The sequence below is a fragment of the Chitinophaga sp. ARDCPP14 genome (assembly GCF_051362515.1).
Taxonomy (GTDB): domain Bacteria; phylum Bacteroidota; class Bacteroidia; order Chitinophagales; family Chitinophagaceae; genus Chitinophaga.
The window spans coordinates 806,928-1,037,613 of record NZ_JBKIXB010000002.1; the positions used below are offsets into that span (position 1 = coordinate 806,928).

A 230,686-nucleotide genomic window follows, 5' to 3' on the forward strand; every position below is an offset into this window, starting at 1 on the left:
CGGTTTTCCTCGTCAGCTGGGGCAGCATACCGGCGGCTTTGTTATCACACAAGGCGCCCTCTCCGATCTGTGTCCTATTCTGAATGCACGCATGGAAAACAGAACCTGTATTGAATGGAATAAAGATGATATCGATGTTCTTGGCTTTCTTAAGATAGATGTGCTCGCCCTCGGCATGCTTACCTGTATCCGCAAAGCCTTCGACCTGGCAAAAACGCATCACAATCGTCCTCTTACCCTGGCAAGCGTACCGCAGGATGATCCTGATGTGTATGAAATGATCGGCCATGCCGATACTATTGGTGTATTCCAGATCGAAAGCCGTGCGCAACAATCCATGCTACCACGGCTAAAGCCCACCTGCTTTTATGACCTGGTTATTGAAGTAGCGATTGTAAGACCTGGACCCATCCAGGGCGATATGGTGCATCCTTATCTGCGCCGTCGCAATGGAGAGGAAAAGCCGGATTACCCCTCTCCTGAACTGAAAGAAATTTTAAAAAAAACGTTAGGCGTTCCCCTGTTCCAGGAACAGGCGATGAAAATTGCTATAGTAGCTGCTGGCTTTACTCCATCGGAAGCAGATGAACTCCGGAGAAGCATGGCCACTTTCAAGGCAGCCGGACAGGTAAGCCGGTTCCGGGAAAAACTGGTGAAAGGAATGGTTGCAAAAGGATACGAAGCTGAATTTGCCCTGCGTGTTTTTAAGCAGCTGGAAGGGTTTGGAAGTTATGGGTTTCCCGAAAGTCATGCCGCCAGCTTCGCCTTGCTGGTGTACGTTTCCAGCTGGCTCAAATGTCATTACCCGGATGTTTTTGCCTGCGCTTTATTAAACAGTTTGCCCATGGGCTTTTATCAGCCGGCACAAATTGTTATTGATGCCCGTAAACATGGTGTGGAAGTAAGACCGGCAGATGTAAATCTTTCTCTCTGGGATAATATACTGGAAGAAAAAACAGGTAAATTATGCGCACTGCGCCTCGGCTTTCGCCAGATAAAAGGCATTGGCCAGGAAGATGTACAGTCATTGATTGACCGCCGGGATACAGGCTATACCACCATCCATGCACTGCGGGATGTAGGTGTTACACTGATCACGCTGGAGAAACTGGCAGATGCAGATGCCTTCAGGTCGATGGGACTTGACCGCCGTCAGGCGCTCTGGGAGGTCTCCGCACTTCACGACCGACCTGTTGGTATTTTCACAGGCCAGCCATCTGAAAGCGCTGCAGAAACCCAGGTACAGCTCCCTGAAATGACAGTATCAGAACATGTAGTACACGATTACAGCGCCACCACCTTATCTTTAAAAGCACATCCTGTAAGCTTTGTCCGGGAAAAATTACAGCTGCTGCATATCGTGTCTTCAAAAGAACTGGATGGCGTCAAGAATGGCGCAGCAGTGAAGGTAGCGGGTCTTGTACTGGTACGCCAACGACCGGGCACCGCTAAGGGTGTTTGCTTTATCACTATCGAAGATGAAACGGGTTGCAGTAACCTGGTGGTCTTTCAACAACTGTTTGATAAGTATCGTAAAGAAATCCTGCAGGCTAGGTTGCTGATGGTGGAAGGTACCCTGCAACGCGAAGGCGAGGTGGTTCACATTATTGTATCCTGTTGTTACGATTTGTCTAAATTCTTGCGTCAGCTACTTCCTTCAAAAACAACAACTCCGCTAATGCAACCACCATCAAAAACGGATGAAATATCCGCGACGTTATTTTCTGAAGCCAGGAATTTTAAATAGATGCTTATACCCCTTCCACACCCAGCCTGTGCCGGAATATTCCGCACGGGTCCCACTTTCCTTTTACACGCTGCAGCCGCTCATAATTATCCTGGTAGTAAAACATATGCCACGGCACACCTGATTTATTAAATTGTTCATCCGCCATATCAGCATCGGGATGGGCAATCAAACATCCGCCTGTTTGCTCCCCGGGTACAGGTGCTCCGCCTGTTGCTGCAAACAGCTCCTGATAAATATTACGGGTCCATGCAACAGACTTCGCTTCATCTGCCGCATCTAACCAGCCGGATGTACAGGCAGTGGCTAAAATCGAGTCCCGCTGTGGGAATGCGGTAGCATCCGCTGCTACAGCATTCATCTTGCCACCAAGAAAAGCGACGCCAACAGAACCTCCCGGCACATCATTATGCTCCGTCAGATGCCGGTATATGGTTCCGATTTGTGCGGCTGTATAGGGTGCACGTAACAAGGCATCTTTTACTTTGAAAGCAACCCGCATGTCTATGAAAATATCCGGAAAAGGCTGTAACGCAAATTCCACCCAACGCATCGGTTTTCGTATAGCTCTTCCTGTTATACCCATGCCTGCGGAAACTGCGGCTGCAAATTCTTCTGCTATTTCTTCCGGACAATCGGATAACACGGCCTTCAACATAATTTTACCAGTCACCTTATTGGAAAGGTAAAGCGTGGCAAACAGCCTGCCGGCTTCCGTGTCTGTACTGCTGTGCATCTTACCCCACTCTCCGAAATTGTCCAGCAATTGTTTAAATACCCGCTCATCTATCTGATCCCAGTCCCATTCCATCTCCATTGTTTCCAGTACTTCCGGCGACTTGGGTAGTAACAGGGAAGGATCACGCGCTGTTACACCGGGTGCCCGGAACCAATAACGGGTAACAATCCCGAAATTGCCGGTACCACCTCCTGTATGCGCCCACCAGAGTTCACGGTTACTATCTGTTTCTTCCCTTGTAGCAATCACCTTTTCCACCTGCCGCGCATTATTTACCCAAAGCACTTCTACTGCATACAGGTAATCGGCTCCCAGCCCATGATGACGATGCAGAAAACCAAAAGCCCCTCCGGATATATGCCCTCCTATCCCGATGGCCGGATGCTGTCCGGCCGGGAGTAAAACACCCCACTCGCGGTCCAGTGTTTCAAACACCTCTCCCAATGTTGCACCTGCCATCACCTCAATCGCATTCATTCCTTCATCATAGCGGATCCCCTTTATGTTGGAAATATCAATCACTATTTCTACAGCAGGATCACCCACAAAATTTTCAAGACAGTGGCCGCCGCCGCGTACCACTACCCGTTTGCTATTGTCCACTGCATATTGCAGCGCGTCTTTCAGTTCATCGACAGTAGTTACAGGAATGATCCCGGAAGGATGCCCCTTCCATCTCAGGTTCGCACCACGATCGTTCCACTGATCATATGCTGCATCTGCCGGAGTGATAATACTAAAATTCATATTGACGGCTTTAAGGTGAAAGTGAAGGTAAGGGTGCAGGACATCCCAAATATAATAGTAAAAAGCGGTAGCAAACAAGCGCTATTTTTTATTTACCGGCATCATTTTATATACCTGCACCAAGGCGGAACTATCGGTGCTGAGCGTATCTATTTTGCTGCCATTCCAGGTTAAATGATAGTAATCATAGGATTCTACGGCAACGGTATCTTCAGGAACCCCATACTGACTGGAGCTAAAATTTTCCAGGATCGCCTGCCAGCCATTGTCCGGAGAATGATACAGCCAGGACTTTTTTATCAGCACATCACCGGGCGTCGCCAAATTCTTCTGCCAGCTCAGTTTCAAAGGTGATGGTTTTGGTTTTCTTATGGTAAGCAAACAGTTTAACGGAAGAAGATTCGTATTCAGAAGGAGACCTGGTAACCAGGCCAATTGTATTGGCATCCAGGTTGAATTTATAGCAGGCGTAAAAAAGATAATCTTCATTATACCTGCGATCGCTCAGCAACGGCTGTAGCTGGCTATCGATGGCAGTACCTTTAAAATGCCAGGTGTCAGGATCACCAAAAGCGCCGGGTAAAATTTCCAGGGTGTCCTGTTCAAATGCTTTGTAAAGATGGATTAAAGAGTCTATATCAGAAGGGATGGTATCATCTGCGATCGTAACCGTTGTATTATGTTGGCGGGCGCTATATATACAGGCTGAAAAGAACAGCAACAGCAGAAAAGGCAAGTATTTCATGCCCAAATATAAAGAAGACCCCCCGGAAAATCCAGGAGGCCGTTCTTATTATTACAAATCCACGTTAATTAACTGATTACCATTATCAAAGGTTGCCTGCTGTACAGTGCAACGCTCTGCGGGAATCGAGGATCCTTGCGGATCAAAGCGTGATATAGGTGAAAGGAAAGAATAACCAGTTGACACTAACGATAGCGGACTACCATTAACGGTTATACTTTTTTGGTCCCCAAATCCGTGGAGTAATAATTTAATGTGGTGAAATTTCGATGCATAATTGCCACTTACTTTTTCCAGGATAATTTTTTTATCCGCGGGATGATAAGCGATAGTCCGTTGATAATACACTCCTTTCTCGTTATCAAAAGTTTCTCCGTCATCTTCATAATAAACAAAGGTATTTTGTTTATCACCTTTGTAGATGTGCAGGAAAAGCGTATCTGACGGCTTTTCGGAAGTATTTTGTATCAACGATTGCATCGGGATGATACTGCTTTCTTTTACATATACCGGCAGGGATTTTATATTCAGCGGCGTAATAACTTCCTGCTTCCCGGCGGTGATGGTGTCGTTATAAAGGTTATACCATTTTCCCTCCGGGAAATAGATGGAGCCGAATTCTTTTGTGCTTTCAAAGGGCGCTACCATAAAGGCATTCCCGTACCCATACTGGTTCTGGAAACGGGTGTCGTAAACATTGGCGTCAAAGGTATTGGTGAGCGCCAGCGTACGCATAACGGGCATGCCGGTACGAGTTGCTTCAAACATGGAACTGTAGAGGTAGGGAAGCAAGCGGTAACGCAGGTTTACATAATTGCGGGAAATTTCCAGCACCTCTTCGCCATATGCCCATGGTTCGGACGACTTGGTATTTACCCCTGTGTGGTTACGGTAGTAAGGAATGAAGGCGCCGATCTGCATCCAGCGGGCATACAGACTCACGGTAGCATTGCCGGTAAAACCGCCTATGTCCATACCTGAGAAAGGCATGCCGCTAACACCCAAACTGTTCATCAGGCGAACTCCCAGCAACATATGATCTTCTTCCGCGCGGTTGTCGCCGGTCCAGATAGCACTGTAGCGCTGCGAGCCTGCGTAAGCGGCCCTGGTTAACAGGAACGGGCGTTTCTTTAATTCCTCCCTGGAGCCTTCATAGCTGGCGCGTACCATTTCAAGACCATATACATTGTGCGCCTGCTGGTGGGTTACCGGATGCCCCTCGTAATCAAAGATCACGTTGTTAGGCATCTTTTGGCCCCAGGTGGCAATTTCATTCATGTCGTTCCATATACCACGCACACCGTCACGCATATACGATTTTATCTGGCCTTTCCACCAGTCGCGGCCCTTTCCACTGGTAAAGTCCGGGAAGTGGCACCAGCCGGGCCATACCTGCCCGGTATAATTTTGTCCGTCGCTATATTTGATAAAGATGTTTTCTTTTTTTCCGCTCTCGTAAGCAGCATAACCTTCTTCTACTTTTATGCCTGGATCTACAATTACGGTGAGTTTAAATCCCATATCATTCAGCTGTTTGCTGAGTTGTTGGGGATTGGGGAAACGGTTTTTGTTCCAGGTAAACAGTTTGTAGGCGTCCATGTAATGGATGTCGAGGGTAATACCATCTGCCGGGATTTTTTTCTCCCGCAGGGTTTGCGCAATCCGTAATACTTCGGTGTCGGGGTAGTAACTGTAGCGGTTCTGCTGGTATCCGAGGCTCCACAGCGGCGGCATGGGCATGCGGCCGGTAAGATTGGTATAAGACGTAATGATATCCGCCATTTGTGGGTGATAGATGAAATAGTAATTCATCTCTCCTCCCCTTGCGCCAAAAGAAGAAAAGCGGTTGTTGCTGGCGCCGAAGTTAAAATCGCTCTGGAAGGTATTGTCAAAGAAAATACCGTAATTGATATGATGATGTATCCCCACGTAAAAAGGGATGGTGGCGTATATGGGATCCTGGTTGGCAGCATAGCCAAACTTATCAGAGTTCCAGTTCGTATAGCCTTCTCCTTTACGGTCGAGGTTACCGGTTTTTTCGCCAAGACCAATAAACCGTTCCCCTTCCTGCATTTTCTTGTAGGTAGTTACTTCATCGCCGATCCAGGAAGTAGTCAATCCTTCTTCATCCTCATTAATCACTTCTCCCGAAGGGGTAAGAAAGCGGATGGCAAAAGGATTTTTAGAAATACGCAGTTGAAGGGAATCCGTGGTTACATTGATTTCATTGTTGTTTTGTGTAGTCTGCAACCGGGTGCTGGTTGGTTTGGCAATTACCGCATAAGAAAAATCTGCCGCAAGCGGATGCTGATCCATTCTTACACGGATCACAGAAGCACTGTACACGGTGATTTCCGCGAACGCGTTTTCCGCACTGATTTTTATCTGTTGCCCTGAGATGCTGACCGTATTTATTTTACCGATCTTTTTTACCTGGTTTTGTGCCTGGGCCGACAGGCAGGAAAGCAGTAAAATCCATCCTGAGCGCCTTAGCAGAGCTTTTGTATACATAAGAATAATTGAATTGCTACGCAAAAAACTCCCCTGTCGCATTAGCTATGTAATGCGTAGCAGGTATAAAATATATTTGGGAGAAGGATTTGCTGCGGTGGCAGGGCCGGATAGCCCTGCCCGCAACAAAAGAATAATTATCAGTAACCCGGGTTTTGTACCAGGTTTGGATTTACAGCAAGATCACTGGTTGGAATCGGGAACAGCAGGTATTTTGGATCGCTTACAGTTTTCAGCTGCCATGCGTCCAGGTATTTACCAAAGCGGATCAGATCCATTCTTCTCCAGCCTTCCCAATATAATTCACGGCCTCTTTCAGCAAGCATCTTGGTGAGATCAATGCTGGTGAATAGCGTAGCGCCGCGTTTCGAACGCAGGTCATTTACAATCAGGAGTGCTGCCGCGGTATTGCCGGTTCTGATCAGCGCTTCAGCTTTCATCAGCACCGCATCTGCATAACGGAAAAATACGAAGTCGTTGGTGGCATTGCTACCGCTGGACCCCATGTCAGGAGGATATTTCACCACCCTGATACCAGACATTTCCACTTGTGTGCCGGTGGCTCTCAATTCCACTTCGCGGGTGAAGATAAGCGGGCGGTTGCTTCTATCCAGGATCTTCTTACCGGTCTGATCATATTGCTGGCCCAAAAGGAAACCTACTTTCAAACCGGAAACATTTGTAACGCCTGCATAGTCGCCGCCTCTGCGGGTATCCGTTGCTTCGAATGAATCGTAGAAATCAGATAAAGTGGTAAACCCATTCCATCCGCTGGGGTTCTGGCTGTAGTGCAGGGTACACATCCAACGGCAGTAAACGTTATTGCCGCTACGGTTATTACTAACCCCGGGGCCATTCAGTTGGGTAAAGATATTTTCGGTGGATTTTGCATCGTTATCCCTTGCAAAGGTGTCGAAATATTTCGCCTGGAGGGTATAACCGCTGCCTGTTATCTGATCGGCCAGGGCAATCACCTTTTGCATATCTGCCGCATCGAAGGTGGGTGCTTTTCTGTTCAGGAAAGCGCCCTTATTCAGATATATCTTCATCAGCAGGAAACGGGCCGCATCCTGGCTGGCTACATAAGCATCCTTGGCTGTAACCCTGTCTGGCAGGTTGGGCAGAATAGCATTCAATTCAGAGACAATGAAGTCCAATCCTTCGGCAGCCTTGAAAACTTTTGGTGGCTTCAGCAGGTTTTCGCCCGGCTCGCGATAGGGTACCTGACCGTACAGGTCAATCACCGCAAACATTGAGAAGGCACGCAGAAAACGTGCTTCTGCTTCCTGTCTTGGTGAAGGATGGAAATTCAATACATTGGTAGCGCTGAACTGTTCCAGCAACAGGGCGCTGAAGGTATTCTGAATATGTGAGTGATCCGGTGTCCACTGGTGTTGGTGAAGAGCGCGCCATACACCGTTATCATCCCAGTCGCCGCCACGTGTGGGTCCGAGCGCTTCATCGGTACTGATTTCAGACATGCCCCATGTCTGCGAAAAATCCTGGTAGGCATTCTGCAGGTTATCGTAAGCAGATCCCAGCAGCTGGGATGCTTTGATCAGTGAATCTGCCTGCTGCTGATTCAGGTTGCTCCCCAGGTCTTCATTTAAGCTACAAGCCGTGAAACCAATGGCACTGGCTATTACTATGGCTGTTTTAATTATATGTTGAGTCGTCATTGTGGTCTTTTTTTAGAAGTAGATTATAAGGTAAACTGTACACCAAGCATAAAGGTTCTTGCAGTTGGGTATGGAGAGTATTCTATACCAAATGAACTTACACCATTTATGTTTTTATCGGTATTTACTTCCGGATCAAATCCAGTATACTTTGTAATTACAAACAGGTTCTGACCAGTCAGGGATACGGCAGCAGCTTTGAAAACCTTACCCACAGGACCTAGGTTATAGGAGATGGTCAGGTTATCCAGTTTCAGGAAGTTACCGTTTTCCAGGTAGCGGGAAGAAGCGGCGGGAGAGTTCGTTTGTGCTTCGCCGTTACCAACCAGTGCTTTGGCGATGTTCCTGGAGCCAAGGTTACCGATGGGTAATACCGTGTTGGCAGTGTTGTTATACACCTGGAAACCAAAGGCGCCGTGAGAGCTGGCAGAAAGGCTCCATTTTTTATAGGCTACTTCTGTGTTGATACCCAGTAATACTTTCGGATTCGGGTTTGTCATGTAATAAAGGGTGTTGCCGTTATCGGAATAAATGCTCACCCCTTTATCGTCGAAGCCTTCAAATCTGCGGAGATAGAATGTATTTAACGGGTAGCCGTTCGCCAGGCGCTGTGAGGTTACACCGGATACGCCTTGTCCGTCGATGGAACCGGTATTAACCGTAGGACCGGAATAACCAGACATTTCATTTTTCAGCCAGGTACCGTTTACACCCAGGTTCCACAGCCAGTTTTTAGACTGGATGATATTTCCTTTAAGAGACAGTTCCACACCCGTATTCATTACTTTACCTGGTAAGTTGATCCAGTAACTGGAGGCAGGCGCCGGTTGAATAGCCGGGAAGCTGAACAACAGGTTGGTGGTGTTTTTGAGGAAGTAATCCACAGTACCGCTTATCCGGCCTTTGAGGAATCCGAAATCAACACCAACGTTCAGTTGTTTGGATTCTTCCCATTTCAGGTCTGGATTTGGTACGTTGATGAGACTGGCTTTGCCGCCGGTGGTTAAACCGTACTGAGCTTGTGCCGCACCGGCAGGAAATTCCTGGTTACCAGTGATGCCATAACCGGCTCTTAATCCCAGGTTGCTGAAGAAGGTGTTATCCTTCATGAAGCCTTCGTTGGAAATATTCCATTTGGCTGCAAAGGAAGGGAAGTAACCATAACGGTTGTTGGAGCCAAACTTGCTGGAACCATCTGCCCTCATTGTAGCAGTGAGGAGATATTTATCTTTTGCATTTATAGTTACCCTGCCAAAGAAAGACTGCAGCTCTGAGCTAGGATTACGGAAAGAGTTGATGTTGGTATTCACCTGTTCAGGTGTCTGGAGGATATCCGTGTAATCTACCGCGTTAGTAGGAAAGCCTCTTGCGCCGATACCTACACCGGAGTAAGCAAATTTCTGATATTCATAGCCCACCATTGCGCCGAGATTCCAGCCACCGGAAAACTCTTTGGTGTAGTTCAGGGTATTATTGAATAACTGGGTAGTCAGCTCTGCGGTATTATAAGCGGCAATACCTTCTCCCAGTACCTGGTCGATGTTAATGGAAGAATCCAGGGAAGCCCTTCTTTGACCAACCTGGTGGTTTACGCTGTACATCATGCGGTATTCCCAGTTGTCGTTGAATTTGAAGTACGGGGAAATACTTGCCAGGATATAACTGATGTTGGCTTTATCGTTATAACCCTGCGACATGTTCATTGGGTTGATCGCCTGGTTTTTAGCGAGGATGTTCAGTGATCCGTCGGGTTTAGTCAATGGAACTGTTGGGTTCCATTGTAATGCCTGACCGATCAGACTTCCGGTGAAACCGGCGTTATTGGAAATAGGCGCCAATTGTTCACTGGTTTGTGCCGCCATGATGCCGTAGTCAATTCCCAATTGTTTGCTTTCCAGGAATTTGTTCTGGCCACTGAGGGAAGCGGTGTATTTCTTCATGCCTGTTTTCTTCACAATACCCTGTTGGTCCTGTAAGCCAAAGGATGCCCTGTAGCGGCTGGTTTCACTTCCACCGCTCATTGCTACCTGTACATTTTGGGTAACGCCTGTTCTGAGGATAGAGCCAAGTCCGTCGGAGCTACCGCCGCCGTCGCCGGTAAGATTGTATTCTTTTAAGGCAGCACGGTATTCATCTGCATTGAGTACATCAAGCTTTCTCATGATGTTGCTCATCCCTACAGAGTAGTTTACGTCTACTACCGTAGGACCGGTTACTCCTTTTTTTGTATTGATAATGATTACGCCGTTTGAACCACGGGAACCATATATCGCGGTGGCAGAAGCATCTTTCAATACTTCCATGGTCGCAATATCATTACTGTTGATAAAGTTGAGCGGGTTGGCGTCCGGTGTTTGTCCCAATCCTGTGAGGTTCAGGGAAGGGCGGGCCACACGGCCATCCAGGGGTACTCCATCCACCACATAAAGCGGCTGGTTACCAGTACGGACAGAAGATACGCCCCTGATCCTTACCGTGGCGGAGGCGCCGGGAGCACCGTTATTATTCAGTATCATCAATCCGGATACTTTACCCTGGATCAGCTGATCGGGAGCGGAGGTGATACCCTTATTAAAATCAGCGGCTTTCACCTGGGCTATAGCGCCGGTAATATCCTTTTTACGGGAGGTACCATAGCCTACTACCACCACATCAGTGAGGGTTGTATTTTCCTGTGCCAGCTGTACGTTTATAGTTGTTTTACCAGCAATGCTCACTTCCTGGGTGGCATATCCTATAAAAGTGATGATCAGCGCGGAGGCTTCAGGTGGTGCAGTTACTTTAAAAACCCCATCGGCATCGGCGGATGTTCCGCTTTTGGTACCTTTTATCTGAACAGTAGCGCCTGGGATAGCAACGCCGTTCCTGTCAGTGACCTTACCGGTAATGGTCTTGTTCTGTGCACCTACTATACCTTGTATTGCTAAAAGCAATGAGCACAAAAAAAGATTCTTGATGGATCTTGTTTTAAACATAAAGTGGATTTTTTGAGCAGTTATGTAATACTGCTTCCGTGGATTAAATGTTTTTCATTAAATTTTAATAATGGAAATAAGGCGTTGTTTGCCGGGGATGCCCGCAATTTGTCAACGTGGATAATGTTTGTTTTTTTTAAATCGACCTTAGCCGTTCTGTCTTCTTTAGTGGTTTTTAGTTCTCCTGTTAGAATTTAGAGTTTTGGTATTATCATTCTACTGATTCAAAGTAAAAAATCAATCAGCAGGGTAACAAGTTTTACAGTTAAAATATAGAAAATAAAGCCGAATAAACCAAAATTATCTCACAAATAATTTTGATAATCAGACGGTTATGATTATATATAAATAATTAATATATTAATGGCATGAGACGGTTTTTCCCGCTTTTTACAGGGCTTTAATGCTCATAATATGGGTTTCGAACTCTTCGCTTGGAATAAGCGCGCGCTTTTTGATCCTGGTTTTATAGGCATAAATAGTGTTCACAGAATACTCCAGGATACGGGCAATTTTTTCGTTGTCGTTGATACCGATACGGATCAGCGCGAAAATCCGGATGTCTGTATTCAGCAGTTCGTTTTCTTTCAGGATCACCTGATTCTCCTTGTCAAAAAGCGCGTTGAACTCAGCCACAAAATGTGGGAATATTTTAAGGAATACCCGGTCGAAGCTGGTAAATAGTTCTTCTCTCTCCTGGCGGATATTGATATTATTTACAAGGAACCTTAGCTCTGAAGGCTTATTATCCGTTAATTTTTGCTCAAGATTCTGTTTTAGCTTTTCTATTTTACCGATGTAGGAAGCATTGATGTTAAAACAATACCCCACGTACTCCTCTTTAATTTTATTGGCTTCGAGCAACTGGTTGTTGATTTCCTGTTGTTTAAGATTGGCTGCGGTAATAATGCGCTGCGCGGTTTTTAATTTTTGTACCTGCCGGAACACCGTAATGGCCAGTATCACCAACGCAACCAGCAACAGGGTCACAATAGCGGCATAGATCAGCAGTGACTTGGTTCTTTCTTCTGCTGTAATGATCCGTTCATGCTCAATTATTGGTAAAATACTACTTACCATTACCTTTCTTTGCCTTGCACCGTAAAACACCGCTTCCGAAATAGCCCGCTCAATACAATGAGATGCATTCTTTACATCACCTCTTTCAAAAAGCAGGGTTGCCAGGCTGTAGGCGGCCATCGTTTCTTTGGTAGAAGTCTGCAGATCCGCAATGGCCGACCTGGCCATCAGGCTGATGGCGGTATCCTTATTACCGGCTGCATCATAAATAGAGCCCAGGGTGCAGGCCAATATAGCCAGTTGCCGCCCTGAAATACCAGGCTGGTTCAGATCCGGGAAAATGGCCAGCGCTGCCGGAATGTTACCCAGCTTGAATAGCTGCAATCCTTTATTGTATCGGTACTCAACAGAGTTGGGACGCATCAGGTGGAGGGCAGAATCCACAAATGTACTGGCCACTTTAATATAGGCGGGGGTATAATACTTATCCTGGTTATAGTCTGCCAGGTCGAAATACAACCGGCTCTTCATCAAGAAAAACTCCACTCGGATACTATCCGGAGCGCCGGTAGGGTCAATGGTATTAATAAAAGCAGCAGTTTCTGTAAACATGCCCGATGACAATAAAACATATCCCAGCTTAATCCGGGCATCGGTTAACAATACCGGATCATGCAACTGGCCGGCCAATACCTGCAGCTGCTGGGCATATGTAAATGCGGAATCGAAATTAAATACCTTGTAAGCATTATATAATTGCCGGCAAATAAGGTACTGGCGGGCAGGATCATTGCCTGCCACCTGCCGGGTAAGTTTTATGCTGTCAATTCCACGGAGTTTAATGGAATCATAAGCAGCCGATTTCGCCATCACCTTGTTGAGCTCCTTCAGAAGACTGTCTACCGGTGCTTTGGCATAGGTATGTATAGAGAAGAATAAACATAAAATCAGATAGCCCCGAATTCGATTCATAATAAGTTAGAATGATAAAAGGTCACAGGTCACCGCTAAATTTAAGCGACTTTTTTGATATAATGCGGGGAGCCGGTTTATTTTAAACCGGCTCCCCATCTTCCTTCTATCTTCCTTTAATATTAAAGTACCTTTTTCAGGGTATAATTAAGGCTGGTTTGTATAGTTTTCTGGTCGGCACCCAGTAACAACAGCTCATTTTCATTCACCTGCTGGTAATAGCGCTGGAGGTTTCTGTCTTTATTGGGATTGAGGTGAATCACGGTAGCTCCCGGGTCAACAGCGGTGCCATGCACAATGGTATAAATGCCTTCACTGGCAAAGGTCTGGTTCTTCCCCTTGTAGGTCTCTCTTAATGTGAAATGATCATCCGGTTGCCTTTGGAGGGTCAGCTCCGTAACAATGCCCTCACAATCAGCACAGGGCAACATTCCTGAATAAGTAACGCCGGAGGCAGTGTCTGAAGGAGAGTTTACTGCTATACTATCCGGCTGGCCGGTTTTGGCGCCGGAATGCTGACAGGCAGCCAGGACTACCAGCAGCAACAATAGTGGCAAGTGTTTCATATCGGGGGTTTTCTGATTATAAACAACCGGTGGTCATTATTGTTTTACGGGATAACTTCGAACAGGAAAAACTGGTTTTCTTCTTTATCAGAAAAATTATTATCTGCTACGAACACCAGGCTCCGATGCCCGTTAGGCAAAACAGGACCATAAGTAACGCCTTCAATGTTATCTATATATTTCCCAAGGCGCACAAAATCCAGCAGTAACGTTTTGGCCGCTGGCTTAAAACGGGTATCCGCCTGCAGGGAATTAATACCGCTGATATCAGTAGCATTGCTAAGATCGGTGATAAACACTTTAATGGTACAATCCTTTACGCCACTGGAAAATGACCTTTCAATGGTTAATATTTTATTATTGTCCAACACCATGATATCTGAAATGCCATTCACTTTGAACGCATTTTCAGGAATGGCGGGAAACGCCACCGGCTCTAGTTTATACGCATATTGCGCCACCGGTTGCCGGGTGTTGTTGTCAAATTTAAGGATACGGGTATAGGCGCCCTGCCCTACTTCGGCTCTCGGACCATCTTCATAACGGGGTTCTTCCAGGCTCACATACAGGTATTTATAACCGGGGGTAAATCCCAGTCCTTCAAATACACCATTGCGGCGTGGCCCGTTCTCTGTGGCCTGCATCCTGAATTGCGATGGCAGCGCGAATGAATCCAGGTATTGCCCGTTCATGCGGATCTCATAAATACCCGGATTGGTAAGAATGGTATCTTTTTCGTTTACAATGCGTTCGCCTTCGCTGCTCCACACCAGCCGTTGCTTTTTACTATTATACCGCATCGCTTCCGGGTCGGGCGTAAGCGAGGGATTGGTTTTGGTATCGGGATAAGGCTGTCCGTTGGGTTGCAACAAAGGAGTAACACCTGTGAACTTTATACTGTCGAATGATTTATCGGAAAAGTAAAGCCGGGCGGTATAAAAACGCGCCGGGTTCAGTGCGGAGCGGTCATCACAAATAAGATAATATTGCCCGGTAGAAGGGGCGTAATCAATACCGGATAAACCACCGGTTACTGTACCATTGAAAGGAAGATTATAGGGAACAATATATTCACCGATAAATTTTAGCTGGCCGATGGTATTGGCAGCGGTAGCCGCTTTACGGGTGGTGTTGCAGCTGAAGATGCCCGCCAGTACAGGGAGGATCAGAAAAAGCAGGTATTTTTTCATGACGGCAAGTTAGGAAATCTCCTGCATTCAGATCGCCGCGCTGCATGAAGGATTTGTTATGCGCACGGAAAGGCCGGCCCGAAAGAGCCAGCCTTTTCTACATCTGACCAACTATATAGCGTACTTAAGATTTTATAAACAAAGAAGCAATGGGTAATACCTGCGCCATCGACAATGGTTCATCAAATGCTTCTGATGCGCTGTTAGCCCCGATGTTACCACCCAATGCGGCAATGTCCACCCCTGCCTGCATGGTTAACTCCTCTCCTGCATAGGAAGGATTTACCGCGGTAGTAGCGATGCCGCTTTGGTTCAGGGTAATCCAGGGTTTAAGTGCAGGGGAAGCACCCAGCGTACCCAATGCCCTGCGCATCATCCGGATATGGGCTGCATGGCGTGCTTCCACAGAATGTATATTCAGTGCCGCCGTGAGCACCGTATTATTTCCCGATAAATTTCCTGCCTGGCCTTTATAGGCGCGAACGCCGGTATCTTCAAATGTTTGTGCGATAGCCAGGAAGAAATTGTAATCGGTAAAAACGGCCGGGAAGGTGCCACCGGCGGTGAAGTCGAACGCAGGACCGGCAGGCGCGCCACCCATGTTACTGAGCACACTTTTCAAAAAAATAACGTGAGCGGTTTCATGGTTCCTGATGGTAGTGAGGGCGGCAGTTGCAGCCGCAGTAGGTATCAGGCCGGGCGTGGCTACCCCTTTTACATAAAAAGCCTCTTCAAGATATTCCAGTGTAAGGGCGTATTTCAATACATCTGCTACCGAAGTACCGGTAGATTGCGCATATGTTTTATTAAACATGCTGCCCAGTGCAAACGGAATAGCTGCGAGTGCAATTTTACCGCTGATATTGGTAAATTGTTTCATGGCATTGCGGCGGGAATCCAGCCGGTCGTATACATCAGGATCGATTTTTTCGATTTCCTTGAAAATATTGAACAGGTCCATATAATCAGATTTTAAACAGATAAAATAATAATAGCAGTTGCTTTACTTAGGTAATGTGTTTGTATTGATCCTGGTTTTGATATACGTTTTGGCAATGTTGAAAACGTCTATCGGCGTCCTGCTTTTATCCAGTCCGTTTGCATCTATTACATCGCCGGCAGCAAATGATCCCGGCTCAATCAGGTCCCGGATATAGGCTGCATGACGTGCTTCTACCGACACTATTTTGCCTGCGAGACCGAGATATACCAATCCTGTTGAAGAAGATGAAATATACTGCCCTGCGCCGTTGTAGGCGGAAACACCCAGGTCTTCAAATGCTTTAGCCGTTGCCAGTACGCTGGCCCTTTTGGTGAAGTCAATGGAACTGAAGTCCACCTCCAGGCCAGCGATGGCATTGGTTGATAAAGCGGTTTTGAAAAACTCGCGATGCCCTATTTCATGATTTCTGATATCTTTAAAAAAATCAAGTTCCGTGTCGGAAATACCTGCGTAGGGTGTAAGCACCACCTGCGAATAGAAGGCCGCCTCCAGCTGCTCAAGGGCATAAGCATAATTTAGTACAGCTACGTCACCTGAACCCAGGCTCACACCGGAGCCCCCCATATTGTTATCATCTTTTTTATTACAGCTGGCGGCAATGGCAGCAGCAGTAACAAATGCAGAGCCCATGCCGAGGTATTTCAGAAAGTTGCGGCGCTGCAGATTAGGCATAACTTCCTTACCCTCCTCCTGAGAGGGGTTCTTGAGAATGTACATAAGAGAAAGTTTTAGGTGAATAGATAATACATGATCACAATGCCCTGTTGCTTAACAGTGGCGGGTTTTAAAGATGCCTGGAGGTATGCTCGCACAGGTATCTGACGACCATATACGGGGTGCGACAAAAAGCGGTTTTAAAAAAGGTAAAATATTTTCAGCACGACGGAAATGGAAGGGATAACAAAAAAATCCCCGTCTAATTGGTAACGAATCACCAATTAGACAGGGAAGAATAAAGTGCAGCGTAATCCTATAAGGCCCTGCCTCTGATTATATTTACAAGGATGGCAATAATAGCCAGCACAAGTAAGGCGTGTATTAAACCACCGGCTGAATAAACAAAGAATCCAAGTATCCATCCTATAATGAGAATTACGGCAATTAAATAAAGAAGGCTGTTCATGTCTTAAGGATTTGGTTCGCTTATTATACTAGAAAATTTATGCCAATAAGATAATCGCTTTGTATACAGCTATTTCCCATTGCTGACACCGCTCCATTGTGGAACCTTCTCCACCATCCGAGAAAAAAAAGGACGGGAAATAGCAGGCTCTCCATCTGGAAATACCTTGTGCTAAAGGGTTTTATAGTATGGACACATTTTTGGAAATAAAATGGTTATATTATAAGACTATTTTTTTAACCATAAATTTTTGATCATGTTACAAGAGGAAAAGTTGGTCACACTTTTAAGCGATCTCGTAAAAATCAACAATGACCGGATAGAAGGATATAAGCAAGCGCAGGACGCCAGTGATGACGCAGATGTGAAGGCGTTATTTCAACATATGATCAACGACAGTTTAAAATATGTAGCAGAACTAAACCTGTTATTGAGAGCGCAGGGCGCAGATGCGGAAACTGATACTACTGTTAGCGGGAAACTATACCGCACATGGATGGCCATAAAAACTACGTTTACAGGAAAGGACCGGTATTCTCTTTTTTCCTCCTGTGAATATGGGGAAGATGCCGTACAGCGTGCCTACGCCGATGCCCTCAGTATGGATGTAGCCATGCCCTATAGTATGAGGGAAATCATTGGCAATCAACAGGCAAACCTCAAGGAAGCACACGATACTATTAAGAGCTACCGCGATGTAGTAAGTCAATAGCATGCTGTGCAGACAGCTACCGCCTGTTCTTTTTGTTCAAATCAACCCATTAAGCGGTTGTTCAGGATAGCCATATTACTTTTAGATTCATGAAATTCCAATCATACTTATATTAATAAGTAATATGGCAACTACGGGATTTTCGGTACAGGGCTGCTTCCTCATCGTTTGAAGCAGCCCTTTTTTTATATTGGATATGGGAGATTTTTTGTGAAATAAGCCCCTAAAAACAGCGAACAGGAACCGGTTCTGTTCAATGGCAGTATTGCTGTTCATTTTGTTCAGTTTAGCCAGGGGCTTTTGGAATTCAAAGACCTATACTATCTTTGAAATGATTGAGAGAAGTATCTCTTGTATTACTTTTAACCTCCCCATGAAAAACAACAACAATAACTACCAGGTGGTCTAACCAACCACCTTTTTTATTTCCCCTGAGAAGGCAGGATCCCAATCTTTCCAAACCGGTTCAAATCCTTGTTCCCGTAGCATACCGGCAATAGTGGCGGCGCTCCGGTCGTCAGATATTTCAAATTGCTCCAGTGACTGCTGATCCACCACATAGCCACCAGGATTGGTTTTTGACGCAGCACTCATGGCTGTCACGCCCAGATGCACAATGTTATTCCGGAATTTTTCCTCTTCCCGGGTAGAAATACTAAGCTCCACTTCCTGGTTGAAGAGCCGGTAGGCGCAGATCAGCTGTACCAACTCCCGGTCGTTCATTACTACTTTCGGTGTTAACCCGCCTGAAAATGGCCGCAGCCGCGGGAAGGAGATACTGTATTTTGTTTGCCAGTATTTTTTCTCGAGGTAGGCCAGGTGCAGCGCGGTAAAGAAACTGTCGGTGCGCCAGTCCTCCAGCCCTATCAGCACCCCAAGCCCCATTTTATGAATGCCGGCACGTCCCAGCCGGTCGGGCGTTTCCAGGCGATAGTCGAAGTTCGACTTTCGTCCTTTGGGGTGATGTTTTTTATAGTCGTCCTGGTGGTACGTTTCCTGGTACACCAACACAGCATGCAATCCCAGTTCCGCGAGTTCCCGGTAATCCTGTTCGTCCATCGGCTGCACTTCCATCGAAATATTGGCAAAATGCGGCCGGAGCAGTTGCAAGGTCTTTTTAAAATAGTCGGTGCTTACCAGCTGGTTAGCTTCTCCCGTTACCAGCAAAACATGCTCAAACCCCATCTCTTTGATAGCAGCTGTTTCCAGCAGGATTTCCGCAGGGCTGAGGGTTTTTCGCCTTATCTTGTTATCGAGACTAAATCCGCAATAGGTGCAGATGTTCTGGCATTCGTTCGACAAATACATCGGGATATACAACTGCATAGTGTTCCCAAACCGCTGACGGGTGAGCGCCTGACTGATAGCCGCCATTTGGGAGAGGTAAGGCGCCGCCGCCGGGGAAATAAGTGCCGCAAAATCTTCCAGTGAACGGCGCTGGTTATGCAGGGCCTGTTCCACATCCCTGGCTGTTTTAGCATAGATGCCGGCCTTTACCTCGTTCCAGTCATACTGATCAAATATGCTTTTAAACATACGGAAGGATTAATAAGATGATAAAATAATTATGCTTCATCAAGAAATGCGATCAACGGACTGGAAGCTACCGCGTGCTGGCTGCTGGCAGGTAAACCAGCTTCGTAGGCCATGCGCCCCGCTTCCACTCCTGCTTTAAATGCGGCGGCCATCTCCACCGGGTTACGGGCCACGGCTATCGCGGTGTTTACCAGCACAGCGCTGGCGCCCATTTCCATTGCCTGCACGGCATGGGAAGGACTGCCAATACCTGCATCCACAATTACCGGTATATTACTTTGTGCAATAATGATTTCCAGGAAATCGAAGGTTTTCAATCCCTTATTGCTGCCAATAGGAGCGCCAAGCGGCATCACCGCCGCAGTGCCCACATCTTCCAGCCGCTTGCATAATACCGGGTCGGCATGCACATAAGGAAGCACTACGAAACCCAGTTTCACCAGCTCTTCCGCCGCCAGTAATGTTTCTATCGGGTCGGGCATGAGGTAGCGGGGATCAGGATGGATTTCCAGCTTTATCCAGTTGGTTTCCAACGCTTCACGGGCTAACTGTGCCGCATATACGGCTTCTTTGGCAGTACGCACGCCGGAAGTATTTGGAAGCAGGTGTATTCTTGAATGCGCCAGGTGCCGCAGCATATCATCTGCCTTATTATCCATTTCCACCCGTTTTAGCGCCACGGTGACCAGCTCACTGCCAGAGGCCAGCAGCGCACTTTCCATCACCTGGGGAGAAGAAAATTTACCGGTACCGGTAAACAAACGGGAATGAAATTCCCTGCCGGCAATAATTAATGGCTCCATGTGGATAATTGTTTTAACTGTTGATGAATCTGGTTCACAACGGCCCGTTTGTCTGTTGCATGTGTAATCAGTCCGCTGACGGCAATACCGTGAATACCGGTTTCCATCAATGCCGGGATATCTTCCGGCAGGATACCGCCAATGGCAATAACTGGAATGCCTATATTTTTTTCTTTTAAAGATTGCAGGATAGATTGATAACCGCTGAGTCCCAATATGGGGCTGAGATTTTGCTTGGTGGTAGTGAACCGGAACGGACCAACACCTACGTAGTTGGCGCCATCCTGCACATGCTGCAGGATATCTTCAAGGGTATTAGCCGTGCCGCCAACAATCATGTTGCAGCCGGTAATAGCACGGGCCGCGGCAACAGTCATATCCAGTTTGCCTATGTGTACGCCCGCTGCATTTACCGCTACCGCGATCTCCGGATAGTCGTTGATAATGAGAGACGCCTGGTAACGATCGCAGATTTTTTTTGCCAGCTCCGCCAGCGGCAATACGGTGGCCGGTGATTCGTTTTTGATACGAAGCTGGATCCATTTGCAGCCGGCGTCACAGGCGGCGAGTATATTATCGGTATGCGATGGTTGCGATATGTAATGTAAGTTGCTGATCATATGTGATGGTATCCTGTTAATGATGAATGACTGGCCAATAAATTTTCCGTATATACTTTACCGTTAGCACATGCTTCCGGTAGTGAAACGCCGCGTGCCAAACCAGCAGTGATGGCGGCCGACAGCACACAGCCCGAACCATGTTTTGGAAATACTTCTTTCTGTACAGGAGGAAAGGTATGGATCACATCACCGGTATAAAGTATATCGTATCCCGGTTTGTTTTTATGATGACCTCCCTTTAGCAGTACCGCGCAGCCGGCAGATAATTGCCGGGCGGCTGCTTCTCCATCCGTAAGCCCTGTTAACAACAATGCTTCGTCGTAATTAGGCGTTAACAGGTAAATTTCGGCCAGCAGTTCTTTCCAGGCCTGCTGGTGAATGCTGCCGTGGAAAGAGAAACCCGCCGACGCTTTTAATACCGGGTCCACGATGATACGTATACCGGGCGATAATTGTTTTACCTGTCTTACCAGCTCCAGCAAAGACTGTATATCCGGCATGATACCTATTTTGCAGTATTGCAGCCGCGTACTGCATAACAACGGTTTTGCCTGCGCCAGTATATGCGTTACCGGTATCCACTCCACTGATATAAATTGTGCAGGTGTTTGCACCGTACTGGCAGTACAAACGCCCATTCCGTTTACCATGTGTTGTTCAAATGTTTTGATATCTGCCAGTAAACCTGCGCCCCCGCTGGGATCCAGACCGGCAAAGCTCATCACGTAAGGTCGCTCTTGTTCCATAGCTGTTGAATACGGCAGTAATTTTCCACGGCTTGCGCCGGTATTTTCCAGATGGCTCCCAGCAAAGCTGCACCATCAAATTGCCATGGTTTTAATAAATGTATATTGCTGTGATCCACGCCTCCCAAAGCAAGCACCCGGCGGTTGTTTTTATCAGGTAACATCCCTTGTACCCGGCCATGATAGCCAGGTTTTGAGATACTGTTAAATACCGGGCTCAGTAACAATGTTTGAAAGCGTTTGTCCGTTAGCGTTATACCTTCCGGCGAATGAATACCTGTGCTGTTTTCCTTAAAATTTTCCGGAGATAGATAACTGGTTAGTGGTTCCGTTTCACCGGCACCTGGAGCCGTTTTTTCGTTACTGGTCGCAGCATCTGATAAAAACCGTTGTATCCCCTCTCTGCTCCAGTGTACGCCCGCGAGGCTATACCTGGCAGCGAGCGCACCATGATCACTGATAAGTACGCGGTTGTAATACTCCGGCGGCAGCTTGTCCAGTAAAGCGGCATACTGCCCGGCTGACCAGCCAGGCTTTCTTAACAGTACCCGCTCTACTCCCGCAGTTAATAAGGCCGCAAGGATATCCACTTCTTCGTGTATACGTTCGGGTGATGTGATGATCCAGATCAAATATTTGTGTTTAAATGCTGTATCTACAGGTAAATTTCGCCGCCCTGTTCTGCAAAAGCTGCGGCCTTTTCCTTCATGCCGGCAGTCATGGCGTCCTCTTCTTCCAAACCTTTTTGCGCGGCGAAGTCACGTACTTCCTGCGTGATTTTCATGGAGCAGAAGTTGGGACCGCACATAGAACAGAAATGAGCCACCTTCGCGCCGTCTGCAGGCAGTGTTTCGTCGTGATACGAGCGGGCTGTTTCCGGATCCAGGGCCAGGTTGAACTGGTCTTCCCAGCGGAATTCAAAGCGGGCCTTGCTGAGTGCATTGTCCCTGTGTTGCGCACCCGGGTGGCCTTTCGCCAGGTCGGCAGCATGCGCAGCGATCTTATAGGTGATCACCCCCTGCCGTACATCTTCTTTATTTGGTAACCCAAGATGTTCCTTTGGTGTTACATAACATAACATGGCACAGCCAAACCAGCCTATCATGGCGGCGCCTATTCCTGAAGTGATATGATCGTAGCCAGGTGCGATGTCGGTGGTTAAAGGGCCAAGTGTGTAGAAAGGCGCTTCATGACAGTGCTCCAGTTGCTTATCCATGTTGGTTTTGATGAGGTGCATGGGTACGTGGCCCGGACCTTCAATCATTACCTGTACTGAGTGTTTCCATGCTATTTTGGTAAGTTCCCCCAGGGTTTCAAGTTCTGCAAACTGCGCGGCATCATTGGCATCGGCAATACTGCCCGGGCGTAATCCATCGCCCAGGGAAAATGAAACGTCGTATGCCTTCATGATTTCGCAAATCTCTTCGAAATGTGTGTACAGGAAATTTTCCTTGTGATGCGCCAGGCACCATTTAGCCATGATGGAGCCTCCGCGGGAAACAATGCCGGTTACGCGTTTGGCTGTTAACGGTATATATCTCAGCAGCACGCCGGCATGGATGGTGAAGTAGTCCACACCTTGTTCTGCCTGTTCAATCAATGTGTCGCGGAAAATTTCCCATGTAAGGGCTTCCGCTTTTCCGTTCACTTTTTCCAGTGCCTGGTAAATAGGTACGGTGCCAATGGGCACGGGCGAATTACGGATAATCCATTCCCTGGTTTCGTGGATATTTTTGCCGGTGCTGAGGTCCATGATGGTATCTGCGCCCCAACGGCAGGACCATACTGCTTTTTCCACTTCTTCTTCTATACTGGAAGTAACCGCGGAGTTGCCGATGTTGGCATTTATTTTTACAAGAAAATTGCGGCCAATGATCATGGGTTCACTTTCCGGGTGGTTAATATTAGCGGGGATGATGGCCCTGCCGGCGGCAATTTCCTGGCGTACAAATTCAGGGGTGATGAACTTTACAGGTGTGTTGGCGCCAAAGCTCTGGCCTTTATGCTGGTCCCAGAGGGGGTTGTTTTGCTCAAACAGTTTGTCGGCGCATTGATTTTCCCGGATAGCAATGTATTCCATTTCGGGTGTAATGATGCCTTGTTGTGCGTAGTACAACTGGGTTACATTTTGACCGGGTTTGGCGCGCAACGGTTTATGCGTGTGGCTCATCAAAGGCATCTTGCCTCCTTCTTTCATCAGTTCTCTTACAAAGGGACTGGTATACTCCGGGAGTTGCTCCACGTCTTTCCGGCTGTTGATCCATGTTTCACGGATGCGCGGAATACCGGTGGCCACATCAATATGGATATTGGGGTCGGAAAAGGCGCCGCTGGTATCGTATACAACAACGGGGGCGTTAGGAACGGCTTCTCCGTTTTTTCCATGAATGCGTGTATCCGTGAGCGTTATTTTGCGCATGGCTACTTTTACCGGGTGGATCGTTCCGTCCACATATATTTTTTCTGAAGCAGGAAAGGGTGTGCGGCTAAGTGCCACAGGCTGATTATGCATGATGTCTGGTTTTTTTAGAGATAGAAATGCCGGTCCGTAATGATGCATCACGGAAAAGACTATACGAAAAATGAAATGCAGGGTTTAGCCGCCCTGGGTAGCCCGGATAATAGTAATATTATCGGCTGCAGATAGTGGTTGGTTTTCCCAGGAGGTTTTCGGTATCACCTGGTTGTTGACGGCCACTGCAATGCCTTTTTGAGCAGAGATCTGAATAAACTGTAAGAGTGCAGCGATGGTTGTTCCCGGCTGCACCGCATAAAGTTTATTGTTTACATGCACTTCCATGTTAATTGGAATTTAAGTGAAACAATAAACTTTAAGGATGTGGAAAGATGAGAAAGGTTCAGTTACTTTTCCCTACGGCAGTATGAACTGCTTCAGGTACTGAGGGTATCATCTCAGTTTATCCTTCATATTGGATAAACACCCCTAAAGTGTAGATGTAAAAGTAATGGAAATATTTAAAAATTACATTACAAATGATGAATTGTGTATTTTTAAATTATGGTACGATTCAGTTTAATGTGTTTATTGATACTGGCGGTTGCCTGTAAGGGGAGTAAGAAGGAGGCGGAGCAGGAAGAATTACAGGATGACAGCAGCCTGGTTAGTATAATCGCAGACAGCAGTAATGCCGGCATTACTGACAGCATTGCTGCTGTTGCGGATACGCTGCATATTGACGCAGCTAAGCTCATAGGAAAGTGGATACAGCCCGTAGCGGGCCTGGATAAGGAAACGCAGGGTTTTCAGCTTAGAAAGAACGGAACTGCCAGATCCATTAACATGTACACACTGGTATACGAAAAATGGTTACTGACACACGACACCCTGCTGTTGTGGAATCATTCTGAAGGTGTAAAAGATACCTCCACGATCGTGGATACAACTATTATAAAAGAACTGTCAGACACCTCACTGGTATTGTTTCCTGTAAAAGCCGCCGAAGGCTACGTGGAAAAATACCATAGAAGCAATTAATTATATAGCTGCCAGAGTCCTACCAGGCAGGCTACTACCGCCATAAATACGCCGGCAGCAGCGAGCTGCATATCGTCAATATTTTTTCTTCCTATATACAGGGAAAGAAGACCAACTACTATAGCTACTGAGCCTGCGGTAACTGCATAGGAAGGCGTGTGTGTACTGAAAGCGAATGCTGCCGATAGTACACCAATGATGAGCGCTGATATACAGGCTGTTTTTGTTAATGCTGTTGAGTGTTGCATATATTCGAATTTTAAAGAACAGGTGAAGGAATAATTATTTGCAGGTATTTTATTTATGCTGACTACTGATCTTTTCCTTCATCACGGGATTATCGTGTTCCCAGGGCACTTTTAACAGGGATCCTATTTCCTGGTAGCGGGCGTCCTGGTATTCATCCAGTCCGTATCTGATCGCCAGTGTATCCGGTACTTTTATAAAAGTGCCGAAGAGGCGATCCCATATAGAAAATATATTGGCATAATTAGCGTCTGTTTCGGGCTGGTAATGACTATGATGTACCTTATGCATATCCGGTGATACAATGATCCAGCTAAGCGCGTTATCCAGCCATTTGGGCAGATGGATATTAGCGTGATTGAACTGCGACATTAAGGCCGATATGGTCTGGTATAACATAATCATCCAGAAGGGCACTCCGAGAATCATAATAGCGGCAAAAAGGGCTATTACTCTCCATAGGCTTTCCACCGGGTGGTGTCTGAGGGCGGTAGTGGCGTCTATCTGTGTATCTATGTGGTGAATTTTATGAAAATGCCACATCCAGGCCGTTTTATGCTGTACCCAATGTATGAGCCAGGCCCCAATAAAATCCAGCAGTAATAATGCCAGTATGGTGTGTAGCCACAGCGGCAGTTGGGTCAGGTACAGGATGCCGAACTGCTGGGCGCTGGTCCACCGGGAAGCCTTTACAATAAGAAATGCCAGCCCTGTATTTACAATCACCGTGGTTAATGTAAAAAAGAGATTGGTACCGGCATGGCGGTAGCGGTTGCTGCTAAAACGGAACCGGGGGGCTATGCCCTCAATGATCCATAACAACAATAGCCCGCTCACCAGGATAGCAGTACGGTATACTGACGGAATATTTTCAAAAAAACTTACCATATCATGGTAATATATATAACGGTCTTTTTACGCTATGCTGTGGTTCTCCTTAACCAGGCCAACAAAATCTCTGCAGTGGATATGGGGGATGTGATCTTGTAATACGCAGTAAACATATATCCGTTACTGTTATTACCCTTGCGTTACTGTCCTGAATCCTCGGGTGTGTTCCAACCACTGATTCCGGAGAAAAATTACAACTATTTGGGGAATATAAAAAGGCCTCTTTTAGGCCACAGGCAAAGAAAAAAGCAACCTCTTTGTCAGAGATTGCTTTATGTATGAGTTTTTAGCTATAAGTATTTATCTTTTTAGCATTTAGCTAACAACCGCCGATTAGTTGTTCAGCATCAGCGGCATTACCAGCATAAGGAGGTCCTCATTCTCTTCTTTTTCGGATGGTCTGAGGATACCTGCTTTGGTGGCAGTGGCCAGATCGATGGAGATTTCATCTCCTTCCGCTGCATTCAGCATTTCGATGAGGAATTTCGCATTAAAAGCAATCTGCATATCATCGCCGGTGTACTGGCAGTTCATGCGTTCGTTACCTTCAAAGGAGAAGTCCACATCCTGGGCAGACAACTGGAGTTCGCTGCCGGTGATGCTTAAAGCTACCTGGTTGGTGCTCTTATTAGCGAATACCCCCACACGTTTCAAGGCGTTCTGGAAATCGCTTTTTACCACGGTGAGGCGGTAAGGATTATCTTTTGGTATTACTACCTTATAGTCAGGGAAACGGGCATCGATGAGGCGGCAGATCATCTGTGCGCCTTCGTGTTGCACGAAGAAGTGGTTCTGGCTATAAGCTACTTTAATTTCAGTTTCGTTATCAGGCAGGGCTGATTTCAGCAGGTTCAGCGGTTTTTTAGGCACAATGAAGGTGTCTGCCTGCGGGCACTTTACGTCTGTTCTTACATATTTCACCAGGCGATGTGCATCGGTGGCAACAAAAGTAAGACTGTCCGGAGCCAGCTCGAAGAATACGCCTGTCATAGCAGGTCGCAGGTCATCGTTGCTCACCGCAAACAGGGTTTTATTGATGGCGGTAACAAGACCTGTAGCAGCCATGGTAAAGGAGGTGGTATCATCCGCAGCGGGTTCTTTCGGGAAGTTCTCCGGGTTTTCCCCCATCACTTTATATTTACCATTGTCTGAAGTGATTTCTACTGCGTAGGAGTTCAGGTCAATGTGGAAAGTCAGTGGCTGGTCGGGCAGATTTTTGAGGGAATCCATCAGGATTTTTGCCGGGATACAGATCCGACCGCTTTCCTTGGCTTCCACCTCCAGCTTCACCCGCATAACAGTTTCCAGGTCAGTTGCAACTACAGTCAGTTCGTTTTTGTCAATCAGGAACATAAAATCCTCCAGTATAGGCAATACTGTGTTTGAATTGATAACCCCGCTGATCTGTTGTAATTGTTTTAATAAAGTAGAGGAAGAAACAATAAATTTCATGGTTTATATAAGTTTGCTTATCATTTTTTGTTGAAGGGTAACCTTTAGGGCATGCCGCCCTGATTTTCTCCTGGCACCTCACATAAAAGGTCAAATGTACTGTAAACAAAGATAGAAAGTTTTGTCGTTCTCCCTAATTTCATCACATCTTATACACTAAGATAACGTGGTTTTACACAACGATTTGCAGTCATTCATATATTTCTTTTTAGTATAATACTAGATAGAAAGAATAAAAATACCCCTTCTGGTTAGATGAGATGCAATAACCAGTGCCATTTATTAACGGAAGTGAAAAGAATTTACCTATTCTTTTAAATTATCTTCAAATCGGTTACTTTTGCCGCGCTGAAAAATTATTACAAACCAACAAAAAAAAGCAGGTTATGAAACTGTCTCATTTAGCCGAAACGTTGATTGGATCCGAAATCATTAAGTTAGCAGCTGAAATAAAGGAGAAACAGGCCAAGGGTGAGAAGATATACAACTTCACGATTGGCGATTTTGACCCGAAGGTATTTCCTATCCCGGTTGAATTTGAACAGGAAATCATAACAGCCTATAAGGAGCACCTGACCAATTATCCTCCTGCCGATGGTATCGCGGAGTTAAGACAGGCAGTAGGTGGTTTTATAGCTGAGCGTGAGGGTCTCTCCTACGATCCTGCAAAGGAAATCGTTATTTCCTGCGGCGGTCGTCCTATCATTTATGCTACATTCAGAACCATCGTTGACCGTGGCGAGAAAATAGTATACGCCACACCATCATGGAATAATAACCACTATACCCACTTCCTGGAAGCGGAACACGTAGTGCTGGAAACCAAGGCAGAAAACTTCTTTATGCCTACGGCTGCTGAACTGAAACCGCTCCTGAAAGGTGCTACCCTGCTGGCGCTCTGCTCTCCGCAGAACCCAACCGGTACCGCTTTCGGTAAGCAACAGCTGGAAGAGATATGCGACCTGGTACTGGCCGAAAACAAAAGCAGAGGCGCCGATGAAAAGCCCCTCTATGTATTGTTCGACCAGATGTATTGGGTGCTCACCTTTGGTGAAACACACCACCACAACCCGGTTACCCTCCGCCCGGAAATGAGGGATTATACGATCTTCATCGACGGTATGAGTAAAGCTTTCGCTGCTACCGGCGTAAGAGTTGGCTGGGCGTTAGGACCCGCACACGTAATTGGTAAAATGAAATCCATCCTTTCCCATGTTGGCGCCTGGAGCCCGATGGCAGAACAAAAAGCTGCTGCCCGCTACCTGGTACAGAAAGAAAATGTGGATAAATACCTGCAACACTTTAAAGGCGAAATCGAAGAAAGACTGGTGAAAATCTACGAAGGCTTCGACAAACTGAAAAATGCAGGTCATAAAGTAGAAGCCATTGCTCCCCAGGCTGCTATCTATCTCACCGTTAAATTTGACCTGGTAGGCAAACAAACGGCTGATGGCACTGCGCTTGCAGATCAGGCCGCTGTTACCTCTTACATCCTGAATGAAGCTAAAATAGCCCTGGTGCCGTTCTATGCTTTCGGATCCGCTAAAAACTCTCCATGGTACCGCCTCAGCGTAGGTACCTGCGTGAAAGAAGAGATCCCGGCGATGTTTGAGAAACTGCAGGCTGCACTCGAAAAACTGAAATAGCGGAGAGATCGCCTTCGGCGATTAGAAATTGTCTTGGAGCAGGATTACGCTGATTTTACTGATTAGCTTGATTTTTATTTTTTGATTAATAACAATTAAGGGAGATATAGGCGGATTTTTTTCGCTTATATCTCCCTTAATCATTATAACAAAGTCCGATAACAAATAAATCAAAACATAATCAAATCAGGGCAATCAGTAAAATCAGCGTAATCCTGCTCCAAGACAATTTCTAATCGCCGAAGGCGATTACTCGGCTATATCTCCCAACCCTGACTTTCTGACTTTTATCTTCGAAAAGTTAAATGGGTGTTAAAAGGTCAACTTTAGTTACTATTTCAAAAAAAGTCCCTAATTTTGACCTTGAAACTAAAAAAGTCAAAAAGTTAATGCACACAGAAGCTAAAGATGAAATGAGGGATAAGATCCTGGAGGCGGCTCTGAAGCGTTTTACTCATTATGGCGCTTCTAAAACAACGATGAACGAGATAGCAGATGACCTTCACTGCTCTAAAGCATCGCTGTATTACTATTTCCCCGATAAAAAGGCGATGCACATTGCCGTGTTGCAAAAAATTGCGGAAGCATATTTTCAGCAAATGGAGAAGGAAGCAGTTCAGGTGAAATCGGCTGCCGAAGCATTATATAATATCATTGATCTCCGGAAAGATTTTATCAGCAAATTCTGCCGGCTGGAAATATTTAAAATATTACAGGATAATTCTGCGCTCTTCCTCGAAGAAAAGAAGAAGGCAAAACAACGGGAGTTTAATATCCATACCACCATCATTAAAGCAGGTATTGCATCAGGAGAGTTTAAAGTAAAAGATCCTGAAAAAACCGCGGAACTATTGGTGCTGGCTGCTATGGGATTGCGCTTTTCTGTGCCCGATCATATCCGGGAAGACATGGAGCTGGATGAAGAAATGATGGACCAGGTAATAGAAAAACAAAAACAGTTACTCGAAATTTTCATAAAAGGAATAAAAGCATAAACGGAAATCATGGTAGTGAGAGAAAGGATACTGGAAACTGCGCTGAAAATGTTCAGGACATACGGTGTGAAAGGAGTAACTATGTTTGATATCGCCCGCGACTGTGGGATTTCCAAGAAAACAGTATATGAGCATTTCGAAGACAAACAGGCGCTGATAGACGAAGGGATGCAACAACTGCTGACAAACCATATTAACTACTTCCATGAGTGTTTGCAAACCACAGACAATGCCATCGAAGAACTGGTGCGTAACATGAAGTACGTCACCAATCTGGCTAAAACCCTGAACCCGGTAATGCTGCACGAAATCCAGAAGTATCATCCGGATACCTGGCGCAGTATTGAGAGTTTTAAGTCGGATAACATGCTTTGTAACATCAAAAAGAATTTAAAAAGAGGAATGGCGGAAGGCCTATACCGCCAGAACCTTCATATAGATATTGTAGCACGTATGCGCCAGCTGCAGCTGGAGGCAGCTTTTGACCCGGAGCAATACCCCGCAGATCAATTTGAAATGCATGAGGTAATGGAACAGGTAACGGCCCACTTTATACTGGGAATTGCCACTATCCGGGGACATAAACTGGTAAACCAGTACCTGCAAATAAAAGAAGAAGAATAAAACTACTACGCTAAGATTTATTTTATGAAGCGATTAAAGTTAACGCTTGTCCTCCTCATGGGGATAGGGGTATATAACGGCTATGCCCAAACGCAACTGACCTTACAGGAAGCGCTGAGGTTTGCATTGAACAACAATAAACAATTGGCCAAAACCAAAATGGACGAAGAAATGGGTAAATACAAAACCCAGGAAGTCCGCTCCCAGGCCCTGCCACAACTGAATGGTAACGCTTCTTATACAGACAACCTGATGCTGCAGAAATCGCTCATCCCCGGTGCTGTATTTGGCAAACCGGATAGTTCCATACTGGTGGCTTTTGGTGTTAAATACAATGTTACCGTAGGCGCAGAACTCAGCCAGCAAATCTTTAATCAGGCAGTGTTTACCGGTTTGAAAGCTTCCAAGGCAGGAGAAGAATATTATAAGATACAAACGGAACAATCTGTTGAAAATGTGATCTATAATGTATCACAGCTCTACTACCAGCTGCTGGTAACACAGGAAAAGATCATCACCATCAACAGCAACATCGAGAAGCTTACGCAGCTGGTAAGCGCCACCAAATCTCAATTTGATAACGGCCTCGCCAAAAAAATTGACCTGGACCGTATCAAAGTGAACCTCATCAACAATATGACGCAACGTACACAGTTGCTGAATCAATATGCAACGCAAACCAACAACCTGAAAAAGGTAATGGGCATGCCACTGCAGTCAACTTTCCTGTTGCCGCCCGCTTCACTGAAAGACATTGAAAACAAAGCCGCCGGTGTGTTACAGTATGATGATATGAATCTTGCCAACAGAACGGAATACAAATTATTGAAGAAACAGGAAGAACTGCAGTTATTCCAGAAGAAAGCTTACCAGGCAGAAAATTATCCCTCGCTGTCGTTGTTCGGAAGATACTCTTACAACGGGATGAGTCAGCAATGGGCTTTTTCGAAAGACCCTACCAACTCAACCAGCTGGTTTGGTGCAGCAGCCATCGGCGTATCACTGAAGGTACCCATCTTCGATGGCTTTGGCCGCCGCTCCAAAGTGAGTCAGGCTAACGTAACCCTGCGTCAGCTGGGCAAGCAACTGGAAGACACAGAGCTGACCCTCAACACCGACTACGAAAACGCCAAGCTGATGGTGCGTAGCAACTTATCTACCATCACCACGCAAAAGGAGAACGTGGACCTCGCCAATGAAGTGTATTATTCTACTCAGAATAACTACAAACTTGGCCTGGCAGGCCTGACGGATCTGCTGAACGCAGAAACTTCGCTGGCAGATGCACAAAACAGTTATAACGAAGCCCTGCTGCAATACAAACTGGCAGAGCTGGAGATAATAAAAAGCAAAGGAAGTTTGAAAGACCTCCTGAACTAAACGTATAAACGAAAACAACGATAGAACACACAAACTATTTTGCAGATGAAAAAGTTTATAATCTGGGGCTTGGTGGCAGTAGGTGCAGTAGTACTGATCATGTGGAAACTCAGCGCTAACAAAAAAGCGAACGAGGCTAAAACAGAATTCGTAAAACAAAGCAATATCGGCGACATCCCGGTGCTGGTACAGAAAGTATCCCGCAATGATTTTTCCCAGGGATTCCTGGCCAATGGTAACTTTCAGCCAGTACGCGAACTGACGTACCTCGCCGAAACCGCCGGCCGTATTACCAAACTGCTCGTAGATGAAGGCAGCGTGGTAAGACAGGGACAACCCATTGCTTACATTGATGGTCAGCTTTTAAATACCGACCTCGAATCTGCAAAAGCTAACCTCAACCAGCTGAAAGTAGATAAAGAAAGATACGAGAGCGCGTTCCAGACCGGAGGCGTTACGCAGAAACAAATGGATGATGCACGCCTGCAATACGACATTGCGAAAACGCGCTATGAGGCTGCCAGCCGTCGCGTAAGCGATACTTATGTGAAAGCGCCTATCTCCGGAATTATTAATAAAAAATATATTGAACAGGGTGCTTACCTCTCTGTAGGCAATAAAATGTTCGACATCGTGGATGTATCCAGGCTGAAACTGTCAGTATCTGTACCGGAAGGACAAGTGGTAACACTCAAAACCGGCCAAAAAGTACAGGTTACTTCCAACGTATTCCCTGAAACCCAGTATGAAGGCACTATTACCTTTATTGCTGCAAAAGGCGATAACTCCCTCAACTACCCGGTGGAGATGGAGGTCCGCAATATTGATGGAAAAGACCTGAAAGCAGGTATGTATGGTACTGCACATTTCGTAGATCCGAATGCGGCCAAAACAATTTTCATTGCCCGCACCGCATTTGTGGGTGGCGTAAACAGCAATACCATTTATGTAATGGACGGTAATGTGGCAAAGAAACGCAAAGTAGTGGCTGGCCGCATTGTTGGCGACCAGGTGGAAATACGGGAAGGGCTGAACGAAGGCGACACCGTGATTACCAGCGGTCAGATTAACCTGACTGAAGGCGCTGTTGTAGTGGCTCAGAACGGCAAAAAGTAAGCGAGGAAAATGTATCTGGTGTTTGACCAAATTTTTGCAACATGAAGATTACTGAAGTATCAATTAAGCGACCTACGATCGTGGTGGTGGTGTTCACCATCCTCACCCTGCTGGGCGTGATGAGTTATAAATCGCTGAACTACGAGCTGTTGCCAAAGTTCAGCTCCCCTATCGTAACCATTTCTACGGTATATCCCGGCGCCTCTCCCAATGAGGTGGAAAGTACGATTACCAAGAAGATTGAAGATGCGGTAGCATCTATGGAAAAGATCAAAAAGATCATTTCCAAATCTTCTGAAAGTCTTTCTGTTATTACCGTTGAACTGAACAACGATGCGGATGTGGATATTGCCCTGCAGGATGCACAACGCAAGGTAAACGCTATCCTGGCAGATCTGCCGGGTGATGCCAAGCCGCCGTCGCTCAACAAATTCTCCCTGGATGACCTTCCGATCATGACGCTGTCTGCCACCGCTAAAATGGATGACAAACAGTTTTACGACCTGGTAGATAAGAAGCTGCAGCCATTATTATCCCGGTTACCGGGTGTAGCCCAGGTATCACTGATTGGTGGCCAGGAGCGCGAAATACAGGTAAACGTAGATCCAAAAAAATTGCAGGCTTTCAACTTATCTATCCTGCAATTACGTCAGCTGATCACCAACGCTAACCTTGACTTTCCAACCGGTAAGGTGAAAACTGCCAATGAGCAGATCCTGATCCGTTTGGCCGGTAAATATAAAAACGTAGACCAGCTGCGTAACCTGGTGTTGAAAACAACTGAGGATGGCACACAGGTGCGGCTGACAGACGTTGCCGATGTACAGGATGCCCAGAAAGATGCGGATCGTATTGCCCGCGTAGATGGTGTTAGTGCGATTGCCCTGCAGGTGCAGAAACAAACGGATGCCAACGCGGTAACCGTAAGTGAAGAAATGAAGAAGGCCATCAGCAAAATTGAAAAAGATTATGCTGCGAACGACCTGAAAATGCTGGTAGCAAACGATTCCTCCGACTTTACACTGGAATCTGCCGACTCGGTAATACATGACCTTATCCTCGCGGTAGTGCTGGTGGCTGTTGTGATGCTGTTGTTCCTGCACAGTATCCGAAGTGCGTTGTTTGTAATGATTTCCATTCCGGCTTCCCTCATTGCTACGTTCATCGGTATGAAATTGATGGGCTTCTCGCTCAACCTCATGTCATTATTGGGCTTGTCGCTGGTAGTAGGTATTCTCGTGGATGATGCGATTGTGGTGCTGGAAAATATTTACCGGCATATGGAAATGGGTAAGAATCGTGTTCGTGCGGCATTTGATGGTGTGAAAGAGATAGGCTTCACCGTTACCTCCATTACGCTGGTAATTGTGGTGGTGTTCCTGCCCATCTCTTTAACTAATGAGCTGGTATCAAAGATCCTGCGTGAGTTTTGCGTGGTGGTAATGATTTCCACGATGCTTAGCTTGTTGTCGTCGTTTATGATTGTGCCGCTATTATCATCCCGCTTTGGTAAGCTGGAACATATTACCGGTAAAAACATTTTTGAGAAATTCATTCTCTGGTTTGAAGCACAGCTGCAGAAGTTCACCAACTGGATGACCAGTATCCTGAAATGGGCGCTGGGTCATAAAAGGATCACCATAGCCGTGGCAGTTGGTTTATTGGTAGCTTCTTTCATGCTGGTAGGTAAAGGCTACATCGGTGGAGAGTTTATTCCCAAGGGCGACCGCGGACAGTTCATCGTAATGCTGGAAATGCCAAAGGATGCATCTGTAGAACAAACTAACCTGGCCACACGTACTGCAGAAAAATATCTTAATAAAAAACAGGAAGTTACCCGTTTGATCACAACAGTAGGTCAAACCAGTGAAGATGGTTTTGGTAACGCGCAGTCAACTGCTTATAAAGCGGAAATCACCGTAATGCTGGTGGGTCCGGAACACCGTTTGGATGCTTCCGATATCTATGCCGCCAAGATCAAAAAAGAACTGAAAAGTATCTTACCTGGTGTAAAGGTAAAAACCACGGATGTAAGTATCCTCGGCACCGCAGAGCGGGCGCCGGTAGAGCTGGTGGTGATGGGTACGGAGCTGGACAGCGTAATGAACTACGCTAAAAGAGCCATGGATACGCTCAAAACTATCAGTGGCGCTACAGAAGTAAAACTGTCGGTAGAAGATGGTAACCCGGAAATTAATGTGCAGGTAGACAGGGATAAGATGGCCGCACTGGGCCTCACACTGGATGCCGTGGGTGGTACTATGCAAACCGCTTTCAGCGGTACAGCCGATGACTCTAAAGTAAAGTTCCGTCAGGGGGATTATGAGTACGATATCAACATCCGTTTTGATGATTTCAACCGTAAGAACCTGGAAGATGTATCCAATATACAGTTCATCAACGATAAGGGGCAACTGATCAAGCTGTCGCAGTTTGCTGTGATAACAGAAGGCTCAGGACCCAGTCACCTGGAAAGAAGGGATAAAAACACTTCTGTATCAGTGCAGGCGCAGGTAATGGGGCGTCCGTCAGGTACGGTTACCCAGGAATTTTCCGACAAGCTGGCAAAAATGGACAAGCCCGCCGGGATCAACTACATTTTTGGCGGTGATGCAGAAAACCAGGGCGACTCCTTTGGTACCATGGGCGCGGCATTGCTGATCTCCATTGTGCTGGTGTACCTGATCATGGTGGCGTTGTACGACAACTACATTTATCCTTTCGTGGTATTGTTCTCTATTCCGCTGGCGATCATCGGTGCATTACTGGCACTGGCACTCACCAACAATACGCTGAACATCTTTACCATCATGGGCATCATTATGTTGATCGGGTTGGTGGCGAAGAATGCGATCATCCTGGTGGATTTTACGAACCAGATGAAAGAGCAGGGCCAAAGTACTTACCAGGCGCTGATTCATGCCAACCACGCACGCTTGCGTCCTATCCTGATGACTACCATCGCGATGGTGATCGGTATGTTGCCTATTGCATTGGCAACAGGTGGTGTGGGGTCCATTAAAAATGGATTGGCCTGGGCTATCATCGGTGGTTTGATGAGCTCCATGTTCCTTACCCTGATTGTGGTGCCGGTGGTATACATGATCGTAGATATGGGTATGGCGAAGCTGGGAATGGGCAGGTTGTCCAGCAAACGTTATATCAGGCAACGTATGGTGGCCTCTTATGAAGAAGTGCCTTTAAATGAAATTCATTCGAATTAAAGATATGTTACTAACAGTGTAACAGTTGTAGGTTTAGGTAATAGCCGGAGTAATCATACTCTGGCTTTCTTTTTTTCTTGAGAAGTACGAAACCTGCCATTTGGTGTATTATTATTTTCACGCGACCTCAATTTTGTTCTTTGTTCGCGATTTGCGAACAAAGAACAAAAGCCGTATCTTTAAGATATGAGAGGTCATAATGGAATGCGTCCCCAGGACGTAGTAATCTTATTGAAAATATTAACAATGCGGGATAATTGGCAGTACAGGGATCTGTCAAATACCTTGTCTATTAGTATTTCAGAAATATCGGAGTCTTTAAACCGCAGTTGTATCGCCGGTTTAATAGACGAGCCGAGGAGGAAAGTATTTCGTATCTCATTAATGGAGTTTATTCAATATGGACTGCATTATGTTTTTCCGCAGATACCTGGTCAGGTTGTTACAGGAACTCCTACTGCTCACTCACATCCGTTTTATAAAAATCATTTTGCCAGTGAATCCAATTATGTCTGGCCGGATGATCAAGGCTCAATGAGAGGGATGTTAATTGAACCATTACATAAGGGAGTAGTGAAAGCTGTAAAAGAAGATGCCCTGTTGTATAAAGCTTTGGCAAGTATCGACATAATCCGTGTGGGTAAATCCAGGGAAAAAAAGCTGGCTATAGAAGAGCTCGGGAAAATCATATTAATATGAGTCATAGAGAAAACATCACCAGGATAAAAGCAGTTTATAACGCTTTGGAAGAATTAAAACGGGAAGTTGTATTTGTGGGAGGCGCGACCGTCTCTTTATATGCTGATAGAAAAGGAGAGGAAGTAAGGCCGACAAATGATGTTGATATTTTGATTGAGTTGTTGAATTATAAAGGGTATCAACAATTGGAAGATAAACTTAGAGAAAAGGGATTTTCGAATGACCAGGAGTCGAAGATAATATGCCGTTATAAGGTACTCGGTATCGTTGTAGATGTGATGCCTACTTCAGATGAAATTCTTGGGTTCTCCAATAAGTGGTATAAGCAGGGATTTGCCACTGCAATGGATTATCAATTGGAGCCTGAAGGGAATGTAAACTATATCATCAGGATATTTAAGCCTGAATACTTCATTGCTACCAAGCTGGAGGCTTTTAAAAACCGAGGGAAAGCTGATGGAAGAACAAGTTCTGACTTTGAGGATATTGTTTATGTTTTTAACAATCGGACCACAATTTGGCAGGAATTAAACAATGCAGATAAAGATGTGAGAGATTATCTCCATAAATCTTTTACAGAATTAATAAATAATGTTTATCTGGATGAATGATAGATGCAAATATGGATTTTTCGGAAAAAGGACGAACTAAATTTATTATCGATAATATCAGGCAATTTGCATCATTATAGTAATTGTGGAATTCTTTGATTTTAACAATAAATTCTTTCCTTTTCACAACCCCGTTTATCTCTCCACAGTTTATATTTGCAGCAAATACATTTATTCCTGACAGTTCTCCCAAAAAACGATCAACAGACAGAAAACATGCTGGTGGCGGATAACCAGCCGAAAATAATTCCACTGAAAGACTATGGATTATGAGATGTACCGGAAAGTGATTTACAGCCACTTCCCGGTGACAGATTATTTTCTTGCTAAAAGCAGCATATGCGAAACAGGAAAAGGGATAGGTAAGGGTACACTATTTTTGCACGGGCGCATCAATTGTACCTTACCTTCCAGCCTGTTATTCACAATCCACTCGTTACGCCAGGTAGCAGACAAATTATCCAGCCGCAGGCCGGCTTCTTCCAGGGCGGCTTTCCAGTCTTCATAATTCCAAAAACAAAACGTTTCATGCATTTCACTGAGCCAGTTGTCGTGGTAATCCTTTTTGAACAGGAATTCACACGCATTTTGCATGGACAACTGTGCATAAGTTTGTCCTGCTATGGTTACCCATTCATAGGGTAATTGAAAGCCTTCCTGGCGGCGGAAGTCCTTCGAGAACTGCTTGAACAGCGCTTTGGTCGACAGCTTTCCCAGCCAGGCGGCCAGTTCATGTGTATCGGCATGTTCGGGTAATTCGATATCATTTTCCCCATCGGTTTCATTGAGCCAGAGCAAAATGGTTTCGTCTTTGTTTTCCGGTCCTACTACATCCCGGTTTATCCAGACGCCGCCGGGAACCAGTTCATTATAACGGTTACGTATAAACGCGATCAGGTCTTCCCGGCTGCCGTATGATTCTATTTCATGGGTGAGCGAAGAAGTATGAATGGTATTCATGCTGCCGGCTTCAAATACGAGGCTGGTCACTGCATTTTTTTGCGAGAAGAACACGGATGGGTTGGCGAATTCGCCGTTATGTTTTCTTTGAAGACAGATATCATACAAATGACGGGATACCTCTATACCGTAGAAATCGCATTCATGCAGGCGATCATCTTCGCAGGCCATTTTTATCCACGAACCAACGGCGCAGCCGATATCGCCGATGTTGCCCGGCTGAATATAGGGAGCTGTTTCCCGGTATTTCTGGGCGGCGATGTCGTCCATTTGTTTCACGTATACGTTATAGTCACGCGTAGCAGTAAGATCGCCGTCTGCGCCAATGATAGGATCTTTCAGGATATGTTGCACCTTGTCCCCTACATTGTAGAGCGACCAGATTTTGAAAGAAGCCGGGTGCATCTGGTCGAGGATGGTTTTGTTTTTTCGCCAGTCGCCGGCCTGCGCTACCAGCTTTACAATATCCCAGGGCATGGGTTGCGTGAACTGGTTGCTTTCCGGGTCCCACTCTGCCGGCAGTATGGTGAAGCCATGTTTGATGTACATCTCCTTTACTGCGGTGGAGCAAATAACGAGGGTATTGGCCGGGGTGAGGGAATGGATCCCTTCACTGGAATGCCGTATAGTCTTTACCGTATATTCTGTAAAATCATTGATCACGCCTACATCGTCGATACCGTATACGTATACCGGCACATCCAGGGAGTTGGAAAATTCCTGGATGATCATAGCGCGGAGGTAGAATGGCACCGGGTTCCGTTTGGTGCCTAAATGATTGGCGGAGGTAACTGCGAAGATCACGCCTTCTATTTCCTGTGCGACTAACGGTTGGCCATACACGTCTTTTTCGCCTTCCAGTTTACATTTGATCAGGCGGTTCAGGTATTTGAACTGAAAATCTGTTAGCAGGTGATGCCGGCCGGGGATGAGTAAATACATGCCATGAAGTTAAGGGAATGCGATGATTTTTTGTATACGTATTATGCAAAAATAACAGAGGGTGTATCGTAGATCTGATACACCCTCCTGAGGAAAACACGGTTGGAAGAAATAAGAATACGTTATAATGTTGCAGTTTTTCTGACTTCATCAAAGGTGTAGCTGAGTGTTACTTCACCATTTTCAAATACCGTATGTAACAGGTCGGCAGATGCAGGCGCCTCTTCTTCAGACACTGTTTTGAAAGTATTGTTGTCTTTTATGAGTCTGAGTTTCCCGGCTTTTGATTTTTTGAAAGAAGTGCGTAACTGGCCGCTGGCGTCTAGTTCCACGGGCATCTTCTGAACATTGATGGCTTTTCCGTTTACCACAGCGTAAGCGCATTTGAGGGCAAACTCCTGGGTGTCGCGGTTTACACGTTGCAGTAAGGCGCCTCCCATGCCCAACACCAGGTTTTCTGCGCTGATGCCGGCCTGCTTCAAGGCTTCCAGTATGCCGGGGATAGATGAATAGCTGATGCCATCGCCCTGGATTACCCTTACCTGCGGAGGCAGTACTTTAAATCCTTTTTCATTGGTGCTATAGCCGAATTTATCCATCAGTATGGTGAAGATACGGAGCAGGGTTTGTACCGGATCGCCGCTATCAGGGCGAATTACCAGCGTGCCTTCTCTTTTGAGGATCTGTTCTTTTAAAGCAGTGCCCCAGTATTCTTCACAGGCCCTGAAAATGTTGTAGGAATCAGATACACAGGCGATAGTGCCGGTAGGATAACTATCCAATATATGTTTGAATATTTCCAGTTCTCCTTCTTCTCCAAGAAGTGTAACAACGGAGTGTTCGGTAGCCGGGATAGATAAACCGGGTGCGGCAGGGGCATCGTAATATTTCTTCGCAAATACGGAGCCGGGGATGGTGTCGCTGCCCGCAAAGCTTACCAGGTGGGCACTCCCGCCGATACCAGCGCTTTCAACAGAGCTGGCGCCACGGAATCCAAAGTCGTTCAGCACAAAGTCGATACCGCCGAAGGCAGCTGTACTGGCTGTTTCTTCATAATATTTCTTTACTACTTTTTTTATTTCCCTGGATACGGATGCCACGGTGCAGGGGTACCACACCTGCATCAGCAGTGTTTCAAGGAAGTTGGTGAGCCAGAAGCATTCCGGGTCGGTGTTTTCTATGGTCATCAGCACATTTCGTACAGGCACTACCGTGCCTTCTGCCACTGCTTTGATACGAACGGGGAGTTTACCGCCGTATTTATCGATGATGTATTCAAAGCGGCTGCGGTCAAATACATCTTTCCGGCCAAACACTTCTGTGAGGATGGTTTCGGCCTCGTCCAGTTTTTCTTTGGTGAATACCACCCCGCTCAGGTATTCTTTCAGAAAGTATTGTAAGCCATAGAAAACAGTTTCTTCAAATTTGCCGCCGCGGCTTTCCAGATAAGAGTAAATGAATTGTGTACCGGGAATGTACAGTTTATGGTGGGAATATTTATAAGCATCGGCCAGGAGGATGAGATTTTCCTTTGTCATGTCTCAAAAGTTTTAGTCTTAGTCAATATATTTTTCGGTCAGTTTTGCCAGCAGGGGAATATGTGTATCATTGATCTCTCCTCTGGCAATTAAACCAGGTATATCCGTTACCGTTATCCAGCGGATTTCCTGTAAGTCATCGCCGGCGGTGGGTTCGCCATATATAAGGTCTGTGCTGAACAGCGTGGTGATGATTTTGTTTACTTCGCTGCGGTAGCGCCAGTCATTTACCCTGAGGGAAGCTACATATTGCATGGGACCGGTTTCCACCGCGCCGCATTCTTCCTGTAACTCCCTGGCGGCGGCCATTTCGAAGTTGTCGTCTGTTGGGTCGGAAAAACCTCCCGGGAGACGCCATACGTTTTCGTTTGGCTTGCGGCCCAGCAACAGTTCTTTCTTATCGTTCCTGAACAATGCAATATCTACAGTAGCATATACAGAAGGAAAGAGATTGTAAGTATTGTAGATGATACCGGCGCGGAATTCTTCCGTATCAAACACCTTGTCAGATATCGCTTCCCGCATGGCGGTGGCGTTATAATCCTGTACCGGAGGCAGGGCTTCTGTTTTATATTTGCCGGAGTAGGTATCCATAAAGCTGTTGCGGCTGCCGTACAGCAAAAAGCTTTCGTGCGGGAAGTTGTTGCTGAGCAGTTCATCCAGTTTCTGTGACCATACATCATCGCTTTTCTGATCACTCAGGGGCAGTACAATGATTTCCGGAAATTGCTGCTTGATCATCCGTTCACGGGTATAGTAATCCAGTGGGTTTTTGCGGCTGCCTCTCACCGGGCTAACGCCGAGTATGATGAGTACGCGGTTGTGCTTTTGTTTCACCTGGCGGATGAGTTCCAGGTGCCCTTCATGGAGGGAAGGCGTTTGGAACCGGGCGATAATAACTCCTGTGGGCTTTGTGTTTTGCATATCCGAGCTATTTTGTGTAATTGTTACACAAATATAGAAACCGTTTCTGTATTTCCAAAATATTTCTTGTAAAAAATACACAAAATAGGAAATGCGGTTGCTACAGGATATTAATATAGGGATTATTGCAGGGAAAATGGCATGTGGAAGAATTGCCGGCATGCCGTGGCTGTTCAATCTTTAACCGGCCTGTATGATGCGACGGGTCTATATTTCAAACGTCATTCCTTCTTTCTTCAGCTTAAAATACCTGGCTTCGTCAAAGCTGAACAGCTTTGCGGGCCTGCCCTGCGATACCTGTTTCTGTTTTTCGTTATGGGCAATCAATATCCCGAGATGATTAATCTTCTTCTGGAAATTGCGGCGGTCGATAGGCCGGTCCAGCAGGGTTTCGTAAAGTTTTTCCAGGTCGGCGATAGGGAATTTATTATCCAGCAGTTCAAAGCCGATAGGCTCGTAACGGATCTTGTTGCGGAGGCGTTGTACGGCAATATTAATAATGGCGGCGTGATCAAAAGCCAGTGTGGGCAGGTCTTTGATATTGAACCATTTGGCGTCTTCTGCATCGGAACTGGCGGCCAGTTTGAAATTGGTGGGATTTACCAGACCGAAGTAAGCAATGGATACTACCCTTCCGCGCGGGTCGCGGCCGGGTAAACCAAAAGTATACAGCTGTTCGAGGTAGTTGATATTTACGCCGGCTTCTGTCAGCAGTTCACGGGTAACGGCCGCTTCCAGCGCTTCATCGTCCAGCACAAAGCCGCCGGGCAGCGCCCAGCTGTGCAGGTATGGCTCAATGGTACGCTTGATTAGCAGCACCACGATGCCTTCTTTGGGAATATATCCAAATACCACTGCATCTACAGTTAGTCTGATGTTTTGTATGATCGGCAAACTCTTATCTGATTATTTTGCTTGAATGTAATGTTCCAGTTGGGCAGTGCCTTTGTGTAAATTTACGAACAAAGGATTTTTCTGTGGATCAAAAACGATGATGGTGCTTTGTTCCCAGATATCCTGCGGGGTGGGCAGCTCAATGATCACTTCCTGGCCGTTTTCGCGGTGGAAAAGCAAACTGTCTTTTCCCGCCATATGTCTTTTATACTGGTGCTGATCCAGGTAATCAGTCAGCTCTTTTCTCAATTGCAGTACAGAATCGGTCAGCGGGTTGGAGGCCGGCTTGAACTCGCGGTACACGTAGCACTTTTCGGTGATAACGTCGTAGGCCGATCTGTCGGTGGTGCGTTCATCGTTACGGGTATGGTTACACGCAAACAGCAACAAAGCAACTCCCAGTAGTGATAATATTTTTTTCATGATCTCATAGCTTTAATGTTCGTAACAATCATAGTTGCGTTGCCGGTAAATTTTCCCGTCGCGGAATTCTATGATAGTGCAAATGAATGCTTTCATTATTTGTCCCCGGCGGAAATGCCCGGCATCCACGCCTATTTCCCCTGTCCATTTGGCTTCTACCACCAGGGTATTTCCTGATTCCACTACTTTCAGCACGCTGAAGTGCTGCGATTTCAAAATTATTTTATTGGTGACCATGCTTTCCAGCATGATCTCAAAGTTCCGTTGTTTAATTTCATTCGAGAGCTGGTTTGGATATTCAGTCTGAATAATATTTGGATGAAAGATCCTGGCAAATTCAACGGGATCTGCTGAAAAGCTCTCCAGCAGCTGGAAATACCGGTATATAAGCGCCAGTTTCTCGTCCATTTATAGGGATAAATTGAAATTTTACGAATGACGTATTTATGCGAAAATATACATTTCGCACTTATATGTAACCTGCAAATTTTGAAGCGATCTTAATTCGGGCACCTCACTGGATGCTGCTGAAGGCGAGTTTATCCCTGTTATTTGTTTTGTCGATGATGTTGTACACCAGCTTCAGCACATGCAGGGTGCCATCGTAGTTCACTTTATCTGCGGAAGTATTTTTGCAGAAATAGAGTACCGGTATATTTTTTTTGTAGAAAGATGCATGATCGGAGTTGCTGATACCACTGGAATCATATACCAGTGGCAGCTCTTTGCCGGCAGCTTCCTGAACAATGGCCGACCATCCGGGCGATGTGCCGGTACCACCGATCTGTAATGCCGTACCCGGGTTCAGGGTGCCGATACCATCCATATTAATCATGTAGTTCACCTGCGAAAGATCTACGGTACTGTGGGACGCAAAGTAGGAAGAGCCGGAAAGTCCCTGTTCTTTCCCTGAAAAGGCGATAATAATATAATTGTTGTTATGAAGACGGGAGCCTTTCAGTAAGCGGGCTATTTCCAGCATGGCGGCGGTGCCGCTGGCATTGTCTTCCGTTTTGTCGGTGGTTTCCCAGCCGCGGTAATCGTAATGCGCGCCAATCACGATGGTTCTGGGAGCTTTATTGTTGATATAGCCGATTACGTTGGTGCCATTACGTTTTATAGTTTTGAAGGCTACCTGCATGTGAATAGGAAATCCATCCGCGTCGTCAGCGCTCAGTTTTTTGCTGACGTCGGCATTAAGCCATACGGCCGGGATGCCGGCGGCTTTGGGACGTTCGGCCAGCCATTTCATTACTTCGGGAGCCGTTTCTTTGCCATTGTAAAATACCACACCGGTGGCGCCGGATTTTTCGGCAGTCTGTGTTTGCTGTAAATACTGGTCTGACATGCTTTTCCGGCCGTCGGTATCCAGTTCGGCTGCATTGATCAGCCAGATATTATCGGGTTCGTTCACCCCCGGAATAGCTTCTCCTTTGGCCGATTTGCCGGCACTGAAAGGCAGTGGCACAAATTGTTTACCTGCTTCCAGTTTGTTTCCGCCAATGGTCATCTGACAGTCTGCCGACGGTTCACGGGTTTCTTTTACTGTAAATGCCTGTAAAAAACCATCCTCGCCCATAGGCGTCAATCCTATTTTCTGCATTTGCGCAGAGATATAGGCGGCTGCCAGCTGTTCGCCAGGAGCACCGGTACTGCGGCCTTCCAGCTTATCGCTGCTCAGGTAACTGATGTGTGTTTGCAGGTTACCAATTGTTTTGCGGTCTTCCTTTTTCTGGGCATGAACGTGTATGGTTACAACTATCAATGGTAACAGCCAGGTCTTCTTTTTCACAGCGAATCTGTTTTGGGTGTTGCAGCAAAATTACGAATTACAGACGGCCCAAAGCACATCGGCAGTTAATTCTTTTGACTATATCATTGTATTTTAAGTATTTATAATGTATGCCTTTCGTCTTAAAACAGTCATACCCCGTTTTATGTTGGCCGTTCATAATTTCCAAATCGCTATTTTTGCCCCGTTTTAAAAACAAAGTATGAAAAACACGCCTTTTACAGAGAAACACATTGCGCTGGGCGCCAAAATGGCTGCCTTTGCGGGTTACAACATGCCTATTTCCTACACTGGTATTAACGACGAGCATCAGGCGGTACGTACCAACGCCGGTGTGTTTGATGTAAGCCACATGGGCGAATTTATTTTAAAGGGTGAAAATGCGCTGGACCTGATTCAGCGTGTTACCAGCAATGACGCTTCCAAGCTCACTGCCGGGAAAGCGCAGTACAGCTGCCTGCCAAACAACGAAGGCGGTATCGTAGATGACCTGCTCGTTTATTGTATCGAAGAAAATAAAGTATACATGCTGGTGGTAAACGCCAGTAATATTGAAAAAGACTGGAACTGGATTTCCCGGTTCAACACCAAAGGAGTGGAAATGCACAACATTTCCGATAAAACCTGCCTGCTCGCCATCCAGGGCCCCAATGCTACCAGCATCCTCCAGCCGCTTACAGAAACCGACCTGGTGAACATGAAGTACTACACCTTTACCAAAGGAACCTTTGCAGGCGTACCAAATGTAGTGATCAGCGCTACCGGGTACACCGGCGCAGGCGGCATCGAAATTTATTTTGAAGATACCGACGGAGCAGCCGATAAGATTTGGGATGCCATCTTCGCAGAAGGCACTCCTAAAGGTCTGAAGCCTATCGGTTTGGGCGCACGTGACACACTTCGCCTGGAAATGGGATTCTGCCTCTACGGAAATGATATCGACGATACCACTTCTCCAATGGAAGCAGGTTTGGGTTGGATTACCAAATTCACCAAACCATTTACCTCCAGCGAGTTATTCGCAAAACAAAAGGCAGAAGGCGTTACCAAAAAACTGGTAGGCTTTGAAATGGTAGATAAAGGCATTCCCCGCCACGACTACGAAATCAGGGATGCTGCAGGTAATGTAATTGGCCGCGTAACTTCGGGCACCCAATCGCCCTCTATGCAGAAGGCTATCGGTCTCGGTTATGTGAAAACGGCTTTTGCAGCACAGGATACAGAAATTTTTATTGCAGTAAGAGACAAGGCCCTGAAAGCAAAAGTGGTAAAAGTGCCTTTCCTGAGCTAGGAATATGTATGAATAGCCGGTTAAAGTTGTTAATTTCGGTGCCTGGAAAGTTTTCGGTGCACCGGAATTTTTATATTTTATTACCATATCTATGCCTACTATTCATTTAACTACCGTTATCTATGCTCCCCTGGAGCGGGTCTACGACCTGAGCAGGAGCATTACGCTGCACAAGCGAAGTATGTCGCACCGGCAGGAAGATGCGATAAAAGGCCGCACCAACGGCCTGATATCTTATAATGAAACAGTGACCTGGAGAGCAAAGCACCTGGGAAAAATGAGGGAACTGACCACTAAAATCACTGCCATGCGTCAAAACGAGTTTTTTACCGATGAGATGACTGCCGGCGACTTTACCCATATGAATCATGAACATTACTTTAAACCAATAGAGAATGCCACGGTGATGATTGATATTATGGACTTTGGCGCCCCTTATGGTTGGTTCGGAAAAGTATTTGAGCGGCTCTACCTGCAAAAATATATGACCAGGCTCCTGCAGGAAAGAAATAATACCATTAAGGATTATGCAGAGAGCGAAAAGTGGCGGGTAATCCTTGATTAAAGCAAAACATAACTGAATGACAGATAGCAACAAACCCAGCCTGGAAGTATGTTTATCTCCGGCATTATTACATTTGTTTGATGTAAAAAACAGCATCGTAGTTATCATAGATGTACTGCGCGCTACCTCCACCATCTGCACCGCCCTGTACAACGGTGCTTCCCGGGTAATACCGGTTGCCAGCGTGGAGGAATGTGTGAACATCGGCCGCGCGATCAGCGGTATCACCGCCGGTGAAAGAGATGGCAGGATAGCAGAAGGACTGGCATACGGCAATTCTCCCTTTGAATATCCACGCGAGTTCGTGGAAAATAAAACACTGGTACTCACCACCACCAACGGTACTAAGCTGCTCCACATGGCTAAAGATGCCATACAAATCATTACCGGTTCCTTCCCCAACATCAGCGCTGTTTGCGATTACCTGGTGGCACAAAACCAGAATGTCATCCTCGGTTGCGCTGCCTGGAAAGACCGTGTGAACATGGAGGATACCTTGTTTGCCGGCGCCGTGGTAAGCCGCATTAAAGAGCACTTTGACGTAAACTGCGACTCCGCCATTGCTGCGGAAACACTTTACCACTCCGCTAAACACGATATCTATACCTTCATGAAACAGGCCTCCCACTACAAACGCCTCGCGCAGTACGGCCTGGAAAAAGATATTCACTACTGTCTTACTGCAGACGGCGCCAACGTGTTGCCACTGTTCAGAGACGGGGAACTCATTGCAGGGTGAGCGCGGATTTTGTCTTTCTCAGGATTACGCTGATTATACTGATTTTTTGGATTTTATCCTTTGGATTTTTAAAATGATTAAGGGAGACATAAGCGGATATTTCCGCTTATGTCTCCCTTAATCATTAAAATCAAATATGGTCAAATCTTAGTAATCAGTATAATCAGCGTAATCCTGAGAAAGACAAAATCCTACTCCTTTGGGGCGATACCTTTGTTCAGTGCAAAAAATATGGTTACCAGTAACATCGTCAGCGGATAGGAAATTTCGGCAAAGGGCGCGCCGCTGGTAATTTTAAACAGCGTTGCCACTACCATGGTAAGTAGTAAGGCAATTGCCGCCGGCCGTACAAAGAAGCCGGTGATCAGTGCAATGCCTCCCAGGAATTCAGCCATGGTAGCCAGAAAACCCCAAACCGCCGGCCAGAAAGTAATACCCATTATTTTCAAGGTGCCGCCAAGAAATTCCCAGGTACCGGCGCCGCCGGCAATTTTCATAATACCAAAAATTGTGAATAGTACGCCAATGCCTATACGAAGAATAAGAAATGCCAGTTTGTTGTTGTTTGTCATAGAAAAGAGTTTAAAAATGTGATGCAAAAATAAGATGATGAACCAGGGAAGTCGATGGATAAAATGTGTTTTGTATTGGACTTTTTTTACCGGCCTTGTTTCATTGGCTGGTCAGCCAGGTGGACTAAATTTTGGAGCATCCATGAAATAAAAACAAATGGTTCTGTTATGCCGGCTTGTTCGCTTTGACCAAAAAATCCTATATTCTGTTTCCTAAAGAGGATGATATGACACACTATATCTGCAGCACCTGCGGGGTGCAATATGATGCCACAGAAAAGGCGCCGGCATGCTGTCCTATTTGTGAAGATGAGCGGCAGTATGTAAACCCCGGCGGACAAGCATGGACGACCCTGGAACAGGTGCGGCAAACCCACCGGAATATTATAGAAATGGTGGCGTCCGATCTTTATGCTATTTACACAACGCCGGATTTTGCCATCGGGCAGCGGGCGCATTTATTGATTACCCCATCCGGGAATATCCTCTGGGATTGCATAGCTAACCTCGACGCCTCTACGATTAATATTATTGAAAAACTGGGTGGCATCAAGGCTATTGCCCTCTCCCATCCGCATTATTTCTCCACCATCGTGGAATGGAGCCATGCTTTTGGCAACATTCCCGTTTATGTACACCAACTGGATGCCCAATGGCTACAGCGCCACGACGATGTGATTAAATTATGGGCAGGCAATGAATTGCCGCTGTGGGACGGCATCCGGTTGGTATTATGCGGTGGTCATTTTGCCGGCGGCAATGTGTTGTATTCCCCGGCCGGAAAGGGATGTTTGCTTGTGGGCGATGTGGTGCAGGTATCTTCCGACAGGAAAACTGTATCGGTGATGTACAGTTATCCGAATAATATTCCTTTATCTGCCACCGAAATTAATACCCTGCATGCCGCCATAAAACCGTTAAACTATGATGCGATGTATGGCGCTTTTGGAAAATATATTAAAACCGGCGCCAGGGAGGCTGTCGACTTTTCACTGGAAAGATATCTGAAACGTATACGGTAAACGATTGATAAACAAGCTTCTATATTTAAAAAAAATTATGTTGAAAAATACGCGTTACACCGCCATAGTAAACGGAGAGCGGTTAACGGGTTCTTAATGAGTGACCCGCGGGTTATTAGAAATTTTCTGCTTACTTTTGTGGATTGCCTTTTTATCAGCTGTTAAGTTTTTTTGATATATCTAGTAACCCTTTTGCTGATAATAAAAAGCGGGCAACAACGTATAGTATGTCGCTACCCCATTTGCTAAAATATGTTTACAACAACGGCACTGATGAAGTGATCCGCAGGGGGAAGCGTATTTTTTCGGCCGGGGGCGTTGAGCTCATCGAGGCAGACCCGGTGCTGAAAACAGCTACCTTCCGCGTTAAGAGCGACACACATGCCAATTATTACCGTGTTTCCATCAATAAGTATGGAGAAACTACCGGTATGTCCATCCGGTGCCAATGCCCTTACAACCTGGGCGACATCTGCCGGCACGAGGCGGCAGCACTGTTCCAGCTCCAGGAAATGCTGGACAAAAATCATTTCGAGAGCTTCGACACACAGTTTGATCAGCAGCATACGCTGATTAAAATGAAGTCTATCGATATCAAATCCATTAAACTGCTTACCTCCGGTACTATACTGGCAGAAGCAGAGGAAATTGCCAAGAAACATCCCGCCAAAATAAGCCTGGCGAAAGATGAAAAGGTAGAAGCCCTGCTGAAAGTCAATGGAGAAGAGTTCCCGCTGATCATTCAACGGAATGAAGAACGGTTTTTTGATACGCATTGCACCTGCGATGAAACAGAACATGCACTGTGTGTACATAAAACAGCCCTCTTCCTGCAACTCCTGCAGAAAAACGGTCCGTTTTATTTCGATACCCTCCGCAACTGGGACAAGGAAAAGAACAAGCTGCTATCCTTATACGGCTATTCTCTTACCGACGACCTGGACGGAAAGTTTGCCTTCTCCTATATGGACGGCAAACCGTTTTTACGTGTACTGGACCCCACCATCAAACGGGTAGATGGCGCCGCCGCAGGCAGCAGGCAACCGGTTACGGCTCCCCCGCCACCGGAAGAAACCATTACCATTACACAACGGCTGGCAGCGGTTTTCAACGCCAACGAAACATTATACCCTTATTTCAAAATAGACCTGGTAAGCGGCGAAATTAACGAAGAGCAAACTGCCTTCGTATCACTGGCCAGCAAACTGGATCTTACCAAATACGTCGACTTCTACCAGTTCAAGGAAAAAGACCGGGAACTGATAGCGCCTATACGAAAATTACAGGGCAGCGAAGTCAGCAAATTTCTCAGCAAAAATTCTCCGTTTGCCGGTATCTGGGAAAATATAACGCACGAAAATGCAGAAGAACTTCCCACGGAAACAAAAGAACTGATGCTGGAATACCTGCATCCTAAACTCGCCAAACTGTTCCCACAGCTGGCAGAGCATGGATTGGTATTTGAACTGCCCAACCGGCAGGCGTTTAAAACAAAGAACCTGCAACAACTGCAGATAGGCGCGGACAGGCTCAAACTGGTCATTAAAACCAACACCGGCGATACGCATGTAGACATCAACTGCTACGTGACCATCGAAGGAGAACTGGTGAATGTGTCTGAAAACGAATGGGAAAGCCCGTTGCTGTTCCTGCACAAACAGATGATCTATTTGTTTGAAAGCCCGCAGGATGCCCTGCACGTGGAGCTCTTCCGTCAAAACGGTCAGCTGCGCATCGCTAACAAAGACTGGCCCGCTTACCTGAAAGACTACCTGCTGCCATTGAGCCGTCAGTACGATATCCAGTTCGATAAAGGACTGCTGGCAGAACTGAAAGATGTAATGCCCGAGCCACGGGTATTCCTGAAAGAATTGGGCGAAACTTTTATCATACAACCCGGATTTGCTTACCGCGGCCAGGAAGTGGAGTGGAACGATGAGAGCAAGATCACGGTGCAGGAAGGAAATAAAGTACTCATCATCCACCGGAATAAAGAAGCCGAAGAAACTTTTGTAAATAAACTCCGCACCTTACATACCAACTTCGCGCAACACGATAACCACAATTATTTTTACCTGCGTGCTAAAGAAGCGCTGAAAAATAACTGGTTCTTCCTGTTCTTCGATGCACTGAAAGAAATGAATGTGCGAGTGTTCGGATTCGATAACCTGCGCAACTTTAAGTTCAGTTCGCATAAGCCGGTTACCAATTTACAGATCAGCTCCGGCATCGACTGGTTTGATGCACAGATTGAAGTATTGTATGGTGATCAGAAAGTAAGTATCAAGGATATTAAAAATGCGCTGGCCAACAAACAGAACTATGTACAGCTGGCAGATGGCTCCCTGGGCCTGTTGCCGGAAGAATGGCTGCGCAAATATTCCCTGCTCTTCAAAGTTGGGGAAGAAAAAGATAAAGGACTCAAACTCAGCAAATATAATTTCAGTGTCATCGATGAACTCTATGAATTTATTGATGATGAAGCAGTAGTATTGGAACTTGAACAAAAGCGCCGGAAACTGCTGCAGTTTGATGAAATCCGCAATATTGCCCTGCCGGAAAACCTGCAGGCCACCCTGCGCCCCTACCAGGAAAGCGGTTTCCAGTGGCTGAACTATCTCGATGATATCAAATGGGGTGGTATCCTCGCGGATGACATGGGGTTGGGTAAAACCATCCAGGCGCTTACCTTCCTGCAGTATTACAAGAACAAGCACGGCGGTAAAACAATGGCGCTGATTGTTTGTCCTACTACACTGATCTATAACTGGGAAAATGAAATCAGGAAATTCACACCTGATATCAGGCATCATATTCACCACGGGCCGGCACGATTGAAATCGTCTGAAGAGCTGAGTAAATTTGATGCCATCATTACCACTTACGGTACGCTTCGCAGCGATATTCAACTGCTGATGAAACTGGAGTTTGACTATGTCATCCTCGATGAATCACAGGCCATTAAAAATCCGCAGTCGAAAGTAACCAAAGCTGCACAGCTGCTCCAGACAAAGAACAGGCTGGCGCTGAGCGGTACTCCGATGCAGAATAATACCTTCGATATTTATGCCCAGATGAACTTCCTGAACCCGGGAATGCTCGGCAGCGTGGACTTTTTCCGTAACGAATTTGCTACGCCGATCGATAAATTCCAGGATGAAGAAAGAAAAGAACATCTGCGTAAGCTGATCTATCCGTTTATCCTTCGCCGTACAAAAGAACAGGTAGCGAAAGATCTCCCGGAAAAAATAGAAACTGTAATTTTCTGCGAAATGGATGCGGAACAACGGCATATTTATGATGCCTACAGGAATACCTATCGCTCCAAGATCCTCGGTGTTATTGAAGATCAGGGTATGGAACGCTCTCAGCTCACCATCCTGCAGGGCCTGATGAAGCTGCGGCAAATCTGCGATTCACCGGCTATCCTGAATGATACGGAACAGTATCCGAACCATTCTGTGAAGCTGCATGAACTCACCCGCGAAATTTCTGAAAACATCGGCAACCACAAAGTGCTGATCTTCTCGCAATTCCTGGGCATGCTCGGATTGATCCGCGACCGGATGCAGCATCTCAAAATACCTTATGAATATTTTGATGGCAGCACTTCCACCGTTGATCGTGAAAAGGCTATTCAGAACTTCCAGAACAACGACGAGTGCCGCGTGTTCCTTATTTCACTGAAAGCCGGTGGTGTGGGTCTGAACCTTACTGCTGCCGACTATGTGTATATTGTAGATCCGTGGTGGAACCCGGCAGTAGAGCAACAAGCCATTGACCGTACCCACCGTATCGGGCAAACGAAGAATATCTTCGCTTACCGCATGATCTGTAAAGACACCGTGGAAGAAAAGATATTGCAGCTGCAGGAACGTAAGAAATCATTGGTGAAGGAAATTATTTCCGACGACAGTGGTTTTGTGAAGAAGCTGACGAAAGAAGATGTATTGTACCTGTTCAGTTAGATATTGGCAGCCTAAGGATTATGTACTAAATTAGATCCATGAGACTCTCAAAAGAAGATATCAGAATTATTCGGCAATACTTTACAGATAAACCTGTAAAGAAAGCTTTTATTTTTGGATCTCAGGCAAGAGGAGAAGCTAATGAATATAGTGATGTCGATATATTGGTAGAGCTGGATTATTCCAAATATATAGGATTAGGCTTTGTTAAGATGCAGCAGGATCTTGAGGATCAATTGCATAAAAAAGTTGATTTAATTTCTGAAAAAGCGCTGTCGAAATTTATCATTCCTTTTATAGAATCAGATAAAAAGTTGATTTATGAAAGGTAAGATGGGCGATAAGCTACGGTTACAACATATTGCAGAAGCAATAAAAGAAATCGAATCTTATACCGCCGGGAAAACACTTTCCGATTTTTTTGAAAATTCTATGATGAGATTTGCTTCAGTAAAGCAAATTGAGATTATAGGAGAAGCCGCAAATTTGCTGACCCAGGAATTACGTGATCTTTATGCAGATGTTGCATGGAGGCAAATTATCGGACTTAGACATATCCTGGTACATGAATACTTCGGAATAGACGCAGAAGTAATTTGGCAAATAGTAGAAAGTGATATTCCTGTTTTGAAAGATAGAATAGAACATATTTTAAATAATCTGGAATAGAAAGTATTAATGAAGTTATAAGAGAGATATTTTCCTTTCAAGGAAGATATCTCTCTTTTTTATTGAAGTTGATTCCCTGAAACTCTTTCATTTTTGCATACACCCTGCCATTTCTGCATGGTTTGGCCAATGAACATCTTCTCCCTATCTCCCCTGAAAATTATTTAATACCCTGATTAATAACTACTTATTCCCTTTTGAAGCACTCATTCCCAATGATGGCACTCCGCTGGTATTACCTCATTTGTATCAAACAATTGATTCATATGCTACCAGATTCAAAAATCTCTCAACTGATAGGTTTACAGATTCCGGGGTTAACATTTCCCGCAGAACAGCAACAACCTGCAAAGAGTTCCATCAGTAAGGTGATCCACACTTTTGCTGATTATACCGGCAGGATGATCCGGAGTGAGCAACTTCATGAGGTGAAACGTTGTTTTAACGTGGCCGCTGTATTGTATCACAATGGAAGCAATGCCCTGCGTAACGCCATCGAAAGCGCGTTTATGTATACCCTCTCTCCCCTACTCTGCGGAAAGCATAAGGAACTGCTTCCTATATCACTGAAGAACGTAAGGATTCAGCATTTACAAACTATAGCTATTTAAACACTTTTATGATGATGACTATTCTCCTGGTGCTGGCAGGATTGGCCTGCTTCGCCGTATTCTTTAAATCGGTCGACTATTTCGAAAAGATCTAACTAAAACACTTGTTATCATGACTGCATTATTTGTTTTGTCACTTTTCGTTTTCGGCTACATGATCTATGTACTGTTAAAACCTGAAAAATTCTGATTGGAGATATTACTCCCACGCCTATACGCAAAAAAGCTTATTTAAATGACAACAGAAATCTTAGGCGTAATCGCCACCTACGGCATCACGCTTTTATTGGCCTGGCCCTTGTCGAGGTACATTGTTAAGGTATTCAGGGGCGATCGTACCTGGTCCGATTTTATGGCGCCGCTGGAACGCCTCTTTTTTAAAATTTCCGGTATCAATCCTAATGAGGAAATGAACTGGAAAGAGCATTTGAAGGCATTACTGACCATCAACCTGGTATGGTTTGTATATGCCTTTTTTGCGCTGTTCTTCCAGGACAAGCTGCCACTGAACCCGGATGGAAACCCCGGCCAGTCGGCCGACCTGGCGTTTAATACCGCCATCAGCTTCGTGGTAAACTGTAACCTGCAGCACTATTCCGGTGAAACAGGCGTTACTTATTTCACCCAATTATTTGTACTGGCCTTCCTGCAGTTTGTGAGCGCCGCTACCGGTATTGCAGCGCTGATCGTGGTGTTCAAAGCCATGAAAGAAAAAACAACCACTAAGTTGGGGAACTTCTGGGATATTTTCCTGAAAACAATCACCCGCATCCTGCTGCCAATAAGCATCGTAATTGCACTGATCTTTGTTTTCAATGGCGTGCCTGCCAGTTACGCCGGCAAAGAGGCTATTGTTACTATGCAGGGCGACACCGTGAATGTGTCTCATGGCCCGGTAGCAGGGTTTGTGGCGATCAAGCACCTCGGCACCAATGGTGGTGGATGGTTTGGCGCCAACTCCGCACACCCGCTGGAAAATCCCAACTACGTTACCTGGATGACAGAAATGGTGGCGCAGGTACTCATTCCCATCGCAATGGTATTTGCACTGGGGATGTTTATTCAACGGAAAAAATTTGCGATGATCATCTTCGGGATCATGACCATCGGTATGATATGCCTGCTGATTCCTTCCATGCAGCAGGAAATGGCCGGTAATCCTGCCATTGCCCACATGGGTATCCAGCAGGCTACCGGGGCCATGGAAGGAAAGGAGGTGCGGTTTGGAGCCGCCGCCACAGGGTACTGGAGTACAGTAACCACTATTATTTCTACTGGTTCCGTATGCGGCTGGCACGATAGCACCATGCCTATGACAGGTTTAATGCAACTGCTGGGGATGATGCTGAACTGCTTCTATGGCGGTTGTGGCGTGGGTATCCTCAACTATTACATCTTTATTATTATCGCGGTGTTTATATCCGGACTTATGGTAGGCCGTACGCCTGAATTTATGGGGCATAAGCTGGAAGCGCGGGAAGTAAAGATCGCCGCTATTATTACGCTGTTGTCGCCGTTCCTGATACTGGCCGGTACTGCTTTATCATCGTGGGTATTGTCACACCATCCGGATGCCAACTGGGCAGTGAAGCCATCGGCCTGGTTAAATAACCCCGGTTATCACGGCTTCTCCGAAATGCTGTACGAGTATACTTCTGCCAATGCCAACAACGGTTCCGGTTTTGAAGGTTTGGGAGATGGAAACGTTTTCTGGAATGTATCTACCGGCTTTATACTGATCCTCGGCAGGTTCCTGCCTATCATAGGACCAGTGGCCATTGCGGGTTTGATGGCATCTAAAAAATATATACCTGAATCCGCCGGTACGCTGAAAACAGATTCACTCACTTTTGGCGCCATGACCTTCGCGGTGATCGTGATCCTCACTGCCTTGTCTTATTTCCCGGCGCTGGCACTGGGTCCGATCGCAGAGTATTTTTCCCTGTAATTTTTTTAATGACTGACTACCATGAAGCATGATAATAAATTGTTTCCGAAAGAATTGGTGATGGAGAGCCTGAAGCAGTCTTTCGTAAAACTGAATCCGAAATTAATGATCAAAAACCCGGTGATGTTCACCGTGGAAATAGGTACTGCCGTAATGCTGATAGTAGCGCTGTATGCACTCTTTACCGGTAATAAGGAACAGGGCAGTGCGGCGTATAATGTCGCCATCTTTATAGTACTCTTCCTTACCGTGTTGTTTGCCAACTTCGCGGAAGCCATTGCGGAAGCGCGTGGCAAAGCACAGGCCGAAAGTTTACGTAAAACAAGAGAAGAAACACCAGCAAAGAAAGTAGAACTGATAGGTGAAATCTTCACCAACGAAATCAAAATCGTATCCTCCTCTTCCCTGCGCAAAGGCGACATCTTCGTATGTGAACCGGGCGATATTATTCCCGCCGACGGCGAAATAGTACAGGGCCTTGCCAGCATCGACGAATCTGCCATCACCGGTGAAAGTGCACCGGTTATCCGGGAAGCCGGCGGCGATAAATCCAGTGTGGTAGGCGGTACTAAAGTATTGTCCGATCATATTAAAGTACGGGTAAGCACTGAGCCCGGTGAATCTTTCCTGGATAAAATGATAGCCCTCGTAGAAGGCGCCAGCAGGCAGAAAACGCCCAATGAAATTGCGCTCACCATCCTGCTGGCCAGCTTCACCCTGGTATTTATCATTGTATGCGTAACACTGAAACCCTTTGCCGACTACGCACAAACACCGATTACCATTGCGGCCTTCATCTCCCTGTTTGTATGCCTCATCCCTACTACCATCGGTGGTTTATTATCGGCTATCGGTATTGCGGGAATGGACCGTGCCCTGCGTGCCAATGTAATCACCAAATCAGGTAAAGCCGTGGAAACTGCAGGCGATATTGATGTGCTGTTGCTGGATAAAACCGGTACCATCACCATCGGTAACCGCAAGGCCACTAACTTCTACGCGACCAATGGTATACCCACGGCGGATTTTATCCGCCTCTGCGCACTCAGCTCTTTATCGGATGAAACACCGGAAGGTAAATCCATCGTGGAACTGGCGGGCAAAGATGTGGTGAGTAAATTATCGGTGAGTGGCGCCAGCCTGGTGAAGTTCACCGCCGAAACCCGCAGCAGCGGCATCGATCTACCCGATGGCAGCCGTATCCGCAAAGGCGCCTATGATGCCATCAGGCGGCTCGCGGAAAAAGAAGGATTTTCTTTCCCCGCGGAAACACTCGCAAAAGTAGAATCTATTTCCAACGACGGCGGTACGCCGCTGGTAGTAGCGCTCAACAGCAAGGTGCAGGGCGTTATTGAATTGCAGGATATTATTAAGCCGGGTATCAGCGAGCGTTTCGACCGCCTGCGTAAAATGGGCGTGAAAACGGTGATGGTAACCGGTGATAACCCGCTTACAGCTAAATATATTGCCACCAAAGCCGGTGTGGACGACTTCATCGCGGAAGCCAAACCGGAAGATAAAATGAGCTATATCCGCAAAGAGCAAAACGAGGGCCGCCTCGTAGCCATGATGGGCGATGGTACCAACGATGCGCCCGCCCTGGCACAGGCAGATGTAGGCGTGGCCATGAATAGCGGTACCCAGGCTGCAAAAGAAGCCGGTAACATGGTGGATCTCGATAATGACCCTACCAAGCTGATTGAAATTGTGGAAATCGGTAAGCAGCTGTTAATGACGCGCGGTACCCTTACCACTTTCTCCATCGCCAACGACGTGGCAAAATATTTTGCTATTGTGCCCGCGCTGTTTGTGGCTTCCATACCAGCCTTGCAGGGCATCAACATCATGAAACTGCACAGCCCCGAAACAGCGATCCTGAGTGCGGTTATTTTCAACGCCATCATTATCCCGATGCTGATACCGCTGGCCCTTCGCGGCGTGGCCTATAAGCCTATCGGCGCCAGCGCATTGCTTCGCCGCAACCTGCTGATCTACGGAGTTGGCGGTATTGTAGCGCCTTTCATCGGTATCAAACTGATTGATATGCTGATAGCGCTTTTCATGTAATTGTAAACTGATAAATTTTTAAAGAGATGAAAAAATATCTTTGGCCTTCTGTAAAACTCACACTGTTACTGGTGGTATTATTGGGAGGAATATATCCGCTGTTCATTGCCGGCGTGGCTAAAATGGCTCCCGGAAAAGGCGATGGTATCAAAGTAATGTATAACGGGAAAGTAGTGGGCTATGAAAACATTGCACAGAAATTCAGTGATGATAAGTATTTCCAGCCACGCCCTTCTACGGTAGATTATAACGCTGCCGGTTCTGGTGGGTCCAATAAAGCAGCGGGTAACCCGGATTACCTGAAAACGGTACAGGAAAGAATTGATTCTTTTATGGTACACAACCCGGATGTAAAAAAAGAAAACATCCCCGCAGAACTGGTCACTGCTTCTGCCAGCGGTTTAGACCCGCACCTCACTCCCGCTGCGGCTTATGTACAAGTGCCGCGTGTGGCGAAACTAAGAGGCATTCCTGCGGACAAACTGCAACAACTGATCGATGCCAATACCAAAGGTCCCTTGATGGGACTGTTTGGACTATCTACTGTTAATGTGTTAAAATTAAACATAGCGCTCGACGATATGAAGTAGCGCGCAGTTCTATTATTCCTTACCTCTGAATGTCCTGTGAACAACCTTTTAACTGGTGGCCTGTCGCAGCAGGTTACCAGTGATCTACCAACACGAACCTATATATTTAAAATGAAGAAACTTTTATTACTGGCCGGTGCACTGGCAGTTGCCATTACTATGTTTGCCCAGGACGCACCGCCACAAGAGAAAGGAAAAGTAACCTTTTCCGGCTATGCAGAAGCATATTACAGTTACGACCTGAACAACCCGGCCAATCATACAAAGCCCGGGTTCCTGTATAACTACAATCGCCACAATGAATTAAACCTCAACCTGGGGATGGTAAAAGCCAATTACACATCAGACCGTATCCGTGCCAACGTAGGGCTGATGGCCGGCACCTATCCCCAATACAACCTGGCAGCAGAACCCACGCTGATGCAGTATGTATACGAGGCAAACGTCGGTATCCGTATAGGCAAGAACGTTTGGATCGATGCAGGAGTAATGCCCGCACACATCGGTTTTGAAAGCGCCATCGGAAAAGATTGCCCTACGCTTACCCGGAGCATCCTCGCAGAGAACTCCCCCTATTATGAAACCGGCGCCAAAGTAACCTGGACGCCCAACGACAAATGGTCGTTTGCCGCTATGTACCTGAACGGATGGCAAAGGATTAAAAAAGTGGATGGCAACCAAACCCCTGCTTTTGGTACACAAATCACCTTTAAGCCAACAACAAAAATATTGCTCAACTGGAGCACTTATATCGGTAATGATCTCCCGGATAGTGTACGCCAGATGCGCTACTTTAATAATGTTTATGGTACCTTTAGCATAACGGATAAATTCAGTGTCATCGCAGGATTCGACTATGGATTACAGCAAAAAACTAAAGGATCATCCAACTTCAATAGCTGGTACAGTCTTGTTGTAATTGCCCGGTACGCCTTTACAGATAAATTTGCGATGGCGGGGCGCGTAGAGCAGTATAATGATAAGAACGGCGTTATCATCAGCACCGGTACACCGGATGGCTTCCAAACCACCGGCTATTCACTTAACCTGGATTTTACCCCGGTGAATAACGTGATGTTCCGGCTGGAAGGTAGAACGTTTAACGGAAAAGACAACACATTTATAAAAGGAACAGAATTGAAGAACACGAATACAGCGATTACCGCATCACTGGCCGTATGGTTCTAACTAAATAAATAATGACAGATAAAGAACACTCCGTACAGCAATTTCTTAACCTGGCTAACCGCGCCGGCAGGGGGAAGTTTAAGATCTACATCGGTATGAGCGCCGGCGTAGGAAAAACGTACCGTATGTTGCAGGAAGCGCATGCCATGTTAAGAAATGGGGTGAATATCCAGATCGGTTACATCGAAACACATGGGCGTGCGGAAACGCATGCCCTGCTGGATGGATTACCGCAAATACCCCGCAGGCAGGTATTTTACAAAGGGAAAATGCTGGAAGAGATGGATCTTTCCACCATCCTGCTCCTGTCGCCCGACTGGGTAGTGGTGGATGAACTGGCACACAGCAATATCCCCGGCTCCAAAAATGAAAAGCGATGGCAGGATGTGGTGGACCTCCTGAATGCAGGGATCAATGTTATTTCTGCCGTGAACATACAACACATCGAAAGCATTAACCAGGAGGTGAAATCCATCACCGGTGTGGAAGTACAGGAGCGCGTTCCCGACCTCGTGCTGCAAATGGCCGATGAAGTGGTGAACATCGACCTCACCGCCGATGAGTTGATCACCCGTTTGAAAGAAGGTAAAATTTATGATCGCTCTAAAGTGGAGAGCGCCCTGAGCAATTTTTTTCAGGCAGATAAAATCCTGCAACTGCGTGAACTGGCACTGAAAGAAGTAACCACGCAGGTGGAGCGGAAAGTAGAAATCCAGATTCCGCGTAACTTACAGATGCGCCATGAGAGTTTTCTGGCGTGTATTTCTACCAATGATGAAGTGGCCCGGAAAGTAATCCGGAAAACAGCGCGACTGGCGGCCTATTATCACGCCGATTGGTTTGTATTGTATGTGCAAACCCCTGGCGAAAGTGCCGACAAAATCGCGCTCGCTGCCCAACGTCATCTTATTAATAACCTGAAACTGGCTACAGAACTCGGTGCGGAAGTTATACAGGAACATAACGCTAATGTATCGGAAGCTATCATTAACATTGCATTGGAAAAACATGTTACCACTATTTGTATGGGAAAACCGCATATCAGTCTTTTTCGTATCATTTTGCGCACCAACCTGTTTAACCAGTTGTTGAAAACGCTTTCTTCCAACGATATCGACATTATCATATTATCATGAGTACGTTCAGATTAAAAACAAAGATTACGCTTGGGGTATTGTTCCTGTACATCATGCTGCTGGTGGTGAGCATACTGGGCTATTACTATCTGAACCGCCTGAACGAAAAGGCGAAGTTTATTCTCAAGGATAACTATGAATCACTGGAGTATTCGAAAAATATGCTGGTAGCTTTGGAAGATCTGCCGGCTCATCGTGCTGCTGCGATACAAACTTTTTCCGATAATCTCAAAAAGCAACAGGCCAACGTAACAGAAAGAGGCGAGAAAGATGCAACGGCAGCAGTAACCCGCATTTTTGAACTATTGCAAAAAGATTCCACAGTAGAAACAGGCGCCATAAAGAAAAATATCTACACCATCATGGATCTCAATATGGCGGCTATCGTAGGAAAAAATGAAAGGGTAAAGAAAACCGCAGACAATGCACTGCTTTACATTGCCATCATTAGCGGGCTTTGCTTTGTACTGGGCTTTACTTTTGTGTATAATTTCCCCGGGTACATTGCCAATCCTATTGGTGCGCTTACCCAAGGGATTAAAGACATTGCCAATAAACAATACGGCAAAAGACTCTACTTTAAATCCGGCGACGAGTTTGGCGATCTGGCCACTGCCTTCAATACTATGGCCCAGCGGCTGGATGAATACGAGCACAGTAACCTGGCGCGCATTGTATTTGAAAAGCAACGCGCGGAAGCCGTGATCAGCAGCCTGAAAGATGCCACCATCGGGTTTGATGTAAATAATGTGATCCTGTTTGCCAACACCCCTGCCCTGCAGTTACTGAACATCCCCGAGAAGGATCTGATCGGGCAGCCGGCGGAAGAAATATCCAAACGCAACGACCTGCTGCGTTTCCTCGTGAATACAAAGGAAAATGCACCGCTAAAAATAGTGGTGGATGGAAAAGAATGTTTCTTCACCCGCGAAACAACAGATATCAGGCATGAGGAAAATCGTATAGGCTATGTAGTGATCCTCCGGAATATTACCACTTTTAAAGAACAGGATATTGCCAAAACGCATTTTATTGCCACCATTTCCCATGAGCTGAAAACGCCGCTGGCGGCCTCTGATTTCAGTATTAAACTGCTGGAAGATGAAAGGACAGGCGTACTCAGTACGGAACAGAAAGAGCTGCTCGACAGCCTGAAACAGGACAACCGGCGCATGATAAAAATTGTAAGCGAATTGCTGGATTTGTCGCAGGTAGAAAGCGGCAATATACAATTACAGCCGCAGCCGGTTACCGCCATGAGCATTGTACAATACGCCATGGATACGGTGCGGAAACAGGCGGCTCAACGCGAAGTTACCATCCGCACAGAGGTGCCGGAAACCTTGCCAAAGGTATTGGCAGACGTGGAGAAAACCGCCTGGGTGCTGGTGAACCTCTTAACCAATGCAATCCGCTACTCTGCTCACGGCGCTGCCATAGAACTAACGGTAACGCCTACAGGAACAGAAATGGTATCGTTTGCGGTACAGGACTACGGGAAAGGTATCCCGGAAGCTTTCCGGGGTAAAATTTTTGAAAGATTTTTCCAGGTGCCTGGTATGAAAGGGCAGGGAAATGGCCTCGGACTGGCTATTTCAAAGGAGTTTATCGAAGCCCAGGGCGGTATTATTGGCGTAAATAGCGAGGTAGGAAAAGGCAGCCAGTTTTATTTCACTTTACCGGAAGCATAGTGCTGTCAGGGTTGCTCAATATGCGCTTTTACCAGGGGCACATGCTGATAATAGAAGGTAGTAAGTTCCTCCAGCCTGGCGGGAATGCTGTCGAGGTTTTCCTCCAGCCGGGCATCTCTCTCAACAGACAAGGCTATATCTGATGCGTATTGCATGCCAACCATGTTCAGGTTAAATTTCATCTGGTGCGCCAGCATATAAAGTGGTTGCCAGTTTTTTTCTGCCAGCAGCTGGTGCATCTCTGAAAGCTTTTGCGGGATGCTATCCAGCAGTTCCTCCAGCATTATTTTTACATGTTCTTTTTCGCCGGACATCATGCCGTATGCGGCGGATAAGTTTAGTTCGCTGTTGGGCATTTCAGTGGTTTTTTCTTTGTCAGTGGCTGATTCCGGCACTTGTTCCCCGAGTCCTTTCAGGATTTTCTGAAACAGGTCGGAGCGATCAAATGGTTTGGACACATATTCGTTCATCCCGGCGGCCAGGCAGCGTTCCTTTTCTCCTTTCAGTGCGGAGGCGGTCATGGCAATCATATAAGTCCGGATGCCTTTCCGGCGGATGGCCTGAGTGGTCTGGTAGCCATCCATTCCCGGCATCTGTATATCCATAATGATGCAATCGTACGTTTTGCAGTCCAGCATTTCAAGGGCCGATTTCCCGCTGTTAACCACGTCTGTTCTGGCGCCGGCATTTCGCAGCGTATGAAATACCACCTGTTGATTGATGTCGTCGTCTTCTACCACCAATATCGTTTTTCCCTGCAGTGGTTTTTCTGCCTGGTGCAGGGGGCCTTTTTCATTTTTACTGGTCATTGCTTTGTTATTGCGGGTGAACGGCAGTTCAAAATAGAAAGTAGCACCTTCATTCAGGTGGCTGTTTACCCGGATGAATCCATGTTGAAGGGTAATGAGTTCTTTGGTGATGGCTAATCCCAGGCCGGTACCGCCAAATTTGCGGGCATTGTTAGCATGTGTTTGGGAGAAGCTTTTAAAGATCAGTTCATGTTGTTCCGGATCTATGCCTATGCCGGTATCCGTTATTTCAAAGCCCAGCCGGAGTGTGGATTGTTCTTTATCTTCCTCCACCAGCGATACTTTCACGGTTACTTTCCCGGCGGGAGTAAATTTAATAGCGTTTTCCACGAGGTTGGTCAGGATCTGGTTAAGACGCACTTCATCTCCTAAAAGGCAAGGGGGGATGGCGGTATCTATCTCATCAAAAAACAATAGTTCCTTTTGTTGTGCCTGTAGTTTCAGGGGAAAGAGGGCATTGTCTATTACTTCGTAAATATCCAGCGGTTCATGTAGGAGCAATAGTTTGCCGGCTTTTATTTTTGAGAAGTCGAGGATTTCGTTGATGATCACCAGCAGGCGGTTGGCGGATGTTTTGATGGCGCCGGTATACTCCATTTGTATGGGAGATAACTGGCTTTGCTGCATCAGGAGGTTGGTCATACCGATGATACCGTTCATGGGCGTACGAATTTCGTGGCTCATATTGGCGAGGAACATTTCCTGCGCGCTGACGGCCTCCTGTGCAAGGTTGTTTGCATTTTCAATGGCAGCGATATAGTTGTTTTTTTCGGTGAAGTCCTGTCCTATGCCGCAGATACCGATCATTTCACCTTCTGCATTCCGGAGCGGGAATTTAGTAATGAGAAAGTGATAGGTCTTATCGTTCACGGCAAAGGTCTGTTCTGATTTTATCCTGGCGCCTGTTGCTCTTACCTCGCGATCCAGGCTGGTATAGCGTTGTACCCAGTCGTATGGCAGCTCTGCATCTGTTTTGCCGATAATATCTTTTTTATCTGCGCCGTGTATTTCGGTAAACCGGTTATTTACGAGCAGGTATTTCCCGGGCATATCTTTTATGAACATCATGGATGGCATAAAGTCGAGGATAGCGTCCAACCGTTCCTGGAGATACATTACCTGGTCTTCGTTCCTTTTTTTCTTATCAATATCCCTTACAACGCATTGAAATTCCTTTACGCGGCCATCTTCGCCATATACCAGTGCGACCATTTGTTCCACCCATTTTTTTGCGCCTGATTTGGTAATGATTTCAAATTCCTGGGAGGTATAGTCGTCGCCTGTTTTCACCTGGTTGGTGTAAAAAGCTTCGAGCCGTTTCCAGGTATCTTCTTCCAGGAACAGGGAATAATGTTTGCCTACCAGTTCTGTATTGCTGTAGCCGGTCATTTCGGTGGCCCCTTTGCTTACGTAAGTGAAGGTGCCATCCAGCCGGGCTTTATAGAGGATTAGTTCTGTTTCTTCCGCCAGTCGCAGGAAGGATTGTTCCCGTTTATGCAGCTGGTTGGTTTTCTGTTTCAGTTTCCTGAACATCCGGTATAAGTACCGCGATTCGCCCAGCAGCAGCACCAGGGTGAACAGGCTGATGATAATGGTGGTCCAGAAGGAGTACAGGGTATAGCGATTGTCTTTATCGATCCGTGCAATCAGTTTACGCCGGTTTTCCTGCAGGAAATTATTCACGGCGGCTCTTACGTTTTCCCGGAACCGGGTGTTTTCCGGGGCGGTGATCAGTTGCCTGGCCAGTGCTGGTTGAGTGGCTGCTATTGCCAGTATCCGTTGATGATAACTGATTTTTTGTTGGAGAAGGGTACTGAAATTATCCAGTATTTTTTGAGAGAGCGTATCACCGGGCATGCTGGCGGCAACAGACTTCAGGATGTGCAGCATGCTGTCTGGCAGGGCATAATTGGCGGCGGGTATGGTGGATTGCCCCCTCAGCAGCATGTCACGGATGCTGTTGGTATAGTTGTTATCCAGCATGGCTACGGATCTTACCTTATCTATCAGCAGGTTGGTTTGTATTATGTCTTCCGCTGCGCTCCTGCTCCTGTTTTTAACGATCCAGGCATAATAAACAAAGCCCATGAGCGCCATAAATACTGCCAGGATAAGTACCAGCACTGTATTCACAATTTTTTTCATGCGAAGTTTTTCAACGGCTCTTTAATAGCATTGGCAGGGGTTATGAGGTTGGTGATGGATTATTTATTCAAAATAGGATATTTTGCGGCAATATTGTTGTTCATCTTGTTCAATCCAACGTATGGACCAGGAAAAGATTATGGTGGTCAATATTTCTTTTTCTGTTACTTTCGGCGTGCGAATGTAGGACCGGGTGAATGTTTTAGCAATACTTTAACGGATTGTCTTTACAATCATTCCATTATATTTGCCTAATATTCTTTTTCCTAAGTATGTATATTATATGAAGAAAATAATTTTTACCCTGGGTCTGATAGCTGTTTCTATTGGAGTTTTTGCACAGGATGGTGGCTCACCGATGAATAAGGCGGTTAATAAAGTTACCCATTCCAACGACTTTTTAATGGTACAGTTGTCATACGATGGCTGGGCGGGTGCGCCTGACAGTATTAAGAGCGGCCTTAACAGGGGTTTTAATATTGCCCTGATGTACGACTTCCCATTTAAGAAATCCAAACTGAGTATGGCAGCAGGGTTAGGTATCAGCACTAGCGGCGTTTACCTGAAAGATCATACGATGGATATCCAGGGAAAGCTGAATCCTAACCAGGTATCTTTCCCTACTTCTTCGGCTAAAAAGAATAAAGTAGCGACCACTTACCTGGAAATTCCTATTGAATTAAGGTATCGCAGTGTGCCGGACAACGCCAATAAAGGCTTCAAAGCGGCAATTGGTGTAAAAGTAGGCGCCCTGGTGGATGCTCATACCAAAGTAAAATATACCGGCGCCAATGGCAGCAAGGATATTGATAAAGATGCCAACAGGGGATTCTTTAACCCATGGCGCTTTGCGGCAACTGCCCGCGTAGGTTATGGTAACTTTGCCTTGTTTGGCGCATATTCCCTGAATCCAATGCTGAAAGACAACGCCAGCAATAACCTGGATATCAGACCTTACCAGATCGGTATTTGTTTAAGCGGATTGTAACAGCCTACGGGCTTTTATATAGAGAAAACGGCCCGGGTTTAACACCTGGGCCGTTTTTTATTAGGAGATAATCAGAGCGATCTCTTGTTTTTTACCGGTTATTCACCTTTGAATACAGGCTTTCTTTTTTCGAGGAAAGCCTGGATCCCCTCCGCGTTATCGGCAGAGTTGCCGGCAATTTCCTGGCAATATGCTTCATACTCGAGTACTTCATCGAGGTTTTCCGTCATGCCTTTGGTGAGCATTTTTTTCATGAGTGCAATGGCTTTCGTAGGTGCGGCAGCGTAGTAAGCGGTTTCCGCCTGTACGGCGGCATCCAGTTCGGCAGCCGGCACCACTTTGTTTACCAGGCCCAGTTTTAATGCTTCCGCTGCGCTGATTTTACTGGCTTTGGTAGCCAGTTCAAACGCCCGGTGGTAGCCCACGGTGCGGGGCAGGAAATACGAGGAGCCGGAATCCAGTACCAGGGCGATGTTTACAAAAATTTCTATCATAGTAGCTTCCTCGCTGGCAATGATCACATCGCAGGCCAGTGCAATGGAACATCCGGCGCCGGCCGCCACGCCATTAAGCCGGCAGATAACCGGCTTGGGCATATTGCGGATAGCGCGTATAATGGGGTTATAGCGTTTGCGCAGCGATTCGCTCAGGTCGCGCTTTCCCGACTCCATAGAAGCCTTGAGGTCCTGTCCACTGCTGAAAGCCTTGCCGGCGCCTGTTAACACTACCACCCTCACTGCCGGATCTTTTTCTGCTTTCTTTAATGCGTCCTGTAGCTCATAGCTGAGCGGATCATTAAACGCATTGTATACTTCAGGCCTGTTTAACGTGATGGTGGCAATACCATCCTGAATATCCAGTAATAAAGCAGCCATGATAATATGGTTAATAAGTGATTTACAGGGTTTCTTTCAGCCAGTTGAAGAACTCGCGCTGCCATACGATGGCGTTCTGCGGTTTCAGCACCCAGTGGTTTTCTTCCGGGAAATACAGCAGCTTGCTTTTAATGCCTTTCAGCTGCGCCAGCTGGAAGGCCTGCAGGCCCTGTTCAATAGGAACGCGGAAGTCGATACCACCCTGGATGATCAGAATGGGCGTATTCCATTTATTGGCGTATTCACTTGGGTTGAAATGTTTGTAGCCATTGGCATTGGCGGGGTCCCAGTAAGCGCCGATATCCCAGTTGGCAAACCACAGTTCTTCGGTAGTACCGTACCAGCTTTTCAGGTCGAATAAGCCATCGTGGGCGATAAAGCTTTTGAAGCGGTTTTCGTGTACCCCTGCCAGCATGTATACGGAGTAGCCGCCGTAACTGGCGCCTACAGCGCCTAAGCGGGCTTTATCCACATAACTTTCCTTGCTCACATCATCAATAGCGCTCAGGTAATCTTTGATCGGTTGCCCGCCCCAGTCCTTGCTGATAGACGCATTCCATTCTACGCCGTGACCCGGCATCCCTCTTCTGTTGGGGGCCACCACGATGTAACCCTGGGATGCCATCAGTTGGAAATTCCAGCGGTAGGAGTAAAACTGCGATACGGCCGATTGCGGTCCGCCCTGGCAATACAGCAGGGTCGGATATTTTTTAGCAGGATCAAAATCCGGCGGGAAGATCACCCAGGTAAGCATATCCTTACCGTCCGTGGTTTTTACCCAGCGCTTTTCAATTTTGCACATGCCTATTTTATCGTAAGCGGCTTTGTTTACGCTGGTAAGCGGGGTAACGGCGCCTTTCTGCAGGTCCACAGTAAACAGTTCCGCTGCATGGTTCATATCTGTGCGGGACACAACCAGGGTGTTACCGGATTGTGCCAGCATATCGTTGATATCGAAGTCGCCGGTGGTTACCTGGCGTATATGCTTTTCCGTTGTTTGGGCAATATTTTTCTGCAGGGCAATTTCCAGCAGCTGTTCTGTGCCTTTTATTACGGCCAGGAAATATATCTTTTTACCGTCGTTGCTGAAGCGGGAAGAAGCAGCGGTGCCATCCCAGCCCTTGGTAAGGTTGGTGATAACGCCGGTAGCGCGATCCATGATGATTACATCATTTTTATCTGCTTCATAGCCATCGCGGGCCATGCTTAACCAGGTGAGGTATTTGCCGTCGTGGCTGAAGGTGGGCGCCACATCGTAGCCCATCATTCCTTCGGAGAGATTGCGGGTGGCTTTGGTATCCAGGTTATATTCGTAGATATCCGTATTGGTGCTGATGGCGTAATCTTTTCCGAATTTTTTCTTACAAACATAAATTACACTTTTCCCGTCGTGGCTCCAGATCATATCTTCAGGGCCACCGGAGGGCATTTGCGGGCAATCGTGTGGTTCTTCCGCCATAATATCTACGGGCGTACCTACTTCGCCATTATTGTAAGTGGCATAAAAAACGTGGGAGAAATTGCCATCTTCCCAGGTATCCCAGTGGCGGTAGTTCAGGTTATCGTAGATCTGCACATTGGATTTCGGAAGATCCGCGTAGTGGTCGTTGCCGGACATCTTCTTTATTTTTACTTCTTTCGAAAACAAAATATGCTTCCCGTCGGGAGAAATGCGGATGTTTTGCATTCCGCCGTCCACGTTGGTTTTTTGCACCGGGTCAGATCCATCGGCATTCATTTCATACCACTGTCCTTTGAGGGAGAAACCAATTTTGTTGCCGGGTAATACGGCTACATCTCCTTCTGCGCCGGGTGTTTGCGTGAGTTGCTTTGCGGCGCCGCCTGCCAGCGGGATCGCATAGAGGTTCTTCTCGCTTTTGTTCTCTGCCATATTGATCTGAGATACGCCATAGATAACGGTTTTGCCGTCAGCACTCAACGCCTCTCCACTCACCCGTCCAAGTTGCCATAGCAATTCGGGTGTCATCTTATCCTGGGCTACTGCCATAGTTGATATTAATAGTCCTGTCAGTAAAAAAGGTTTAAACATGATATCGAAAGGTTGTTTTGGATCGGGTAAATGTAGGAAGAAATGGCGTAGCGATTAAATTCTCTGTAAATTTGCTTCAAATTCTGAAATAACTTGATTGAGAAAAAACAAGTAGTACAAAAAGAGGAAAGAGCCGTCATAGTTGGTGTTATTACCAAAGACCAGACAGAGCGCCAGGTGAATGAGTTCCTGGATGAGCTGATGTTCCTGGCGGAAACTGCGGGAGCTACGGCTGTTAAGCGCTTTACCCAGCGGCTGGCGCATCCCGACAGGGCCACCTTTGTAGGGAAAGGTAAGCTGGAAGAAATCCAGCAGTTTATTGCAGGCAGGGATATATCACTGGTTATATTTGATGATGAGCTTACCGGCTCACAGATCGCCAATATTGAAAAGGTGCTGAAAGTAAAAGTGATCGACCGTAGTGACCTGATCCTGGATATCTTCGCGCACCGTGCCCGCACGGCGCAAGCAAGGGTGCAGGTAGAGCTGGCGCAGTACCAGTATATCCTGCCACGTTTGCGCGGTATGTGGAGTCACCTGGAAAGACAAGGAGGCGGTATCGGCAGCAGGGGGCCTGGTGAAACAGAAATTGAAACGGATCGCCGTATTGTAAAAGATAAAATATCGCTGCTGCGTAAACGCCTGGAGGATATCGACCGCCAATCCCTTACCCAGCGTAAGGAACGCGGCGAATTTATCCGTGTGGCGCTGGTGGGGTATACCAACGTTGGCAAAAGCACCCTCATGAACCTGCTCAGCAAAAGTGAGGTGTTTGCAGAAAACAAACTGTTTGCTACCCTGGATACCACCACCCGTAAGGTAGTATTCGATCAAACGCCTTTCCTGCTCAGCGATACGGTAGGGTTTATCCGTAAACTGCCCCACCACCTGGTGGAAAGCTTCAAATCCACGCTGGATGAGGTACGCGAGAGCGATATCCTGATCCATGTGGTAGATATTTCCCATCCGCAGTATGAAGAGCAGATTGAAGTGGTGAACCGCACGCTGCAGGAACTGAAAGCGTTTGAGAAGCCCACCATCATGATCTTTAACAAGATGGACCTGTACGAGGCCAACACCTTTGATAAATGGCTGGAGCCGGAAATCAAACAGGATATCCTGAACACCCTGAAACAGGACTGGGAAACAAAAACCCAGGGGAATTGTGTATTCATTTCCGCATTGGAAAAAAGGAACATCGAGGAACTGCGCAAAACCATCCTGGACAAGGTAACCCAATTGTACAAGGAGCGCTTCCCGTATAAAACCGAATTCTTCTACTAATGGCCAAAGAATATTCCTGGTATAAATTAGAAGAAGGCCGTTTGCCCTTTGCAGAGAAACAGATTAGCGTAATGGAGGTAAATGGAAAAAAAATTTGCTGTACCCTGCACCAGGGGCAGCTTTTTGCCTTTGCATATAAATGTCCGCATGCCGGTGGCATTATGGCCGATGGAGTGATAGATGCCGCCGGTAATGTGGTATGCCCGCTGCACCGTTATAAGTTCAGTCTTAAAAACGGGTACAATAGCAGCGGGGAAGGATATTACCTGAAAACGTATCCCATAGAGCAGCGTGAAGACGGGCCCTGGCTGGGCATGGAGAAAAGCGGCTGGTTCTGGTAAAATAATTATCTTTTTGTTAAGAGTGATCGTCGTATTTGAAGTAACCGGTATATGCCTGTAACTTTTCGTTATGCTGACTACAACTGTTACACGCTCATTTGTTCTCTCTGAAAAACAAGTATGGCTGCTCATCACCGCTATGCTGATACTATTGCAGTTTAGTGCCCTTTTTGTACCCATCCTGGAACCCGACGGCGCGCTGTATGCCGGCATCGCCAAAACCATGGTGATTAAACACGACTACTGGAATCTTTATGCCGATGGTCATGACTGGCTCGACAAGCCCCACTTCCCTTTCTGGATGGCCGCTATCAGCTTCCAGCTTTTTGGTATTCATACCTGGTCGTATAAATTGCCCGCCATCCTTTTTTTGCTGATGGGCGCCTGGTACACTTACCGTTTTGCACTTCATTTATATGATGAAAAAATAGCCCGCTGGGCCGTGTGTATCTTACTTACGGCCGAACATCTTGTTATATCCAACAACGATGTACGGGCAGAGCCTTATCTCACGGGACTGATTATTGCGGCAGTGTATCATTTCTACCGCCGTGGCATCCTCCTGGGCGCCCTTTTTACGGCCTTTGCCATCATGACGAAGGGGTTGTTCGCCCTGGTGCCGGTTTGCGCTGCTATTGGCGGTCATTTACTGTTTACACGCAACTGGAAAGAGCTGTTTCACTGGCGTTGGGCGCTGGCACTAGTACTGATAGCGCTTTTCATTACACCGGAGCTGTATGCCCTGTACCAGCAATTCGACCAGCACCCGGAGAAAATTGTATTCGGCGCTACCAGCGTATCAGGCATCCGCTTTTTCTTCTGGGACAGCCAGTTCGGGCGCTTTATGAACACCGGTCCCATCAAGGGTTCCGGCGATCCATTCTTCTTTTTTCATACACTCCTGTGGGCTTTCCTTCCCTGGTCGGTGATGCTGTACGCAGCGGTCATCATCTTCATAAAAAAATGGAAACAGCAAAAGGAATACTACTGCATTTGCGCAGCCCTGGCCACTTTTGCATTGTTTTCACTCTCCCGTTTCCAGCTGCCGCACTACCTGAACATCATCTTTCCGTTTTTTGCCATCCTTACCGCCCATTATATTTTATCGCTGCAAACAGAAAAAGGACTGAAATTTTTCCGGGTTACGCAGTATACTATCATCATCCTGATAGCCGTTGCAGGCGTAGTAATCGACCTTCTGTACAAGCCGGCTATGCATTATGCGTGGCTGCTGCTGGCCGCCGCCCTGCTCCTGCTTTACCTGCTGCTGCACTACTGGCTGGATAAATCTACCCGGCAGGCCGTATTTTACCGCACTCTTTCCATCAGCATTCTGCTGAACCTCTACCTGAACACTATTTTATATCCCGATATGATGCAATACCAGAGCGGAAGTACAGCGGCAGCCTATGCTAATGCTCATCTTCCTGGTAAAAGCATCGGCCTGTATCAGGCAAACTCCTATGCATTCGACTTTTATTTGCAGGCGCCGGTGTTACGTCCTGATTCCGCTACTGCACTCGTTTTTACCACTCCCGATGCCGTGACTTCCCTGCAACAGCAGGGATATACCTGCACAGTGATCCGGTCGTTCCCCCATTTTTATGTGAGCAAACTGGATTTGCCATTTGTCCGCAAGGCGACGCGGACGGGCGCTTTAGGGGAAAGGCTGCTGGTTGCAGTGAAAAAATAGGATTGTTTAACCCGCTATGGCGGCCGGTTTCTAATTTTTTTCTAAAAAAAATGAAATAAGATTTTGCAAAAATGAAAATTTACCTATTTTTGCAATCCCAAATCGTGCAAACGATACGGGAAACACTCCTCCTTAGCTCAGTTGGTTAGAGCATCTGACTGTTAATCAGAGGGTCTCTGGTTCAAGTCCAGAAGGGGGAGCGAAGAAAAAGAAGCCTTACTTAGTAAGGCTTCTTTCGTTTATAGAAGTGGAGGTTGAGATATGATGGAATACTCTTCATTTCATGGAGCGTACCAATGAATTACCCTCTCTTTTTCGTATATTTGACAAGTGCGAACCAATCCGGACATAGCGAAACCAGCATTATCCCGCCGTGCATATTGGGATATTGACTTGAGAACGTTGGATTTTGACCGTTACCCAGAGTTTACCATTATCAGGGCTATGGAGAGGGGTACATCCAATGATATCAGGGAGATATTTCGTTACTATGGAAAAGATAAGATACGCAATATTGTAACTAATTCTGAACACTTGCTGCCACGGGCACAAGTCATCTCCCGCAGACTTTTTCATCTTCGCAATAGTGATTTCAAATGCTCTACCGACAAACTACGAGCGATGAACTTTTCGAAGTTTTAATCAAACTAATGAACATTGCCGATCTTTCCGACTTTAGGTTGGTTGGAGGTACGGCATTAAGCTTATTAAGAGGGCATCGGGAATCTGTCGATATTGATATGTTCTGTGATGGTCCTTACGGACAAATTCCTTTTGATCATATTTTGAAGGTGATCAACTTAAATTTCCCCTATGTAGAGGAAATCAATGCTATTATTGGCCCCTCTAATGAAGTCAATAACCAGGGGCTTTACCTTTTTCTGGGCGAAGATGAGCAGTGCAGTATTAAGACAGACATTCTTTACTGGGATGCTCCGTTTTTGTATCCGGTAGTTGAAGAACAAGGTGTCCGGATGGCAACTATTGAAGATATAGCAGCAATGAAGCTGGACGCGATTTCACGGGGCGGACGAAAAAAGGATTTTTGGGATCTGTCGGAAATACTGGAGACACATACAATGACACAACTACTGGAGATCTACGAGAAGAAATATCCCTGGTTCGAAATAAGAGATGTCATCGTTGGTTTAACAAACTTCTCAGTAGCGGATATAATGCCGGACCCTGTGTGCTTCAAGAATAAAAATTGGGAAGAAATTAAGTCGGAAATGGTGAGGGCAGTAAGTATATAACGTTACGTAACAATATCAGCTAATTCTATATTATACCCTTTGAAAAAAATGGGCTGACCCGAAAGCATTTCGCTTCCTGATCGGCCCATTTTATATAAAAGCCTTAATTATACTTCAGCTTAATCGTCACCTTCCAAATCCCTTCTTTCAGAATAGACATATCAAACCAGTAATTGAAATAGTCGCCGTTGATTTCACCATTGTTATACATATCAATTCTCAGCACCTGCCCTGCTACGAAAGGCAGCGGAAACCCCGCTATTTCGAGTTCCAGGTGATCCGGGAATTCCGTGTATTTGGTAGGATTGTTCAGGCCCAGGTTATGCCAGTCTTTTAAATCTGTTACGCCGGGGGTACTGGAATAGTCGTATCCGAATAATAATTTCGGGTCAACCGCGGAGCCATCTTTTTTCAATACGTACACCAGTATTTTGTTGCCGGTATTTACCTGGCGCTCAAATGTTACATCGATGCCGGTGAGTTTACCGTCGATGCCGGAGAACCGGTAGGTATAGGGCAAAGCGTAGCTCACGTCTATTGTCAGCGCAGCTTTTATCACCCTTTCACCGGAGCTGTTCTTTACTTTCACATCTATGGTGTATTTCCCTTTTGTAAGCAGTAAAGTATCGGTCGCTTCGGGGTATATCACAATGTTGCCATTCTCCGGGTTGATGTCTATTGCCGGGCGATTTACCTTTTGACGTTTGGTATCCAGTTCCTGCACCGTTTTTTCTTTCCCGGTGTATTCCGCCTGCCAGAAGTAGGTATCTACTTTGTAGCCCATTACTTTATCGGCGCGCTTGCCATCCTCCGTGTAAATGCCGTCGATGGTGAATTCCAGCGGCTTGGTGGATTCATCGGTTACCATGGCGCCGGATTGAATCAGCGACGCGCCTACGGCTACTTTAATGGAAGGATTGGTATATTTCAGCGCCGGACTTAAAAAGCCGTCGCTGCTGTCTTTGGTGCATGATATAGCGAACAGGGTGACAGCCAGCCATAGTATGCACGTTATTTTTATTGATATTTTCATGATAAAAAATAGTTAGGATTATCTGAAATATTTCTGCTTCAATCCGGCAGCGAAACTGGAGCCGTAGGTTAATACATGTACTACTGCATTGGCGGTAATCATGTTGTGCGTTTGGACACTACCGGTATATTTGACGGAGTCCATACCTGGTATTTTTACATGCTGATACTCCACGTAGAACGCGGATGTTTGTAAAGAACTGCCGGCACTTACACCACCTCCTTTGCCATAAATAAACAGGCTGTCGCCGTTGAGGGCTTTGTAAAATTTCGATTTATCTTTTAAGGCTTGTTCCAGTGTTATTTTTACATTAGGGATGATGAACCTGCCGAGTAATTTCAGCAAGGTATCTTTCCCGATGTTTTCCAGTGGTCTTAGCGCCTGCCGGTCGTCGGGGTTGAAGTTCATTTGCAGCCGCATCACGGCGTTGTTAGGCGCTGCGAAAAAAGTGATGTTGGACTGGTTTACGATCGACTTGGCATCTGTGAGGTCAATGATTTTAACCAGGGAATCGAACATGTGGTTGGACCTGCTTTTCAGGAAATCGTATACGGGCATGTTCTTTTCGGCTTCAGATTGCTGTGAGAGGCCACCATCCACGTAATAGTCATTTTTCCTGCACGACGCCAGTACAAGCACGGCGCCTGCTGCAAGGAGTATAGCTGTTTTTAACGAAGTAAGTTTGTTCATACTATATCTTTATCAAGAAATGGGAGTAATTATTTCCAGAACTCATTCTGTGTAATCATGAAATTGCTTTTGGCAATGATACCCTGGTCGATTGGTAACAGCCATGCGCCTTTTTTGAACCAGTCGCCATCCGTAATTTTCGAATCCTTATCCAGCTTTCTTGTTCTTACCAGGTCAAAGAAATATTGCCCTTCTCCAAGCAGCTCTTTTTTACGTTCAAGCAGGATGGTATCCTGCAGGTTTCCTCCGCCGGTATAAGGTGTGGCAAATGCGCGCTCCCGTACTTTATTAAGAAGTACAATGGCTTCTGCTGTTCGGCCAACTGCCGGGGTGGCGAGGGCTTCTGCCCGCAGCAGCATAATATCCGGCAGGCGGGTGATAATAATGTTAGACTCGTTGATGTTCTGGGTAGAAGTATCACCTTTTAACTGTAAGGTTCTGTATTTTCCCAGGAAGATGCGGTCTTCGTTCACGCCCTGCAGGTAGGTTTCGCGGATAAACCAGGTAAATAACCGCGCATCCCGCGCGCCGGGTGTGAACATCACATTGATCTGTTGCCTGGTAGGGCACAGTAAGTAACGGTCGCTTCCGCCGCCGCCATCGGATTGGTCTTTGTACCAGGGCCTTCCCAATGTTCTGTTGTATACGCGGTTCTTTTGTACTTCTCTTAAATTGGCATCGAAGTTAAACTCAAAGATGCCTTCCGTCGATTTGCCAATAAAAATGCTGAGGAGATTGGTGGTATCTGTAACCAAACTATAAGGGCCTTTGGTGATTACGCTGTCGCATAATTTCTCGCAGCCGGCAAAGTCCTGCAACCAGCCCAGCACATGTGCCTTGATAGCCCAGGCCGCGCCCCTGCTTGCTCTTACGGCCTTGTCGCCGTCGCCATAGTCCAGTTCCAGGTTGCTGATGGCTACATCCAGGTCTGCTTTGATCTGGTTGAATACATCTGCCTGCGGCGTTCTGGATAAATTATCCGTGTTCACGCTTTTCAGGTTCAGCGGTACATCTCCCCAAAAACGAACCAGGTAAAAGTAAGTGAGCGCCCTTATAAAGCTGGCTTCTCCAATATGTCTTTTCCGCAGTGACTCATCGTAGGAAGTAATCGCCGGGATCTTTTCCAGCAGCAGGTTACATTGTGCAATAGCAGTATAGAACTGGTTCCAGTTGCCGCCACCGTTATTGAATAAAGCGGATGCCGTATTGGTAGCGATGTTGGTTTCTACGCGTACGTTCGAACTTTGCGAGTAACTGGAAAATACATCTGCACGCACGTCGCCCATGAGGAAGATTTTATCCGGCACTACTGTGCGAAGCAGCGAGTAGGCACTGGCGATGCCTTTCTCAACATCGGAAGATGAGGTGATGGCATTGGCAGCGGTAGGAAGTTCTATGATCTCCGGGTCGAGTATTTTTTTACAGGAAAATAATAATGCGAGGGAGGCCAGTAGCACGCACACAATTTTGTTTTTCCGGGTAGTTATTATTTTCATATGCTTAGAATTCAAAGTTTAAGCCGCAGTTGAATTTGTAGGGGATTGGATAACCGTTGCCCAGGTCATATCCGTATGGATCCACGTTTTCCGGATCCACGCCGGTATATTTTGTAAGAATGAACACGTTGCTCATGCCTCCGTATACGCGCAGCCGGCGGATGTTTATCCGGTTGAGCAATGCAGTGGAGAAGTCGTAGCTGAGGTTCACATTATTCAACCGGATAAAGCTTCCATCTTCCAGGAACATGTCGGTATTGATTTCGTAGTTGCCTATAAAATCATAACTCGACGTACCATAATATCTCCAGGGATTTAGCACGGGATATTTGGCATTGGTGTGTTCCGGCGTCCAGAAATCCAGGTCGGAAACATCCAGCAGGTTTCTTTGTCCGCCGGGATAGTTTACGTTTTCACTGGCGGTCCAGCTTACTCCGCGGATACGGTCGGCTTTTACTTTGTTGAATACCTTGTTGCCGACAGAATAGTTGAAAAATACATCCAGCTGGAGGTTGGAGTTGTTTTTAAATTTATAGCTGAAGCTATGGGAGAAACTTCCGGTAAACTTAGGATTCGGATCGCCGCTGTATACCCTGTCTGAGTTATCCAGCACGCCTATCCTGCCATCCCCGTTTACATCCAGTATCCGGATGTCGCCGGCGTGGTAAGGGTCTTGTGAGGAGAAACCGCTAACGTTCGGGAACAATTTTTTGCCGGTATATTTATTAACAGGAACGGATGCATCATCGGGATACACGCCCAGGTATTTCATCAGGTAGAAGCCATTCAACGGGCGGCCTATTTGCAGGTAAGGCTGGCCAACAGCATAATTGCTCCTGGACACGCTTCTGCCGAAATCAGGAAGTTTGGTCAGCTCATTTTTGTTGATGGCGCCAATAAAGGTTACTGAATACTGGAAGTTTTTGCCGGGTTTGGTGATGTACCCGGTGATAGCTGCTTCATAGCCATAGTTACGTACGGCGCCGCTATTAATATACCGTGATGCGTATCCGCTGGTACCGTTCAATGCATCGGGGAACAGGAAACCATCGGTTTTTTTATCGTAATAATCCAGCACCATGGTGATGCGGCTATTCAGGAATTCAAGATCCAGTCCTATGCCGCGGTCTTTTGTAGTTTGCCAGGTGAGGTTAGGTAATGCAATCCCGTTGCCGCCGCCATAGTTAGGCGATAGCAATGGAATACCGTTGTAGGTAGCATTGTCGCCGCTTTTAGTAAGATAAGCGCCTACAGCGAGGTAGTTGTCTTCATACTGCGTACCGGATTTCCCCATGCTGGCACGGATCTTTCCGAAATTTAACCAGCGGCCGATATTATTGCGGACAAATTTCTCTTCTGTAAATACCCATCCTGCCGAAGCAGAAGGGAAATAACCCCATTGGTTATCCTTGCCGAACTTGGAAGAACCATCGGCACGTACTACTGCCTGGAGCAGGTATTTCCTGTTGTAGTTATAAGACAGCCTGGAGTAATACGACAGCAACCCATATTGAAGATTATGCGTTTCGAGTTTAAGATTTGCCTGCGGGTAGCCGAGTATCACCTGTTGCGCATCACTTGGACCGCCGGTGGCAGCACCGTAAATGTTATTGTTTTCGCTGGTGTTAATGGTGTTACCTAATACAAGGTCAAAGGAATGTTTTGATTCAAACGTATGGTATAAACGGAGAAATGTTTCGCTAAGCAGATTTACTTTTTCCTGTGAATAATAAGAGGCGGCTGCTTTCAGATCATTCCTGGTGGCAGAAGGCTCAAATGTCCGCGTGCGGTAAAATTCATAGTTGCCGGATGCGCGGGAAGTAATGTTGAGGAATTTAAAAACATCATAACTTACTTCCAGTTGCGCCAGGGCTCTCCTGGTGAGGTCGATGTTCACTCCTTTGTTGTAAGATTCGAGGAAGGCATCAAAAAATCCGCTGCTGGGGCCCGGACGAAAGGACGACGAAAAGTTATTGCCTACTACGGCGGCATTATAGGTATCACCTCTTTTCTGGCTCGCATCTGTTTGGCTCAGGTTGGCCCGGCCGGTTACGGTTAATTTCGACGTTGGCTTAAATATGCCGTTGTACGTCAGTGAAAAACGGGAGAAGTCCGAACCGAGAACAATACCTTTCTCTTTATAATAATCCACACCTAAGCGGTAGCTGGCGTTTTCCGTGGCTCCGCTGATACCGAGGTTGATATTCTTCAGATCCGCATCACGGAAATATAACTTCTGCCAGTCGGTGGAGTTGTTATAAAAGCTGTTCAGGCTATCTGATAGCTCAATGGGCAGATCGGTATAACCGCCACCTACTTTAGAGGATTTGTATTGATTGTACAGTGCAATCTTGAAATCGCGTTCTGCTTTACCGCCTAATGTTTTACGAAGGGACGGATAATAGCTCAGGCCATATTGTGTATTTAAGGATACAATAGGCTTACCGATTTTTCCGCGTTTGGTATTGATGATGATAACGCCGTTCGCGCCTCTCGATCCATAGATAGCGGTGGCAGAAGCATCTTTCAATACATCCACGGACTCCAGGTCGAAGGGGCTGAAGCCAGCCAGTACGCTGGTAATGGCCTGGCGCGGGTCGGAAGGATTAAAAACATCCTGTTCAAGCGGTACGCCATCAATAATAAAGAGCGGCGTACTTACTACGCCGGAGTTGGCGGAGTTGGAAAATGAAGCCAGTCCCCTGATCTGCACCATACTTCTGCCGCCGGGCATACCGGAATTATTCTGTACCACCAGCCCGGGAGCCAAACCCTGCAGCAGTCCTTCTATAGAGCCGGACGGTTTATTTTGCAGCTGCGATCCTTTGATGGTGGATATCGCGGAAGTTGTTTCCCTTCTTTTCTGTGTTCCGTATCCAACGGTTACATTCACTTCCTGGAGCTGGGAGGCGGAAGGCTGCAGTGTGATCAGCAGGTTTTGCAGGGTGTTTCTCACCAGCTGACTTTTAAACTCTTTACCGGCAGTGGTTAGCACGCCGTCGTTTAAGCGGAGCAGCAGGGTGTTGAAACCAATTGATGAAATAACGATGGTGGCATCTTCAGGAACGCCGTTGAGTGTAAACTTACCATTTTCATCTGCGGTAGCGCCTTGCCGGGAGCCCTGTACTATCACGGTGGCGCCAATGATTGGCTGGTTGTCGGGGCTCAGGATTTTACCTGACAACGATACAACGGCGGCCTGTCCCTGGCGGGAAGAGAGTACCGTCACAATTTTATCGTTTATTTCAAAAGTGAATGGCTGATCTTTAAATACTTCCTCCAGTGCTTTCTGAAGCGGCGCTTCTTTGATATTAACGGTTACCGGCAAAGCGTTCCGGTTAAACCGGGCATCGAAAACAAAGGAATAATTCGTTTGGGCTCTGATGGAAGCGAGCACCTGTTCAAGCCTGGCATCGGTAACCCGCAGGCTTACCTGCTGTGAGAAAACAGCAGCGGCTGTTGCCAGGGAATAGAAGGCCGCAAGCATTAGGCTGCAGGCATAACGCTTCCAATGGCCCACAAAGTGGCCACGTTTAATTTCCATAAATGTGATTTTAAAGGATTGACTGTTGGTTGATAAAAAAAACGGTATTAATGCGCGGTTAATACCCGGTTATTGCTCATTTTTAGTTTTATGTCACTTGTTTTCTCTATAGCTCTCAGTAATTGTAACAGTGGTGTACTGCGGGGCAGCTGCCCATATAATTTTGCGTTTGGAAGGGATGAATAATCCACTTCAATATCATACCAGCGCTGCAGTTGGTGTGCAACAGCGTGAAGGTCGGTGTCTGAAAAATAAAACATGTCAGACATCCAGGAGATATCTTCCCTGGTATCTGTTTTCCTGATTTGCAGCTGGTTATTCTCCAGTATGGCCTGTTCTCCAGGATTAAGCAACTTTGCTTCCGTTCCATTCCTGGGATCAATCTTTATGCGGCCTTCTACCAGGGTAGTTTTAATATAAGATTCATCGGCATATGCTTTCACGTTGAAAGCCGTGCCCAGTACAGCAATAACCTGCTTTCCCGTTACTACTACAAATGGTTGGCCGGCATCTTTGGCGATATCAAAATATGCCTCACCGGTTAGTTCTACCTTGCGCTGACCATCGCTGAAAATGGTAGGATAGCGAAGGGACGAAGCGGCATTTAAAGAAACCCGTGTACCGTCCGGAAGTATGATCTTATAGTACTTTCCCCGCGGCGTGGTAAGGGTATTAAATACAATCTCCGGCTGCGCTGCATCGTTTTCTGTTGGCCTGGCATAGGTAAGCGCTCCTTTTCCACTGTTCACTGCGTGGATGCCCTTTTGCTCAATTATTTGTTCTGTTGCGGCACTGTCGAGGGCTACCTGTCTGCCGTCAGACAAAGTAAGCATTACATGTGCCTTAGCAGGTGGTTGCGGTGTTATTTGCGCCATTTCCCTGTTGGCCTTTACTGGTGGCGCGGGCCTGTAAAATAAATGGTAGGAAGCCAGCCCTAATAACAACGTTACAGCCGCGGCGGCTGTCCATGTAAGTGTTGGCCTCAACTTAAATATACTACTGCGGTTGCCGGGCTCATTCACCTTGTTAATGCGGTCCAGTAAAGCGTCGGCTTGCTGTGGTGAAAACAAGTCCTCCTGCGGGGTTGTTTGCCTGGCGCCCCAGTCAAACAGTTGATGATAAAGCTCCTTTGCCTCAGGATCTGCCAGTAAAACAAGCAGCTCTTCCCGTTCTTCTTCGGAAATGCTGTTGTTAACGGCTTTTTGGTATAAGTATATTAACCTGTCTTCCTGCATAATAGCGGCTTAAAGTAGGTGCCCAATATATAAGACAGTAAAGGGGGCGTAAAAGGAGATATGGAGATGAAAAATTTATTTGAACAACCGGATAGCCAGCAGGGACAAGAAAATTGTTTCCCTCACTTTCATATACCGGTAAATAAATTTAATCGCAAGCTGGTTATATTTCTTTACAGAATCGGTGGACAAATTCATCCGGTGGGCAATTTCCGGGTTCCGGTACCCCTGCGCCCGCAACAGGAAAACTGTTTTCTGCTGCATGGGTAGCGCGTCGATAGCCTTATCCAGCATATCGAGGCGGTTATCAGGATAGCCTGGCGCCTTATCTTCCTGCTTTTGGGCAAAGAGCGCATACTGCTCCTGCTTCTTTCTTTCCGCCACCAGGCTTGTCAGGTAATTAAGGGTATGATTTCGAAGAAGAATAAAAAGGTAAGCGTTGAACTGTTTTACCGAAGTGAGTTTTTCCCGGTCTTTCCACAGCTTTATAAAGATGTCCTGCAAAATTTCTTCTGTTTGTTCCATGGAGCCAACAATCGTATAAACAATACGCCCGGCCTGATTTACATAGCCGTGAAAAAGCCTGGCAAATGCTTGCTGGCTGCCGCCGGCAATTTGCGTCAGTATTTCTTCTTCATTGTCGATACTTTTTAACCCCATGATTTTATTTACAGAATTGGTTGATATTTTTCAGGCAAAAAAGGGAGTGAGACAATATTAAGTATTTCATATAATATTTCCATATGCAATTTTAGCAAAGAAAGATGGTAAGTTGACCGAAACTACTATCGGGCAGTCCCCTTCCTCCGTAGGCGATTTCTACATCACCCAATAAAAATCAATATAACCTGCACATTTAATCAAATATTTAACTAGATTTGCCGCCGATGTTCACAAAAAGGTGAGCATCTATAAGACATCTTCATCTGAATGGGCTTATAGTCATATTCCTCCTTAGCTCAGTTGGTTAGAGCATCTGACTGTTAATCAGAGGGTCGCTGGTTCAAGTCCAGCAGGGGGAGCAAAAAAGCCTGGTAATTTTACCAGGCTTTTTTTATTGGAAGCAGTGCCATTGCACGCCCACTCACGAAGGATTTTCTTTAACTTCCGGATTAACAATCGTTCCATAATGGATAAAAGCAGCAAATTTATAGCGGTAGAAGGTTTAGATGGCGCAGGGAAATCAACGCAGATAGACCTGCTGACGAAATACCTCGAGTCTAAAAATGAGAAGACCAGGTTTGTACATTTCCCGCGGAGCAACCAGGGCATGTTTGGGGAACTCATCGCTAAATTCCTGCGTGGTGAATTTGGCGACGTGAAAAACGTGCACCCACAGCTGGTAGCCCTGTTGTTTGCTGAAGACCGGAAAGAATTTGCCACCACCATCAACCAATGGCTGAGCGATGGTTATTTTGTACTGGTAGACAGGTACGTGCTGTCAAACATTGCTTTCCAATGCGCTAAACTCCATACCAACGAAGAAAAACAATACCTGCGCAACTGGATCAATGAATTTGAATACAACTATAATAAAATCCCCAAGCCACATTTCTCCATTTACCTCGATGTACCGTTTTCGTTCACCGAGTCGGCGCTGACTAAAAGACGCGCAAACGAAGACCGGGAATACCTCCAGGGAAAAGATGATATCCATGAAGCGGACTTCTCCCTGCAGCTGGCCGTGAAAAAAGAATATGATGCACTGTTGGTAGCCGATAAAACTATTAACAGGATCACCTGCTATAATGAAGCGGCACAAATGCGCCCGATACGGGAAATCCACGAAGAAATTATTCAGCTGGTCAACAGCCAGGTGCAGTTATAAGATCCCCCCTTTCGTGTAGCCATCCCCGCTAGCATCTCCCCAAAAATATTTTTACCGGCTGTAAGTAATTACCGGTTGTATACCTGTCCTCGTATGTGAGCACCTGCGCAAAACCCGGTTCCACTGTTATGAGCGCGCAGGCTCATCCCCTATTGAGTTATACGGCTTTATATACGACTGGCTGAGCACATTGAAAACCTGATATCTTTTTATTCCACAAAACTGAAAAACATGAAAACTCAAACACTTTTCCGCAGCACCTGCATGGCAGTGCTCCTCCTGGCATTTATGGTTACCGGCTGTAAGAAGCCGGAAATGATCAAATCTTCCGAAAATACCCCCGAAGGCACTGCTTCCGGCCTGGTGGCAATTAACTCCGTTCAACCCGTAAAATCTGAAGCGCTGCTGGCAATGCAATGCTACAACAACGCATTTTATCATCAGTACGGCTCCTATGGCCCGTCGTTTAAAGCCTATTACTATTCAGATGTAAACCAAACCGGCCGGATGGATTTCTGGCGGCAGGCAGAAGCCATCGAAACCCTGATTGATGCATACAATATCAACAACGATGCAGACCTCAAAAACAAAATGGTGTACCTGTACAACGGTATGCGCGATGCCTATGGCCTGCTCTGGACCTCCAACATCTACAACGACGACGTGATCTGGGGCGCATTAATGTGCATCCGTGCCTTCCAGATCACCAACGACGGCGGCATGAAAGATATGGCCAAAAACAATTTCGATATGGTGTGGAACCGCGCATGGGACACCAACCTGGGCGGCGGCCTGTGGTGGACCACCGCCAACAATACCAAAAATGCCTGCGTAAATGCGCCCGCCGCCATTTGCGCTATGTATCTCTACCAGGCTACCGGCGACGCGACCTATAAAACCAAAGCCAAACAAATCGTCGACTGGATGGTCACTAAGTTGTATGTACCCGGCACCGGCGAGGTGAAAGGCGCCATGAACGCTGCCGGCGTAATTACCGAAGGCGCCCGTACCTATACCCAGGGTACTTTTATCGGCGCCTGTAGCATGCTCCATAACTCCTACCCCTCCAATAACTACAAGGCAATGGGGGCTAAAGCCATGGACTATACGAAAATCAGTATGTGCAACGCACAGGGCCTGCTGCCGGATGAATATGACAACGAAGACTGCCAGGGCTTCAAAGCCATCTTTGCCCGCTGGGCCTGCAGGTTTGTAAAGGACCATAGCTACCAGGGTACTTATGCCTCCTGGCTTAACTACAACGCCGCGGAGGCATGGAACTACCGTAACTCCAATGGTCTTATGTGGGGCCAGTGGTGGCACAGAACCCCGGATAACTACGTGAACTCGTTTGAAACTACCTGCGGCGTGGCTATGATGAATGGCGTCTGGCTGTTTTAATTCCCCGGCTTTTGTTTTTCTTCCGGGAGATAATTAATTTGTGTGAAATAAACCTATATCTAACGGTTATGATGAACACAAAAAGAATCGCACTGCTGCTGCTCGTAATATTTTCAGGCATCATCACACAGGCGCAATCCCTGGAGGATATCGTTAATAAAAACGTGGCGGCACTCGGCGGCGCCGATAAGTTGAAAACACTGAAAACCCAGTATGCAGAGGGTACCATGGAAATGCAGGGAATGAATTTTCCCTTCAAAAGATGGGTATTGCAGGACAAAGCCATGCGCCTGGAATTTACAGCAATGGGTACCACCAATATCCAGGTATTAACCGATGCCGGCGGTTGGATGCAGATGCCGGTAATGGGTAAAACTAATCCGGAAGATATGGACTCCGCCACCATTAAGGCGTTGGGCAAACAACTGGATCTGACCGGTGATTTTTACCGCTATAATGAGAAAGGTAACAAACTGGAGCTGCTGCCCGCCGACACAGTGAATGGCGCTAAACTTGCCAAAGTGAAAGTTACCTACACCAACGGCAACGCCACTACCTGCTTTGTAGATCCTGTAACGGGTAATGTGTTGAGAACATCCAATTCGCTGGAAATCCAGGGACAACAGATGGACCTGGTAACAGACATCAGCAATTTCCTGAAAACGGCGGATGGCTATAACTATGGTACCGCTATTTCACAGGAACCAGTAGGTATAAAGATCAGCATTACCAAACTGGAAAATAATGTACCAGTGGATGAAAGCATCTTCAAAAAGCCATAAAAGTAAAAGGCTGGTCTTTGCGGACCAGCCTTTCTTATTTTGTAAGTAATGATTCCAGCAACTTTATCTTTTTAAGATCCGGCTTCGTAGTAAATATTCCCTGCCCGCTCACATTCCTGACCCCGCGTACAAAGCAATAGATAACGCCTCCAAACTGCTTCTCATAATTAAAGCCAGGAATCCGGCTTTCCAGGTATTTTTTTACCGCTACCGTATAAATGAAGTACTGGAGATGGTAATTGTTTTCGTTCATCGCTGCCGCTAAACCCGCCGCATCGTAGTCGGCCACACTGTTGCCCAGGTAATTCGATTTCCAGTCGAGGATATAATACTTCCCCTGGTGCTCAAAGAACAGGTCTATTTTCCCATTCATAATGCCTTCCAGCTCCTGGCTGCTGTATTCTGAAAACCGTTTTACGCTTATGCTTACCTGGTCGTCTGAAAGATTATTGAGCAGGTTCGACTTAAACACCGGCACCGGGAAATCAAATTCAAATTCTGCCAGCCGCTGCTGCCGCCCTACCGCTGCCAGCTGGAAACTGGCGCCATCGATATGTATTGTAGAGTACATCACATGTTGCAGCATTTCGTGTAGCCGTTCGAGATATACCTCCCGCTGGCCGGGCACAAATTTCCGGATGGCTTCTTCCAGCCAGTGTTCCCATTTACTGCTATCGGAGAAGTTGATGCTTTCAAAGACGAAGTGCAGCAGGTTACCGGTTTTAGCGCCTCTGCGCAGGGTGGTAAATATAAAGTTATCGTAAGGGTCGGCTTGCTGGAAGGAGCGCACCCGTGGCTGGTGTTCCGGCTTTGCCGCCAGCATGGTATAGCTCATCTTCCGCCAGTTTTGTTCTTTCAATTGAAAGGATACCGGCGCGAGGCTCACTGCCAGCTGGCCTTTGTGGAGCTGCTGGCGATAGCTTTCTGCCGGCGTTTCGGGTACGGGGCCCTGCAGCTGTATCAGGGAGGCATCCGGCGCTTCGGCCGCCAGTGCTTTCAGGAAAACCGACAGCGACGAATCTTTAAAAGCGTGATAACAGTTTTTAAAGAGATAACATTTATATACTGCGCGGGTAATGGCTACATATATCAGGCGGCGGTTTTCCTGTTCCTGCTGGTGCTGATAGGCTTTTAACTGCTCTTCCGTGAGCAGGGCTTTTTGTGTGCCCAGGTAATCGCCGGTTGCCGGATCACGGAAACTCACAAATTCAATTTTCGATTTCTCTACAAAATCCAGGAAAGGCGCCATCACTATTTTGTATTCCAGCCCTTTACTTTTATGGATGGTTACTATGTTCACGGCATCTTCATCACTTTCCACGCGCTGTGCATATTCATCTCCATCGGTGGTCATGCCGTCGATGCCGCGTTTGAGCCAGGAGATAAGATCGCGCATGGAAAGGTTTTTCCGGCTTTGCACCTGGTGTACCAGTTCTGATAGCTGGTACAGGTTGGTGATGATCCGTTCGCCGTTTTCAGTGTGGCCATCGAGCAATACCTGGCGCACGCTGAAATCTGCAATAAACTCCATGAGCGCCGTGTACGCGCCATCGCGCTGCCATAAGGTGCGGTACTTGGCAAACAGGTCCAGCATGGTTTCATCGTCCAGTTGCAGGATGGTTTGACTGTTGTAGCCGGTAAATGAACCGAGCAATGCGCGGTTAATAGATGAGCGGTCCGGTGTTTCCATCGCTTCCAGCAGGTGCAGTAATTGCTGTGCCTCCGCGGACCTCAGCACCCTGGCTTCGTCGATGGTAACGGCCGGGATGCCCAACTTCGCCAGGGCATGTTTAATGTCCCTGCCTTCCTGCCCTGTGCGCACGAGAATACCAATGTCTGACGGAACGATGGAGCGGGAGCCCTCTTTATTTTCTATGCGGTAATCCTTATTCAGCAGCAGCTGCGCAATTTGCGCGGCTACGCTGTTGCAGATGGTTTCTTTTTTATCGCAGGCAATTACTTCAATAGGTGTATCCGGTGTATTGCCTTTATAGAGATAGCCTTTCTTATTATTATCAGGACTGTGTACTTCTATATAGTCAATGCTGTCGCTTTCCTCCGTGAAATCAAATGTTGGAAAGTCCGGGGTGGGTTTAAAGAATACGTTCATGGCACGGATCATGTTTTCCGACGAGCGGAAATTCTGGTTCATGTCGTAAACATGTTGTACCCCGTTGCGGGCATTGAAATAGGTAAATATGTCGGCTTTGCGCCAGGCGTAAATACTCTGCTTGGGATCACCGATGTAGAACAGGATCGTGTTCTGGCCGAAGGCCCGATCGAATATTTCAAACTGTTCTTTATCGGTGTCCTGGAACTCATCCACAAAAACGGCCTTGTATTTATTTTGCAGGGAAGCGATCAGTTCTTCGTTGTTATTCTTTACTAAAGCGGTATGCAGGTTATTGATCAGGTCATCATAGCCCATCATGTTGCTGCGCTCTTTGAAGGCGCGTACCTGTTCGCTGATTTCCTTGATGGCGGCATAATACACCTGCCGGCGGATCAATTGTTGATGCTCCAGCAGTTGTTTGCTGATTTCATCTGCCTGGTCAATTGCCGGTAATAAGTCTGCAAAAACTTTCTCAATGTATTTGGCGCTGCTTCTTTTACTCCGGATCCTTTTTACCAGCAGCTCCGGTTGGGAAATCAGTTCAGGCCATTCTTTCCGGGTATTATGATTGGTAGCGCAGGCTGCGGTAAGATGCGCGTTGTTGGCAGTAATGTATGCATACAACGCTTCGTTGGCGGCCTGTTCTTTTGCCGTTAACTGCTGTAGCTCCTGCATCCATTGTTCCTGCAGGGTTTCGCTGATATCGTCGGGAGTATCTTCCCGGTAGTCCAGGAATTTCTTTCCGCTGAGATGTTCTTTGATCACGTTGAGCATCTCCGTTTTCATGTCCTCATCCCAGATCTGTTCCAGCAGGGCAGCGTTGAGCGTGGTTACACTCCTGCGCCAGAATTTATTCAGTTCGTTTTCAATAACCGGCGTGAGATCAGGTACCATGGTGGCGCCAAACAGCTGGTTGGTTTCAAACGCAAATTCATTCAGTGTTTGCTGGCAAAAGCCATGGATGGTAAGTACAGCCGTTTCATCGAGCAACAGGATGGCGTCGCGCAACAGCTGCTGCACGGGGCGCGGATCATCGAAGTCGATTACGCTGAACACCAGGTCCATAATTTTCTGATCGCTGATTTCCTGTCCACGGCTTACTTTGTACGCCTGCCGGATAAACAGCCGGATCCTTTCTTCCAGTTCTGCTACCGCCGCGCGGGTAAAGGTAACCATCAGGATTTCTTTGACAGACAGCTTTTGCTCCAGTATCAACCGTAAAACCAGTATGGCGATGGAGTACGTTTTACCGGTGCCGGCGCTGGCCTCAATGAGGTTGCTGCCTTCCAGCGGAACGGTGCCTGCGTCAAACTGTTTATATATAATGCTATCGATCATTTCTCTTTATCGGGTGTTTCTAAATAAGCCGGCAGCAGGGTTGTTAACGGCAATATCAGCAGCTCATAAATATCGAGGTAGCCGGTTAATGCTTCTTCTTTCTCAAAAAATCCCTGCTCATATACCTGCACGAGATACGGGTCCGGCGATTCCTGCCGGTCGATCATCCCGGATATTTTATCCCTGAACTTTTTAAGGTCCATGGAGAGCCAATCTTTTTCCGTGATTTCCAGGTCGGGGTAAAAGGATATTATTTTGCTGAAGCCCGTCTTATAAACTTTTACAATTTCCGTTAATCTCCTCAATGCCTCTTCAGATGTTAATGGGATCGCCTGGAAAGCATCTTCTTTTTTAGCGCCGGAAATATAGCAGAGGTCTGTTACCACGCCTGCCGCTTTTCCTGCGAGATAACGGAGATAGGCCTCTACCAGGTATTTGCTCTCTTTTTTTGACCACGACACCTGCACCAGGGTTTGATCAAAGATTCGCAGATTTCCTTTCAGCATGCTGTTATCTACCGGTAATTCAACGGTAATCCGTTTTTCTTCCGCGCCTTTGGTAACGGCTTCGTACAGGCTGCGCACGGGTACTACCATTTCTTCCATTTTTTGAATAGAAACGGTAGCCATATTGCGGAGCGGAAGTTTGCCTTTTTTTACCAGCGTGGTTTGCAGCGCATTCTTTTTATCGCCGGCAGCCGGCAGCAGTTCATTTTTAACAGACCATTGCTGCAGCCTGTTGAGACCAAAGATCTCCGTTTCGCTGAGCAGCAGCTGGCTGTCGTTATACCGGATGCCCAGTACTTTATTATAATAAGCCCGGAAAGGATTTTTAAAGAAGCTGATCAGTTCTTCCAGGGTAATTTCTTCGAAGGTTAAGGGAGTAGTAATTTTATTTTCGTTGAGATATGTTTTTTTGCCGGTATCCTTATTGCTCAGATAGGAAAAAAGACGGTTATCTGTACCGGCATATTTCCTGCTGAAGCTTTGTAAAGGTTGCAAGGTAACCAGTTCGCTGCGCACGGTTTCCGGGGCTGCTGTACCAGCTTCTATATAGTCTACCAGTTCGTCTACCAGCACGGATGGCGGAAGATCGGTATTATCCTTTGCATCTTTCCCGATATAGCTGATATACAGGTATTCTTTTGCTGAAAGCAGGGTTTCGAGGAACAGGTGCTTATCATTTTCCTTCACATTACGGTCGCCTTTTTGCCGGTCTTTTTCCATGAGGTTAAAGCTCGACTTATTTTCACGACGGGGAAACTTATTGTAGTTCAGTCCCATCAGCGCCACCACTTTAAAGGGGATACTGCGCATCGGAATGAGCGAGCAGAAAGTGACGCCGCCGTTTACGAACAATCCTGCGCGGGTGCTGCCGGTAAGCGTGTCCAGGAAGCTGTGGCTAAACACTTCGAAGGTTACTTTTTCGCTCATAAATTCGTTCAGCGCGTTGTAGGCGGTGAGCTGTTTGATGAGGGTGTTATAATCTTCGTCGATATCATCTACTGGTTCGTACACGATATTATGCAATACCCTTTCGGTATAGGCAACCCACTCCACAATGGTGCGTGGGCGCCGCCTGTCGAGGATAGACGACATGAGCACTTCTGCAAAATGGCAGAAGCGGATCACATCGTGCGCGTCGCTGCCTTCGGTAATATCCAACGGGAAGAAGCTGTCTTCCCCGAGGCCGTATTCTTCTTCCCCACTCATGCAAATACCAAACATAATGCGTTGGATACCGTATTGCCAGCTCACGAAATGCGTTTCTTCCTTTTTGCTGCCGTTGATGCCGAAGCGGATATTGGCGGCCTCAATAATCCGGCGGATCAGCACCGGGTCCTGGAGGTTAAAGCGTTTGCGGATATAGGAGAAGTCGAGCAGCTGCATCACGGCTTCCGATTTGAAGTTTTCCTCATTCATGGTGAGGACCGCATGCAGGGCGTTAAAGAGATTGTCGTTGTCGGTGTAACTTTCATCCGCAATCGTATACCGGAAGGTATAAGGCGCGTTGTTGAAAACGGCTTTGATATAGGGCGCATAGGCATCTATATCGCTTACCATTACCACGATGTCGCGGGGCGATAAGGCTTCTTTCCGTTGCGCTACCAGGTGTACCAGGTAGTTGTAGAGCACTTCCACTTCGCGGGCTACGGTGTAGCAGGCGTTGATGGTAATGGAGCCGTCGCGGATATCCTGCGGTGTGATCAGCTGCCGGTCGGCCGTGGTGGCTGCCGCGGTGAAGATATCGTATTGTATTTTATGCAGGAGACTATCCGGTTCCGGTTCCACGGTATCAATTTCTTCGTACGCGTTGATGAAGGCATCGTATGCAAAGAAGAGGCCGAAGCTGTCCTGTATTACCCGTCCCCAGCCGGTGAGGAGGGCGTTGCCTGCTTTGGAGTCCTGGATATCTTTGAGACCTTTTTGCCGCCAGCGGGCCAGTTGTTTTTCGTTGCGGTCGTCGAACCAGAATACAACCGGAGAAGGGTTGATGATATGAAAATGCACGTCTATAAAAGACGACAGTTCGTGCAATATTTTTACGTGATAAGCGGTGATGATGGATAAGCCAAACAGGTGTACGACCGGCATGCGGGTGAGCAGTCCTGTTTTCGGGCTGTTGCTGCGGAGGGCGTCGAGGATAAAATTCCCTACGATGGTTTTATCCGGAAGCGAGCCGCCGGAGAGTTGTTTTACTTTTACCCACAGCCAGTGTTGCCATCCGGCGGTGGCCAGTTCGGGGGTATCGGTAAAGGTCCATGCCTGGATCATTTCCGGGCGGTACACCTGGTACTGGTCAAACAGATCGGCTACTTTTTCTGCGAGGGCCATACGTTTCAGGTCACTTTCCGTTTCATCGGCCGTATAGTAGGCGGCAACTTTCGGGTATTTGGCGATGAACTCTTCCTGGCCGAGCAGTTTAAATACCAGCCAGCTGAGGTTTTGCGGCGACAGCACTTCTGAATGCGGCCCTCCCAGCACTACGTACAGCTGGTAGAGCAGGTCGTTGGGCTTTAGGAAGCGGCAGTTGGCTGCAATGCCCAGGTGGCTGGCCAGCTGGAGTTTCAGCCAGTTGTTCATCCCTTCCGTTTGGGTAATGATATAGTGAGGCTGGAACACACTGTTGCCTGCATCGCGGAGGTTTTGGGCCAGTCCGGATGATAAACTGTTCAGTGAGTTCGAAACTTTTAAAAACAATGCCATTGATAAGTCCTTTGTTTGCACTCCGCCATTCCCGAAGCAGGTGATTTAATTTGCAGCTGCATTCACTTCCCTGAACCTCGAGGCGATGCCGGAGGCCCTTTCCACGAAGCGTTCTGCTGCCATGAGTATTACCTCCGGCGTTCCCTGTACATACACTTTATTTTTTGCACGGCTTACAGCGGTATACAACAGCTCCCTGGTGAGAATGGGTACATCGGTGGTATCCGGCAACAATACCAGTACTTCTCCGAATTCGGAGCCCTGGCTTTTATGGATGGTCATGGCAAAGGCGGTTTCCGCCTGGGTTAAATAGCCGGGCAGCACGGCTTTTAAGGCGCCGGTGCTGTCTTCAAACCAAGCCATGAGCACGCCATTTTCATCTGCACGAATGATGCCGGTATCGCCATTGAACAAGCCATGTTCATAATAGTTACGGGTAAGGATCACCGGCCGGTTTTCATAGAATTCCCCATTGGCGGTGATGAGTTTTTTATCGAATAAATATTTTTCTATTTGTTTGTTTACGGCGTAAAGTCCCTGCGGCCCTTCCCTTACGGCAGAGAGTACACGCTGCGCGTTCAGGAGCTTGAGCGCGGCCGCGATATCCTTTTCTGCGATGAAAGCGGCGTAGCCGGCAATGAAGTCTTCGAACAGCGGTACCGAAGCATCCGGGTCAACGACTACCTGTTCATCTGCCGAAGGCGGAAAAAAAGAAGTTATTACCGGTACATTATTACTGATGATAGCCTTACTGAATTTACCAATGCCTTTGTCGCCGGTGAAACGGTGACTGCGCCGCAGTTCCACGAGATGCTGGAACAACGGGTGATGATCATCGTTTTGTTCTGCTGCTGCGGGAATCTGCCGGTTTTGTTCCGGTATAAAACTATTGATCAGCTGCCGGCGGCCGGAAGTAAAGCGGTTCAGGTGTTCCTGTGCCTGGCAGAGGTCTCCGAACAGGCTGCCTGCTTCCACGGAGGCCAGCTGGTCTTTGTCGCCCAGCAAAATAAGGCGCGTATCCGGATGGATGGCGTCCAGCAGTTTGGCAAACAGGGCCACATCTATCATGGAGCACTCATCGATGATCACTACATCGTAGTTGAGCGGGTTATCTTTATTGTGCCTGAAATACGGGCTGCCATTAACAGACTTCAGCAAACGGTGTATGGTAGCCGGTTGCAGCTGCCCGAACTTTTCAGAGATGGGCGCATCTACTTCGATAGTAGTATTACGCAGGCTTTCCGCCATACGGGCGGCGGCTTTACCGGTGGGCGCTGCCAGCGCTACTTTCAACGCCGGATCGGTGGCAAACAGGATGGCCAGTATTTTAGCGACGGTAGTGGTTTTCCCGGTACCGGGACCGCCGGTGATGATGGTAAAATTGTTCAGCACCCCGGTGATGGCGGCGGCCAGCTGCCAGTCGGCCGGATCGTTATTATCATTGCTGCCGGTGGCGGCAAATAGTTTACTGATCAGCGGTTGCTGTTGTTGCAACAGGGCAATCCTTTCAGGCAATTGTGTTTTTTCCTTTACCAGGAATTGTCGGATACTTTGAAGGAATGCGGTTTCATACCGGAAATAGCGTTGCAGGTACAGCCGGTTCTGGTAAATTACAAAGGGCTGTTTATCGTTGCCCTCCGTACCTACCAGTGGAATACTTTCCAGCAATTGATTGCTGGTTTCTATTTTCTGGTAGGATTCCGGGAGATTTTCTTTTTCTGCGGCTATTTTATCGAGATGAAGACAGATGTGCCCTTCACTGCCTTTCTTTGATAACAGATAAGCGTACGGTTTCAGCGCCGGTATATCAAAATACTCGGCAAATTGCTGGTGTACATCATTCAGGGTGGGTATGTTTCGCATTCTTATCTGGACACTTGAAAAGATTAAAGTACAACTTTTTCTGCTTCCCCTGAAACACTATATATTGTAGGGATTCTAAACCTATTTCTATACACTATGACAAAGAAATTGCTAACCCTTAGCACCGTTTTTTTATTTGTTTGTTTGCATGCCAGCGCTCAGGAAGATCTCTGGAGAAAACCAGGTCAGCTGAAAGCAAATATTTCCCTGGTGGGTGCTAATGTAAATTACGAATTGCGTTTGTTAAAATATGCGACCCTTAACCTGGAAGCGGGAATTGAAATGGGAGTTTCCTATTCTAATGGTAGCTATTTAGGAGAAGAATGGGAGTTTGCGCTTTACCCGGTTTTTTCGGCGGAGTTCAGGCAGTACTATGGTATTGCCCGGCGGGCTGAGCGGAATAAGCGGATAGATAACAATGCCGGGAATTTTTTCAGTTTCACGGGAGGTTACCAGGGCAGTCCTATTACGACTACGGACTATTATTCTCCCCGAGGCACGGCTGTTTTTACACCAGCGTGGGGAATGCAGCGCAGTTGGGGCCGTCATTTCAGTTTTGAAGCCCGCTTCGGCGTTTCCTTTGTGCCGGACGATGGTTATAGTAATTCGGTGTATCCCAGTGCACGCATCAACTTTGGCTATGTAATTTTGTAAATTAGCTGCTTAAACAGTGAGATATGTCATCCAGGATAGTTAAGCAGGTAATAGTGATGCGCAAGGATTTGAATATGCGCAAGGGAAAAATGATTGCACAAGGCGCCCATGCTTCCATTGCTTTTTTGACGCGCCATGCTACCATCGACGGGCATACGCTGCAAACCAATATCAGGAATCCGGAAGAGGTGTCGGAGTGGATGACGAAAGGTTTTACAAAGATTTGTTTGTCGGTAGATTCTGAAGAAGACCTGGAAAGGGTATACCAACAGGCGGTGGAAGATGGTTTGAATGCCACGTTGATTACAGATTCGGGGTTAACAGAATTTGGTGGTGTGCCCACCAAAACCTGTTGTGCCATCGGGCCTAATTCAAATGAGGAGATAGACCGGATCACGAAGGATCTGAAGTTGCTTTAGTCTTCGTCTCCTACCACATCCGTTTCTACAACCCTGCCTACCTGTCCGTCTTCCAGCCGTACTTTGATACCGCGGGAATGATAAGCAGCAGAGGTGAGCAGATCCTTTACAATGCCGTAGGTTTTTTTACCGCTGCGTTGATCTTTTTTCAGGATGATGGCCACTTCCAGGCCAGGGTAGATATCTTTTCTATATTGTCCGTCCATAATTGCAAAGCTACAGATTTTATAAAAACGGTGGATCATATGCTGACCCACCGTTTTTTATTTAGGGATGAAGATTTGCCGCAGCTGATCTATCAGTACACCGTTTCCACTGACGCTGATACTGTTGATCTTTTCCGCGATTTTTTCCACATACTCCATTTCCTTCAATTTAAACAGCATGGGATTGTCTTCCATGAGTTTGGCGGTATTGAGCAGGCTCCTGGTGCTGGCAGTTTCTTCCCTTCGCATGATGATATTGGCTTGTGCTTTCTTTTCGGCTACCAGTACCTGGTTCATGATGTCTTTCACATCACCTGGCAGGATGATATCCCGGATACCGAAGCTGGTCACGTTAATGCCGAGAACTTCCGCCTTTGCGCTTACTGCTTTCAGTATAGCTGGCGCCAGGGTATCTTTCTTTTCAAGCAATTCATCGAAGTTCAGGACGGCGATGTATTCCCGCAAAGCCAGCTGGAACTGTACATACAGCTGCCGTTCGTATTCCTTGTTTTGTAACACGGCTTTATTGATATCTGTAACCCGGTACTGTGCCCATGCGTTGATTCGCAGTGCTGCTTTGTCTTTGGTCAGGATTTCCTGTCCATTTACTTCCACCTGCAACTGCCGGGTATCTATTTTACTAACGGTGATAGTGATGTTATTCTTCCACCAGCAATAAACGCCTGGGTACAGGGTCATGGCATACTTACCATCTACCAGCATCACGGCCTGTTCGTGGTTTTCCACGCTGAAGGTTCTTACGTAAGGCGCTACCAGCCGGTGGCACAAGGTAGACCGGTCTATATTTTCAGTGATCGCTATTTTAGCGATATCTGCGCGAACAAATTTGTTGTCGATGATATTTTTCCAGAAGGCATATCTGCCGGCGGTCAATACCTGCTTCAGTAATCCATTTTCGTAGTGCAGCACAATTTCTGTTTCTTTTACTTCCACTACCTGCAATGCGTTGGTGACGTCTGCATCCTGCAGGAGGATGTTCAGTTCTACCGGCGCGATGAATGGCTTGTTGATATCGTAGATGGTTACATCTTCGTTGATCAGCCAGTGGCGGCCTACCGGCAGCATTCGCTGGTAAACGCCGTTTTTAAAAACCAGGCCTCTTTCGTAGGCGTTGATGGTAACTCTTTTCATTTTCTTTCATTTGGGGGTGTTGATAAATAAAGCCAGTGCTGTTGCCCGGATGATGAACACGGAAAACCAGGTGTTGATCAGTGCTTATTCATCAGTTAGGGCGGAAGTGCTAAGTGATGATAAGGGGCTGATGTAGTCCTTGTTTGCAGGTGTTTACCCTCCTGCGGCATCATCCTTTTGATGAGGCGGCGGGGCGGTGAGCCCTGGCTTTGTTTGTTGTTGTAAAGGATTTACAGTCCTTCTGTGATTGTCTATTGCTCTAACCGATGAGCTACCGTTTTTCAAGGACGGAAAGGATTCGAACCTTCTACCCATAGATTCTATGGCGGGAACAGTGTTTTGCGGCAACAGCATACAGTTCGTTATTACGGCTGCACTGCGGAGTAGTATGATACTCCTGCCTGGGTTGCTTTGAAGAACATCTGTTCCCGTCTTCCTGTTGAGGAAGCTTTTTTAGCAAATGCTTTCCATTTGCGGGGTGGATGAAGCAGGAGTCGAACCTGCACGGGCGGTGCTTCAAACCGCTGCTCTACCATTGGAGCTATTCATCCGGTTAGTGAGTAGCTATGCTGCTTACGCACCTATTTTGTAACCCTGATTGGACTCGAACCAATAACCTTCTGCTCCAAATGCAGACGCGCTAACCAATTGTGCCACAGGGCTTTTTGTGTAGTCCGGATTGGATTTGAACCAATAGCCAGCTGCGTATAAGGCAGGTGCTCTGACCGTTGAGCTACCGGACTGTTTTGCGTCTGTGCTGCTGCGGCGGCTCTTATCGGGCATAAAAAAACCGGGCGTTCAGCACGACCGGTTTCTACGTATATACATAAGCGTTACTTATGTTCGCCGACACCGGTGTCGTTGATGAAATATTTCATAGCGATAGCAAACCGATAACAATGGTTTGTTATGATCGTTACTAAATTGTATGTTATGAGTATGCATTTGCATGCGCATTTTAGTTTTTTAGTACAAATAAAAAGCCCCGCAATCTCTTGCGGGGCCTGTGTTATATCGAATTCGTTATTTCAACTTATTCTTCAGCATAACATGCCCCGCCACTGGTATAGCCTGGTATCAGACTAAACTGGTGTTTTGATTGTATGTTAAAAATTGAGCGGTACATGTTTGTTGTTTTTTTGTTGATGCAAAGGTGAGGATATTTTTTTAATATCTCCAAATAAATTTTAAAAATATTTTTTGGATAGATAAATAAGACAGCATTTATAAGCAGGGAGAACTTCGTTTATGCGTATACTTTATTTCATGTTAAACTGGTGTTTATTAATGAAATGTAAATATCTGGCATATTAACAAATATTTCGGACTGCTAACTTTATCAAATGTTTGTTAATGCTGATTAACAAATGAAGATCATGTATACTTACGAAACCCTTTATTGTAGTAGATTTTGTTGTTTTGAGAGTTGGAACTTCACTTTGATTTTTAGAATTAAATTTTTCCGTTAAGATTTCGGGTTTAGTGATGAATAGTTTTTTTCTTTGAGTTATTAATCGGAGTGTATGAGAGATTATCATAAATATATTTCAGGTAAACGGAAAGCATATACGATTATGCTGACGCCTTGCCGTTCAGCACTCTTAGCTAATTTATTATCACCTGTAATCCATTTAACCTTCTATGAAACACCGCATTCTACATGCCGATGACGACACTATATTTTCCGGCATTGTAAAAAAAATCCTCCATCAGCAAGGACTTGAAGTATATAGCGCTTTTGACGGAGAGCACGCATGGATGCTGTTTAATGGATGCTGTTTAATGAAATGTCATTTCATTCCTGTTTGTTGGATATTATGATGCCCCGCATGAATGGGATTGATCTTGGTGAACGTATACGTAGCAGGGATAGCCAGATACCTATCTTCTATTTATCCGGTGAAGATCTGGCACTGGTATCAGCAGAAGTATTTGGCAGAGGTGGTGCAAATGGCTATTTCCCTAAAACTTTTAACCTGCGTGAGTTGACAGGCAGATTGCAGGCATCTCTTATCTACACCAATAATTACATCTTATGAAAGGAACTATAAGGGTGCCTTATTATTCTCCCGGAGATAATGAGTTTTACGGCTCCCACGGAAGGCCAAGAAAAGTTGCACCGGAAATTAAGAAGGTTTACAGATGCCTCTATGATAACCGCAATGAACTAATAAGCATGGAAGCAATTATGGATACGGTTTTCGGAAAGGAGCATCACGATATTAATAAATTGTACGTATACATATCCAGGCTCAAGCGCATTATTAAAGATCACCCGGGTTCAAGAATTCATAATGTACGTGGTAAAGGGTATAAATTAATTGTGCCATGACTTCCTGTTGCCGCAAGGGTTTTTTGCCTATTTATCCCAATATTTTTTGTGTTGTTGGTATGTTTTCCTAACCAGATATTTTATTATATTCGTTACTGTTTAGTAAACCCAAAATATAACCGTTAACCAAATTTATTTACTACAAAATTATTAACCATGAAACTCCACAGAACATTGCATCATCCTGATGGTGGGCGTTCATTAGCAGAATATGAAATAAGAGACAATAATGTTTTTACCACTATCCACCACGCGGGCGGATCCCGTTCCCTACCCTGGTATGAGGTGCGGGAGGATAAACTATATCCTACGATTCACCATCCGCATGGCTGGAGTTCTTTTCCCTGGTTTGAAATCAATGGTACCAGTATCCGGCCATCCATTCACCACCCAAAGGGCTGTGACGGCTTGCCGTGGTATAGAATTGTATAACCTCTGAAGATAATGGGTTTATGGAACTAGCCTGGCAGTGATGCCGGGCTTTTTTGTGGATAGCAAGTTCGGAATTAGGAACTTGCTATCCAGTTAGCTATTGTACCTCTGCAACCTTCTCCGTATAATTTTTTACTGTATCAATTAAATGGTCAGCATGGAGAAAAATGTCGTCCAAAGATGTTAGCTCTTTTTTAATTTCTGTTTTGTCGCTCTTGAAGAGCCCGATTTGTTTCTTATTATTATTAAGGTAGAGCCGGCAAATCGGTTTTCTGTTATTATCGTCATACAACACAGCGAAGTAGGATTGGGCATCTCTATAACTGATTTTTATGATCGGTACTGTTCTACGTAGTATTGATTTTATAATATTATATCCGTCAAGCTCCTCTTGGGTTGTTGCTATTTTGGCTTCGGATTCTATAACTGGTTCAATCAATTCAGGTTTGTTTTGCTCAATTTCCTCCGTTTTGAGCGCAGTTTTCAATCTTTCGGTAATGAGATCACTGATGTAAATCTGAAAAGCTTTTTTTGTTAATTGTGTAAATTGGTCCATTACCTTTTGAGTCAGAATGCCATTAGTGTATACATGTTTAGCAAAATGCCTTACAAAGTCAGGACCTGGGCTATTGATTTCATTACCGATCATGCTTTTGATCTGGTTTAGATACTTCAGTTCACTGGCGGTAGATACAATAGTTTCTGTATCAAAATAGTTTTTGTGAAACTTTTTCAGTTCTTCTATTTGGTTGTCCCTGATGTCATTTAAATCAAATATAAAGAATGGTTTTTCATCCATTTTATTGGGCGCGTCGAGATCTGTGTAAAATCGGGATTCAAAGCCGTTGGTCAGAATAGAGAACTTCGCTTTTGTAGTGTGGAAATATCTGAATAATTGGGAGTTGTGTGGATCAAGATTAGATGACCAGTGCTTGCACTCAATTAAGATAAGTGGTTGCCCGTCTTTCATGATAGCATAGTCCACCTTCTCTCCTTTTTTTATTCCCAGATCTGCCACAAACTCAGGTACTACCTCCAATGGGTTAAAAACATCGTAGCCTAGTGCCTGAAGAAATGGCATTACAAAGGAATGTTTGGTGGCTTCTTCGGTTTGAACGAGTTCTTTGTGTTTGAGGATTCTTTCAGCGAGCTGCTTGAGAAGATCTTTAAAATCCATAAGTAAAAATGTTTGTGATGGAGTAATTAGTTTTAGGGAATTAGCCATTGCCGAGAGGCAACAGCGTATTAAGTTAGGAAAGATTTGGGGAATTAGTTCTGTTCGTAGGCAAAATAAATAAAATGGATAAGGGTAAGAAGAGTAATGTGGTTTAGGGATACTTTATATTATAAGTTTTGATGATCCAATAAGCAGTGCCTTTCCACGTTTTAATATGAAGAAGAAAGTAAGCTATTGATTTTTAATAAATTATGAATATGGGCGGATGTACAGGTTAATAATCTCTAATAATACGGCCTTACTTCTCGGATACTTCTTGGATACTTCTCAGTTACTTAGGAGTAGCGTATGTGTCGTACTTCCCATATAGTCCCTATATAGTCCCTATATAGTTCCCATACACTTCCTATACACTCCTCATACACTCATGATACACTTCCCATACACTCCCAATACACTATGCCGTCCTGATTTAGGGTTGAATCGTCCTGAAATAGCTTTACACCTTAGTGAGATAATCCTGAAATAGGTTTACACCTTGTTTCTTAAATCCTGCATTTGATTTACAGGTAAATTTCGACATTTTTTACAAATAAGCATTGACCCCGGCGTCTGGATCTTTTCATGTGCGCCCGGATCCTGATGTTTGCAGCCAGCTATATACCCCCATACAGCCAGCTTTGGGGCCAATGCTGCTCATTTGAAATGGAATTGATATCAGAGCGATATTACCAGCGCTTCGTTGTTATTAGGCGCTTTTGACAGGCTTAAAAGGTAATTGGCGTCCAATAGTCTTAACAGCTCGTTGTAGAGCAGAAGAAGGTCAGCCCTGTGTTGGGCGTCCTCATATTGGGTGTCCTCCGCAGCGAGTGTTTCCGAAAGCCACAGCCACAGTGTTTGTCGTGCTGCAGCAGGAGGGAACAGTTCGCAAAAGCGGTTAATGGCGAGCATGGGATCAGTAGATTCCGGCCCGGATAAGTGTGTGTAATGAAAAAAGGATTGGGAGGTTTGCATAACAATAGATTTTTTGATTAGTACAAATTTATATAAAAATATCAATATTAGGGATATTAAAATCAGTTAAATGGTTATAAATATGTTATTGAGGGATATTTTTTAGAATCATAATGAGAATTATTCTGCCTAAATTGATGATAAATATGCTTTTAAAGCTTTTTTATGAGTGTTAAAGTATTCAACAGGATAAAGGCAGTATTGGCTGAGAAAGGAAAAGCAAACAAATGGTTAGCTGAAGCGATCGACGTTAATGTAAATACGGTTTCTAAATGGTGTACTAACAAAATCCAGCCCTCTGTGGAAACTTTGTTTGTGATTGCAGAAGCATTGGACGTTGAAGCAAGAGAATTGCTGGTATTAAGAAAAACCAAATAATCTACTCCTGACCCAAGTGATCGCATTAAATGTTACATAAAGAAAGTCTTGCCCTCCTTCGCCAACAAATCCCCATTGGCGCCCGCCACGGTCTTAACCTGCTTAATCAAACAAATGGAAACGTAGAGCAAGCAAGGCGTTTATTTGAAGACGAAATGGTTCAGGTTATCATAAATAAAACGGCCGTTGCGCCGGAAATAGCCAGAAAGCATTTGATAATCTGTAATTATGATATTGCCGGAACCATCTCCAGTATTGACGGGGAGCGCTTTACCTTATCCCAGCGCATCTTAAAAAAAACAAAGAATAATAAAGAAGAAGCCTTGACCCTCATCGTACAAAGCATTGAATCCACTGAGAATATCCAGCGGAAATTTTGGCTGCCTTTAGAAGAACTGCGACATTTACCCCCTCCTGTATATTGTTTGTTAGTACTGCACGATTTTTTAAGTTATGAAGATTGGGAAGGCTTTAGCAGCGCTATTTACTTTCATCCGGATATAGTTGTTTCGCAGCTGGAAACGGTGCTTAACCTGCCACAGGTTGCTGATCATTTACGCATTGCAAGGAAACGTAGCGATGAAATTTATCAGCAATATAAAGGGCAAACAGAATCGGTAATTGCCAATAAGGTGGCTGGAGATGCGGAGTTTTCTAAACACGAGTCAGGATTTATGGCCGGAAGATCGTTGATTGTTGACCGGCTGTACAATTTGGTGGTGGATAATATTGGGTTGTTTCCCTGAACCTAATCAGACCTGGAATTTTACATCGGTAAATCAGTCCAGGCCACCGTTGCCCCAAGCTGCTGCAGATTATCAATATGCTTTTGTAAGTGTAGCGGAAAGCCATTTGCTACCAGTACATCCTGTTGGGCCAGTCTGACTAATGCTTCCTGCGGACCAATATTCCAGATCTTCATGAGATATTTGGCCACCTTTACTTTGTTGGGACCGGCGTCTGTAACGACCAGTTTTCCGTACCTGAGCAATGCCGGGTCTATTTCTGTGCTTTCCGCTTCTTCATCGTCCCATTCCTGTATGGTCGTGTGAAGTTCCAACCAGAAGGGATTCTGGATATCTGTAGAAAGTTCTACAAGCTCAAGGCAGGCCGTTTTATCTTTACCAGCCTTTTCCATCTGTTCCAAAAAGTGGCCCAAAGAAACAATATTGAAACCAAGGTCAATGGCATCCCATCGCCCCGCTCCATGCAACGCATAATAAACCGGGAAGCCCGGCGCTTCTTCATTCAGGTCAATAAAAAAAGGATCATCCATTTCGTTGAGAGCTATAACGTACCAGCCGGGCTGCCATTCACCTTCTTTAGTTGAAGTCAGATCTTCCCCCGAAAGACCGTGATACCTGAAACCGCTTTGAAACTCCTCCCATTCCTCCTTTTTGGGGTAATGAAAGGGCAATAACATAGTGCGCGTCTCTGTTTGGTTTTCGATAAACTGCAGAATAAGCTGTGGGATGTTCAATGGCATTATTAGTATAGCTTTGGCATGGTTGATAGCAGAGATGTTAGGGACCTTAGTAAATTTAAATCAATCAAAGATCAATTGTTAAATTAACTCTTCCGCCTAATCCAACCGTTACAATTTCCTGTAAAGTGGAAAGTCTAATTTCTTTAATGTCGTTCTCAATTTTTGATATATAAGATTTATTCTTCCCTACTTTTGCACCAAGTTGCTCTTGTGTTAAACCCTTAGCGATTCTTGCGTCATGTAATAAAGCACCAAGTTTAAAAACTTTATATCCAGCTTCGAATTCTTCGCGTTTTTCGGTTCCTCGTTTACCATGATGTTTACTTATGAAGTCATCAAGGGATGTGAGACTAGTATTTTTGATCTTTTTCATATTCACTTTTTATTTTCAAGGCTCTTGTAATTTCATTCTTCGGTGTTTTCTGTGTTTTCTTTTGAAAACCATTCGCCAGTACAATTAATTTCCCTTTATCAAAGAAACAAAAAATGCGAAAAATGTCAGTACCATGCTTTATTCTAACTTCATATAATCCTTCTGTTCCTTCAAGATGTTTCAAATATGATTCTGGCACCCTTTCTAATTCTTCAATTGCTTTTAAAGTCCAGAGTATTTTATCCTGAACATTTTTTCTCTGACCATTGAAAAATGTTTCAAAATGAGTCTTGTAGAAAGCTACTTTTCGATATTTCTTTGTTTCCACGATTGTAAAGATACGTAAAGTTCCCCTAAAGGACAACTAATGGTTTTTACTACTATATTCACATAGATAGAATATTATAATGTTTTATAATATACATATGATATTAAGAATGAATTAGATTCCTTTAGATCCGCATCATTCGCTCGCGCAGTCCTTCAATTGACAATACATTTATATCCTTGTGTAGCATCCGGTGGCAATTGGAGCAAACCAACGCCAGGTCTTTTAGGCTTGTTTTTGTAGAAGCGGTTATCTTTGAAAGTGGTGTTTTGTGATGGCATTCAATAAATCCTTTACCAATATCCCCGTAAGAATCATAAAAATCAAATCCGCAAACTTCACAAAGGAGTTTCCCCTTCTTTTTTAATATCTCATCTTTTTTTAGCTTAATGATAGCGGGCGCGCGTTCTCTCACTTTGTGGAGTTTATATAAGATGGAACCTTCTTCTACGCTGTCTTCCACCGTTTGCTCATCTTCTTCAATATGAAGTATTTCTTCTTTGATTGATGGATCTGTTACGGCATTGGTTATTTCAATAGCTAATTTTTTTAGTTGATCTCTTTTGTCTTTGAACTCATTAAACAGTATTTCATCAAGCTTGGAATAGCTTTTCAATCCTTTGCCTGGAGTTTCTAAAGACATAAAATTAGCCAGCTTTCTAGCTACCCCATTTACATTCCTGAACTTTAGTGGATCAGGACGTTCAAGGTCAAGAGGAAGGCTTCTTAATAAATCGCTTAAGGCAATGATCTTGCGGTTTTTGCGATCAATACTCCCTCTATCCGGAGAAAAATAAAGATCGAGTGCAAGTATAATTTCATCCCTATGCCACTTTGGATTGCTTTTCATAGTACAACGATGTATGGACGCTCAAAATCACGATGGGTATAGCTTGTCTTGAAATGATATTTATAATATCAATATGATATACAAATATAAATATAGAATACCTATCACCCTTTGCTAATCCCCCCTTTTCTCCCTATTTTTACTATAATGTCCACGCACCTACCAAAACAATCTCACCTCCAACTGAAGTCATTATTTGACCTGCTATACCTGCGCCTTTGCCGGTTTGCCGACCTTTTGATCGCGGATTCCGCCATGGCAGAGGATATCGTGCAAAAAGTGTTTATAAATTATGAGTATGAAGACGATGATTTCCCGGCCATCAAAATGTTCCTGTACAAAGAAGTGCTGAATGCCTGCCACGCGCATAAAACGGGTATAAAAGCTGCCTTTATAAGGGCGGAAGTAGGCGGGGAAATAAACCGGGCTATCGCTGCACTGCCGGAGGGCTGCAGTAAAGTTTTCAAGCTTAGCTATGTGGAGGAACTGAAAAATGAAGAGATTGCAGCGGAGATGTCGATGCCGGTAAGCTGGGTGAAAACCCAGAAAGCGAGGGCACAGGAGTTATTGCACTGGCGACTGAAGCCGGAAACTTTTCTCGTATTAAACTTCTTCTTATCCATTGCAGAATAATCTGGAATCATATTACCACCGGTCCCGGTTAATAATAAAGTATTGGGAAAACGCACTTTCAGCAGCGGAAAGTGAGGAGCTGGAGGCGTGGATAGATGCCAGTGAGGAGAACCAGCTGTTGTTTGCGGAGTTAAGCAAGGAAGCTACTTTGAAGGAAGAGTTGAAACAGATGGGCAACTATTATCCGCAGCAGGCCTGGAAGAAAATTCAAGCCGCAAGAAAGGAAAGAAAACAGGTGCCCTGGGCAGGGGTGGTTGCCACGTTAATTATGTTGCTGCTGGCCATTACGTTGAAGTGGTGCTATCTCCGCGAGGCACTGCCTGCTGATAAAAAGACGGAGAATAGGGGTACCAGCCGTTGAGCTGCGTCCTGTAGTGAAAGAGGGATTTCCTCTTCTTTCCGCCATAGGTTTTTATAAAGCGTCTCCTTCCGGAGGCGCTTTATTTGTATCCGGCAGCCTGCAATTCAAATAATTCGGCGTAACGTCCTTTGCGGGCCAGCAGTTCCTCATGGCTCCCGATTTCCACCAGCGTGCCGCGTTCCAGTACTAAGATGCGGTTAGCCATGCGCACTGTGGAAAACCGGTGTGAGATTAACACGGCGGTTTTATCACGGGTAAGATCAGCGAACCGGAGAAATACATTGTATTCTGCCCGGGCGTCGAGGGCGGAGGTGGGCTCGTCCAGTATGAGGAGTTGCGCGTCTTTCATGTAGGCCCTTGCCAGCGCTATCTTTTGCCATTCGCCACCGGAGAGTTCTATGCCCTGGTTAAAGCGGCGCCCCAGCATTTGTTCATAGCCGAGCGGCATTTTTTCTATGAGTGGGAAAGCAAGACTTTGCCTGGCCGCATCCTCAATCATGGGAAGGTTGTTGCTTTCTGCGATATTCCCCACGGCGATGTTCTGGGAAACCGTCATCTGGTAACGCTGGTAGTCCTGGAATATAACGCCTACCTGCGTACGCAGTTCTTTAAGATCATATTCACGGAGATCTATACCATCCAGCAAAATGCGTCCTTCTACGGGGTCGTAGAGGCGGGATAATAGTTTTACCAACGTGGTTTTGCCGGCGCCGTTCTCCCCTACCAGCGCTAATTTCTCGCCGGGATGAAGGGTGAAGTTAAGGTGCCGGATGGCCCATTTGTCGGAGTTAATGTATTTAAAGCCTACATCTTCAAAAGTGAATCCCTGTTGAATAGGCCGCGGGAATGCCCGGGGATGAAGCACAGGAACCATTTTAGGCTCTATCTCAAAATATTCAAACAGGTCGCGCAGGTAAAGGGCGCCCTGTGTAACACTGGAAAACCGGATAAGGATACCCTGGAAGGTGGTACGCAACTGCCTGAAAGACCCCGCCAGGAAAGCCAGGTCGCCAATGGTTAGATGCCCCTGGATCGTTTGCAGGATGATGATCACATAAGCGGCATAATATCCTGCGGCGCCAACTACCGCGAAAGCAGTTCCCCAGATGGAGTCCCTGATCTGCAGTACTTTTTTATCGGTATAAAATTTATTGGAGATGACCTTAAAGCGGTTGATCAGGAAATTGGAAAGATCAAACACCTTTACTTCTTTGGCCGTTTCATCGCTGGCGCCGAGATAGCGGATATAATCCAGCTCACGCCGGTCGGACGTTTGGCCCCAGGCCAGTTTATAATACAGGTCGTTGAAGTGCGATTCATTCAGGAACGCCGGGATTACTGCCAGCAGCAATAATAATATCAGCCAGGGATTGAAGAATACCAGTCCTGCCGCCAGGAAAACAATCGTGATGATGTCCTGTACCTGGCTGAGTACCTGCGCCAGCAGCACGGTTCTGCCGGAGGTTTGCTGCCGGGCACGCTCCAGCTTATCATAAAATTCAGCATCCTCAAATTGGTCGAGGTCCAGCTTGGCGGCATGTTCCATGATCTTCACCGAAGTATGGTTGGCAAAGAGATCACCCAAAAGGCCATCCAGCAAGGAAATAGCGCGACTTAGCGCATCGGATAATATGGCCAGTCCGAATTCCAGTGCCACCAGTTGCCATAGCCAGGTAGTGGAATGCCCTGCATCTTTGGTGAGGTGTACCACCTGGTCGATGATCAGCTTGCCCACATATAATAACGATAACGGCATGGCAGATTGAGCCACCCTGAGAATAGTGTTCGCTATAGCGAGCCCTGGACTGGTTTGCCATACCATCCTGAAAAATGCCGGTAGGTTGCGAAGAGCTGCCAGCCGCTCTTTGAAGGTTAATTTCTCGTCTTTCCCCGGGCGTTTTTTCCGGGGCGTTGCCATTGCACTCATACCGGTAATTTACGAAAATTGCTTCTCCAAACATAAGCGCATTATCTAAAAGGATTTGTTTTAAATTTGAGTTCATGTGAATAAACCAGAATGCTATGTTATTATTGATCGTTTCCTTGCTGATCGTTTGTTGTGTGATTGTTGCCGGCGTTGTATACGCTGTAAATGAGCAATCCAAACAATGGGCGGCATCAGAAAACTAATACTGCGCTTTAATTGAGTACCGGATATCTGAGCTGAATAAATAAAAACTACAATAGAGGGATACCCCTTCCAGGTGCGTTATACCTGCGTACTATAGCTTTTATTTAATTAGCAATTATCGATATGCGTGAAAAAAGGAATGTGCTGACTTACCTGGCAGAAAAGGAATGGCTGATCATGAGTTTATGGTTCGGCCTGTCCTTTATCGGCGCCTTCATGGAAGTATCCCGGAATAATTTTAATAATTACCGCATATTTAAAGACGTATTTTTTCACGTCATTCACCAGCAGCCACTATACATCCCCTACCCGGCCGATTATTATGATGTAAATCTTTATGGCCCCTTATTCAGCCTCGTAATTGCTCCTTTTGCAGGTTTGGAAATCCACCTCGGAGCGATGTTGTGGTCGCTCACCGGTTCCGCTGTTTTATTTTATGCCATCCGGCAACTGCCACTCTTACGCATGCAACAGAATATTATCCTGTTGCTATGTTCAATGGAGCTGATGGGCGCCAGCAGCTGGTTCCAGATGAACCAGTTCATCGGCGCTTTCATTATCCTCACTTTTGCCAATACGGTTAAAGGGAAAGAACTTTGGGCGGCTTTCTTTATTGTATTAGGAACGCTGACAAAGTTTTATGGTATCGTAGGACTTGCATTCTTCTTCTTTACCCCCAATCCCAAACGGTTTATCGGTTACCTGTTTTTATGGGGCGCGGTCATGTTTGCACTACCCATGATCATATCTTCTCCCCAATATATTATTCAATGTTACTTTGATTGGTATGCTGCGCTGGTACACAAAAACGAACTGAATGAAGGCGCGAATATCCTGTTCCAGGATATATCTGCCGGAGGCTTTATAAAAAGGGTATTTCATTTACCGGACCTGAGTAATAATGTAGTACTCATTCCTGCGGTAGTACTTTTCTTTTTACAATATACCCGGTTAGCAGATCGCTACAATTCCCGTTACCGGCTGTATATACTCTGCTCCACACTGATATTCCCGGTACTTTTCAGCACCAGTTCGGAGTCGCCTACCTACATCATCGCTATACCGGCGGTATGTATCTGGTATGTAATGCAGCCATCTACCAGAAGGAATAACATATTTATGTTTTTCCTCATCTTCCTGATCAGTTTTTCCCATTCAGATATACTTACTCCCTGGTTCAGGAGAAATATTGCTATGCCATATGCCGTGAAAGCCTTGCCATGCCTGGTATTATGGCTGGTGATCGTCTATCAGACCTACACCCGGAAATATCTGTCAAAAAAAGATGTTTCTCCCGCGCCTGTCAAGGAATTGGAACCCGTTGCCGTATTGTGAAAAAATTAACGAAAAAAGTAATAATCCGGACGTAAATTGCCGGATTATTAAAGGTTTTTGATTATGAACACGGGATTCAAGATAGGTAGTGCATTTGCGTTATCTGCTATGCTGTTTCACGGCATTCAAACAAGTGCACAGAAGAAGTCAGCATCATTGCCAGGCTTTGTTGAAAGTAAATCAGTTGCTTCAGTAGATCCTTATATCGGCTCCGGGGGCCACGGACACGTATTTGTTGGCGCCAGCGTTCCATACGGCGCAGTACAAACAGGTCCTACCAACATTGTAAAAGGTTGGGATTGGTGCTCCGGATATCATTATTCAGACAGCGTATTAATAGGCTTTTCCCAGATGCACCTCAGCGGAACCGGTATCGGCGACCTGGGCGATGTACTCATTATGCCCTACACCGGCAAGGTGAGAACTAACCGCGGCACACAGGAAGATCCAACTTCAGGATACGGCTCCCGCTACTCCCACGAACGCGAAACTGCTCGTCCCGGCTACTACGCCGTTCAGTTGGACGACTACAATATCAAAGCAGAACTAACCGCTTCAGAAAGAGTTGCTTTTCATAAGTACACCTTCCCGAAAGATCAACCTGCCAATATTATCATCGACCTGAAAGAAGGTATCGGCTGGGATGCGCCGGTAGAAACATTTATCCGCCAGGTAGATGAATATACGCTCGAAGGATACCGCTACTCCAAAGGATGGGCGGAAGACCAACGCCTCTGGTTTGCCATTAAATCAAATGTACCGGTGAAACAATTCCTGGTATTTGATGGAGATAATAAACAAACCGGTAAAGAAGTAAAATCGAAAGAAGCCAAAGGGGTGATTGTATTCGATAAATCGCCCGGACAGGTAATGCTGAAAGTAGGCGTTTCTCCCGTAAGCAGCGAAAACGCACTGGCAAATATAAAAGCAGAAATACCAGGCTGGGACTTCATCAAAACCATTAACAGCGCTAATGCTAAATGGGACAAGGAACTGGCTAAAGTAAGCATTGAAACAAAAGACGAAGCCGCCCGCCGCGTATTTTACACTGCCATGTATCACACCATGATTGATCCGGCCTTGTTCAATGACCATGACGGCAGCTACCGCGGCACCGATAAAAAAGTATATACCAATCCAGGCTTCGATAACTACTCCGTATTTTCTCTCTGGGATATTTATCGTTCCTGCGCGCCACTCGCCACCATCCTGCATCCTGAAAAGGTGAACAGTTTCGTGAACTCCATGCTCACCATCCACAAACAACAAGGCAAATTGCCGGTATGGCCGCTGATGGGCAATGAAACCAACTGTATGGTGGGCTATCACGCCGTACCGCCTATTGTGGACGCTTACCTGAAAGGATTTAAAGGATTCAACGCAGAAGAGGCTTTTGAAGCCATGAAGGTTACCGCTAACCGCGACGACCTGGGCTTGAAATACGTAAAGGAATTGGGTTACATCCCGGCAGATAAAGAATACGAATCCGTTTCCAAAGCCATGGAATACGCCATCGACGACTGGTGCATTGCAGCCATGGCGAAGAAATTAGGCAAAACTGCCGACTTCGAATACTACAAAAAACGCGCTGCTTACTACCGCAATTATTTCGATAGCACCATCCGTTTTGTACGTCCGCGTATGAGCGATGGCAGCTTCAAAACGCCTTACGATCCGTTTAACTCCGTCCACGAAAAAGGCGACTTCACCGAAGGTAACGGCTGGCAATACACCTGGCTGGTGCCACAGGACGTGGAAGGACTCATCCAACTCATGGGTGGCGACGATGCGTTCACCAACAAACTCGACAGCCTCTTCACCGCCAAAGGCGATATGGGCGCAGAAGCGTCCAGCGATATCTCCGGTCTCATAGGTATGTATGCGCATGGTAATGAGCCAAGTCATCACGTTACCTACATGTACGCATTCTCCGGTTATCAATGGAAAACCGCTGAAAAAGTAAGACAGGTAATGAAAGAATTTTACTTCGATCAGCCGGAAGGTCTTGCTGGTAACGAAGATTGCGGCGCGATGTCGTCCTGGTATGTATTCTCCTCCCTGGGCTTCTACCCTGAAAACTCCGCCAGCGGCACCTATGTATTAGGCAGCCCGCTGTTCGACAAAGCAACTATTAAAGTAGGCGCCGGTAAAACTTTCACGGTACAAACCATCGGCAATAGTGCAGAGAACATCTATATCCAAAGTGTTACCCTTAACGGTAAACCATATACGAAGAGTTTCATCACTCACCAGGATGTGGTAGCCGGCGGAACGCTGGTAGTTAAAATGGGCAACAAACCCAACCTCAGCTTTGGTAAGGCTGCAGCGGACAGACCATCAAACGCGCTTTAGCGGAGGCTGTCTTACTCAGGATTACGCTGATTTTATTGATTTTCGGGATTTGATCACGTTGGATTTAAAATGATTATGGGAGATATAAGCGGATATTTTCGCTTTTATCTCCCATAATCATTTTAAATCCAAAAAGTAAAATCAATGTAATCAGCAAAATCAGCGTAATCCTGAGTAAGACAACCTACGCGTTAGGCGTTCTCGCCCAGCACGCGCAATACCTCTGGTGTTACGTTGCCGAAGATGGAAACGCCTGCCGCGCCGTTTTGGATGGCCAGTTTTACGGCTTCGGCCAGGTCGGCGTAGTTGCCATGGAAGTCCGGAAGGTACAGGCCTGCGTATAATGGAAAGGCGCCATGGAGCCCCTTCACACCTTCTGCTACCGCATCGCCGATCCAGCTCACGTTTTCCCTGTAAAAGCCATGATAGATCATTGGGCAGATGGCGTTCAATGGCCAGTTTGTCCAATCCTGGCGTACGATACGTTTGGCGATTTCAGGAGTAGGGAATACTGCTGCGGAAATTGGCTTTTTATGTTGCCGGGCTACCTGTGCGAGATTGCTCACCACATTAGTGATCCGGTCGTAGCGGAACTTGCGCCAGGAAGGACTTTGATCGGGATGCTCTATTTGTAAAGGATCTGCGCCATGTTTTTCTTTATAGGCATTGCGGCATTGTTCGCAATAGCAGAAATCGTATTCTGGCAATTCCTTCGACTGATCAATACCATAATTACTCCAGAGGTTCACGGGTAATATCACATCGCAGTAACGGACATAGTCGAGATGGATGCCATCGACGTAATCCAGTGAAAGGATTTTTTCCACCTGGTCTTTCAGATAATTCACTACCTCCGGTTTGCTGGGACATAGCCAGCGGTAGTAATCTACATAGGGAGGATGGTTGGCGCAGGATTCACCTTTGCGGTTTTGCGCATACCATTCCGGGTGACTAGCAAGCAGTTCTTTTTCCCCGCGATTCATAGTCCACATCCAGCGGTGAGCGTTGATGCCGTTGGCTTTAGCGGTTTTGAAATGCAGTTCGCTATCTTCCTCAAACATAATATCCGTGATCCCTGCTTTTCTGTAAGCAGCGTATCTTGCTTTTAAGACAGCGGCGGTATCTTTATGATCCGGATTGATCCACACGCGGTGTTGCACGGCATTCTTTTCCAGCGTGGGCGCTGTTTCTTTTGCAGTAGCTGCGCTGGCCGGCAGCGTAGATTTCGCCAGTGCCAATCCACCGATGCCCAATGATTTTATAAAAAGACGTTTATCCATAGCGCTTATTTTCTGTTACTATACACTTTACCTTCCTGGTTGATATTTACGAAACCAGCAAAACTACTACCGGTAACGCTGGCGTTATACTGTAATGAAATGCCTTCCATTGATAACGTATATACTTCTTTATTAGTACCGGTTTGTTTTTCAGAGATCTTCAGCTCTTTTAAGTTTTTAGCATAACGGCCATTGGCTTGCCTAAATTGTAGTTGGGCGCTGTAAATCTGCCAGAGATATTGTTTGGCTTCCTCCGCCGGAGGTAGCTGGAAAGTAGTACTGGCTTTGCTGGTAAACAACAGATAACCCCACCGTTCAGGCGCATGCATATTCACAATTCCTTGTGGTGACCAAACCCAGTTGTGTTCTGGCTGCTGTTGTTTTACGTACTTGCCGTTCTTAATATCAGTGTCCCACTCCACCCGCGAAAAATTGATGCGCCACAGGCTATTTTCTGCGGGTCGTTGGTTTTTATTGAAGAAGCTGAGGGCGCTGAAAGGCACGGCCATCTCTACTGTCCACTCTTTATCGGTATCCGACGGATTATTAATAGTGCCATCAATATGTATGGCAGTGATAATTCCTTTGGTGTCCCAGTTGATCAGCGCCTCTCCCATGTTGCGGTAAGGCTTACCCATAAACAGGTCCATCACGGTATTTAAAGCATTGATTTCTATCTCGTAGTATTGGTGGGTATCTCCATCGGGATCTATAAATACTTCAAAGTCATTATCCCGGAAAATAATGGCGTCATGCTCCACCAGTGTTCCCCAGATATGTGGCTCCTGCAGCGTAGCTGCGATATAAAGATATTGCTGGTCCCACATCATCTTCACCCTGGTGCGCAGTGCCGGCGCCGGTTTAGCGTCGCCTTCAATATCTTTGAAATCTTCCGTCCAGGCGGCTTGTTGCCAGGCGGCTTCATCGAGTTTACCATCGATCACTACTTTGTTTTTCGTTTCCTGGCATACGTAGTGGCGGGGTGTTTCGTGTGCGGGTTTATACAATTCCAGCCCGGTTTGAGCGGAGGTTGTCTTACTCAGGATTAGACTGATTACGCTGATTACACTGATAAATTTTTTTATAATTTTTATATTGAGATGATCTTTTTTCATTTGAAATTTCCGTTGATTAACCTTTTAAATTCTAAGCTTGGCCGGCCAAAGTTAATAAGTAATCCTGTTTCTACATTATATGCTTCAAGATAGCTTCTAACCTGAGACAAATGCACTTGTTCTGTTATTGTTAATGCTTTTAGTTCTACGGCTACAACGCTTTCGACAATAAAATCTGCTCTCCTTCCCCCTACGTGTTGTCCTTTATAGTATAAAGGGATTTCTTTTTCTCTTTCAAAGAGAATTTGTTTTTCACTCATTTCAATGGCTAACGCGCGCTGATAAATTACTTCCTGAAATCCTGATCCCAGTATACGATGCACTTGCATTGCACAACCAATGATTTTACTAGTAAGCTCAGAATGCTTATAATTTGGATTAATCATACATTATGTATTAAGGTTAAAACAAACAATGACGCGAATTTAACTATTCCAATAACTAAAAAAAAGAGCCGGATAAAACATCCGGCTCTAATCCTAAAAATTAAAATCAAATTAAAATCAAAAAAGTAAAATCAGTGTAATCAGCGTAATCAGTCTAATCCTGAGTAAGACAACCTCCGCGCGCGTTACCATATGCGTACGCGCGCACTATCCGCCCGGTACATGCCATCCCCCGGCTTCACGCCATACACTTCGTAGAAGGCGTCCACGTCGCTAAAAGGCCCGTTCACCCTGAATTTGGCGGGAGAGTGTACATCGGTCAGCACCTGCCTGGCCAGCGACTCTTTTTTGGTGTGGCCCAGCCAGCCCAGGGAGTAGCCCATGAAGTACCGCTGCGACGGCGTGTATCCGGCGATCTTTTCGTTCTTCTTATATTGTGCTGTTTTTTTGAACGCTTCCCATCCCAGCAGGATACCGCCTAGATCCGCGATATTTTCACCAAGAGTGGCTTTGCCGTTGATGCGTAAGGTATCTACTACTACGTAGTTGTTGAATTGTTTTACCATGACGGATGCGCGCTCATTGAATTTTTTCTCATCGTCTTTGGTCCACCAGCTTTTCAGGTTGCCGGCGGCATCAAACTGGCGGCCTTCATCATCAAACCCGTGTGTGATTTCGTGACCTATGGTGGAGGCGCCGGCATAGCCGTATACAACGGCATCGTCCAGCTCTTCATCGCGCTTACCGGGAACGGTGAAGATACCGGCAGGCAGCACAATTTCGTTGTTGCTGGGGTTATAGTAGGCGTTGTATGTTTGCGGCGTCATATCCCATTCATTGCGATCAACCGGTTTGCCGAGTTTGTTGATCTGGTAGTTTTGCCACCACTGGTGGGCTGCTTCGATGTTCTGATGGTACGATTGTTCCTTGATATCCATTGCAGTAAAATCTTTCCACTTATCGGGATAGCCTACTTTCTTGGTGATCTTGGAGAGTTTGTATAATGCTTTTTGCTTGGTGCTATCGCTCATCCAGTCGAGGTGTTCAATGCGTATTTTCAGTTCCGCACGGATTTCTTCTACCAGGTTTTCATATCTTTTTTTGGCGGTGGTATTAAAGAACTCTTTTACAAACAGTTGGCCGAGGGCCTCTCCCATTGCGCTTTCCTCTGCGTCCAGCACTCGTTTCCAACGCGGTTTCTGCTTGTCTTGTCCTTTGAGAAGGGTGCCATAAAATGCGAAGTCGGTGTTGGCGATGGTATCGCTGAGATGTTGGGAGGCCGCGTTGATCAGGTTCCACTTGAGGTAGTCCTTCCAGGTTTGAAGTGGCTGTGATTTAACGGCGTTGCTCAGGTTGGAATAAAATTCCGGCTGACCAACAATAATGGTATCGGCGAATTTGCTGATGCCTTGTTGTTTGATGAACTCATTCCAGTCGATGTTGCCGGCAATTTTATTTAGCTGGGTGACAGCCATCTTATGGTAGTTGGCTTCCGGATCACGGAGTGCTTCCAGTTTGCGGCTGTTTTTAGCCAGGTTTGTTTCCAGTTGTACGATACCGGCAGCCGCCTTTTTAGCGGCGGTGCTGTCGTAGCCAACAAATTGCAGCATTTTAGCAACGTGACCGGGATAGGCATTCCGGATGTTGGTGGTGCGTGCGTCGGTGTTGAAGTAGTAGTCGCGGTTGGGAAGACCCAGCCCGCCTTGTGCCAGCTGCACAGCGATGACGTCACTGTTTTTGGCGTCCTGCCCGATGTACAGGCTGCAGAAGGCGCCGGTGTTGATATTCAGCTTGGAGGCCATTTGCACCAGCTGCGGGATGGTGGTAATGGCATCAATGGCTTTCAGCTCCGCTTCAATAGGCTTTATACCTTCCTGGTTGATGCGCACGGAATCCATTCCGCTGGTCCAGAAGGCGGCAATTTTTTTAGAGATAGGATCGGTAGGATTTTCTACCGCTTTTTCATTGATGATACGCAGGCGTTTGTACAGTTCTTCCTGTACCAGGTTACCGATGCCCCATGAACTGTATTCTGCTGGTATGGGATTGCGTTTTATCCAGCCGCCGTTGGCATAATCAAAAAAATCTTGGGTGGGATTTACGGTGCTGTCTACATTGGCGGCTACTGCGTCGGGGATGGAAGATGCGTCGGTGCCGGGTTGTTTCTGTCCCTGGTTACATGCAGCGAAGCAGGTAATGGCAGCCAGACCGGTTCCGGTGAGGATGGATTTTATCATAAGCTGTTGAGATTTTGTTATCGGAAGAAAGGTAATTATTTTTTATCACCCTGATTATTAAAATGGGCTTAACGGCAGCAGGAGAATATAAAGTAAATAATGTATTTTGGTACAAAGTCATTTCCTTACCTGCAACGCTTATGATCAACAATTTAAAGACTGGCCGCATTTTATCTATCGATGCTTTCCGCGGCATTACTATTCTTGTCATGATTTTCGTTAACAGTGTGGCGGGAGTGAGCGGTATCCCTTCCTGGATGCAGCATGCGCATGGTAATGAAGACCGGATGACCTTTGTAGATGTGGTGTTCCCTGCCTTCCTGTTTATAGTGGGGATGTCGGTACCTTTTGCTATCAATAGCCGGTTGGCAAAGGGAGATACTTTCTGGCAGTTGCAGCGGCATATTGCCTGGCGTACATTGGGTTTGTGGGTGCTGGGTATTTTTATGGTAAATGCTGAAAAGGTGAATGCAGCTGCTACCGGTATGAGTGGCGCCGCGTGGTCACTTTTATTTTATGTATGCGCTATACTGGTTTGGAATGTTTATAAATTTAAAAACGCATGGCTCGCATGGTGTTTCAAGGGTGCGGGCATGATAGGATTGATCATCCTGGCATTGATTTTCCGCGGAGGTGAAGATGGAACGGAGCGATTAACCCCAGATTGGTGGGGTATTTTGGGGTTGATAGGCTGGGCATACCTGTATGCATGTATCATTTACCAGGTGTTTAAAGGTGCGGCCGGCGCCATCATGCTGATGATTGCGGTATGTATCGGGTATTATATTTTATGTAAACAGCCGTTCATGGGAGAATGGGGCTGGCTTACATCGCAGGCAGGTCATGCTGCGCATACTTCCATTGTGTTGTCGGGAATGTTGCTGACATTATTTTATTTTGATGAAGACCTGGGCCTGAAAGGAAGTAAGCTGGTGTCGCGGGTAACGGGATACCTTATTTTACTGTTGATAGCCGGTGTTTTGTTAAGACCTGCTTATAAACTATCCAAGATCCAGGCTACCCCCAGCTGGTGCCTCTATTGCAGTGCTATATGTGTGGCTGTATTTTCCCTGTTATATTTTCTGATAGATGTAAAGCAGGTCAGTAAGTGGACGGCTTTCTTTCGCCCGGCAGGTTCCAATCCTTTGCTCACTTATATCCTGCCGGACATTGTTTTTTATGGCATGTTGCTCGCGGGGATCAGCCTGCCGGCTGTATTGGGAGAAGGACTGCCGGGTATTGCCTGGTGCGCTTTTTTTGCAGTAATCATGCTCTTCCTGGTAAAGGGATTAAACAAGCTGGGAATTCGCCTGCAACTGTAACAATCTTACACACTGCTTCGTTATAACTCTCGTAATGTAGAAAAATATCTACGTGAAATACATCCGTAACCGGGTATAGCGCGTAAATAGTTGTGGCATTTCGTTTGTCCCTTTCATTCATGTAAACAGATTTTGCATCCCAAAAGTTCCCCCATGAAAAAAATTGCAATTGTATTAGCGTCAGCCGGATTGATTTTAGCTATCTTAGCGCAGTACGCCTTAGTCAACGACTGGATGTGGTTCAAAGTGTTCCACACCCTTGGGTTTATAGGCTACATATTGATCATCAGCGGTCTTGCTTGTTTTTGCCTGTGGTTGATTCATCAGTTTTCCCGTGATGAAAAAAACAGGATAAAACGTTACTATCATCGCCAGCACGATGAAAGCGAAGTGAATACTGCACAACGGTAATAACGATATGTCTGACTTCTTCACACTTAAATTTGAATACAACGGGCATCCGCACATCCTGGATGTGCAAACCGCTCATCAGCAATTCAAAACGGTTTATAAGGTAGCCGTTCAGGAACATGAAATTACTTTTGAGCCTGATGAAGAAGGCTACGTACGCGCTGTTTCCAGCAAGCCTATGCACGATCATTTAAATCCTGTAGATGTAGGACTGCTACATCATGTGGCAGAACTCATTATCCAGCATATTCAGCAATAAATTATTCCTCATCAATTTTTTCTCCCCGGATCTCGTCACGCAATGATTCAGGGTCCCATCCCTGCCCTTCATCCAGCCAGGTTTTTACACGGTCGGAGGAAATGAGCTTTTCCATTTCATCGATACGTTCCTTCATGGAACTGATGTATTGTTTTTTATCATCGCGCAATGCAGATAAGCCTTTCAGGGTGCGTTCATCCTGGCGGAAGAAAGTCCGTGCGGCACGTTCACTCCGGTAAGCCCTTCCACCCAGCATACGCAGGGCATCCACGCCAACACGCAGGGAAGTGTCTACCGTTTCGCGGTAAATATGTAGTACGCCCAGGTCCATCAGTTCAAAAGTATCTTCATTATTTTCTGCCCTTACCAACAGTTGCAGATGAGGAAAATACCGTTGGGCCATTCTCACTATTTCCAGTGTTTGTTCCGCATGATCAGTGGCAATGATCAGCATTTTTGCATCTTTAGCGCCGGCGGCAACCAGCAGGTCATAACGGGACGCATCTCCATAATATACTTTAATACCCAGGTTGTGCAGCGCATCTACCCGGTCGGAATCCAGGTCGAGGATAGTAGCATTAATACCATTGGCCCGCAGGAAACGCCCGGTCATGCTGCCGAAGCGGCCAAAGCCTGCAATGATCACCGGGTTCTTTTCGTTGATCTCATCTGCTTCCCTTTCCGCTTTTACTTCTGAGCGGGTATAATACGGTTGAATCACTTTTTCATATAGCAGCATAATCAGCGGGGTAAGCGCCATGCTGATGGCTACTACTGCTGTTATCATGGCGGTCATTTCCTTACTCATCAGCCGCGTTTGACTGGTAAACGACAGCAACACAAACGCAAACTCCCCGATGTCTGCGAGGGCAAAAGCAAACAGCAGGTTCTGGTCGGTGCTCAGCCTGAATATTTTTCCCAGCAGCAACAACACAATACCTTTCAGGGCCATGATCCCTACTACCAAGCCCATGATCAGCCAGGGCTGTTCCATGATCAGCCTGAAATCAATAGATGCTCCAACGGCGATAAAAAATAAGCCGAGTAACAATCCCTTGAAAGGTTCAATATCACTTTCCAGCTCATGACGGTATTCACTGTTGGCAAGTACCACGCCGCCCAAAAATGCTCCCAGCGCAGAGCTGAGGCCCACCAGGTTCATCAGCACAGCAATGCCAACCACCATCAGCAAGGCCGTGGCGGTAAATAATTCGCGTACACGGGTCCGGGCAATGATACGCATCAGCGGCCGCACCAGGTACATGCCTGCAATAATGATGATGGCTACTGCGCCCAGCACTACCAGTGTTTGCGCCCATCCGGGTAAATTATCCCTCAGGGAGGCGCTGTGTGGAGCGGCATCTGCTGCGACATTACCAGCGAGCAATGGAAATATGGCCAGCATCGGGATCACGGCAATATCCTGGAACAGCAACACCGAAAAGGCGCTCTGCCCGGCAGATGTGCCCATCCACCCTTTTTCATTCAGCGTTTGCAACACAATGGCGGTAGACGACAACGAAAGGATCATGCCCAGTGCCAGCGATGTGTTGATGGGTTGTCCTACCAGGTAGGCAATGCCCGCAATGGCAGCGGCACTGATTATCACCTGCAGCCCTCCCAGCCCGAGAATGGAGGACCGCAGCCGCCACAACAGCGCCGGTTCCAGCTCTATCCCTATGAGGAACAGCATCATCACTACACCGAATTCCGCAAAATGCATAATATCTTCTCCCTCTCTTCCTATAAAACCCAGTAAAGAAGGGCCTATGATAATACCTGCGATCAGGTAGCCTAAAACAGCTCCCAGTCCCATCTTTTTGGCCAGCGGCACAAACACGATGGCAGCAGCCAGGTATACCATCGACTGAAATAGTAAAGAATGTTGATCCATATTATCTGGTTTGAGCGGGTAGTTGAAGTATTTGACGGAGATTTTCCAGGCCAGGCAAAGGTGTAAGGTCAAATTTATCGTCGCGGAGACGTTCCAGCACCTGTTTCAACTGGGCCGTATCTTCCTGGATATCTGAAATATCCTGCCGGTGAACGCCATATATCACAAAAGGAGCCGCATAATGCATATTGCATAATTTGGCGGTTTGTATAAAAGGCAGCAGGAATTCATGCACGGTATGTCCGTGGTGACCATCCGGTTGATAGGAATGTTCGGCGCCCCCTGCTGTGATAATATTGCTGAAATACTTTCCCTGTAAGGCTTTGCCGGTATGTCCATATGCCCAGCCGTGCTCCAGCACCAGGTCGATCCACTGCTTTACAATAGCTGGTGCACTGTACCAGTAAAAAGGATGTTGCATAAAAATAATATCATGCTGCTCCAGCAACTTTTGCTCACGGGCTACATCCACATCCAGATCAGGGTATTGTTCATACAGGTCGTTGAAAGTAATCCCCGGGATATTTTTAACCACCCGCAGCAACTGGGAATGTACCCTGGATTTTTCCAGGGCGGGATGTGCAAAATTTATCAGAACTCTCGCCATTATTGGATTTTCGTATAAAGGAATTTAGGTATTTTGTTTCAAACATTGTCCTTCTGTGATAACGAATTCCGTATCAACCTTCCGAATACTCCTGTAAAAGCAGCCGGTACTTATTGAGGATACTGGATTTGGAGATAAAGCCCACCAGTTGTTGATCCTGTATTACCGGCAGGTTCCAGGCCTGGGCCGTATCAAATTTTTTGATCACCACGTTAATGTTATCTTTTAAATTAACCACCGCCGGCGGGGCGTGCATCAGCTTCTTTACGGTAACGGTATCGTACAGTTCAGGATTAAACATAATCGGCCTGATTTCATCCAGCGTAATAACGCCTTCAAACAGTTGTTCGTGGTTCACTACCGCAATAATATTCCGGCTGCCTTCTTTCACCAGTTCTATAATATCCCGCAGGGTGGCGTCAATAGAAATTGTTTGCACATCTTTTTCAAGAAGGTCCTCCATTTTCAGGAGTAGCAGGATGTTTTTATCATGGGCATGCGTAAATACTTTGCCATCTTTTGCCAGTTCTTTGATTTCCGGGGAGATAGGTGAAAACCATTTTGCCATCAGGAAAGAAATGGTGGAAACAATCATCAGCGGAATAAAAAGATCGTACCCCGAGCTGGATTCGGCAATCAGGAAGATGGCCGTCAGCGGGGCATACATTACACCGGCCATTACGCCGGCCATACCAACAATCACGAGGTTGGTAACCGGGATATCGGTGAATCCCATCTGCTGACAAACCATGGCGTAAAAGAATCCCAGGAATCCGCCGGCAAACAGTGATGGTGCGAAGTTCCCGCCGTTACCACCGCTTTGTATGGTGACGGAAGCGGCCAATGCTTTCAGCAGGCACACGCAGCCGGTAAACACCACTATCATCCAGCTTTGCAGGGGAAGATACCGGAAAAAACTGTTTTGAAGAATGGCTTCGCCATTGCCGGCAGCCAGTGATTTCACGCTGGAGTAGCCTTCGCCGAATAAAGGAGGCAGCACCACGCAGAGGGCGGATACCAGTACACCGCCCAGGAGGGCGCGTTGTATCGCTGTCCAGTTGAGGGAGTGGAAAAAGTGTTCTATTTTTTGTGAGATGACCACGTAATATCTTGCATAAAATCCGCTGAGTATGCCCAGGGCTATATAATAAGGTACGTTATGATAATTAAAAGCAACCCTTGACTCGAAATGAAACAGCGCTTCTTCCTGTAAAATAATTTTAGAGAGCAAGCTGCCGCAAACGGCTGCCACAATCAGCGGCATGAAATCAGAAAACACCACGCCCGTGAGTAATATTTCAAAAGCAAACATCATCCCGGCAATCGGAGCATTGAATGCTGCCGCTATACCGGCAGTTGCACCGGCAGCCAGTAACAGCGTACGTTCTTTATAACCTAGTTTATAGGTACGTGCATAATTGGAGCCAAGTGCCGCACCGGTAACCGCAATGGGACTTTCCAATCCGGCCGATCCGCCAAGCCCCACGGTGATAGCGCTCTGTAATATCTGTGAATACATTTTTACGGGTGGGATCAGGCTGGAGTTCCGGGCTATTTCGTGCAGGATAGCAGGAATCCCTTTCCTCGATTGCCCCTTGAAAAACCAGATGACCATGAGGGTAGTGAGCACAATTCCGAGGAACGGGAACACTACATAAAAAATAACCTGTGTGCTGAAATGTACTTTATAGGTGATTACATAATGGATGTAATGGACGAGGCTTTTTAAGACGACGCCTGCTAACCCTGCCGAACAGCCTACCAGTATACCTGAAAGCAGGAGGAACTGGCTGCGGCTCATTTTGCTGTGTAACCAATGTAATATGAGCTCATAGCTTTTGGCACTCTTTAAACTGTATTGTTCAAAATCCTTTTTGAATCGAAAAAAGCTATGGTATTTCCGCAGGCGGTTAAATTGACTCATGCGGCAAATTTAAGGATCAAAGCTCAATCAGTGCATAAACTTTATCATTCATATAAGGACCGCCAGGGCGACGGGCCGTGTAATCCAGGTTAATCCAGTACTCTCCTTTCAGCTCGTGATAGTATATTTCTTTCACGGCTGGCTTCGGAAAAAGTGTGATGATAGCCTGCTTCATGATTTCAAACTCTTGTTTATCACCACAGTAAAGCTCCGGGTAGGCATGGCCTTTCACCAGTACAATACGGCATCGTGCCCCGATCGATTGCAGGCAGGAAGTCATGAGGATGGAATGGTCGTCGCAGTCGCCCCCCAAACCATTTTGAATGGTTTCCTGTGCAGTGGCGAAGTATTCGTCGCGGCGGGAATCCAGCACATATTTAAACTGGCCGTTGATATAACGGAACAGGGAAAGGAACCGGGTTATTTTCCCGTATTTATAAAAATATTCGTCGTAATAATCGAGGGAGTGTTTTACGGAGAAGTTGCGGACCACCGAGTCCTGGAAGTTGATTTTTTCCCGCATGCCGCGTACGGTTTTATCGCGGTAGCTTTCTACCCTTCTCGGATAAAGACTGAGGATATCCAGTTGTTTGCTGCCTTTGGTGTTGAGGTTGCCCTGTACCATGCCTTTATAATCGTTGAGCACATTATAAAAGGTATAGCGGTCAGTAACTTTGTTAATGACCATTACACTGCATACCAGTAAGAAGATGGGAATAATCAGCGGTCTGAAGACCCAGCGGAGCAAATAGACAACTATGAAACCCGCTACCACGGCCAATAACAGATCGATGTGCCAGCCGTTCGCTACGATGGGAGGCGTAAAGCTGTTGATATAGGGTGCCAGCAATAATAAGGTCAACAAACTCAATGTGTTGAACAATATATTCTGTGCTATGGTATATTTGCTTTCGTCTATGGCCATTATGCTACGCAATAAAGCAAAATTATGCCATAATCACCTCGCAAAGTTTGAAACGGCCTGTTTGAAGGAAGTACTTTTCCGGATGAGTTCTATTTGCTGAACCGTATCATTTTTCTGTTTATCCATTTGCAGTTGCTGATAGATTTTGTTCAGCAATCCGAAATTCATCAGCGCTAATACTTTGAAATCCAGTTTTTGTGCGTTTTCCACAGCTGTTTCTGCGGTGCGGATAGCTTTATTGAATTCGTGTTCATTAAAATATACGCCCGCGTATAGTAATTTCTGCACAGATTCCAGGTATTTTCCGCCGAAATAATCAGCAGAATATTTCTTGATCACCTGGTCGGTGTGCCGGCAGATCCGTGCAGCGGAAGCTGTTTGGCCCAGGCCGAGGTAGGCTTGTGCCTGCCAGCAGAGCAGCATGAGGCGCAGTGAATCTGTTTTACGGTGTTGTAAAGAAGGATATGTTTCAAAAATCCGGGTGGTAAAGCTGAGGAGGTGTTCGTTATCTCCCAGCAGGGTGAACACGATCCCCATATTACGGAATACAATTTCCTGGGGTTCACTGATGGGTTTCTTACCACCACTGGTGCCGGTCCAGTAGCGGAAATAGTTATAGATCTTTTCCCGGATATCTTCGTTTATAATACCAAATTTGAGGAATTCATAGATGAAGAGCTGGATTTCATAAGGTGTTACCCAAAGCTCGTCTTCAAATTCATCGGCTGCGTAGATTTTCTTAATATTATTGAGTTCTATTTCGCACTGTTCTGCATCGAGTTGCAGCAGGGCCATTGTAAATAATTTGCTCCTGATTTTGAGCTTGTCTTCCCGGGCTTCAGCAAGTCCCAGCAAAGCGTTAAGTACTTTGCGTTTCCTGAAATGAATAAATTCGTCACTGATAAAAGGGCCAATAGGGTTCTTCTTGAAGAAGCCCGCGGGGAAGATGGATTTGAGTTCACCCTGGTTGTTGCCATCATGCTGGTAGTGTAATACGAGGTATTCCAGCAGGTGGGATTTTTCTATGTTGGATAATGGTAAATGCAACATTTTGATGATGCCATCGATCTGCGCATGGTTGATAGCGTAGCGGAGCAGCCATCTGAATACGCCGATGCGGTAAGGCGACTGTGGCAGGTGTTCGAGTATTGCCATTAGCAGGGGCTCATTTATTTCCTGGCCGTTTTCTTTCAGGTAGTGCATGGCCACAAAATATTCGAGCAACATGGTATGGGCAAAGCGCACCTTCACATTGAACATAATTTCCTGGCTCAGGTTTTCTTCCACCAATATATTATCGGCCAGTAGTTCTTTGTAGGCAGGGAACAGATCGGCATTCTGGGTGAGCAGCAAATTTTTATCTGCGTAGATCCCTGTTCTGCCGAGGTCGAGCAGGGTGAGTAATTTTTCAATGATTTTTATTTTGAAAGAATTGCTTTGCGAATTGAACACGCGGTTCTGAATAAAGCGCGATACAATTTCGAACAGGCTAAGGTGTTCATCTACAAAGGTTTGATCCGGGCCGCTGTTGAGCTGACAAAATAGTTGCAGGTAATAAGGATAACGCAGTTTTTGCAGGAAGTTTTCAGAAAACAGCCGTACGGTAGCGGGATCAAACTGGTGGTTATAAAGAATAGACTTCACTTCCTGTTCCGTAAGCCGGGGCATATTGATATTGGTTTCCTCATCCATTTCAGCGCCCAGGTACCAATAGCGCCGGAAGGCGGGGTATTGCTGGGAGTGCTGGAATATTTCGGCCCAGGTACTGCTCCGGATGGAAAGGATCACTTTCACCCAGGGGTATAAGTCGTTGGAATACACAAAGTCTTCCAGTTTGGAATATAGTAGGCGGAGTTTCTCGCCGGCTACGGCGATTTCATCGAAGCCGTCTATTATTAATATAAGGCGTCCGCCTTTTTTATCGAAGTGGCTGGAGAAGTATTCGCGGAAGTTTTCACCATTACCGAGGTTCATCTGGTTATCGAGCCAGGAGGAAAGGGAGAATCCTTTCAGCAGGAGGCTGCCGGCCGCATGAGCATGGATGAACCAGCAAACGTCCTGTTTATAACGGGCTTCTTTGCCAAACCAGCAATGTTCTGCGAGGTGTACCAATGCCAGCGACTTACCCCATCCTGATGGCGCTATTAACGCGGTAGCGGCGTAGTCGCTTTCCAGGAATTTTTCGATGTGGGCATTACAGAAGGGCCGGTGAACGGTATACGGAAAAGCAATGCCAGAGCGATTTTTGAGGGTTAGCATCGTGTAATGGGAAACTGCGTCTGCCTTGTTTTTCAGGTCAGACCATTTTCCATTATCCAATGCTACGGCCGAAGTAGACGCATTGGTGGCAGTGGAAGCGGTGTTCATCTTCCGGTAGTGATGTTGCTGAAAATCTTCCCAGTCTTTATATTGGCAATATTGCGAAAGGGTATTCAGGGTATATCTGGAGAAGCTGTGTTGAGCAACAGCAAATCCGAACACCCTTTTAAGCGTAGTTTCGCTTACCAGTTTCGTGGTGTTATCCAATATGGACTGAGAGAGATGTTTGCAATCTCCTGGCAACATGACTTCAACACCGAACCTGCGGAGAACTTCATTCTGCAGGGTAATGATAAAGTCATAGGATAGATCAATCATAGGGGACAATAAATGGATTTTCGAATTGTCGGTACCTGTTTAATTACGTATCGTATTTGCGTTTAGATTTTCGGAAGACCGAATGAACAAAATGAACAGAAAATATTAAATTGAATTATATATATGAAAATAACTAATAAAATTAATTTTATTATTAGTTGTCATCTGGATATCATATATAAATATGATGACGTACAGCATAATGTTTCTATATGAGTATATATTATATATTATTTTCCAGTACTTTGACTGTAATGAAAACGGATAAATAACTTTATTAGCCAGCCCCGAAATTTTTCTTTTTCCTGTTTTAAATGCAATGGTCCCTTATTTTCCTGCCTGTTTTTCTCCAACTCCTACCTTCCGAATGAACAAAATGAACAGTAAAAACGAAGATTGAACAAACTGAATTGTCAGTCGGAAATGAACAAGAAAGACACATCCAGAAATCAGCCCTTCAGTATACATTCGTAGCGTTCTTGTAACATTCTTTTAACAAATGATCGCAAGGAAGTATACTTTTTTATCAACCAGTATCCCTTCCCCAAGCTATTCCTAACCTGCCTGCCGCCCTTAGAGTTTTGTTGTAATGCAATGAAACTGAACAATTTTTATTCAAATATTTGATGCTATGCATTCAAAAGCTACTCCTAATAGCCCTTTTACTGCCCTTTTCTGTTTCCCTAGCTCTGCAGGGAAGGAAGCTGTGAAAACCAGCGTTGCCCACTTTTTTCATAAAGCCGGGTCAATAGCTTGGAAAAGTTTTCTGCTACTATTATTACTATTCGGTATAGGCGCGCGGGACAGCCAGGCGCAAACCTATACCACGAGGGTATATGCCAATACACAAGTAGGCAGAGCCTCCGGACTTTGCATCGGTTGTGGTGTAACAAATGGTACACAGGCAGTGGATGGCTCCCTTACTACAGCCTCCACTATTTCTACATTGGTAACACTGTTGGGCGCTACAGCCTCACAGGACCTGATTTTTCCGGCTGCCGTTACCAATAATACCCCTGCGGTAGTTAAAATAGGTACTGCCGGCACACTCGGCACGCTGGTAAATTTAAACCTGCTTGGCGGCGTTTATGTACAGGCCTACAATGGCAGTACGCCGGTAGGTGGTACTGTCTTTGCCAATAACTCAGTATTAACCCTGTTGGCAAGTGGCAACCAGGCGGAAATATTTTTACCTGCTCCAGGCGGCACATACGACCGTGTAAGAGTAACAGTAGATGGCGGATTAGCAGGAGTAGCCGGTAGCATACAGGTATTCTCAGCATATTATGATATACCTGCTTCAGGTACAATAAACTGTGGCGCTGCAATAGATGTGCTGTACGGCGTTACCGGGCAGGCAGCTTCACTTGGAGTAGTAACCAATCCTGCTGCTGCAGGTGATGGTATTGTTACTGCAGCCAATTATGCAACGCTGAGCAGCGTTGTTGGTGCGTTAGGCAGCAGTGCCCAGGTTACTGCAGTATTCCCTGGTCTCTCTAAAGCAGGTGATTCTATCCGTGTGGTAGTGTCAGATCCTGCTTCGCTGCTTACCCTACAGCTATTTAGTTCTGTTAGAATTATTACTTATAATGGAGGTATTGTAGTTGATAATATTCAGGCCGATGGCAATTTATTGCGCCTCAATCTTCTTTCAGGAGGAGGAAATTTACAGGCGTTAACTTTCCAGCCTACAGCGCCTTTCGATCACGTAACAGTGCAGATAGGCTCCGGGCTGGCAGGCGCACTCGCCTCCCTGAGAGTACATGAAATACAACGTTTCCCGGCAGGTCCGTCAACAGCTGGTGGGATATTGAGAACTACCTGCCTGAATTCGCCGCTTACATTGAATGTAAGTAGTCCGGAAGCAGGATTAACTTATAGCTGGTACGACTCTACCCAAACCACAGTGGTAGCTTCCAACAGCACCAGTTACAGTCCTCCTGTAGGTGTTGCCGGAAGTTTCCGTTATTATGTTTCCGCCACCAGGATCGGCTGTTCAACCGAATCAGCCAAAACGTTGGTGACTGTAAAGGTTAATAATTTCTCTAACGCTGCAGATATTACTGTTCCTGCCACTACACAGGGCTGCATCGCGGATACCGTAACAATTACCCCTACTTCTGCAACCGTTAATAATAACCCGGTATTCAGCTGGTATAAAAATGCTGATAAAACCGGGCCTATTACAAATGGCCTGATAGAAGGAGCCGTTAAATACAGCATCGATACTACCGGAAAATTAAATATTACCGGTCTTGCTGCAGGATCATACACCTATTATGTAAGCGTATCGGACAGCGATCATTGTGAAAATGCAGCTAACGCCCTGAAGGCGGCTCCGGTAACTGTATCCGCGCAAATTGCGCCACCGGTACTTTCCCAAACGTACGCGGTAACAACCGGAATACCATTGGTGTTAACAGCCACACCAGTATCCGGCGCTACTATTGAATGGTACAGCGATACCACGCAGGCGCCGGTTGCAGTAGGCAACTCCATCACCCTGCCTCCGTTTACCAGTCCTGGTGTATTTACTTACTACGCAGGTGTAAAAACTACCGGAGGTTGTACGTCTTTCCGTGTTCCTGTGGTCATTACCGTAACCGGCCCTGTTACCACTACCAGTTGTAACGTGCCCACCAGTCAGGTAACCGGAACCACATTGGGTTGTGTATTGTGTAGTGTTGTAAATCCTGGATTTGATATAGATACGGTTTCTACGAATTTCACCCGTCTCAATATACCGGTAGGTTTATTAGGAGGATCAGTTTATCAACAACTTATCTTCCCTGCTGCAGGCGATGCAACAGACAGCATTCGTCTTGATCTGGCTTCACCAGGCGGACTGGCAGATGTAAGCTTACTTGGCGGCGCTGTAGTTACCATTTATAATGGAACAACGGTTGTAAGTACACACACTTTATCCCAGTTGCTCACTTTAAGATTACTGAGCGGAACCCGCTACTATGCTACAGTGGCCGCTGGTGGTATATACGACCGTGTGGAAGTGAAACTTACGGGCGTAGCGAATCTGCTTACTTCCCTGGATATTTATGGTGTACGCTCTCTTGTACCGGATCCTGTTATTACAGCCGGCAATCTGACCGTATGCGTTGGCGAGCGCGCTGTATTTACAGCCACTCCAGCTGCTGGTACTACTGTTCAGTGGTATGCTGATTCAACCACCAATATCTCCCTGGGCAATCAGCCGACATTTACGACCGATACGTTAAGAACCGCCGGTACCTTTACTTATTATGTACAGGCAATGGATGGTACCTGCGCGAATCCAAATCGTATACCGGTTACCGTTACCGTGAACGCATTGGGCACTGCAGCTGATATTACCGTTGCAGATACTACTAACGTTTGCGGAAGTGGTGCTGCCACACTCACACCAACAACCGCAGGCGTAACAACTCCCGTATTTAAATGGTATGCAGACGCCAATAAAACAACGCCCATTACCAACGGCACTGTTATTGGTGGCGCCACCTTTGCTATAAATGCAGCCGGCAGCCTGTCTGTCACTGGCCTTTCACTGGGTAATCATACTTATTATGTAAGCGTATCAGGCGCCAACCGTTGCGAAAATGCAGCCGGCAGCCTGAAATCTGCTACTGTAAAAGTAACTACCCCTCCTGCACCTCCTACCCTGGTTCAGTCATACACCGTATCCACCGGCTTACCATTAACACTGGTCGCTTCACCGGCTCCGGGATCAACGATAGTTTGGTACCGCGATACTACACAGGCATCTATTGGCAGCGGCAATTCTATTACCTTGCCGCCGTTTACTACGCCGGGTGTATATAGCTACTACGCCGGCGACAGCCTGCCAGGTGGTTGTGTTTCCAGCCGCGTGCTGATCACCATCACGGTAACAGGTCCTGTTACTACCACCAGTTGTAACGTGCCTACCAGCCAGGTAACCGGAACAACTTTTGGCTGCGTGTTGTGTAGTGTTGTAAACCCAACCAACGACATCGACACCGTTAGTGCCAATTTCACCCGCCTCAATATACCGGTAGGATTGTTGGGAGGCGCTGTTTATCAACAGCTCATCTTCCCTGCCGCAGGTGATGCAACCGACAGCATCCGCTTCGACCTGGCTTCACCAGGCGGATTGGCAGATGTAAGTTTACTGGGTGGCGCAGTAGTCACTGTATATAATGGTACTACTGTGGTAAGTACTCAGAATTTATCACAATTAGTTACTTTAAGATTATTAAGCGGTAACCGTTACTATGCTACAGTACCTGCTGGTGGCGTGTATGACCGCGTTGAAATAAAATTAACCGGGTTAGCGAACCTGCTTAACTCCCTGGATATCTATGGCGTGCGTTCCGTTGTTCCGGATCCGGTTATTACCGCCAAAAATGTGGCAGTATGTGCTGGTCAGCGTGCCGTATTCACCGCCACTCCGGCCGCTGGTACCACTGTTCAGTGGTATGCTGATTCAACCGGCGGCGTTTCCCTGGGTAATCAACCTACATTCACAACAGACACGCTGAGAACCGCCGGTACCTATACCTACTATGTACAGGTAATGGACGGCACCTGCCCTAATCCAAACCGTATCCCGGTTACAGCCACCGTAAATCCATTGGCTACTGCGGCAGATATTACCATAGCAGATACCACAACCAGTTGTGGTAGCGGACCGGCAGTGTTGACACCAACTGCAGCCGGTGTTACTACACCTGTATTTACATGGTATACAGATGCTAATAAAACTACGCCGATTGTAAATGGTGCTGTTATTGGCGGTGCTACCTTTGCCATCACCGCAGGCGGTCAGCTTAGCGTTACCGGCCTTACACCAGGTAATCACACTTATTATGTAAGTGTATCCGGTGCTAACCGTTGTGAAAATGCAGCCGGAACTTTGAAGGCTGCTACCATCAAAGTTGTCAGCGCTCCGGCTCCGCCAACAGTGGTACAGAATTATACTATCAGCACCGGGTTGCCGTTAACCATCACCGCAACGCCTGCTCCGGGCGCCACTGTGCTGTGGTATAGCGATACTACGCTGGCGCCAATTGCTACCGGCAATTCTATTACTTTGCCTCCGTTCGCAAGTCCGGGAGTATATACTTATTATGTAGGCGATAGCCTGGCAGGTGGTTGTTTATCCAACCGTTTGCCAATCGTGATTACAGTAACTGGTCCGGTTATACCTGCCAGCTGTAACGTGCCTACCAGCCAGGTAACCGGAACTACGCTCGGTTGCGTGCTGTGTAGCGTTGTTGATCCAAACAACGACATTGATTCTATTCCTACTAATTTCACCCGCCTGAATATACCGGTAGGTTTATTGGGAGGTTCAGTTTACCAACGCCTCATCTTCCCTGCAGTGCGTGCGGCATCAGACAGTATCCGCTTTGAACTGGCTTCACCAGGCGGACTGGCAGATGTTAGCCTGCTCGGTGGTGCAGTGGTAACTGTTTATAACGGCTCAACCGTTGTAAGCACTCAAACATTATCCCAGCTTCTCACGCTGAGAATATTGAGCGGTACCCGCTACTTTGCTACTGTTCCGGCAGGCGGCGCTTATGATCGCGTGGAAGTAAAACTGACAGGTGTTGCTAATCTGCTCAATTCACTGGACATCTATGATGTACGTGCAGTTGTTCCGGATCCCACAGTTACCACACAAAACGTGGTGGTATGTGCTGGTCAACCTGCCACATTAACAGTAACACCGGCAGCAGGTACAACTGTACGCTGGTATACCGATTCTACTACCACTATTATAAAGAGCACTTTAAATACATACATCACCGACACGCTGAAAACAGCAGGTACATTTACCTATTATGTTCAGGCGGTTGGCGCAAATGGTTGCGCGAATCCAAACCGGGTGCCGGTTAGGGTAACCGTTAACCCAATCAGCCAGTCAGGTGATATCACTATCGCAGATACTACTACTGCCTGCACCAGCGGACCAGCAGTATTGACTCCAACTGCAGCAGGTGTTACCGCTCCTGTATTCAAGTGGTATAAAAATGCAAACAAAACATCTCCGATTACCAACGGCCTGGTAGAAGGCGCGGTAAGCTATGCACTGGATAGCACAGGCAACCTGACCATCACTGGCTTGACTGCCGGCGCCTATACTTACTATGTAAGTGTATCCGGAACCAGTCAGTGTGAAAATGCAGCCGGTACATTGAAGGCAGCAACAGTACGTGTGGTACCAGCTCCAGCTGCTCCGGTTGTAACCGGCGATGTGGTGGTAACCACCGGTGTAAAAGCGGTATTAAGCGCTCAACCGGTACCAGGGGCCACTATTGTATGGTATAGAGATGCGACTACTGTTCAGGGTATGGGTGACACCATCCAGGTAGGACCATTTAACACACCGGGCACTTATACTTATTATGCGGCGGTAAGAATTGCCGGCGCCTGCGAATCTGCCCGTGCAACTGTAAATGTAAAAGTAACAGGAGTTGTGATTCCTTCTCCCGATTGTAATGTTCCAACCAGTCAGACCTCAGGTACTACCCTGGGTTGTATCCTGTGTAGTGTAAATAATCCTACTAATGATATAGACAGTAGCAAAACCAACTTCACTACGCTGTCTGTACCTGTTGGTGCGCTCGGAGGCTCAGTATATCAACAGCTGATCTTCCCGCATGCAGGATCTGCAGCAGACAGTGTTCAGGTACGTCTTGGTAATTCAGTAGGACTGGCGGACGTAAGTCTCCTGGGAGGTACACTGATTTCTCTCTATAACAATAATGTACTGGTTAAAACAGACACCCTGTCAAGATTGCTTACCCTGCGGTTACTCAATGGCCAGCAATTCCTGGCTACCGTAGTAGCTCCTGCTGCTTACAACCGGGTAGAAGTAAGAATGAAAGGTGTACTGAATCTCCTGAATTCAATTGATATCTATGGGGCAAGGATTATATATCCTAAACCAACTGTAAATACGACAAATGCAACCGCTTGTATCAACAGCAAGGCTACGCTTTCTGTAACTCCTGCGGCCGGCACATCTGTTCGGTGGTATGCTGATTCAACCAGCAGCACCGTATTAAGCACACAAAACAGTTACACTACTGATACGCTGAAAGTAGCAGGTAAAGTAACCTACTATGTAGCGGTACTGGGCGGACCAGACAATTGTCCTAACCCGGATCGTATACCTGTAACCGTTACCGTTACACCTGCTCCTCCTGTACCAGGAGTTCCGGCTACCGTGAATATTTGCCCTGGTTCAAATGCGTCTCTGCAGGTTTCTAACCCGGATCATCAACTGACCTACAACTGGTACAATGTGCCAACCGGCGGTACCAAACTGAATACCGACAGCGGCTTTGTATTTAATGTAACAGCGGTTAACAGGGATACTACCTTCTATGTAGAAGCGGTTAGCAGTTGTGGTGCTGCATCAGGCAGACAAGCCATCAGCATTGTGATATCTGCTTCATTGAGCGCGCCGGTGATAACGCCAAATCCGGATTCAACTGTAGTAGGCAGACAAACTGCACTGACAGCAACTTCCAATACAGCAAATGTTCAGTTTGTATGGTATGCAAGTCAGGCTGGTAATGACAGTCTGTTTACAGGACCAGTATACACTCCTCCTGTATCCAATGTAATAGGAACCGTTACCTATTGGGTGGAAGCCAGGTTAACAGGCGGTGCTTCCTGCAAATCTATCAGGGTGCCTGCAGTAATAGTTTACGGACCTGAACCTGGTCCGGATCCTGGTCCATGTGAAGGCGCTTCTACGCAAACAATCGGCGGCAGCGGATTACTCATATTGGGTAATGTATACAATCCTGCCCTGGCAGTAGATGGCAGCTTAAGCACCGGATCTTCACTGGTAATTAACCTGGGCGCATTGAACGCACAGGTATGGCAAAGAACTAAATTCAACGGAGTATCTGCTCCTGGAGATACCGTAAGGGTATGGCTGTCGAACCCAAGCCAGGTGCTTTCTGCAGCACTGCTGGGTGGTGTGCAGTTAACAACTTATAATGGTACCACTCCCGGAGATTCTCTCCTGGTAAATAACCCGCTCATTAAACTCACTATACTGAGCAGCAAGAGACAGGCTATCCTCGAATTTGTACCGACCAAAGCATTTGATGCAGTAGAAGTAAAACTGAAATCAGGCATACTCGGTGCATTAACCACGGTAGACTTCAATTACGCACAACGTGCACTGGCAGCTCCGAAAGTTCAGTCAGCACAGGTAACAGTATGCGCAGGCGGTACCGCCAAACTGGATGTACAGAATCCTGCAGCAGGCGTTACTTATCGCTGGTACACCAGCAAAGGTGTTTATCTCACAGGTAAAGATGGTGTATCCTTCACCACCGGCACCCTGACTACAGATACTGCCTTCCTGGTAGAAGCATTCAGGAACAATTGCGCCAGCAGTGGTCGCACAAGGGTGGATGTAAAAGTGGTGGCAGCACCTGCGCCTCCGGTAGTACGTTCTGCGAATGTGGAAGTATGTGCCGGATCTGATGCCCAACTTGCCATTAACAACCCGGTAAGTGGATACAGCTACGCATGGTACAATGTGGCTACTGGTGGAACCAGACTGAATCCGGTTCCGGACAGCGGCTTAACATTTACTGTGACCAACGTAACTGCACAGGCAATCTATTACGTAGAAGCTATCAACGATAGCTGTAATACCATATCTGCCACCAAAACAGCGGTTACCGTTAAAACAGGTACATCATTGGCGCCGCCAACAGTAACACCTGTAAACGACACCGTTGTGATTGGCCAGCGTCCGCTGTTCATTGCAAAAGCAGATGCGGCTAACGCAGAATTCTATTGGTTCAGAACACAAACAGCAACAGACACCTTATTTAAAGGTGCTTCCTTCGAAGGTCCTGCGTCTACCGCCCTGGGAACCGTTACCTACTGGGTGGAAGCAGCCCTGCCGGGTGCAGCAACCTGTAAGTCTGCAAGGATAGCGGTGAATGCAATTACCGTAACTCCTTCAGGTCAGGTGCCATGTGAAGCCGCTACCGGACAAACAATTGGCGGATCCGGCTTGCTGGTGCTGGGTAATGTATATAACCCGCAACTCGCTGTGGATGCCTTTACAAGCACAGGATCTTCCCTGGTGATAAACCTCGGAGCTATCAATGCAACGGTGTTCCAGAAGGTAACCTTCAACGGGTTATCTACTCCGGGTGATACTGTAAGAGTGAAACTGTCTAACCCAAGCCAGATCCTTTCTGCAGCGGTGCTCGGCAGTATACAACTCACTACCTACAACGGTAACACCCCAGGTGATTCCGTATTAACATCCAATCCGATCCTGCACCTGGATCTGCTGAGCGGTAGCAGAAGCGCTATCCTGTGGTTTGTACCAACCAAGCAGTTTGACGGTGTGCAAGTGAAACTCAGATCAGGTATCCTGGGAGCCTTACTCGATGTTGACTTCAACTACGCACAACGCGTTATTGCTCAACCGAAAGTACAGGTGAACAACGCTACTATCTGTAAGGGTAGTCAAGCTACTCTCAGCGTAATAAATCCTGCATCAGGTATCACTTACAGCTGGTACAACAGCCAGGGTAATCATTTACTGGATAGTATTGCATATGTAACGCCAACCACACTCGATTCCGGAGTACATACTTATACAGTAGTACCAACCAGGAACGGTTGTCCGGGCGCCGCATCTGCAGCGATAACAGTAACCGTTCAGGGATCACCATCAGCCCCGGTTCCGGAAGCCAATAATGTATCTACCTGTCTGAATACACCAACTACCCTCAGGGTAAAAGCTGTAGCAGGTGTTCGCTACAACTGGTACGACGCAGCAACAGGCGGAGCAACATTGGTAACTAACAGTAATGAATATACTACGCCGGCCAGTCTGCAGGCAGGTATCTATAACTTCTATGTGGAAGCAGTGAATGCAGGTAACTGCGCTAACGACAGCGGCCGCACCAGAATTACACTCACTGTAGACAGCGCCTCAACAGCGGCCGACATTCAGATCACAGATAAAGTAATCTGTGCCGGTGATACAGCGGTATTAACACCAACTACCACTACCGTACAGAACCCTGTATTCAAATGGTACGCTAATGCCGACAGAACCGGTCCGATCACGCAGGGTGTAAGCAGCACAGGCGTATTAAGTATCACAGGATTAATGCCAGGAACATACACCTACTATGTAAGTGTAAGCAACGCCGGCAAGTGTGAGAATAAAGCAGGTGATTTGAAAGCAGTAAAAGTAACCGTGAATAATACCGCCACACCATCAGACATTGTGGCGGCAGATACAACTATCTGTGCAAACACTACGGTTAAACTCACAGCTGCTTCCACTACTGTAACAAACCCAATATTTAAATGGTATGCAGATGCTGCCCTGACAACATTCCTTGCATCAGGCGCAACATATACTACCAGTGCATTGAGCGCAACCACTTCTTACTATGTAACAGTAGAAGGAAGCAATAGATGCGCAAATGCAGCCGGCAGTGCGAAAGAAGTGAAAGTGACAGTAAGTGATATACCGGCTCCGATTATTACCGCATCTGCCATCAGCATCTGTGTAGGCGATACCGCAACACTGAGCATTCAGAATGTGGATAATACATTGACCTACCGCTGGTATAGCGCAGCAACAGGCGGTACATTACTGTTCACCGGTCCGGTGTACAAGGTAACAGGCCTCACCGCATCGAAAGACTTCTATGCAGAAGCTTCTCTGGGTGGATGTAGCAGTGCTGCCAGAACGAAGGTGTCCATCGGTGTGGGTGTTGCTCCAACGCCAATACTGGAAAGTAATAATGTAACAGCATGTCAGGGTGGAACAGCCGTACTGAAAGTGACCTCTTCTGTAAATAATATCACATACAGGTGGTACACCACATTAACCGGCGGAGTAGCTGTGTTTACAGGCCCAATCTTTACCGTGAATAATGTGACCGCTAATGCAACCTATTATGTGGAAGCAACCGGTGACACTTCAAATTGTGGTAAACCTTCTGTAAGAGCTGCCGCGAAGATCAACGTAGTACCGGTACCACCGGCTCCAGTACTGGTAAGCAACAGTGCGGAAGTTTGTAAAGGCCAGGATGTAACACTGCAGATACAAAGTCCTGCAGCAGGAGTTACCTACGAATGGTTTGATGCAGCAACAGGCGGCAATAAAGTGAACGAAGGACCAACGTTTAATATCACGGCACTGGATTCTACAGTGAGCTACTACGTACAGGCACTGGTAAATGGAGGCTGCCCAAGCGCAAGCAGAACGAAGGCTACCATCACCGTGAAGAGCGTACCGGCAACACCTGTAATTGCATCCACTTCCCTGTTCGTTTGTCAGGGTGGCAGCGTAACACTTTCCATCCAGAATCCTGTGGCTGGTGTTACCTACCGTTGGTACAGCGCCGCATCTGGTGGTACGTTGCTTGCAACAGGCAACAGCTACGCAACCGGCGCATTAAATACAAGTACTGATTTCTATGCAGAAGCGAATAATGGTAATTGCAGCAATAGTGTAAGAGCGAAAGTTTCCGTAGGTGTAGGACAAGCGCCAACACCAATCCTGGAAAGCAACGCACTCACTATCTGTATGGGAACTTCCGGAACACTCCGTGTAACCTCAGCTACCAACGGAATAATCTATAAATGGTATACTTCTGCCGCAGGTAATGATTCTGTAGGTGTAGGACCGGTATTCCAGACAGGACCGCTCAATGCCAGCATGGATTATTATGTGGGAGCAACCGGAACTACGGGTCAATGCGGTAATCCATCTGCGAGGGTGAAAGCTACCGTAACAGTAGTGGCTCCGCCAACAGCTCCGGATGTAGTAGCCTCCGCACTTAAAACATGCGCCGGCACAGGTATTACTGTATCAGTGAAAACTATCAAACCTGGAGTTACCTATCAGTGGTACGATGCTGCAACGGGAGGCAACCTGCTTTCTTCTGATGCAGTGTACAGCGTACCGGTGGTTACCCAGAATACTACCTTCTATGTACAGGCGAACCTGGGAAGCTGCTCCAGCAGCAGAACAGCGGTAGCAGTAACCGTTGACCCAACTCCGCCAATACCTGAAGTAAATGCGGATAACCTGACAACCTGCATAGGCGGTACCGTAACATTCAGTATCAAGGGTGCAGACGCTTCATTGACTTATCGCTGGTATGATGCGCAGAATAACGGCGTATTCCTCGCAAGCGGTACTTCATACGCAACCAAACCGCTGGCCGTAAATACCACATTCTATGTGGAAGCATTGAACAGCCAGGGTTGCAGCAGCGGACGCAAAGCAGTAACAGCAAATGTCCGCAACGATATAGACGCACCATTGGCAGATCCGCTGACAGTATGTAGCGGACACACAGCGGTACTTTCTGTGAAAGGCAGACAGCCGGGCGTCATTTACAAATGGTTCACCGTATTACGTGGCGGAATAGAAGTATTTACCGGTGCAGATTTCACTATCACACCAACAGTAAGTACCGTATACTACCTGGAAGCATCTACCAGTGGCGGTTGCATCAGTGCAAGCAGAACAAGGGTGGAAGTAACCGTGAATCCGTCGCCAGCTGCTCCTGCAGTAACCAGTGCAAGCATTAAAGTTTGTACCGGCCTCACAGCTACGCTGAATGCGCTGAACCCGGATAATACGCTCACTTACAAATGGTATACTGCCGCAAGTGGTGGTACAGCTATCTCCACAGGTGCTTCTTATACAACACCTGCTGTAACCGCAAATCAGATGTACTACCTGGAAGCAACCAGCAATAATGGTTGTTCAAGTCCAACACGTACCGCGGTAAGCGTTGAAGTAACACTTCCGCCAGCCGGACCACGTGTAACCGGAAACGATCCGGTATGTCCGGGCAGCACAGCCATACTGATGGCTACTTCCACCACTACGGATGTCGATTTCCGCTGGTACTCAGTGGCCACTGGCGGCACGCCGATAACCACAGGTGCAACATTTGTTACACCAGCGCTGAATGCCAATACTACTTATTATGTAGAAGCATTTACAGCGGGTGGTTGCACCAGCTCCGCCAGAACAAGGGTGGATGTCAGCCTGGCACAACCGCTGCCTGCACCAGTTGTAACAGTGGATAACACAACGGCTACCGCTATCACCTTCCGCTGGTCACCGGTTACAGGAGCACAACGCTACGAAGTAACAGTAGACAACGGCGTCACATTCACAGCGCCAAGCTCAGGTGCAACTGGTACCACACATACTATCTCCGGCCTGCAGCCGAACCAGAGTGCTACGATCCAGGTACGTGCCATCGGGGCATCCACCTGCCAGAACAGTGCACTGTCTGCCGCAGTAACGGACAAAACGAAGAACCCGCAAGGCAACAACATCTATGTACCAAACCTCTTCAGCCCGAATGGTGACGGTATAAATGATATCGAGTATGTATATGGAACCGCCATCGCACAGCTTGAATTCAGGATCTACAACCAGTGGGGTCAGTTGGTATTCACATCGAAAGACCAGCGTCAGGGATGGGATGGTACCATGAGCGGACAGAAACAACCTGTAGGTGTGTATGTATGGATAGTGAAGGCTACTATGCAGGACGGCACCGTGATCACGAAGAAGGGTAACGTGACCCTCATGAGATAATGATGATTCATCAGCAAGATCAAATCAAAAATAAAACCGGGGTGCTTCAAGGCATCCCGGTTTATCCAGAAATACTTAAAAATGTTCCTATGAAAAGGATTTTTATAGTTGCAATGATTTTATGGAGCAGCCTATTGCCCCGCACTGCTGTTGCCCAGGTTGATCCGCACTTTTCGCAGTATTATGCGTACCCGTTATGGCTTAACCCTGCTCTGACAGGTGTAATAGATGGCGACTACCGGATTAGCGCTGATTATCGTAATCAGTGGGCCAATTATGGGAAGCCATTCTCAACAGTGGGCATTTCTGCAGATGCCGCCACAGATAAGAACATCGGTGTAGGCATCAATGTAATGAACATGTCGGCAGGTGACGCAGGCTATAACTTTTTTAATGCAATGGCCAGCGTTTCTTATACCGGTGTGAAATTTGGCCGTACCAAAACCAGTCAGCTGGTGTTTGGGATTAATGCGGGATTGATCAACAGAAGACTGGACCCTGCCAAATTCCAGACAGGCAGCCAGTATCAGCCGGTAACCGGTTTCGATCCAAGCATATTTAACGGAGAAAATGTAAGTAATACAACCTCCAATCAATTTGACGCCGGCGCAGGGGTTGTGTTTTTTGATGGTAATCCAAATCATATCCTGAACCCATTCGCCGGATTTGCAGCGCAACATCTCACACAACCGAAAGATCCGTTTTCTTCCGATGGCACCGAAAGAAAGCTGCCAGTGAGATATCTTGTTCACGGTGGTACCAAGATCAGGTTGAATGACGCTGTGACGCTTACTCCTACTGGTCTTTACATGCGACAAGGCAATGCCGAGGAAATCGTGGCAGGTATGTATGCGCAGCTAATGGTAAATCCTGAATTCGACTTCCTGGTAGGGGGTAACTACCGCTTCAATGATGCGGTGATTCCTTTTGCCGGTTTCCATTTCAAAAGCTTTGTACTGGGATTAAGCTATGATGCCAATACTTCCAACATGCGCCGCCTCGTAAATGGCAGCCAGAGCTTTGAAATATCACTTTCTTTTATCAGCCGCAAAAGAAGAACGCTTAACGAAGAATACTTTATTTGTCCCAGGTTATAATCTATCAAAAACCGGATCAGAATGGAGGCAAAAACTTATACAGAAAAAAGAAATGGAACCCTCATGAAAAAAATTACTCTCTGTTGGCTGGTGATTTTTGCAGGAATAATTAGCTCTATACAAGCGCAATATGTTTATGATTTTAAACATACTGCGGATGTTTTTTATAGCTCACGGGATTATTATTCCGCTGCACAGTACTACAATAAGGCACTGGGCACTTTCAAAATCAAGCCAGAGCAGGTATTGCCCTATACAGTTGCAGGCGCTCCTCCCAGTGGTAAACTAAAAGATTATCAACAGGTAGTAGCCCGGTTGGCCGAATCCTACCGGCTCTTCTACGACTATGGAAATGCTGAAACCTGGTATGCACAGCTGGTTGGGTTTAATAACCCGGCATATCCCCAGGCACGATATTGGTATGCCATCTGCCTCCGGTACAATGGAAAGTACCAGGAAGCACTGGATGAATTTAAAAAATTCAAACAAAGCTACACCGTCGCCGATGAACTGTCTGTAAGAACCCCGCTTGAAATTGCCTGCTGCGAATTCGCACTTTCCGAATCCAATAAGGAACCGAGATTTACGATCGTGAAAACTGCCGGCAATGTTAATGAAGGCGGAGCAAACTACGCGCCGGTGATCCTGGATCCCGGCACTTTAATGTTTACCTCTTCCCGTGCTGAGAATCCACCGTTGCCAACCACTGTTAAGCAACCCACAACAAAAAAACAAGCAAAAAAAGGAACCCCATATGTAAATGACCTTTACACAGCCACCGGAAGCGGCAATACTTTCGACAACAGCCAGAAGGTAAAAATCCCTGCCGCCAAAGGATTCGATCAGGGAGTATCTGCCATTACCCCCGATGGTAATTCACTTTATATCACCCGCTGGTCTGTGAAAGATGGCGTGAAACAATCCGCTATCTATTTTAGCAGTCGCCAGAACGGGGTATGGTCGGAACCGAAAATATTAGGCGAGAACGTAAATGTTGCAGGGTATAATTCTATGCAGCCCTATATCACGGCCGATGGAAAATACCTGCTGTTTGCGTCCAACAGGCCCGGAGGTATGGGTAAAAATGATTTGTGGTATTGCATCATGACCAACGGCACACCCGGTGGAGCGCGCAACATGGGCACTGCCATCAATACGAAAGATGAAGAACAGGCGCCATTTTACGATGCAGAGAAAAACCTGCTCGTGTTTAGCAGCGATGGCCGCGTAGGTTTGGGAGGGCTCGATTTCTTCCAGAGCGAGGGCGATTTCGGCACCTGGTCTGCTCCCGTTAATATGGGAAAACCATTGAACTCTCCTAAGGATGATATCTATTATACGGCATTGGATAATACACATCCCTTTGCAGCCGGCTTCATCAGCTCCGACAGGGAATCTATCTGCTGCCTGGAAGTATTCAGTATTAACCGCATCCGTAAAATAGCAAGCGGTTTGATCATCGACTGCGATACTCATCTTCCACTGGAAGGGGCTACTGTTACCCTGCTTGATACTGTGAGGAAGAAAACAATCCGCAAAGTTACCCTGGACGCCACCGGAAGGTATACTTTTGAAGTAGACCCACAGCGCTTTTACAAGGTAATTGCTGAAAAAGATAACTACTTCACCAAAGCACTCTATTTTAATACAGATTCTTTAGTGCGGATAGATTCAATGGATAATCCCACACTTTGCCTCAAGCATTACGAAATAGAAAAACCAATTGTTCTTAATAATATCTACTACGATTTCGGAAAGGCAACCCTCCGTGAAGAATCTAAAGTAGTATTGGATACCGTGGTTGATATGCTGAACGATAATCCGAAGTTAACTATCGAGATGAGCGCACATACCGATAGCGTAGGCTCCGTGAAATTCAATGAGAAACTGTCGCAGGCAAGGGCCCAATCCTGTGTGGATTACCTGATCAGTAAAGGTATTTCCGCGGAAAGGCTCATTGCTAAAGGCTACGGTAAATCCAGGCCAATTGCACCAAACTCCCTGCCTAACCACAAAGACAACCCTGAAGGACGTCAGCTTAACCGCAGAACTGAATTCAAGGTGTTAAAAAGACAAGTTCAGGTAAAGGTGGAAGATGGTAACAGTAGTAGTCAATAAAGTTTTCCCTTAAACCGGCTGTTGGTAGCCGGATCCTTCCATATCCTGTAATAACCATTTAGAAAGCCGGCCCCGTGGTCGGCTTTTTGTTTGATGATGTTGCAGTATTTTATTATTAGGATTCCTTATTAAATATATTGCAGGAGAAAGCATGTTCATTTTGTGAACATGCTCTCAATAGTTTTAATGTAAATTTTTAACTTCCTGATTAGTTGCTTTTGCCAAAGAGACCAATAGCAATGGTATCAGCAGCTTTCATCACTTTCAGATGAGAACTCAGTTCTATCGCATTGTTATACTTGAATGCAGTATCTTTCTGAATACCGCCTGGTTTTGAAACCTTGATAGATTTCACTTTCGTTAAAAGATCTATTTTCAGTGCAGCACCAGTTCCTTTAAACGTTCCTTTCAGCAGGGTATCTGTTTTAGGAGCCGCAGCAGTACCGGCTATCAGGTAAACGCCGTGATCCGCATCCTTAACGTTTTTGGTGAGATTCAGTACAACATTCACACTGCTATCTGTGTTCTCGGTGATGGTAATATCACCTACCTTTTTATCTCTGTCTGCGCCGGCTCCTTTCAGATCAAACGTCTTGGAACGTGGTGTTGGCGGAGGGGGCGTTGGATTATCATCATCTTTACAGGAACTTACAGTAATACCCAATACAGTAGCGATCACTACTCCCGTCAGGAGTGTGTTTTTGTTGAACATAAGCATGATTTCAGTTTTTATGAAGGTTTTACGATTGTGGTTTTGTAATTGTAATGTTTGTGATTTGTGATCTTGTTTTAATATAGGTTTTCAGCGCTTACTAGGAATGTTAAACGGAGGTGGAAATAAAAAGTTACAGCTATAGGTAAAGTATTTTTTAAATATTTTTTTTCGCCTGCCTGTAACCTTTACCTATTGTGGATCGTAGCGATCGCATTTTCTCTTTGAAAGAAAATACCTGTTATAACTGATGTTGATCCGCCTATTTGAAAAGATGGTTTTTGATGATTGAAAAATTAAATTACATTTGCGAAGCATCATAAGATGCCAGAACTGATAGCATATGAAAATTTAATCAGACCACGGTACTTCCGTTTGTCGCCCTCCCACTTTTCCTGTTTTAGTTTGCAGTGCCAATGGTGCACTGTTCCTCATTGTTATTTTTCAAAAGTAAGTTATGCCTCTTTTAACGAACGCACCGCAGCGTATACGTCGTTTTTTTCAGTTATTTAAGATAGCCGTTACCGGTAGTGAAAAGGAATTCACCACTGGAAGTATAGACCGTGCAATATTTCTGCTCTCTATTCCGATGATCCTTGAAATGGCCATGGAGTCATTGTTTGCGGTAGTCGATATTTATTTCGTAAGTCATTTGGGTGTGAATGCTATTACCACGGTAGGACTTACGGAATCTGTGCTCACGCTGGTATATACCGGCGCTATGGGATTGAGTATGGCGGCAACCGCCATGATTGCCCGCAGAACCGGTGAGAAGGATCCTGATGCCGCAGCGCATGCAGCCATGCAATCCTTATACCCGGGATTGCTCGTGTCTGTACTCATCAGTATAGCAGGAATATTTTTTGCGAAAGATATATTGCTGGTAATGGGGGCTGCCAAAGAAGTGGCTGACTACGGCTACGAATATACGCAGATAATACTTGGTGGTAATATCGTCATCATTTTATTATTCCTGATCAATGGTATCTTTCGAGGTGCGGGTGATGCGGCGCTGGCGATGCGCTCTTTATGGATTGCGAATGGCCTGAATATTATATTATGCCCGCTGTTAATTTCGGGATGGGGGCCGGTTCCTGCATTGGGCCTGAAAGGTGCAGCTATAGCCACTTTTATTGGAAGGGGCACAGGCGTGATGTACCAGTTATATCACCTGGTAAAAGGAAAAGACCTGATCCGCATTACAAAAAAACACCTGGCTCCGGCATTTCCGTTGATTGGCGCCATTCTTAAAATTGCCGCCGGCGCTACTGCGCAAATGCTGATTGCTTCTGCAAGCTGGATTTTCCTGGTGCGGATTATTTCATATTTTGGAAAAGATGCGGTAGCTGGATATACGATCGCTATCAGGGTGGTGATCTTTACCATATTGCCAGCCTGGGGAATGGCGAATGCCGCTGCTGCATTGGTAGGGCAAAACCTGGGGGCGCAGCAGCCGGAGCGTGCCGAAAAATCGGCCTGGAGGGCTGCCTTCTTCAATATGATCTTCCTGGGTGTGGTGGCAGTAGTATTTATGGCATGGGCGCCTGCCATCATTGGTTTCTTTACCACCGATCCGGTGGTAATCAACTATGGCGTGCAGTGTATCCGGTTAATGAGTGCCGGTTATGTCTTCTTTGCCTATGGTATGGTGCTTACCCAATCTTTCAATGGCGCCGGTGATACGCGCACGCCTATGTTGATCAATATGTTTATTATGTGGTTATTCCAGATGCCGTTGGCCTATACACTGGCTATATGGCTTAAAATGGGGCCTGTTGGGGTTTTCTGGGCTATGGCCATATCGGAGTCCACTTCCGCTTTGGTGGCTATATGGCTGTTTCGCCGGGGCACCTGGAAGCAGGTGAAGATTTAGCTTCCTGCTTTCTGTATAAGTAGTTACCTTTGCGAGGTTTGCATTAAATTTTTACATAATAAAAATAACTCAATAAGCATGTCACTCACAGTCGTAGGCACTATGGCGTTCGATGAAATCGAAACCCCCTTTGGAAAGTCAGGTAAAATCATTGGTGGGTCTGCCACCTACATCGCATGGGCAGCGTCTAATTTCGTGCAGCCTATTAACCAGGTGTCTGTAATAGGCGAAGACTTTCCCGCTTCAGAGCTGGATGCGTTGACTGCTAAAGGCGTAGCTTTGGATGGCGTGCAGGTGAAGAAGGGTGAAAAGTCGTTCTATTGGTCCGGCAAGTACCATATGGATATGAATACCCGCGATTCACTGGCAACAGAACTGAATGTACTGGCCGATTTCCAGCCTGTTATTCCGGAAAGCTACCAGGGAAGTGAGTTCCTCATTCTTGGTAACCTGACCCCACAGGTGCAGATGAGTGTACTGGATCAGTTGAAGGAACGTCCCAAGCTGATAGTGATGGATACCATGAACTTCTGGATGGAAGTAGCACTGGACGATTTATTGAAAGTACTGAAAAGAGTGGATGTGCTGATGGTAAACGATGGAGAAGCCCGCCAGTTAAGTGGGGAATACTCGCTTGTAAAGGCTGCCCGTAAAATTATGTCTATGGGGCCCCGTTACCTGATCATCAAGAAAGGCGAACATGGCGCATTGTTGTTTTACGAAAATCATGTGTTCTTCGCTCCTGCGATGCCACTGGATGACGTATATGATCCAACCGGCGCCGGCGATACTTTCGCGGGAGGTTTCATTGGCCACCTCGCTAAAACAAAGGACATTTCCTTTGAAAACATGAAAACCGCTATCATCGTAGGTTCTGCTATGGCTTCTTTCTGCGTGGAAAAGTTCGGAACAGAACGCATCCGCGAAATTACCCATGAAGATATTGCGGCCCGCCTGGAGCAGTTTGTTCAGCTGGTGAACTTCGATATCGACCTGGTGTAGCGGAGGATCGCCTTCGGCGATGGAAATTGTTTTGGCTCAGGATTACGCTGATTATACTGATTTTTTGGATTTGATCAGTTTTGATTTTATAAGATTAAGGGAGATATAAGCGGATATATTCGCTTGTATCTCCCTTAATCTTTTCTAAAATCTAAATAAATCCAAAAAATAAAAAATCAAGCCAATCAGTAAAATCAGTGTAATCCTGAGCCAAGACAATTTACAAGCGCCGAAGGCGCGCCTACTTGTAAATACTATTAAGAACGGCCGCCAACCGGAGGCCCCCCTTCAGCAGCTGTTGATTCAGGTCGGTTACAAAAACGTAATTGTAGCGGTAGCTGAGCTTGGCATCGGGTTGGGTATAAGCATATACCCTGTCGGAGAGCTGGTGTGAGTCAAACATCCAGTCGGCGATAGAACCCTGCTGCACGGCCTTAATTTCCGCTGCAGACGCAATGTCCAGCGCTTTGGTGTATTCTGTATAACTCAGCTGCTGGAAATCGATCAATTGTTCGTCCCATACCTTATGCAGGTTGGAAGGTTTATCAAACCACATAACCGCGATTTTGTTGCCGCCCATATCTTCATCACGGCCTACGTGGAGTGGCTGATGCATATCGCCCATCATATGAACCAGGAAGGTGAGTGCAAACCGTTGTTTGTCTTTCGGCAGGTTACGGTTTTTCAGATCCTTTATCATGGCCTGTGTTTCCGTGTACAGGTTTTCACCGCTGGCTGCGCTCAGGAGCTGATCAAATTTTGCCCGGTCAATATTGCCCGGAAAATCGAGGTAGTGCCACTTACTGGTATGATCGTACTGGTGTGTAGTGTCTGATTTGATAAAATCAGGCCAGTTGGCGATCATCGCCAGGCTTTCGCGGCCCAGGATATTCGTAATGGCTTTACGCGCCTGGGGGGTAAGATGAAGCCAGGCTATTTCGGCGGTAATACGGTGCCCGTTGGGGCCCCAGGCAAAGGTGGCAATGGGTAACAGGAAGGCCAGTATCAGCCCTATTAAAATTTTTTTTCTCATAAGTCCTTTCTTGATTGTGGCAGCAAATTAAAGCTTCTTTTTTAACACTTTCACTTCCATATTCTTTAGTATTTTTACAGATACTGCTCAAATACAATTTCAATATGTCTTTTAATATACATGCTCCATACGCTCCAGCTGGTGATCAGCCGGAAGCGATCAAACAATTAACAAAAGGAATCGAAGAAGGCGAACCGTTTCAGACGCTCCTCGGGGTAACGGGTTCGGGTAAAACTTTTACAGTCGCTAATGTTATCCAGCAGGTGCAGCGCCCTACCCTGGTGCTGACCCATAACAAAACGCTGGTGGCTCAACTTTACGGCGAACTCAGGCAGTTTTTCCCGGAGAATGCCGTAGAATATTATGTTTCCTATTACGATTATTACCAGCCAGAGGCGTATATGCCGGTAAGTGATACCTATATAGAAAAGGACCTGGCCATTAACGAGGAACTGGATAAGCTCCGGCTGAAGGCTACGTCCAACCTGCTTTCCGGCAGACGGGATATTATTGTGGTAGCCAGCGTTTCCTGTATTTATGGTATCGGTAATCCTACAGACTATGAAAATGGTATTATCCGCATTCAGAAAGGTCAAACGGTGAGTCGCAATACCTTGCTGCATAGCCTGGTAAACTCCCTGTACAGTCGTACTACCGGCGATTTTAACCGGGGTAACTTCCGCGTAAAGGGCGATACCCTTGATATTAACCTGCCTTATGTGGATTATGGTTACCGGATTACTTTTTTTGGAGATGAGATAGAAGAGATAGAAACCATTGATGTGCAAAACAGTAAGCGGATCACAGTGGTAGACAACGCGGCCATTTTTCCGGCGAACATGTACCTGGCTCCAAAGGATATGATGCAGCAGATCATATATGAAATACAGGATGAGCTAAAAGCACAGGTAGAATATTTTAAAGCTAACGGAAAGCTGATAGAAGCGCAGCGCCTGTCTGACCGGGTAAACTATGATGTGGAAATGATCCGTGAACTGGGTTATTGCAGTGGTATTGAAAACTATTCCAGGTTCCTCGACCGTCGTAAGCCCGGCGCCCGGCCTTTCTGCCTGCTGGATTATTTCCCGAAAGATTTCCTGCTGGTGGTGGATGAAAGCCATGTGACCATTCCGCAGATCGGGGCGATGTACGGGGGCGACAGATCCCGTAAACTGAACCTGGTGGAATTTGGCTTCCGGTTGCCTTCCGCACTGGATAACCGCCCGCTGAACTTTTATGAATTTGAGAATATGGTGAATCAGGCCATATTTGTGAGCGCTACCCCCGGTGATTATGAACTGAAGAAAACAGAAGGGGTAGTGGTAGAACAGGTGGTGCGGCCTACAGGCCTGCTGGAACCTCCTATTGAAGTGAGACCAAGTGTGAACCAGGTGGATGATCTGCTGGAAGAAATAGACAAGCGGGTGCAAAAAGGCGACCGCGTGCTGGTAACCACCCTGACAAAGCGCATGGCCGAAGAAATGGACAAATATCTTGGACGTATTAATATTAAGTCGCGTTATATCCATTCTGAGGTAGACACCCTGGAGCGAATTGAAATATTACGTGACCTGCGGTTAGGTAATATAGATGTATTGGTTGGGGTAAACCTGCTGAGGGAAGGATTGGATTTGCCGGAGGTATCATTGGTGGCTATCCTGGATGCCGATAAGGAAGGGTTTCTGCGCGATGAGCGCTCTCTTACACAAACGGCGGGTCGTGCGGCACGTAATGTGGACGGGCTGGTGATCTTCTATGCTGATAAGATCACGGAGAGCATGCAGCGGACGATTGACGAAACGGATCGCCGCCGTGAGAAGCAAGTGGCATTTAATATAGAACATAATATTACGCCCCGTACTGTCCGTAAAAGCAAAGAACAGATCATGGGACAAACTTCCGTGTTGGAAATCAAGCACTTCGATGAAAACTCACCGATGGCTATCCATGATGAAGTGCTGTTGGTAGCGGAAGATGCGATGGCTTATGCAAAATCCTCTGCAGCCAATGTAAAAACCATCCCACAGATGGAGAAGTCGATTGCCAAAGTGAAGAAAGATATGGAGAAGGCTGCCCGCGATCTTGATTTCATGGAAGCCGCCCGTTTGAGGGATCAGATGTTTGCAATGGAGCGCGAATTACTCGAAATGAAACAATAATCGGCTTCGCAAATTCAGAACATTATATGCAATTATTTGTAATATAAATTAGTTGTTCCAGCAATTAAAGTGATTAATTATTAATTTATATATTATTGTTTACCAGGTGTTTGCGCGGCTTGTTCCCTTATTACAGTAGCGCGTGCACCTGGCAAATTTGAAAATTGTTAACCTTTCCTTAATATTCTTCTAATATTACTGATATTCAATTATTTAGATTGATATTTTATCTTCCTGAAAGCCGCTATATCTTAAAAAATAATAATTAATATTATTATAAATTATAATATCATTGATTTAATCCTAATTATCGTACCTCTTATTCAAATATTTCTATTTTTAGACCCTTCTATTTGATGTTTTAAATTTCGGACCTACTTTTATTTAAGAAATTTAAAAATCAAACGCTATGAAGAAAATATCTTTTCAGGACTATCTCCCCTTCATTTTCCTTGCGCTCATCGCAATAGTTGGAATTTTTATGCCTGCCCTCCCAAGTTTTGCTGATGCCAGCAAATATAATTCCGCTGATATCGCCTGGATTCTTGTAGCATCGTCCCTGGTATTTTTGATGACTCCCGGTTTGTCCTTCTTTTATGGAGGCATGGTAAATAAGAAGAACGTGATTTCTACCATGATGCAAAGTTTCATTGCTACCGGCTTAATCAGCATCGTTTGGTTAGTAGTTGGATTTAGCCTGGCGTTTGGTAAATCTGTTAATGGCATTATTGGAGATCCCAGTACATTCTTTATGTTTCAGAATGTAGGATCAGGAGCTCCATGGAGCCTGGCGCCTACTATTCCGCTGTTACTGTTTGCGCTCTTCCAGATGAAGTTTGCAATCATCACTCCTGCACTGGTAGTTGGAGCAGTAGCGGGAAGGATCCGTTTCACTTCTTATGTATTGTTCATGGTGTTATTCAGTTTGCTGATATATGCACCAATTGCACACTGGACCTGGCATCCTGATGGTATTCTGTTTAAATTAGGAGTACTGGATTTTGCCGGTGGTACTGTGGTACATATTTCTGCAGGTTGCGCTGCCCTGGCAGGCGCCCTGGTACTGAAAAGAAGAAAGGATCATATCGAAAAGAAAGAATTACAACCTGCAAATATTCCCTTTGTATTACTGGGTACCGGTTTACTCTGGTTCGGCTGGTTCGGTTTCAACGCAGGTTCTGCTTTGAGCGCCAACGCCCTCGCAGCTTCCGCTTTTGCTACTACTAACACAGCTACTGCTGCTGCCGGTTTAGCGTGGGTATTCTTCGATGTAATCCGCGGACGCAAACCATCTGCCCTCGGCTTCTGCATCGGTGCGGTAGTTGGTCTGGTGGCTATCACTCCTGCTGCTGGTTTTGTTGCTATCCCGCAAAGTATATTCATCGGTTTCATTGCCTCTATCATTTCTAATATTGCGGTACACTGGAAATCCAAAACCAGCATTGATGATACACTCGATGTATTCCCTTGCCATGGTTTAGGTGGTATGGTAGGTATGCTGCTCACCGGTATCTTCGCTACCAAGGCTGTGAATTCAGCTGGTACTGATGGCTGGCTTTACGGCAACTTCGAACTGTTCAAAAACCAGGTATTGGGTCTGTTACTGGTAGTAGGTTACAGCTTCACTGTATCTTACGGTATCTTCAAACTCATCAACCTGATTCACCCGCTGCGCGTATCTGAAGAAGAAGAAGAACTGGGTCTGGATGTTACACAGCACAACGAAAACTATCATCCTTCTATGATCAGTATCTCCGACAACGGTTCACTGAAAGAAGAAGACGAACTGATTCACTCCTGAAAAACAATTCCTTTCAGAGGTATCAAAAATGAGTTACAGTTCTTTGAGTACGATCTTTATCAACTTTATTAAACGCATATACTTTACGTTGTAAGAACCTGGAATGGATAATTGGTAGTTAAACTTGCTGTAAATAAGTGAAACTCGCACCAATCATTGATTACTGATTATCCATTCCTTCTATTTTTCTGAATGTAGCATCAGAAGATACTGTAGCACGCACCCCCGAAACAATCCGTGAGAAAAGGCCGCATTAGTACTTACCATTTTATCAACCAAATTTATAAGTATGAAAAGAATGTTAACGACCTTATTTGCCATGGGCAGCACCCTCGTTGCCATGGCACAATCCACGACAGATAGTACATCTGCTCCCGCGTTTAAATTATCAGGATCTGCAGATGTGTATTATAAATACAATCTCAACGGAAATTATACTGATAATAAAACCAGCTTTACCAACTCCCACAACTCTTTCGAATTGGGAATGGTATCGCTGAAAGTAGAACACGGATTTAAAAATGGTAGCATCGTTGCCGACCTCGGCTTCGGCAAAAGAGCCGGAGAGTTTTCCTATAACGATGTTCCCGGCTCCGCTAATGGCCTGTCAATGGCTATTAAACAATTGTATGTATCTTACCAGGTAGCTGAGAAAGTAAAAATAAGTCTCGGTAGTTTCGCCACCCACATTGGTTACGAACTGGTAGATGCCTACGCCAACAGGAACTATAGCATGAGCTATATGTTCAGTTACGGCCCTTTCTTTAATACAGGCGTGAAGGCAGATATTGCCATCACCTCTTCTTTAAGCGCTATGGTAGGCGTATTTAATCCTACCGATCTGAAATCAGTTACCCTTAACAGCCACAAATATATTGGTGCTCAGCTGGGCTTTGCTCCGGCAGAAACACCCATCAAATTATACCTGAATTACCTGGAAGGAAAAGATACTTTCGGTATCCAGAATCATCAGGTAGACCTGGTAGCCACTTACCAAATCAACACCGTATTCGGTTTGGGATATAACGCTACCTACAGTACCTATACCGACACACGTGCACCTAAAAGCACCCGCGAAAACGCAAAATGGTGGGGCAATGCGCTGTACGTGAACCTCGATTTCACTGACAAGATCGGATTAACAGTTCGTGGAGAATATTTCAGTGATAAAGACGGGCTTAAAGTTTTTGGAGCCGTACCGGATGGAGGTAATGTAGTTGCCGGTACACTCACCTTTAACTATAAGGTAGGAAACCTTACTATTATGCCGGAGTTCAGGCTGGATAAAGCCTCCGCAGATATTTTCAGCAAGTCGGATGGTAAACCTGCTGATATCACATCCAATGTTTTATTAGCCGCCACCTACCACTTCTAAAAGTTGCATTCAAACAGGTGCAGGAGTTTGCCACGGGAAGAGATCGCCTTCCGGCATACATCCTGCATCTGTTTTTTTAAAACCCCTCCCAATGGCCCCTCAAAATTCAAAAAACCATAAATGATTTGTATTATCTTGCTGGCAAAAAGAAGTAATGTTGCAGCCGTCCACGTTAAAATTTCTTAAGTCACTCAGGCTGAATAATAATAAAGTCTGGTTCGATGAACACAAAACCGAGTACATGGCGGCCAAGGCCGATTTTGAAAGCATGGTACAGCAGCTGATAGATGGTTTGGCAAGACAGGATGCCACCATGCAGGGGCTCCAGGTGAAAGACTGTGTGTTTCGTATTTACAAAGATGTCAGATTTTCAAAAGACAAAACTCCCTATAAAACCAATCTCGGTGCTTCTTTCCAGGCAGGTGGCAAAAAATCGGCGTTTGCCGGTTATTATTTTCAGCTTGAACCAGGAGGCAATAGTTTTGCCGGCGGCGGTATCTGGATGCCGGCAGCCCCCGAACTGAAAAAGCTCCGCCAGGAAATCGACTATAATTTCCGGGAATTTGAACAAATCATCTCTAATAAAGAATTTATCAAACACTTTGGGAAGGTAGAGGGGGATGCCCTTAAAACAGCTCCGCAGGGATATCAGCCAGATAACCCGGCTATCGCGTATCTAAAACTGAAAAGCGTGATTGTGTCTCACCCGTTTACGGATGAGGCGTGTGTACAACCTGCTATGGTAAAGGAAATTCTGAAGACATTTGCACTGATGCAACCCTTATTGCAGTTCATTAACCGCGCCATGGACTAATTAATGTAAAGTAGTTTATTAGTTTATCAGATAGTTAACCTTTTAATAGTTGCCTGTTACTAACATGTAAACAGTGGCTGCAAACATCATTAAAAAGTACACCGCAGCCAATACCCAGTATCCAAACCAATAGATATGCAAATGGTTCTTTATTCTCTCCTGGTAATTTCATGATAGCGGACTACCTGATAAACTAATAAATACTTCTCCGGCTTACCCCGGCTTAATTCTTGTGAATCAGGAATTCGAACGGCCGCGCTTTGCGATTCTTTAAAAGATTTTCCTTGTCCGTGCGCGCGTGAGCAAAACGTTGATTGTAAACATTGGCCACTTCAATAATCGGTATAATTCCGTCAAGCGTATCCTGCTGATCAACGATGTTCATGATCCTGGATACTTGTGAAGAGAAATTAGTGCTCCACTCTTCGGTGAACTTGTGCATTAACAGAAGCTCTCGATTGGTGTTGGTTTTCATAGGACTTAAGGGTGTTTTCTGATTAGAAAATAACGAAAAATACCGGCATCTCTAAAATTGGACTTCTCTTCTTTTTCAAAGAGTTAAGTTGGCATAGGATTATTACTACCAAAATTGGATTTTATCCCGCACAAATCAATACTACTTCCGTGTAATTTTTAAGGTTTGTGTGTTATGCTTTTGTAACACGCGCAAAAAAGAGCAAGCGGTAAAATGCTTGCTCTTAACGAGTTATAAATATATTTTCGTATAGTCATATACGGGAGGTGCTATTAAGAGTGGTATACTCCTAAATTACATAGCACAACAGTATGATTACAGCCAGTTTTTACCGGTAAGGTATTCTGCTATCTGCACGGCATTGGTAGCTGCCCCCTTGCGAAGGTTGTCTGCTACTATCCACATATTCACTGTTTTAGGCTGTGTTTCATCCCTGCGGATACGGCCCACAAACACTTCGTCCTTATCGTGTGCATCCTTTGGCATTGGGTATAAAGCCTTCGACGGATCGTCTACAACGATTACTCCAGGTGTTTTTTCAAGCAATGCCCTCAGTTCCGCCACATCGTATTCATTTTCAAACTCTATGTTCACCGCTTCACTATGACCACCCATTACCGGAATACGTACAGTCGTAGCCGTTACCAGGATGCTGTCGTCCCTCATAATTTTCTTGGTTTCATTTACCATCTTCATCTCTTCTTTCGTATAGCCGTTATCGAGAAACACGTCTATCTGCGGAATAACATTCAGATCTATCGGGTAAGCATACGCCATTTCACCGGTAATACCTTGTCTTTCATTCATTAACTGCGTCACTGCCTTTACACCGGTGCCGGTTACCGACTGGTAGGTAGATACCACTACCCTTTTGATTTTATATTTTTCGTGCAGGGGTTTCAGTACCAGCACCATCTGAATCGTAGAACAGTTAGGATTGGCAATAATTTTATCTTCCTGCGTAATAGCATCGCCATTTACTTCCGGGACTACCAGTTTCTTCGTAGGGTCCATTCTCCACGCGCTGGAATTATCAATTACGGTAATACCTGCCGCTGCAAATTTAGGCGCCCACTCCAGGGAGGTACTGCCACCGGCAGAAAAGATAGCCACATTTGGTTGCATTGAAATCGCCGTATCCGCACTCACCACCTTCCAGGTCTTGCCCTTAAATGTTACTTCCTTACCAACGGACTTCTCAGAAGCCACGGGAATCAATTCAGTAACGGGAAAATTCCTTTCCGTTAACACCTGTAACATTTTTGAGCCTACCAGTCCGGTCGCTCCAACTACGGCAACTTTCATTTTGTTTTACATTTTTAATTTTGGAAGCCCAAAATTAACATATAGCCCCCGCTTTTCATAACATTAAGATTTTTTTTTACCATTTACATGGCATTAACACCAGATGATCAACAGAATGCTAAGTTTGAAAGCTATAAAATAATTGTTCATGCGGTTACCCATTGTTTGTTCCTGCCTGCTGCTGCAGGCCCTCACCGGTTTTACCCAGGCGCCGGCTATTTATGACGTGATTATCCACGAGGTGATGCCCAAGCCCACTCCTGTAGCAGGTTTGCCACCGTATGAATACATAGAACTGCGGAATATCAGCACTGCACCTGTGCAACTTAGCAATTGGCGTTTAGCAGTAAATAAGCGGGAAGTGCTGCTGCCAGTGTATTTGCTGCAACCCGACAGTTTGCTGGTGCTGTGCGCTCAGGCAGCAGTGAGCAGTTATAACATTCCCAATATCAGGGGAATAGACCGTTTTCCGGCAGTGGCAGACGACAGCGCGCTGATTATTTTATATGACGCATTCAAAAGGGTGATACATGCGGTAGATTATCATCAAGGATGGTACGCAGGCGGAAAGGCCGGCAAGGGCGGAATCAGCCTGGAAATGATCAATACGGCATTTCCATGCAGCGGAAAAGTAAACTGGATGGCCAGTACTGCCCCTGCCGGTGGCACGCCCGGTTCCGTAAATGCTGTGGCCGCGAACACCCCGGATCTTTCCAAACCAGACCTGCTGTTTGCTGCCATTGCAGATAGCATGCGGGTGTTGTTACAGTTCAGTAAAACGCTGGATAGCGTGCTGGCAGCAGATCCTGCGCGTTATCAGATTACCGGTGGAATACACATAACGGCCTGCCGGGTACAGCCTCCGCTGTTTAACAGTGTGGAACTGCAACTGGATGCAGCTATCCGCCCGGAGGAGGTATATACTATTAATACCAGCGGACTGGCAGATTGCAATGGGGCTACCAGCAGTATCTACAACAGTGCAACACTTGGTATATCACAACCACCGGCTGGCAACGACGTATTAATTAATGAAGTATTGTTTTACCCGCCCACCGGTATTCCTGAATTTATTGAACTATATAACGCCAGCCGCAAAGTGGTGAACTTAAATGAGCTACGCCTTTGCGCACGCACCGCCGGTGGCGGATTAGGTACTTTTAAAAAGATAACCACCAGTGGCCGTCTGCTGATGCCCGGGCAACTGCTGGCATTTACCACCAACAAGGATTTGCTTTGCAGTTATTATAACTGCCGGTCGCCGGAAAATATCCAGGAAGTAAGCGGCCTGCCCTCCATGCCGCTCGACGGTGGGGATGTTGTGCTGCTGCGGGCCGATAGTACAGTGATTGATGAATTGCCATATACCAGCGGGCAACACTTCCCGCTGGCCAGTGAGTTGCAGGGTATTTCGCTGGAGCGGCTGGCGTACCAGTTTCCCGCTTCCGATGCCGCCAACTGGCACTCTGCCGCTGCTTCAGCAGGATACGCAACCCCGGGATGGCCCAATTCCCAGCGCCGGGGCAATGCAGGCGATTCGTTGAATATTGTATTATTGCCGGAAGTGTTTTCACCTGATCATGACGGAACAGCGGATGTAACACAGCTTTCCTGGCAACTGCCCGGCCCGGGCTTCATGGGCAATGTTACCGTGTATGATTTGCAGGGCAAACCGGTGAGATACCTGGCCCGCAATATTTTGATGGGAAATACCGGATATTTGCCGTGGGATGGAATTGGTGAAAATGCAGTAGTTTTACCGTCAGGGATTTATATATTTTTTATAGAGATATTTAATCTTCAGGGCTACGTAAAACGCTGTAAACGCACGGTGGTCATGGCACGAAAGTTGAATTGACGCACGCCCCCGTTGCCCGCTTTTTGCAAGCTAAAAATAGCCGCGGGCAATCTATTATAATTATTTATATTTGCGCTTCCTAAAAATTTGAACATGCAGTACAGAGAAATTGTTGCAGTAACCGGATTGGGCGGTTTGTTTCAGTTAGTAGCCAGTAAACAAGATGGCGCCATCGTAAGGTCACTGGAAGATAAAAGTACAAGGTTTGTATCTTCCCGCGTGCATAATTTTACTCCACTGGAAAGTATTGAAGTATTCACTACCGGCGAAAACGTAAACCTGGCTGAGGTATTCAAAGCCATGGAGGAAAAGGCAGCGGCGCACCCGCCTGTAGCCGGTAAAGCAGACAACAATGCTATCAAAGCTTATTTCAAAAGCGTATTCCCTGAATTCGATGAAGACAGAGTGTATGTGAGTGATATGAAGAAGATGGTAAAATGGTTTGGTATCCTCAAAGCAAACGATCTGTTGAAATTTGATGAGATCCTCGCCGAAGGTGAAGGAGAAGTGGAAGAAGTGGCAGTAGAAGAAACCGCTGCCCCGGAGAAAAAGAAGAAAGCAGCTCCTGAAGCTTCTGAAGAAGCAGCTACAGAAGAAAAGCCTAAGAAGCCACGCGCTAAAAAGGCCGCTGAAAAAGAAGAAGGCGAAACAGGCGCTGAAGAAAAAGCACCTAAGAAAGCCAAAGCTAAGAAAGATGACGCACCGGCTGCAGAAGGTGAAGAGCCTAAAAAAGCTGCTAAGCCACGCAAGAAGAAAACAGAAGAATAGTAAGGATCCGGGCGGTTTGATGATCAAAACAATCATCTGCCGGCAAAATATTTCAGGCTTCTATTTACAGAGATCATTTTCTGTAAATAGAAGCCTGAATCGTTTTCGCCCTCCGATATTTAACGATTCTTTTAGCCGGAAACACCGGGCATTAGCGTAAAATTGCCTAAATTTCTACATCCGAAAAATTTATAAATAACAGATAGCATGGATAAACTAAGTGCAGATATAAAGAAACTACCGCGTACATTTCTCCCGGAAGATTTTAAAGTAACCACCTGGGATACCCTGCAGCCTTACTTTGAAGCGCTGAAGGAAAGAAAAATCAACAGCGCGCAAGACCTGGAAAAATGGCTGAAAGACATGAGTGAACTGGAAGCAGTGATCAGTGAAGACGCTTGCTGGCGCCAGATCCGCATGACCTGCGATATCACCGATAAATCGCTCGAAGAAGCCTTTGCCTACTTCTGTATGGAAATTCAGCCCAAACTGCAACCCTATGCAGATGCGCTCAATAAAAAACTGCTGGAAAGTCCGTTTGTAAAGGAATTAGACCCCGACCTGTATAAAACCTATCTCCGCAATGTAGAGAAACAGGTGAAACTGTTCCGGGAGGAAAACATTCCTATCCAGGCAGAACTGAGCGTAATGGCGCAACAGTACGGCGTTATTGCAGGTAAAATGACCATCAAAGTAAAAGACCAGGAATATACCCTGCAACAGGCTGCTAAATTCCTGGAAAACAGCGACCGCTCCCTGCGGGAAGAAGTGTTCACCAAAACCGGCGCCCGCCGGCTGGAAGACAGGAAAGCACTGGATGACCTGTACACCGGATTGATTTTAAAACGCGACCAGGTAGCAAAGAATGCCGGCTTCGCAAATTACCGTGATTATAAATTCGAAGAACTCGGTCGCTTCGACTATACAAAAGAAGATGCCTTCCAGTTTCATGAAGCCATTAAAGCGCACATTGTTCCGCTGGTACAACAGATCCTGGAAAAGCAAAAAGCCAAACTGCAGCTGGACACCCTGCGCCCGTGGGACACAGAAGCAGAACCAGTGGGCGTGAAGCCACTGGAGCCATTCCATACAGGTGAAGAGCTGGTGAATAAAGCCATTGCTACTTTTGATGAACTGGGCCCCTTCTTTGGCAATTGTCTCCGGGTAATGAAACAAATGGGACGCTTCGACCTGGAAAGCCGCAACGGTAAAGCGCCGGGAGGCTATAACTGCCCGCTGGCAGAAACAGGCGTGCCTTTCATTTTTATGAATGCCGCCGGCCAAATGAAAGACCTCACCACCATGGTTCACGAAGGTGGGCATGCGGTACACTCTTTCCTCAGTCATCACCTCGCACTCAGCGCCTTCAAGGAATACCCAATGGAGATTGCGGAAGTAGCGAGCATGAGCATGGAATTATTTACCATGGACTACTGGAACATTTTCTTTGATGATGAAACACAGCTCCGCCGTGCACGCTTGCAGCAATTGGAAAGAGCCATCACCATTTTTCCGTGGATTGCCACCATCGATAAGTTCCAGCACTGGATCTACGAACATCCGCAGCACACTACAGAAGAACGAACCGCCAAATGGCTCGAAATACTGAATGAGTTCTCCCCTGCTGTGGTTGACTGGAGTGGTCATGAAGATTACCGCGCCATCACCTGGCAAAAGCAACTCCACCTGTTTGAAGTACCTTTCTATTATATTGAATACGGTATTGCACAGCTAGGCGCTATTGCCATGTGGAAGCAATTCAAGGAAAACAAAACCCAGGCGCTGAATAATTACGTACAGGCGTTAAGTTTAGGTAATACCAAAACGTTGCCTGAGTTGTATAAAGCCGCAGGAATTAAATTTGATTTTTCTCCGGCCTATGTGAAGGAGCTGGCCGATTTTGTGAAAGCGGAGATAGAAAAGATATAGTAAGGATGCCTTTGTTAACGTTCCGCGTAGCGGCATTAACAAAGGCATTTTTTTATTTACAGGATTTACAAACCCCACTCACCACTACTTCCACATTATGCGCTGCATAACCTTTGGGAAGCTGTATCTGCGGCACATCAGTTTCGTCTAAACAAATGGTATTGCCGCATTCTTCGCACTTGAAATGAATATGATGATCGTGATGATGGTGCTCTGAACACTCCGACTTACATAAAGCGTAGCGTACAGATGTATCTGTAGTGGGTATTTTATGAATGATTCCTTTGTCGAGGAATGTTTGTAAAGTACGGTATACGGTTACACGGTCGAACGACTGACCGGCCAGCTTTTCAAAATCGCTATGTTCCAGCGCACCGTTGCTTTTCATGAACAGTTCCAGGATCCTTGTCCGGGTTTCTGTTACACTCAGCTTGCTTTCGCGCAGTATACTGCCAATTCGTTCTGTTATTTGTTGTTTGGTGCCCATGATGAAAAAAAACTTTATTCTTCCATTAAACGGTCTATGTCTTCAATCAATTTATCTACATCCTGTTTTTTTGTGCCTTCATACAAACCGCGGATTTGTCCTGTTTTATCGACCAACGCGAACCATTGGGTATGTACAAAATCTTCTTCCCCGGTATATACGCCATCGTCTACCAGGTAGCCCTGCCTGGCCAACCGGTAAAGCTGTTTCTTATCGCCGGTGAGGAACCACCAGTTTTTGGAATCAGCGCCATGTTTGGCGGCATATGCCTTTAGTACCGGTACGCTGTCGTGTTCGGGATCTACCGTATGCGAAAGGATCAGGAAGTTGGGATTGTCTTTATACTTCGCATATACCCTATCCATGTTGGCATTCATCTTCGGACAAATACCGGTGCAGGTGGTAAAAAAGAACTCAGATACATAGATCTTGCCTTCAACATCTGCTTTTGCTTTTGTGCGGCCATCCTGGTCGGTAAAGGAAAAGCCGGGGATGGTATGTCCCGGCGCGCCCAGGTGAGGCAATTTATCTTTTCCAAAGAAGGTCCCTGTTTCTCCCTTAATAATATAACCCGCATAGGTCAGGAAGCCTGCGCTCAACAACACAAAAAATGAAATCAGTATAATTGCTTTCTTCGACATAGGTATGATTCCTTGTTTTATTCGATATACAAAGGTAGCACATAGTTAACAGATGCCCATCAGTACCACCCATCTCTTATTTTTTTAACACGCCTGCAACATTTTATAGTTGAAAAAATAAATTATCTGAAGATAATAGATATTTTAATTTGCAACATCGTTGCAAATTTACGTAGTTTTGTCCGGATAGAAAAATGGGAACATGGAAGTGAATATTTTAAAGAAGATGAGTTTGGACACCATTGGAATAGGGGCTTCCCTGTTGTGCGCCGTGCACTGTGCCTTACTCCCCTTGCTGCTCACGGTATTACCATTGATAGGATCGCATGTACTGGAAAATGAAATGCTGGAGTATGGCTTGTTGTCTTTCTCCTTTGGCGTGGGTTGTTTATCGCTGGGGCGCGGGTATTTCAGACTTCACCGGCGCATAGCGCCGCTGCTGATCTTCACCGCGGGATTTGCCTTGTTAGTGGGAGGGCACTTCGGGGTGGCCGGCGGGTTCTGGACACCCGCTATCATCTTTGCCGGCGCGGCGGGAGTAACGACTGCGCATATATTAAACCTGAAGCGTTGTAAGCAATGCGCCAATGGGAAACACGGGGTTCATAATCACCTGGGGCCATCATCCGGTAAACAGCATTTGACAGCAGAGGGATTATAACAATTTGATTGTAAAACAGCAGGGTCGTATCACCCGGGACTTATAAACAGTGCCACAACTAAAATACATAGTCCTATAGCAATATAATTTATCACATATGGAAAAATTACCTGTTACGGTGCTGAGTGGTTTTCTCGGCGCGGGGAAAACTACGCTGCTTAATCACGTGCTGCACAACCGCGAAAATCTTCGTGTAGCCGTTATTGTTAACGACATGAGCGAAGTGAATATCGACGCGCAACTGGTGAAGAATGAAAATACGCTGCACAAAACGGAAGAACGCCTGGTGGAAATGAGCAACGGCTGCATTTGTTGCACTTTGAGGGAAGACCTGCTGAAGGAAGTAGCTGCACTGGCCGCCGAAAAACGGTTTGATTACCTGCTGATAGAATCTACCGGGATCTCCGAACCAATACCTGTGGCGCAAACTTTTTGCTACCAGGATGAAGCCAACAACATTGACCTTACTACGGTAAGCCAGCTGGATACAATGGTGACGGTAGTGGATGCGTATAATTTTATCAGTGACTATAGCAGCATGTCGTTACTGCAGGACAGAAGCTTAACGGATGATGCGGCCGACCGGCGCACTATTGTGAACCTGCTGACCGACCAGGTGGAGTTTGCCAATGTGATTGTGCTGAATAAATGCGACCTGGTAACAAAAGACCAACTGGGCAACCTAAAAGCCGTACTGCGTAAACTAAATGCCACTGCCCGCATCGTGGAATCAATCAAAGGCCAGGTGCCGTTGAATGAAATACTGCACACCGGTCTTTTTGACTTTGACACCACTTCCCAAAGTGCCGGTTGGCAGGCCGAACTGGAAAATGAGCATACCCCTGAAACGGAAGAATACGGCATCTCTTCTTTTGTATACCGCAGCCGCAAACCCTTTCACCCCGAACGCTTGTGGCAGTATATCAATGAACGCTGGCCTGGTAATATTATCCGCAGTAAAGGATTGTTTTGGCTGGCTTCGCGGCCGGATATAGCGGTGAACTGGAGCCAGGCCGGCGGATCACTGCGCGCAGAAAAGGCGGGCTACTGGTGGTGTGCCATTCCCCGGGCGCAATGGCAAATGGATCCCGAAACCTATGAACTCATCACCAACCGCTGGGATACCCGCTTTGCAGACAGGTATAATGAACTGGTAATCATAGGCCAGGAGCTGGATACGCATGATATCATCATTGATCTCGACAGCTGCCTGTGCACAGAATCCGAGATTACAAACTTCCGGGATGGTCATCTTTTTAAAGATCCTTTTCCTGGTATTTAGGCTAATCTAAAAAATAATTAAGACAAGTATAAAAATAGAAGATAGTTTTGTTGAAAATTAAATTGGAAGTGTGATCCATTGTTACTATCCGTGAAAACACTGTACTAAAGTTTAAAACCTACATTACTTATACGCATGAAACAAGTATCTACATTACTATTCTTCTTATTAATCATTACTACAGCATATGCCCAGCAAGGCATGGTGAAAGGCTCGGTGGTGAATAAAGAGGGGAAGCCGGTGCAATTTGCCAACATTGCCATTCCTGCCCTGCGTACCGGCGCTACAGCCGACCAGCAGGGTATTTTCAATATAAAAAACCTGGCAGCAGGTACTTATGATATCAAAATATCAATGGTAGGATACCAAACGGTTAAGCTGAAGAAACAAATTACCGCAGGTCAGACAACGGTATTGAATGTTTCACTGGAAGAAGATCTGTCGAAGTTAGATGAAGTAGTAGTAACCGGTGTATCCCGCGCCACGGCTGTCCGGAAAAATCCTATACCCATTGCCGTTATTGGTAAGAGGGAAATGAATATGAACGTAAATAATAACATCATCGATGCTATTATTAAAGGAGTACCGGGTGTAAGCGCGGTAACAACCGGCCCTAATATTTCAAAACCATTTATCCGTGGGCTGGGCTACAACCGTGTACTGACGCTGTTCGATGGCGTACGGCAGGAAGGACAACAATGGGGGGATGAACATGGCATTGAAATAGACCAATACGGCATTGCACGGGCGGAAGTGGTGAAAGGCCCTGCCAGTCTTACCTATGGCTCCGATGCCCTGGCCGGCGTGATCAACATGATCCCCGACATCCCGGAACTGACACCCGGAAAATTACAGGGCAGCTTTCTCACTGATTACCACAGTAATAACGGGATGATAGGTTCTTCACTTGGATTGGCTTACCGGCAAAACGACTGGAAATATGTATTGCGGGGCACTGTAAAGGCAGCGCATAATTACCGCAACAGCGTGGATGGGTTTGTATACGGCACCGCCTTCCGGGAGTATAATCTCTCGGCATTGGCAAGGGTAGATAAATCGTGGGGGCATTCCCAGTTCGGCGCTACACTTTATGACAATACACAGGAAATTCCTGATGGCAGCCGTGATTCCCTGACCCGCAAGTTTACAAAGCAGGTGAAAGACAGTGGGGATGATATAAAAGACCGGCCACTGGTGCCGGAAAATGAGCTGCGCACTTACACCATTAACCCGTTGCATCAGCGTATCCAGCATTACCGCGTGTATAACCATTCCAAATGGAATGTGGGTACCGGCGATATTAATACTATGATTGGCGTGCAGCAAAGTATCCGGCGGGAGTATAATCACCCGGAGATGCCTGAGCAGCCTGGGCTGTACGTGGTACTGAATACATTGAACTATGATGTGCGCTACAATTTGCCGGTAATGAACGGATTGGAAACAACCATAGGGGTAAACGGTATGTACCAGTCGAATAAAAGTAAGAACGGCACCGATTTCCCCATTCCGGATTATAACCTGTTTGACATAGGCGGATTTATTTTTGCCAGGAAGTCTTTTGGTAAGGTAGATGTATCGGGTGGTATCCGCTACGATAACCGCTCTATCCGCTGGAATGATTTCTACGTGGGACCCAATAAACAGAATGGCTTTGAGCAGCATGCGCAGCTGCCGGATACCGCGGGAGCCCATCTGCAGTTCCCTTCTTTCAGTCATCAGTATACCGGTATTTCCGGCAGCCTGGGTGCTACCTGGAACATCAGCGAGCGGGTGCTGGTAAAGGCCAACATTGCAAGGGGCTACCGTGCGCCGAATATCACAGAGATTGGCTCCAATGGTCTTGATCCGGGGGCGCATATTGTATACCTGGGAAACCGTGGATTTAAGCCGGAGTTCAGTTTGCAGGAAGATATTGGCATTCAGGCCTGGTTGCCGGATGCGGATATCAGTGTGGAGTTGTTTAACAATAATATTGAGAACTATATCTACCAGGCAAAGCTATATGATAATACCGGCAACCCGGTGGTAATTGTGCCAGGTAACGCTACTTACAAGTACCAGCAATCTGCCGCGAGGTTATTTGGAGCGGAAGTGAGTGTGAATCTCCATCCGCGGAGTATTGCCTGGCTGACTATGAATAACAGTATCGCCTACACGCAGGGGCGTAACCGGAATATGGAACTGATTAGTACGCATGGCGACGAGGCGCGGTATCTGCCGTTTATACCCCCCACGCATATACGCAGCGAGCTGAAGGCAACCACCCAACGCAATTATGGGATATTCACCAAAGCCTATGCCCGTGTGGAGGCTGATATTATCGCTGACCAGCCCCATTTTTACGGGGTGGATGATACTGAAACATTTACGCCGGGATATACTCTTTTCAATATAGGCGCCGGTTCGGGTATTCTTAACAAAAAAGGGAAAACGGTGTGTGAAGTATTCCTGCAGCTGGATAATGTGGCCAACGTAGCCTACCAGGCCAATATGAACCGGTTGAAATATTTTGAATACTACAGCTCCTCCCCCAATGGGCGGCTGGGCATATATAACATGGGCAGAAATTTCAGCGCTAAAGTGATTGTACCGTTTTAGGGAAGATTACCATAGTTTAAGTCCCATTTTAATACCTATCTGGAGACTTGGCAGTATGCTGACCATTTTACCATCGTTCAGTGATACTTTGTCGTCGTCGAAATGATAGGTACTGTATTTATAGATTTTACTGCGGATACCTACGCCGATGAAGGGATCCAGGATAAAGCGGTCCTTTTTGAACTGCCGGCCTATTAAAAGCTGCAGGCCAATTACGGTTTTATCTCCGGAGTTGGTGTAGGTAATATTACTGAAGGTATTGTCTTCATTAGGATAGAACACCTTTTTAACGAATAATACAGGTTCAAAGTAAGTGCCGGCTGCGCGGGAGGGCGACATTTCCTGTGAAATAAGATACAGGCGTGCGCCTACGCGGAAGCCAAGGCCCCGGCCGTCCACAAATTGTTCCGTACTGATGTCTGGTTTTTTCTGGCCGATGTCAATCTTTTTCGCCAGCACATAATCCGGATAATCGGTATAGATACCACTGATACCTACCTCCAGGCTGAATTTATCAGTTATTTCCTGTTCCAGGTAAATATCGAGTTCATTAATTAAGGTGGTGGGATTTACTTTAAGAAAGGTGTTTTTGCTCAATTGTGTTTTACCATCCTGGGCAGAGGATGATAAAATAAACGAACAGGATAACCATATTAACAGCAGTGTCTTTTTCATACAGTTGTAAGGGTTAGACTGGCTTCAGGACCTCCATCCGGGCGTTTGTCAGCTTTCAGAACCGGTCAATAATCGTTCCACAATTACCGGAAACCACTGATGTTCCAGCGCTTGCACTTTACGTGCTACCGACTCGGGCGTATCTTCCGGTGTAATGATAATGCGTTCCTGCAGAATCGTTTCCCCGTCGTCGTATTTCTCGTTCACGAAGTGGATGGTGATCCCACTTTCTTTTTCTCCGGCAGCGATAACGGCTTCGTGCACGAAATGTCCATACATTCCTTTCCCGCCAAATTTTGGTAACAGGGCCGGATGGATATTGATAATGCGGTTAGGAAAAGCCTGTACCAGGTTAGCGGGGATTTTCCATAAAAATCCGGCCAGCACTACCAGGTCGATCTTTTGCTCTTTTAATAACTGGATGTATTTATCTGAATGGAGGAAGGCCTCCTTTTCAATGAGTATACTCGTAATGCCTTCGCGTTCGGCAATCTGTAAAACACCGGCTCCGGGTTTGTTACATACAATTACGGTAACCCTGGCCTTATCTGACTGTTTGAAATGATCTATAATTTTCTGCGCGTTGCTTCCTGCACCCGATGCGAATATGGCAATATTTTTCAAAATCTCTTACTGTTTGAGTAGGGTACAAAAATAGATAATTTAGCAGGGATTTAAAGTAATGAATATAAAGAGGCCCCCAACATGCCTGGAATACGCTTCAGGCATGCTTTATACCAGCCTTTGACACGCCTTTGAGGTGGACTTGATGGGGAGTTGAGGTGGACTTGATCCTTATTTGAGATATTCCCCGCAGCCCTGGTATGTTTTGTCTTTCACCTGAACCTGTACGGTATTGGGTTTCATCAGTCCGCTCATATCGTCGGTGCAAACGGTGTTGCGGATACTTACCGTGATATCCGGTGTGGTATACACCTTTAAAGTATCGGTATTGGGTTTTGCAGGGGGCAGGGTTGCCTGCAGGCTGTCGCCGTTAACGTTGTTGAAACGTATTTTTTTGTTATCAAGATCGAGGCTCCAGAAGGGTTCGTTGCCGTTGGCGGTGAACCGGATGCCGGCTTTTGTCTTTTCGGCGAGCAGTTGCCTGCGGTCGCCACCCTCTACGGGCTTGAGGATATAGTTGCTGGCCAGCACACCTTCAATCCGTTTGCCTTTGGTATCGAGGAGGAGGAGTTTTCCTTCGGAGGCGAGGAAGGAGGTGCTGTCCGTTTTCTTTTGGAGCATTACGGTGGAGTCGGAGGTTTGTTTCCAGGTACCGGTTTCCACGGAGGCTATCCCCTGTCCTCTTCCCTGGTAAGCCACCAGTTCATGAAACGTATGATCGTCAAACAAACTGATCTGGTAGTCCATACCGGGGCAGTCGGCGCACGGGAGGGTACCCTGGTAGGTGCCGGTTATTACTGCGGGGGTGGTTATACCCGGTGTGCTTTTTTGCGTGGTGCTATCGTTTTGGGTGGTGGAGGTATTATTATTATTACAGGCCACGAAGGCGGTAAGCAAAACGGGGAATATGATACTTTTTTTCATGGGAGCGATTTTTTCGGTGGTGGATTGAACATTCTGGTCCGCCGGCAGGTTATAAAGGTAAAAATAACAACTCTCGCAGAAATTAACTGCGCTGACAGATAATATATTATATTGTGTGTTGAAGGATATAGGGGACCACTATTTGATTTTCATCTGCATATATTATAATTATATCCCCGCAAACCTTGCCCCACGTTATGATGTAGACGTGCGCCCACAGAGGAATTGAACTTTCAATTAAAATAATAAGTTTTGAAAGGAAATATTAAACAAAGTGTTTAAATAGGCCAGCAGCAAGACTTTCAGCTCAATCGTTGTTCAAAAAACGGGTTAAAAACAGCATTCTATAAGACAATAATTTTTTTTAATTGTTGGTAAATTGTCAACATTCTGTCTTATTTTTGCTGGCACTTTTAAGAAACTTTAGGTCAAATCTAAACTATATAGGCTGTGTATCGTCGTGTTTCCATTCTTTTGCGCAAGCATTTTGTGAGTGTGCTTATTCTATGCGCTAGTATAGTAATTCCGTTTTCTTCTGTTAAGGCAGCGGATCCAGCGAAGGGTAAAGCATTATTCCAAACAAATTGCGCTTCCTGCCATAATGTCCATAAGAAGCTGACAGGTCCTGCATTAGCGGGGGTAGAAGATCGCTGGCCCGATAAGAAATTATTGCACCAGTGGATCCATAACTCTGCGTCTGTACTGGCTACGGGAGACAAGTATGCTAATGCTCTGTACCTGGAGTACAACAAGACAGCGATGACGCCGTTTCCTCAGTTATCCAACGAGGAAATTGACGACATCCTGGCTTACGTAAAAGTTGAGCAGAGCAAGACAACTGGTCCTAAAACATCAGGTGAACCCAGTCCAGATGGTGCTGAAGACAAAGGCAATGACAACAGTTTACTGTTTGGTATCATTACACTGATCCTTGCAGTAGTAGCGCTGATTCTCATGCAGATCAACAGCAACCTGAACAAGCTGGCTGGTGATAAAGAGGGTGTTCCTACTCCGGATCCTGTTCCTTTCTACAAAAATAAAGCTTACCTGGCGCTGATTATCCTGGTGCTGTTCATGGTAGGTGGTTACTTCACTATTCAGGGGGCTATCGGCCTGGGTCGCCAGAAAGACTATATGCCGGAGCAACCAATCTTCTACAGCCATAAGGTGCATGCGGGTATCAACCAGATCAACTGTTTGTACTGCCACGCCGGTGCTGAGAAGAGTAAGCATGCCATGATCCCTTCCGAGAATATCTGTATGAACTGTCATAAGGCCATTAAGGAATACTCCGGTCCTGAGCTGACAACTGCAGAAGGTAAGAAGGTAGATGGTACTGCTGAAATTGCAAAATTATACGATTACGTAGGATGGGATCCTGAAGCTGGTAAATATACCAAGCCAGGCAGACCGATCGAATGGACTAAAATCCACAACCTGCCTGACCACGTTTACTTTAACCACTCTCAACACGTGGTTGCCGGTCAGCAACAATGTCAAACCTGCCACGGTGCTATCACCGAAATGGATGAAGTACATCAGTTTGCCGATCTCTCTATGGGATGGTGTATCAACTGTCACCGTACTACCAAAGTGCAGTTTGCTGACAACAACTATTACAGCATCTTCGAAAAGCTTCACCAGGATATTAAAGATAAGAAGATCGATAGCGTAACAGTTGAGATGGTAGGTGGTACTGAATGTCAAAAATGTCACTACTAGGAAGGATTTAGAGAGATTTTCTCTTAATCAGAAGATATCAAATTTATAAACGTAACTCGTTAATATAACATGGAGCAAAAAAAGTATTGGAAAGGCTTGGAGGAGTTGCACAATACCGATGCGCATCAGGAAATTGTGAAGAATGAATTCAGTGAAGAACTTCCGTTCGAGAGTGAAGGCCTGTTGAATGCTACTACCCCCCGCAGGGATTTTCTGAAATATCTGGGGTTCACCACCGCTGCAGCCGCTATTGCTGCCAGCTGTGAAACACCGGTTAAGAAAGCGATTCCGTATGTAAACAAACCGGAAGAGATCACCCCGGGTGTAGCCAATTATTATGCTTCTTCTTACGCCATTGATGGCGAATACGTACCGGTTGTGGTGAAAACCCGCGAAGGTCGTCCCATCAAAATGGAGGGGAATACTTTATCAGCTATCACACAGGGCGCTACATCTGCCAAAGTACAGGGCGCTGTATTAAGCCTGTATGATACTGCCCGACTCCGTTTCCCATCTATCGGTGGTACGGAAACAACCTGGGCAGAACTGGATAAACAAGTAGGTGCAGCACTGGCCGGATTAGGCGGTGCTCCTGTTGTTTTATTAAGCGCCACTTTACTCAGCCCCACTACCAAAAAAGTGATCGGCGAGTTCCTGGCAAAATATCCAAACTCCCGCCACGTAGTATACGATGCAGTTTCTTACTCCGGTATGCTGCAGGCAAATGAAGCCTCTTACGGTCAAAGAGTTGTTCCTTCCTACCACTTTGAAAATGCCAAAGCGATAGTGAGTTTAGGTGCAGACTTTATCGGAACCTGGCTGAACCCTGTTGAATATGCCCGCCAGTTTTCTTCCACCCGTAAGATCAATGCACAGAAACCCGAAATGTCCAAACTTTTCGCGTTCGAAAGCCATATGAGCCTTACCGGTGCAAATGCGGACGAAAGATATACACACAAACCTTCTGAAACCGGTGCAGTAGCACTGGCACTGCTGGCAGCAGTTGGCGGCAGCGTAACCGCTCCGGCTATTGCTGACAAACGTGTAGCAGATGGTATCAAAAAAGCGGCGGAATCACTGAAGGCCAATGCCGGTAAAGCACTGGTAGTAAGCGGTTCTAACGATGTAAACGTACAGATCATTGTAAACGCCATCAACAACATCGTTGGCGCCAATGGTACTACCATCGATTTCGCATCTCCATCCAACTACCGTCAGGGTATCGACAGCGACATGACCAAACTGGTAAGCGATATGAACGCAGGCAGCATCGGCGCTGTACTGATTTATGGCGCTAACCCTGCTTACGACTACTTCGAATCTCAGAAATTCGCAGAAGGTCTGAAGAAAGTGAAAGTCGCGGTATCCTTTAACGACAGAAACGACGAAACAACTGAACTGTGTAAATATGTAGCTCCTGATCATCACTTCCTGGAATCCTGGAACGATGCTGAAGGAAGGGCAGGTTACTATAGCTTTGCCCAGCCTACTATCCTGCCGCTGTTTAAAACACGCGCTATACAGGATACCCTCCTCACCTGGTCTGGTAACACTACTACTACCTGGGCTGACTACCTGAAAAATGAGTGGATCAGCAAACTGGGCGGACAGGAAGCATGGGATAAAGCATTACAGGACGGTATTGTTGAACCAGCTGCAGCTCCTGCTTTAGGTGGTGCTACATTTGCCGGTGATATTGCCGGTGCTGCATCGAAGATCGGCAGTGCCAAGAAAGGTGGTAAACTGGAACTGGTGCTTTATGAAAAAGTAGCTATCGGTACCGGCAGATCTGCCAACAACCCATGGTTACAGGAAATGCCTGATCCGATCACCCGTTCTACCTGGGGTAACTACGCCTGTATCTCCAACAAACTGGCTAAAACTTTCTCTACTCAATTAGGTGATGATTACGAAATCAACGCAGAGAAGAAAGTGCTGAAGGTGAAAGCCAACGGTAAAGAAATCGAACTGCCGCTGCTGATTGTTCCGGGTATGCACCCTGAAGTAATCGCTATTGCAGTAGGTTACGGCCGGAGCAATAATGTAGGAAGAGCTGCCGGTGGTATCGGTAAAAATGTTTATCCGCTTGTTAGCTTCAATGGTCAGAACTTCGACTACTTCGCTGTTGACGCAACAGTAGAGGCTACCGGTCAAAAAGAAATTGTTGCTTTAACGCAAACACATAATAGCTACGAAGGTCGTCCGATCGTTAAAGAAACTACCCTGGAAGAGTTCATCAAGAACCCTAAAGAGGTAAACGAAGACAGACTGGAACTGAAGAAATTTGGTCCTGACTTCCGTAAGGATGCTACCCTGTATCCTAATTACAGCTACCCTGGTATCAAATGGGGCATGTCTATTGATCTGAACACCTGTTTCGGTTGTGGTGCATGTACAATTGCCTGCCAGGCAGAAAACAACGTTTCTGTTGTAGGTAAAGAAGAGGTGGCTAAAGCGCATGAAATGCACTGGATCCGCATCGACCGTTACTTCAGCGGGGATGAAGAGAATCCGGAAGTTGTGTTCCAGCCGATGTTGTGTCAGCATTGCGATAACGCCCCTTGCGAAAACGTTTGTCCGGTTGGCGCAACCAACCACAGCTCTGAAGGTATTAACCAGATGGCTTACAACCGTTGCATCGGTACCCGTTACTGCGCTAACAACTGTCCTTACAAAGTACGTCGCCTGAACTGGAGAGACTGGAATGGTGCTGACAGCTTTGAAAACAACCTGTACGATGTAGCTGATATGAACGATAACCTGACGCGCATGGTACTGAACCCGGATGTAGTGGTTCGTAGCCGTGGTGTGATGGAAAAATGTTCTTTCTGCGTACAACGTTTACAGGAAGCGAAACTGGATGCGAAGAAAGCTGGTCACCCATTGAAAGATGGAGCTGCTAAAACCGCCTGCCAGCAAGCTTGTGGCGCTGATGCGATTGTATTTGGTAACATCAACGACAAGAACAGCGAAATCTATAAGATTCGTAACGAGCAGCAGGTAGACAGGATGTACTATGTGTTGGAAGAAACACACGTACTGCCATCTATCAGCTACCTGGCGAAGATCAGAAACAAGGATGCCGCTCCTAAAGCAGAAAAAGAGTCTGCTCACAAGGAAGAAGCGCATCACGCGTAATGGTCTTAACCGGTAACCGTTAAGAAAAAGACAGAAAGAACAGAATCTGAGATCATAACAAAAGACAAGGGCTAGTAGCTAGAAGCTAGCAGCTAAAAGCTTATAGAATATGCATTTAAAATACGAATCCACACTGAGAGAACCTTTGGTAGACGGGGTTAAGGATTATCACCAGGTAACGGAAGATATCATTAGTCCCATTGAAGGGAAGCCCGGAAAACTGTGGTATGTAGGCTTTTTCATCTCCCTGACACTGTTGGGCTTTGGTGCCTTTTCCGTGTTCTGGCAGATCTATTTCGGTGTCGGAGTATGGAATCTGAATAAAACCATCGGTTGGGGTTGGGATATTACCAACTTCGTATGGTGGGTAGGTATTGGTCACGCCGGTACCCTGATTTCCGCGATCCTCCTGCTGTTCCGCCAGGGTTGGCGTACAGGGGTGAACCGTGCGGCGGAAGCGATGACGATCTTCGCGGTAATGTGCGCCGGTCAGTTCCCGATCATTCACATGGGTCGTGTATGGATGGCGTTTTTCATTCTGCCTTATCCAAATACCCGCGGTCCAGTATGGGTTAACTTTAACTCTCCGCTCCTCTGGGACGTATTTGCGATCTCTACTTATTTTACCGTATCCCTGCTGTTCTGGTACTCTGGTCTCCTTCCGGATTTCGCCAGTGTACGTGACAGGGCTAAAACAAAATTGCGCAAGTTATTATATGGCGTAGCAGCATTCGGCTGGACCGGTTCTACCAAGCACTGGCAACGTCATGAAGCGCTGTCGCTGGTACTGGCAGGTTTGGCTACTCCACTGGTATTGTCTGTACACACGATCGTATCTTTTGACTTTGCGACTTCTGTAATTCCTGGTTGGCATACTACCATCTTCCCTCCTTACTTTGTGGCGGGTGCGATCTTCTCCGGATTTGCGATGGTACAAACGCTGCTGATCATTACACGTAAAATATTACATCTTGAAGAATACATTACCCTGGGTCACATGGAAGCCATGAACAAGGTAATTGTGTTAACGGGTTCTGTAGTAGGTTGTGCTTACCTGACTGAGTTATTCATGGCATGGTATGGCGCTAACCCTTACGAGTTCGCTACTTTCTTCAAGTATCGTGCTGCCGGTCCGTTAGGATGGTCATATTATATCATGATGACGTGTAACGTGGTAACGCCGCAGGTATTCTGGTTCCGTAAAATGAGAAGAAATGTAATGGTGACTTTCGTAATGTCCATCATTGTGAACATTGGTATGTGGTTCGAGCGTTTCGTAATCATCTGTACTTCACTGTACCGCGATTACCTGCCATCCAGCTGGTCATACTATCGTCCGTCCTGGCCTGAAGTAGGTTTCTACATGGGTACTTTCGGTTTGTTCTTTACCTGCTATTTCCTGTTTGCTAAATATTTCCCTGTAATTGCACTGGCTGAAATCAAGTCAATCCTGAAAACATCCGGTCAGAACTACAAGGAGAAAATGGAAGTGTACGAAGAAGAGCCTGCAGAGAAATTTGCTCATGATGTGGCTCACGCACATTAATAGATGAATTAAGAGAACTTATTACCTGGAATTTGAATTTTTAAATATATGGCTGTTAAAAAATTTGTTGTAGGCTTGTTTGACGATGAGGCGGTATTGTTTCCGGCAGTAAAGAAAGTACGCACTGCAGGATACAAATTGCACGATGTATACACTCCTTTTCCTGTTCACGGCCTCGATCATGCAATGGGTTTAAGAGAAACCAGTCTGCACACAGCCGGTTTCATATATGGTATCACTGGTACCACTACAGCATTGGGTTTCATGAGTTGGGTGTTTAATGTAGACTGGCCGCTGAACATTGGTGGTAAACCACATTTCCCGTTACCAGCTTTCATTCCTATCACCTTTGAGCTGACCGTATTATTTGCGGCGGTGGGTATGGTGATGACTTTCTGTTATCTGTGCCAGTTAATGCCGGGTGTAAAGAAACACATCTTCCATCCAAGACAAACAGACGATAAGTTTGTGATGGTAATAGAGCTGACAGAAAAAACCAATGCGGAAGAAGTAAAGAGCTTCCTCGCTGCTGCAGGTGCACAGGATATCAATGAGCAGAAGGCTGAAGCAGGATGGTGGTTCGGAAGATACGATAAGGACGATGAGCCTTATCTCCGTAAGATTCAGACCGCAAACGCTTAATTAAAATAACAGCTAAAACATACCGTTGCGACATTAGGATTTGAGCAAGCAAGAACTAATGAAAGCTAGATAAATAATTTCTGATGAAAAGGACTTCCAACATATTGATTGTAGCCGCATTGGCAACTGGAGCTTTCCTGGCAGCCTGTAACAGAGGGGAGCATAACAGAAAGCCCGGCAGGATTTATATGCCAGACATGTATGAATCCCGTGCGTATGAATTTTACAGTGCTCGTTTGTCAGGCCTGAAGCCAGTGGAAGGAACAGTAAAAAGAGGAGAACTTTTGCCATACCATCTGAAAGAATCAGATACGGCACTGGCTAATCTGGTAAAGAATCCATTAACTATTACGCCATCTGATCTGAAGGAAGGCGAACGTTTATTTAATATCTACTGTGGTATCTGTCATGGTACTGCATTAGATGGTAATGGTCCGCTGTACAAAGGTGGAGATGGACCTTATCCTGCAGCTCCTGCCAACCTGATTGCCGGTGCAAAATCCGGTTACACAGAAGGCCGCCTGTTCCATGTAATGACTTATGGTTATAACATGATGGGTAGTTATGCCAGTCAGCTCGACAGAGACCAGCGCTGGAAGATTGCTGCTTATATCAAGAGTAAACAGCCAGGTGCTGCCGCCCCGTCTGCTGCTCCTGCTAACGATAGCACTGCAGCTAAATAAATGAGTTAAACTGAATTTCAATCAAGTATTTTAATATACAGTAATGAAAGACCAATTTGTAGTACCGGCAAGATTAAAAAAGACCAGCTTCGTGTTAATGGGCGTGGGCTTGCTGACGTTATTGATCGGATTAATTGCGTTTCGAGGTGAGAACGCGACACGGTTTTGGGCCGGTCTGTTGCAAAACAGCAGCTTCTTTTTGCTGATTACATTGGCGAGCACCTTCTTTATAGCTGCCACTACCCTGGCACATGGTGGCTGGCAGATTGCTTTCCGCCGTGTACCTGAAGCGATTTCAATGGCCGTTCCCGTTTTGTCTGCCATTTTATTTGTGATTGTAATGATCCTTGTTTTTGGTGGAAAAGAAGATATTTACCACTGGGTAAACGCACATCACGTAGCGGAGGACAAGATCCTGACCTGGAAATCTGCTTTCCTGAACAAAGGATTCTTTACCGTAGCTACTATCCTGACACTGGGCCTCTGGATATTCTTTACCCTGAAGCTCCGCAAAATGTCTATCGAAGAAGATGGATGGGATCTGCGTCCTGAAACAGGCCGTAAATTACTCTGGAGAAATACCGTTGTATGCGGTGGCTTCCTGGTAGTATTTACCCTGAGCGTTGGATCTACCACACCATGGGTTTGGTTAATGAGTATTGATGCACACTGGTTCTCTACCATGTACAGCTGGTACACTTTCGCCAGCACCTGGGTATCCGGTCTGTCGCTGATAGCACTGTTCGTAGTATATCTGAAAAAACACGGTTATCTCACTTATGTAACGGAAGAGCACCTGCACGATCTGGGTAAATTCATGTTTGCATTCAGCATTTTCTGGACTTACCTCTGGTTCTCCCAGTACATGCTGATCTGGTACGCCAACATGCCGGAAGAAACTGAATACTTCCAGCCGCGTGTTTGGGGCCAGTGGAGACCAATCTTTTTCCTGAACCTCCTGATCAACTTTGTTACTCCGTTGTTGTTCCTGATGAAAAGGGACACCAAACGTAACTATACTGCCATCGTTTTCATCGCTATTGTGATCATCTTCGGTCACTGGCTGGATTTCTGGCAAATGGTTTACCCAGGCACCGTTAAAACCCTGGTATTCCCTTGGTATGAATTCGGACTCGGACTCGGTTTCGTAGGACTGATCATCTTCCTGGTATCTAACCAGCTGACTAAAGCTGCATTGGTTCCGAAGAATCATCCTTACCTGAAAGAAAGTATCATTCACCACACCTAATAGGGTGATCAAGGAGATTAGGCAAAAGAAAAGCATTAGATAACTTAATTATTTCATATAGCAATGTCAGGATTTTTAGCAGTCTTAGTTGTTGTTCTCATATTCATAGTCATCTTCCAGATTGCGAAGGCGAGCGAATATGTGTCCATATTGAAGGGAGAAAAGAAAGCGCGCGAGCAAAGCAACCGTATAAATGGTTTCCTGCTGATTGCATTCCTGGTGCTGGGGCTTATAGGAGTGTACTACTGTAATGATTTGCTGAAGGGCAAGATCCTGGGCGAATCTGCATCAGAACAGGGCGAAGGCGTTGATACCCTCATTTACGTAACACTGGCCATCACCGGTATCGTGTTCGTGGTTACCCAGGTTGCATTGTTCTGGTTTGCATTCAAATACCAGGAGAAAGAAGGACGTAAAGCATTTTACTTTCCGCATAATAATAAACTGGAAGTTATCTGGACCGTTATCCCGGCTATTGCCTTAACAGTACTGGTGGCTTTTGGTTTGAAACACTGGTTCCAGCTTACCTCAGAAGCGCCAAAAGACGCTGCTGTGGTAGAAGTAACCGGCAAACAGTTTAACTGGATCTTCCGTTATCCTGGTAAGGATGGCGCATTGGGTCGTCGTGACATTAAGAATATTGATCCTTCCGCCGGTAATGAACTGGGTCTGGACTGGAACGATCCTTTGAACAAGGATGACTTTATGCCTACCGAACTGCACCTGGTAGTTGGTAAGCCGGTAAAATTCATCATTGGTTCCCGCGATGTAATCCATGACGTAGGTTTGCCTCACTTCCGCATGAAAATGGATGCGGTTCCCGGTATCCCTACTACCCTGTGGTTTACGCCTAAGTTTACTACCAAACAAATGAAGGAAAAAACCGGTAACCCGGATTTCACCTATGAAATTTCCTGCGATCAGATGTGTGGTAGCGGTCACTACTCCATGAGAGGCGTGATAGTGGTGGAAACTCAGGCAGAATATGATAAATGGGTAGCTGCCCAGAAATCGACATACAGCCTGACACACGCTGACACTGCAGCTCCGGCTGCGCCTGCCGGCGAAGCCAAAGCAGATAGCACACAAAAAGCAGTAGCTGCAAATATTCAGTAAGCTGTAATTTTGTGTAGAAGAATTTTTGACGGAGTACAATTAAAAACTAAAAAGACAAACTGACAAACGACGATACTTCCCGGGCGTTAGTTTATAATAAACCGAACCGATTATGAGTAACGAAGCAACATTGCACAGTCAACAGGAGGTAATGCACGGAGCGCATGATCATCATGATCATGAGCACCACCATGAAGACAGTTTCATTTCGAAATATGTGTTCAGCATGGATCACAAAATGATCGCCAAACAATTCCTGATTACTGGTATCGTTTGGGCTATCATTGGTGCTTTCTTCTCTGTACTGTTCCGTTTGCAACTTGGTTTTCCTGATGCCACTTTCCCCTGGCTGGAAAGTATCCTGGGTCATTGGGCTAAAGGTGGCCGCATTACAGCGGAAGCTTACTATGCACTGGTAACAATGCACGGTACCATCCTGGTATTCTTTGTATTAACGGCCGGCCTGAGCGGTACCTTCTCTAACCTGCTGATTCCTTTGCAGGTAGGTGCACGTGACATGGCCTCTCCCTTTATGAACTGTTTGAGCTACTGGTTCTTCTTCCTGGCCAGCCTGGTAATGATGGCTTCCCTGTTTGTTCAAACAGGTCCGGCTTCCGGAGGTTGGACGATGTACCCGCCGCTGAGTGCACTGGGAGACGCTTCCATCGGTTCTAAAATAGGTGTGGATCTTTGGTTGACCAGTATGGCGCTGTTTGTTGTTTCGCAGCTGCTGGGTGGTTTGAACTATATCTCCACACTGCTGAACATGCGTACCAAAGGTATGGCGATGACCAAAATGCCTTTGACTATCTGGTCATTCTTCTTCACTGCTGTATTGGGCGTATTGTCTTTCCCTGTATTGCTGTCAGGTTTCATCCTGCTGCTCATGGATCGTCACGCTGGTACCAGCTTCTACCTGTCTGATATCTTTATTGCTGGTAAAGCACTGGCAAATGAAGGTGGTAGCGCTATTCTCTATCAACATTTATTCTGGTTCTTAGGTCACCCTGAGGTATATATTATCATCCTCCCGGCGATGGGTATGGTTTCTGAAGTACTGGCGGTAAGTTCCCGCAAGCCTATCTTTGGTTACCTGGCGATGATCGGTTCCCTGTTCGCCATCTGTATCCTGGCCTTCCTGGTTTGGGCGCACCATATGTTCGTAACAGGTTTGAATCCGTTCCTGGGTGCATTCTTCGTACTCTTAACCTTATTGATTGCGGTACCATCTGCCATCAAGGTATTTAACTGGATCACTACTATCTGGAAGGGTAATATCAACTTTACGCCTGCTTCCCTGTTCTCTATCGGTTTTGTGAGCACTTTCATCTCCGGTGGTTTAACAGGTATCTGGTTAGGTAACTCTTCTATCGATATTCACCTGCATGATACCATGTTCGTAATCGCTCACTTCCACATTGTAATGGGTGTATCTGCGTTCTTTGGTATGTTTGCCGGTATTTACCACTGGTTCCCTAAAATGTATGGCCGTTTCATGAACCAGACCATTGGTTATATCCACTTCTGGGTAACCATGATCGGTGCTTACCTGATCTTCTGGCCAATGCACTACGAAGGTATGGCGGGTATGCCAAGAAGGTACTATGATGTATCCGGCTGGGCTTCCTTCAAACAATTTGGTGGTTTGAATGAGTTCATCACTATCGTGGTAATCCTGGTATTTGCAGTACAGCTGCTTTTTGTGTTCAACTTCTTCTACAGCATTTTCAAAGGTAGAAAGATGACCACACAGAATCCGTGGAACGCAACTACCCTGGAATGGACTACACCTATCCATGCCGGTCACGGTAACTGGCCTGGTGAAATTCCTGAAGTATACCGTTGGGCTTATGACTATAGCAAGGATGGAAGAGATTTCATTCCGCAAACAGAGCCTATCGGACCTAATGAATCAGCGCACTAAAATATAGTTCGGAATTCCGGCAGGAAGACACCTTTCAGGCGAAAAATCTTCCTTCCGGGATTTTGTTCACTGTGATGTTTGTAAATTTGTTCCGGACTTAAACCCGGGATGTGGCTAGAAAAAAAATGTTGCAAGAAAACTCCATAAAATTGTCGTCATCATATGCGGTAGCAAGCAAGGTGAAAGATTACTCTCAGTTAATGAAGTTTAATCTCACCTTTATGGTGGTATTTTCATCTGTGGTTGGTTACCTGCTGGTGCCTGGCGTGGAGTTTAACTTAGTAAAAGTTCTTTTATTATTTGCTGGTGGTTTGCTGGTTTCCGGATCAGCCAATACCATTAACCAGATTTGGGAGAAGGAAACAGATAAGCTGATGGCGCGCACCGCTGTTCGTCCATTGCCTTCCGGGCGTATGCACGACAACGAGGCGATAGCCCTGGCTGCGGTAACCGGTGTTGCCGGCCTCCTCGTAATGGGGTACTGCTTTAACTGGTTAAGTGCTGCATTGAGCGGGTTATCTTTGGTGTTATACGGTTTTGTGTATACGCCCTGGAAAAAATGGAACTCTCTTGCGGTGCTGGTAGGGGCTATTCCTGGTGCCATGCCTCCCCTGATCGGTTGGGCAGCCGGCGCCAACAATCTGAGCGAAGGTGGCTGGTCGTTGTTTGCTATCCAGTTCCTGTGGCAGTTTCCGCATTTCTGGGCCATTGCCTGGATTGCGTATAAAGATTATGCGAGGGCAGGTTTTAAAATGCTGCCGGGCAGCGGAGAGCCCAACAAGTACACCGCCATACAGGCCGCCATGTACACGTTGTTGCTGATTCCCGCCGGCGTAGCGCCATACCTCCTGAAGATCACTGGAAGCATTTCTGCCATAGTGGCTATTCTGGCGGGAGGTTTCTTCCTTTACAGGGCAGTTAACCTGTACAGAAAGAACGATGTTCCTGCAGCGAGAAAGCTCATGTTCGGATCTTATATTTATCTGACAATTGTTCAGCTGGTACAACTGCTGGACAAAGCGTAAAATGAAAAGAGGAGTGATGGATACTATGACATTAGAACAACGTAAGAAAATACATCCGCATAAATATTCCTTATGGATCGCCATGGGTAGTATTACCATGATGTTCATAGGGTTTACCAGTGCTTACATTGTTAAAAGATCCCAGGCAAACTGGCTGGCATTTGAACTGCCGCATATTTTCTGGATATCCACTGCCGTAATTTTAACCAGCAGCGTAACAATACACCTGGCTTTAAAGCAGTTCAGAGAAAGGAATATGCAGCGTTACAAACAACTGATCACCCTCACAGCATTTTTGGGTGTGGTGTTCGCGGCCTGCCAGTGGATAGGATTTTCACAATTGAAGTCGGTAGGACTGCCCCTCAACGGGCCTGTTTCCGCTTCTTTTATTTATGTTATCGTAGGAGTGCACATGCTGCACGTGCTGGGTGGTGTAGTAGCACTGCTTATTATGTTTGGCAGGGCTTACAGAACCCGTGTACGGACCTACAGCGCAGTGCCCATTGAAGTTGCCGCAACATACTGGCATTTCGTGGACGTACTGTGGATTTACCTGTTAATTTTTTTAAGTATCGCCAGATAAACTTTGTAAAATTTTATAAAACAAACAATGGATACAGCAGTTACAGCGAAGAAAAAATGGTGGGCCGGAGGATATTCTCCCTTTAATGTGAGCTATGGTAAGTTGATGATGTGGTACTTCCTGATGTCAGATGCGTTCACATTCGGCGCATTATTGATTTCATATGGTACCATCCGGTTTTCCAGCCCGTCCTGGCCTGATCCGAATGAAGTGTTCCGCTCCTTCCCTGGCATGGGCCATGCCAACTTACCGTTGGTATTTGTGAGTTTGATGACCTTCATTCTCATCATGAGTTCTGTAACCATGGTACTGGCAGTACACGCCGGTCACATGAGAGATAAAAAAGCAGTGGCCAAATGGATGATCTGGACCATCATTGGTGGTATCGCGTTCCTGAGCTGTCAGGCATGGGAATGGACGCATCTGTACCACGAAGGTGCATGGTGGGGTCGTAATCCTTTCATGAATGTTGACGGTACACTGGCATCTACCAACTTTACCAACTTCTTCTTTACTATTACCGGTTTCCACGGTTTACACGTAACTTCCGGTGTGATCCTGAATATCGTAATCCTTGCCAACGTACTGAAAGGTACTTATGAGCACAGAGGTCACTACGAAATGGTGGAAAAAGTAGGTTTGTACTGGCACTTTGTAGACCTGGTTTGGGTATTCGTATTCACCTGCTTCTACCTGCTCTGAGTAAAAGACAGGCAGAATAGTACAAGGTTTGTTGTTGATTATTTGGAATCTGATTTTTAGAATTTATTTAATTTAAATAATAATGGAGCATACACATACTGAGGCTGGGCATGAAGCTGCACATGCCGATTCATCTACCAAAACAATCTGGAGAACGTTCTGGATCCTGTTGTGTATCACAATGGTGGAAGTAGGTCTGGCCTTTTTACATCTGGAAACTGGTTTCCCGAGCAGGGTATTCCTGAATGCCATCTTCGTTGGTCTCACCGTGGTGAAAGCTTTCTATATAGTTGCTGAATTCATGCACCTGGGTCACGAAATCAAGAACCTGATCCTTACCATATTGATTCCGTTACTGTTATTTGTATGGTTTATCGTTGCATTCCTGTATGAAGGGGATTCCTGGAAAAACATGCGGAAAGACCTGAAACCAGGTACGCCGGTGGAAGCACCAAAGGCTCCTGCAAAAGAAGGACATCATTATTAATTTCATCATAAACTATCAGGATCATCTCTCGCAGGGCTTTATTAGGAGTGTCGTTGGCTATATTGGTGCCGCTTTTGGGTTATCTCATTGTAGATCACTACGGAAAAAATGTGGTACCTGTACCCGGATACTTCATCCCGGAAAGAGTAGATACGATCTCTGAAGATGGTAAAGTTTCATACGATACCGTTTTTCATAAGATCAGGGATTTTAAACTTACCAACCAACTTGGAGAACAGGTGAGTTTGAAAGATATGGAAGGAAAAGTGTTACTGGTTGATTTCTTTTTTACCTCCTGTCCAAGTATCTGTCCTACTTTAACAAAGAACCTGAAAAAGGTACAGAGCGCTTATGTAAAGAATGATTCTTTGCTGCAGATCCTCTCCTTTTCAGTAGACCCGGAAAGGGATACGGTAGATAAGCTGCGTAAGTACGCCTACGAATACCAGATAAATCCCGATAACTGGTGGCTGCTCACAGGTAGTAAAAAAGAAATCTACGACCTCGCCAGAAACGACTTTTTTGTTTCTGTAACACAGGGAGACGGTGGTCCGGACGACTTTATACATACCGAGAAGCTGGTATTAATTGACAAAAACAGGAATATCCGGGGATATTATAACGGTCTTGATTCCAATGATGTAAAAAGATGCGCAGGCGATATCGCCATATTGCATCTGGCAAAAGAAAGACACCGACCGGGTTTTGGAGCCTTCCTCAAAAAACTGTTCTCCGGAGAGAAGTAATAAAATAATTATAAAGGAAAGGTGAATAAGGAAAGGTTGTTCACCTTTCTTTATTCACCTTTTACATTTTAGTGGATATGGAACTTAAGAACAGAAATCTCAATACGCCTATCACCATCGTATCGATAGTTATACCCGCATTGGTGGCGTTATTGTTTGTGTTGCCCAAGCCGGAAATGCATCCTGGTTTTGATATCAGGATACTACCGCTGTTCCACGCTATCCTCAATACCAGCACTGCCGTTTTACTATTGGCCACTTTATATTTTATAAAGAACGGACATGTAAAAGCCCATAAGATCACCAATTTAATTGCAGTGGGTTTGTCGGCCGTGTTCCTGCTGTCGTATGTTACTTATCATGCGTTGGCTACAGAAACCCGGTTCGGCGACCTGGATCACAACGGTATTGTGGATGCCGGTGAAAAAGCCTTGCTGGGCGGTATCCGTTATATTTACTATTTCCTGTTGCTGACACATATCGTACTGGCGGCTATTATTGTGCCATTGGTGCTTTTCACCCTGCTGCGCGGCTTCCAGAATGATATTCCGCGTCATCGCAAAATTGCCCGTATTACGTGGCCTATCTGGTTTTATGTGGCAGTAACGGGTGTGATTGTTTATATTATGATTTCTCCCTATTACCACTGATAGAATTAAGGAGATTTTTTTAAGACAGATAGCCTAATTTTGTGAGATCAAACAACAATACTATGAAGAAGACAGGTTTGTTTTTACTGACAGTGTTTTTGACGGTGATGAGCGGATCAGTAATGGCGCAATGTTCCCTGTGTACTAAAACGGCTCAGCAGCTGGGCGAAGGCCCGGCGAAAGGTTTGAACAATGGTATTCTGATGCTGGCCCTAACGCCCCTGGCTATCATAGGTTTTCTGGCATTCCGGTGGTGGAGAAGTAATAAAGAAGCCTGACAATTTTCGTATAACCCAAAATAACTATGATTACCTACAGAAAGGCGGATATCACGGATATCCCGCAGTTAGTGCATTTGCGGCTGCAGTTTCTGAAAGAAATTTACCCTAAGTCTGATAACTCCCAGGATGCCGTGTTGAAGGATCAGCTAAGGGTCTACTTAACAGAACATCTCTCTAAAAACAATTTTGTAAACTGGTTTGCCGATGCAGAAGGCAAGGTGGTGGCCAGCGCGGGCATAGTTTTTTATAACCAGCCGCCGCTGTACCACAACCTTGAAGGCAAAGTGGCCTATATTCTGAACGTATACACGCTTCCTGCCTTCCGGCGGAAAGGTATTGCAAAAGCGCTGCTGCAAAAGATCCTCGATGAAGCTAAAGCACGCAATACCGGGAAGGTGAGCCTGCATACCAGTAAAGAAGGACGTTTATTATATGAGCAGTTCGGCTTTGTGGCCGGAGACAATGAAATGACCTGCCAGTTGCCCCGTGTTCAATAATAACGGCTACTCTTCGCGGAGTTTGAAAACAGGACATTCCATTCTTAACCCACCGTTGTTTAAAGAGATCTTTAGTTTGTTGCAGTGGTAACCCTTCTTTTCGTTGAGATGCTCACAGTTAAAGCACATAGGCTGAGTGGAAATAATTTCCTGTTGATTCAGCTGGTAAATCAGCTGCATGAGCTGCTCCAGCAGTCCGGCCTGGTCTTTCAATGGCAGCTGTGCTACGGTTGCGTGCAGTGGATCCGCAAATTGCTCTACTTTCCTGGCAACCGCTTTTCCTTCCCTTACCAGGTGTAAAGTGTGGCTCCGGGTGTCTGTAGGGCTTGCCTTACGAGTCAGGTAGTTCTTCTGTTCCAATGATTTTACCGCATCGCTGATGGTGGCTTTGGTCATGTTAAAGTACGATGCCAAGGTGGTTACAGTACGTTTTTCCTCCGGGTAGTGCAGTAAAAAGGTAAGTACCTGGATTTGTATGGGACTAAGTCCATACTGAGTTGCTTCCTGCCATAATAATACGCGGAAGGCTTCTGATAATCGCTCCAGGGAGGCCACTACTTTACTAGGTGTGTCTTCTGCCTGCTGTGCAGGGCTGAATGTGGAAACTTTCCCCATATATTCTTGCTGTCCTTATAGTTAGTGTGGCAAGGTACAATATAAATATATGGTGTGAAATAGCATATTAGTGACATTCCTGAGTGAATCCGGCTTTTTTCAGTGACAACCCTCCAATTCATGGATATAATAGCCTTTTTGCCGGATCTGGGTTTCCCAGCGTGGTATAATTTCAGTGATATGACAAAAGCGGCAGTCTTTCCGGGAAACAATTAACCCCTCTCCTTTTTTGGTTTGAAGATAGGTATTGCCATAATTCAGTACTTCATCAAAGGAGGTTTCCTTTGTGACGATGATATCGAAATGAAGATATCTCCCATCTTTTTTCTTAACATAAGTGTCGAATACAGCAACTTCCATAGGAATACTTTTGATACTAACGTAAATGGTTACACTAAAAAGGGAGTTGTCGGGGTTGAGGGTATACCCATAACAATACACTAAAACTTATTGCTTTGAACCAGGCCTGCTGCATACGTTCTACTTCAGCAGCCGGGCGCCCGTGTTTACTTAAATAAGGCCGGCCTGCTTCGGAAACGGGGTATATAAAAGAAGACAGGTAACGTAAGTATACCATGGGCAACGGGTCCATATCATGCTCCGCTGAAGACCTGAACTGAAGCTGTGCAGCAATCCGCTCTTCAAACTGCCACCACGGCTTGCCTTCCTGGCGGTTACATAAATCAGTGATCCATTTACGGAAATGCGGACGGAGCGATTGCAGGTACCCCACGTCGGGAGCACCGTTCCTGGTAAAATAGGTGGCGAGATAATTATTCTTTAGTATGGTATCATACCAGTTATTCAGAATGTCTTCTGTATGTGCAGCGAGGATGTTTCCTGCCATCATCAGGTATTGCTCGTCCTCATGGGTGAATAACAACATCCTTTTTAATCTGACCAGGGTTTGTGCATCCAGTGAGGGTTGGGGGTTATCAGCGCCAGCTGTGCCTTGGTGCATAGCGTCATTCATACATGTTGAATTTTGGTTTCCGTCACGGATTGGTTATTACAAATATAATAAGGTTGCCTAACTAAAACAATAAATATAATGACGTATATTCCTATACGTTAGCTATTAAATACATTAATAAAAAATTATTTGTGATTCTACAATGAACTATATAGCTTTGATAATCTGGTTGATAATACCCCTTTCATGATTAATAAGCTATACGCAATAACAAAAAACGGTTTACCGGTTGTACCGGCAGCAGCATATGAACCTGCAGATGTACCCGGTAAAAAGGCATCGCGCACTTTGTATCTTTCTGTTGCAGCCATAGTGGCAGCAGCGGGAGGCGCTGTTGCAGCATGGGGCATTAACGTCATAATCCATGCGATTGCTTCACTGGTTTACTACGGGGAAATAGATACTGCATACAGGGGTATCGAAAATACAGAACGGGAATGGTGGATCATTGGTATTCCGGTGGCGGGCGCCCTGTTCCTTGTTGCCATAGCCCGGTATACTTCGTTCCTGCTTCGTGCATTGGGATTGACCGTTGCCATCGGGGCCGGTAATCCGTTGGGAGTAGAAAATGCCGCCATGTTATTTAACGGGGGCTTAGGCGCCTGGATCGGTAAATTATTTGGCTGCACCAGTGACGAGTGCAGACTGCTTTTTACAGCAGGCATGTGCAGTACTTTAGGCAGCCTCTTTGGAGCGCCGGTGGCGGCTGTACTCCTGGCATTGGAAGTGTTTCTGGCAGAATGGACGCTTGCCAGTATATTACCGGTTGCAGCCGCTGCAGCCACTGCTGCCGCAGGAAGCTACCTGTATCGTGGCACCACTCCTGTATTAAGCTTTACAGCACTGCCGGCTATGAGTGCAAAGGCCATGATAGGCTATATGATAGTAGCTTTAATAGTGGGATTGTGGGCAAGATTAAGTACAGCATTGTACCATCTTATTGGTAAATGGTTCGGCGTGCTAACTAAATACAATGCCTGGTATTTGTTATTGGCGGCATTGCTTACGGGTATTATTGGATATATTTTCCCCCGGATACTGGGCACCGGCGAAGGTTATGTGCGTGACCTGCTGGAGGCACACGTAACGCTGGCGATTCTTTTTACACTGGCCTTTATGAAATGGATCGCCTGGATTTTCTTCTCCGGCGCCAACAAAACAGGTGGTGGTATCATTCCATTGCTGATCATTGGAGGCGCATTGGGGTTGTTGATTGGAGCGCCCCTGCAAATGGCTTTTCCGTCTTTAATGATTAATGCAGGGATTGTAGTGCTGGTGGGGATGGGAGCTATGCTGGCGGGTACTTCCCGGGCGGTGTTAACAGCTATTATATTACTGCTGGAAATGACGCATGATATTAATGCAGCGCTTCCTGCCATACTTGCCTGTATCCTGGCTTATGGTATTGCTGTCTTCAAACGTAAAAAACGACAGGAACTAACCAGGGCATAATTATTAATTAATTCTGCGGAGCGCTTCCCGCCTGCTGAGTGGCGCCAGCGTGTGACTGTCTGCGAATTTTCGCACACTGCCGGGGTTTGTTTTAGCATACTCCCGCAAGGCCCAGCCAATGGCTTTCTGGATAAAAAACTCTTTAGAACTTGCGCACTGTTTTATATAGCGGTACAACAGCTGTTCATTGGTATGTTGCTTGTATGCGTTCTGGTGTATAATGGCCGCACGCTGCAGCCACATATTTTCACTATTGATCCATCGATTGGTAGTGGCGGGCCATTCTTCCCCGAATTTTTTCAGCCACGGACCGGCGAGGCACGACACGATGGCATCTACGCTATCCCACCACGATTTATGAACTATCATGTATTCAAAGAGATGGATATCTTCTGCGCGCCATTCCTTGTTTAACATTTGCATAAAATCTATGGCAGCGTATTGGTATTCACGTTCCGGTTTTTTCCACAATGCTTTTATCAGCACCGGCATATCACCAATGGCGGGTAATCCATATGTTGCTTTCAATCCTTTGTTGATAAGACGGCGCTCCGGCGCAGTTATACCCAGGTATTCAAACTGGTTGCGCATATACGCTTTCATAGCAACCGCGTTGTCCGGATTGGCGGCCACCAGGTATGCATCCGTGATCAGGGGGAGGTAGCGCATGTATGCTTAGCTTTTAGTGCTGATATAACGGTAAAGGTTAAACGCTTTTTGCCGGATAAGTTCCTGTATTTCCTGTTGGAGGGTTTGTTTAGAGATATCTCTCATACGCCTGTGTTGTATCAGTTGCCAGGCTTTTTCCGCCAGCAGCAGGATATGTTTTTGTTGTTGATGGGAGATGATAGTGTGATGTTTTTCGATGGCCTGTATAATTTCGTGTATGCCTGACTGTTGGGTGGCCACGGATTTGATCACCGGAATTTCCCAGTCGCCCTGATGTTTACTATGTGCGAGCAGCCGGAGATTTTTCACAAAAGCATCTGCATTGTCGCGGTCAGCTTTGTTCACAATAAAGATGTCTGCGATCTCCATTAACCCTGCTTTCATGGTCTGGATCTCATCGCCGGCTTCCGGAACTACTACCACAACAGTTGTATCTGCTATACCGGCTATTTCCACTTCACTTTGACCTACACCTACCGTTTCTATAAAGAGATAGTCGAATGCAGCTGCTTTAATAAGATCACTCACCTCTATAATTTTAGGACTTAACCCGCCAAGGGCGCCCCTGGTGGCCATGGAGCGGATAAATACCTTTGGATGGTTGAAGTGTTGGCTCATCCTGATCCGGTCGCCGAGCAGGGCGCCGAAATTGAATGGCGAAGAAGGATCTACCGCTATGATAGCTACGCTTTTATCCTGTTCCAGTAATTGAGTAATGAGTGCATTTACAAGCGTGCTTTTACCTGCACCGGGAGGGCCTGTGATACCCACTACTTTGGTGTGGTCAGTCACGGGTATTTGTTCCAGCAGCTGTTCATATCCCGTTGCTTCGTTTTCAACAAGGGAAATGCAACGGGCCAGTGATTTGATATTTCCGTTTAAGAGTCCGGGTATATGCTGCTGGTACATTTTATTGTTTACAGAATTTAAAGAACAAAAATAAGCGGTATCCCTGTTTACGCGATCAGCGACCGGTAAATATCAAGATATTGTCCTCCTATCTCCTCCCATCTGAAGCTGTCGGCATGCTTTTTAAGAGCAGCCATTGGCTGGGTAGCTTCGTAATGGGCCATTCCTTTATTGAAAACATCCCGCATGTAGGCAGGGTCAAAATTTTCGAAATAGTAGGCGAGGTTGCCGCCAATTTCGGGCAGGCTGGTTTTATCAGAAAGGAATACTGGTTTGCCATAGTGCATAGCCTCTATTACAGGAATGCCAAAGCCTTCTGCAATAGACGGGAATACAAACGCGGCGCAATTGCTGAAATACCAGTATTTGCTTTTCTCATCAATGGGACCGATAATTTTAACCCGGTCCAGCACACCGTAGGCGGCTGCTTCCTGCAGGATCTGTTTCTGATAGGTGGTATTTGCGTTTCCTGCTATAATCAATTCATAATCAGTGTCTTTCAGCAGTCGCGGAATGACATGAAAGTTCTTCTTGGGTAAGATGGTGCCAATGGTGAAAAGAAACGGCCGGGAGGGGCGGTAAAGCGGGGCGTTAAAGGAGGGGAATGATTTTACATCGCAACCGTTATAAATAACGCTCAATGGAGTATCTCCTATTTCAAGATGTTGTAAAACATCTTCCTTTACATAATTTGAAATAGTAATAAGATGATCAGCTTTATTGATCATCCGCTGCACTTTGGCCAGCTGGCCCGATATTTTGTGTTTATAGTTAGGCTTGTATAAGAAATTGAGATCATGTATAGTTAATACCCGTTTTATGTCGGGTGATGAAGGAATGTAGTCAGATAACTGGTAGGTGGTATGCCAGAGCTGAATATCTTTTGAATAGGGCATCCAGAGTTTATGCCATGCTTTTTGTTTGTAGTGTGCCTGATTTGAAAAAAGTGTTTCTTTATAGGAGGGCAGATAGAAGTACAACTCCTCGGGAGGAGAGATCAGCTGCATCAGAGTTTGGCCAAGTTCGCTGCAATAAGTATATAGACCGTTGTTCGGATATTTCATTCTTTCACAGTCTATCACAAATCTTGGCATGTTAATCAGTTTGAATAATTGTCAGGTATATATTTATATATAACTAAATGCTTAAGCGAAGATATTACAACTTTTTACGAAAAAGAGATAATTATCTTTCGGCCTTTTCCAGATAAATTTATCAGCCTGGCGTATATTGGTCGTCAGTCCGATGGCGAATAATTAATACAGATGACGAATTTTATCTCCATATTTCCGCTTGGAATTGTAGTGTATCCGGGAGAGCAGTTGAATCTGCATGTTTTTGAGCCCCGGTACAAGCAATTAATTGCAGCCTGTTTGGCCGAGCAAAAGCCGTTTGGTATTCCAGTTGTAATAAATAAAAAAATTATGGAATATGGAACACTCGTCCAAATAAAAAAGGTAGAAAAAATATATGAGAGTGGGGAAATGGACATAATTACCGTTGGAGACAGTGTTTTTCGCATTTTGGAGCATGTTTCGGAAATTCCGGAGAAATTGTATGCCGGGGCCATTGTAAACTACCCGGAGAATAATGAAGCCGGTAATAACCGGTTGCTGCAGGAAGTATTGCATGGCGTCCGGGAATTGCATGCTATCCTCCAGATCCATAAATCGTTTAAGAAAGAAGACAGCCAGCTCAGTTCATACGACTTGGCGCACCATGCGGGGCTGTCGCTTGATGAGGAATACGAAATGCTTCATCTTTTCTACGAAGCACAGCGGCTGGAGTACCTGAAGCGGCATTTGCACAAGGTAATTCCCATGATGGCGGAGATGGAAAGGCTGAAAGAGCGTGTTTTATTGAACGGTCACTTCAGGAACTTATCTGCCGATAATTTATAATTTTTATGAAGATGCCCGCCTGACTTGCTTTTCCGGGCATCATGACCGCAACTTTAACGTGCATTTAACAGGTGGTTTTTTGGATTTTTTTGCTTCCCGCCTTAAAAAGTAGATATTTGCAGACCCATATTTTCACTGGAATAAGGGCTTAAACTCAATTCTGATACTAAATGCATTGGACAAAAGTCAGTATTCTTTGCCTGCTTGGAAGTTTTTTTCTATTGGCAAATAAGGCTATCGCACAGGACAATTCACCATATTCCCGCTACGGATTAGGAGATCTGCATAATAACCAGAACACGGTAAACCGTGGAATGGGAGGCGTTTCTCAGGCTTATAGTGATCCGCAATCAGTCAACTTTATTAATCCGGCCAGCTACTCCAGCCTGCTGCTTACTACCTTTGATGTAGGAGTGGAAGGTGGCGCCCGCTCTATCACAGACCAGGGGGCAAAATTTAGTTCCGGATTCGGTACACTCTCTTACCTGCAGTTGGGTATTCCGTTGATTACCAACAAATGGGGATTAAATCTGGGGCTTCGCCCGGTAACCAGGGTTTCCTATAACATCCAGGAATCAGGTACCGGTACCTTCTTTGATACATTGAGGATTCCGCTCACCAGCAAATATGAAGGAAGTGGCGGTCTATACCAGTTATATGCCGGTACAGGTGTGCGTTTTGGTCATTTCAGCGTGGGTGTAAACCTGGGTTATCTGTTCGGTAACATCGAGAACAATACCCGTCTTACCTTCCCTGATCCTACCATGTATGCTTCCCACCGCATGTTCCGTACTTCCTACAACAGCTTTTTCTATAAATTGGGCGTGCAGTACAGGGCCAAGCTGAAAACGGATATGGATCTGACGTTTGGCGCCTCCGGAAGTTTGAAGCAAAATATGAATGCCCGCCAGGAAATACTCAATGAAACCGTGCAGTTCGACGCATCTTCCAATAACTATGTTACACAGGATACCGTTCACTATGCGAAAGGCGACAGGGGAACTGTGGTGTTTCCGCAAGAGTTTGGCGCAGGTATCATGTTGCGCAAATTTGATAAATGGATGGTTGGGGTAGACTTTAATTCCAGCCAATGGGAGAATTATAAAAACTTTGGTAATAAAGATTCCCTGCAGAATTCCTGGAAGCTTGCTATCGGCGGACAGTTTGTACCCAATGCAACTGCACTGAGCGGTTACTGGAACAGGGTAGCGTATCGCCTGGGTGGTTACTATGGGAAAGATTACCTGCAGCTGGAAGGCGTAAATATGCCTACAATGGGCTTCACGGTGGGCGCTGGTTTACCCGTACGCCGCATGCCTTATTCCAACCAGTACAGTATGATCAACCTGGCGTTTGAAGTGGCTCACCGCGGCAACAACGAAACCATCCTGAAAGAAAATATCTACCGTATATCGCTGGGCTTTACCCTGAGTGATAAATGGTTTATCAAGCGTAAATACGAATAACTTTTTTGCACAGCGCGTATTTTGTCTTTCTCAGGATTACGCTGATTATACTGATTTTATTTTTTAAGATTTGGGGAGATATAAGCGAATATACCCGCTCATATCTCCCCAAATCATTTAAAATCCAAAGTGATCAAATCCTTAAAATCAATAAAATCAGCGTAATCCTGAGAAAGACAAAATACGCTTATATCTCCGCTGCATTAAGCTGAAAGCGAATTCCTATCTTTGAAGTATTATTCATTCAAATGATTAAAAGAGCCATCTTATTTTTTATTATAGCCATTGCCGTTAGTAGCTGCGAAAATGATATTGATGCGGTGATGGAACTGGATTCCAAAAAGGCAGCCACCGAAAACGGGCAGGATATTGTAATCATATTCAGCCAGGGTGGAAAGGTGAATGCAAAATTAACGGGGCCCACTATGGAGCGTGGTTTGGATAAGCCAACCTATGTGGCCTTTAATAACGGGCTGAAAGTATTTATGTATAACGACAGCCTGGGGCTGGAAAGCACATTATCGGCCAAGAAAGGAAAATTTATGGAAGATGATGGAGATGTGTTCCTGTCGGATAGCGTCATTGTAATTAATAAGAAGGGCGAGCGCCTGGATACGAAAGAGCTGAACTGGGATCCTAAAAGAAAGATCTTCTACTCTACTAAAGAAGTGTTTATCAAAACGCCTACCGACTCGCTGCATGGATGGGGACTGGAAGCCAACCAGGATTTCAGTGTAAAGAAAATACTAAAGGTGAGCGGTCCTATTACAGTACAGGACAGTACTGCTGCCCTCAACTGATCTCACTAACGTAAAGCTATATACGAAAGAACCCCACCTATGCAGGTGGGGTTCTTTCGCTTTAACCTATTTTTTAACCTAAAATTTGGGATAAAAAGTCAATAATTATGCCAGTTTGCCATGTTTTCCGCATTGTTTGTTACCATTCATAACATTTGAAGATAATTTATAAGCGCCGCTGGCAAAGCTGTTTTAAACTTCAGCCGGGATGGCTATATTAGGCGAAAAATTAGCGCATGGAAACTATCAGCTGGCCCGATTTTGAAAAAGTAGAAATGAGAGTGGGCACTATCCTGGAGGCGAACGATTTTCCTAAAGCCCGTAATCCTTCCTATCAGTTATTGATAGATTTTGGCCCGGAAACGGGAATCAGGAAATCCTCTGCCCAGATTACCCATCTCTACCAGAAAGAGGACCTGATCGGAAAGCAAGTTGTGGCGGTGGTGAACTTTCCGCCAAAACAAATCGCAAACTTTATGTCGGAATGCCTGGTTTTGGGCGCTGTAGGCGATAACAAGGAAATTGTATTACTTCAGCCGGACAGGAAAGTGCTTAACGGGCAACGGATAGCCTAAATAGATTTGATAATAAACTGTGTAAACTTCTCTATCTTCTAATTATCAGTTAATTATAGATATTTAAATCATATAATTCTGAATTTTAATAATATTATTATTAAAATAATATAATAACACATTATCCATTATCATCAGTTTACGAACAATAATACATCGTTCACGGAAATGAAACCTATTCCTAAAATCGGCGGTATATCTTTGTTCTAGGTTTTTCATAGGATATGGTTAAAATTATTACAAGGGCGGTATTCTTACCAGCCCTTTTTTTTGCTTTTTTCCAGTCCTAAAGCCGAAAAATGGCAAAATAACTGTTTAAACACCTTCTTAGGCTGATAATCAATTTATTGTATGCCTGTACTCACATACCAGCTTATCATGAAGTGTTTTTTGCCCTCATACGTTCACCTTCACTTTTGATACGTTTACCGGATAAAATATATCATTCACTAGAATGGCCATCGCAGTGTGATAAAAATCGGCCACCTTTGGTATAGGTTTTTCAATAAAGATATGGTTAAAATTTTTCGGGGCTGTAGTCTTGCAGCCCTGTTTCTTTTTTCTGAAGTCCTATTTTTCCCTCTGCCTTTCTCTTTCTCCGGTTATTTTCCAAACAGATAAACAACATTACGGCTTAACAAACAGATACAAGCGTATATCTGTATGTTAAGCCGTAGCGGTTTTATAGCAGTGTGCCTATTTAGTGAATAGCGCCGGATAAGGTTTATCCAGGAGGTTATTATAAATAAAGCGGTAAGACTCACCGGAAGAATGAACGCTTTTCAAGCCACCCCATCCGTGACGTTCGCCGGGATACAGCATAAACTCGAAATGCTTATTGAGATTTTCCAATTTATCGATCAGCTGGATACAGTTCTGCATATGCACATTGTCGTCCATTGTACCATGTACAATACGGATCAGCCCTTTATACTTATCGGCATAGGTCATTACTGAGGTAGCCTTATAGCCTTCGGGATTCTCTGCGGGTGTATCCATATAGCGTTCTGTATAGTGGCTGTCGTACAATTGCCAGTCAGTTACCGCGTAGTTGGCCATCCCATAATTAAATACATCGGCGCCATAGGTGAGGGCCATACAGGTCATATAACCGCCAAAGCTGCCACCGGTCATGCATATTTTGCCGGTGTCGGTCCAGGGTTGGGAACGAAGCCAGGTAGCAGCGTCCATATAATCCTCGATTTCGTGTTTACCCAGTTGGCGGTGAATATAGTTCATGCCCATTTTGCCGAGCTGTCCGCTGCTGCGGTTGTCGATGGCTACCTGGATCACGCCTTCCTGCGCCCACCATTGCTGCACATTACCATATTTCCAGGTATCGTATACGGTACCGGCATTTGGGCCGCCGTAAATGCTGATCAGGACCGGGTATTTTTTACCTGGTTCCATGTGCACGGGCATGGTAATGGTAAGAGGAAGTACCAGTCCATCGCGGGTTTTGTATGTTTTCAATGCTGTTTTGGCCAGGTTGAAATCGTCAAAGTTTTCTCCTTTACTATCGCCTAATTCCCGCACCAGCTTGCCATTGTTGTCCAGCAGTGCCATTTTTGAAGGCGTTTGCAGGTTGGAATAAGTAGTAATAAAGTATTTACCTCCCGGCGCCAGTTTGATTACATTATTATAGTTACCGTTGGTTAAACGGGTAAGCGCGCCGGTTTTCATGCTCACTTTATACAGATCGAAGCGGGTGGAGGCTTCTTTGCGGGCGGTGAAGTATACCAGTTGATTCTTATCATCTATCTGAAGTACTTCCTTCACGGTCCAGTTACCGGAAGTCAGTTGTTTTTTCAGGGAGCCGTCCATATTATGGAGATAGAGATGTGACCAGCCGGTTTTATCGCTTTGCAGCAGGAATCCCTGGTTATTTTGCACAAAAGGAACGGCATCGAACCAATCGATCCAGGTTTTCTGCTTTTCATCATAGATTTCCTTTTTGGCGCCGCTTTGCGGGTTGATGCTGTATATTTTGAGGTTGTCCTGTCCGCGGTTCATCCATTGCATCCACAGCTGCCGGCTATCGTCGGTCCAGAAAGGCATACCAAAGTACTGATCGTCGTTTTCATTAAAATCGGCCCAAACGGTGGGGCCACCCGTAACGGGTACCACGCCTACTTTCACAGCGGGATTGGGGTCGCCGGCTTTGGGATAACGCGTGTTTTCCAGGTATCCGTGCTGTCCTTTTTCGCTGTAGATAGGGAATACCGGCACTTTGGTGTCGTTAAAGTGCATGTAAGCGATCTGCCGGCTGTTAGGACTCCACCAAAAAGCGCGGTAATGTGTGGGACGACCCAGGATTTCTTCATAATATACCCAGGATGCCCATCCATTATATATTACATCAGAACCATCGGTAGTATAGCGGGTTTCCTTTTTGGTAGCTACTTCCACGCTGTATAGGTCATTATTGCGGGTAAATGCCACATATTTTCCATCCGGCGACAGGGTTGGATTCTTTTCCTCTGCGTCGTCGTTGGTCAAACGAACTATGTTGCCATCGGCGGCTTTATAGAATACATCCTTTTCACGTATTTCTACACTGGGACCGTCTACCGGGGCCGTATAAATGGTGGCTTTGCCGGTGCGGGCATCTACAGACCATGCCTGCATGCGGCCATTTGCCTCATCCGGGCGCATTTCCAGGTAATGTTCTCCATCTGCCCAGTCGCGGATGGCTGGTAATGGTTTGGTGATATGGGTAGCTTTGCCTTTAAAAGCCTGTTCATAGGTGAGGTCCTGCTTTTGCTGGGCCTTTAAACAGGGGGCAGTCAGCAGCAGTAAGCCTATACTGCCGATAGTGGCTGGTTTTAACCATTGTTCGCTTCTCATCATTTGTAAGATATCAGGTGGTTGTTTTGTTGTCGTTAGCGGACGAAAATAAGCATAACTAAAAAATAGCGGTCACAATTTACACAAACGGGCGGCGCGTGCAAGCCGGGGACAAGTCAAATACCACCAGATATGAAAGATTTCCCCGCGCTGGTTAAATAGGGCTGTAAATGGCAGTGGAAGCGGTTATCTTTAGTCTGGTTTTCATAGGATATGGTCAAAAAATAAGAGGGCTGTAGTCTTACAGCCCTTTTTACTATTTTTGCACTCCATTAGTGCAATTAAATTACTACATGACACAATTATCTGAGCAAGAGATTATACGCCGGGAAAAATTACAGGAACTGCATAACTTAGGTATAGACCCCTACCCTGCAGCTGAGTACCCGGTTAATGATACTTCCGTAAATATAAAAGCCAATTATTCGGAAGAAACAAAGGAACAATTCCAGGCCGTATGCCTGGCAGGCCGCGTGATGAACAAGCGCGACATGGGTAAGGCCTCATTTGTCCAGGTTCAGGATAGCGTAGGCCGTATCCAGATATATGTTCGCCGGGATGATATCTGCCCTGGTGAAGACAAAAGCGGTTACGATGTTGTAATGAAGAAACTGCTGGACATCGGCGATTTTATCGGGGTGAAAGGGTATGTATTTATTACCAAAACCGGTGAAACCTCTATTCATGCCACAGAAATCACCATCCTGAGCAAATCGTTGCGCCCATTGCCTATTGTGAAAGAGAAAGAAGGAGAAGTTTTTGATGAAGTAACCGATCCGGAGTTCAAATACCGCCAGCGTTACGTGGATCTGGTGATCAATCCCGAAGTAAAAGAGGTGTTCATCAAGCGTACCCGGATGATGCAAACGATCCGCGACTTCTATAATAACCTGGGTTACCTGGAAGTAGAAACGCCTATCCTGCAGCCTATTCCCGGCGGCGCTACTGCCCGCCCGTTTGTTACGCACCACAATGCGCTGGATATGCCGCTCTACCTGCGTATAGCCAACGAGTTATACCTGAAACGACTCATCGTAGGCGGTTTTGAAGGGGTATATGAGTTTGCAAAAGATTTCCGTAACGAAGGAATGGACCGTACCCACAACCCGGAATTTACGGTAATGGAAATGTACGCCGCTTACAAGGACTACGAGTGGATGATGCGCACCACCGAATCACTGCTGGAAAAAATTGCCCTCACCTTACATGGCACCACCACCGTGCAGGTAGGCGATACAACCATTGATTTTAAAGCGCCATTCCGCCGGGTATCTATGTATGAAGCGATACAGGAACATACCGGTTTTGATATCGCCAATATGGATGAAGCACAGCTGCGCGATGTATGCAAACAGCTGGGAATCCACGTGGACGCCAAATTTGGCAAGGCAAAACTGATAGATGAGATCTTTGGTGAAAAATGCGAAGGCAATTATATTCAACCTACTTTCATTACCGATTACCCGGTAGAAATGAGCCCGCTCACCAAGAAACACCGCAGCAAAGCCGGTTTGGTAGAACGCTTTGAGCTGATGGTGAATGGTAAGGAAATTGCCAACGCCTACAGTGAACTGAATGATCCTATCGATCAGCGTGAACGTTTTGAAGAACAGGTGAAACTGATGGAACGCGGGGACGACGAGGCCATGTATATTGACTACGACTTCTTACGCGCCCTGGAATACGGGATGCCGCCTACCTCCGGTATTGGTATCGGTATCGACCGCTTAACCATGCTGATGACTAACCAGCCATCTATCCAGGATGTACTCTTCTTCCCGCAGATGAAGCCGGAACAACAGAAATAAAATCATCTTAATAAAATAAAAGGCGAATGGCTACGGTCATTCGCCTTTTTGTTTTATATAATATAAATGTGGCATTAAATTTTCATGAAGCGTTCATATACCAATGCACATCGTTAACTTTAAGTAGTGCTTATTAGTATCTTAAAATTAGCCCATATGAAAACAATTTTAGTACCTACTGATTTTTCTGATACCGCTTATAATGCCGCTACCTACGCTATTGCCCTGGGAAACAGTTTAGAGGCCACCCGCATTGTATTGTACCACGCATATGAGCTGATTGTACCAATTCCGGATGTACCTACGGCGATTCCGATGGTGAATCCGGAGGATCTGAGAGACGCCAGCCTGGAAGGTTTGGAAAAGATGAAGGCAGAGCTGACCCCTCTCATCCGGGAAGGTACCACGCTGCTTACACGTGCGGATAACACCCTGCTGGCAGCTACTATTGAAGAAGTATGTAAAAATGAGAACGCCGACCTGATTGTAATGGGCATTACCGGCGGCAGTAAACTGGAAGAAGTGTTGGTTGGTTCCAATACCATTGACGTAGTGAAAAATACCAGTTACCCGGTGCTGGTGGTACCCCAATCAGCAAAGTATAAACCCATAGAAAAAATTGTTTTTGCAGCAGACCTGCGGAAGGTGGCGGAAACCACTCCCGTGGAACCATTGAAAAAACTATTGCATATTTTTAATGCGGAACTGCATGTAATCAATATAGATCATGAAAGCAGGCATTTCAGCACCGATACACCTTTTGAAACACTGATGCTGGATACCCTGCTGGAAGATTTCCATCCGGAGTACCATTTCATCGATAATCCCAATGTAGTAGCAGGAATTGTGGAATTTGCCGAAGAAAATAAGGCAGACCTTATTCTCACTATTCCTAAAAAACACGGTTTATTTGAAAGCATCTTTAAACGCAGCCGTACTTCCAAACTGGCGTATCAAACACATATACCACTGTTGACTTTACACGAATAATTTATACTTTTGAAAGATATTAATATTTATAATAACACTATGCTTAAACGTTCATTATTGGTATTGCTGGGTTTCTTTAGCCTGCAGGCCACTCAGGCCCAGTTCCTGAAGAAGCTGGGTAAACAGCTGGAAACCGCCACCAACAAGAGTAGCAGCACGAGTACCGGTAGTGGTACTTCCCTTGCTGGTTTGACTGAATCTGACGCAGGTTCCGGAATCAAGGAAGCTTTGGCTAAAGGCGTGGCTGCCGGTATTGCAAAGCTGAATAAAAAAGATGGTTTCTTTGGAAGTGATGTATATAAACTGTTACTGCCGGAAGATGCTGTGAAAATTGGCAACACCTTACGGGCAATTGGTTTAGGCAGCCAGGTAGATAAGGCTATCCTGCAAATCAACCGCTCCGCGGAAAAAGCAGTGGGCTATGCCGCACCTATCTTTGTGGGCGCCATTAAACAAATGACCCTCACCGATGCACTGAACCTCGTGAAAGGAGGAAATACATCTGCCACTGATTTCTTTAAAAGCAAAACAACAGATTCCCTGAAAACCGCTTTCATGCCGGTGATTAAGAAATCGCTCGACAGCACCAGCGCTACCCGTTATTATGCGGATATCGTGAATAACTACAATAAGCTGCCTACTACCTTCAATAAAGTAAATCCCGACTTACAGGACTACGTGACCACCATGGCCGTAAATGCTTTATTTGACCAGATAGCGAAAGAGGAACTGGCCATCCGTGCCAATCCCGCAGCCAGAACTACTGACCTGCTGAAGAAAGTATTCGGAGCAAAATAGTACCAACGATAAAAAAGGAAAGGGGCAGAGATGATGATCTCCGCCCCTTTCCTTTTTTATTTTGCGGCTTAATAGCTGCCGGCCAGTAATACCTGCCATGCTGCGGCTACCTTTCCTTCATCCAGCAACTTCTTTGCATAATAGTGCAACTCTTTTTCCATTTCATCCGGTGTTACGCTGTAATACTGGATGATATTTTTGAGATGATCATCATGAAAGGCGGCATCTACAAAAGGAACTTCATGAACATTACCCAGTTGCCCCAGGTGGTTGCCGGTAAGAATGTGGCTATTCCTGATGGCCAACGGTAACGCATCAACGCCGATGCCCAGTTTGGTATTAGGTTTTGCTACCTCAAATACGGCATCGCCGGAGGCCCGGCAATAGTAGTCGCCTCCCATACGGGCTACCAGGTCTATTTTATGCGGATCTATTTTACCATTGATATCCAGTATGTTTTCGTTGATATGCAGCATTACCGGCTCGCAGATAACCAGGTTTCCTGCGCCGCCACCCTGCCCGGTTTCAATGATCTCTCTTACAATACATTCTATTTGCACCGGGCTTTCTTTTACCCGGAAAGGCTGTACTTTTTCAGATTTCAACGGCGTAAAGCCGGCTTTTTCAAATTCATTTACACCAGCGGGATATTCGCAGCTCGACAAAGAGGCCTGTTGCACCATACCATAACTTACCATGTTGATGACCACCTCTTTGGTGGCGTATACATTTTCCAGTGTATGCTTTACCGTGTTATCACGTACGCGGCGCGATGGTGAAAAGATCAGTGTAGGGGGATTGGAGCCAAATACGTTAAAGAAACTGAAGGGCGACAGGTTTGGCTGCCCATCCGCATCTATTGTGCTGGCAAAGCAAATGGGGCGGGGAGAAACCGCACCCAGGAGGTAAGCATGCAGCTCACTTGTTTTCACCTGTGATGGATCTATCTGCATGGTTATGCTTTTTTCTTAAGGGCCAGCAGCGAAAAGCCGGTATCTTCTTTTACGATAGTATTGGATAAGGTACCTAAGCCGGTAACTTCCATTTCCACTACATCACCAGGTTGCAGCCATTGTTCGGTATAGTCCGGATCATTCAGTTTGCCGGTACCGTTCAGTTCCAGGAAGCAGCCGGTGCCCACCGTGCCACTGCCGATAATATCGCCGGGCAAGATGTTAACGCCATAGGCGCAGCGTTCCACAATTTCCGCAAAGGTCCAGTCCATATCGCCCATGTTGCCTTCACTCACTGGGATGCCGTTTACTTTGCAGGTCATTTTCAGGTTAAAGTTGTTGCCGGTATGTCCGTCTTTCGCCGGTATTTTCAAGGGTTCCAGTTCATCGGCAGTTACCAGCATGGGACCTACTACGGTGCTGAAATCCTTGCCTTTGGCGGGGCCCAGGTTAAGCAGCATTTCTTCCATCTGAAGGGTGCGTGCGCTCATGTCGTTCATGATCATGTATCCACCGATATAGTCATCGGCTTCAGCGGCGGTGATATTACGGCCTGCCTTACAAATGACGATGGCTACTTCCAGTTCAAAATCCAGTTTTTCAAAATGGTCGGGCATGCATACAATTTCGCCGGGACCCTGGATAGCGTTATGATTGGTAAAATAAAATATCGGGTATTGATCGAATTCGGGGATCATGGGCACCTTGCGGTTGCGGCGTGCGGCCGCAACGTGCTGACGGAAAGCATATCCGTCCCTGCAGGAAGTAGGGAATGGTACGGGCGACAGCAGCTGTACGCTGTTTACGGGGATACCGATAGCGGAGCTGGGGTTTTTCCCTTCTTTCAGCAGGGCATCAGCGCGTTTGGCGATGTCTATCACATCTTCCCACATCATCAGGAACATGCCCATATTATTGGGAAGATCCGGGTACAGCTCCTGTGTATTGTATAACAGCCCGTCCACCAGGATGGCCAGTTGATCTGTTTCTTCTCTTAAATAACTTACTAGTTTCATGGTTTGGTAATTGTTCTGGTTGTATGAAGGATCAAATATAAGAATGGCGGTTAAAAGCATTGGCTATTTTTTTGTGTCCTGCCAGCGAATTACTTTATATTTATAAACAGAACCACCAATATGCGTTGCTGTTTGCTGCTACTCCTGATGTATGGCCAATTGTTCGTTGTGCAGGCACAACCCCGCACAGATACGCTGCTGAAAAACCTGCTGGACCGTGAAGCGCCTCCGGCCCTCCGGCATGTGCTGCAATATCCTGATTCGTTCCGTTACCAGCTTATTTATACGCAAATAGACCGGGATGCCCGTAACAGGCCACATTTCAAGAGCTATTACCTGGAAGTGGACGGGAACAAGTACTTCAATCCCGCCAGTACGGTAAAGCTGCCTATTGCTTTGCTGGCACTGGAAAAAATGCATGAATTGCAGGTTCCCGGCCTTCACAGGAATACGCCTATGCTAACCGACAGCGCCTGGGACGGACAGGTAACCGTGCACACAGATAGTTCTGCCAGTAACCTGTTGCCATCGGTGGAGCACTATATCAAAAAAATATTCCTCATCAGTGATAACGATGCCTATAACAGGTTGTATGAATTTGTTGGTCAGCAAACCATTCACGAAAAGTTATGGGCAAAAGGGTATAAAGATGTACGTATTGTACGCCGGTTTATGCCGCTTACGGAAGAAGAAAACCGGCATACCAATCCCGTGCGTTTTGTGGATAACGGGAAGGTGATATACGAACAACCGGTTGCATACGATACCCTTACCTTTGATTACAGCCGGAAGGTAACGCTGGGACAGGGGTACCTGGATAAAAATGATAAGCTGGTTTTTTCGCCTATGGACTTCACAAAGCATAACAACCTGCCGCTTACAGATTTGCAGCAAATGCTGCAATCGGTATTGTTTCCTGCGAGTGTGCCGGCATCACAACGGTTTGATATTACGGAAGATGATTACCGTTTTTTATACCGTTATATGTCGCAGTATCCGTCTGAAACTTTGTGGCCGAAATATGACACCGCTGAATATTACGACAGTTTTACAAAATTCTTTTTTTTCAAGGCCGGTAAAAAGAACATTCCGCCATATATACGTGTATTTAATAAAGCTGGCTGGTCCTACGGTTTCCTTACTGACGTGGCCTATATCGTTGACTTTAAAAACCAGGTGGAGTTTATGCTCACCGGGAATATTTATGTAAACAGGGATGGTATTTTGAATGATGATAAATACGAATATGAGGAAAATGGGCACCCCTTCTTTAAGGAAGTGGGGGAAATAATTTACAGGTATGAATTACAACGCAGGAGGAAGCATAAACCCGACCTGCAAAATTTTAAGATAAACTATAGAGATTGACAGGAGGGAATAAATATTATTTATAGCCTTATAGAGTAATATAGTGAGCGAAATAATACATGAACGTTGTATTTTTGCGTTCGATGGTGGCATCCATCTTCAAAATGCGCATCATTTTTGAGGCGGCTGCCAGGGTAGATAAGGAAGGTTTTATTCATATCCCGTAACTGCACTCTAAAATTTGGGAGTTATGAAGTTTGAAAAGATTAAGAACAAAGGACAGGCAAGATTATTTGAAAGCCAGTATCTTGAGATGCTTACCAAAACGCATCCGTTGGTGATCTGGGGGCTATATTTGCCCATTATTGGCTACATGCTTTACTATAGCCACAATACCTTAGGCTTTACACCCGGTTCAGTAGCAGGTATATTCTTTGGGGCCATGTTATTCTGGTCTTTTTTTGAATATATCATGCACCGGTTTCTGTTTCACTTTGCGAGCGACAGCCCCAGGGTGCAGCGTTTTATTTATGTAATGCATGGTAACCACCATGAGTACCCCAGAGACAAACAGCGTTTATTTATGCCTCCGGTACCAAGCCTGATACTCGCGTCCGCCATTTTTGGTGTACAATATATCTTCCTGCGTGAAATCACGTTTATGTTTTTCCCCGGCTTTATCCTGGGATACCTGATTTATGGGAGTATGCACTACGCCATTCATGCGTGGAACCCGCCTTTACGGTTTATGAAGCCATTGTGGCGTAACCATCACCTCCATCACTATAAAAGTGAGGATAAGGGTTTTGGGGTAAGTTCGTCCGTATGGGATCATGTATTCGGAACCTTCTTTGACCTGGAAAAGGAAAAGGAGGACAAGGAAAAAGTGAAGGAGCTAACATTTTAAATGTAAACAAGAAGGGGTGATGCTTAGCATCACCCCTTCTTGTTTACCATCTTTCTTCATCATCGGGCAAATCGTTTTGTTTATAGGTGGCCCGGGAAATTATCTTCTGCAGTTGTCTTTCTATAATGAGCGCAGCAATGGATTTATAAGGGTCTTCCCCTGTAGCGGCGGCATTCTCCAGTATTCCTTCTACCTTTTTCTCCGCCACATCTGTACGATAGAGCAGGAATATAAACCGAGAGAAATTTTCGCTGATCAGTTGCTGTAGTTTGCCCGCCAGTATTTCTTCCAGCAGTTCATAACTAACATTCACGGGCACACTTATTTCGAAGTTGTCCTGTGTCCAGGCAGCTGTTTCCTGGAGATATTGCGCTGGCTGTGCGGTCATTATTTCATTTGTTTGATCTTGTAGGAGGCGTTGGTAACTACTTTTACCGGTACTTTCAGGTCATGTTTTATACGTTTTGCCTTATCGGCCTTGTAGGTATAGTTACCGGACATATCGGTGTTTTGTACACAGATGCTGGGTAAGCCGCTGCTGCGGTTTATCAGGTAATTGGAAGAAGTGGTGCCGCTGATTTCCGCGGTAGCTTTGATCCCGTCATCCAGGGTGAGCATCTGCACCTTATCGGTATTGATTTTTGAGGTACCGCCAATTTTTGCTGTTTGTGCATCCCATGTCTGCAGGTTCCAGTAAAGATCTATCCGGCCTACCAGTCCGCCGCGCAGGGGTACATTTTCTTCCCACTGGGTGCCGGTTTTAATGCCATGTGCTGGGTACATGATCAGCAGTTGTTCTAACCAGCTCTGGAACGCTTCTGTTCCGAACTGGTCTTTCATCAGTTTCCTGTAGGCTTCCTGTTCATCCTTTTTAAGGGTGCTGAAAGCGCCGGCGGCGTTGTCCAGGATAGTTTCCAGCCCGTCTACCTTATTGATGATACCGGTGGTTTGTATTTCTACAGTAAAGGGTTGATCCAGCACTTTTTGCAGCCCGGCCTGGAAGGGTTCTTCCTGTTTGGTGACCTTTGCATCTACAAAAATATTCTGATTTTTAGCGTTGAAATTGAATTTCAGATCCTTGTACCGGAAAGTGAGGATGGTTTTGCCTGGTTCTACGGAGGTTACCTCCATGGTAATGATGTTGTTGTAATCGCGGGTGGTTCTTTGTACAATTTCATTCACCGTCATATAGGTTTCGCTCCTGCTTTTCTGTTCCAGTTCAAATAGCTCTCCTTTATTGAAGGTATAGTTGAGGGCTACATATTCCTGTGCTTTAACGGATAAAGACAGTGTTACTACCATTGCAATCAGTCCCAGGATTCTTTTCATTATCATTTTTATTTTATCAGACATATTTTTCGATCACCCCGAGGCCAAACAAGGCAAAATCATATTTGGCAGGATCATCAGGATCCAGTTTCTTCAGCTGGTGTGTGAGCGCGGTGGCTGTTTTCCAATCGGCCTTTGGCTCGGTTATAATTCCCAGCCTGGTGGCCACTCTGCTTACATGTACATCCATCGGGCACACCAGTTGCGAAGGTGATATGTGCTGCCAGAGCCCAAAATCCACGCCATTTTCGTCATTTCTCACCATCCAGCGTAAATACATATTCAATCGCTTGCAGGCAGAGTTCTTTGCCGGTGTGGCAATGTGCTTAACAGTTCTTTCCGGGTGTTCCAGTGCAAAAAATACTTTCCGGAACCCCATCAGTGCTTTTTCCACATTTTCATCCTGCGGGGTGATGTGGGCACTGAAGGCAAATTCCAGCGATGTTACATTGGTGTAATAATGCTGGAGAAACTCTACAAAGTACAGCAGATCTAAACCGTTGAAAGTACGGTGACAGAAGGAAAGTAATTTCATACGATCCCGCGGCTGGTGATGACGGATAAAGTCATACGGCGAATCATCCATCATTTTCATCAGTTCCGTGCATTTGTTGATAATACTGGTACGGTTTCCCCATGCCAGTACAGCAGCAAAAAGGCCGGCGATTTCGATATCCTGCAATACACTGAACCGGTGCGGTATGCTAATAGGATCATTAGCTATAAAGTCCGGGTGATTATAGTATGCCGCCTTGGCATCTAAAAACTCCCTTAATTTCTGGATCTTCATAAGTTTAATCACGTGTATTACCACAAGCCTTTTTACACCGGAATCTTCAATTCAGATATAAAAAGGCGCTGGATATGGTTAGGATAAATATTTACGCTTCCCGGTAAAGATAATTTTTACCGCATAAGAATTAAAATCTATTACTTAGCCGATAGCTTTTGCAAGATCTTCGGTAAGATCATCTGCATCCTCAATACCCACGCTCAGCCGGATCAGGGAGTCTGCGAGCCCGTTCTTCACTCTTTCTGTACGGGGAATAGAGGCGTGTGTCATGCTGGCGGGATGGCCTATCAGCGACTCTACTCCTCCCAGTGATTCTGCCAGGGCAAATAAATGGGTGTTGCTCAGGATCCGGTTAGCCGACTCTATGCTATCATCTTTCAATGTAAAGGACATCATGCCCCCGAAGCCCCTCATCTGCTGTTTGGCAATATCATGATTAGGATGGTCTGTAAATCCGGGCCAGTATACTTTATCCACTCTCGGGTGGTTACGGAGGAAATTAGCGACTATTACCCCATTTTCACAATGACGCTGCACGCGTACATGTAATGTTTTGATTCCGCGGAGCACCAGGAAGCAGTCCTGTGGACCGGGAACAGCACCGCTGCTGTTCTGGATAAAATACAGTTGTTTGGCAAGGTCTTCATTTTTTACGATCACGGCGCCATGTACCACGTCGCTGTGGCCTCCGAGGTATTTGGTAGCCGAATGCAGCACGATATCGGCGCCCAGGTCAAGCGGATTCTGGAGATAAGGCGATGCGAAGGTGTTATCCACACATAAGATGACTTCACTTTTGCGGGCTATGGTGGCACAGGCCGCGATATCTATGATTTTAAGCAGTGGATTGGTTGGCGTTTCCAGCCATATCATCCGGGTTTGGGGGGTAATATGGGCTTCTATGTTCCGGGCATCAGACATGTCGATGAAATTGAACCGGATACCATAACGTTCAAACACCTTGGTAAAGATCCGGTAGGTGCCACCGTAAAGATCGTTGGTGGCAATTACCTCGTCGCCGGGGCTCAGGAGCTTCATCACTGCATCTGTAGCTGCCAGGCCGCTGCCGAAAGAAATGCCATGTGTGCCGTTTTCAATGGCTGCCAGTGCGTTCTGAAGGGCGTCGCGGGTAGGATTCTGCGTCCGGGCGTATTCGTAGCCCTTATGCACTCCGGGAGCACTTTGTACGTAGGTAGATGTTTGAAAAATTGGCGTCATAATGGCGCCGGTAGACGGATCGGGAGCTACACCTGCGTGTATGAGTTTAGTACCCAGCTTCATGTCTTTAATAGTTTAGATGATCAATTTCTGATGGTCTCCAAATATACTCCAGTTTTTGCGATTGGAAATTCGCCAATTGATAAAGGGCAAACTTGTCCGTTTTAGCTTATATTAAAATATGATGGCATAAATTCCAACGGTTACGAACATTTTTATATCGTTCACCAATTAGCCACTAACGGATATGAATAAACCTGCTACATTCGTTTTAGGTTTTTCATAGGATATGGTTAAAATTCTTAAGGCGGTATTCTTACCGCTTTTTCTTTTTACAACAACAACTGTGTAAACAGTTTTCGTATAAACGTTACCGGGGCGGGATAAAAAGCAGCAGACCACTGCTTTTTATCCCGCCCCGGCGGCATTTTATAATGTACGGATTACTTCTTTTTTGCGGTGGTGCCGCCTTCGGTCCATTTAATGGGAAGACTTACGCTTACTTTATCCCAGGCGATAATCAGGTTGGCGCCGGGATCACCTTTCTCAAATACCATGGTGAAGGCTTCTACTGCTGTATCCAGTGATAATACCGGGAGGGCAGTTCTTACCACATCTTTTTTCTGATCGTATTTAAAAGCACCCCATACATCGGTGTCTTTATTCAGGATGATGGTCCATGTTTTTTCTGTTGGAATGGCATACAGGGTATAACGTCCTTTCGGGATGCTTTTACCAGCGATGATCACGGGCCGGAAGAATTCTATTTCAGTGGCTTCGTTAGCGCCCAGGCGCCATATTTTGCCATATTCTTCCAGGTTCCCGAAGATATCCCTTCCTTTGGTTTGGGGACGGCTGTAAATTACTCTGGCTACCAGTGTTCCGGGTTCGCCTTTTACTTTTACAACATAGGGATACATGACAGGGTAATAGGCCATGTCCATCGGGCTAGCATCGAGTGGAGGCAGTTTTTTATCCTGCGCAGCGGCGCTTAAGCTGATTAGGCCCGCTACAAAGGCAAAAAGGAGAACTTTTTTCATCATCCTGGAAAGCTTTATTTCTTTTATAGATTATTGGCGGCAAACCTACCTTTTTTTAAGGAATCTGAAAAGCGTAGTTCTCTCATTTAACAAGCTGTTAGCGGTTTTCAATTTGCAACAGTCCTTCCACATAAGTTTGCAGCTCAGGGAAGAAATCCTGGTAACATTCTTTCAGGGCGGCATAATGTTCCATAAACACGGCAAATACAATATTGCCATCAGTTTCCAGGTATTTGGCCCGCCGGGCTACACCCCTGATAGAGCTGGAAATTCCTTCTGTAGTATGATAGTTGTAGAGCCAGTTGTAGGCCTGCATATATTCAAACATCTGCAAAAAAGCTGGTGGCAGCTGTTCTGTGCGCTGGTTAATCTGGTTATAAACGTAACGGGCAAACGAATACAGGGAATCGTTTGTGAAGCGTTCCGGATCAGCAGCCAGGAAATGATCATATACCAGGTCAGTGAATACGCCGCTATATAATCCGCAGGAGGGACGGAAAAACTGTTTAGCCCTGGCCGTTACCGGGTGTTGGTCAGTAAAGTTGTCGATGGCCCGGTGTATCCGGATGCCCTGCTGGATACCTGCTGTGTAAACTGCCATGTTTTTCCTGCCCTTTACAAAATCTGCAATAAGGTTACCGGTGATCAGCTCCGGTTCACGAAAAGATAAGTAAGCATGGGCTAGGTGGTTCATCATCTCAAGATACGTATTTATACAGCAATTGGCAGGGATCGGTCCATGTCTTAAAACCTTATCCATTTTAACAATTTCTTAACTCTCAGCCAAGCAACATTGGCAGGTTGGCACCAACAAACAGGCTATGGCTGGTCTGAATAGCCGTATGTCCGCCACCGGTCAGGCGGACGTTCATTAACGGATAGTCCAACTAATCATGTGCCCCCACCAGTAAAGTATGCCTTGACCACTGGGCACTTCCCGGCGTAGCTTTGACTTATCGAAACAAAAAAAATTACAATCACCATAAATTTTTTCCGCCATGAAAAAACTTATCTTATTAGTCAGTGCAGCGCTCCTGTTGAGTGCCAATGTGCTTCTCGCAAGCCCTTATGAAACTACTGTTAACAAAAGGATCAACAGTACGTTCAATGAATCTTTCAACGGTGCTACCGATGTAAAATGGTACACGGATGATAATAGAACGTTTACCGCCAAGTTTACCATGAGTAATACAAAGGTGACTGCCTTCTTTAAAGAAGATGGCACCCTGCTGGCTACCTCCCGGTACCTGCAGGCAGAACAGCTGCCACTGAAAGTACTCAGTAAACTGAATAAAAAATATTCCAATACCAGCGTTTATTGTGTAGTGGAATATGCTTCTTCAGACAACGTGGTATACTTTGTAACACTGGAGGGTACTGATACCTGGACTGTTGTCAAAACCGATGCGGATGCCAATATGAAAGTATACAGCCGTTTGAAAAAAGCTTAGTTTTAGTAGTGTTAAAAATACAGGGCCCGGGGCATTTGCTCTGGGCCCTTCTGTTTTATCCCCACGCCCCTTGCCCCTGCAAAAATTATCTTAACTTTGCCACCTGTTAAGGCTTTATTAGCCAGACTGTTAATGTATAAATGATTAAATGACATGAATAAGGGACCTGTTTCTCAATTTATCCAGCACCATTACCGCCACTTTAATGCAGCTGCATTGGTGGATGCTGCCAAAGGATATGAAACACATTTACTGGAAGGTGGTAAAATGATGGTGACGTTGGCCGGTGCGATGAGTACGGCTGAACTGGGCATTTCTTTCGCGGAAATGATCCGTCAGGGTAAAGTGGATATCATTTCCTGCACAGGCGCTAACCTGGAAGAGGATATCATGAACCTGGTAGCACATACACACTATAAGAGAGTACCTAACTACCGCGATCTGAGCCCGCAGGAAGAATGGGATCTGCTGGAGCAGGGCTTTAACCGCGTTACAGATACCTGTATCCCGGAAGAAGAAGCATTCCGCCGTATTCAGAAGCATATCTACAAAATATGGAAAGATGCTGAAGAGGCCGGTGAGCGCTATTTCCCGCACGAATTCATGTACAAGCTCCTGCTGAGTGGCGTGATGAAAGAGCATTACGAAATTGATCCAAAGAACAGCTGGATGATTGCAGCTGCCGAAAGAAATATTCCTATCATCGTTCCGGGATGGGAAGACAGTACCATGGGTAATATCTTTGCTTCCTACTGCATCAAGGGCGACCTGAAAACGTCAACCATGAAAAGCGGTATTGAGTATATGATCTACCTGTCTGAGTGGTACCGTAACAACTCTGCTGGTAAAGGCGTTGGCTTCTTCCAGATTGGCGGCGGTATTGCCGGCGACTTCCCGATCTGCGTGGTGCCGATGATGTACCAGGATCTCGAATGGACAGATGTTCCTTTCTGGGGTTATTTCTGCCAGATATCCGACTCCACCACTTCTTATGGTTCCTACTCCGGTGCGGTGCCTAATGAGAAAATTACCTGGGGTAAACTGGATATCCATACACCTAAGTTTATCGTAGAATCAGATGCTACTATTGTGGCGCCGCTGATGTTTGCGTATATCCTGGGATGGTAATTGACAAATAGGATATTATTATATAGAAGAGCAGCGGGGATATTACCTCCGCTGCTTTTTTTATAAGATGAATAACTCGCCGGCTATTCCGTCTGCGAACAGGCGTCCGGCCTTCGTTAACCGCAAGGTTTCCCCTACCCGCTCTATGCGGCCCATCTTAATATACGGTTCACTGTGCGCCAGTAAATGAATGGTATGATCGGCGCCGAACTTCTCTGCCACCCATTCCAGGTTGCATCCGGCGGAAGTCCGGAGGGAGGTCATGATGTATTCGTTGAATTGCATGGCCGTAGTGAGCGACTCTATTTCAAAAGGCACGGTACCTGCCGTGATGCTTTTTATGTATTGGGCATTATTGGCGATGTTCCATTGCCGCGAAGCGCCGTTGAACGAGTGGGCTGACGGCCCCAGGCCAAGATAGGGCTTACCCTGCCAGTAGCTGCTGTTATGCCGGGAATGCCATCCTGGTAAGGCGAAGTTGGAGATTTCGTAATGTTCATAGCCGGCGGCTCCCAGCCATTCCATCAGCATTTCAAAATGCTGCGCTGCTTTGTCCGGATCGGTAGCAGCCATCTGCTTTTTCTTTATAAACTGATCCAGCGCCGTTCCCGGTTCTACGGTGAGCGCATAGCACGATAAATGCGGAACGCCCAGTGCAATGGCCTGTTTCACATTTTGTTCCCAGCCTTCATTGGTAAGCGTGGGGCCTCCGTAAATAAGATCGATGGTGATATTCTGAAACCCGAGATCCTGCGCCTGTTTGATACAATCCAGTGCCTGCCGGCTGTTGTGCGCCCGGTTCATCCAGGTAAGGTCTTCTTCGTGAAACGACTGCACGCCTATGCTGAGCCGGTTGATGCCAGCGGCTTGCAACTGGGCGAGTTTTTCAGCGGTGAGGTCGTCGGGGTTGGCTTCCAGGGTAATTTCCGCATCCTCCGCTACTGCAAAGGTGGCGCGCAGGTGCGACAGCAGCGCAGCGAGTTCCTCTTCTTTCAGCAGGCTGGGTGTGCCGCCGCCAAAGTAGATGGTGTGTACCGGGTGCTGCGCGAGATAATCCTTTTGCAGCGTGATTTCCTGCAGGATGCTATTGACCATTGCCTCCTGCTGCGACAGCGAGGTGGAAAAATGAAAATTGCAGTAGTAACAGGCCTGCTTGCAAAAAGGAATATGTAAATAAATTCCGGCCATGACGTTTTATGATTGTTTACCCTTATTGGCCGCAAAGATACCTTCTTCCCTTTACTACACTCCGGTCAACTATGGACTATTTTAATATCTTTGCGATATCATAATTACGTTTCCTTTTTGTTATGTGGGCAGGACGTTGTTAATTGCCGTTGATTCCTTTGTGTGGGAAACGGGTTATTGAAAAACCGATTTAAAGTCATTGCAAAATATTTTCCTGGTGCGAAACTGGTTACTGCTGTTATTCATTTTAGGTTATTTGCCCGTTTTGGCACAAACAACAGATTCCGCTGCGGTGCCGCCGGCAGTAAAGAAAAAGCCGGTGATAACCCGTACAGCTGCAGATTCATCGCGCGCGAAGGCGCGTACCGCTCCTGTTAAAAGAGACAGCACCAGGGCTGCTTTACCGGCAGTTGCACGCATAAAGAAAGATACCACAAAGCTCCTGAAGGATACTGCCCACCTGAAAACAGATAGCCTGGCATTGGCGGCAGTACCTAAGGTGAAGCCGGTATCAGCATATGATCTTTACCTGAAGAAGATATCGCAGGAAAACGTCTTCCTGAAACCCGGCAAACCACGGTTCGTGGATACCAACCCGATAAGGCCTTACCGTAATATGGACTGGCTTATTTACCTGATGGCGGGAGTATTGTTGATCCTGAGCGTGATACGCCTGGCTTACCGGAAATATTTCTCGGATCTGTTCCGGGCATTCCTGAATCCTACGCTGAGCCAGCGGCAGCTAAAGGACCAGTTATCGCAATCGCCTTTTCCCAATATGTTGCTGAATATTTTCTTCGCTATTGTACTTGGGCTGTATTTTTACCTGGTATTGTACCGTCAGCAGGTATTTCCGCAGGCGGAGCCCTGGTTGCTGATACCGGGTTTAATAGTGATGGTGGCTGTGGTGTATGGATTTAAGTATGTGATGCTGCGTTTTTGCGGCTGGCTGTTTGGGAATTCTGAGCTGGCGGATGCTTATATTTTCATTCTTTACCTGATCAACAAGATTTTGGGGGTGTTGCTGGTGCCGTTTTTGGTGATAATTGCCTTCTGTACACCCGAAATAGCGCGCACTTTCCTATATATATCCTTGTTTTTTATTGTATTACTCATTATCTACAGGTATATTAGATCTTATTCATTGGTTAGGCAGTACCTATCTTTCAGTAAATTGCATTTTTTTCTTTACCTTTGCGCATTCGAAGTAGCGCCTGTTTTAATATTAACCAAGGTGCTGCAGAATATCTGGTTAACTGGTAATCCCTGATTATCGCCTATTGTTAACACAAGAGCAAAAAACGTATGATAAAAGGCGGGCCAAAAAAAGATTTGCAAGGAAAACAAATTCAGTCAATCCTAATTTCTCAACCTAAGCCTGAAACAGAAAAGTCACCCTACTTTGATCTGGCCAGGAAATTCAATATAAAATTGGATTTTTATCCGTTCATAAGGGTGGAAGGTTTGCCAGCGAAGGAGTTCAGAAAACAGAAAATCGACATTCTCAGCTTTACGGCGGTAATTTTTACCAGTCGTAACTCGGTAGACCACTTTTTCCGGATTTGTGAAGAAATGAAGATTAAGGTGTCACAGGACTGCAAATACTTTTGTATTACAGAAGCCGTGGCGTTGTATCTGCAGAAATTCATTCTTTACCGGAAACGGAAGGTATTTTACGGAGCAGACGGTTCTACCAAAGGAGTACTGGAGGTGATGAACAAACACCGGGATAATGAGAAATTCCTTTTCCCCAGCTCTGATAGCCAGAAGAAAGATATTGAAGAATGGCTGAAAGCAAACAAGTGCGACTATGCTACCGCTACGCTTTATAAAACTGTTTCTACAGATGTAAAGGAAGTATTGGCTGCTACTGCTTATGACATGATCGTGTTTTTCAGTCCTTCCGGCGTGAAGTCACTGTTTGAGAACATGCCTGAATTTGTGCAGAACGGGACGCACATCGGCGCCTTCGGTCCTACTACTTCCGCTGCGGTGGAAGAAGCGGGGTTAAGACTGGATGTAAAAGCACCGCTTCCGCAGGCGCCTTCTATGGCAGCTGCGCTGGAGCAGTACCTGACTACATTAATAAAGAAGTAAGCAATTTTTCTGCGATAAAATTGAGCAGGGGTGGCGTAGTGCCATCCCTGCTTTTTTTTGCTGCGATGGCAATGCAGGGGCCGGTTTCAAAATATTTCTTTGTAATCCTGAAAAAATAAATTTCTTTGTAGAAGAAATAAGAAGATCAATCATTATTATCGCGTAGGGGGAATCCATGAATAAGCTTATCAGTGAAACCAGTCCATATCTGCTGCAGCATGCGCACAATCCTGTAAACTGGTATCCGTGGGGGGAAGAAGCCCTGCAACGCGCGTTGCAGGAGGATAAACCTATATTGGTAAGTATCGGGTATGCCGCTTGTCATTGGTGCCATGTAATGGAGCGGGAAAGCTTTGAGCAGGAAGCTACAGCTGCCATCATGAACGAACATTTTATTAATATTAAGATAGACCGGGAGGAAAGGCCCGATCTGGATCATATTTATATGGATGCCGTACAGGCTATGACCGGCGCTGGTGGCTGGCCGCTGAATGTTTTTCTTACACCGGATAAAAAGCCTTTTTATGGTGGCACTTATTTCCCGCCGGTGAAAGCATACAGCCGTCCTTCCTGGACAGATGTGCTGTTATCCCTTGCTGATGCATTTCAGAATAAACGGGAGGAGATTGAAACACAGGCAGATAACCTGGTACAGCATATACAGCAATCAGCCCAGTTTGGGCAGCAGCCTGGGTTGCATCTTGATATTCCCTTCGAAGAATTATTTACCAAAGCGCAATGTGACACCATTTGTGAAAATATACTGAAGCAGGCCGATACCCGGTGGGGCGGTTTTGGCCGGGCGCCAAAGTTCCCGCAAACCTTTACCATTGCTTACCTGCTGAGGTATCATCATGCGTATCAGCATCCGGAAGCGCTGCAACAGGCGTTGCTGTCGCTGGATAAAATGCTGCAGGGAGGCCTCTATGATCAGCTGGGAGGCGGGTTTGCCCGCTATTCCACCGATGAAAAGTGGCTGGCGCCGCATTTTGAAAAGATGTTGTATGATAATGCGCTGCTCCTGGATGTGTTGTGCGATGCTTATCAGCTGACACATAACGAAGTATACGCTCAAACGGTCAGGGATACGATGGACTTTATCACCCGTGAAATGACCGCTCCCGGAGGGGGCTTCTATGCTGCCTTGGACGCTGATTCTGAGGGTGTGGAAGGAAAGTTTTATACCTGGAGCAAGGCGGAGATTCATCATATCCTGGGGGAACAGGCAAAGCCTTTCTGCGAGTATTATGATGTAAGGGATCATGGCAACTGGGAGGAACAGAATATTTTATGGGTGCAACAGCCGCTGCTGGATTTCGCGGCAGAAAAAGGATATGATGCGGATATTTTCGGCGCCATGTTAAAAGGCTGCCGGGAAAAGCTGCTGGCGGTGAGGGCTAACCGTATCCGGCCGGGATTGGACGATAAGATCCTGCTGGGATGGAATGCCATGATGGTACATGCCTGCTGTAAAGCTTATGCGGCACTGGGCGTACCAGCTTACAGGGAGATGGCTATCCGCAATATGGATTTCTGTTTATCGAATTTCCGCCAGGAGGCTGCCGGTAGTGCATTTTACCATACGTGGAAACAGGACCAGGCGAAGTATCCGGCGTTCCTGGACGATTATGCGTGTTTGGTCCGGGCGCTGATAGCGTTGCAGGAAGTTACCGGCGACACGCGGTATTTATATGAGGCGCGTGATATTACGGCCTTTGTGATCGCTCATTTCAGTGATGAAGCCGGGCAGTTCTTTTACTATACCATTGAGGGTCAGAATGATGTGATTGTGCGGAAGAAGGAAATCTACGATGGGGCAGTGCCCAGTGGAAATGCGGTGATGATGCAGAACCTTTGGTACCTTTCCGTTGTTTTTGATGAGAAGGAATGGGCAAACCGTTGTGTGGGAGCCGTTTCCAGCCTGTCGCAAACGATAGTGAGATACCCTACCTCCTTTGGCGTGTGGGCGAGCCAGTTATTACAGCTGGTAAAAGGTACCCCCGAATTGGCCATTGTCGGAAAAAATTTCAGGGAAAGAATGGATGAAGCGGGAAAATGGTTTATCCCGTACAGGATTCTTGTCGGCGCAGAAAAAAATATTCCGGCGATTCCCCTGCTGACCGGGCGGGAGCAGGAAAATGACACTTTAGTTTATTTATGTAAAGATTATCATTGCATTAAGCCCGTACATTATATAGAAGAAATTATTAATTTAATATAATAATTATGTAACTTGCCTCTCGTAAGGGAGGCTATTGATTCAATAAATGTTATTACGTTTATATAATAAAATGTTAAAAGGTGCGTTTAAACTAGTTACAGAACGGATATAAGGCGAATTGAAAAAGTTGGATAAAAAGTCACTACGGATTAAAATTAATTATTACATTTGCTATCTTTCATATAAACAAAGCGGGTGAAAAAATGAGAATTGTGTTCCCTTGTATACAGGCAAATCACACCAGGCTGGTTAATAGAAAAAACATATTCTGATGAAAGCTACCCTTATGAAGCTTAACTATGTAAAAGGTCTGTTGGCAGTTTTGCTGGTTTCCCTGCTGGCCAGCTGTGGCGGTAGTAAAACCCCTAAAAATGCGCAAGGGCAATTGATCGGCGTAAGTCCGAGACCGAAGTACTCTCCCCCTGTACCGTACGGGATGGTATACGTACCAGCCGGAACTTTTCACATGGGTCCCAGTGATGAGGACGTAAACTATGCATACACGGCGCGTAACAAGTCGATTTCTATTTCCGGCTTCTATATGGACGCTACGGAAATTACGAATAACGAGTATCGCCAGTTTGTGAATTGGGTACAGGACTCTATTGCACACATTTTGCTGGGTCATGTAAAATCTGATGATGGTCATGATATTATTGACTGGAAGCAGAAGATTGTCTATAAGGACAAGGCTACCATGGAAAAACTGGATGCGATGGTGTATACCGAAGCAGACCGGTTATACGGCCGCAAGGATATTGATGTAGGTAAACTGATTTACCACCAGGAAACCTTTAACTGGGATAAAGCGAAGCTGAGAGAAAATTTCGGTAAGCCGCGTTCTACTTTCATTGTAAAGAAAGACGTGCCCATTTATCCGGATACACTGTGCTGGATCAGGGATTTCTCATACGCCTATAACGAGCCGATGACACGTATGTACTTCTGGCACCCGGCGTTTGATAACTATCCTGTAGTAGGTGTAAACTGGCACCAGGCAACTGCCTTCTGCGAATGGAGAAGTAAATTCTGGGAAGACTACCGGGCCAGCAAGAAGCTGTTTACGGAAGATAAATTCCAGTTACCTTCTGAAGCGCAGTGGGAATATGCCGCCCGTGGTGGAAGAGAGCAAACGCCTTATCCTTGGGGTGGTTACTACATCCGTAACAAGAAAGGATGTTTGCTGGCTAACTTCAAGCCCGGCCGTGGTAATTATCCGGAAGATGGTGGTTTTTACACTGTTCGTGCAGATGCTTACTGGCCTAATGATTATGGTTTATATAACATGTCCGGCAACGTTGCGGAATGGACAGCAGATATCTTTTACGAAAATGCCTATTCTTTCACATCAGATATGAACCCATATCTGAGAATGGATGTACCGGATGATGCACCATTAAAGATGAAGCGTAAAGCAATCAGAGGTGGTTCATGGAAAGACGTAGGATATTTCCTTCAAACCGGAACCAGAACATATGAGTATCAGGACAGTTCGAAATCTTATGTTGGTTTCAGATGTACCATTGCCCTGAGCAGACGAGTGAAGCACAGATAGGATAATCAATAAATAATAGCCTGTATTTATTAACACCAAAGAAACCTTTAGTATGTACACTATTATGAGTAAATCAGTGAGAATTAACTATTCCATACAGACTTTAACTAACATTTTAACCAGTAAATTTTAACCTATGGCTATGAATCCTAACAAAGCTAAATGGCTGAACTTTTTCGTATGTATTGCGGCTTCCGTGGTAATCGTGGGAGCATTGTTCAAATTACAGCACTGGCGCGGAGCTGACATCGCTTTGATCCTGGGTCTGAGCGTAGAAGCGCTGATCTTTTTCGTTTACGCTTTTGTACCTGATTCCGGCGCACACACGGAAGGCCAGGTGGTAGCAGTAGCAGGAAGTCCAGCTGTAGCCGGTTTGGACAAAATGCTCCAGGAAGCAGACATTACACCTGCCAACCTGCAGCGCTTAAGCGAAAACTTCCAGAAACTGGGTACTACCGTTGATAAAATGAGAGATATCAGCGATGTAGTTGCAGCCACCGGAGATTACACACAGAAAACAAGAGAAGCTGCCAGCGCTATCGGTAATGTAGCAAATGCATATACTACAGCCGCTGCTGCCGTATCTTCTTTCAACAGTGCATCAGAATCTACTAAAGATTTCCATGTACAGATGCAGGGTATGACTAAAAATCTGGCTTCCCTCAATGCTATCTACGAACTGGAACTCCAGGACACCAACAACCACCTGAAAGCAATGAATTCATTCTACAGCAACCTGCAGAATGCTTCCAGTGCAATGAGTGGCAGCATTGAAGATGCCAAGAAAACACAGGAACAAATTTCCCTGCTCGCTAAAAACCTCAGCAACCTGAACTCAATTTATGGTAATATGCTGAGCGCTATGCACGGAGGAAGATAAGGTAACGCTAATAGTTTCTGAATTAACACATATCAATTAAATCTGAAAACAAACTATGGCACTACCTAAAGATCCTAGGCAGAAGATGATCAACATCATGTACCTGGTCTTGACGGCCATGCTGGCGTTGAACGTCTCTGCTGAAATATTGAACGCTTTTAGTATCGTAAATAATTCAATCAATACTTCAAATAAATCCTTAGCTGACAAGAATGACTTCATCTACAAACAATTTGATGCACAGATGAAGGATAATGCGGAAAAAACAGCACCTCTCAGAGCAAAAGCCCAGCAGGTGAAACAAATATCCGCCAGCATGTATGATTACGTAGAGTCCTTAAAGAAAACCATCATCACAGAAAGTGGTGGCCTGGACGAACATGGTGAAATTAAGGATAAAGCCGGACTGGACGCTCCTACCAGGGTAATGGAGAATATGAAGAAAGGTCCTGAACTGGAGGCTAAATTGAAAGATTTACGTAACCAATTACTCTCTTTCGTTGATCCTAAAAAGAAAGATCAATTCACAAGAACTTTACCACTGAAAATTGAAGTAGGTAAATCAAATGATGAACATGGCGGCGGTCCGAAATCATGGACTACCTACCACTTCAACATGGTTCCTACTATCGCTGCAGTAACCATCCTGGGTAAATTCCAGAATGATATCAAAAACTCTGAGTCTGCCATTATCGATGACCTGTTCCGTCAGATTGATGCGAACACATTCAAATTCGATAAAGTAAGACCATTTATCTCCCTGAATTCCAAAAACCTGATGGAAGGACAAACCTTAACTGCCAACATCGCAGTAGGTGCTTACAGCACTACGGTTAATCCGACTATTGTTGTAAATGGTTCTACCATTGAAGCACATGAAGGTTTAGGAGTATATACTGTTCCTGTTTCCGGCATTGGTGAAAAAACATTAACCGGGTCTATTACCTTACCTAGCCCAACTGGTGGCGCTCCTGAATCCTATTCCTTTACCGAAACTTATAATGTAGGTGCTTCTGCTACCTCCATCTCCGCAGACAAAATGAACGTGCTGTATATCGGCCTCCAGAATCCTATTTCGATTTCTGCTGCCGGCGTACCTGCCGAACAGGTGTCTGCTTCTATATCAGGTGGTAATATGACCAAACGCGGTTCCGGCGAATACCTTGTAACTGTTAGCCAGCCAGGCAAAGCAGTGATTAATGTAGTCGCTAACATCGATGGAAAAACCAAATCACTCGGCCAGAAAGAATTCCGTGTGAAACGTGTTCCGGATCCGGTGTTGAAAGTGGGAGTTAATAAAGGCGGCAGCATGAAAGCAGCTGACTTTAAAGTACAGGGTGGCTTACGTGCCGACCTCGAAGATTTTGAATTTGAAGGCGTGAAATATGAAGTAATCGGTTACCGCGTAGGTATCTCTGCAAAAGGCAAAGAATACCAGGAAGGCGATGCTACTTCTGCTTATTTCCCCGGAAATGTAGCCGCATCCATCCGTTCTCTGCGCCCAGGCGATGAAGTTTTCTTTGAAAACGTAAAAGTGAAAGGCCCGGATAATGTGGTTCGTTCCATGCCGAGTACTATATTTAAATTAAACTAACGGTCCATTAATTACTGAATTATGCGAGCAGTAATATTTAACAGAATTGGTTGGTGCACTCTTTTGCTGGTGATGCTGGCAACAGCTGCTGATGCGCAACGCCGTGGCGGTACAACCCGCCGCAGAACTGCTACTACAGCAACACCTGCACCGGATAGCGTAGTAAACCCGGCAACCGGGAATGCGGTAGCGCCTCCTCCTCCATCTTCTGCTCCTCCTGCTTCTCTGCGTACGGATGGTATATCAGCCCCGCTGGTAGATACTCCGCGCAAATCACTGCGAGTGGATGGTGTGGTGGAAAGAAACCTTGCCAGGGAACGTACACCCATCGCCTATGACTACATCCGCGAGGATGACAGGTTCTGGGAAAAACGTGTATGGCAGGTAATCGATATCAGGGAAAAGATCAATCTCCCCTTCCAATACAACGTGGAAGATGAGTCTGGTACCAATCAGCTGTTCATCAATATTTTGCTCGACGCTATCAAGAATAAAGAGATAGAAGCCTTCAACGCTGTTGATGATCGCTTCACTACTGTAATGCCCTACTCCGAAATACAAACTAAACTCGCAGGCGAAGAAAGAACCGTACGCAGTATAGATCCGGTAACCGGCGAAGAAAAAATGGTGACTACCCGCGATGACTTCGATGCACGTACCATTAAACAGTACAAAATAAAAGAGGTTTGGGTATTCGACAAAGAAGCTTCCGCCCTCAAAGTTCGTATACTGGGTATAGCTCCTATGGTATCCCGTATAAATGAAGATGGCAGCATACGCGCATCCATCCCTTTATTCTGGGTGTATTATCCGGATTGCCGCGCTATCCTGGCCAAGCACGATGTGTATAACCAGAATAACGATGCATCCACTATCAGCTGGGAAGACCTTTTTGAAATGCGCTTCTTTGGCAGCTACATAGTAAAGGAAAACAATACCTACAACCGCGAGATCAAAGACTATATTAAAGATGGTACCATGCGCCTCCTGGAAGGACAAGGTATTCACGACCGCATCTTTAATAAAGAGCAGGACCTCTGGCAGTATTAATCAAATAATGATCACCGATCAATACGGAAAGGCAATCAGTTTATGCTGATTGCCTTTCTTTTTTTATCTTTCCGTATGTCCCTTCAGCAGCTACATAAAACCGTTTTCCAGATCATGCCTCTCCCGGATCCCGTATGGGAGGCACTGGCAGCCTGCTGGCATCCGGTGCAGTTTAAACGCAGGGAAGTAATGACCGCCGCCGGGGAAATAGAAAAGTATCTCTACTTCGTAACAGCCGGCGTACAGCGTGTTTTTGCCCTGGAAGGCGAAAAGGAATCTACGATCGTATTCACTTACACCGGCTCCTTCTCTGGCGTATTGGATTCTTTCCAGCTTCAGCAACCCTCACCCTGGTACCTGGAAACCCTTACACACAGTGAATTCCTGCGGATGACGTACGCCGATTTTAACCGGCTTGCCCTGCAATATCCCGTCATTGAAAGATGGGCCAGGCTGGGAACCGCTGCCGCACTGGCCGGGGTATTGGAAAGACATAAAGAATTGCTGTCTTTCACCGCAGAACAAAAATTCAGGCAACTGCTAACCCGCAGCCCGCAGGTATTACAGCTGATCCCACATAAATATCTGGCCTCCTATCTCGGCATCGATCCCGCTACTTTCAGCAAATTACTAAGTACTGTAAAGCTATAAAATGTTGATCTGCACAAAGATTTTTTACAAGCAACCCACCTAATTTTGTGTTAAATCAAACCGAATATGAACCGCGTTAACAGTGATGAGCTCCTGCAGGATTTACGAAGAAAAAATGCAGCCATGCAATACCAGGCAGAAAGCCGTTTCGGCGGGCAGCCCGATGCTGTTTTACAACATGCACCCGGTCCCGGCCAATGGAGTGCCGCGCAATGCCTGGAGCACCTGAATACTTACGGCCGGTTTTATTTGCCGGCGTTGGACCAGGCCATTACCCGTGGGGAACAACGTAACAGCCGGCCCGCTCCCTTCTTCCGCAGCAGCTGGATCGGCGCATGGTTTACCCGCCTCATGGAACCTGCCGCAGATGGCAGCTTGCGTTCCCGTATGAAATCCCCTAAAGGACACCTGCCATCCGTTCAGCCGGATGTGGAAGCGGTGTTGCAGGAGTTTATTGATCAGCAGGAACAGATGAGAGATTTATTGTTGCGCGCAGAAAAAGTAAATATTCAACAGCTGAAAGTAACTACTTCCCTGTCGCGGTTTATAAAATTATCTGCCGGAGATACATTTGGTTTTTTAACGGCGCACATTCGCCGGCATATGTTGCAGGCGGAACGTGCTATCGGCACCAGGCAGCAGGCAAAAAAGGCCGTATAGCCGTTAATGTTATGCGCCTTCTTTATGGAAGTGTTCCCAGATCAGTTTTGCTTTGGCGGCGCCCACTTCTTTTACAAGGTCCTCCTGCGTGAGCAATTTTATTTTGGCTACCGAACGGAATGTTTTTAATAGTTGGGTAGCCGTATTTTCGCCGATGCCTTTAATGCTTTCCAGCTCATTTTTAAAGGTGCCTTTGCTTCTTTTCTGGCGGTGGAAAGTAATACCAAAGCGGTGTACCTCATCACGCACCCGGCGGATAAGTTTCAGGCTTTCGCTGTTATAGGGTAATTTGATACTTTCGGAATCTCCCGGGAAAAATATTTCTTCTTCATTTTTTGCAAGGCCCACTACTGTCATGCTACCTATGAGGTTCAGCTCCCGGATGCTTTCCATAGCAGAGCCCAGCTGGCCTTTACCACCATCGATGATTACCAGTTGAGGAAGTGGTTGCTGCTCTGCCAGCAGGCGGTTATACCGCCTGAAAACAATTTCTTTCATGGAAGCAAAGTCATTGATGCCTTCCACCGTTTTAATGTTGAAATGCCGGTAATCTTTTTTGGAAGCAACGCCGTCTTTAAACACTACGCAGGCGGCTACGGGGTAACTGCCCTGGAAGTTGGAGTTATCAAAGCATTCGATGTGTTCTGGTAGCACCGGCAATTCGAGGTCGGCCTGCAACTGGTACAGCACCTGTTTCCGTTCCATGTCCGACTTGCCTTCCAGGTGCAGAATCTTCTTCCGGTATAATTCTTCTTTAAAATAATTCACATTCTTTTCCGACAATTCCAGCAGCTTCTTTTTATCGCCGCCTTTAGGAACGGTAACGGTAACACTGCTTTCCGGGTATACTAACGGGAATGGCACTACGATTTCCGAGTTGATGCTTTTAAATACTTCCCGGAGATAGGCAATGGCGTAGGCCAGTACTTCTTCGTCGCTTTCTTCCAGTTGTTTTTCCAGCGTTACGGTTTTGGTATCAGCAATAGTGCCGTTGAGAATGCGCAGGTAGTTTACATAAGCGTGATTTCCTTCACTGATAATTGAAAACACATCCACATTACCCATGCGGGTATTTACGATAGTGGATTTAGCGGAATAGTCTTCCAGGCTTGCTATTTTTTTTCGCATGATTTCCGCTTTCTCAAACTCCATCTTCGACACATGCTCCAGCATTTGTTCCTTGAACAGGTTTACTACCGGGGTAAGATTGCCTTTTAATACGTTCTTTACCTGCTGTAATCCTTCGCGGTAGTCTTCCTGTGTTTGCAGCCCTTCACAGGGCCCCTTGCAGTTTCCCAGGTGATATTCGAGACATACTTTGAATTTTCCTTTACGGATATTCTCTTCCGATAAGTTGAGGTTACAGGTGCGGAGAGGAATATTGTATTTGATTACATCCAGTATTTCCCGTACCCGACCAACCGAAGTGAATGGCCCCAGGTAGTCGGATCCGTCTTTAATAACGTTGCGGGTGAAAAATACCCGTGGAAAGGACTCATGTTTGATAACAATATAAGGGTAGGTTTTATCATCTTTCAGATTGATATTATACCTGGGCTTGAATTGTTTGATGAGTGAATTTTCCAGGAGGAAAGCATCCTGTTCAGAGTCGACGATTGTAAACTCAATATGATGGATGTGTTCAACCAGTTTGCGGGTTTTATAGTTGTCGTGATTTTTTACAAAATAGGAACTTACTCTTTTGCGCAAACTTTTGGCTTTCCCTACATAAAGAAGGGTGCCGGCTTCATCGTAGTATTTATAGATACCGGCATCTCCCGGTATGGTATGTGATATTTGCTGAAACTCCGCTGCTGTCATGTTTACATCCCTGTTTTTGGTGCGATCGTTACATTTACTTCAAGTTCTTTTGGCGACAGGAAAGCAATTTTCTGATAGGTAGTCATCCGAACCTGCCTGTTTTGCTGGTAGTGCAGATCCTGCCGGAATTCATACACCATGTTACTGGTATAGGAGTGGATATTTACCTGTTGTATATTGCCATGTTTATCCAGTTCCAGGGTTATTTCGGAAGGATTGGTTTGTTTTCCTTTGGATTTGTAGATCAGCGATCTTCTTCCTGAAAACGGATCATACAAACCGGAGGTATCGTATTCGTCCCGAAGGGAGGGTTTATTCAGATCTGCATCTGTGAAGGGCTTTAACAGGTCGTGTACCGTGGCGCTGTCGCTGCCGGGGATGCTCACAGTGTCTGTTTTGCCGTTGAGCGTTACAGACTTATGTAGTATAAAGCCACCAGTGCGGATATGAGCATCCTCCTGGCTGAAATATTCCGGCAGTTTTATGAACTTATCGGGCGTATTATTTTTTGATGGTTTATTTGCCAGGTTACAGGCCATTAAGCCAATCATGGTAAACAAAGCTGTTGCTTGCCTGTATTTTTTCATGCTGCAAAATTAATACTTAAATACGGGTCATAAAAAATGCGCCGTAAAAACGGCGCATCGATGCATGAGCAAATCTGTCGAGAGCACTAAAAATATGTAAATCAGCGTGTTGGGCTGATATTTTTCGTGGGTAACGCTTGTTAAACGGAGGTGATAAACTAAATGTTACAGGGGTGAATAAATAAATCGCCTTCGGCGATGCGGATTTTGTCTTGGCTCAGGATTACGCTGATTATACTGATTAGCTGGATTTTTACTTTTGGATTTTTGTTTGATTTTGAGATTTAATAATAATTAAGGGAGATAAAAGCGAATATATCCGCTTCTATCTCCCTTAATCCTTTATAAAATCCAAAAGTAAAAATCCAGCTAATCAGTATAATCAGCGTAATCCTGAGCCAAGACAAAATCCGCCTTATACCAGCAAATTGCCGGTCATTTCCTTCGGAATTTCCAGGCCCATGAAATGCAGGATGGTAGGGGCAATGTCGCCCAGTTTGCCGTCTTTTACCGGGCCTCTGAAATCTTTATTGATAATAAAGAAAGGGACCAGGTTCAGTGAGTGGGCGGTATTGGGCGAGCCGTCGGCGTTGATCATAAAGTCGGCGTTGCCATGATCCGCGGTCAGGAAAACGGTGTAATCGCTTGCGAGCGCAGCTGTTACCACACGTTCCACGCAGTGGTCTACTGTTTCAACGGCTTTAATTACGGCTTCAAATACGCCGGTATGGCCTACCATGTCCGCGTTGGCGAAATTGAGCACTACGAAGTCAGCGGTTTTAGCCTGCAGTTCCGGAACAATGAGGTCTGCCAGTTCATTGGCGCTCATTTCGGGTTTCAGGTCGTAGGTGGCAACTTTTGGAGATGCCGCCATCAGCCTGCGTTCTCCTTCAAATTCTTTTTCCCGTCCGCCGGAGAAGAAGAAGGATACGTGCGGATATTTTTCGGTTTCAGCTATACGGATCTGTGTGCAGTGGTCTTTTGCCAGTACTTCACCCAGGGTCATGTTCAGATTATCGTTTTCGAAGATGACATGTACATTTTTATAGGTACGGTCGTAATCTGTCATGGTGGTGTAGTAGATATCCAGTGGTTTCATACCGAAATCCGGGAAGGCTTCCTGGGTAAGCACCTGCGAAATTTCGCGGCAGCGGTCTGTCCGGAAGTTGAAGCAAAGCACGGCGTCGCCGTCCTGGATAGTAGCTATGGCTTTATGCTGATCATCGGTTACGATGATAGGCTTAATGAATTCGTCTGTAACACCTTCTGCATAGGATGCTTTCACGGCGGTAAGGAGATCCTGGGTTGGCGTGCCGGCGCCATTTACGAGGGCATCGTAGGCCAGCTTCACCCTTTCCCAGCGCTTATCGCGGTCCATTGCATAATAGCGTCCGGTAACGGTGGCGATTTTGCCGGTAGTTTTTTCCAGGTGGGCCGACAGGTCTTCGAGGAAGCCCAATCCGCTTTTAGGATCGGTGTCGCGTCCGTCGGTGAATGCGTGGATATATACTTTTTCAAGCCCGTGCGCCTGGGCGATGGTGGTGAGCGCTTTTAAGTGTTCAATATGAGAGTGAACGCCACCGTCGCTTACCAAACCAATCAGGTGGAGGGCTTTATCATTATTTTTAGCATGTGCCAGGGTGTCGAGCAGGATCTGGTTTTGGGCCATTTCGCCATCACGGATAGCTACGTTGATCCTCTGCAGTTCCTGGTATACGATTCTACCGGCGCCGATATTCAGGTGACCTACTTCAGAGTTGCCCATTTGCCCGTCGGGAAGACCAACCGCTTCCCCGCAGGTTACAAGGTGGCTATGCGGGTATTGCTTGTATAAACTGCTTACAAAAGGGGTTTTTGCGTGTGCAATGGCATCGGCTGTAGGAACTTTACCTTCGCCCCATCCGTCCATAATTACGAGAATGGCTCTTTTCTTTTCCATATCCTATCTGGTTATAGTTTAATATAAATTCACTCGAGAGGGTGAAAGTACTTATAAAGGGTTTAAATATTTTACAAAAATAAAGCTTCCATGAAAAATAAGCGCTGCTGGCCTCTTCCAATAGATTTGTTATTCTAATTATTCAAAATGAAACACATATTATCTTACTGTTATTGCTTACGGCTTAATAGCTACCACGATAATGTGATTTTGTTGATTTGCAGGGTGTTTGGCATAGTTTTCGCTTTTAATTTGAGTTGGAGAAAAACACATTTTTAATAAAAAAACTGACAATGAAGAAGCTATTGATGGTGCTGGGGATTATGTTGTTGGGGGGTGCTTTTACAACATTAAAATTATCAGCCAGGTCAATTGAAATCACTGTTGCCGGCCCGTTCGATGATGTGGTGGCAGCACTTAAGAAAGGAGATGTAAGCGGATTAGCCAGTTACCTCGACAATAACGTAGAGATCAATATATCCGGAAAATCAAATTCTTACAGTAAGGCACAGGCCGAAATAATTTTGAAAGATTTCTTTTCAAAAAACCAGGTTAAGTCATTTGAACTGGTGCATCAGGGCGGGGATAATTCCCGTTTTGGTATCGGGAATATGACCACCGGTGGCGGTAACTACAGGGTTTCTTTTTTCCTGCAGAAGAAGGGTGGGACAATGGTGTTGAACGAACTTAGATTTGAGAGTAAATAAAGATGCTAACATAAATTAGTTGAAAAACCACGGTGCCCCGCAA

The 230,686-nt window shown here is 46.0% G+C and carries 189 protein-coding genes, 5 tRNA genes and 1 riboswitch (1 of these 195 running past the window's edge); of the genes, 103 read left to right on the top strand and 91 right to left on the bottom strand.

The window, feature by feature from the left end; genetic code table 11:
• Positions 1-1,747 carry the 3' portion of an error-prone DNA polymerase gene (locus ACLHR0_RS08005; RefSeq protein ID WP_436485760.1) on the top strand. The gene continues 1,430 nt to the left of window position 1, outside the view, so 1,747 of the gene's 3,177 nt are visible here — the last part of the coding sequence; its start codon lies off the left edge, out of view; the stop codon is at positions 1,745-1,747.
• Positions 1,748-1,751: 4 nt separating this feature from the next.
• Here ACLHR0_RS08005 and ACLHR0_RS08010 read toward each other — a convergent pair whose 3' ends face one another.
• From ACLHR0_RS08010 to ACLHR0_RS08065, 12 genes are all read right to left on the bottom strand, one after another.
• A complete protein-coding gene (locus tag ACLHR0_RS08010) occupies positions 1,752-3,233 on the bottom strand; it encodes an FAD-binding protein (RefSeq protein ID WP_436485761.1) in 1,482 nt (493 codons plus the stop codon).
• Positions 3,234-3,314: 81 nt separating this feature from the next.
• On the bottom strand, positions 3,315-3,581 hold the full coding sequence (locus ACLHR0_RS08015; RefSeq protein WP_436485763.1) for a hypothetical protein: 267 nt from the start codon (positions 3,579-3,581) through the stop codon (positions 3,315-3,317).
• Positions 3,541-3,978, bottom strand: coding sequence for a hypothetical protein (locus ACLHR0_RS08020; protein ID WP_436485765.1), 438 nt, complete (start codon positions 3,976-3,978; stop codon positions 3,541-3,543). Before ACLHR0_RS08020 ends, ACLHR0_RS08015 begins: the two co-directional genes overlap by 41 nt.
• Before the next feature lie 51 nt (positions 3,979-4,029).
• A complete protein-coding gene (locus tag ACLHR0_RS08025; protein WP_436485767.1) occupies positions 4,030-6,489 on the bottom strand; it encodes a TIM-barrel domain-containing protein in 2,460 nt (819 codons plus the stop codon).
• A gap of 140 nt (positions 6,490-6,629) precedes the next feature.
• Positions 6,630-8,168 (bottom strand): RagB/SusD family nutrient uptake outer membrane protein, encoded by a 1,539-nt coding sequence (locus ACLHR0_RS08030; RefSeq protein WP_436485769.1) that lies wholly within the window; start codon positions 8,166-8,168, stop codon positions 6,630-6,632.
• A 23-nt stretch (positions 8,169-8,191) separates the two neighbouring features.
• A complete protein-coding gene (locus ACLHR0_RS08035) occupies positions 8,192-11,143 on the bottom strand; it encodes a SusC/RagA family TonB-linked outer membrane protein (RefSeq protein ID WP_429062186.1) in 2,952 nt (983 codons plus the stop codon).
• Positions 11,144-11,533: 390 nt separating this feature from the next.
• Positions 11,534-13,135, bottom strand: coding sequence for a DUF6377 domain-containing protein (locus tag ACLHR0_RS08040; protein WP_429043373.1), 1,602 nt, complete (start codon positions 13,133-13,135; stop codon positions 11,534-11,536).
• A 122-nt stretch (positions 13,136-13,257) separates the two neighbouring features.
• Positions 13,258-13,701 carry a copper resistance protein NlpE gene (locus ACLHR0_RS08045; RefSeq protein WP_370908994.1) on the bottom strand — a complete coding sequence of 148 codons (444 nt, stop codon included), beginning with the start codon at positions 13,699-13,701 and terminating at the stop codon, positions 13,258-13,260.
• Positions 13,702-13,745: 44 nt separating this feature from the next.
• Entirely contained in the window at positions 13,746-14,891 is a 1,146-nt protein-coding gene (locus ACLHR0_RS08050; protein ID WP_436485772.1) for an esterase-like activity of phytase family protein, read from the bottom strand.
• A gap of 124 nt (positions 14,892-15,015) precedes the next feature.
• A complete protein-coding gene (locus tag ACLHR0_RS08055) occupies positions 15,016-15,852 on the bottom strand; it encodes a ferritin-like domain-containing protein (protein ID WP_436485774.1) in 837 nt (278 codons plus the stop codon).
• Between the two features lie 42 nt (positions 15,853-15,894).
• Positions 15,895-16,611, bottom strand: a complete 717-nt coding sequence (locus tag ACLHR0_RS08060) for a ferritin-like domain-containing protein (protein WP_436485776.1) — start codon at positions 16,609-16,611, stop codon at positions 15,895-15,897.
• Positions 16,612-16,864: 253 nt separating this feature from the next.
• Positions 16,865-17,017 carry a lmo0937 family membrane protein gene (locus ACLHR0_RS08065; RefSeq protein ID WP_142684433.1) on the bottom strand — a complete coding sequence of 51 codons (153 nt, stop codon included), beginning with the start codon at positions 17,015-17,017 and terminating at the stop codon, positions 16,865-16,867.
• A gap of 256 nt (positions 17,018-17,273) precedes the next feature.
• Here ACLHR0_RS08065 and ACLHR0_RS08070 point away from each other — a divergent pair, with 256 nt between their 5' ends.
• On the top strand, positions 17,274-17,729 hold the full coding sequence (locus ACLHR0_RS08070; RefSeq protein ID WP_436485778.1) for a ferritin-like domain-containing protein: 456 nt from the start codon (positions 17,274-17,276) through the stop codon (positions 17,727-17,729).
• Between the two features lie 405 nt (positions 17,730-18,134).
• On the opposite strand, the gene thiH is transcribed toward ACLHR0_RS08070, so the two are convergent.
• The 7 genes from thiH to thiS all read right to left on the bottom strand — a co-directional run bounded on the left by thiH (position 18,135) and on the right by thiS (position 24,237).
• Positions 18,135-19,265, bottom strand: coding sequence for a 2-iminoacetate synthase ThiH (gene thiH / locus ACLHR0_RS08075; protein ID WP_436485780.1), 1,131 nt, complete (start codon positions 19,263-19,265; stop codon positions 18,135-18,137).
• 29 nt (positions 19,266-19,294) lie between these two features.
• Entirely contained in the window at positions 19,295-20,068 is a 774-nt protein-coding gene (locus tag ACLHR0_RS08080; RefSeq protein WP_436485782.1) for a thiazole synthase, read from the bottom strand.
• Positions 20,056-20,688, bottom strand: coding sequence for a thiamine phosphate synthase (locus tag ACLHR0_RS08085; RefSeq protein ID WP_436485784.1), 633 nt, complete (start codon positions 20,686-20,688; stop codon positions 20,056-20,058). Before ACLHR0_RS08085 ends, ACLHR0_RS08080 begins: the two co-directional genes overlap by 13 nt.
• Positions 20,685-21,437 carry a hydroxymethylpyrimidine/phosphomethylpyrimidine kinase gene (locus ACLHR0_RS08090; RefSeq protein ID WP_436485786.1) on the bottom strand — a complete coding sequence of 251 codons (753 nt, stop codon included), beginning with the start codon at positions 21,435-21,437 and terminating at the stop codon, positions 20,685-20,687. Before ACLHR0_RS08090 ends, ACLHR0_RS08085 begins: the two co-directional genes overlap by 4 nt.
• Entirely contained in the window at positions 21,413-22,069 is a 657-nt protein-coding gene (locus ACLHR0_RS08095; RefSeq protein ID WP_436485788.1) for a thiamine phosphate synthase, read from the bottom strand. The genes ACLHR0_RS08090 and ACLHR0_RS08095 overlap by 25 nt, the downstream gene beginning before the upstream one ends.
• Before the next feature lie 23 nt (positions 22,070-22,092).
• Positions 22,093-23,949 carry a phosphomethylpyrimidine synthase ThiC gene (gene thiC / locus ACLHR0_RS08100; RefSeq protein WP_436485790.1) on the bottom strand — a complete coding sequence of 619 codons (1,857 nt, stop codon included), beginning with the start codon at positions 23,947-23,949 and terminating at the stop codon, positions 22,093-22,095.
• An 84-nt stretch (positions 23,950-24,033) separates the two neighbouring features.
• Positions 24,034-24,237, bottom strand: coding sequence for a sulfur carrier protein ThiS (thiS, locus tag ACLHR0_RS08105; protein ID WP_079471618.1), 204 nt, complete (start codon positions 24,235-24,237; stop codon positions 24,034-24,036).
• Between the two features lie 52 nt (positions 24,238-24,289).
• Positions 24,290-24,393: riboswitch (TPP riboswitch) on the bottom strand.
• A gap of 63 nt (positions 24,394-24,456) precedes the next feature.
• On the opposite strand from thiS, the gene ACLHR0_RS08110 reads away from it, so the two are divergent.
• Positions 24,457-24,933 (top strand): lipocalin family protein, encoded by a 477-nt coding sequence (locus tag ACLHR0_RS08110; RefSeq protein WP_370909005.1) that lies wholly within the window; start codon positions 24,457-24,459, stop codon positions 24,931-24,933.
• Here ACLHR0_RS08110 and ACLHR0_RS08115 read toward each other — a convergent pair.
• From ACLHR0_RS08115 to dnaN, 3 genes are all read right to left on the bottom strand, one after another.
• Entirely contained in the window at positions 24,930-25,181 is a 252-nt protein-coding gene (locus ACLHR0_RS08115) for a hypothetical protein (protein ID WP_370909006.1), read from the bottom strand. The genes ACLHR0_RS08110 and ACLHR0_RS08115 overlap by 4 nt on opposite strands.
• A gap of 49 nt (positions 25,182-25,230) precedes the next feature.
• Positions 25,231-26,067: a sterol desaturase family protein gene (locus ACLHR0_RS08120; RefSeq protein WP_436485793.1), complete on the bottom strand. Its 837-nt coding sequence runs from the start codon at positions 26,065-26,067 to the stop codon at positions 25,231-25,233.
• Positions 26,068-26,403: 336 nt separating this feature from the next.
• Positions 26,404-27,522, bottom strand: coding sequence for a DNA polymerase III subunit beta (gene dnaN, locus ACLHR0_RS08125; RefSeq protein WP_370909008.1), 1,119 nt, complete (start codon positions 27,520-27,522; stop codon positions 26,404-26,406).
• Between the two features lie 386 nt (positions 27,523-27,908).
• Here dnaN and ACLHR0_RS08130 point away from each other — a divergent pair, with 386 nt between their 5' ends.
• The 8 genes from ACLHR0_RS08130 to ACLHR0_RS08165 all read left to right on the top strand — a co-directional run bounded on the left by ACLHR0_RS08130 (position 27,909) and on the right by ACLHR0_RS08165 (position 37,817).
• Positions 27,909-29,168, top strand: coding sequence for a pyridoxal phosphate-dependent aminotransferase (locus ACLHR0_RS08130; RefSeq protein ID WP_370909009.1), 1,260 nt, complete (start codon positions 27,909-27,911; stop codon positions 29,166-29,168).
• 389 nt (positions 29,169-29,557) lie between these two features.
• On the top strand, positions 29,558-30,163 hold the full coding sequence (locus tag ACLHR0_RS08135) for a TetR/AcrR family transcriptional regulator (RefSeq protein WP_429043407.1): 606 nt from the start codon (positions 29,558-29,560) through the stop codon (positions 30,161-30,163).
• Between the two features lie 9 nt (positions 30,164-30,172).
• Entirely contained in the window at positions 30,173-30,787 is a 615-nt protein-coding gene (locus tag ACLHR0_RS08140) for a TetR/AcrR family transcriptional regulator (RefSeq protein WP_436485796.1), read from the top strand.
• A gap of 24 nt (positions 30,788-30,811) precedes the next feature.
• On the top strand, positions 30,812-32,167 hold the full coding sequence (locus ACLHR0_RS08145) for a TolC family protein (RefSeq protein ID WP_436485798.1): 1,356 nt from the start codon (positions 30,812-30,814) through the stop codon (positions 32,165-32,167).
• 45 nt (positions 32,168-32,212) lie between these two features.
• Positions 32,213-33,283, top strand: coding sequence for an efflux RND transporter periplasmic adaptor subunit (locus ACLHR0_RS08150; RefSeq protein ID WP_370909013.1), 1,071 nt, complete (start codon positions 32,213-32,215; stop codon positions 33,281-33,283).
• Between the two features lie 41 nt (positions 33,284-33,324).
• The gene (locus ACLHR0_RS08155; RefSeq protein ID WP_370909014.1) at positions 33,325-36,507 is read left to right on the top strand and encodes an efflux RND transporter permease subunit; all 3,183 of its coding nucleotides are present in this window, start codon (positions 33,325-33,327) and stop codon (positions 36,505-36,507) included.
• A gap of 186 nt (positions 36,508-36,693) precedes the next feature.
• Positions 36,694-37,206, top strand: coding sequence for a hypothetical protein (locus ACLHR0_RS08160; protein WP_436485801.1), 513 nt, complete (start codon positions 36,694-36,696; stop codon positions 37,204-37,206).
• Positions 37,203-37,817, top strand: a complete 615-nt coding sequence (locus ACLHR0_RS08165) for a hypothetical protein (RefSeq protein ID WP_436485803.1) — start codon at positions 37,203-37,205, stop codon at positions 37,815-37,817. The genes ACLHR0_RS08160 and ACLHR0_RS08165 overlap by 4 nt, the downstream gene beginning before the upstream one ends.
• A 315-nt stretch (positions 37,818-38,132) precedes the next feature.
• Here ACLHR0_RS08165 and ACLHR0_RS08170 read toward each other — a convergent pair whose 3' ends face one another.
• The 7 genes from ACLHR0_RS08170 to ACLHR0_RS08200 form a co-directional block, all read right to left on the bottom strand.
• Positions 38,133-39,719 carry a transferase gene (locus ACLHR0_RS08170; protein WP_436485805.1) on the bottom strand — a complete coding sequence of 529 codons (1,587 nt, stop codon included), beginning with the start codon at positions 39,717-39,719 and terminating at the stop codon, positions 38,133-38,135.
• 122 nt (positions 39,720-39,841) lie between these two features.
• The gene (locus tag ACLHR0_RS08175; protein WP_436485807.1) at positions 39,842-41,257 is read right to left on the bottom strand and encodes a nicotinate phosphoribosyltransferase; all 1,416 of its coding nucleotides are present in this window, start codon (positions 41,255-41,257) and stop codon (positions 39,842-39,844) included.
• Positions 41,258-41,275: 18 nt separating this feature from the next.
• Positions 41,276-42,181, bottom strand: coding sequence for an NUDIX domain-containing protein (locus ACLHR0_RS08180; RefSeq protein ID WP_436485809.1), 906 nt, complete (start codon positions 42,179-42,181; stop codon positions 41,276-41,278).
• A 207-nt stretch (positions 42,182-42,388) separates the two neighbouring features.
• A complete protein-coding gene (locus tag ACLHR0_RS08185; RefSeq protein WP_436485811.1) occupies positions 42,389-43,075 on the bottom strand; it encodes an NUDIX hydrolase in 687 nt (228 codons plus the stop codon).
• A gap of 12 nt (positions 43,076-43,087) precedes the next feature.
• Positions 43,088-43,498: a hypothetical protein gene (locus ACLHR0_RS08190; RefSeq protein ID WP_429043435.1), complete on the bottom strand. Its 411-nt coding sequence runs from the start codon at positions 43,496-43,498 to the stop codon at positions 43,088-43,090.
• A 12-nt stretch (positions 43,499-43,510) separates the two neighbouring features.
• Positions 43,511-43,906, bottom strand: coding sequence for a nuclear transport factor 2 family protein (locus tag ACLHR0_RS08195; RefSeq protein WP_370909022.1), 396 nt, complete (start codon positions 43,904-43,906; stop codon positions 43,511-43,513).
• 106 nt (positions 43,907-44,012) lie between these two features.
• Positions 44,013-45,290, bottom strand: a complete 1,278-nt coding sequence (locus ACLHR0_RS08200; RefSeq protein ID WP_436485814.1) for a M28 family peptidase — start codon at positions 45,288-45,290, stop codon at positions 44,013-44,015.
• A gap of 202 nt (positions 45,291-45,492) precedes the next feature.
• Between ACLHR0_RS08200 and gcvT the strand changes: the two genes are divergently transcribed.
• The 3 genes from gcvT to ACLHR0_RS08215 all read left to right on the top strand — a co-directional run bounded on the left by gcvT (position 45,493) and on the right by ACLHR0_RS08215 (position 47,885).
• Positions 45,493-46,581, top strand: a complete 1,089-nt coding sequence (gene gcvT, locus ACLHR0_RS08205; protein WP_429043443.1) for a glycine cleavage system aminomethyltransferase GcvT — start codon at positions 45,493-45,495, stop codon at positions 46,579-46,581.
• Positions 46,582-46,672: 91 nt separating this feature from the next.
• The gene (locus ACLHR0_RS08210; RefSeq protein ID WP_370909025.1) at positions 46,673-47,146 is read left to right on the top strand and encodes an SRPBCC family protein; all 474 of its coding nucleotides are present in this window, start codon (positions 46,673-46,675) and stop codon (positions 47,144-47,146) included.
• Positions 47,147-47,162: 16 nt separating this feature from the next.
• Positions 47,163-47,885, top strand: a complete 723-nt coding sequence (locus ACLHR0_RS08215) for a 2-phosphosulfolactate phosphatase (protein ID WP_370909026.1) — start codon at positions 47,163-47,165, stop codon at positions 47,883-47,885.
• Positions 47,886-48,076: 191 nt separating this feature from the next.
• On the opposite strand, the gene ACLHR0_RS08220 is transcribed toward ACLHR0_RS08215, so the two are convergent.
• Positions 48,077-48,457, bottom strand: coding sequence for a DoxX family protein (locus tag ACLHR0_RS08220; protein ID WP_436485817.1), 381 nt, complete (start codon positions 48,455-48,457; stop codon positions 48,077-48,079).
• 227 nt (positions 48,458-48,684) lie between these two features.
• On the opposite strand from ACLHR0_RS08220, the gene ACLHR0_RS08225 reads away from it, so the two are divergent.
• From ACLHR0_RS08225 to ACLHR0_RS08275, 11 genes are all read left to right on the top strand, one after another.
• Positions 48,685-49,479, top strand: a complete 795-nt coding sequence (locus ACLHR0_RS08225) for an MBL fold metallo-hydrolase (RefSeq protein WP_436485819.1) — start codon at positions 48,685-48,687, stop codon at positions 49,477-49,479.
• A gap of 227 nt (positions 49,480-49,706) precedes the next feature.
• Complete coding sequence (locus tag ACLHR0_RS08230) at positions 49,707-53,447, top strand: SNF2-related protein (protein WP_370909029.1); 3,741 nt, start codon at positions 49,707-49,709, stop codon at positions 53,445-53,447.
• Positions 53,448-53,485: 38 nt separating this feature from the next.
• Complete coding sequence (locus ACLHR0_RS08235; protein WP_436485821.1) at positions 53,486-53,779, top strand: nucleotidyltransferase family protein; 294 nt, start codon at positions 53,486-53,488, stop codon at positions 53,777-53,779.
• Entirely contained in the window at positions 53,769-54,116 is a 348-nt protein-coding gene (locus ACLHR0_RS08240; RefSeq protein WP_436485823.1) for a HepT-like ribonuclease domain-containing protein, read from the top strand. Before ACLHR0_RS08235 ends, ACLHR0_RS08240 begins: the two co-directional genes overlap by 11 nt.
• A gap of 266 nt (positions 54,117-54,382) precedes the next feature.
• Positions 54,383-54,727, top strand: a complete 345-nt coding sequence (locus ACLHR0_RS08245; RefSeq protein WP_436485825.1) for a DUF7674 family protein — start codon at positions 54,383-54,385, stop codon at positions 54,725-54,727.
• A gap of 235 nt (positions 54,728-54,962) precedes the next feature.
• Entirely contained in the window at positions 54,963-56,675 is a 1,713-nt protein-coding gene (kdpA, locus tag ACLHR0_RS08250; protein ID WP_436485827.1) for a potassium-transporting ATPase subunit KdpA, read from the top strand.
• A 21-nt stretch (positions 56,676-56,696) separates the two neighbouring features.
• The gene (kdpB, locus tag ACLHR0_RS08255) at positions 56,697-58,742 is read left to right on the top strand and encodes a potassium-transporting ATPase subunit KdpB (protein ID WP_370909034.1); all 2,046 of its coding nucleotides are present in this window, start codon (positions 56,697-56,699) and stop codon (positions 58,740-58,742) included.
• 26 nt (positions 58,743-58,768) lie between these two features.
• A complete protein-coding gene (gene kdpC, locus ACLHR0_RS08260) occupies positions 58,769-59,332 on the top strand; it encodes a potassium-transporting ATPase subunit KdpC (RefSeq protein ID WP_436485830.1) in 564 nt (187 codons plus the stop codon).
• A 111-nt stretch (positions 59,333-59,443) separates the two neighbouring features.
• On the top strand, positions 59,444-60,520 hold the full coding sequence (locus ACLHR0_RS08265) for a porin (RefSeq protein WP_436485832.1): 1,077 nt from the start codon (positions 59,444-59,446) through the stop codon (positions 60,518-60,520).
• 11 nt (positions 60,521-60,531) lie between these two features.
• Positions 60,532-61,656 (top strand): sensor protein KdpD, encoded by a 1,125-nt coding sequence (locus ACLHR0_RS08270; RefSeq protein WP_370909037.1) that lies wholly within the window; start codon positions 60,532-60,534, stop codon positions 61,654-61,656.
• Positions 61,653-63,347 (top strand): ATP-binding protein, encoded by a 1,695-nt coding sequence (locus ACLHR0_RS08275; RefSeq protein WP_436485834.1) that lies wholly within the window; start codon positions 61,653-61,655, stop codon positions 63,345-63,347. Before ACLHR0_RS08270 ends, ACLHR0_RS08275 begins: the two co-directional genes overlap by 4 nt.
• A 5-nt stretch (positions 63,348-63,352) precedes the next feature.
• Here ACLHR0_RS08275 and ACLHR0_RS08280 read toward each other — a convergent pair whose 3' ends face one another.
• On the bottom strand, positions 63,353-66,301 hold the full coding sequence (locus ACLHR0_RS08280) for a PAS domain S-box protein (RefSeq protein WP_436485836.1): 2,949 nt from the start codon (positions 66,299-66,301) through the stop codon (positions 63,353-63,355).
• Between the two features lie 283 nt (positions 66,302-66,584).
• On the opposite strand from ACLHR0_RS08280, the gene ACLHR0_RS08285 reads away from it, so the two are divergent.
• Positions 66,585-67,289, top strand: a complete 705-nt coding sequence (locus tag ACLHR0_RS08285) for a porin family protein (RefSeq protein ID WP_370909040.1) — start codon at positions 66,585-66,587, stop codon at positions 67,287-67,289.
• A 98-nt stretch (positions 67,290-67,387) separates the two neighbouring features.
• Here the strand turns inward: ACLHR0_RS08285 and ACLHR0_RS08290 are convergent, their stop codons facing one another.
• Both ACLHR0_RS08290 and ACLHR0_RS08295 read right to left on the bottom strand, forming a co-directional pair.
• Positions 67,388-68,164, bottom strand: coding sequence for an enoyl-CoA hydratase-related protein (locus tag ACLHR0_RS08290; protein WP_429062164.1), 777 nt, complete (start codon positions 68,162-68,164; stop codon positions 67,388-67,390).
• A gap of 22 nt (positions 68,165-68,186) precedes the next feature.
• Positions 68,187-70,172, bottom strand: a complete 1,986-nt coding sequence (locus ACLHR0_RS08295) for a S9 family peptidase (RefSeq protein ID WP_436485839.1) — start codon at positions 70,170-70,172, stop codon at positions 68,187-68,189.
• A gap of 135 nt (positions 70,173-70,307) precedes the next feature.
• Between ACLHR0_RS08295 and hflX the strand changes: the two genes are divergently transcribed.
• From hflX to ACLHR0_RS08325, 6 genes are all read left to right on the top strand, one after another.
• Complete coding sequence (hflX, locus tag ACLHR0_RS08300; protein ID WP_370909043.1) at positions 70,308-71,498, top strand: GTPase HflX; 1,191 nt, start codon at positions 70,308-70,310, stop codon at positions 71,496-71,498.
• Positions 71,498-71,839: a Rieske (2Fe-2S) protein gene (locus ACLHR0_RS08305; RefSeq protein ID WP_079471652.1), complete on the top strand. Its 342-nt coding sequence runs from the start codon at positions 71,498-71,500 to the stop codon at positions 71,837-71,839. Before hflX ends, ACLHR0_RS08305 begins: the two co-directional genes overlap by 1 nt.
• A 70-nt stretch (positions 71,840-71,909) precedes the next feature.
• Positions 71,910-73,532, top strand: a complete 1,623-nt coding sequence (locus tag ACLHR0_RS08310; RefSeq protein WP_436485841.1) for an ArnT family glycosyltransferase — start codon at positions 71,910-71,912, stop codon at positions 73,530-73,532.
• A 126-nt stretch (positions 73,533-73,658) separates the two neighbouring features.
• Positions 73,659-73,732 (top strand) — tRNA-Asn (locus ACLHR0_RS08315).
• A 130-nt stretch (positions 73,733-73,862) separates the two neighbouring features.
• Positions 73,863-74,174, top strand: coding sequence for a DUF6922 domain-containing protein (locus ACLHR0_RS08320; protein ID WP_436485843.1), 312 nt, complete (start codon positions 73,863-73,865; stop codon positions 74,172-74,174).
• 8 nt (positions 74,175-74,182) lie between these two features.
• On the top strand, positions 74,183-74,785 hold the full coding sequence (locus tag ACLHR0_RS08325; RefSeq protein WP_436485845.1) for a nucleotidyl transferase AbiEii/AbiGii toxin family protein: 603 nt from the start codon (positions 74,183-74,185) through the stop codon (positions 74,783-74,785).
• A gap of 103 nt (positions 74,786-74,888) precedes the next feature.
• Here ACLHR0_RS08325 and ACLHR0_RS08330 read toward each other — a convergent pair whose 3' ends face one another.
• From ACLHR0_RS08330 to ACLHR0_RS08355, 6 genes are all read right to left on the bottom strand, one after another.
• Positions 74,889-75,818, bottom strand: coding sequence for a DUF5007 domain-containing protein (locus ACLHR0_RS08330; RefSeq protein ID WP_436485847.1), 930 nt, complete (start codon positions 75,816-75,818; stop codon positions 74,889-74,891).
• A gap of 18 nt (positions 75,819-75,836) precedes the next feature.
• A complete protein-coding gene (locus ACLHR0_RS08335; protein ID WP_436485848.1) occupies positions 75,837-76,508 on the bottom strand; it encodes a hypothetical protein in 672 nt (223 codons plus the stop codon).
• 29 nt (positions 76,509-76,537) lie between these two features.
• Positions 76,538-78,004: a RagB/SusD family nutrient uptake outer membrane protein gene (locus ACLHR0_RS08340; protein ID WP_436485850.1), complete on the bottom strand. Its 1,467-nt coding sequence runs from the start codon at positions 78,002-78,004 to the stop codon at positions 76,538-76,540.
• Positions 78,005-78,008: 4 nt separating this feature from the next.
• Positions 78,009-81,548, bottom strand: coding sequence for a SusC/RagA family TonB-linked outer membrane protein (locus ACLHR0_RS08345; RefSeq protein WP_436485852.1), 3,540 nt, complete (start codon positions 81,546-81,548; stop codon positions 78,009-78,011).
• A 47-nt stretch (positions 81,549-81,595) separates the two neighbouring features.
• Positions 81,596-82,783, bottom strand: a complete 1,188-nt coding sequence (locus tag ACLHR0_RS08350) for a FecR family protein (protein WP_436485854.1) — start codon at positions 82,781-82,783, stop codon at positions 81,596-81,598.
• Between the two features lie 75 nt (positions 82,784-82,858).
• Positions 82,859-83,443, bottom strand: coding sequence for a sigma-70 family RNA polymerase sigma factor (locus ACLHR0_RS08355; protein WP_436485856.1), 585 nt, complete (start codon positions 83,441-83,443; stop codon positions 82,859-82,861).
• Positions 83,444-83,731: 288 nt separating this feature from the next.
• On the opposite strand from ACLHR0_RS08355, the gene ACLHR0_RS08360 reads away from it, so the two are divergent.
• The 4 genes from ACLHR0_RS08360 to ACLHR0_RS08375 all read left to right on the top strand — a co-directional run bounded on the left by ACLHR0_RS08360 (position 83,732) and on the right by ACLHR0_RS08375 (position 86,794).
• Positions 83,732-83,805 (top strand) — tRNA-Asn (locus tag ACLHR0_RS08360).
• A 107-nt stretch (positions 83,806-83,912) separates the two neighbouring features.
• Positions 83,913-84,611: a dTMP kinase gene (tmk, locus tag ACLHR0_RS08365; RefSeq protein ID WP_436485858.1), complete on the top strand. Its 699-nt coding sequence runs from the start codon at positions 83,913-83,915 to the stop codon at positions 84,609-84,611.
• 231 nt (positions 84,612-84,842) lie between these two features.
• Positions 84,843-86,012: a glycoside hydrolase family 76 protein gene (locus tag ACLHR0_RS08370; RefSeq protein ID WP_436485860.1), complete on the top strand. Its 1,170-nt coding sequence runs from the start codon at positions 84,843-84,845 to the stop codon at positions 86,010-86,012.
• 68 nt (positions 86,013-86,080) lie between these two features.
• Positions 86,081-86,794, top strand: a complete 714-nt coding sequence (locus ACLHR0_RS08375; RefSeq protein ID WP_436485862.1) for a LolA family protein — start codon at positions 86,081-86,083, stop codon at positions 86,792-86,794.
• Between the two features lie 34 nt (positions 86,795-86,828).
• Here the strand turns inward: ACLHR0_RS08375 and recB are convergent, their stop codons facing one another.
• The 3 genes from recB to recD are packed head-to-tail and all read right to left on the bottom strand — an operon-like array spanning position 86,829 to position 95,314.
• Complete coding sequence (gene recB, locus ACLHR0_RS08380; protein ID WP_436485864.1) at positions 86,829-90,245, bottom strand: exodeoxyribonuclease V subunit beta; 3,417 nt, start codon at positions 90,243-90,245, stop codon at positions 86,829-86,831.
• A complete protein-coding gene (recC, locus tag ACLHR0_RS08385; RefSeq protein ID WP_436485866.1) occupies positions 90,242-93,451 on the bottom strand; it encodes an exodeoxyribonuclease V subunit gamma in 3,210 nt (1,069 codons plus the stop codon). The genes recB and recC overlap by 4 nt, the downstream gene beginning before the upstream one ends.
• 45 nt (positions 93,452-93,496) lie before the next feature.
• Positions 93,497-95,314, bottom strand: coding sequence for an exodeoxyribonuclease V subunit alpha (gene recD, locus ACLHR0_RS08390; RefSeq protein WP_436485868.1), 1,818 nt, complete (start codon positions 95,312-95,314; stop codon positions 93,497-93,499).
• Between the two features lie 96 nt (positions 95,315-95,410).
• Between recD and ACLHR0_RS08395 the strand changes: the two genes are divergently transcribed.
• The gene (locus ACLHR0_RS08395) at positions 95,411-95,968 is read left to right on the top strand and encodes a hypothetical protein (RefSeq protein ID WP_436485870.1); all 558 of its coding nucleotides are present in this window, start codon (positions 95,411-95,413) and stop codon (positions 95,966-95,968) included.
• 23 nt (positions 95,969-95,991) lie between these two features.
• On the top strand, positions 95,992-96,387 hold the full coding sequence (pth2, locus tag ACLHR0_RS08400) for an aminoacyl-tRNA hydrolase (RefSeq protein ID WP_429043533.1): 396 nt from the start codon (positions 95,992-95,994) through the stop codon (positions 96,385-96,387).
• Here the strand turns inward: pth2 and ACLHR0_RS08405 are convergent.
• The 5 genes from ACLHR0_RS08405 to ACLHR0_RS08425 all read right to left on the bottom strand — a co-directional run bounded on the left by ACLHR0_RS08405 (position 96,384) and on the right by ACLHR0_RS08425 (position 98,488).
• Complete coding sequence (locus ACLHR0_RS08405; protein ID WP_079471660.1) at positions 96,384-96,593, bottom strand: YwbE family protein; 210 nt, start codon at positions 96,591-96,593, stop codon at positions 96,384-96,386. The genes pth2 and ACLHR0_RS08405 overlap by 4 nt on opposite strands.
• Before the next feature lie 57 nt (positions 96,594-96,650).
• Positions 96,651-97,745, bottom strand: coding sequence for a slipin family protein (locus ACLHR0_RS08410; protein ID WP_436485873.1), 1,095 nt, complete (start codon positions 97,743-97,745; stop codon positions 96,651-96,653).
• 479 nt (positions 97,746-98,224) lie between these two features.
• Positions 98,225-98,296: transfer RNA gene (locus ACLHR0_RS08415), tRNA-Phe, on the bottom strand.
• A 38-nt stretch (positions 98,297-98,334) separates the two neighbouring features.
• Positions 98,335-98,408: transfer RNA gene (locus tag ACLHR0_RS08420), tRNA-Gln, on the bottom strand.
• Between the two features lie 7 nt (positions 98,409-98,415).
• Positions 98,416-98,488: transfer RNA gene (locus ACLHR0_RS08425), tRNA-Ile, on the bottom strand.
• Between the two features lie 1,044 nt (positions 98,489-99,532).
• On the opposite strand from ACLHR0_RS08425, the gene ACLHR0_RS08430 reads away from it, so the two are divergent.
• The 3 genes from ACLHR0_RS08430 to ACLHR0_RS08440 all read left to right on the top strand — a co-directional run bounded on the left by ACLHR0_RS08430 (position 99,533) and on the right by ACLHR0_RS08440 (position 100,509).
• Positions 99,533-99,784 (top strand): response regulator transcription factor, encoded by a 252-nt coding sequence (locus ACLHR0_RS08430; RefSeq protein WP_436485875.1) that lies wholly within the window; start codon positions 99,533-99,535, stop codon positions 99,782-99,784.
• Complete coding sequence (locus ACLHR0_RS08435; RefSeq protein ID WP_429062135.1) at positions 99,781-100,077, top strand: winged helix-turn-helix domain-containing protein; 297 nt, start codon at positions 99,781-99,783, stop codon at positions 100,075-100,077. Before ACLHR0_RS08430 ends, ACLHR0_RS08435 begins: the two co-directional genes overlap by 4 nt.
• Before the next feature lie 156 nt (positions 100,078-100,233).
• Positions 100,234-100,509 carry a hypothetical protein gene (locus ACLHR0_RS08440; protein ID WP_429043544.1) on the top strand — a complete coding sequence of 92 codons (276 nt, stop codon included), beginning with the start codon at positions 100,234-100,236 and terminating at the stop codon, positions 100,507-100,509.
• Between the two features lie 97 nt (positions 100,510-100,606).
• On the opposite strand, the gene ACLHR0_RS08445 is transcribed toward ACLHR0_RS08440, so the two are convergent.
• Positions 100,607-101,686: a type I restriction endonuclease gene (locus ACLHR0_RS08445; RefSeq protein ID WP_436485878.1), complete on the bottom strand. Its 1,080-nt coding sequence runs from the start codon at positions 101,684-101,686 to the stop codon at positions 100,607-100,609.
• A gap of 717 nt (positions 101,687-102,403) precedes the next feature.
• Complete coding sequence (locus ACLHR0_RS08450; RefSeq protein WP_436485880.1) at positions 102,404-102,700, bottom strand: hypothetical protein; 297 nt, start codon at positions 102,698-102,700, stop codon at positions 102,404-102,406.
• Positions 102,701-102,865: 165 nt separating this feature from the next.
• On the opposite strand from ACLHR0_RS08450, the gene ACLHR0_RS08455 reads away from it, so the two are divergent.
• Positions 102,866-103,078, top strand: coding sequence for a helix-turn-helix transcriptional regulator (locus ACLHR0_RS08455; RefSeq protein ID WP_436485882.1), 213 nt, complete (start codon positions 102,866-102,868; stop codon positions 103,076-103,078).
• A 29-nt stretch (positions 103,079-103,107) separates the two neighbouring features.
• Positions 103,108-103,824, top strand: a complete 717-nt coding sequence (locus ACLHR0_RS08460) for a hypothetical protein (RefSeq protein WP_436485884.1) — start codon at positions 103,108-103,110, stop codon at positions 103,822-103,824.
• 20 nt (positions 103,825-103,844) lie between these two features.
• On the opposite strand, the gene ACLHR0_RS08465 is transcribed toward ACLHR0_RS08460, so the two are convergent.
• From ACLHR0_RS08465 to ACLHR0_RS08480, 4 genes are all read right to left on the bottom strand, one after another.
• Positions 103,845-104,564, bottom strand: a complete 720-nt coding sequence (locus tag ACLHR0_RS08465; RefSeq protein WP_436485886.1) for a hypothetical protein — start codon at positions 104,562-104,564, stop codon at positions 103,845-103,847.
• A gap of 64 nt (positions 104,565-104,628) precedes the next feature.
• Positions 104,629-104,937 carry a helix-turn-helix domain-containing protein gene (locus tag ACLHR0_RS08470; RefSeq protein ID WP_436485888.1) on the bottom strand — a complete coding sequence of 103 codons (309 nt, stop codon included), beginning with the start codon at positions 104,935-104,937 and terminating at the stop codon, positions 104,629-104,631.
• Complete coding sequence (locus ACLHR0_RS08475; protein ID WP_436485890.1) at positions 104,915-105,265, bottom strand: type II toxin-antitoxin system RelE/ParE family toxin; 351 nt, start codon at positions 105,263-105,265, stop codon at positions 104,915-104,917. The genes ACLHR0_RS08470 and ACLHR0_RS08475 overlap by 23 nt, the downstream gene beginning before the upstream one ends.
• 124 nt (positions 105,266-105,389) lie before the next feature.
• Positions 105,390-106,115: an HNH endonuclease gene (locus tag ACLHR0_RS08480; RefSeq protein ID WP_436485892.1), complete on the bottom strand. Its 726-nt coding sequence runs from the start codon at positions 106,113-106,115 to the stop codon at positions 105,390-105,392.
• Positions 106,116-106,262: 147 nt separating this feature from the next.
• Here ACLHR0_RS08480 and ACLHR0_RS08485 point away from each other — a divergent pair, with 147 nt between their 5' ends.
• Positions 106,263-106,748, top strand: a complete 486-nt coding sequence (locus ACLHR0_RS08485; RefSeq protein WP_436485894.1) for a sigma factor-like helix-turn-helix DNA-binding protein — start codon at positions 106,263-106,265, stop codon at positions 106,746-106,748.
• Positions 106,738-107,109 carry a hypothetical protein gene (locus ACLHR0_RS08490; RefSeq protein ID WP_436485896.1) on the top strand — a complete coding sequence of 124 codons (372 nt, stop codon included), beginning with the start codon at positions 106,738-106,740 and terminating at the stop codon, positions 107,107-107,109. Before ACLHR0_RS08485 ends, ACLHR0_RS08490 begins: the two co-directional genes overlap by 11 nt.
• 79 nt (positions 107,110-107,188) lie before the next feature.
• On the opposite strand, the gene ACLHR0_RS08495 is transcribed toward ACLHR0_RS08490, so the two are convergent.
• Complete coding sequence (locus tag ACLHR0_RS08495; RefSeq protein ID WP_436485898.1) at positions 107,189-109,036, bottom strand: ABC transporter ATP-binding protein; 1,848 nt, start codon at positions 109,034-109,036, stop codon at positions 107,189-107,191.
• 327 nt (positions 109,037-109,363) lie between these two features.
• Between ACLHR0_RS08495 and ACLHR0_RS08500 the strand changes: the two genes are divergently transcribed.
• Together ACLHR0_RS08500 and ACLHR0_RS08505 are read left to right on the top strand one after the other, a co-directional pair.
• Positions 109,364-110,575: a glycosyltransferase family 87 protein gene (locus ACLHR0_RS08500; RefSeq protein ID WP_436485900.1), complete on the top strand. Its 1,212-nt coding sequence runs from the start codon at positions 109,364-109,366 to the stop codon at positions 110,573-110,575.
• Positions 110,576-110,638: 63 nt separating this feature from the next.
• Complete coding sequence (locus ACLHR0_RS08505; protein ID WP_436485902.1) at positions 110,639-112,927, top strand: GH92 family glycosyl hydrolase; 2,289 nt, start codon at positions 110,639-110,641, stop codon at positions 112,925-112,927.
• A gap of 191 nt (positions 112,928-113,118) precedes the next feature.
• On the opposite strand, the gene ACLHR0_RS08510 is transcribed toward ACLHR0_RS08505, so the two are convergent.
• From ACLHR0_RS08510 to ACLHR0_RS08525, 4 genes are all read right to left on the bottom strand, one after another.
• Positions 113,119-114,207, bottom strand: coding sequence for a family 10 glycosylhydrolase (locus ACLHR0_RS08510; protein WP_436485904.1), 1,089 nt, complete (start codon positions 114,205-114,207; stop codon positions 113,119-113,121).
• A gap of 5 nt (positions 114,208-114,212) precedes the next feature.
• Positions 114,213-115,322 (bottom strand): carbohydrate-binding family 9-like protein, encoded by a 1,110-nt coding sequence (locus ACLHR0_RS08515; RefSeq protein WP_436485906.1) that lies wholly within the window; start codon positions 115,320-115,322, stop codon positions 114,213-114,215.
• Positions 115,319-115,708, bottom strand: coding sequence for a GxxExxY protein (locus ACLHR0_RS08520; protein WP_436485908.1), 390 nt, complete (start codon positions 115,706-115,708; stop codon positions 115,319-115,321). Before ACLHR0_RS08520 ends, ACLHR0_RS08515 begins: the two co-directional genes overlap by 4 nt.
• A gap of 185 nt (positions 115,709-115,893) precedes the next feature.
• Positions 115,894-117,945, bottom strand: a complete 2,052-nt coding sequence (locus ACLHR0_RS08525) for a M13 family metallopeptidase (RefSeq protein WP_436485910.1) — start codon at positions 117,943-117,945, stop codon at positions 115,894-115,896.
• Between the two features lie 140 nt (positions 117,946-118,085).
• On the opposite strand from ACLHR0_RS08525, the gene ACLHR0_RS08530 reads away from it, so the two are divergent.
• From ACLHR0_RS08530 to ACLHR0_RS08540, 3 genes are all read left to right on the top strand, one after another.
• Positions 118,086-119,267: a DUF5009 domain-containing protein gene (locus tag ACLHR0_RS08530; protein WP_429043581.1), complete on the top strand. Its 1,182-nt coding sequence runs from the start codon at positions 118,086-118,088 to the stop codon at positions 119,265-119,267.
• Positions 119,268-119,420: 153 nt separating this feature from the next.
• A complete protein-coding gene (locus ACLHR0_RS08535; RefSeq protein ID WP_370909084.1) occupies positions 119,421-119,678 on the top strand; it encodes a hypothetical protein in 258 nt (85 codons plus the stop codon).
• Between the two features lie 7 nt (positions 119,679-119,685).
• Entirely contained in the window at positions 119,686-119,937 is a 252-nt protein-coding gene (locus tag ACLHR0_RS08540; protein WP_370909085.1) for a hypothetical protein, read from the top strand.
• A 1-nt stretch (position 119,938) separates the two neighbouring features.
• On the opposite strand, the gene ACLHR0_RS08545 is transcribed toward ACLHR0_RS08540, so the two are convergent.
• The 5 genes from ACLHR0_RS08545 to ACLHR0_RS08565 all read right to left on the bottom strand — a co-directional run bounded on the left by ACLHR0_RS08545 (position 119,939) and on the right by ACLHR0_RS08565 (position 127,924).
• Positions 119,939-121,831, bottom strand: a complete 1,893-nt coding sequence (locus ACLHR0_RS08545) for a monovalent cation:proton antiporter-2 (CPA2) family protein (protein ID WP_429043584.1) — start codon at positions 121,829-121,831, stop codon at positions 119,939-119,941.
• A gap of 1 nt (position 121,832) precedes the next feature.
• A complete protein-coding gene (locus tag ACLHR0_RS08550; protein ID WP_429062117.1) occupies positions 121,833-122,438 on the bottom strand; it encodes an NAD(P)H-dependent oxidoreductase in 606 nt (201 codons plus the stop codon).
• A 73-nt stretch (positions 122,439-122,511) separates the two neighbouring features.
• Positions 122,512-124,362, bottom strand: coding sequence for a chloride channel protein (locus ACLHR0_RS08555; RefSeq protein WP_436485913.1), 1,851 nt, complete (start codon positions 124,360-124,362; stop codon positions 122,512-122,514).
• A gap of 16 nt (positions 124,363-124,378) precedes the next feature.
• Entirely contained in the window at positions 124,379-125,287 is a 909-nt protein-coding gene (locus ACLHR0_RS08560) for a transglutaminase domain-containing protein (RefSeq protein ID WP_436485915.1), read from the bottom strand.
• 33 nt (positions 125,288-125,320) lie between these two features.
• Complete coding sequence (locus ACLHR0_RS08565; RefSeq protein ID WP_370909090.1) at positions 125,321-127,924, bottom strand: hypothetical protein; 2,604 nt, start codon at positions 127,922-127,924, stop codon at positions 125,321-125,323.
• A gap of 631 nt (positions 127,925-128,555) precedes the next feature.
• Here ACLHR0_RS08565 and ACLHR0_RS08570 point away from each other — a divergent pair.
• The 3 genes from ACLHR0_RS08570 (at position 128,556) to ACLHR0_RS08580 (ending at position 144,757) form a co-directional block, all read left to right on the top strand.
• On the top strand, positions 128,556-141,542 hold the full coding sequence (locus tag ACLHR0_RS08570) for a gliding motility-associated C-terminal domain-containing protein (protein WP_436485918.1): 12,987 nt from the start codon (positions 128,556-128,558) through the stop codon (positions 141,540-141,542).
• Between the two features lie 89 nt (positions 141,543-141,631).
• On the top strand, positions 141,632-142,639 hold the full coding sequence (locus ACLHR0_RS08575; protein ID WP_429043600.1) for a PorP/SprF family type IX secretion system membrane protein: 1,008 nt from the start codon (positions 141,632-141,634) through the stop codon (positions 142,637-142,639).
• Positions 142,640-142,702: 63 nt separating this feature from the next.
• Positions 142,703-144,757, top strand: coding sequence for an OmpA family protein (locus ACLHR0_RS08580; RefSeq protein WP_429043603.1), 2,055 nt, complete (start codon positions 142,703-142,705; stop codon positions 144,755-144,757).
• A 208-nt stretch (positions 144,758-144,965) separates the two neighbouring features.
• Here the strand turns inward: ACLHR0_RS08580 and ACLHR0_RS08585 are convergent, their stop codons facing one another.
• Entirely contained in the window at positions 144,966-145,475 is a 510-nt protein-coding gene (locus ACLHR0_RS08585) for a hypothetical protein (protein WP_429062111.1), read from the bottom strand.
• A gap of 451 nt (positions 145,476-145,926) precedes the next feature.
• Between ACLHR0_RS08585 and ACLHR0_RS08590 the strand changes: the two genes are divergently transcribed.
• A complete protein-coding gene (locus tag ACLHR0_RS08590) occupies positions 145,927-147,342 on the top strand; it encodes an MATE family efflux transporter (protein WP_436485920.1) in 1,416 nt (471 codons plus the stop codon).
• Positions 147,343-147,420: 78 nt separating this feature from the next.
• Positions 147,421-148,344: a PfkB family carbohydrate kinase gene (locus tag ACLHR0_RS08595; protein WP_370909096.1), complete on the top strand. Its 924-nt coding sequence runs from the start codon at positions 147,421-147,423 to the stop codon at positions 148,342-148,344.
• A 241-nt stretch (positions 148,345-148,585) separates the two neighbouring features.
• Here the strand turns inward: ACLHR0_RS08595 and ACLHR0_RS08600 are convergent, their stop codons facing one another.
• On the bottom strand, positions 148,586-149,377 hold the full coding sequence (locus ACLHR0_RS08600; protein WP_436485922.1) for a S1/P1 nuclease: 792 nt from the start codon (positions 149,375-149,377) through the stop codon (positions 148,586-148,588).
• A gap of 104 nt (positions 149,378-149,481) precedes the next feature.
• On the opposite strand from ACLHR0_RS08600, the gene uvrB reads away from it, so the two are divergent.
• From uvrB to ACLHR0_RS08620, 4 genes are all read left to right on the top strand, one after another.
• Complete coding sequence (gene uvrB, locus ACLHR0_RS08605; protein ID WP_429043613.1) at positions 149,482-151,536, top strand: excinuclease ABC subunit UvrB; 2,055 nt, start codon at positions 149,482-149,484, stop codon at positions 151,534-151,536.
• A gap of 409 nt (positions 151,537-151,945) precedes the next feature.
• Entirely contained in the window at positions 151,946-153,337 is a 1,392-nt protein-coding gene (locus ACLHR0_RS08610; protein ID WP_429043616.1) for an ammonium transporter, read from the top strand.
• Between the two features lie 289 nt (positions 153,338-153,626).
• Complete coding sequence (locus tag ACLHR0_RS08615) at positions 153,627-154,712, top strand: porin (RefSeq protein WP_436485925.1); 1,086 nt, start codon at positions 153,627-153,629, stop codon at positions 154,710-154,712.
• Positions 154,713-154,866: 154 nt separating this feature from the next.
• Positions 154,867-155,526, top strand: coding sequence for a DUF2461 domain-containing protein (locus ACLHR0_RS08620; RefSeq protein ID WP_436485927.1), 660 nt, complete (start codon positions 154,867-154,869; stop codon positions 155,524-155,526).
• 223 nt (positions 155,527-155,749) lie between these two features.
• Here ACLHR0_RS08620 and ACLHR0_RS08625 read toward each other — a convergent pair whose 3' ends face one another.
• Both ACLHR0_RS08625 and ACLHR0_RS08630 read right to left on the bottom strand, forming a co-directional pair.
• Positions 155,750-156,001 carry a hypothetical protein gene (locus ACLHR0_RS08625; protein WP_079471700.1) on the bottom strand — a complete coding sequence of 84 codons (252 nt, stop codon included), beginning with the start codon at positions 155,999-156,001 and terminating at the stop codon, positions 155,750-155,752.
• 315 nt (positions 156,002-156,316) lie between these two features.
• Positions 156,317-157,306 carry an aspartate-semialdehyde dehydrogenase gene (locus ACLHR0_RS08630; protein WP_370909102.1) on the bottom strand — a complete coding sequence of 330 codons (990 nt, stop codon included), beginning with the start codon at positions 157,304-157,306 and terminating at the stop codon, positions 156,317-156,319.
• A 148-nt stretch (positions 157,307-157,454) separates the two neighbouring features.
• Here ACLHR0_RS08630 and ACLHR0_RS08635 point away from each other — a divergent pair, with 148 nt between their 5' ends.
• The 3 genes from ACLHR0_RS08635 to ACLHR0_RS08645 all read left to right on the top strand — a co-directional run bounded on the left by ACLHR0_RS08635 (position 157,455) and on the right by ACLHR0_RS08645 (position 161,861).
• Positions 157,455-159,164 carry a lamin tail domain-containing protein gene (locus ACLHR0_RS08635; RefSeq protein ID WP_436485930.1) on the top strand — a complete coding sequence of 570 codons (1,710 nt, stop codon included), beginning with the start codon at positions 157,455-157,457 and terminating at the stop codon, positions 159,162-159,164.
• Positions 159,165-159,257: 93 nt separating this feature from the next.
• Positions 159,258-159,932 (top strand): DUF5606 family protein, encoded by a 675-nt coding sequence (locus ACLHR0_RS08640; RefSeq protein ID WP_370909104.1) that lies wholly within the window; start codon positions 159,258-159,260, stop codon positions 159,930-159,932.
• Positions 159,933-160,139: 207 nt separating this feature from the next.
• A complete protein-coding gene (locus tag ACLHR0_RS08645; protein WP_436485932.1) occupies positions 160,140-161,861 on the top strand; it encodes a M3 family oligoendopeptidase in 1,722 nt (573 codons plus the stop codon).
• Between the two features lie 52 nt (positions 161,862-161,913).
• On the opposite strand, the gene ACLHR0_RS08650 is transcribed toward ACLHR0_RS08645, so the two are convergent.
• Together ACLHR0_RS08650 and ACLHR0_RS08655 are read right to left on the bottom strand one after the other, a co-directional pair.
• Positions 161,914-162,348 (bottom strand): Fur family transcriptional regulator, encoded by a 435-nt coding sequence (locus tag ACLHR0_RS08650; RefSeq protein ID WP_079471705.1) that lies wholly within the window; start codon positions 162,346-162,348, stop codon positions 161,914-161,916.
• 14 nt (positions 162,349-162,362) lie between these two features.
• Positions 162,363-162,989, bottom strand: a complete 627-nt coding sequence (locus ACLHR0_RS08655; RefSeq protein WP_429043631.1) for an SCO family protein — start codon at positions 162,987-162,989, stop codon at positions 162,363-162,365.
• A 202-nt stretch (positions 162,990-163,191) separates the two neighbouring features.
• On the opposite strand from ACLHR0_RS08655, the gene ACLHR0_RS08660 reads away from it, so the two are divergent.
• From ACLHR0_RS08660 to ACLHR0_RS08670, 3 genes are all read left to right on the top strand, one after another.
• Positions 163,192-163,650: a MerC domain-containing protein gene (locus tag ACLHR0_RS08660; RefSeq protein WP_436485934.1), complete on the top strand. Its 459-nt coding sequence runs from the start codon at positions 163,192-163,194 to the stop codon at positions 163,648-163,650.
• 97 nt (positions 163,651-163,747) lie between these two features.
• Positions 163,748-164,932 (top strand): GTP-binding protein, encoded by a 1,185-nt coding sequence (locus ACLHR0_RS08665; protein ID WP_436485936.1) that lies wholly within the window; start codon positions 163,748-163,750, stop codon positions 164,930-164,932.
• A gap of 135 nt (positions 164,933-165,067) precedes the next feature.
• Positions 165,068-167,533, top strand: coding sequence for a TonB-dependent receptor (locus ACLHR0_RS08670; protein ID WP_436485938.1), 2,466 nt, complete (start codon positions 165,068-165,070; stop codon positions 167,531-167,533).
• A 6-nt stretch (positions 167,534-167,539) separates the two neighbouring features.
• Here ACLHR0_RS08670 and ACLHR0_RS08675 read toward each other — a convergent pair whose 3' ends face one another.
• The 3 genes from ACLHR0_RS08675 to ACLHR0_RS08685 all read right to left on the bottom strand — a co-directional run bounded on the left by ACLHR0_RS08675 (position 167,540) and on the right by ACLHR0_RS08685 (position 169,756).
• Positions 167,540-168,208 carry a hypothetical protein gene (locus ACLHR0_RS08675; RefSeq protein ID WP_370909110.1) on the bottom strand — a complete coding sequence of 223 codons (669 nt, stop codon included), beginning with the start codon at positions 168,206-168,208 and terminating at the stop codon, positions 167,540-167,542.
• Between the two features lie 48 nt (positions 168,209-168,256).
• The gene (purN, locus tag ACLHR0_RS08680; RefSeq protein ID WP_429043643.1) at positions 168,257-168,832 is read right to left on the bottom strand and encodes a phosphoribosylglycinamide formyltransferase; all 576 of its coding nucleotides are present in this window, start codon (positions 168,830-168,832) and stop codon (positions 168,257-168,259) included.
• A gap of 171 nt (positions 168,833-169,003) precedes the next feature.
• Positions 169,004-169,756, bottom strand: a complete 753-nt coding sequence (locus tag ACLHR0_RS08685; protein ID WP_436485941.1) for a copper resistance protein NlpE N-terminal domain-containing protein — start codon at positions 169,754-169,756, stop codon at positions 169,004-169,006.
• A 450-nt stretch (positions 169,757-170,206) separates the two neighbouring features.
• On the opposite strand from ACLHR0_RS08685, the gene ACLHR0_RS08690 reads away from it, so the two are divergent.
• The 16 genes from ACLHR0_RS08690 to ACLHR0_RS08765 all read left to right on the top strand — a co-directional run bounded on the left by ACLHR0_RS08690 (position 170,207) and on the right by ACLHR0_RS08765 (position 186,747).
• Positions 170,207-171,478 carry a c-type cytochrome gene (locus ACLHR0_RS08690; protein ID WP_370909113.1) on the top strand — a complete coding sequence of 424 codons (1,272 nt, stop codon included), beginning with the start codon at positions 170,207-170,209 and terminating at the stop codon, positions 171,476-171,478.
• Positions 171,479-171,547: 69 nt separating this feature from the next.
• Entirely contained in the window at positions 171,548-174,616 is a 3,069-nt protein-coding gene (locus ACLHR0_RS08695; RefSeq protein ID WP_429043650.1) for a TAT-variant-translocated molybdopterin oxidoreductase, read from the top strand.
• A gap of 109 nt (positions 174,617-174,725) precedes the next feature.
• Positions 174,726-176,162, top strand: coding sequence for an NrfD/PsrC family molybdoenzyme membrane anchor subunit (gene nrfD / locus ACLHR0_RS08700; protein ID WP_370909115.1), 1,437 nt, complete (start codon positions 174,726-174,728; stop codon positions 176,160-176,162).
• Between the two features lie 48 nt (positions 176,163-176,210).
• On the top strand, positions 176,211-176,804 hold the full coding sequence (locus ACLHR0_RS08705; protein WP_370909116.1) for a DUF3341 domain-containing protein: 594 nt from the start codon (positions 176,211-176,213) through the stop codon (positions 176,802-176,804).
• An 83-nt stretch (positions 176,805-176,887) separates the two neighbouring features.
• Positions 176,888-177,487, top strand: a complete 600-nt coding sequence (locus tag ACLHR0_RS08710) for a c-type cytochrome (RefSeq protein WP_370909117.1) — start codon at positions 176,888-176,890, stop codon at positions 177,485-177,487.
• 43 nt (positions 177,488-177,530) lie between these two features.
• Positions 177,531-178,736, top strand: coding sequence for a quinol:cytochrome C oxidoreductase (locus ACLHR0_RS08715; protein ID WP_429062099.1), 1,206 nt, complete (start codon positions 177,531-177,533; stop codon positions 178,734-178,736).
• A 63-nt stretch (positions 178,737-178,799) separates the two neighbouring features.
• Positions 178,800-179,852 carry a cytochrome c oxidase subunit II gene (locus ACLHR0_RS08720; RefSeq protein ID WP_436485944.1) on the top strand — a complete coding sequence of 351 codons (1,053 nt, stop codon included), beginning with the start codon at positions 178,800-178,802 and terminating at the stop codon, positions 179,850-179,852.
• Between the two features lie 112 nt (positions 179,853-179,964).
• A complete protein-coding gene (locus ACLHR0_RS08725; RefSeq protein WP_429043657.1) occupies positions 179,965-181,776 on the top strand; it encodes a cytochrome c oxidase subunit I in 1,812 nt (603 codons plus the stop codon).
• Positions 181,777-181,901: 125 nt separating this feature from the next.
• Positions 181,902-182,801 (top strand): heme o synthase, encoded by a 900-nt coding sequence (gene cyoE, locus ACLHR0_RS08730; RefSeq protein ID WP_429062097.1) that lies wholly within the window; start codon positions 181,902-181,904, stop codon positions 182,799-182,801.
• Between the two features lies 1 nt (position 182,802).
• On the top strand, positions 182,803-183,384 hold the full coding sequence (locus ACLHR0_RS08735; RefSeq protein WP_370909122.1) for a cytochrome c oxidase subunit 3: 582 nt from the start codon (positions 182,803-182,805) through the stop codon (positions 183,382-183,384).
• Positions 183,385-183,411: 27 nt separating this feature from the next.
• Positions 183,412-184,086: a cytochrome c oxidase subunit 3 gene (locus ACLHR0_RS08740; RefSeq protein ID WP_370909123.1), complete on the top strand. Its 675-nt coding sequence runs from the start codon at positions 183,412-183,414 to the stop codon at positions 184,084-184,086.
• 82 nt (positions 184,087-184,168) lie between these two features.
• On the top strand, positions 184,169-184,573 hold the full coding sequence (locus ACLHR0_RS08745) for a cytochrome C oxidase subunit IV family protein (protein ID WP_370909124.1): 405 nt from the start codon (positions 184,169-184,171) through the stop codon (positions 184,571-184,573).
• 74 nt (positions 184,574-184,647) lie between these two features.
• Positions 184,648-185,319: an SCO family protein gene (locus ACLHR0_RS08750; RefSeq protein WP_370909125.1), complete on the top strand. Its 672-nt coding sequence runs from the start codon at positions 184,648-184,650 to the stop codon at positions 185,317-185,319.
• Between the two features lie 77 nt (positions 185,320-185,396).
• Positions 185,397-185,969, top strand: a complete 573-nt coding sequence (locus ACLHR0_RS08755) for a DUF420 domain-containing protein (RefSeq protein WP_436485948.1) — start codon at positions 185,397-185,399, stop codon at positions 185,967-185,969.
• Positions 185,970-186,031: 62 nt separating this feature from the next.
• Positions 186,032-186,247 carry a hypothetical protein gene (locus tag ACLHR0_RS08760; RefSeq protein ID WP_079471726.1) on the top strand — a complete coding sequence of 72 codons (216 nt, stop codon included), beginning with the start codon at positions 186,032-186,034 and terminating at the stop codon, positions 186,245-186,247.
• 26 nt (positions 186,248-186,273) lie between these two features.
• Positions 186,274-186,747 (top strand): GNAT family N-acetyltransferase, encoded by a 474-nt coding sequence (locus ACLHR0_RS08765; protein ID WP_370909127.1) that lies wholly within the window; start codon positions 186,274-186,276, stop codon positions 186,745-186,747.
• Positions 186,748-186,753: 6 nt separating this feature from the next.
• On the opposite strand, the gene ACLHR0_RS08770 is transcribed toward ACLHR0_RS08765, so the two are convergent.
• From ACLHR0_RS08770 to ACLHR0_RS08780, 3 genes are all read right to left on the bottom strand, one after another.
• Positions 186,754-187,362, bottom strand: a complete 609-nt coding sequence (locus tag ACLHR0_RS08770) for a MarR family winged helix-turn-helix transcriptional regulator (protein WP_429043670.1) — start codon at positions 187,360-187,362, stop codon at positions 186,754-186,756.
• A gap of 99 nt (positions 187,363-187,461) precedes the next feature.
• Positions 187,462-187,722 (bottom strand): DUF2024 family protein, encoded by a 261-nt coding sequence (locus ACLHR0_RS08775; protein ID WP_370909129.1) that lies wholly within the window; start codon positions 187,720-187,722, stop codon positions 187,462-187,464.
• Between the two features lie 34 nt (positions 187,723-187,756).
• On the bottom strand, positions 187,757-188,335 hold the full coding sequence (locus ACLHR0_RS08780) for a protoglobin domain-containing protein (RefSeq protein WP_429043672.1): 579 nt from the start codon (positions 188,333-188,335) through the stop codon (positions 187,757-187,759).
• A 186-nt stretch (positions 188,336-188,521) separates the two neighbouring features.
• Here ACLHR0_RS08780 and ACLHR0_RS08785 point away from each other — a divergent pair, with 186 nt between their 5' ends.
• Entirely contained in the window at positions 188,522-189,787 is a 1,266-nt protein-coding gene (locus ACLHR0_RS08785) for a chloride channel protein (RefSeq protein WP_436485952.1), read from the top strand.
• A gap of 3 nt (positions 189,788-189,790) precedes the next feature.
• On the opposite strand, the gene ACLHR0_RS08790 is transcribed toward ACLHR0_RS08785, so the two are convergent.
• From ACLHR0_RS08790 to ACLHR0_RS08800, 3 genes are read right to left on the bottom strand one after another with little or no spacing between them, the layout of a single operon-like run.
• Positions 189,791-190,456 (bottom strand): DNA alkylation repair protein, encoded by a 666-nt coding sequence (locus ACLHR0_RS08790; protein WP_436485954.1) that lies wholly within the window; start codon positions 190,454-190,456, stop codon positions 189,791-189,793.
• 6 nt (positions 190,457-190,462) lie between these two features.
• A complete protein-coding gene (gene meaB, locus ACLHR0_RS08795; protein ID WP_436485956.1) occupies positions 190,463-191,365 on the bottom strand; it encodes a methylmalonyl Co-A mutase-associated GTPase MeaB in 903 nt (300 codons plus the stop codon).
• A gap of 47 nt (positions 191,366-191,412) precedes the next feature.
• Complete coding sequence (locus ACLHR0_RS08800; RefSeq protein WP_370909134.1) at positions 191,413-192,459, bottom strand: glycosyltransferase family 4 protein; 1,047 nt, start codon at positions 192,457-192,459, stop codon at positions 191,413-191,415.
• A 171-nt stretch (positions 192,460-192,630) separates the two neighbouring features.
• Between ACLHR0_RS08800 and ACLHR0_RS08805 the strand changes: the two genes are divergently transcribed.
• The 4 genes from ACLHR0_RS08805 (at position 192,631) to ACLHR0_RS08820 (ending at position 196,107) form a co-directional block, all read left to right on the top strand.
• Positions 192,631-193,266 carry an LON peptidase substrate-binding domain-containing protein gene (locus ACLHR0_RS08805; RefSeq protein ID WP_079471736.1) on the top strand — a complete coding sequence of 212 codons (636 nt, stop codon included), beginning with the start codon at positions 192,631-192,633 and terminating at the stop codon, positions 193,264-193,266.
• A gap of 170 nt (positions 193,267-193,436) precedes the next feature.
• Entirely contained in the window at positions 193,437-194,732 is a 1,296-nt protein-coding gene (locus ACLHR0_RS08810) for a hypothetical protein (RefSeq protein ID WP_429043686.1), read from the top strand.
• A gap of 248 nt (positions 194,733-194,980) precedes the next feature.
• Positions 194,981-195,532, top strand: coding sequence for an LPS export ABC transporter periplasmic protein LptC (gene lptC / locus ACLHR0_RS08815; protein WP_370909136.1), 552 nt, complete (start codon positions 194,981-194,983; stop codon positions 195,530-195,532).
• 236 nt (positions 195,533-195,768) lie between these two features.
• Positions 195,769-196,107: a tRNA-binding protein gene (locus ACLHR0_RS08820; protein WP_429043689.1), complete on the top strand. Its 339-nt coding sequence runs from the start codon at positions 195,769-195,771 to the stop codon at positions 196,105-196,107.
• 696 nt (positions 196,108-196,803) lie between these two features.
• On the opposite strand, the gene ACLHR0_RS08825 is transcribed toward ACLHR0_RS08820, so the two are convergent.
• Complete coding sequence (locus ACLHR0_RS08825) at positions 196,804-198,957, bottom strand: S9 family peptidase (RefSeq protein ID WP_436485959.1); 2,154 nt, start codon at positions 198,955-198,957, stop codon at positions 196,804-196,806.
• Between the two features lie 290 nt (positions 198,958-199,247).
• On the opposite strand from ACLHR0_RS08825, the gene lysS reads away from it, so the two are divergent.
• The 3 genes from lysS to ACLHR0_RS08840 all read left to right on the top strand — a co-directional run bounded on the left by lysS (position 199,248) and on the right by ACLHR0_RS08840 (position 202,550).
• Positions 199,248-200,762 carry a lysine--tRNA ligase gene (lysS, locus tag ACLHR0_RS08830; RefSeq protein ID WP_436485961.1) on the top strand — a complete coding sequence of 505 codons (1,515 nt, stop codon included), beginning with the start codon at positions 199,248-199,250 and terminating at the stop codon, positions 200,760-200,762.
• Positions 200,763-200,918: 156 nt separating this feature from the next.
• Positions 200,919-201,752: a universal stress protein gene (locus tag ACLHR0_RS08835; RefSeq protein WP_370909140.1), complete on the top strand. Its 834-nt coding sequence runs from the start codon at positions 200,919-200,921 to the stop codon at positions 201,750-201,752.
• Positions 201,753-201,791: 39 nt separating this feature from the next.
• Positions 201,792-202,550 carry a DUF4197 domain-containing protein gene (locus tag ACLHR0_RS08840; RefSeq protein WP_370909141.1) on the top strand — a complete coding sequence of 253 codons (759 nt, stop codon included), beginning with the start codon at positions 201,792-201,794 and terminating at the stop codon, positions 202,548-202,550.
• A 68-nt stretch (positions 202,551-202,618) separates the two neighbouring features.
• Here ACLHR0_RS08840 and ACLHR0_RS08845 read toward each other — a convergent pair whose 3' ends face one another.
• Both ACLHR0_RS08845 and ACLHR0_RS08850 read right to left on the bottom strand, forming a co-directional pair.
• Positions 202,619-203,503 carry a flavin reductase family protein gene (locus ACLHR0_RS08845; RefSeq protein WP_436485964.1) on the bottom strand — a complete coding sequence of 295 codons (885 nt, stop codon included), beginning with the start codon at positions 203,501-203,503 and terminating at the stop codon, positions 202,619-202,621.
• Between the two features lie 2 nt (positions 203,504-203,505).
• Complete coding sequence (locus ACLHR0_RS08850; protein WP_429043703.1) at positions 203,506-204,519, bottom strand: fumarylacetoacetate hydrolase family protein; 1,014 nt, start codon at positions 204,517-204,519, stop codon at positions 203,506-203,508.
• Between the two features lie 120 nt (positions 204,520-204,639).
• Here ACLHR0_RS08850 and ACLHR0_RS08855 point away from each other — a divergent pair, with 120 nt between their 5' ends.
• Both ACLHR0_RS08855 and ACLHR0_RS08860 read left to right on the top strand, forming a co-directional pair.
• Positions 204,640-205,887: a serine hydrolase gene (locus tag ACLHR0_RS08855; protein WP_436485966.1), complete on the top strand. Its 1,248-nt coding sequence runs from the start codon at positions 204,640-204,642 to the stop codon at positions 205,885-205,887.
• Between the two features lie 190 nt (positions 205,888-206,077).
• Entirely contained in the window at positions 206,078-206,734 is a 657-nt protein-coding gene (locus tag ACLHR0_RS08860; protein ID WP_370909145.1) for a sterol desaturase family protein, read from the top strand.
• A gap of 43 nt (positions 206,735-206,777) precedes the next feature.
• Here the strand turns inward: ACLHR0_RS08860 and ACLHR0_RS08865 are convergent, their stop codons facing one another.
• The 6 genes from ACLHR0_RS08865 to ACLHR0_RS08890 all read right to left on the bottom strand — a co-directional run bounded on the left by ACLHR0_RS08865 (position 206,778) and on the right by ACLHR0_RS08890 (position 211,811).
• Entirely contained in the window at positions 206,778-207,122 is a 345-nt protein-coding gene (locus tag ACLHR0_RS08865) for a hypothetical protein (protein WP_429043709.1), read from the bottom strand.
• The gene (locus ACLHR0_RS08870; RefSeq protein WP_436485969.1) at positions 207,122-208,063 is read right to left on the bottom strand and encodes a DUF6263 family protein; all 942 of its coding nucleotides are present in this window, start codon (positions 208,061-208,063) and stop codon (positions 207,122-207,124) included. Before ACLHR0_RS08870 ends, ACLHR0_RS08865 begins: the two co-directional genes overlap by 1 nt.
• A 16-nt stretch (positions 208,064-208,079) precedes the next feature.
• Complete coding sequence (locus tag ACLHR0_RS08875) at positions 208,080-208,853, bottom strand: TIGR02757 family protein (RefSeq protein ID WP_370909148.1); 774 nt, start codon at positions 208,851-208,853, stop codon at positions 208,080-208,082.
• Between the two features lie 144 nt (positions 208,854-208,997).
• The gene (locus ACLHR0_RS08880; RefSeq protein ID WP_436485971.1) at positions 208,998-210,137 is read right to left on the bottom strand and encodes a cystathionine gamma-synthase; all 1,140 of its coding nucleotides are present in this window, start codon (positions 210,135-210,137) and stop codon (positions 208,998-209,000) included.
• A gap of 380 nt (positions 210,138-210,517) precedes the next feature.
• The gene (locus tag ACLHR0_RS08885) at positions 210,518-211,117 is read right to left on the bottom strand and encodes a DUF2911 domain-containing protein (RefSeq protein WP_436485973.1); all 600 of its coding nucleotides are present in this window, start codon (positions 211,115-211,117) and stop codon (positions 210,518-210,520) included.
• 94 nt (positions 211,118-211,211) lie between these two features.
• Positions 211,212-211,811 carry an ACP phosphodiesterase gene (locus ACLHR0_RS08890; RefSeq protein WP_429043715.1) on the bottom strand — a complete coding sequence of 200 codons (600 nt, stop codon included), beginning with the start codon at positions 211,809-211,811 and terminating at the stop codon, positions 211,212-211,214.
• 301 nt (positions 211,812-212,112) lie between these two features.
• On the opposite strand from ACLHR0_RS08890, the gene ACLHR0_RS08895 reads away from it, so the two are divergent.
• Positions 212,113-212,565, top strand: coding sequence for a hypothetical protein (locus ACLHR0_RS08895; protein WP_370909152.1), 453 nt, complete (start codon positions 212,113-212,115; stop codon positions 212,563-212,565).
• 153 nt (positions 212,566-212,718) lie between these two features.
• Positions 212,719-213,693, top strand: a complete 975-nt coding sequence (locus ACLHR0_RS08900) for a deoxyhypusine synthase family protein (protein WP_429043718.1) — start codon at positions 212,719-212,721, stop codon at positions 213,691-213,693.
• Positions 213,694-213,753: 60 nt separating this feature from the next.
• Here the strand turns inward: ACLHR0_RS08900 and hemW are convergent, their stop codons facing one another.
• Positions 213,754-214,881, bottom strand: coding sequence for a radical SAM family heme chaperone HemW (hemW, locus tag ACLHR0_RS08905; RefSeq protein WP_436485976.1), 1,128 nt, complete (start codon positions 214,879-214,881; stop codon positions 213,754-213,756).
• A 217-nt stretch (positions 214,882-215,098) separates the two neighbouring features.
• Between hemW and ACLHR0_RS08910 the strand changes: the two genes are divergently transcribed.
• The 9 genes from ACLHR0_RS08910 (at position 215,099) to ACLHR0_RS08950 (ending at position 225,589) form a co-directional block, all read left to right on the top strand.
• Positions 215,099-216,151: a DUF4271 domain-containing protein gene (locus ACLHR0_RS08910; RefSeq protein ID WP_436485978.1), complete on the top strand. Its 1,053-nt coding sequence runs from the start codon at positions 215,099-215,101 to the stop codon at positions 216,149-216,151.
• 35 nt (positions 216,152-216,186) lie between these two features.
• Positions 216,187-216,978, top strand: a complete 792-nt coding sequence (locus tag ACLHR0_RS08915) for a uroporphyrinogen-III synthase (protein WP_079469908.1) — start codon at positions 216,187-216,189, stop codon at positions 216,976-216,978.
• 175 nt (positions 216,979-217,153) lie between these two features.
• Positions 217,154-219,199, top strand: coding sequence for a thioredoxin domain-containing protein (locus ACLHR0_RS08920; protein ID WP_436485981.1), 2,046 nt, complete (start codon positions 217,154-217,156; stop codon positions 219,197-219,199).
• Between the two features lie 271 nt (positions 219,200-219,470).
• Positions 219,471-220,754 carry an SUMF1/EgtB/PvdO family nonheme iron enzyme gene (locus tag ACLHR0_RS08925; RefSeq protein ID WP_370909157.1) on the top strand — a complete coding sequence of 428 codons (1,284 nt, stop codon included), beginning with the start codon at positions 219,471-219,473 and terminating at the stop codon, positions 220,752-220,754.
• Positions 220,755-220,896: 142 nt separating this feature from the next.
• Positions 220,897-221,634, top strand: coding sequence for a gliding motility protein GldL (gene gldL, locus ACLHR0_RS08930; RefSeq protein ID WP_429062075.1), 738 nt, complete (start codon positions 220,897-220,899; stop codon positions 221,632-221,634).
• Positions 221,635-221,689: 55 nt separating this feature from the next.
• Positions 221,690-223,228 carry a gliding motility protein GldM gene (gldM, locus tag ACLHR0_RS08935; protein WP_370909159.1) on the top strand — a complete coding sequence of 513 codons (1,539 nt, stop codon included), beginning with the start codon at positions 221,690-221,692 and terminating at the stop codon, positions 223,226-223,228.
• A gap of 21 nt (positions 223,229-223,249) precedes the next feature.
• Positions 223,250-224,278 (top strand): gliding motility protein GldN, encoded by a 1,029-nt coding sequence (gldN, locus tag ACLHR0_RS08940; RefSeq protein WP_370909160.1) that lies wholly within the window; start codon positions 223,250-223,252, stop codon positions 224,276-224,278.
• Between the two features lie 75 nt (positions 224,279-224,353).
• Positions 224,354-224,929 (top strand): Crp/Fnr family transcriptional regulator, encoded by a 576-nt coding sequence (locus ACLHR0_RS08945; protein ID WP_429043733.1) that lies wholly within the window; start codon positions 224,354-224,356, stop codon positions 224,927-224,929.
• 66 nt (positions 224,930-224,995) lie between these two features.
• The gene (locus tag ACLHR0_RS08950) at positions 224,996-225,589 is read left to right on the top strand and encodes a DinB family protein (RefSeq protein WP_429062073.1); all 594 of its coding nucleotides are present in this window, start codon (positions 224,996-224,998) and stop codon (positions 225,587-225,589) included.
• A 9-nt stretch (positions 225,590-225,598) separates the two neighbouring features.
• Here the strand turns inward: ACLHR0_RS08950 and uvrC are convergent, their stop codons facing one another.
• The 3 genes from uvrC to gpmI form a co-directional block, all read right to left on the bottom strand.
• Positions 225,599-227,410, bottom strand: a complete 1,812-nt coding sequence (uvrC, locus tag ACLHR0_RS08955) for an excinuclease ABC subunit UvrC (protein WP_436485985.1) — start codon at positions 227,408-227,410, stop codon at positions 225,599-225,601.
• Between the two features lie 2 nt (positions 227,411-227,412).
• Positions 227,413-227,997, bottom strand: coding sequence for a hypothetical protein (locus ACLHR0_RS08960; protein WP_429043738.1), 585 nt, complete (start codon positions 227,995-227,997; stop codon positions 227,413-227,415).
• A 415-nt stretch (positions 227,998-228,412) separates the two neighbouring features.
• Positions 228,413-229,936, bottom strand: a complete 1,524-nt coding sequence (gene gpmI / locus ACLHR0_RS08965; RefSeq protein WP_436485987.1) for a 2,3-bisphosphoglycerate-independent phosphoglycerate mutase — start codon at positions 229,934-229,936, stop codon at positions 228,413-228,415.
• 293 nt (positions 229,937-230,229) lie between these two features.
• Here gpmI and ACLHR0_RS08970 point away from each other — a divergent pair, with 293 nt between their 5' ends.
• Entirely contained in the window at positions 230,230-230,643 is a 414-nt protein-coding gene (locus ACLHR0_RS08970; RefSeq protein WP_370909166.1) for a DUF4783 domain-containing protein, read from the top strand.
• Positions 230,644-230,686 lie beyond the last annotated feature (43 nt).

Bases quoted from the DNA above. Each gene is read 5' to 3' on its own strand.
- ACLHR0_RS08290 (WP_429062164.1), bottom strand. From the start codon at position 68,164: ATGGCTGCTTTATTACTGGATATTCAGGATGGTATTGCCACCATCACG.
- ACLHR0_RS08295 (WP_436485839.1), bottom strand. From the start codon at position 70,172: ATGGCAGTAGCCCAGGATAAGATGACACCCGAATTGCTATGGCAACTT.
- ACLHR0_RS08305 (WP_079471652.1), top strand. From the start codon at position 71,498: ATGGCCAAAGAATATTCCTGGTATAAATTAGAAGAAGGCCGTTTGCCC.
- ACLHR0_RS08895 (WP_370909152.1), top strand. From the start codon at position 212,113: ATGAAAAAACTTATCTTATTAGTCAGTGCAGCGCTCCTGTTGAGTGCC.
- ACLHR0_RS08375 (WP_436485862.1), top strand. From the start codon at position 86,081: ATGATGAACACAAAAAGAATCGCACTGCTGCTGCTCGTAATATTTTCA.
- ACLHR0_RS08570 (WP_436485918.1), top strand. From the start codon at position 128,556: ATGCATTCAAAAGCTACTCCTAATAGCCCTTTTACTGCCCTTTTCTGT.
- ACLHR0_RS08860 (WP_370909145.1), top strand. From the start codon at position 206,078: ATGAAGTTTGAAAAGATTAAGAACAAAGGACAGGCAAGATTATTTGAA.
- ACLHR0_RS08460 (WP_436485884.1), top strand. From the start codon at position 103,108: ATGTTACATAAAGAAAGTCTTGCCCTCCTTCGCCAACAAATCCCCATT.
- ACLHR0_RS08915 (WP_079469908.1), top strand. From the start codon at position 216,187: ATGATAAAAGGCGGGCCAAAAAAAGATTTGCAAGGAAAACAAATTCAG.
- ACLHR0_RS08235 (WP_436485821.1), top strand. From the start codon at position 53,486: ATGAGACTCTCAAAAGAAGATATCAGAATTATTCGGCAATACTTTACA.
- ACLHR0_RS08355 (WP_436485856.1), bottom strand. From the start codon at position 83,443: ATGGGGTTAAAAAGTATCGACAATGAAGAAGAAATACTGACGCAAATT.
- ACLHR0_RS08790 (WP_436485954.1), bottom strand. From the start codon at position 190,456: ATGCGCTACCTCCCCCTGATCACGGATGCATACCTGGTGGCCGCCAAT.
- ACLHR0_RS08085 (WP_436485784.1), bottom strand. From the start codon at position 20,688: ATGATCAGCAACTTACATTACATATCGCAACCATCGCATACCGATAAT.
- uvrB (WP_429043613.1), top strand. From the start codon at position 149,482: ATGTCTTTTAATATACATGCTCCATACGCTCCAGCTGGTGATCAGCCG.
- ACLHR0_RS08480 (WP_436485892.1), bottom strand. From the start codon at position 106,115: ATGAAAAGCAATCCAAAGTGGCATAGGGATGAAATTATACTTGCACTC.
- ACLHR0_RS08565 (WP_370909090.1), bottom strand. From the start codon at position 127,924: ATGATTGATCTATCCTATGACTTTATCATTACCCTGCAGAATGAAGTT.
- ACLHR0_RS08245 (WP_436485825.1), top strand. From the start codon at position 54,383: ATGCTACCAGATTCAAAAATCTCTCAACTGATAGGTTTACAGATTCCG.
- ACLHR0_RS08535 (WP_370909084.1), top strand. From the start codon at position 119,421: ATGAAAAAAATTGCAATTGTATTAGCGTCAGCCGGATTGATTTTAGCT.
- ACLHR0_RS08710 (WP_370909117.1), top strand. From the start codon at position 176,888: ATGAAAAGGACTTCCAACATATTGATTGTAGCCGCATTGGCAACTGGA.
- ACLHR0_RS08110 (WP_370909005.1), top strand. From the start codon at position 24,457: ATGGTACGATTCAGTTTAATGTGTTTATTGATACTGGCGGTTGCCTGT.
- ACLHR0_RS08240 (WP_436485823.1), top strand. From the start codon at position 53,769: ATGAAAGGTAAGATGGGCGATAAGCTACGGTTACAACATATTGCAGAA.
- ACLHR0_RS08500 (WP_436485900.1), top strand. From the start codon at position 109,364: ATGCGTGAAAAAAGGAATGTGCTGACTTACCTGGCAGAAAAGGAATGG.
- ACLHR0_RS08395 (WP_436485870.1), top strand. From the start codon at position 95,411: ATGACAAAGAAATTGCTAACCCTTAGCACCGTTTTTTTATTTGTTTGT.
- ACLHR0_RS08875 (WP_370909148.1), bottom strand. From the start codon at position 208,853: ATGAAGATCCAGAAATTAAGGGAGTTTTTAGATGCCAAGGCGGCATAC.
- ACLHR0_RS08745 (WP_370909124.1), top strand. From the start codon at position 184,169: ATGGAGCATACACATACTGAGGCTGGGCATGAAGCTGCACATGCCGAT.
- ACLHR0_RS08820 (WP_429043689.1), top strand. From the start codon at position 195,769: ATGGAAACTATCAGCTGGCCCGATTTTGAAAAAGTAGAAATGAGAGTG.
- ACLHR0_RS08215 (WP_370909026.1), top strand. From the start codon at position 47,163: ATGACAGATAGCAACAAACCCAGCCTGGAAGTATGTTTATCTCCGGCA.
- ACLHR0_RS08265 (WP_436485832.1), top strand. From the start codon at position 59,444: ATGAAGAAACTTTTATTACTGGCCGGTGCACTGGCAGTTGCCATTACT.
- ACLHR0_RS08485 (WP_436485894.1), top strand. From the start codon at position 106,263: ATGTCCACGCACCTACCAAAACAATCTCACCTCCAACTGAAGTCATTA.
- gldN (WP_370909160.1), top strand. From the start codon at position 223,250: ATGCGAGCAGTAATATTTAACAGAATTGGTTGGTGCACTCTTTTGCTG.
- ACLHR0_RS08765 (WP_370909127.1), top strand. From the start codon at position 186,274: ATGATTACCTACAGAAAGGCGGATATCACGGATATCCCGCAGTTAGTG.
- ACLHR0_RS08755 (WP_436485948.1), top strand. From the start codon at position 185,397: ATGGAACTTAAGAACAGAAATCTCAATACGCCTATCACCATCGTATCG.
- ACLHR0_RS08070 (WP_436485778.1), top strand. From the start codon at position 17,274: ATGTTACAAGAGGAAAAGTTGGTCACACTTTTAAGCGATCTCGTAAAA.
- ACLHR0_RS08540 (WP_370909085.1), top strand. From the start codon at position 119,686: ATGTCTGACTTCTTCACACTTAAATTTGAATACAACGGGCATCCGCAC.
- ACLHR0_RS08575 (WP_429043600.1), top strand. From the start codon at position 141,632: ATGAAAAGGATTTTTATAGTTGCAATGATTTTATGGAGCAGCCTATTG.
- ACLHR0_RS08760 (WP_079471726.1), top strand. From the start codon at position 186,032: ATGAAGAAGACAGGTTTGTTTTTACTGACAGTGTTTTTGACGGTGATG.
- dnaN (WP_370909008.1), bottom strand. From the start codon at position 27,522: ATGAAATTTATTGTTTCTTCCTCTACTTTATTAAAACAATTACAACAG.
- ACLHR0_RS08885 (WP_436485973.1), bottom strand. From the start codon at position 211,117: ATGATGAAAAAAGTTCTCCTTTTTGCCTTTGTAGCGGGCCTAATCAGC.
- ACLHR0_RS08170 (WP_436485805.1), bottom strand. From the start codon at position 39,719: ATGTATTTACTCATCCCCGGCCGGCATCACCTGCTAACAGATTTTCAG.
- ACLHR0_RS08150 (WP_370909013.1), top strand. From the start codon at position 32,213: ATGAAAAAGTTTATAATCTGGGGCTTGGTGGCAGTAGGTGCAGTAGTA.
- gldM (WP_370909159.1), top strand. From the start codon at position 221,690: ATGGCACTACCTAAAGATCCTAGGCAGAAGATGATCAACATCATGTAC.
- ACLHR0_RS08450 (WP_436485880.1), bottom strand. From the start codon at position 102,700: ATGCAAACCTCCCAATCCTTTTTTCATTACACACACTTATCCGGGCCG.
- ACLHR0_RS08835 (WP_370909140.1), top strand. From the start codon at position 200,919: ATGAAAACAATTTTAGTACCTACTGATTTTTCTGATACCGCTTATAAT.
- ACLHR0_RS08850 (WP_429043703.1), bottom strand. From the start codon at position 204,519: ATGAAACTAGTAAGTTATTTAAGAGAAGAAACAGATCAACTGGCCATC.
- ACLHR0_RS08920 (WP_436485981.1), top strand. From the start codon at position 217,154: ATGAATAAGCTTATCAGTGAAACCAGTCCATATCTGCTGCAGCATGCG.
- ACLHR0_RS08720 (WP_436485944.1), top strand. From the start codon at position 178,800: ATGTCAGGATTTTTAGCAGTCTTAGTTGTTGTTCTCATATTCATAGTC.
- ACLHR0_RS08010 (WP_436485761.1), bottom strand. From the start codon at position 3,233: ATGAATTTTAGTATTATCACTCCGGCAGATGCAGCATATGATCAGTGG.
- ACLHR0_RS08825 (WP_436485959.1), bottom strand. From the start codon at position 198,957: ATGATGAGAAGCGAACAATGGTTAAAACCAGCCACTATCGGCAGTATA.
- ACLHR0_RS08840 (WP_370909141.1), top strand. From the start codon at position 201,792: ATGCTTAAACGTTCATTATTGGTATTGCTGGGTTTCTTTAGCCTGCAG.
- recD (WP_436485868.1), bottom strand. From the start codon at position 95,314: ATGCGAAACATACCCACCCTGAATGATGTACACCAGCAATTTGCCGAG.
- ACLHR0_RS08780 (WP_429043672.1), bottom strand. From the start codon at position 188,335: ATGAATGACGCTATGCACCAAGGCACAGCTGGCGCTGATAACCCCCAA.
- ACLHR0_RS08800 (WP_370909134.1), bottom strand. From the start codon at position 192,459: ATGCCAAGATTTGTGATAGACTGTGAAAGAATGAAATATCCGAACAAC.
- ACLHR0_RS08630 (WP_370909102.1), bottom strand. From the start codon at position 157,306: ATGAAAGTTGCCGTAGTTGGAGCGACCGGACTGGTAGGCTCAAAAATG.
- ACLHR0_RS08210 (WP_370909025.1), top strand. From the start codon at position 46,673: ATGCCTACTATTCATTTAACTACCGTTATCTATGCTCCCCTGGAGCGG.
- thiS (WP_079471618.1), bottom strand. From the start codon at position 24,237: ATGGAAGTGCATGTAAACAATAAACTTTATGCGGTGCAGCCGGGAACA.
- ACLHR0_RS08230 (WP_370909029.1), top strand. From the start codon at position 49,707: ATGTCGCTACCCCATTTGCTAAAATATGTTTACAACAACGGCACTGAT.
- ACLHR0_RS08455 (WP_436485882.1), top strand. From the start codon at position 102,866: ATGAGTGTTAAAGTATTCAACAGGATAAAGGCAGTATTGGCTGAGAAA.
- ACLHR0_RS08610 (WP_429043616.1), top strand. From the start codon at position 151,946: ATGAAGAAAATATCTTTTCAGGACTATCTCCCCTTCATTTTCCTTGCG.
- ACLHR0_RS08180 (WP_436485809.1), bottom strand. From the start codon at position 42,181: ATGCAAAACACAAAGCCCACAGGAGTTATTATCGCCCGGTTCCAAACG.
- ACLHR0_RS08655 (WP_429043631.1), bottom strand. From the start codon at position 162,989: ATGTCGAAGAAAGCAATTATACTGATTTCATTTTTTGTGTTGTTGAGC.
- ACLHR0_RS08855 (WP_436485966.1), top strand. From the start codon at position 204,640: ATGCGTTGCTGTTTGCTGCTACTCCTGATGTATGGCCAATTGTTCGTT.
- gldL (WP_429062075.1), top strand. From the start codon at position 220,897: ATGAATCCTAACAAAGCTAAATGGCTGAACTTTTTCGTATGTATTGCG.
- ACLHR0_RS08705 (WP_370909116.1), top strand. From the start codon at position 176,211: ATGGCTGTTAAAAAATTTGTTGTAGGCTTGTTTGACGATGAGGCGGTA.
- ACLHR0_RS08585 (WP_429062111.1), bottom strand. From the start codon at position 145,475: ATGCTTATGTTCAACAAAAACACACTCCTGACGGGAGTAGTGATCGCT.
- ACLHR0_RS08520 (WP_436485908.1), bottom strand. From the start codon at position 115,708: ATGATTAATCCAAATTATAAGCATTCTGAGCTTACTAGTAAAATCATT.
- ACLHR0_RS08310 (WP_436485841.1), top strand. From the start codon at position 71,910: ATGCTGACTACAACTGTTACACGCTCATTTGTTCTCTCTGAAAAACAA.
- ACLHR0_RS08130 (WP_370909009.1), top strand. From the start codon at position 27,909: ATGAAACTGTCTCATTTAGCCGAAACGTTGATTGGATCCGAAATCATT.
- ACLHR0_RS08725 (WP_429043657.1), top strand. From the start codon at position 179,965: ATGAGTAACGAAGCAACATTGCACAGTCAACAGGAGGTAATGCACGGA.
- ACLHR0_RS08065 (WP_142684433.1), bottom strand. From the start codon at position 17,017: ATGAACAGCCTTCTTTATTTAATTGCCGTAATTCTCATTATAGGATGG.
- ACLHR0_RS08515 (WP_436485906.1), bottom strand. From the start codon at position 115,322: ATGAAAAAAGATCATCTCAATATAAAAATTATAAAAAAATTTATCAGT.
- ACLHR0_RS08040 (WP_429043373.1), bottom strand. From the start codon at position 13,135: ATGAATCGAATTCGGGGCTATCTGATTTTATGTTTATTCTTCTCTATA.
- ACLHR0_RS08595 (WP_370909096.1), top strand. From the start codon at position 147,421: ATGTCACTCACAGTCGTAGGCACTATGGCGTTCGATGAAATCGAAACC.
- ACLHR0_RS08410 (WP_436485873.1), bottom strand. From the start codon at position 97,745: ATGAAAAGAGTTACCATCAACGCCTACGAAAGAGGCCTGGTTTTTAAA.
- ACLHR0_RS08280 (WP_436485836.1), bottom strand. From the start codon at position 66,301: ATGAAAAAAATTGTGAATACAGTGCTGGTACTTATCCTGGCAGTATTT.
- ACLHR0_RS08285 (WP_370909040.1), top strand. From the start codon at position 66,585: ATGAAGAAAATAATTTTTACCCTGGGTCTGATAGCTGTTTCTATTGGA.
- ACLHR0_RS08670 (WP_436485938.1), top strand. From the start codon at position 165,068: ATGAAACAAGTATCTACATTACTATTCTTCTTATTAATCATTACTACA.
- ACLHR0_RS08805 (WP_079471736.1), top strand. From the start codon at position 192,631: ATGACGAATTTTATCTCCATATTTCCGCTTGGAATTGTAGTGTATCCG.
- ACLHR0_RS08435 (WP_429062135.1), top strand. From the start codon at position 99,781: ATGAAAGGAACTATAAGGGTGCCTTATTATTCTCCCGGAGATAATGAG.
- ACLHR0_RS08035 (WP_429062186.1), bottom strand. From the start codon at position 11,143: ATGTTTAAAACAAGATCCATCAAGAATCTTTTTTTGTGCTCATTGCTT.
- ACLHR0_RS08145 (WP_436485798.1), top strand. From the start codon at position 30,812: ATGAAGCGATTAAAGTTAACGCTTGTCCTCCTCATGGGGATAGGGGTA.
- ACLHR0_RS08645 (WP_436485932.1), top strand. From the start codon at position 160,140: ATGGATAAACTAAGTGCAGATATAAAGAAACTACCGCGTACATTTCTC.
- ACLHR0_RS08640 (WP_370909104.1), top strand. From the start codon at position 159,258: ATGCAGTACAGAGAAATTGTTGCAGTAACCGGATTGGGCGGTTTGTTT.
- ACLHR0_RS08950 (WP_429062073.1), top strand. From the start codon at position 224,996: ATGAACCGCGTTAACAGTGATGAGCTCCTGCAGGATTTACGAAGAAAA.
- ACLHR0_RS08900 (WP_429043718.1), top strand. From the start codon at position 212,719: ATGAATAAGGGACCTGTTTCTCAATTTATCCAGCACCATTACCGCCAC.
- ACLHR0_RS08220 (WP_436485817.1), bottom strand. From the start codon at position 48,457: ATGACAAACAACAACAAACTGGCATTTCTTATTCTTCGTATAGGCATT.
- ACLHR0_RS08925 (WP_370909157.1), top strand. From the start codon at position 219,471: ATGAAAGCTACCCTTATGAAGCTTAACTATGTAAAAGGTCTGTTGGCA.
- ACLHR0_RS08430 (WP_436485875.1), top strand. From the start codon at position 99,533: ATGTCATTTCATTCCTGTTTGTTGGATATTATGATGCCCCGCATGAAT.
- ACLHR0_RS08445 (WP_436485878.1), bottom strand. From the start codon at position 101,686: ATGGATTTTAAAGATCTTCTCAAGCAGCTCGCTGAAAGAATCCTCAAA.
- ACLHR0_RS08405 (WP_079471660.1), bottom strand. From the start codon at position 96,593: ATGGACGGACAATATAGAAAAGATATCTACCCTGGCCTGGAAGTGGCC.
- ACLHR0_RS08060 (WP_436485776.1), bottom strand. From the start codon at position 16,611: ATGTACATTCTCAAGAACCCCTCTCAGGAGGAGGGTAAGGAAGTTATG.
- ACLHR0_RS08715 (WP_429062099.1), top strand. From the start codon at position 177,531: ATGAAAGACCAATTTGTAGTACCGGCAAGATTAAAAAAGACCAGCTTC.
- ACLHR0_RS08335 (WP_436485848.1), bottom strand. From the start codon at position 76,508: ATGAACAAACTTACTTCGTTAAAAACAGCTATACTCCTTGCAGCAGGC.
- kdpB (WP_370909034.1), top strand. From the start codon at position 56,697: ATGAAGCATGATAATAAATTGTTTCCGAAAGAATTGGTGATGGAGAGC.
- ACLHR0_RS08555 (WP_436485913.1), bottom strand. From the start codon at position 124,362: ATGAGTCAATTTAACCGCCTGCGGAAATACCATAGCTTTTTTCGATTC.
- ACLHR0_RS08525 (WP_436485910.1), bottom strand. From the start codon at position 117,945: ATGATAAAATCCATCCTCACCGGAACCGGTCTGGCTGCCATTACCTGC.
- ACLHR0_RS08020 (WP_436485765.1), bottom strand. From the start codon at position 3,978: ATGAAATACTTGCCTTTTCTGCTGTTGCTGTTCTTTTCAGCCTGTATA.
- nrfD (WP_370909115.1), top strand. From the start codon at position 174,726: ATGCATTTAAAATACGAATCCACACTGAGAGAACCTTTGGTAGACGGG.
- ACLHR0_RS08505 (WP_436485902.1), top strand. From the start codon at position 110,639: ATGAACACGGGATTCAAGATAGGTAGTGCATTTGCGTTATCTGCTATG.
- ACLHR0_RS08660 (WP_436485934.1), top strand. From the start codon at position 163,192: ATGGAAGTGAATATTTTAAAGAAGATGAGTTTGGACACCATTGGAATA.
- ACLHR0_RS08510 (WP_436485904.1), bottom strand. From the start codon at position 114,207: ATGGATAAACGTCTTTTTATAAAATCATTGGGCATCGGTGGATTGGCA.
- ACLHR0_RS08350 (WP_436485854.1), bottom strand. From the start codon at position 82,783: ATGCAGGAAGACAGGTTAATATACTTATACCAAAAAGCCGTTAACAAC.
- ACLHR0_RS08055 (WP_436485774.1), bottom strand. From the start codon at position 15,852: ATGGACCTGTTCAATATTTTCAAGGAAATCGAAAAAATCGATCCTGAT.
- ACLHR0_RS08050 (WP_436485772.1), bottom strand. From the start codon at position 14,891: ATGAAAAAATACCTGCTTTTTCTGATCCTCCCTGTACTGGCGGGCATC.
- ACLHR0_RS08620 (WP_436485927.1), top strand. From the start codon at position 154,867: ATGTTGCAGCCGTCCACGTTAAAATTTCTTAAGTCACTCAGGCTGAAT.
- ACLHR0_RS08545 (WP_429043584.1), bottom strand. From the start codon at position 121,831: ATGGATCAACATTCTTTACTATTTCAGTCGATGGTATACCTGGCTGCT.
- recC (WP_436485866.1), bottom strand. From the start codon at position 93,451: ATGGCATTGTTTTTAAAAGTTTCGAACTCACTGAACAGTTTATCATCC.
- ACLHR0_RS08650 (WP_079471705.1), bottom strand. From the start codon at position 162,348: ATGGGCACCAAACAACAAATAACAGAACGAATTGGCAGTATACTGCGC.
- ACLHR0_RS08635 (WP_436485930.1), top strand. From the start codon at position 157,455: ATGCGGTTACCCATTGTTTGTTCCTGCCTGCTGCTGCAGGCCCTCACC.
- ACLHR0_RS08625 (WP_079471700.1), bottom strand. From the start codon at position 156,001: ATGAAAACCAACACCAATCGAGAGCTTCTGTTAATGCACAAGTTCACC.
- ACLHR0_RS08140 (WP_436485796.1), top strand. From the start codon at position 30,173: ATGGTAGTGAGAGAAAGGATACTGGAAACTGCGCTGAAAATGTTCAGG.
- ACLHR0_RS08135 (WP_429043407.1), top strand. From the start codon at position 29,558: ATGCACACAGAAGCTAAAGATGAAATGAGGGATAAGATCCTGGAGGCG.
- ACLHR0_RS08195 (WP_370909022.1), bottom strand. From the start codon at position 43,906: ATGGACGAGAAACTGGCGCTTATATACCGGTATTTCCAGCTGCTGGAG.
- ACLHR0_RS08340 (WP_436485850.1), bottom strand. From the start codon at position 78,004: ATGAAAATAATAACTACCCGGAAAAACAAAATTGTGTGCGTGCTACTG.
- ACLHR0_RS08030 (WP_436485769.1), bottom strand. From the start codon at position 8,168: ATGACGACTCAACATATAATTAAAACAGCCATAGTAATAGCCAGTGCC.
- ACLHR0_RS08080 (WP_436485782.1), bottom strand. From the start codon at position 20,068: ATGGAGCCATTAATTATTGCCGGCAGGGAATTTCATTCCCGTTTGTTT.
- ACLHR0_RS08865 (WP_429043709.1), bottom strand. From the start codon at position 207,122: ATGACCGCACAGCCAGCGCAATATCTCCAGGAAACAGCTGCCTGGACA.
- ACLHR0_RS08025 (WP_436485767.1), bottom strand. From the start codon at position 6,489: ATGTATACAAAAGCTCTGCTAAGGCGCTCAGGATGGATTTTACTGCTT.
- ACLHR0_RS08165 (WP_436485803.1), top strand. From the start codon at position 37,203: ATGAGTCATAGAGAAAACATCACCAGGATAAAAGCAGTTTATAACGCT.
- ACLHR0_RS08465 (WP_436485886.1), bottom strand. From the start codon at position 104,564: ATGCCATTGAACATCCCACAGCTTATTCTGCAGTTTATCGAAAACCAA.
- thiH (WP_436485780.1), bottom strand. From the start codon at position 19,265: ATGTTTAAAAGCATATTTGATCAGTATGACTGGAACGAGGTAAAGGCC.
- ACLHR0_RS08775 (WP_370909129.1), bottom strand. From the start codon at position 187,722: ATGGAAGTTGCTGTATTCGACACTTATGTTAAGAAAAAAGATGGGAGA.
- ACLHR0_RS08685 (WP_436485941.1), bottom strand. From the start codon at position 169,756: ATGAAAAAAAGTATCATATTCCCCGTTTTGCTTACCGCCTTCGTGGCC.
- ACLHR0_RS08560 (WP_436485915.1), bottom strand. From the start codon at position 125,287: ATGGCCATAGACGAAAGCAAATATACCATAGCACAGAATATATTGTTC.
- ACLHR0_RS08120 (WP_436485793.1), bottom strand. From the start codon at position 26,067: ATGGTAAGTTTTTTTGAAAATATTCCGTCAGTATACCGTACTGCTATC.
- ACLHR0_RS08090 (WP_436485786.1), bottom strand. From the start codon at position 21,437: ATGGAACAAGAGCGACCTTACGTGATGAGCTTTGCCGGTCTGGATCCC.
- ACLHR0_RS08740 (WP_370909123.1), top strand. From the start codon at position 183,412: ATGGATACAGCAGTTACAGCGAAGAAAAAATGGTGGGCCGGAGGATAT.
- gpmI (WP_436485987.1), bottom strand. From the start codon at position 229,936: ATGGAAAAGAAAAGAGCCATTCTCGTAATTATGGACGGATGGGGCGAA.
- ACLHR0_RS08945 (WP_429043733.1), top strand. From the start codon at position 224,354: ATGTCCCTTCAGCAGCTACATAAAACCGTTTTCCAGATCATGCCTCTC.
- cyoE (WP_429062097.1), top strand. From the start codon at position 181,902: ATGTTGCAAGAAAACTCCATAAAATTGTCGTCATCATATGCGGTAGCA.
- meaB (WP_436485956.1), bottom strand. From the start codon at position 191,365: ATGTACCAGCAGCATATACCCGGACTCTTAAACGGAAATATCAAATCA.
- ACLHR0_RS08550 (WP_429062117.1), bottom strand. From the start codon at position 122,438: ATGGCGAGAGTTCTGATAAATTTTGCACATCCCGCCCTGGAAAAATCC.
- ACLHR0_RS08960 (WP_429043738.1), bottom strand. From the start codon at position 227,997: ATGAAAAAATACAGGCAAGCAACAGCTTTGTTTACCATGATTGGCTTA.
- ACLHR0_RS08770 (WP_429043670.1), bottom strand. From the start codon at position 187,362: ATGGGGAAAGTTTCCACATTCAGCCCTGCACAGCAGGCAGAAGACACA.
- hemW (WP_436485976.1), bottom strand. From the start codon at position 214,881: ATGGCCGGAATTTATTTACATATTCCTTTTTGCAAGCAGGCCTGTTAC.
- ACLHR0_RS08735 (WP_370909122.1), top strand. From the start codon at position 182,803: ATGAAAAGAGGAGTGATGGATACTATGACATTAGAACAACGTAAGAAA.
- gcvT (WP_429043443.1), top strand. From the start codon at position 45,493: ATGAAAAACACGCCTTTTACAGAGAAACACATTGCGCTGGGCGCCAAA.
- ACLHR0_RS08495 (WP_436485898.1), bottom strand. From the start codon at position 109,036: ATGAGTGCAATGGCAACGCCCCGGAAAAAACGCCCGGGGAAAGACGAG.
- ACLHR0_RS08695 (WP_429043650.1), top strand. From the start codon at position 171,548: ATGGAGCAAAAAAAGTATTGGAAAGGCTTGGAGGAGTTGCACAATACC.
- ACLHR0_RS08330 (WP_436485847.1), bottom strand. From the start codon at position 75,818: ATGAAAATATCAATAAAAATAACGTGCATACTATGGCTGGCTGTCACC.
- ACLHR0_RS08470 (WP_436485888.1), bottom strand. From the start codon at position 104,937: ATGAAAAAGATCAAAAATACTAGTCTCACATCCCTTGATGACTTCATA.
- thiC (WP_436485790.1), bottom strand. From the start codon at position 23,949: ATGCATAATCAGCCTGTGGCACTTAGCCGCACACCCTTTCCTGCTTCA.
- ACLHR0_RS08810 (WP_429043686.1), top strand. From the start codon at position 193,437: ATGCATTGGACAAAAGTCAGTATTCTTTGCCTGCTTGGAAGTTTTTTT.
- ACLHR0_RS08225 (WP_436485819.1), top strand. From the start codon at position 48,685: ATGACACACTATATCTGCAGCACCTGCGGGGTGCAATATGATGCCACA.
- ACLHR0_RS08675 (WP_370909110.1), bottom strand. From the start codon at position 168,208: ATGAAAAAGACACTGCTGTTAATATGGTTATCCTGTTCGTTTATTTTA.
- ACLHR0_RS08190 (WP_429043435.1), bottom strand. From the start codon at position 43,498: ATGAAAAAAATATTATCACTACTGGGAGTTGCTTTGTTGCTGTTTGCG.
- kdpA (WP_436485827.1), top strand. From the start codon at position 54,963: ATGACAACAGAAATCTTAGGCGTAATCGCCACCTACGGCATCACGCTT.
- ACLHR0_RS08580 (WP_429043603.1), top strand. From the start codon at position 142,703: ATGAAAAAAATTACTCTCTGTTGGCTGGTGATTTTTGCAGGAATAATT.
- ACLHR0_RS08045 (WP_370908994.1), bottom strand. From the start codon at position 13,701: ATGAAACACTTGCCACTATTGTTGCTGCTGGTAGTCCTGGCTGCCTGT.
- ACLHR0_RS08785 (WP_436485952.1), top strand. From the start codon at position 188,522: ATGATTAATAAGCTATACGCAATAACAAAAAACGGTTTACCGGTTGTA.
- ACLHR0_RS08970 (WP_370909166.1), top strand. From the start codon at position 230,230: ATGAAGAAGCTATTGATGGTGCTGGGGATTATGTTGTTGGGGGGTGCT.
- ACLHR0_RS08115 (WP_370909006.1), bottom strand. From the start codon at position 25,181: ATGCAACACTCAACAGCATTAACAAAAACAGCCTGTATATCAGCGCTC.
- uvrC (WP_436485985.1), bottom strand. From the start codon at position 227,410: ATGACAGCAGCGGAGTTTCAGCAAATATCACATACCATACCGGGAGAT.
- ACLHR0_RS08175 (WP_436485807.1), bottom strand. From the start codon at position 41,257: ATGACAAAGGAAAATCTCATCCTCCTGGCCGATGCTTATAAATATTCC.
- ACLHR0_RS08160 (WP_436485801.1), top strand. From the start codon at position 36,694: ATGAGAGGTCATAATGGAATGCGTCCCCAGGACGTAGTAATCTTATTG.
- ACLHR0_RS08880 (WP_436485971.1), bottom strand. From the start codon at position 210,137: ATGAAGCTGGGTACTAAACTCATACACGCAGGTGTAGCTCCCGATCCG.
- ACLHR0_RS08665 (WP_436485936.1), top strand. From the start codon at position 163,748: ATGGAAAAATTACCTGTTACGGTGCTGAGTGGTTTTCTCGGCGCGGGG.
- ACLHR0_RS08345 (WP_436485852.1), bottom strand. From the start codon at position 81,548: ATGGAAATTAAACGTGGCCACTTTGTGGGCCATTGGAAGCGTTATGCC.
- ACLHR0_RS08370 (WP_436485860.1), top strand. From the start codon at position 84,843: ATGAAAACTCAAACACTTTTCCGCAGCACCTGCATGGCAGTGCTCCTC.
- ACLHR0_RS08590 (WP_436485920.1), top strand. From the start codon at position 145,927: ATGCCTCTTTTAACGAACGCACCGCAGCGTATACGTCGTTTTTTTCAG.
- ACLHR0_RS08615 (WP_436485925.1), top strand. From the start codon at position 153,627: ATGAAAAGAATGTTAACGACCTTATTTGCCATGGGCAGCACCCTCGTT.
- ACLHR0_RS08440 (WP_429043544.1), top strand. From the start codon at position 100,234: ATGAAACTCCACAGAACATTGCATCATCCTGATGGTGGGCGTTCATTA.
- ACLHR0_RS08325 (WP_436485845.1), top strand. From the start codon at position 74,183: ATGAACATTGCCGATCTTTCCGACTTTAGGTTGGTTGGAGGTACGGCA.
- lptC (WP_370909136.1), top strand. From the start codon at position 194,981: ATGATTAAAAGAGCCATCTTATTTTTTATTATAGCCATTGCCGTTAGT.
- ACLHR0_RS08155 (WP_370909014.1), top strand. From the start codon at position 33,325: ATGAAGATTACTGAAGTATCAATTAAGCGACCTACGATCGTGGTGGTG.
- ACLHR0_RS08270 (WP_370909037.1), top strand. From the start codon at position 60,532: ATGACAGATAAAGAACACTCCGTACAGCAATTTCTTAACCTGGCTAAC.
- ACLHR0_RS08530 (WP_429043581.1), top strand. From the start codon at position 118,086: ATGATCAACAATTTAAAGACTGGCCGCATTTTATCTATCGATGCTTTC.
- kdpC (WP_436485830.1), top strand. From the start codon at position 58,769: ATGAAAAAATATCTTTGGCCTTCTGTAAAACTCACACTGTTACTGGTG.
- ACLHR0_RS08275 (WP_436485834.1), top strand. From the start codon at position 61,653: ATGAGTACGTTCAGATTAAAAACAAAGATTACGCTTGGGGTATTGTTC.
- lysS (WP_436485961.1), top strand. From the start codon at position 199,248: ATGACACAATTATCTGAGCAAGAGATTATACGCCGGGAAAAATTACAG.
- ACLHR0_RS08870 (WP_436485969.1), bottom strand. From the start codon at position 208,063: ATGAAAAGAATCCTGGGACTGATTGCAATGGTAGTAACACTGTCTTTA.
- ACLHR0_RS08845 (WP_436485964.1), bottom strand. From the start codon at position 203,503: ATGCAGATAGATCCATCACAGGTGAAAACAAGTGAGCTGCATGCTTAC.
- tmk (WP_436485858.1), top strand. From the start codon at position 83,913: ATGGATAAAAGCAGCAAATTTATAGCGGTAGAAGGTTTAGATGGCGCA.
- ACLHR0_RS08600 (WP_436485922.1), bottom strand. From the start codon at position 149,377: ATGAGAAAAAAAATTTTAATAGGGCTGATACTGGCCTTCCTGTTACCC.
- pth2 (WP_429043533.1), top strand. From the start codon at position 95,992: ATGTCATCCAGGATAGTTAAGCAGGTAATAGTGATGCGCAAGGATTTG.
- recB (WP_436485864.1), bottom strand. From the start codon at position 90,245: ATGATCGATAGCATTATATATAAACAGTTTGACGCAGGCACCGTTCCG.
- ACLHR0_RS08890 (WP_429043715.1), bottom strand. From the start codon at position 211,811: ATGATGAACCACCTAGCCCATGCTTACTTATCTTTTCGTGAACCGGAG.